The 230,686-nt window shown below is 38.4% G+C and carries 203 protein-coding genes, 4 tRNA genes and 2 riboswitches (2 of these 209 only partly in view); of the genes, 101 read left to right on the top strand and 106 right to left on the bottom strand.

All coding sequences use genetic code 11. From position 1 onward, the window contains the following. The 21 genes from ACTJKN_RS12385 to pckA all read right to left on the bottom strand — a co-directional run. Positions 1-1,125, bottom strand: partial view of a complex I subunit 4 family protein gene (locus ACTJKN_RS12385; protein ID WP_440825348.1) — the 5' portion only. The gene continues 339 nt to the left of window position 1, outside the view; only the first 1,125 of its 1,464 coding nucleotides appear in the window; its start codon is at positions 1,123-1,125; its stop codon lies off the left edge, out of view. Positions 1,126-1,145: 20 nt separating this feature from the next. After that, a complete protein-coding gene (gene nuoL, locus ACTJKN_RS12380) occupies positions 1,146-3,047 on the bottom strand; it encodes an NADH-quinone oxidoreductase subunit L (protein WP_440825346.1) in 1,902 nt (633 codons plus the stop codon). Between the two features lie 13 nt (positions 3,048-3,060). Next, complete coding sequence (gene nuoK, locus ACTJKN_RS12375) at positions 3,061-3,390, bottom strand: NADH-quinone oxidoreductase subunit NuoK (RefSeq protein ID WP_029274746.1); 330 nt, start codon at positions 3,388-3,390, stop codon at positions 3,061-3,063. Next, positions 3,390-3,893 carry an NADH-quinone oxidoreductase subunit J family protein gene (locus tag ACTJKN_RS12370; RefSeq protein WP_029274747.1) on the bottom strand — a complete coding sequence of 168 codons (504 nt, stop codon included), beginning with the start codon at positions 3,891-3,893 and terminating at the stop codon, positions 3,390-3,392. Before ACTJKN_RS12370 ends, nuoK begins: the two co-directional genes overlap by 1 nt. A gap of 128 nt (positions 3,894-4,021) precedes the next feature. Then, positions 4,022-4,525 (bottom strand): NuoI/complex I 23 kDa subunit family protein, encoded by a 504-nt coding sequence (locus ACTJKN_RS12365; protein WP_025146332.1) that lies wholly within the window; start codon positions 4,523-4,525, stop codon positions 4,022-4,024. 2 nt (positions 4,526-4,527) lie between these two features. Further along, a complete protein-coding gene (gene nuoH / locus ACTJKN_RS12360; RefSeq protein ID WP_440825343.1) occupies positions 4,528-5,565 on the bottom strand; it encodes an NADH-quinone oxidoreductase subunit NuoH in 1,038 nt (345 codons plus the stop codon). Beyond that, positions 5,565-6,575, bottom strand: coding sequence for a 2Fe-2S iron-sulfur cluster-binding protein (locus ACTJKN_RS12355; protein ID WP_029274750.1), 1,011 nt, complete (start codon positions 6,573-6,575; stop codon positions 5,565-5,567). Before ACTJKN_RS12355 ends, nuoH begins: the two co-directional genes overlap by 1 nt. 74 nt (positions 6,576-6,649) lie before the next feature. Beyond that, positions 6,650-7,189: an ORF6N domain-containing protein gene (locus ACTJKN_RS12350; RefSeq protein ID WP_440825341.1), complete on the bottom strand. Its 540-nt coding sequence runs from the start codon at positions 7,187-7,189 to the stop codon at positions 6,650-6,652. A 58-nt stretch (positions 7,190-7,247) separates the two neighbouring features. Then, positions 7,248-8,615 carry an NADH-quinone oxidoreductase subunit NuoF gene (nuoF, locus tag ACTJKN_RS12345; protein WP_440825339.1) on the bottom strand — a complete coding sequence of 456 codons (1,368 nt, stop codon included), beginning with the start codon at positions 8,613-8,615 and terminating at the stop codon, positions 7,248-7,250. Positions 8,616-8,690: 75 nt separating this feature from the next. Next, complete coding sequence (locus tag ACTJKN_RS12340) at positions 8,691-9,206, bottom strand: NADH-quinone oxidoreductase subunit NuoE family protein (RefSeq protein ID WP_440825337.1); 516 nt, start codon at positions 9,204-9,206, stop codon at positions 8,691-8,693. Next, the gene (locus tag ACTJKN_RS12335; RefSeq protein WP_440825335.1) at positions 9,199-10,413 is read right to left on the bottom strand and encodes an NADH-quinone oxidoreductase subunit D; all 1,215 of its coding nucleotides are present in this window, start codon (positions 10,411-10,413) and stop codon (positions 9,199-9,201) included. The genes ACTJKN_RS12340 and ACTJKN_RS12335 overlap by 8 nt, the downstream gene beginning before the upstream one ends. Before the next feature lie 3 nt (positions 10,414-10,416). Next, positions 10,417-10,917 (bottom strand): NADH-quinone oxidoreductase subunit C, encoded by a 501-nt coding sequence (locus ACTJKN_RS12330; RefSeq protein WP_230142248.1) that lies wholly within the window; start codon positions 10,915-10,917, stop codon positions 10,417-10,419. Then, entirely contained in the window at positions 10,917-11,459 is a 543-nt protein-coding gene (locus tag ACTJKN_RS12325) for an NADH-quinone oxidoreductase subunit B (RefSeq protein WP_057931427.1), read from the bottom strand. The genes ACTJKN_RS12330 and ACTJKN_RS12325 overlap by 1 nt, the downstream gene beginning before the upstream one ends. Before the next feature lie 228 nt (positions 11,460-11,687). Further along, complete coding sequence (locus ACTJKN_RS12320) at positions 11,688-12,059, bottom strand: NADH-quinone oxidoreductase subunit A (RefSeq protein ID WP_057931428.1); 372 nt, start codon at positions 12,057-12,059, stop codon at positions 11,688-11,690. An 82-nt stretch (positions 12,060-12,141) separates the two neighbouring features. After that, positions 12,142-13,863, bottom strand: coding sequence for a tetratricopeptide repeat protein (locus ACTJKN_RS12315; RefSeq protein ID WP_440825333.1), 1,722 nt, complete (start codon positions 13,861-13,863; stop codon positions 12,142-12,144). Between the two features lie 79 nt (positions 13,864-13,942). Continuing rightward, positions 13,943-14,848 carry a PstS family phosphate ABC transporter substrate-binding protein gene (locus tag ACTJKN_RS12310; protein WP_440825331.1) on the bottom strand — a complete coding sequence of 302 codons (906 nt, stop codon included), beginning with the start codon at positions 14,846-14,848 and terminating at the stop codon, positions 13,943-13,945. Positions 14,849-15,090: 242 nt separating this feature from the next. Then, the gene (locus tag ACTJKN_RS12305) at positions 15,091-15,909 is read right to left on the bottom strand and encodes an energy transducer TonB (protein WP_215129967.1); all 819 of its coding nucleotides are present in this window, start codon (positions 15,907-15,909) and stop codon (positions 15,091-15,093) included. A gap of 18 nt (positions 15,910-15,927) precedes the next feature. Continuing rightward, positions 15,928-16,434 (bottom strand): ExbD/TolR family protein, encoded by a 507-nt coding sequence (locus ACTJKN_RS12300; protein ID WP_138819651.1) that lies wholly within the window; start codon positions 16,432-16,434, stop codon positions 15,928-15,930. Positions 16,435-16,437: 3 nt separating this feature from the next. After that, a complete protein-coding gene (locus ACTJKN_RS12295) occupies positions 16,438-17,052 on the bottom strand; it encodes a biopolymer transporter ExbD (protein ID WP_440825328.1) in 615 nt (204 codons plus the stop codon). Positions 17,053-17,130: 78 nt separating this feature from the next. After that, entirely contained in the window at positions 17,131-17,961 is an 831-nt protein-coding gene (locus ACTJKN_RS12290; protein ID WP_057931433.1) for a MotA/TolQ/ExbB proton channel family protein, read from the bottom strand. Positions 17,962-18,259: 298 nt separating this feature from the next. Further along, positions 18,260-19,855: a phosphoenolpyruvate carboxykinase (ATP) gene (gene pckA / locus ACTJKN_RS12285; protein ID WP_440825325.1), complete on the bottom strand. Its 1,596-nt coding sequence runs from the start codon at positions 19,853-19,855 to the stop codon at positions 18,260-18,262. A gap of 1,000 nt (positions 19,856-20,855) precedes the next feature. Between pckA and thrA the strand changes: the two genes are divergently transcribed. The 4 genes from thrA (at position 20,856) to thrC (ending at position 26,114) form a co-directional block, all read left to right on the top strand. Next, a complete protein-coding gene (gene thrA / locus ACTJKN_RS12280) occupies positions 20,856-23,309 on the top strand; it encodes a bifunctional aspartate kinase/homoserine dehydrogenase I (RefSeq protein ID WP_440825323.1) in 2,454 nt (817 codons plus the stop codon). Between the two features lie 4 nt (positions 23,310-23,313). Continuing rightward, the gene (locus ACTJKN_RS12275; protein ID WP_440825321.1) at positions 23,314-23,772 is read left to right on the top strand and encodes a DinB family protein; all 459 of its coding nucleotides are present in this window, start codon (positions 23,314-23,316) and stop codon (positions 23,770-23,772) included. 15 nt (positions 23,773-23,787) lie between these two features. Continuing rightward, entirely contained in the window at positions 23,788-24,720 is a 933-nt protein-coding gene (locus ACTJKN_RS12270; RefSeq protein ID WP_440825319.1) for a homoserine kinase, read from the top strand. Between the two features lie 86 nt (positions 24,721-24,806). Further along, the gene (gene thrC, locus ACTJKN_RS12265; protein ID WP_440825317.1) at positions 24,807-26,114 is read left to right on the top strand and encodes a threonine synthase; all 1,308 of its coding nucleotides are present in this window, start codon (positions 24,807-24,809) and stop codon (positions 26,112-26,114) included. A gap of 238 nt (positions 26,115-26,352) precedes the next feature. Here thrC and ACTJKN_RS12260 read toward each other — a convergent pair whose 3' ends face one another. From ACTJKN_RS12260 to murQ, 8 genes are all read right to left on the bottom strand, one after another. Next, the gene (locus tag ACTJKN_RS12260; RefSeq protein ID WP_440825315.1) at positions 26,353-26,766 is read right to left on the bottom strand and encodes a tail fiber domain-containing protein; all 414 of its coding nucleotides are present in this window, start codon (positions 26,764-26,766) and stop codon (positions 26,353-26,355) included. A gap of 71 nt (positions 26,767-26,837) precedes the next feature. Next, entirely contained in the window at positions 26,838-27,140 is a 303-nt protein-coding gene (locus ACTJKN_RS12255; protein ID WP_440825313.1) for a hypothetical protein, read from the bottom strand. A 45-nt stretch (positions 27,141-27,185) separates the two neighbouring features. Next, positions 27,186-28,577 (bottom strand): pyridoxal phosphate-dependent decarboxylase family protein, encoded by a 1,392-nt coding sequence (locus ACTJKN_RS12250; protein ID WP_440825311.1) that lies wholly within the window; start codon positions 28,575-28,577, stop codon positions 27,186-27,188. A gap of 176 nt (positions 28,578-28,753) precedes the next feature. Then, the gene (gene metF, locus ACTJKN_RS12245) at positions 28,754-29,707 is read right to left on the bottom strand and encodes a methylenetetrahydrofolate reductase [NAD(P)H] (protein WP_108197393.1); all 954 of its coding nucleotides are present in this window, start codon (positions 29,705-29,707) and stop codon (positions 28,754-28,756) included. A gap of 145 nt (positions 29,708-29,852) precedes the next feature. Next, a complete protein-coding gene (gene metH / locus ACTJKN_RS12240; RefSeq protein WP_440825308.1) occupies positions 29,853-33,554 on the bottom strand; it encodes a methionine synthase in 3,702 nt (1,233 codons plus the stop codon). Between the two features lie 218 nt (positions 33,555-33,772). Then, positions 33,773-33,877, bottom strand: a riboswitch (SAM riboswitch). Positions 33,878-33,990: 113 nt separating this feature from the next. After that, a complete protein-coding gene (locus ACTJKN_RS12235; protein ID WP_440825306.1) occupies positions 33,991-34,746 on the bottom strand; it encodes a Bax inhibitor-1/YccA family protein in 756 nt (251 codons plus the stop codon). 38 nt (positions 34,747-34,784) lie between these two features. Next, the gene (locus ACTJKN_RS12230) at positions 34,785-35,351 is read right to left on the bottom strand and encodes a hypothetical protein (protein ID WP_230142287.1); all 567 of its coding nucleotides are present in this window, start codon (positions 35,349-35,351) and stop codon (positions 34,785-34,787) included. 169 nt (positions 35,352-35,520) lie between these two features. After that, positions 35,521-36,324: an N-acetylmuramic acid 6-phosphate etherase gene (gene murQ / locus ACTJKN_RS12225; RefSeq protein WP_131028100.1), complete on the bottom strand. Its 804-nt coding sequence runs from the start codon at positions 36,322-36,324 to the stop codon at positions 35,521-35,523. 190 nt (positions 36,325-36,514) lie between these two features. Here murQ and ACTJKN_RS12220 point away from each other — a divergent pair, with 190 nt between their 5' ends. The 4 genes from ACTJKN_RS12220 to ACTJKN_RS12205 all read left to right on the top strand — a co-directional run bounded on the left by ACTJKN_RS12220 (position 36,515) and on the right by ACTJKN_RS12205 (position 40,807). Then, positions 36,515-38,122: a S41 family peptidase gene (locus ACTJKN_RS12220; RefSeq protein WP_440825304.1), complete on the top strand. Its 1,608-nt coding sequence runs from the start codon at positions 36,515-36,517 to the stop codon at positions 38,120-38,122. Positions 38,123-38,273: 151 nt separating this feature from the next. Beyond that, entirely contained in the window at positions 38,274-39,407 is a 1,134-nt protein-coding gene (locus tag ACTJKN_RS12215) for a histidine decarboxylase (RefSeq protein ID WP_440825303.1), read from the top strand. Between the two features lie 204 nt (positions 39,408-39,611). Beyond that, positions 39,612-40,208, top strand: a complete 597-nt coding sequence (locus ACTJKN_RS12210) for a short chain dehydrogenase (RefSeq protein ID WP_440825301.1) — start codon at positions 39,612-39,614, stop codon at positions 40,206-40,208. A 92-nt stretch (positions 40,209-40,300) separates the two neighbouring features. Continuing rightward, on the top strand, positions 40,301-40,807 hold the full coding sequence (locus ACTJKN_RS12205; protein WP_440825299.1) for a GNAT family N-acetyltransferase: 507 nt from the start codon (positions 40,301-40,303) through the stop codon (positions 40,805-40,807). A 223-nt stretch (positions 40,808-41,030) separates the two neighbouring features. On the opposite strand, the gene ACTJKN_RS12200 is transcribed toward ACTJKN_RS12205, so the two are convergent. The 4 genes from ACTJKN_RS12200 to era all read right to left on the bottom strand — a co-directional run bounded on the left by ACTJKN_RS12200 (position 41,031) and on the right by era (position 44,754). Then, positions 41,031-41,540, bottom strand: a complete 510-nt coding sequence (locus ACTJKN_RS12200) for a GNAT family N-acetyltransferase (protein WP_440825297.1) — start codon at positions 41,538-41,540, stop codon at positions 41,031-41,033. 338 nt (positions 41,541-41,878) lie between these two features. After that, positions 41,879-43,180 (bottom strand): ribosome biogenesis GTPase Der, encoded by a 1,302-nt coding sequence (gene der, locus ACTJKN_RS12195; protein ID WP_440825294.1) that lies wholly within the window; start codon positions 43,178-43,180, stop codon positions 41,879-41,881. Between the two features lie 154 nt (positions 43,181-43,334). Next, on the bottom strand, positions 43,335-43,841 hold the full coding sequence (locus tag ACTJKN_RS12190) for a redoxin domain-containing protein (RefSeq protein ID WP_440825292.1): 507 nt from the start codon (positions 43,839-43,841) through the stop codon (positions 43,335-43,337). A gap of 16 nt (positions 43,842-43,857) precedes the next feature. Next, complete coding sequence (era, locus tag ACTJKN_RS12185; protein ID WP_440825290.1) at positions 43,858-44,754, bottom strand: GTPase Era; 897 nt, start codon at positions 44,752-44,754, stop codon at positions 43,858-43,860. Between the two features lie 113 nt (positions 44,755-44,867). Here era and ACTJKN_RS12180 point away from each other — a divergent pair. The 6 genes from ACTJKN_RS12180 (at position 44,868) to ACTJKN_RS12155 (ending at position 47,221) form a co-directional block, all read left to right on the top strand. After that, positions 44,868-44,943 (top strand) — tRNA-Met (locus tag ACTJKN_RS12180). A 70-nt stretch (positions 44,944-45,013) separates the two neighbouring features. Next, positions 45,014-45,085: transfer RNA gene (locus tag ACTJKN_RS12175), tRNA-Glu, on the top strand. Between the two features lie 90 nt (positions 45,086-45,175). Continuing rightward, positions 45,176-45,251, top strand: a tRNA-Met gene (locus ACTJKN_RS12170). Positions 45,252-45,321: 70 nt separating this feature from the next. Continuing rightward, positions 45,322-45,393 (top strand) — tRNA-Glu (locus ACTJKN_RS12165). Between the two features lie 135 nt (positions 45,394-45,528). Next, positions 45,529-46,419: a helix-turn-helix domain-containing protein gene (locus ACTJKN_RS12160; RefSeq protein ID WP_440825288.1), complete on the top strand. Its 891-nt coding sequence runs from the start codon at positions 45,529-45,531 to the stop codon at positions 46,417-46,419. A 67-nt stretch (positions 46,420-46,486) separates the two neighbouring features. Next, positions 46,487-47,221, top strand: coding sequence for an SDR family oxidoreductase (locus tag ACTJKN_RS12155; protein ID WP_440825287.1), 735 nt, complete (start codon positions 46,487-46,489; stop codon positions 47,219-47,221). A gap of 97 nt (positions 47,222-47,318) precedes the next feature. On the opposite strand, the gene ACTJKN_RS12150 is transcribed toward ACTJKN_RS12155, so the two are convergent. Next, positions 47,319-51,047 (bottom strand): tetratricopeptide repeat protein, encoded by a 3,729-nt coding sequence (locus ACTJKN_RS12150; RefSeq protein ID WP_440825285.1) that lies wholly within the window; start codon positions 51,045-51,047, stop codon positions 47,319-47,321. 156 nt (positions 51,048-51,203) lie between these two features. Here ACTJKN_RS12150 and ACTJKN_RS12145 point away from each other — a divergent pair, with 156 nt between their 5' ends. Next, positions 51,204-51,623, top strand: a complete 420-nt coding sequence (locus tag ACTJKN_RS12145; protein WP_440825284.1) for an SRPBCC domain-containing protein — start codon at positions 51,204-51,206, stop codon at positions 51,621-51,623. Between the two features lie 125 nt (positions 51,624-51,748). Here ACTJKN_RS12145 and ACTJKN_RS12140 read toward each other — a convergent pair whose 3' ends face one another. Genes ACTJKN_RS12140 through ACTJKN_RS12125 form a run of 4 tightly spaced genes read right to left on the bottom strand, consistent with a single transcriptional unit; the run spans position 51,749 to position 59,110 of the window. Further along, complete coding sequence (locus ACTJKN_RS12140; protein ID WP_440825282.1) at positions 51,749-52,834, bottom strand: Gfo/Idh/MocA family protein; 1,086 nt, start codon at positions 52,832-52,834, stop codon at positions 51,749-51,751. 8 nt (positions 52,835-52,842) lie between these two features. Then, a complete protein-coding gene (locus ACTJKN_RS12135) occupies positions 52,843-54,300 on the bottom strand; it encodes a Gfo/Idh/MocA family protein (protein WP_440825280.1) in 1,458 nt (485 codons plus the stop codon). 26 nt (positions 54,301-54,326) lie between these two features. After that, positions 54,327-57,800 (bottom strand): DUF1080 domain-containing protein, encoded by a 3,474-nt coding sequence (locus tag ACTJKN_RS12130; protein WP_440825278.1) that lies wholly within the window; start codon positions 57,798-57,800, stop codon positions 54,327-54,329. 23 nt (positions 57,801-57,823) lie between these two features. Then, positions 57,824-59,110 (bottom strand): Gfo/Idh/MocA family oxidoreductase, encoded by a 1,287-nt coding sequence (locus ACTJKN_RS12125; protein WP_440825276.1) that lies wholly within the window; start codon positions 59,108-59,110, stop codon positions 57,824-57,826. A gap of 226 nt (positions 59,111-59,336) precedes the next feature. Between ACTJKN_RS12125 and ACTJKN_RS12120 the strand changes: the two genes are divergently transcribed. From ACTJKN_RS12120 to ACTJKN_RS12100, 5 genes are all read left to right on the top strand, one after another. Further along, the gene (locus ACTJKN_RS12120; protein ID WP_440825274.1) at positions 59,337-60,590 is read left to right on the top strand and encodes an ROK family protein; all 1,254 of its coding nucleotides are present in this window, start codon (positions 59,337-59,339) and stop codon (positions 60,588-60,590) included. Between the two features lie 101 nt (positions 60,591-60,691). Further along, on the top strand, positions 60,692-61,474 hold the full coding sequence (locus ACTJKN_RS12115) for an alpha/beta fold hydrolase (RefSeq protein ID WP_440825273.1): 783 nt from the start codon (positions 60,692-60,694) through the stop codon (positions 61,472-61,474). Between the two features lie 58 nt (positions 61,475-61,532). Continuing rightward, positions 61,533-62,312 carry a hypothetical protein gene (locus ACTJKN_RS12110; protein ID WP_440825271.1) on the top strand — a complete coding sequence of 260 codons (780 nt, stop codon included), beginning with the start codon at positions 61,533-61,535 and terminating at the stop codon, positions 62,310-62,312. Between the two features lie 94 nt (positions 62,313-62,406). Further along, positions 62,407-63,090 carry a GNAT family N-acetyltransferase gene (locus tag ACTJKN_RS12105; protein ID WP_440825270.1) on the top strand — a complete coding sequence of 228 codons (684 nt, stop codon included), beginning with the start codon at positions 62,407-62,409 and terminating at the stop codon, positions 63,088-63,090. 84 nt (positions 63,091-63,174) lie between these two features. After that, on the top strand, positions 63,175-63,399 hold the full coding sequence (locus tag ACTJKN_RS12100; protein ID WP_086548824.1) for a CDGSH iron-sulfur domain-containing protein: 225 nt from the start codon (positions 63,175-63,177) through the stop codon (positions 63,397-63,399). Between the two features lie 63 nt (positions 63,400-63,462). Here the strand turns inward: ACTJKN_RS12100 and ACTJKN_RS12095 are convergent, their stop codons facing one another. Continuing rightward, on the bottom strand, positions 63,463-64,266 hold the full coding sequence (locus ACTJKN_RS12095) for a helix-turn-helix domain-containing protein (RefSeq protein ID WP_440825269.1): 804 nt from the start codon (positions 64,264-64,266) through the stop codon (positions 63,463-63,465). A gap of 192 nt (positions 64,267-64,458) precedes the next feature. After that, positions 64,459-65,337 carry an oxidoreductase gene (locus ACTJKN_RS12090; RefSeq protein ID WP_440825268.1) on the bottom strand — a complete coding sequence of 293 codons (879 nt, stop codon included), beginning with the start codon at positions 65,335-65,337 and terminating at the stop codon, positions 64,459-64,461. Positions 65,338-65,485: 148 nt separating this feature from the next. On the opposite strand from ACTJKN_RS12090, the gene ACTJKN_RS12085 reads away from it, so the two are divergent. Beyond that, positions 65,486-65,680, top strand: a complete 195-nt coding sequence (locus ACTJKN_RS12085; protein ID WP_440825266.1) for a hypothetical protein — start codon at positions 65,486-65,488, stop codon at positions 65,678-65,680. 62 nt (positions 65,681-65,742) lie between these two features. On the opposite strand, the gene ACTJKN_RS12080 is transcribed toward ACTJKN_RS12085, so the two are convergent. Both ACTJKN_RS12080 and ACTJKN_RS12075 read right to left on the bottom strand, forming a co-directional pair. After that, entirely contained in the window at positions 65,743-67,434 is a 1,692-nt protein-coding gene (locus ACTJKN_RS12080) for an arylsulfatase (RefSeq protein WP_440825264.1), read from the bottom strand. Positions 67,435-67,540: 106 nt separating this feature from the next. Continuing rightward, positions 67,541-67,915 (bottom strand): DoxX family protein, encoded by a 375-nt coding sequence (locus ACTJKN_RS12075; protein WP_440825262.1) that lies wholly within the window; start codon positions 67,913-67,915, stop codon positions 67,541-67,543. A 100-nt stretch (positions 67,916-68,015) separates the two neighbouring features. Between ACTJKN_RS12075 and ACTJKN_RS12070 the strand changes: the two genes are divergently transcribed. The 6 genes from ACTJKN_RS12070 to ACTJKN_RS12045 all read left to right on the top strand — a co-directional run bounded on the left by ACTJKN_RS12070 (position 68,016) and on the right by ACTJKN_RS12045 (position 72,716). Next, positions 68,016-68,414, top strand: coding sequence for a winged helix-turn-helix transcriptional regulator (locus ACTJKN_RS12070; protein ID WP_440825260.1), 399 nt, complete (start codon positions 68,016-68,018; stop codon positions 68,412-68,414). Positions 68,415-68,510: 96 nt separating this feature from the next. Beyond that, positions 68,511-69,044, top strand: coding sequence for a hypothetical protein (locus tag ACTJKN_RS12065; protein WP_440825258.1), 534 nt, complete (start codon positions 68,511-68,513; stop codon positions 69,042-69,044). A 450-nt stretch (positions 69,045-69,494) separates the two neighbouring features. Further along, the gene (locus tag ACTJKN_RS12060; protein WP_029276735.1) at positions 69,495-69,797 is read left to right on the top strand and encodes an ArsR/SmtB family transcription factor; all 303 of its coding nucleotides are present in this window, start codon (positions 69,495-69,497) and stop codon (positions 69,795-69,797) included. A gap of 11 nt (positions 69,798-69,808) precedes the next feature. Further along, positions 69,809-70,909, top strand: a complete 1,101-nt coding sequence (locus ACTJKN_RS12055) for an NADH:flavin oxidoreductase (RefSeq protein ID WP_440825256.1) — start codon at positions 69,809-69,811, stop codon at positions 70,907-70,909. Between the two features lie 628 nt (positions 70,910-71,537). After that, positions 71,538-72,428, top strand: a complete 891-nt coding sequence (locus ACTJKN_RS12050; RefSeq protein ID WP_440825254.1) for a pirin family protein — start codon at positions 71,538-71,540, stop codon at positions 72,426-72,428. 6 nt (positions 72,429-72,434) lie between these two features. After that, a complete protein-coding gene (locus tag ACTJKN_RS12045) occupies positions 72,435-72,716 on the top strand; it encodes a GNAT family N-acetyltransferase (protein WP_230142325.1) in 282 nt (93 codons plus the stop codon). Between the two features lie 18 nt (positions 72,717-72,734). On the opposite strand, the gene ACTJKN_RS12040 is transcribed toward ACTJKN_RS12045, so the two are convergent. After that, positions 72,735-73,880: an outer membrane beta-barrel protein gene (locus ACTJKN_RS12040; protein ID WP_440825251.1), complete on the bottom strand. Its 1,146-nt coding sequence runs from the start codon at positions 73,878-73,880 to the stop codon at positions 72,735-72,737. A gap of 38 nt (positions 73,881-73,918) precedes the next feature. Further along, positions 73,919-74,557, bottom strand: coding sequence for an RNA polymerase sigma factor (locus ACTJKN_RS12035; RefSeq protein ID WP_245224491.1), 639 nt, complete (start codon positions 74,555-74,557; stop codon positions 73,919-73,921). Between the two features lie 174 nt (positions 74,558-74,731). Here ACTJKN_RS12035 and ACTJKN_RS12030 point away from each other — a divergent pair, with 174 nt between their 5' ends. Continuing rightward, positions 74,732-75,589 (top strand): hypothetical protein, encoded by an 858-nt coding sequence (locus ACTJKN_RS12030; RefSeq protein WP_440825249.1) that lies wholly within the window; start codon positions 74,732-74,734, stop codon positions 75,587-75,589. A gap of 57 nt (positions 75,590-75,646) precedes the next feature. Here ACTJKN_RS12030 and ACTJKN_RS12025 read toward each other — a convergent pair whose 3' ends face one another. Then, the gene (locus ACTJKN_RS12025; RefSeq protein WP_029276725.1) at positions 75,647-76,045 is read right to left on the bottom strand and encodes an HIT family protein; all 399 of its coding nucleotides are present in this window, start codon (positions 76,043-76,045) and stop codon (positions 75,647-75,649) included. Between the two features lie 100 nt (positions 76,046-76,145). Continuing rightward, complete coding sequence (greA, locus tag ACTJKN_RS12020) at positions 76,146-76,619, bottom strand: transcription elongation factor GreA (protein WP_029276724.1); 474 nt, start codon at positions 76,617-76,619, stop codon at positions 76,146-76,148. A 321-nt stretch (positions 76,620-76,940) separates the two neighbouring features. Between greA and ACTJKN_RS12015 the strand changes: the two genes are divergently transcribed. Next, complete coding sequence (locus ACTJKN_RS12015) at positions 76,941-78,821, top strand: M1 family metallopeptidase (protein WP_440825247.1); 1,881 nt, start codon at positions 76,941-76,943, stop codon at positions 78,819-78,821. A 68-nt stretch (positions 78,822-78,889) separates the two neighbouring features. Here the strand turns inward: ACTJKN_RS12015 and ACTJKN_RS12010 are convergent, their stop codons facing one another. Together ACTJKN_RS12010 and ACTJKN_RS12005 are read right to left on the bottom strand one after the other, a co-directional pair. Then, positions 78,890-79,366, bottom strand: coding sequence for an OsmC family protein (locus tag ACTJKN_RS12010; protein WP_440825245.1), 477 nt, complete (start codon positions 79,364-79,366; stop codon positions 78,890-78,892). Positions 79,367-80,365: 999 nt separating this feature from the next. Beyond that, positions 80,366-81,292, bottom strand: a complete 927-nt coding sequence (locus ACTJKN_RS12005; RefSeq protein ID WP_440825875.1) for an NAD(P)-dependent oxidoreductase — start codon at positions 81,290-81,292, stop codon at positions 80,366-80,368. Between the two features lie 215 nt (positions 81,293-81,507). Here ACTJKN_RS12005 and ACTJKN_RS12000 point away from each other — a divergent pair, with 215 nt between their 5' ends. The 4 genes from ACTJKN_RS12000 (at position 81,508) to ACTJKN_RS11985 (ending at position 87,241) form a co-directional block, all read left to right on the top strand. Continuing rightward, complete coding sequence (locus ACTJKN_RS12000; RefSeq protein WP_440825243.1) at positions 81,508-83,994, top strand: TonB-dependent receptor domain-containing protein; 2,487 nt, start codon at positions 81,508-81,510, stop codon at positions 83,992-83,994. Between the two features lie 105 nt (positions 83,995-84,099). Then, positions 84,100-84,654, top strand: a complete 555-nt coding sequence (locus ACTJKN_RS11995; protein ID WP_440825241.1) for an NUDIX domain-containing protein — start codon at positions 84,100-84,102, stop codon at positions 84,652-84,654. A 1,329-nt stretch (positions 84,655-85,983) separates the two neighbouring features. Further along, a complete protein-coding gene (gene tnpA, locus ACTJKN_RS11990; protein WP_440825240.1) occupies positions 85,984-86,403 on the top strand; it encodes an IS200/IS605 family transposase in 420 nt (139 codons plus the stop codon). Between the two features lie 79 nt (positions 86,404-86,482). Continuing rightward, positions 86,483-87,241: a lysophospholipid acyltransferase family protein gene (locus tag ACTJKN_RS11985; protein ID WP_440825238.1), complete on the top strand. Its 759-nt coding sequence runs from the start codon at positions 86,483-86,485 to the stop codon at positions 87,239-87,241. 136 nt (positions 87,242-87,377) lie between these two features. On the opposite strand, the gene ACTJKN_RS11980 is transcribed toward ACTJKN_RS11985, so the two are convergent. Together ACTJKN_RS11980 and ACTJKN_RS11975 are read right to left on the bottom strand one after the other, a co-directional pair. Next, on the bottom strand, positions 87,378-88,127 hold the full coding sequence (locus tag ACTJKN_RS11980) for a LytR/AlgR family response regulator transcription factor (protein WP_440825236.1): 750 nt from the start codon (positions 88,125-88,127) through the stop codon (positions 87,378-87,380). A 54-nt stretch (positions 88,128-88,181) separates the two neighbouring features. Continuing rightward, the gene (locus ACTJKN_RS11975; protein ID WP_440825234.1) at positions 88,182-89,207 is read right to left on the bottom strand and encodes a sensor histidine kinase; all 1,026 of its coding nucleotides are present in this window, start codon (positions 89,205-89,207) and stop codon (positions 88,182-88,184) included. A gap of 262 nt (positions 89,208-89,469) precedes the next feature. On the opposite strand from ACTJKN_RS11975, the gene ACTJKN_RS11970 reads away from it, so the two are divergent. From ACTJKN_RS11970 to ACTJKN_RS11955, 4 genes are all read left to right on the top strand, one after another. Further along, a complete protein-coding gene (locus ACTJKN_RS11970; protein ID WP_440825232.1) occupies positions 89,470-89,727 on the top strand; it encodes a hypothetical protein in 258 nt (85 codons plus the stop codon). Between the two features lie 5 nt (positions 89,728-89,732). After that, a complete protein-coding gene (locus ACTJKN_RS11965; protein ID WP_440825230.1) occupies positions 89,733-90,641 on the top strand; it encodes an ABC transporter ATP-binding protein in 909 nt (302 codons plus the stop codon). A gap of 1 nt (position 90,642) precedes the next feature. Beyond that, positions 90,643-91,440, top strand: a complete 798-nt coding sequence (locus ACTJKN_RS11960; protein WP_440825228.1) for an ABC transporter permease — start codon at positions 90,643-90,645, stop codon at positions 91,438-91,440. A 118-nt stretch (positions 91,441-91,558) separates the two neighbouring features. Further along, entirely contained in the window at positions 91,559-93,127 is a 1,569-nt protein-coding gene (locus ACTJKN_RS11955; protein ID WP_440825226.1) for a M28 family metallopeptidase, read from the top strand. 97 nt (positions 93,128-93,224) lie between these two features. Here the strand turns inward: ACTJKN_RS11955 and ACTJKN_RS11950 are convergent, their stop codons facing one another. Continuing rightward, positions 93,225-93,455, bottom strand: a complete 231-nt coding sequence (locus tag ACTJKN_RS11950; protein WP_057931491.1) for a response regulator transcription factor — start codon at positions 93,453-93,455, stop codon at positions 93,225-93,227. Positions 93,456-93,747: 292 nt separating this feature from the next. On the opposite strand from ACTJKN_RS11950, the gene ACTJKN_RS11945 reads away from it, so the two are divergent. The 8 genes from ACTJKN_RS11945 (at position 93,748) to ACTJKN_RS11910 (ending at position 99,813) form a co-directional block, all read left to right on the top strand. Further along, on the top strand, positions 93,748-94,116 hold the full coding sequence (locus ACTJKN_RS11945) for a hypothetical protein (RefSeq protein WP_440825224.1): 369 nt from the start codon (positions 93,748-93,750) through the stop codon (positions 94,114-94,116). 3 nt (positions 94,117-94,119) lie between these two features. Beyond that, on the top strand, positions 94,120-94,764 hold the full coding sequence (locus tag ACTJKN_RS11940) for a hypothetical protein (RefSeq protein ID WP_440825222.1): 645 nt from the start codon (positions 94,120-94,122) through the stop codon (positions 94,762-94,764). Further along, a complete protein-coding gene (locus ACTJKN_RS11935) occupies positions 94,731-95,522 on the top strand; it encodes a sensor histidine kinase (RefSeq protein ID WP_440825220.1) in 792 nt (263 codons plus the stop codon). Before ACTJKN_RS11940 ends, ACTJKN_RS11935 begins: the two co-directional genes overlap by 34 nt. Positions 95,523-95,526: 4 nt before the next feature. Further along, positions 95,527-96,168 (top strand): response regulator transcription factor, encoded by a 642-nt coding sequence (locus ACTJKN_RS11930; RefSeq protein WP_057931495.1) that lies wholly within the window; start codon positions 95,527-95,529, stop codon positions 96,166-96,168. 219 nt (positions 96,169-96,387) lie between these two features. Continuing rightward, entirely contained in the window at positions 96,388-96,765 is a 378-nt protein-coding gene (locus ACTJKN_RS11925) for a BlaI/MecI/CopY family transcriptional regulator (protein ID WP_029280636.1), read from the top strand. Next, positions 96,762-98,747: a TonB family protein gene (locus ACTJKN_RS11920; protein ID WP_440825217.1), complete on the top strand. Its 1,986-nt coding sequence runs from the start codon at positions 96,762-96,764 to the stop codon at positions 98,745-98,747. Before ACTJKN_RS11925 ends, ACTJKN_RS11920 begins: the two co-directional genes overlap by 4 nt. Before the next feature lie 5 nt (positions 98,748-98,752). After that, the gene (locus ACTJKN_RS11915) at positions 98,753-99,388 is read left to right on the top strand and encodes a TonB-dependent receptor plug domain-containing protein (RefSeq protein ID WP_440825215.1); all 636 of its coding nucleotides are present in this window, start codon (positions 98,753-98,755) and stop codon (positions 99,386-99,388) included. 26 nt (positions 99,389-99,414) lie between these two features. Next, positions 99,415-99,813, top strand: coding sequence for an energy transducer TonB (locus ACTJKN_RS11910; protein ID WP_440825213.1), 399 nt, complete (start codon positions 99,415-99,417; stop codon positions 99,811-99,813). 492 nt (positions 99,814-100,305) lie between these two features. On the opposite strand, the gene ACTJKN_RS11905 is transcribed toward ACTJKN_RS11910, so the two are convergent. The 4 genes from ACTJKN_RS11905 to ACTJKN_RS11890 all read right to left on the bottom strand — a co-directional run bounded on the left by ACTJKN_RS11905 (position 100,306) and on the right by ACTJKN_RS11890 (position 104,448). Further along, the gene (locus tag ACTJKN_RS11905; RefSeq protein ID WP_029278232.1) at positions 100,306-101,076 is read right to left on the bottom strand and encodes a succinate dehydrogenase/fumarate reductase iron-sulfur subunit; all 771 of its coding nucleotides are present in this window, start codon (positions 101,074-101,076) and stop codon (positions 100,306-100,308) included. Positions 101,077-101,157: 81 nt separating this feature from the next. Beyond that, entirely contained in the window at positions 101,158-103,137 is a 1,980-nt protein-coding gene (locus tag ACTJKN_RS11900; protein ID WP_138819581.1) for a fumarate reductase/succinate dehydrogenase flavoprotein subunit, read from the bottom strand. Positions 103,138-103,154: 17 nt separating this feature from the next. Then, positions 103,155-103,835 carry a succinate dehydrogenase cytochrome b subunit gene (locus ACTJKN_RS11895; protein ID WP_440825210.1) on the bottom strand — a complete coding sequence of 227 codons (681 nt, stop codon included), beginning with the start codon at positions 103,833-103,835 and terminating at the stop codon, positions 103,155-103,157. A 205-nt stretch (positions 103,836-104,040) separates the two neighbouring features. Further along, positions 104,041-104,448 (bottom strand): GxxExxY protein, encoded by a 408-nt coding sequence (locus ACTJKN_RS11890; RefSeq protein ID WP_440825207.1) that lies wholly within the window; start codon positions 104,446-104,448, stop codon positions 104,041-104,043. Between the two features lie 229 nt (positions 104,449-104,677). Between ACTJKN_RS11890 and ACTJKN_RS11885 the strand changes: the two genes are divergently transcribed. Continuing rightward, positions 104,678-105,799, top strand: coding sequence for a TlpA family protein disulfide reductase (locus ACTJKN_RS11885; protein ID WP_440825206.1), 1,122 nt, complete (start codon positions 104,678-104,680; stop codon positions 105,797-105,799). A 90-nt stretch (positions 105,800-105,889) separates the two neighbouring features. Here ACTJKN_RS11885 and ACTJKN_RS11880 read toward each other — a convergent pair whose 3' ends face one another. Beyond that, a complete protein-coding gene (locus ACTJKN_RS11880) occupies positions 105,890-106,081 on the bottom strand; it encodes a cold-shock protein (protein ID WP_010599638.1) in 192 nt (63 codons plus the stop codon). Between the two features lie 290 nt (positions 106,082-106,371). Continuing rightward, entirely contained in the window at positions 106,372-106,875 is a 504-nt protein-coding gene (locus ACTJKN_RS11875) for a hypothetical protein (RefSeq protein WP_440825204.1), read from the bottom strand. Positions 106,876-107,265: 390 nt separating this feature from the next. Between ACTJKN_RS11875 and ACTJKN_RS11870 the strand changes: the two genes are divergently transcribed. Then, on the top strand, positions 107,266-107,508 hold the full coding sequence (locus ACTJKN_RS11870; RefSeq protein ID WP_440825202.1) for a four-helix bundle copper-binding protein: 243 nt from the start codon (positions 107,266-107,268) through the stop codon (positions 107,506-107,508). A 58-nt stretch (positions 107,509-107,566) separates the two neighbouring features. Here the strand turns inward: ACTJKN_RS11870 and ACTJKN_RS11865 are convergent, their stop codons facing one another. Continuing rightward, a complete protein-coding gene (locus ACTJKN_RS11865) occupies positions 107,567-109,117 on the bottom strand; it encodes a trypsin-like peptidase domain-containing protein (protein ID WP_440825200.1) in 1,551 nt (516 codons plus the stop codon). 486 nt (positions 109,118-109,603) lie between these two features. Here ACTJKN_RS11865 and dapF point away from each other — a divergent pair, with 486 nt between their 5' ends. From dapF to ACTJKN_RS11835, 6 genes are all read left to right on the top strand, one after another. After that, positions 109,604-110,386 carry a diaminopimelate epimerase gene (gene dapF, locus ACTJKN_RS11860; protein WP_440825198.1) on the top strand — a complete coding sequence of 261 codons (783 nt, stop codon included), beginning with the start codon at positions 109,604-109,606 and terminating at the stop codon, positions 110,384-110,386. A 20-nt stretch (positions 110,387-110,406) separates the two neighbouring features. Next, positions 110,407-111,282 carry a hypothetical protein gene (locus ACTJKN_RS11855; RefSeq protein WP_440825196.1) on the top strand — a complete coding sequence of 292 codons (876 nt, stop codon included), beginning with the start codon at positions 110,407-110,409 and terminating at the stop codon, positions 111,280-111,282. Between the two features lie 378 nt (positions 111,283-111,660). Then, positions 111,661-112,830 carry an efflux RND transporter periplasmic adaptor subunit gene (locus ACTJKN_RS11850; RefSeq protein WP_440825194.1) on the top strand — a complete coding sequence of 390 codons (1,170 nt, stop codon included), beginning with the start codon at positions 111,661-111,663 and terminating at the stop codon, positions 112,828-112,830. Between the two features lie 48 nt (positions 112,831-112,878). Further along, positions 112,879-116,055 (top strand): efflux RND transporter permease subunit, encoded by a 3,177-nt coding sequence (locus tag ACTJKN_RS11845; protein WP_440825192.1) that lies wholly within the window; start codon positions 112,879-112,881, stop codon positions 116,053-116,055. Between the two features lie 10 nt (positions 116,056-116,065). Further along, a complete protein-coding gene (locus tag ACTJKN_RS11840) occupies positions 116,066-117,466 on the top strand; it encodes an efflux transporter outer membrane subunit (protein ID WP_440825191.1) in 1,401 nt (466 codons plus the stop codon). Between the two features lie 222 nt (positions 117,467-117,688). After that, complete coding sequence (locus ACTJKN_RS11835; RefSeq protein WP_440825189.1) at positions 117,689-121,219, top strand: gliding motility-associated C-terminal domain-containing protein; 3,531 nt, start codon at positions 117,689-117,691, stop codon at positions 121,217-121,219. Here the strand turns inward: ACTJKN_RS11835 and ACTJKN_RS11830 are convergent. After that, a complete protein-coding gene (locus ACTJKN_RS11830) occupies positions 121,216-122,226 on the bottom strand; it encodes a PorP/SprF family type IX secretion system membrane protein (protein ID WP_440825188.1) in 1,011 nt (336 codons plus the stop codon). The genes ACTJKN_RS11835 and ACTJKN_RS11830 overlap by 4 nt on opposite strands. A 286-nt stretch (positions 122,227-122,512) precedes the next feature. On the opposite strand from ACTJKN_RS11830, the gene ACTJKN_RS11825 reads away from it, so the two are divergent. The 5 genes from ACTJKN_RS11825 (at position 122,513) to ACTJKN_RS11805 (ending at position 128,157) form a co-directional block, all read left to right on the top strand. Further along, positions 122,513-125,404 (top strand): DEAD/DEAH box helicase, encoded by a 2,892-nt coding sequence (locus ACTJKN_RS11825; protein WP_440825186.1) that lies wholly within the window; start codon positions 122,513-122,515, stop codon positions 125,402-125,404. A gap of 235 nt (positions 125,405-125,639) precedes the next feature. Beyond that, positions 125,640-126,026 (top strand): GxxExxY protein, encoded by a 387-nt coding sequence (locus tag ACTJKN_RS11820; RefSeq protein ID WP_440825184.1) that lies wholly within the window; start codon positions 125,640-125,642, stop codon positions 126,024-126,026. Between the two features lie 124 nt (positions 126,027-126,150). Next, positions 126,151-126,468: a YgaP family membrane protein gene (locus ACTJKN_RS11815; RefSeq protein ID WP_440825183.1), complete on the top strand. Its 318-nt coding sequence runs from the start codon at positions 126,151-126,153 to the stop codon at positions 126,466-126,468. A 65-nt stretch (positions 126,469-126,533) separates the two neighbouring features. Beyond that, a complete protein-coding gene (locus ACTJKN_RS11810) occupies positions 126,534-127,316 on the top strand; it encodes a 3-keto-disaccharide hydrolase (protein ID WP_440825181.1) in 783 nt (260 codons plus the stop codon). A 232-nt stretch (positions 127,317-127,548) separates the two neighbouring features. After that, positions 127,549-128,157, top strand: coding sequence for a TMEM175 family protein (locus ACTJKN_RS11805; RefSeq protein WP_440825179.1), 609 nt, complete (start codon positions 127,549-127,551; stop codon positions 128,155-128,157). Here the strand turns inward: ACTJKN_RS11805 and aat are convergent. Further along, on the bottom strand, positions 128,154-128,786 hold the full coding sequence (aat, locus tag ACTJKN_RS11800) for a leucyl/phenylalanyl-tRNA--protein transferase (protein ID WP_440825177.1): 633 nt from the start codon (positions 128,784-128,786) through the stop codon (positions 128,154-128,156). The genes ACTJKN_RS11805 and aat overlap by 4 nt on opposite strands. 73 nt (positions 128,787-128,859) lie before the next feature. Between aat and ACTJKN_RS11795 the strand changes: the two genes are divergently transcribed. Both ACTJKN_RS11795 and ACTJKN_RS11790 read left to right on the top strand, forming a co-directional pair. Then, positions 128,860-130,302, top strand: coding sequence for a DUF1800 domain-containing protein (locus ACTJKN_RS11795; protein WP_440825175.1), 1,443 nt, complete (start codon positions 128,860-128,862; stop codon positions 130,300-130,302). A 93-nt stretch (positions 130,303-130,395) separates the two neighbouring features. Next, positions 130,396-131,595: a DUF1501 domain-containing protein gene (locus ACTJKN_RS11790; protein WP_029278263.1), complete on the top strand. Its 1,200-nt coding sequence runs from the start codon at positions 130,396-130,398 to the stop codon at positions 131,593-131,595. A gap of 60 nt (positions 131,596-131,655) precedes the next feature. Here the strand turns inward: ACTJKN_RS11790 and ACTJKN_RS11785 are convergent, their stop codons facing one another. Beyond that, on the bottom strand, positions 131,656-132,009 hold the full coding sequence (locus ACTJKN_RS11785; protein ID WP_440825173.1) for a hypothetical protein: 354 nt from the start codon (positions 132,007-132,009) through the stop codon (positions 131,656-131,658). A gap of 106 nt (positions 132,010-132,115) precedes the next feature. Between ACTJKN_RS11785 and ACTJKN_RS11780 the strand changes: the two genes are divergently transcribed. Then, complete coding sequence (locus ACTJKN_RS11780) at positions 132,116-132,484, top strand: YccF domain-containing protein (protein WP_029274540.1); 369 nt, start codon at positions 132,116-132,118, stop codon at positions 132,482-132,484. Positions 132,485-132,808: 324 nt separating this feature from the next. On the opposite strand, the gene ACTJKN_RS11775 is transcribed toward ACTJKN_RS11780, so the two are convergent. Continuing rightward, on the bottom strand, positions 132,809-133,783 hold the full coding sequence (locus ACTJKN_RS11775; RefSeq protein WP_440825170.1) for an App1 family protein: 975 nt from the start codon (positions 133,781-133,783) through the stop codon (positions 132,809-132,811). 57 nt (positions 133,784-133,840) lie between these two features. On the opposite strand from ACTJKN_RS11775, the gene ACTJKN_RS11770 reads away from it, so the two are divergent. After that, positions 133,841-134,713 (top strand): diacylglycerol/lipid kinase family protein, encoded by an 873-nt coding sequence (locus ACTJKN_RS11770; protein ID WP_440825168.1) that lies wholly within the window; start codon positions 133,841-133,843, stop codon positions 134,711-134,713. Here the strand turns inward: ACTJKN_RS11770 and ACTJKN_RS11765 are convergent. The 5 genes from ACTJKN_RS11765 to rbfA all read right to left on the bottom strand — a co-directional run bounded on the left by ACTJKN_RS11765 (position 134,702) and on the right by rbfA (position 137,604). After that, a complete protein-coding gene (locus ACTJKN_RS11765; RefSeq protein ID WP_230142414.1) occupies positions 134,702-135,091 on the bottom strand; it encodes a hypothetical protein in 390 nt (129 codons plus the stop codon). The genes ACTJKN_RS11770 and ACTJKN_RS11765 overlap by 12 nt on opposite strands. After that, on the bottom strand, positions 135,092-135,745 hold the full coding sequence (locus tag ACTJKN_RS11760; protein WP_440825166.1) for a TonB family protein: 654 nt from the start codon (positions 135,743-135,745) through the stop codon (positions 135,092-135,094). 137 nt (positions 135,746-135,882) lie between these two features. Beyond that, positions 135,883-136,584 carry a peptidoglycan DD-metalloendopeptidase family protein gene (locus tag ACTJKN_RS11755; protein WP_440825164.1) on the bottom strand — a complete coding sequence of 234 codons (702 nt, stop codon included), beginning with the start codon at positions 136,582-136,584 and terminating at the stop codon, positions 135,883-135,885. A gap of 7 nt (positions 136,585-136,591) precedes the next feature. Further along, entirely contained in the window at positions 136,592-137,221 is a 630-nt protein-coding gene (gene trhA / locus ACTJKN_RS11750) for a PAQR family membrane homeostasis protein TrhA (RefSeq protein ID WP_440825162.1), read from the bottom strand. 5 nt (positions 137,222-137,226) lie between these two features. After that, positions 137,227-137,604, bottom strand: coding sequence for a 30S ribosome-binding factor RbfA (gene rbfA / locus ACTJKN_RS11745; RefSeq protein ID WP_029274533.1), 378 nt, complete (start codon positions 137,602-137,604; stop codon positions 137,227-137,229). A gap of 222 nt (positions 137,605-137,826) precedes the next feature. On the opposite strand from rbfA, the gene ACTJKN_RS11740 reads away from it, so the two are divergent. Beyond that, positions 137,827-138,183 carry a four helix bundle protein gene (locus ACTJKN_RS11740; RefSeq protein WP_116249127.1) on the top strand — a complete coding sequence of 119 codons (357 nt, stop codon included), beginning with the start codon at positions 137,827-137,829 and terminating at the stop codon, positions 138,181-138,183. A 167-nt stretch (positions 138,184-138,350) separates the two neighbouring features. Here the strand turns inward: ACTJKN_RS11740 and hflX are convergent, their stop codons facing one another. From hflX to ACTJKN_RS11715, 5 genes are all read right to left on the bottom strand, one after another. Beyond that, entirely contained in the window at positions 138,351-139,541 is a 1,191-nt protein-coding gene (hflX, locus tag ACTJKN_RS11735; RefSeq protein WP_184465006.1) for a GTPase HflX, read from the bottom strand. A gap of 109 nt (positions 139,542-139,650) precedes the next feature. Then, on the bottom strand, positions 139,651-140,472 hold the full coding sequence (gene trpC, locus ACTJKN_RS11730; protein ID WP_440825159.1) for an indole-3-glycerol phosphate synthase TrpC: 822 nt from the start codon (positions 140,470-140,472) through the stop codon (positions 139,651-139,653). A 103-nt stretch (positions 140,473-140,575) separates the two neighbouring features. Then, positions 140,576-141,166, bottom strand: a complete 591-nt coding sequence (locus ACTJKN_RS11725; protein WP_440825157.1) for an anthranilate synthase component II — start codon at positions 141,164-141,166, stop codon at positions 140,576-140,578. A 52-nt stretch (positions 141,167-141,218) separates the two neighbouring features. Further along, positions 141,219-142,616, bottom strand: a complete 1,398-nt coding sequence (locus tag ACTJKN_RS11720) for an anthranilate synthase component I family protein (protein ID WP_209434961.1) — start codon at positions 142,614-142,616, stop codon at positions 141,219-141,221. Between the two features lie 366 nt (positions 142,617-142,982). Beyond that, positions 142,983-143,426, bottom strand: a complete 444-nt coding sequence (locus tag ACTJKN_RS11715) for a cytochrome B (RefSeq protein WP_440825156.1) — start codon at positions 143,424-143,426, stop codon at positions 142,983-142,985. Between the two features lie 112 nt (positions 143,427-143,538). Here ACTJKN_RS11715 and ACTJKN_RS11710 point away from each other — a divergent pair, with 112 nt between their 5' ends. The 5 genes from ACTJKN_RS11710 (at position 143,539) to ACTJKN_RS11690 (ending at position 153,395) form a co-directional block, all read left to right on the top strand. Next, positions 143,539-146,559 carry an amidohydrolase family protein gene (locus ACTJKN_RS11710; protein ID WP_440825154.1) on the top strand — a complete coding sequence of 1,007 codons (3,021 nt, stop codon included), beginning with the start codon at positions 143,539-143,541 and terminating at the stop codon, positions 146,557-146,559. A 1-nt stretch (position 146,560) separates the two neighbouring features. Then, complete coding sequence (locus ACTJKN_RS11705) at positions 146,561-147,871, top strand: amidohydrolase family protein (RefSeq protein WP_440825152.1); 1,311 nt, start codon at positions 146,561-146,563, stop codon at positions 147,869-147,871. Positions 147,872-148,037: 166 nt separating this feature from the next. After that, positions 148,038-151,307, top strand: coding sequence for a carboxypeptidase regulatory-like domain-containing protein (locus ACTJKN_RS11700; protein ID WP_440825150.1), 3,270 nt, complete (start codon positions 148,038-148,040; stop codon positions 151,305-151,307). A gap of 102 nt (positions 151,308-151,409) precedes the next feature. Next, positions 151,410-153,161 (top strand): ABC transporter ATP-binding protein, encoded by a 1,752-nt coding sequence (locus ACTJKN_RS11695; RefSeq protein ID WP_215129585.1) that lies wholly within the window; start codon positions 151,410-151,412, stop codon positions 153,159-153,161. Between the two features lie 18 nt (positions 153,162-153,179). Further along, positions 153,180-153,395: a PLDc N-terminal domain-containing protein gene (locus tag ACTJKN_RS11690; protein WP_440825148.1), complete on the top strand. Its 216-nt coding sequence runs from the start codon at positions 153,180-153,182 to the stop codon at positions 153,393-153,395. A 562-nt stretch (positions 153,396-153,957) separates the two neighbouring features. Here ACTJKN_RS11690 and ACTJKN_RS11685 read toward each other — a convergent pair. The 8 genes from ACTJKN_RS11685 to ACTJKN_RS11650 form a co-directional block, all read right to left on the bottom strand. Continuing rightward, positions 153,958-155,280, bottom strand: coding sequence for an MFS transporter (locus tag ACTJKN_RS11685; protein WP_440825145.1), 1,323 nt, complete (start codon positions 155,278-155,280; stop codon positions 153,958-153,960). Positions 155,281-155,456: 176 nt separating this feature from the next. Further along, the gene (locus ACTJKN_RS11680; RefSeq protein WP_440825143.1) at positions 155,457-157,346 is read right to left on the bottom strand and encodes a RagB/SusD family nutrient uptake outer membrane protein; all 1,890 of its coding nucleotides are present in this window, start codon (positions 157,344-157,346) and stop codon (positions 155,457-155,459) included. A gap of 35 nt (positions 157,347-157,381) precedes the next feature. Further along, entirely contained in the window at positions 157,382-160,654 is a 3,273-nt protein-coding gene (locus tag ACTJKN_RS11675; protein ID WP_440825141.1) for a SusC/RagA family TonB-linked outer membrane protein, read from the bottom strand. A gap of 472 nt (positions 160,655-161,126) precedes the next feature. Next, entirely contained in the window at positions 161,127-163,232 is a 2,106-nt protein-coding gene (gene recG, locus ACTJKN_RS11670) for an ATP-dependent DNA helicase RecG (protein WP_440825139.1), read from the bottom strand. Between the two features lie 6 nt (positions 163,233-163,238). Further along, positions 163,239-164,141: an EamA family transporter gene (locus ACTJKN_RS11665; protein WP_440825137.1), complete on the bottom strand. Its 903-nt coding sequence runs from the start codon at positions 164,139-164,141 to the stop codon at positions 163,239-163,241. Positions 164,142-164,143: 2 nt separating this feature from the next. Then, the gene (locus ACTJKN_RS11660; protein ID WP_029274517.1) at positions 164,144-164,524 is read right to left on the bottom strand and encodes a RidA family protein; all 381 of its coding nucleotides are present in this window, start codon (positions 164,522-164,524) and stop codon (positions 164,144-164,146) included. Positions 164,525-164,535: 11 nt separating this feature from the next. Then, entirely contained in the window at positions 164,536-164,673 is a 138-nt protein-coding gene (locus ACTJKN_RS11655) for a DUF6728 family protein (RefSeq protein WP_317130071.1), read from the bottom strand. A 97-nt stretch (positions 164,674-164,770) separates the two neighbouring features. After that, on the bottom strand, positions 164,771-166,117 hold the full coding sequence (locus tag ACTJKN_RS11650) for an OmpA family protein (RefSeq protein ID WP_440825134.1): 1,347 nt from the start codon (positions 166,115-166,117) through the stop codon (positions 164,771-164,773). Positions 166,118-166,288: 171 nt separating this feature from the next. On the opposite strand from ACTJKN_RS11650, the gene ACTJKN_RS11645 reads away from it, so the two are divergent. Continuing rightward, positions 166,289-167,578 (top strand): aminopeptidase P family protein, encoded by a 1,290-nt coding sequence (locus tag ACTJKN_RS11645; protein WP_440825132.1) that lies wholly within the window; start codon positions 166,289-166,291, stop codon positions 167,576-167,578. Positions 167,579-167,635: 57 nt separating this feature from the next. On the opposite strand, the gene meaB is transcribed toward ACTJKN_RS11645, so the two are convergent. Next, the gene (gene meaB / locus ACTJKN_RS11640) at positions 167,636-168,535 is read right to left on the bottom strand and encodes a methylmalonyl Co-A mutase-associated GTPase MeaB (protein ID WP_440825130.1); all 900 of its coding nucleotides are present in this window, start codon (positions 168,533-168,535) and stop codon (positions 167,636-167,638) included. A 58-nt stretch (positions 168,536-168,593) separates the two neighbouring features. Between meaB and ACTJKN_RS11635 the strand changes: the two genes are divergently transcribed. From ACTJKN_RS11635 to ACTJKN_RS11610, 6 genes are all read left to right on the top strand, one after another. Next, positions 168,594-169,469 (top strand): glycosyltransferase family 2 protein, encoded by an 876-nt coding sequence (locus tag ACTJKN_RS11635; protein ID WP_440825128.1) that lies wholly within the window; start codon positions 168,594-168,596, stop codon positions 169,467-169,469. Between the two features lie 63 nt (positions 169,470-169,532). Continuing rightward, on the top strand, positions 169,533-170,606 hold the full coding sequence (locus ACTJKN_RS11630) for a glycosyltransferase family 4 protein (protein WP_440825126.1): 1,074 nt from the start codon (positions 169,533-169,535) through the stop codon (positions 170,604-170,606). Positions 170,607-170,845: 239 nt separating this feature from the next. After that, positions 170,846-172,666: an ABC transporter ATP-binding protein gene (locus ACTJKN_RS11625; RefSeq protein ID WP_440825124.1), complete on the top strand. Its 1,821-nt coding sequence runs from the start codon at positions 170,846-170,848 to the stop codon at positions 172,664-172,666. 9 nt (positions 172,667-172,675) lie between these two features. Further along, positions 172,676-173,842 carry a glycosyltransferase gene (locus tag ACTJKN_RS11620; protein ID WP_440825122.1) on the top strand — a complete coding sequence of 389 codons (1,167 nt, stop codon included), beginning with the start codon at positions 172,676-172,678 and terminating at the stop codon, positions 173,840-173,842. Positions 173,843-174,059: 217 nt separating this feature from the next. Next, on the top strand, positions 174,060-174,884 hold the full coding sequence (locus ACTJKN_RS11615) for a glycosyltransferase family 2 protein (protein ID WP_440825120.1): 825 nt from the start codon (positions 174,060-174,062) through the stop codon (positions 174,882-174,884). Between the two features lies 1 nt (position 174,885). Beyond that, on the top strand, positions 174,886-175,692 hold the full coding sequence (locus tag ACTJKN_RS11610) for a DUF5672 family protein (protein WP_440825119.1): 807 nt from the start codon (positions 174,886-174,888) through the stop codon (positions 175,690-175,692). A 4-nt stretch (positions 175,693-175,696) separates the two neighbouring features. On the opposite strand, the gene ACTJKN_RS11605 is transcribed toward ACTJKN_RS11610, so the two are convergent. Then, positions 175,697-176,593: a glycosyltransferase gene (locus tag ACTJKN_RS11605; RefSeq protein WP_440825117.1), complete on the bottom strand. Its 897-nt coding sequence runs from the start codon at positions 176,591-176,593 to the stop codon at positions 175,697-175,699. Between the two features lie 441 nt (positions 176,594-177,034). Here ACTJKN_RS11605 and ACTJKN_RS11600 point away from each other — a divergent pair, with 441 nt between their 5' ends. Together ACTJKN_RS11600 and ACTJKN_RS11595 are read left to right on the top strand one after the other, a co-directional pair. Beyond that, positions 177,035-178,063, top strand: coding sequence for a hypothetical protein (locus ACTJKN_RS11600; RefSeq protein ID WP_440825116.1), 1,029 nt, complete (start codon positions 177,035-177,037; stop codon positions 178,061-178,063). A 2-nt stretch (positions 178,064-178,065) separates the two neighbouring features. Then, a complete protein-coding gene (locus ACTJKN_RS11595) occupies positions 178,066-179,145 on the top strand; it encodes an acyltransferase family protein (protein ID WP_440825115.1) in 1,080 nt (359 codons plus the stop codon). 241 nt (positions 179,146-179,386) lie between these two features. On the opposite strand, the gene infB is transcribed toward ACTJKN_RS11595, so the two are convergent. From infB to ACTJKN_RS11575, 4 genes are all read right to left on the bottom strand, one after another. Further along, positions 179,387-182,491, bottom strand: coding sequence for a translation initiation factor IF-2 (infB, locus tag ACTJKN_RS11590; protein ID WP_440825113.1), 3,105 nt, complete (start codon positions 182,489-182,491; stop codon positions 179,387-179,389). Positions 182,492-182,553: 62 nt separating this feature from the next. After that, positions 182,554-183,798: a transcription termination factor NusA gene (nusA, locus tag ACTJKN_RS11585; RefSeq protein ID WP_029274497.1), complete on the bottom strand. Its 1,245-nt coding sequence runs from the start codon at positions 183,796-183,798 to the stop codon at positions 182,554-182,556. 2 nt (positions 183,799-183,800) lie between these two features. Next, the gene (rimP, locus tag ACTJKN_RS11580; RefSeq protein ID WP_440825112.1) at positions 183,801-184,265 is read right to left on the bottom strand and encodes a ribosome assembly cofactor RimP; all 465 of its coding nucleotides are present in this window, start codon (positions 184,263-184,265) and stop codon (positions 183,801-183,803) included. A gap of 121 nt (positions 184,266-184,386) precedes the next feature. Further along, entirely contained in the window at positions 184,387-184,818 is a 432-nt protein-coding gene (locus ACTJKN_RS11575) for a hypothetical protein (protein ID WP_440825111.1), read from the bottom strand. An 18-nt stretch (positions 184,819-184,836) separates the two neighbouring features. Here ACTJKN_RS11575 and ACTJKN_RS11570 point away from each other — a divergent pair, with 18 nt between their 5' ends. Beyond that, complete coding sequence (locus ACTJKN_RS11570) at positions 184,837-185,181, top strand: phage holin family protein (protein WP_230142482.1); 345 nt, start codon at positions 184,837-184,839, stop codon at positions 185,179-185,181. Between the two features lie 60 nt (positions 185,182-185,241). Here the strand turns inward: ACTJKN_RS11570 and ACTJKN_RS11565 are convergent, their stop codons facing one another. After that, positions 185,242-186,381 (bottom strand): acyl-CoA dehydrogenase, encoded by a 1,140-nt coding sequence (locus ACTJKN_RS11565; RefSeq protein ID WP_440825110.1) that lies wholly within the window; start codon positions 186,379-186,381, stop codon positions 185,242-185,244. A 193-nt stretch (positions 186,382-186,574) separates the two neighbouring features. On the opposite strand from ACTJKN_RS11565, the gene ACTJKN_RS11560 reads away from it, so the two are divergent. Together ACTJKN_RS11560 and ACTJKN_RS11555 are read left to right on the top strand one after the other, a co-directional pair. Next, positions 186,575-187,651, top strand: a complete 1,077-nt coding sequence (locus ACTJKN_RS11560; RefSeq protein ID WP_440825109.1) for a helix-turn-helix domain-containing protein — start codon at positions 186,575-186,577, stop codon at positions 187,649-187,651. A 108-nt stretch (positions 187,652-187,759) separates the two neighbouring features. Then, positions 187,760-190,138, top strand: a complete 2,379-nt coding sequence (locus ACTJKN_RS11555) for an outer membrane beta-barrel protein (RefSeq protein WP_440825108.1) — start codon at positions 187,760-187,762, stop codon at positions 190,136-190,138. 6 nt (positions 190,139-190,144) lie between these two features. Here the strand turns inward: ACTJKN_RS11555 and ACTJKN_RS11550 are convergent, their stop codons facing one another. The 3 genes from ACTJKN_RS11550 to panC form a co-directional block, all read right to left on the bottom strand. Then, positions 190,145-191,128 (bottom strand): lysylphosphatidylglycerol synthase transmembrane domain-containing protein, encoded by a 984-nt coding sequence (locus ACTJKN_RS11550; RefSeq protein WP_440825107.1) that lies wholly within the window; start codon positions 191,126-191,128, stop codon positions 190,145-190,147. A gap of 4 nt (positions 191,129-191,132) precedes the next feature. After that, positions 191,133-191,483, bottom strand: coding sequence for an aspartate 1-decarboxylase (gene panD, locus ACTJKN_RS11545; RefSeq protein WP_131028219.1), 351 nt, complete (start codon positions 191,481-191,483; stop codon positions 191,133-191,135). A 162-nt stretch (positions 191,484-191,645) separates the two neighbouring features. After that, positions 191,646-192,491: a pantoate--beta-alanine ligase gene (panC, locus tag ACTJKN_RS11540; RefSeq protein ID WP_440825106.1), complete on the bottom strand. Its 846-nt coding sequence runs from the start codon at positions 192,489-192,491 to the stop codon at positions 191,646-191,648. Positions 192,492-192,640: 149 nt separating this feature from the next. On the opposite strand from panC, the gene ACTJKN_RS11535 reads away from it, so the two are divergent. Next, complete coding sequence (locus ACTJKN_RS11535) at positions 192,641-193,465, top strand: glycogen/starch synthase (RefSeq protein ID WP_440825104.1); 825 nt, start codon at positions 192,641-192,643, stop codon at positions 193,463-193,465. A gap of 22 nt (positions 193,466-193,487) precedes the next feature. Continuing rightward, the gene (locus tag ACTJKN_RS11530; RefSeq protein WP_440825102.1) at positions 193,488-194,924 is read left to right on the top strand and encodes a DUF4270 domain-containing protein; all 1,437 of its coding nucleotides are present in this window, start codon (positions 193,488-193,490) and stop codon (positions 194,922-194,924) included. A gap of 142 nt (positions 194,925-195,066) precedes the next feature. Here the strand turns inward: ACTJKN_RS11530 and ACTJKN_RS11525 are convergent, their stop codons facing one another. After that, positions 195,067-195,504 carry a single-stranded DNA-binding protein gene (locus ACTJKN_RS11525; protein WP_131028222.1) on the bottom strand — a complete coding sequence of 146 codons (438 nt, stop codon included), beginning with the start codon at positions 195,502-195,504 and terminating at the stop codon, positions 195,067-195,069. 56 nt (positions 195,505-195,560) lie between these two features. Beyond that, positions 195,561-196,622, bottom strand: a complete 1,062-nt coding sequence (gene mutY / locus ACTJKN_RS11520) for an A/G-specific adenine glycosylase (protein ID WP_440825100.1) — start codon at positions 196,620-196,622, stop codon at positions 195,561-195,563. A gap of 169 nt (positions 196,623-196,791) precedes the next feature. Between mutY and ACTJKN_RS11515 the strand changes: the two genes are divergently transcribed. The 5 genes from ACTJKN_RS11515 (at position 196,792) to ACTJKN_RS11495 (ending at position 202,113) form a co-directional block, all read left to right on the top strand. Beyond that, the gene (locus ACTJKN_RS11515) at positions 196,792-197,094 is read left to right on the top strand and encodes an HU family DNA-binding protein (RefSeq protein WP_025143406.1); all 303 of its coding nucleotides are present in this window, start codon (positions 196,792-196,794) and stop codon (positions 197,092-197,094) included. A 9-nt stretch (positions 197,095-197,103) separates the two neighbouring features. After that, entirely contained in the window at positions 197,104-197,982 is an 879-nt protein-coding gene (locus ACTJKN_RS11510) for a tetratricopeptide repeat protein (protein WP_440825098.1), read from the top strand. Positions 197,983-198,261: 279 nt separating this feature from the next. Beyond that, entirely contained in the window at positions 198,262-199,812 is a 1,551-nt protein-coding gene (locus tag ACTJKN_RS11505; RefSeq protein ID WP_029274483.1) for an Rne/Rng family ribonuclease, read from the top strand. Between the two features lie 137 nt (positions 199,813-199,949). After that, positions 199,950-201,326: a DNA repair protein RadA gene (gene radA / locus ACTJKN_RS11500; RefSeq protein WP_440825096.1), complete on the top strand. Its 1,377-nt coding sequence runs from the start codon at positions 199,950-199,952 to the stop codon at positions 201,324-201,326. Positions 201,327-201,648: 322 nt separating this feature from the next. After that, the gene (locus ACTJKN_RS11495; protein ID WP_440825094.1) at positions 201,649-202,113 is read left to right on the top strand and encodes a DUF4920 domain-containing protein; all 465 of its coding nucleotides are present in this window, start codon (positions 201,649-201,651) and stop codon (positions 202,111-202,113) included. 128 nt (positions 202,114-202,241) lie between these two features. Here ACTJKN_RS11495 and ACTJKN_RS11490 read toward each other — a convergent pair whose 3' ends face one another. Both ACTJKN_RS11490 and ACTJKN_RS11485 read right to left on the bottom strand, forming a co-directional pair. Beyond that, positions 202,242-203,306, bottom strand: coding sequence for a branched-chain amino acid aminotransferase (locus ACTJKN_RS11490; protein WP_440825093.1), 1,065 nt, complete (start codon positions 203,304-203,306; stop codon positions 202,242-202,244). Between the two features lie 145 nt (positions 203,307-203,451). Continuing rightward, entirely contained in the window at positions 203,452-204,417 is a 966-nt protein-coding gene (locus ACTJKN_RS11485; RefSeq protein WP_230142502.1) for a tryptophan 2,3-dioxygenase family protein, read from the bottom strand. 64 nt (positions 204,418-204,481) lie between these two features. Then, positions 204,482-204,544: riboswitch (Fluoride riboswitch) on the top strand. A gap of 19 nt (positions 204,545-204,563) precedes the next feature. Between ACTJKN_RS11485 and ACTJKN_RS11480 the strand changes: the two genes are divergently transcribed. Further along, on the top strand, positions 204,564-205,853 hold the full coding sequence (locus ACTJKN_RS11480; RefSeq protein WP_440825091.1) for a voltage-gated chloride channel family protein: 1,290 nt from the start codon (positions 204,564-204,566) through the stop codon (positions 205,851-205,853). 163 nt (positions 205,854-206,016) lie between these two features. Here ACTJKN_RS11480 and ACTJKN_RS11475 read toward each other — a convergent pair whose 3' ends face one another. After that, complete coding sequence (locus ACTJKN_RS11475; protein ID WP_440825090.1) at positions 206,017-207,318, bottom strand: HAD-IB family phosphatase; 1,302 nt, start codon at positions 207,316-207,318, stop codon at positions 206,017-206,019. Beyond that, positions 207,318-208,280 carry an NAD-dependent epimerase/dehydratase family protein gene (locus tag ACTJKN_RS11470; protein ID WP_440825088.1) on the bottom strand — a complete coding sequence of 321 codons (963 nt, stop codon included), beginning with the start codon at positions 208,278-208,280 and terminating at the stop codon, positions 207,318-207,320. The genes ACTJKN_RS11475 and ACTJKN_RS11470 overlap by 1 nt, the downstream gene beginning before the upstream one ends. A gap of 71 nt (positions 208,281-208,351) precedes the next feature. On the opposite strand from ACTJKN_RS11470, the gene ACTJKN_RS11465 reads away from it, so the two are divergent. Beyond that, positions 208,352-209,533, top strand: coding sequence for a formimidoylglutamase (locus tag ACTJKN_RS11465; protein WP_029274474.1), 1,182 nt, complete (start codon positions 208,352-208,354; stop codon positions 209,531-209,533). A 238-nt stretch (positions 209,534-209,771) separates the two neighbouring features. Further along, positions 209,772-210,926 carry a redoxin domain-containing protein gene (locus tag ACTJKN_RS11460; RefSeq protein ID WP_440825086.1) on the top strand — a complete coding sequence of 385 codons (1,155 nt, stop codon included), beginning with the start codon at positions 209,772-209,774 and terminating at the stop codon, positions 210,924-210,926. A gap of 65 nt (positions 210,927-210,991) precedes the next feature. Here the strand turns inward: ACTJKN_RS11460 and ACTJKN_RS11455 are convergent, their stop codons facing one another. The 9 genes from ACTJKN_RS11455 to dcd form a co-directional block, all read right to left on the bottom strand. Beyond that, positions 210,992-211,498 carry an SMI1/KNR4 family protein gene (locus tag ACTJKN_RS11455; protein ID WP_440825084.1) on the bottom strand — a complete coding sequence of 169 codons (507 nt, stop codon included), beginning with the start codon at positions 211,496-211,498 and terminating at the stop codon, positions 210,992-210,994. Positions 211,499-211,509: 11 nt separating this feature from the next. Then, entirely contained in the window at positions 211,510-212,781 is a 1,272-nt protein-coding gene (purD, locus tag ACTJKN_RS11450; protein WP_440825082.1) for a phosphoribosylamine--glycine ligase, read from the bottom strand. A gap of 488 nt (positions 212,782-213,269) precedes the next feature. Next, complete coding sequence (locus tag ACTJKN_RS11445) at positions 213,270-213,848, bottom strand: class I SAM-dependent methyltransferase (protein WP_440825080.1); 579 nt, start codon at positions 213,846-213,848, stop codon at positions 213,270-213,272. 164 nt (positions 213,849-214,012) lie between these two features. Then, the gene (locus tag ACTJKN_RS11440; RefSeq protein WP_440825078.1) at positions 214,013-214,789 is read right to left on the bottom strand and encodes a DUF2071 domain-containing protein; all 777 of its coding nucleotides are present in this window, start codon (positions 214,787-214,789) and stop codon (positions 214,013-214,015) included. Beyond that, complete coding sequence (locus ACTJKN_RS11435) at positions 214,764-215,150, bottom strand: DoxX-like family protein (RefSeq protein WP_440825076.1); 387 nt, start codon at positions 215,148-215,150, stop codon at positions 214,764-214,766. Before ACTJKN_RS11435 ends, ACTJKN_RS11440 begins: the two co-directional genes overlap by 26 nt. Positions 215,151-215,165: 15 nt before the next feature. After that, positions 215,166-216,041 carry an SDR family oxidoreductase gene (locus ACTJKN_RS11430; protein ID WP_116249187.1) on the bottom strand — a complete coding sequence of 292 codons (876 nt, stop codon included), beginning with the start codon at positions 216,039-216,041 and terminating at the stop codon, positions 215,166-215,168. Between the two features lie 152 nt (positions 216,042-216,193). After that, positions 216,194-216,955, bottom strand: coding sequence for an enoyl-CoA hydratase/isomerase family protein (locus ACTJKN_RS11425; RefSeq protein WP_440825073.1), 762 nt, complete (start codon positions 216,953-216,955; stop codon positions 216,194-216,196). Between the two features lie 97 nt (positions 216,956-217,052). Next, positions 217,053-219,743: a TonB-dependent receptor plug domain-containing protein gene (locus tag ACTJKN_RS11420; protein ID WP_440825071.1), complete on the bottom strand. Its 2,691-nt coding sequence runs from the start codon at positions 219,741-219,743 to the stop codon at positions 217,053-217,055. Positions 219,744-220,274: 531 nt separating this feature from the next. After that, a complete protein-coding gene (gene dcd / locus ACTJKN_RS11415) occupies positions 220,275-220,811 on the bottom strand; it encodes a dCTP deaminase (protein WP_215129483.1) in 537 nt (178 codons plus the stop codon). 71 nt (positions 220,812-220,882) lie between these two features. Between dcd and ACTJKN_RS11410 the strand changes: the two genes are divergently transcribed. The 5 genes from ACTJKN_RS11410 to ACTJKN_RS11390 all read left to right on the top strand — a co-directional run bounded on the left by ACTJKN_RS11410 (position 220,883) and on the right by ACTJKN_RS11390 (position 223,950). Continuing rightward, positions 220,883-221,530: a 4'-phosphopantetheinyl transferase family protein gene (locus ACTJKN_RS11410; RefSeq protein WP_108197253.1), complete on the top strand. Its 648-nt coding sequence runs from the start codon at positions 220,883-220,885 to the stop codon at positions 221,528-221,530. A gap of 11 nt (positions 221,531-221,541) precedes the next feature. Then, on the top strand, positions 221,542-222,270 hold the full coding sequence (gene lipB, locus ACTJKN_RS11405; protein WP_440825069.1) for a lipoyl(octanoyl) transferase LipB: 729 nt from the start codon (positions 221,542-221,544) through the stop codon (positions 222,268-222,270). A 45-nt stretch (positions 222,271-222,315) separates the two neighbouring features. Then, positions 222,316-223,041: an SGNH/GDSL hydrolase family protein gene (locus ACTJKN_RS11400; RefSeq protein WP_440825067.1), complete on the top strand. Its 726-nt coding sequence runs from the start codon at positions 222,316-222,318 to the stop codon at positions 223,039-223,041. A gap of 86 nt (positions 223,042-223,127) precedes the next feature. After that, entirely contained in the window at positions 223,128-223,616 is a 489-nt protein-coding gene (locus ACTJKN_RS11395) for a DUF5684 domain-containing protein (RefSeq protein ID WP_131028241.1), read from the top strand. A 7-nt stretch (positions 223,617-223,623) separates the two neighbouring features. Then, complete coding sequence (locus ACTJKN_RS11390; RefSeq protein ID WP_440825065.1) at positions 223,624-223,950, top strand: DUF2752 domain-containing protein; 327 nt, start codon at positions 223,624-223,626, stop codon at positions 223,948-223,950. Here ACTJKN_RS11390 and ACTJKN_RS11385 read toward each other — a convergent pair. Then, the gene (locus tag ACTJKN_RS11385) at positions 223,947-224,690 is read right to left on the bottom strand and encodes an RDD family protein (RefSeq protein ID WP_440825063.1); all 744 of its coding nucleotides are present in this window, start codon (positions 224,688-224,690) and stop codon (positions 223,947-223,949) included. The genes ACTJKN_RS11390 and ACTJKN_RS11385 overlap by 4 nt on opposite strands. Positions 224,691-224,891: 201 nt before the next feature. On the opposite strand from ACTJKN_RS11385, the gene ACTJKN_RS11380 reads away from it, so the two are divergent. From ACTJKN_RS11380 to ACTJKN_RS11355, 6 genes are all read left to right on the top strand, one after another. After that, entirely contained in the window at positions 224,892-225,845 is a 954-nt protein-coding gene (locus ACTJKN_RS11380; protein WP_440825061.1) for a stage II sporulation protein M, read from the top strand. Between the two features lies 1 nt (position 225,846). Further along, positions 225,847-226,731 carry a hypothetical protein gene (locus tag ACTJKN_RS11375; RefSeq protein WP_440825060.1) on the top strand — a complete coding sequence of 295 codons (885 nt, stop codon included), beginning with the start codon at positions 225,847-225,849 and terminating at the stop codon, positions 226,729-226,731. Position 226,732: 1 nt separating this feature from the next. After that, entirely contained in the window at positions 226,733-227,461 is a 729-nt protein-coding gene (locus tag ACTJKN_RS11370) for a DUF4129 domain-containing protein (protein ID WP_440825058.1), read from the top strand. Then, positions 227,458-228,648, top strand: coding sequence for a DUF4350 domain-containing protein (locus ACTJKN_RS11365; protein ID WP_440825057.1), 1,191 nt, complete (start codon positions 227,458-227,460; stop codon positions 228,646-228,648). The genes ACTJKN_RS11370 and ACTJKN_RS11365 overlap by 4 nt, the downstream gene beginning before the upstream one ends. After that, on the top strand, positions 228,629-229,606 hold the full coding sequence (locus ACTJKN_RS11360; RefSeq protein WP_440825055.1) for an AAA family ATPase: 978 nt from the start codon (positions 228,629-228,631) through the stop codon (positions 229,604-229,606). The genes ACTJKN_RS11365 and ACTJKN_RS11360 overlap by 20 nt, the downstream gene beginning before the upstream one ends. Before the next feature lie 75 nt (positions 229,607-229,681). Next, on the top strand, positions 229,682-230,686 hold the 5' portion of the coding sequence (locus ACTJKN_RS11355; protein ID WP_440825053.1) for a DUF58 domain-containing protein. The gene runs 342 nt beyond the window's last position; only the first 1,005 of its 1,347 coding nucleotides appear in the window; it begins with the start codon at positions 229,682-229,684; its stop codon lies beyond the right edge, outside the window.

Genomic DNA, 230,686 nt, shown 5'->3' with positions numbered 1-230,686 from the left:
GCCTAAAACAATGATCAGAAAAGTAAGCGCCAACCGTGGTGCTACTTTCGCAATCCCACCCAACTCTTCAATTTTATTGGTTTTAACACGGGAAAAGATAATATCTAAAACAAAGAATAGCCCCACTACATTAATTCCATGACTCAACATCTGTACCATTGCACCTTGCATACCTTGCTGGTTAAAAGCGAAGATACCTGCTGATATTAATCCAACGTGAGCAATAGATGAATAAGCTACCAAACGTTTAGCATCCTTCTGTGTAAAAGCAATCAGTGAAGCGTAAACAATACCAATGATTGATAAAATAATAGCCACCTGGCCCCAATCGTGAACGCCTGCCGGAACAATTGGCAATAACCATCTAATTACACCATAAATACCCATTTTTAACATGATACCCGACAACAACATTGTTCCTTGTGTAGGTGCTGCGGTATAAGTATCAGGCTGCCAGGTGTGGAAAGGAAAAATTGGCATCTTAATAGCAAAAGCGATAAAGAAAGCCCAGAAAATCCATCCCTGTTGTGCACTATCTAAGTTTAAAGCGTAGAAAGCTTGAATATCAAAATTGTGTGCTGGGTTTTGAAGGTATAGGTAAATAATACCCATCAACATAAATAACGAACCTGCAATGGTATACACGAAAAATTTCATGTTGATACGGATGCGGTCTTTTCCTCCCCAGATGGCGCAAATAAAGTAGATTGGAATTAGTGCTGCTTCCCATCCGATATAGAACAAGAACGCATCTAATGCAGTAAATACCAGCAATAAGCCACATTGCATAAACAAAATCAACGCATAAAACGCAGCTGGATTTTCATACTGGTGGTTGTAGCTCGATAAAATAATGATCGGCACCAATAAATTGGTTAGCAATACCACTAGCATGCTAATGCCATCAATACCTGCGTGGAAATTAATGCCCAAATCTGCAATCCATGGCAAATTAACCTCAAACTGGGTACTTGCGTTTGGAATGAAATTACCGGCGATAACCAAAGTCAAAACCAAAGAAACAACCGAAAATACGGTCGAAACTATTTTAGCCGACTTACCAGCAAATGCAGTAATAATTGCACCTACAAGCGGAAGAAATATAAGTAGTAAAAGTTGTTCCATTATTTAATTTTGAACCCTTTTTATATGTAATAAAATGTATATGCAAGTAATGCGATGATACCAAATACCATCATAAATATATAGAAACCTACGTTTCCACTTTGTAACAGACGAATACCTTTACTGGCTTCGTTTGTGCTCCATCCCAGTCCGTTCACAATTCCATCGATAAATTTGTTATCGATAATCCTATAAAAGAATTTCGAAAGTGCATCTAATGGTTTAGTGATCAGGAAATCATAAATCTCATCGAGGTAGAATTTATTGTAGGACAATTTAGCTAAAGCAGAACGCGGTGCTTCATCAGCAACAGGAACGCGTGCCCCCTTTACATATCTGGTGTAAGCATATAATAAAGCTATTACAGCTGCTGCTACCGAAACACCCATTAGCGAAAATTCAGTTGAGTGGCTTAATTCCAACTCATGCTGTGCAACTCCTGCTCCCGATAACCAATGCGCCAACCATTCGTTTCCACCAAAAACATGAGGAAGATTAATTACTCCACCAATTGCTGCAAGAACAGCTAAAATGATTAAAGGCAAGGTCATTGCAGTTGGCGATTCGTGCACATGGCTTTCTTCGTGATGTGTTCCACGGTATTTGCCAGAGAAAGTCAAGAACATCATTCTGAACATGTAAAATGCAGTTAAGAATGCGGTTAAAACCCCAATTCCCCAAAGTATCGGACTAGCCTGGAAAGCATGTGCTAAAATTTCATCCTTTGAGAAGAAACCAGAGAACGGTGGTAAACCTGCAATGGCAATGGTACCGATCAGCATAGTTAAGAAAGTAACAGGAAGTTTCTTTCTCAATCCGCCCATATGGCGCATATCTTGTTCATGGTGCATGGCATGGATAACCGAACCTGCGCCCAGGAATAATAGTGCTTTAAAGAATGCGTGGGTTAATACGTGGAAAAACGAACCCGTATAAGCGCCAACACCTAGGCCTAAAAACATATATCCCAATTGCGATACGGTTGAATAAGCCAACACTTTTTTAATATCAGTCTGTGTTAAAGCAATAATTGCTGCAACTAAAGCTGTAGCCGCTCCAACAATGGCAATGATGTGCTGTGTAAGCGGGGCAAGATCGAACAATACGCTAGAACGTGCAATCATATAAATACCAGCTGTAACCATGGTTGCTGCGTGGATCAAAGCCGAAACTGGCGTTGGTCCGGCCATTGCATCTGGTAACCATGTAAACAAAGGCAATTGAGCCGATTTACCACATGCACCAATAAACAACAAGATGGTAATTAAAACCAGCGTATCATTACCGGGCAACATGTTAGCCGCCTGAGGGAAAACTTTAGCAAATTCTACACTACCAAAAGTGGTGAAGATTAAAAATACGCCTAACAAAAAGCCTAAATCGCCGATGCGGTTCATTACGAAAGCTTTTTTAGCTGCTGAAGCATAAGCACTGTTCGTATACCAGAAACCGATTAACAGGTAAGAGCATAAACCTACGCCTTCCCAACCGATAAACATAACGATGTAATTTGATCCCAATACCAATAAAAGCATGAAGAATACAAACAGGTTTAAATAAGAGAAAAACTTACCGAAACCTGCATCATCGTGCATATAGCTGGTGGAATATAAATGGATCAGGAAACCAATTCCGGTGATGATCAAAAGCATGATCGAGCTTAGAGGATCAACCAGGAAAGATAATGGAATGTGTAATGCACCCGCGCTGATCCAATCGAATAAAAATACTTCGTGAGATTTTTGTGTGTCGCCTTGTAAACTAAAGAAAATAACTACGCTGATGATAAAGGAGGCTAAGATTACCCCACTTCCGATGATACCAACAAGTCCTTTAGATAAAGAGTTTCTGCCTAGCCCATTAATTAAAAACCCTAAAAAAGGAAGTAACGGAACCAACCAAATCAATTGTTCTATTGTCATTCTTATTATATATTTACCACTTAAGGCGATTTAAAACATTAATATCTACTGATTTCGTATTTCTATAAACCATTACGATAATTGCCAGGCCTACTGCAACCTCTGCAGCTGCCAAAGCCATAATGAAGAATACGAAAACCTGCCCTGATGGGTCATTGTTATGAACCGAGAATGCTGTTAAAAGTAAATTAACCGCATTTAGCATCAGCTCAACCGACATAAAAATTACAATGGCATTTCTGCGGGTAAGTACACCTATAACGCCGATAGAAAAAATAATGGCACTTAAATAAATGTAGTGGTTTAGCGGAACGCCTGCTGCTTGTGTGAATAAATTTTCCATTATGCTTCTACCTCATCTCTTTTAGATAATAAAACAGCTCCAACCATTGCTGCCAATAGTAACAGAGATGACAATTCGAATGGCAATAAGAATGGCCCAAAAAGCTCCTTACCTAGATTTTCTACCAATCCTAATCCAGGATTTTTCAAAATCAATGGACTGGTAATACTTGCTGATTTTAAAGAACCGATTAAGGTTACAACCAAACAACCGCCAGCAATTACACCTACGATTTTGATCAGCGGCGATTTACTCGGTTCAGTTTCTTTGTTCAGGTTAAGTAGCATCAGTACAAAAAGGAACAATACCATTATGGCCCCCATGTAAACGATAAAGTTTACCACCGCTAAAAACTGTGCGTTTAATAGCACATAGTGTACAGTGAAGGTAAAAAAGGTAAGTATTAAGTATAATACACTGTGGATCGGATTTTTTGCAAAAATCACCATCAGCGAAAAGATGATACTTAATGTGGCTACGAAATAGAATACTTGTGTACTCATTAATTAATTGTTTATTTATGTTCCATGGTTTGTGTCTCCACAAACCATTAATTATCTTTCGTTTCGTGAAGACACGAACCGAGGCTTAAGATTATTTACCATGGTTCGTGTCTTCACGAACCATCATTTTATTTTTTCATTTCCAATGGAGCTTCTACCAACTTATCTTTTCCGTAAATGAAATCCTTACGTAAATAATCAGCAGGTACAATCGGTCCATCTAAGTAAATTGCCTCTTTTGGACAAGCCTCTTCGCATAATCCACAGAAAATGCAACGCAACATATTGATTTCGTAAGTTGCTGCATATTTTTCTTCGCGGTATAAATCTTTCTCCTCAGGTTTGCGTTCAGCTGCAATCATGGTAATGGCTTCAGCCGGACAAGATAAAGCACATAAACCACACGCAGTACAACGTTCTTTACCATTCTCATCACGTTTTAGCGAGTGCATCCCTCTAAAGTTGGTAGAGAATTCGCGTTCTACTTCAGGATATCTTATAGTAGCCTCTTTTTTAAATAAGTGACTGATGGTAATGCCCATACCTTTAGCTATTGCCGGCAAGTACATCCGTTCCATAAAGCTCAATGGCTTTTGTTCCAGTACTTTTTTCTTATTACTTAATGATTCCATAATTAAAACTTCTCAATAATCGCAATCACAACCCCTGTTATTATAATATTGGCAATAGCCAAAGGTATTAAACCTTTCCAACCTAAATTCATCAATTGATCGTAGCGGAAACGAGGGATTGTCCAACGTACCCACATGAAGAAAAAGATGAAAACACATATTTTAGCAAAGAAAACTGCCGTACCAAAAAGTGGTGCCCAGGTTGGACCTAGCCACACCGCCATCGAATCCATGCCTGGGTAATTGTAACCGCCCCAATATAAAGCTGCCATCACTGCCGATGATACAAACATGTTGATATACTCCGCAAATAGGTAAAAACCTAATTTCATTGAAGAATATTCAGTATGGTAACCACCTATTAATTCCGTTTCACATTCAGGTAAATCGAATGGTGCACGGTTGGTTTCTGCAAATGAACAAACCATAAAGATTAGAAACCCAAGCGGCTGATATAAAACATTCCATCTCCAGCCATGTTGCTGATCAACGATTTCCTTTAAGCTTAAGGTATTGGTCATTAAAAGCAAAGCGATGATCGATAATCCCATTGCAATTTCATAACTGATGTTTTGCGAAGCTGCGCGGATAGCACTTAACAAAGAATATTTGTTGTTTGAGGCCCATCCACCAATCATTACACCATAAACACCTAAAGAAACGACTCCGAAAATGTATAAAACACCAACATTGATATCTGAAACCTGCAAAGGAATAGTTTTGCCTGCAATTAAAACAGGGCTACCCCATGGAATAACCGCAGTACCAATACAGGCACAAAGTAAAGCCAAACCCGGGCCAGCGATAAATAAAAACCGGTTTGATGATGTAGGAATAATTTCCTCCTTCATAAACATTTTAACACCATCAGCCAAAGGCTGCAAAATACCAAAGGGGCCGGCTCTATCCGGACCTAAACGATCTTGTAAGTATGCGGCAACCTTACGTTCTGCATAAGTAGAATACATGGCAATAACTAAACTGATGCCGAAAATTACAGCTACCAGGATAAATTTTTCTATAACAAAAGCGCTATCCATTAGTATTTAACTGTTTTATGTAATTCAATTTCATTTGCTGCTTGTAATGCCTCATTTGGCTGAATAACATGCAAAGGTTTTAATGTTTCGTAGTGGTTAGATGCAATTACCGAAGTATCATCAATGTGCGTTGGATGTTCAATTACCCAATCAGCAGTTGCTTTTTTATCGAAGCGGCAAGTATTGCAAATAAATTCTTCTACTTCTCCAAACTGGTCTTTACGTGCCGTAACACGTAAAACATCTGCTCCTTTATACCAAAGTGTTACCTTACCGTTGCATTTTTCGTGATCGCAATCGCGGTGTGCATCAACTGGTTTGGTAAACCAAACACGGTTTTTAAAACGGAAAGTTTTATCGGTTAAAGCACCTACTGGGCAAACATCGATTACGTTTCCTGAGAAATCATTATCAACAGCCTGGGTGATGTAAGTAGAAATTTCGGAGTGGTCGCCACGGTTTAAGATACCATGAACACGTTTGTTTGTAATCTGATCGGCCGTGAAAACACAACGGTAGCACAAAATACAACGATTCATGTGCAACTGGATCTTATCCCCTATATCGATACGCTCAAAAGTACGACGCTCAAATTCATAACGTGTTTTTTGCAAACCATGCTCGTAGCCCAAATTCTGCAAATCGCATTCTCCTGCCTGATCGCAAACAGGGCAATCTAGGGGGTGATTAATCAATAAGATCTCTACAACACCTGCACGTGCTTCCAAAACTTCTGGTGAAGTAATGTTAAGCACTTCCATCCCATCCATAACAGTTGTGCGGCAAGAAGCCACCAACTTAGGCATTGGGCGAGGATCTTTCTCCGAACCTTTAGTCACTTTTACAATACAGGTACGGCATTTACCGCCACTGCCTTGTAATTTAGAATAATAGCACATTGCTGGCGGAACAATATCCCCTCCGATCTGCCTTGCAGCATTCAGAATGGTTGTTCCGTTATCAACCTCTACTGTTATCCCATCTATCGTAACCTTAACTTTTTCACTCATGGTTAATGATATTCTTTTATTTTTTATACTTCTACCGTCATTACGAAGGACGAAGCAATCTTTTTTACAATTTATTATTTCTCTTTCGAGATTTTATAACCAATTTCTTTCCTTGGCTTTTCTTTCTGTTCCAGTAGTTCATCAAAATATCTGAAGATCACTTCAATATTTTTATCCTGATTATCTACTTTCTTTTTAATTTTTTCTACTTCTAGTCTTATTTCTGTATTGCTTAAAACCATCGTTCTAAGCTGTACAAACACATCAATAATTTTAATACTTACTTCTACCGCCTGTTTGCTTTTTAAAACGTTTGATAGTTGTAAAATACCGTGTTCGCTAAATGCAAACGGAAGATACTTTGAGTATTTTCCTCGTTCTAAGGTCACAAATTGTGACCTTAGAACTTCATTTTCTTCTTTCGTCAGTTCGAACATAAAGTGTTCTGGAAAACGCTCTATATTTCTTCTAACCTGTTGTTTCAACTTCTTAGTCTCAACGCCAAAGAGCTCTGCCAAATCAGAATCCAACATCACCTTCACTCCTCTAAAAAGATATATTTTATTAACTATTACTTCGTTGGGGATGATTGCGGGTGATATTTCTTCTTTCATTTACATATTCATTGAGTTAAGTTATTTTTATAAGGTCGCAAATTGCGACCTTAAGATTCTATTTCTCTTCCGTTACCGGAGCTTTTTCAATCGGGGTTGCATAATTTGCGATACCGTAATTTTGGCTCTGGCTTTTAACCGGTTCTTTAATGTGCCATTCAAATTCATCTCTGAAGTGACGAATTGCACTGGCTACTGGCCAAGCTGCTGCATCACCTAGCGGACAAATTGTATTTCCTTCAATTTTACGTTGAATATCCCACAATAAATCAACATCTTCCATTTTACCTTGGCCGTGTTCGATTTTGTGCAACACTTTTTCCATCCATCCAGTACCCTCACGGCAAGGTGAACATTGTCCACAGCTTTCATGATGATAAAAACGGGCAAAATTCCAGGTATTTCTAACGATACACTGATCTTCATCAAAAGCGATAAAACCACCTGAACCCATCATGGTTCCGGTAGCAAATCCACCTTCTGATAACGATTCGTAACTCATTAAACGAGGTTCGCCGTTAGCGTATTTCAAGGTTAAATTAGCAGGTAAAATAGGCACAGATGATCCACCTGCAACCGTTGCCTTTAAACGTTTACCATTGGCAATACCACCACAATACTCGTCTGAATAAATAAATTCTTCTACCGGTAAACCCAATTCGATTTCGTAAACGCCTGGTTTTACTAGATTACCTGATGCGGATATTAATTTTGTACCTGTACTTCTACCGATGCCAATTTTTGCATATTCATCGCCACCATCGTTAATAATCGGCACCACTGCAGCAATCGATTCAACGTTGTTCACCACTGTAGGGCAACCATACAAACCCGCAATTGCCGGAAATGGTGGTTTAATCCGTGGATTACCTCTTTTGCCTTCTAACGATTCTAACAAGGCAGTTTCTTCACCGCAGATGTAAGCGCCGCCACCCGGCTGAACATATAATTCTAAATCGTAACCTGTTCCTAAAATGTTTTTACCCAACCATCCGGCTGCTTTAGCTTCAGCAATTGCTTTTTCTAAAATGCGGATCTGAGGCATCATCTCACCACGAACATAGATGTAAGAAACCTTCGCACCTAATGCGAAACTCGATACGATCATTCCCTCAATTAATGCATGGGGAATATAAGTCATCAAATAACGGTCTTTAAAAGTCCCTGGCTCTGATTCATCAGCATTACACACCAAATAACGTGCAACACCTTCTGGTTTAGCCAAAAAGCTCCATTTCATCCCGGTTGGGAAACCCGCACCACCGCGACCACGTAAGCCCGATTTCTTAACTTCTTCAACAATCTCTTCGGGTGTTAAAGTTTTAAGGGCTTTTTCCACAGCACGGTACCCGCCTTTTTGGCGATAGACTTCAAGTGTATTGATGCCCGGTACGTTTATATGCTCAAGTAACAGTTTTCGAGACATTTTAATTAGTCTAGCGTCTGTAGTCTGTAGTCCATGGTCATGAGTCAAAACGACTCTAGACTTAAGACTTTCGACTTAGGACTTATTTTTCAAATCTTCAATCAATTTATCTACACTTGCTTCGGTAAGGTTTTCGTAGAAAGTATATTCCGGGCTAATCTGTAACACCGGACCAAAACCACAGGCCGCTAAACATTCAACCCCTCTAAAGCTGAATAAACCATCGGCAGTAACTTCACCTTCTTTAACACCTAACTTGTTTTCCAAGTGGCTTAGTATTTTTTCGGCACCCACCAAACAACAAGGCCCGGTACGGCAAACCTCCAAAGCATACTTGCCTTGTGGCTTTAAAAAGTACATGGTATAAAATGTTGCCACTTCATACACTTCAATGGGCTGAATATTTAAATATTCGGCAACCTTATCCATCGCTGGTGTACTTACCCAAAGGTATTCGGCCTGTACCAAGTGCAAAAGTGGTAGCAAAGCTGATTTGCTCTTATCTGCCGGATAACGGCTCTTTACCTCATCAAATTTGGCCAGCAATTCTGATGAAAACACTACAGGTGTTTGTTCTTCTACTTTAAGCATCTAATTCTCCTGCAATAATATTCATACTACTCATGTTGATGATGGCATCAGACAATAACATGCCCTCGCTCATTGGTGCAAACATCTGGTAGTTTACAAAACTTGGTCTGCGGAAGTGTAAACGGTATGGTGTACGGCCTCCATCGTTAATCAGATAGAATCCTAATTCACCATTTCCGCCTTCTACAGCGTGATAAACTTCTGCTTTTGGCGCATCAATTTCACCCATCACAATTTTGAAGTGATAGATCAATGCTTCCATATTGTTGTAAACTTCTTGTTTTGGAGGAAGATAAAATTCAGGCACATCGGCATGAAAAATACCTTTTGGCTCTGTTTTTAACTTCACAAGTGCTTGTTCGATAATGCGGACACTTTGCCACATCTCTTCATTACGTACTAAATATCTGTCGTAAATATCGCCACTTGTACCTACCGGAACTTCAAAATCGAAATCCTGATATGAAGAATATGGATCGCTTACACGAACATCGTAATCTACACCGGTAGCACGCAAAAGCGGCCCAGTCCAGCTGTATTCTAAAGCAGTTTCTTTGGTTACTTCTGCAACACCAGCCGTTCTATCAATAAAAATACGATTACGTGTTAGCAGATTTTCGAACTCTTTTAACGCTTTAGGGAATTCTTTTAAAAACTTATCGATTTTAGCAAAGGCGATATCATTGAAATCTCTTTCAAACCCACCAATACGGCCAATATTTGTGGTTAAACGTGCCCCACAAACCTCTTCGAAGATTTCGTAAATATGCTCACGGAACTGAAAAAGGTATAAGAAAGTAGTTGTTGCCCCGGTATCCTGACCAATAATCGTATTACAGATAATGTGATCGGCAATACGCGAAAGCTCCATAACGATCACCCGAAGGTAATCTACACGTTTCGGCATCTGAATATTTAACAACTTCTCAACCGTCATGTGCCAGCCCATATTGTTAATAGGCGACGAGCAATAGTTTAAACGGTCGGTAAGTGGTGTAATTTGATAAAATGGGCGATGTTCCGCAATCTTTTCGAAAGCACGGTGGATATACCCAATGGTAGAAACGCCGCTTACAATACGTTCGCCATCTAATTGCAAAACGTTTTGAAAAACGCCGTGTGTTGCAGGGTGTGTTGGACCTAAGTTTAAGGTTACCAGCTCACTTTGCGGGTCGTTATCTGTAAATACCGGATGGTTATGATTCATAATTTACCTTCCAAAAAATTCGTCTTTTTTATCTACTCTGTTTGGATCTTCCAATGGATATTGTTTCAACATCGGGTGAACACCTAAGTCGTCCATATTTAAAATACGGCGTAGATCTGGGTGACCTTCAAATTTAACCCCGAACAGATCATAAGTTTCGCGTTCCATCCAGTTGGCACCTTTCCAAACAGTTGTTGCTGTAGGGATAGTTGGATTTTGTTCTGAAATGAAAACCTTAATCCTGATCCTAACTTTCTCTACCATGTTGTGCAAATGGTAAACCACTGCAATACCATGATCTTTACCCGGATAGTGAACTGCAGTAATATCAGTAAGGAAATTGAATTTTAATTCTTCTTTAAGATGCGAAAGCACATTGATGATCACATCTTTATAAGTTACAAAGGTTAGTAAACCATAAGGCTCAGAAACGGCAGTAACTTTTTCGCCAAACTTTTCAGTCAGCTTAACGTGGATATCGTTATTTAGTGTCGTTTCTTCCATTATTTAATGCCGTATTGACCTAAAAGTTCTTTGTAATAATCAGAATTCCTTCTTCTGCCTGATTCGCTTTTCACTAAATCCTGAATACGTTGAAAACCATCTAAAATGGCTTCAGGTCTTGGCGGACAACCCGGAACGTAAACATCCACCGGAATAACCTCATCAATACCTTGCAATACGGAATAAGTATCGAAAATTCCACCACTACTTGCGCAGGCACCAACAGCCATTACCCAACGTGGCTCTGCCATTTGGATATAAACCTGTTTTAATACCGGGGCCATCTTTTTAGCGATAGTTCCCATAACCATTAAAACATCAGCCTGGCGGGGAGAAAAACTTAAGCGTTCGGCACCGAAACGACCTAAATCGTAATGTGAGCCCATGGTTGCCATAAACTCGATTCCACAACAAGAAGTGGCGAAAGGTAAAGGCCATAATGAATTTGAGCGGGCCAAACCTATCACTTTATCAAGAGATGTGGCAAAAAAGCCAGATCCTTCTATTCCTGGAGGCGCATCAACTATATTAATTTCACTCATGTTTATAAACAAAAAATGCTCATCCCTTTGCAGAATGAGCAACAAATTTACAATATTTTAAAGGCAAACAAACTAGCTTTACTCGATTTAGAACCTTTCTAAATAACCAAAACAGCTATAAGTTAGTGTAAGTGATACACATTCGGTTTGCAGTTGGCAATTTTCAGTTTAAAGTTTTTAAACTGATAACCATTATCTACCAATTGTGAACTGGGAACTGCCAACTGACTAGTTCCAGTCTAAGACTTTTTTCTTGATTACGTAGATAAAGCCCAACAATAATGTACCCATGAAAATGAACATTTCGATCATTCCATCCATCCGTAATGTACGGAAATTAACCGCCCAGGGATACATAAAGATAACCTCTACATCGAACAGTACAAATAAGATGGCTACTACGAAATATTTAATGGAGAAAGGCTGGCGTGCATTACCTACTGATTTGATACCGGCTTCAAAAGTTTCCAACTTATCGCTTGTTTTACGTTTTGGACCTAAAAAGTGGGTAGCAACCAATGTGGTTACCACAAAACCTAAAGCAACAATTACTTGAAATATAATCGGTAAAAAATCTATAGAGGAACTTTGCGCTTGCATAATTTTTATTTTGTGATGCAAAAGTAAAAGAAAAAGGCAGAGTAACCAAACTCTGCCTTTTCTAAATTATTTAACTTTTTAATTATTTGCCTTTAGCTTTTGGTTTTGCAGCAGGTGCAGGTGATTGCAACTCTTTTAATCTAGCCGCAGCATAAGTGTCTGCAGGATCTAATGCTAAACTTTTAGTGAAAGCATCAATAGCCTTAGCTTTATCTTTATCTGAATACCAGGCTCCAATATTATTATAAGATTCTGATAAGTTAGTCTTATTTGCAGCTACTTCTTCAGGTTTTACTAGGCTAACATATTTTTCAAAGTAAGGTATTCCAGTTCCTTTTGGATTAGCTTTGTCATCTACCAAATTTGCAATTCTTCCTCTTACAAAATAACCAAGTGCAAATTCTGGTGAAACTTTATTCAAGTGACTTAAAGCAGAATCAGCTTCAACTAAAGCAGTTGTATTAAATGGCTTTTTCTCTTTTTGAGCCATATATGCTTCATAGAATCTGGTTTGACCCAGGTAATAGTAATTTGTTAATGAACCTTTTCCGTTTGGATTGTACTTAATAGCCATTTGAAAAAGTTCAGCAGATTTACCATACTTCTTAGCTTTCATCAAAGACAAACCAGCTTCAGCCAAGGCATCTGCATTTGTTGAATCAATTTTTGCAGCCTCAATAATATTCATTACTGCTAAACTATCTTGTCCGGCTTGCAATTGAGATTTACCTAAATATAGATAATCATTACCCAAAATCTTAGATTTATCCTTTTCCTTAGCAAAGAATTCTGTCATGTAAGTTAGGGCTTGAGGATAATTTTTATTCTCATAAGCAGCCCAACCTTTTAATCTTGAAACAACAATTCCTTTAGGATCATTTGCAGGAACCTGCAATGCAGTAGCTACTTGCTCTAAGGTTTTGAAATCTTTTGCATAAAATAAGAATTGAGCATAACGCAATTGAGATTCTAAAGATTTGTCAGTTAAATCCATGTATTTTTTATAATTCTCAATCGCTTTTGCTGCTTTTTCTTTATCTGTACCAAAGCTACTCCACTGTAAATATAACTCACCTAACTCGCGGTAAGCAGGGCCATAGTTTGCATCAGCAGCAATTACATCTTGCAACTCTTTTTCACCTTCAGGAAAAGCCCTAGATTCTTTGTACATTTTACCAATCTGTGTTTTAGCTCTTCTGTTGTTTGGATCAACATCACCAACACGCATATAAGGGCCTAATGCCTCTGAATTTTTTTTCTGTAACGCATAGGCATCACCTTGTGCCAAGAAAACTTCTGCATCCTTATCTTTAGAATCTAATTCATCAGCTTTGGTAATATTAGCCAAAGCGTTAGTAAAATCAGGTTTAGATACATCATCACTAGGTTTATCCTGAGCTAAATAAGCTTTACCGATGTACAAATAAGTTTTGTAATCTTTTGGTGCCAAAGCTACAGCCTTGTCGAAGTTAGTTTTAGCAGAAGTTGGGTTATTAGATAACATATCTGCTTCACCTAAACCAATTAAGTTTAAGTTGTTTTTTGGATCAGCGGTAATACCTTTGGTAAATACGGCTCTGGCAGAGTCGATATAACCGGTTTTTAAGTAAACCAAACCAAGATTGTAATAGTTATTACCATCTGATGCTTTTGAGCTCACCAATGACTTAAGCATTGATGATGCTTTCTGATACTGCTCCGCGTCGATGGCTTTTTTCGCGTCATTTAAATCTTGAGCAAAAACTGCAGAACCCATCAACACCAAACCTACATTTAAGGTTATTGCTTTCTTTAAAATTTTCATCGGATATTCTGTTTTTTTATTTAATAAAAATGAAGTGTCTCTTTAGATTTACTTCGTGGTTCAATTTATAATTTTTAATTTAATTTCCTTTTGTCAGGTTAATTTGTCTTGGCATTAACTTATGCGGGCCAAGTCCAGATTTAAGTACAATCAATTGTCCCCTCTGACTTCTTAACCATGTTGCAAATCCTGTGCCTAAACCATCTCTTCCCTCGCAATCTATAATATTTATATTTCTTAAGAAAGGATAAACACCGTTAATTAAGTTATCTTGAGTTGGTTTGTAGAACTGATCGTCTCCTACCTTGCCTTTTACATTCTTTACGCCCAGCACTTTTATCTGAGAAAGGTATTCGCTCATCTCTGTATCCTTGTCAGTGATCCAATTCACGCCCAAAATACCAATAAAATCTTTATCTTCTGCAATAAGTTTAATTACTTCTTTGCTAGAATTTTTAGAGTAAACACCTGTAGCTGGAAATTGGCTGATATGGGCCAACTCTTTAAAATATTGAAAGGTACTTGAATAAGCGTTATCAAAGACCAATTTTTTATCTGATTTCTTCCCCTGTAATATATCAATCACCTCTTTAACGTTAATTGTGCTATCGATATTGCCCTGATTGGTAATTAAAGCAATACCATCAATAGCAAAACGCGAAGAGTTGATTTTAATATTACGCTGGTTATAATATTTTTCTTCTGCTTTGGTTAATAACCTTGGCAAAACAATTACCCTTACACTATCATTAAGAAAGGCAGGCAATAATTTTTCTTCAGGTTTTACCGTTGTCTGAAATTTTGCATCCGGATAATCCAGACTAAAAATATCGATCTGATCCTGAACAATCGGCCCAACACTTTCATCAACCAATATTTTCAAGGTACCGCTTGTTCTGGTTTCTTTAACTGCATTGGCTTTATTCTTACGTTTGCAGGATACAAGTAAAGCTAATACACAAAATATTAAAAGGAAATTTTTCATTGAAATGATTAATCGCGCCTCCCAAGGCTTAAAAGTCTTACGAATGCATAAATAATTAAAAAGATACCGATTGCGATGCGGCCCCATTGCGGAATGGTGCTTAAGCGCAGAGCAATTGGTTCATAAAATATAAATGCAAAGCCCAATACCACATAAAAAACAAACATGACAAGGCCTAAAATGAGCAAAAACCGCTGTTTAGGCGATTTTTGCTTAAAAATATCAAAATTTAACATCTACTATTAGTTCAATGTAAAGTTAACGTTGATGTTGTATTTTACCCTTACCGGCTTACCATTTTGGATACCTGGGTTCCAACGTGGACTAGCTTTCAATACACGGATGGCTTCTTCATCAGTTCCGCTACCCAAACCACGGGTAACTGTGATATCAGTTAATTTACCATCTTTTTCAACAACGAAAGATAAAAACACTTTACCTTGAACGTTGTTTTCTTGTGCCATTGGCGGGTACTTAATTGCTTTACTTAAGTATCCATAAAACTTAGAGATACCTCCTGGGAATTCTGGTTGTTTCTCGATACTAACAAAGTCGTAAACTTTATTATCATCAACCGCAACAGCAGCTTCTCTTTTTGGTCCTTCCCCCACTGGTTCAGCGATAACAATATCAGCTGTTGGATCACCTTTGATATCTCTCTGACCTGGATCAGCTTCCTTCAATTTTTCAACCGTAGGTGGTTCATCACGAACCTCAATATCTGGTTTTACAATTGGAGGTGGCATTTTCACCTGGTCAACCTTTGGTGGGGGTGGCTCTACCGGCGGTGGTGGCGGTGTTTTAGGATCTACCGGTGGTGGTGGCGCTAAAATTACTTCTTGTGCTTTTAATTGTTCATCTTCATGATCCATTGAGCCCTTAATCAGGCTATAGATTTTAGGAGAGAAAAATAACACAATAAATATAATAGAGCCGATAATTAATGCTTTAGAGGTGTTGGCACCATTGCTTTTACGCAATTGATACGCACCGTAGGTTTTGTTTTTATCTGCAAAAACCACTTCAAGCCATTCTTTTCTGAATATATCTAACTTCGACATAACTATTGGTTTTACTGATTATAAAATTCCTTTTTCTTTCATGAACTGCTTCTCATTGTCAAGGATGTTATCATCGTCGATCTGACGAACCTTAACTTTAAGAATTTCCAACTCATCCATTATATCTACAAAGTTTTGGAATGTAGAACCTGATGTTGGTTTTACCAGTACAACAAAGTCTCCAGCAACGCCTGAGGCATCAGCTGCTTTTCTATTTTTAACAATAGCATCTTCGATTTGTGAACCAGATTCTATAGTTGGTGCGCTTTCACCAGCTACACCCATGTACCATGCTACTTTATTGCTTTTACCCAACAAAATAGTCATTGTTTTACTCGCTTTCAGCTCCAATCTGTTCTCAGGTAACTTTTCGTTTTTATCTGGCTTTGCAATATCCATCGCTTGAGGCGTTGAGATTACTGTTGTTAAGATAAAGAATGTTACCAAAAGAAACATTAGATCCACCATCGGAGTCATATCAACCCTTGGGGTGGCTTTCTTCCCGCCTGTGTTTAATTCTGCCATTTCTTATTTCTTTTTAGCTTCAGAGTTGGTAACCAATAAAAACTTGTTTACACTTTGTTTCTGAAGTACATCAATAATCTTTTTAACTACCGGATATTCTTCTTTTGCATCACCTTTAATACTGATACGCATATCCTGATTATTAAGCTCCTTAGTTGCTCTACGGGCATTTAACACCCAATCATTTAACTGATTGTCAGTCGAATCTGAAGGTATGCCAGGTTGTACCCCTGGTTTCATACGGTCAGCCCCATTCAAGGCAATAAGAGATTTTAAACTCTGGATCGGAACACCGAAACTTCCTATCGACGAAAAGCGTTGTATTTCTACTGGAGTGAACGATATTTTGTACTGTTCGCCCATTAGCTCTAATGTTTTCGCTCTTACTTTGACCCCTGCTACTTCGAAGAAAACTTTACCCTGCCCAATGGTTAATATCGCATTGTTTTCTACTGGTACCTTAAACTCATATGTAGATGAAGGTGTAGAAACGGCTAGTGGTTCTGGTTGCCTCGCTGTAGCAGTTAAGATGAAGAAAGTAAGTAACAATGAAGCCACATCACACATGGCGGTCATATCTGTTACTGTACTTGTTCTTTTAACTTTAATTCTAGGCATAATATTTTTTACTAGTTTTAATAATGATGATCTTTTTTCCGGTTTTCCATAAAGCCGGTAAAAATTTTTTCAAAATTCTTATTTATGCGAACTAGCGTATGTTTGAACGATGCTGAAACCAGCCTCATCGATAGCGTAAGTTAACTTGTCGATTTTAGAAGTTAATACGTTATACATGATAATTGCCACAGTAGAAACCAAGATACCTGTTGCAGTGTTGATCAATGCCTCAGAGATACCTACCGCTAATGCTGACTGATCTGGTGCTCCAGAGTTTGCTAAACCGGCGAATGCACGGATCATACCTGTTACTGTACCCAATAAACCTACTAATGTACCAATTGATACCAAAGTTGCAATTACCGTTAAGTTTTGCTCTAACATTGGCATTTCTAAAGCTGTAGCTTCTTCAACCTCTTTTTGGATTGCAACGATTGATTGCTCAACATCCATATTAGTATCTGCTTCAACTTCACTGTATTTTTTCAAGCCAGATTTAATTACGTTAGCAACTGAACCTTCTTGTTTATCACACTCAGCTTTTGCTGCTTCGATGTTACCTGCGCTTAATAAACCTTGTACTTTGCGAATGAAAGTGTCTAAGCTAGATTTTCCACTTGCTTTACCAATAACGATGAAACGTTCGATAGAGAATACAATTACTACTAATAGTAATCCAACTAAGATCGCTACGATAGGACCTCCTTTGTAAGCTGTTCCAAGATAGTTACCAGGTAATGGTAATTTTTCTCTGTCACCATCGATAAAGTTACTTCCTTCTCCGAATACGAATCTCCAAACACAGAATCCAATGATAATACAAATTGGAATAACGAATGTTGCAAATACATTTGAAGCACTAGAAGAGCTCTCTTTTTTAACAGTTGTTGGTTTTGGTGCGTTTGCCATTTTTTTTGAAATTTTAGTTTTAGTTCTTGTTTTTAATTTTTAGCTGTTTTTTTCTTTTGTACTACACTCAACGTTTCATATCCGAAATTGTTGCGAAAAACAAATTTATAAATTGATTTTAAATTACAAATTAATAAATCAATAAGCAATTAAATCGTTACTTAGAATTTAGTTTCGGTAAATCACCAAGGGTGTATAACAAAAAAATTGCCCCAGCCGAGGCAATTCTTTCACAATAAAAACTAAAAAAAAATCGAATTGCAAATTTTTCGCTCAAAAAATGCATTTTAAAGTGCATTTAACATAATTTTAACGCTTCGTGTCTGCTTTTTGGTACTTTTGTCAGTTCGAACTCCTTGAAATTCTCTGTAAAGGCATCCGACAGTTCGTAGGCTTTCAAAAAGTATTCTTCCTGACTGCTCCATGTTTTAGAGGGGTCTAAAATTTCGTCCGGTACCCCAGGACAATTTAATGGCATCATCAATTTAAATACATGATGTTGCTTATATTTATTATGATCCAAGTCTCCATTTAACGCTGCCGTAATCATCGCTCTGGTATAACTTAATTTCATCCTTTTACCTACGCCGTAAGCTCCACCGCTCCAACCCGTATTTACTAACCATACGTTTACCTGGTGTTTTTCCATCTTCTCGCCCAATAGTGCGGCATATCTAGAGGGGTGCAATGGCAAGAAGGCTTTACCAAAGCAAGCCGAAAACGTTAACTGAGGTTCTGTTACCCCTGTTTCTGTTCCTGCAACCTTGGCTGTATATCCGCTCATAAAGTGGAACATGGCTTGTTCTACATTCAATTTTGAAATTGGAGGCAATACGCCAAACGCATCTGCAGTTAAGAAAAAGATATTTTTCGGAACAGCCGCTATTGATGGTAAAATCGCATTGTCAATATAATCTATAGGATAAGCCACGCGGGTATTCTCCGTTTTACTGATATTACTATAATCAACTTCCTTCGTGCCTGGAAAAAAATTAATATTCTCCAGCAACGAGCCGAATTTGATCGCCTTAAAGATCTGAGGCTCTTTCTCTTCGGTTAAGTCTACGCATTTTGCATAGCAACCGCCTTCGAAATTAAATACAGAATCTTTACCCCAGCCATGTTCATCATCACCGATCAATCCTCTTTCGGGATCGGCAGACAAGGTGGTTTTTCCCGTTCCCGACAAGCCGAAGAATATAGCGGTATCGCCATTTTTACCCACATTGGCCGAACAGTGCATGGATAGCGTATTCTTATATACTGGCAGGATAAAGTTTAAAACAGAAAAAATTCCTTTTTTAATTTCGCCGGTATAACCAGTTCCCCCGATCAAAATCATTTTCCTGGTAAAATTGATGATGGAGAAGTTTTCCTGTCTGGTGCCATCAATAGCCGGATCGGCCAAGAAACCTGGCGCAGCAATGATGGTCCACTCTGGTGTGGCCCCCAAACGATCTTCTTCAGGGCGGATAAACAAATGATGAGCAAAAAGATTCTGATAAGCAGTTTCTGTAATTACCCGAATGGATATATCGTAATCCGGATTGGCACAGGCTGAAGAATCCCGCACATAGATTTTCTTATCTTCAAGGTAATTTGTTAGCTTATAAAACAGCTGATCGAATTTCTCCGGAGAAATTTTAATGTTTACATCGCCCCACCAAACCTGATCTTCGGTTACTTCGTCGCATACAATAAAACGGTCTTTAGGAGAACGTCCGGTAAACTTTCCTGTATCAACCGCCAGTGCTCCTGAAGCAGCCAGCGTACCTTCTTTATTTAATAAGGCATCATCAATTAATTCCGTTGGAGATAATTGGTACTTTACAGCAATGTTTCCACCTAGATTTAAATAGCTTAAATCTGGCGTTTGCAGTTTCTTTTTGCTCATAACAATAAGTTAGTTAGTACAGCAAAGGTAAATACTTATCACCGACAAAAACTAGTTTTGGAGCGTAATTTTTTACATATTGTAGCAAATACACTATTATGTAAACATTTTATTTACAGATATTTACACTCATTTTTACAAGGTAAAAAAAATTAAAAAATTACACTAAGTAAAATCTGTTAAATGGTTTTAGCTGGTTTAAACTTTAATAGGTAAGGCTTTGAAATCAATGACGGTTTGCCAAATGATTAGATATTGACCACACGCCAGGGCGCCCCTCTCTCTGTCATTAAGTTAAGCCATTCGGCACGAACAAAAATAAATAAACCACAGATGAGGAAGGATGCACACAGATATGAAATCTGTGTTTATCTGTGCTCATCTGTGGTTAAAAACGGCGCCCCTCTAGTGGAGGGGAATTAGACGCTTGAAAGGTAACCCACTTAAATAGTACCACAACCCGAATTTAACTAAACCTGATAAAAGCGGCAGCTCCCGATTTCACTAACAACAAAACAGCACCACCATCGGGACTATAGCGGTTAGCAGGACTGCCGTAACCGAAGAATTACGACAGTATCTTTTCTGATATTTAAAACCACTTACAAACCACTGCACTCTGCGGGCAGCCCTCAAAGGGGAATGATTCGGTTTCGGGTTCAGAAAATGCGGCTATTTCATCTACTTAAACGTTTTAATAGAAATTTCGAAATAAAAATCACAAAACATTTGCATTTTAAAAAAATAATCTCCTACTTTACGGCGTACAAAGTACACAAAGACAATATGAATTTTAACACTTCGATTATTACAACGATTATTATTACCACCGGTATAAACCAGCGGGGCTAATTTGTTGTAAATTGAAAAAACATAAAACACAGAAAGCGTCCCGATGAAAGTCGGGACGCTTTTTTTTTAAACCCATGCTGAATGAAACCTGTACGAGCAACCATGAATTATCCGCACAGCATCAAACAGTTAAAACCAATATAGACTAATGAAAGTACTTAAATTCGGCGGCACATCCGTAGGTTCGGCCGAGAACATTAAAACCCTCTTACGCCTGGTTGGCGAAGAAAAACAGAAGAACAGCCCGGTAGTTGTATTATCGGCAATGAGTGGTGTAACCAATTTGCTTACCGATATGGCCGAAATGGCCGAGCGTGGAGAAGATTACGATGCTCATTTAAAAGAAATCGAAGCTAAACACTTTGCTGTAATCCGCTCGCTTTTACCTGCGGCTGCACAAAACCCTGTGTTTACACGTTTAAAGATCTTTTTTAACGAACTGGAAGATCTGTTACAGGCTGTGGCCAATCTGCGCGAACTGAGCTTGCAGACCAAAGATCAGATTTTAAGTTACGGAGAACGCTGTTCTACCTTTATGATCAGCCATATTGCTTCTCAAAATTTCGGCGATGCGCTTTATGTTAACGGTTCTGATCTGATTAAAACAGACAGCAACTTCGGTCAGGCGAAAGTAGATACCGAATTGACAGAAATGCTGATCAACAATTTTTACCAGGAAAATAAAGACAAAGTACTTTTTGTTACTGGTTTTATAGCGAGCAATGCAGCAGGCAGGGTAACAACTTTAGGCCGTGGCGGCTCTGATTATACCGCAGCGGTATGGGGTGCAGCTTTAAATGCCGAAGAAATAGAGATCTGGACGGATGTAAACGGCATGATGACGGCCGATCCGCGCATTGTGAAAAAGGCTTTCTCGTTACCGGAATTAAGCTATACCGAAGCCATGGAACTGAGCTATTTTGGAGCGAAAGTGATCTATCCGCCAACAATGATTCCTGCTTTTATGAAAAAAATCCCGATTGTGATTAAAAACACATTCGAACCTGATTTCGCAGGAACTTATATCAAAAGTGATGTTAAAACATCAAGTTTACCCATAAAAGGAATTTCCTCTATCGATCATATCAGCATTATTAACCTAACGGGTAGTGGTATGGTTGGTAAGGCAGGTTTTAGCGGAAGATTATTCTCACTACTTTCGCGCGAACAGATCAATGTAGTATTGATTACTCAATCTTCATCAGAACACAGCATTACTTTCGCTGTTAAACCAACAGATGCTTCGCAGGCGATTTCTTTAATCAAAAAAGAGTTTGAACTGGAATTAGACGCTAAAAAACTAGAACTGCCAGAAGTTGAAAATAACCTTTCAGTTTTGGCCATTGTTGGCGAAAACATGAAACGTACACCAGGTATGAGCGGACGTTTGTTCAGCGCTTTAGGCCGCAACGGTATCAATGTAAGGGCTATTGCTCAGGGATCTTCAGAATATAACATTTCGGTAATCATCAGCAAAGACGATTTATCGAAAGCGGTTAATGCGGTGCACGATGCTTTCTTTACTGATCTGAAAAGAACCTTAAACGTTTTCTGCCTGGGCACAGGAAACATTGGCAAAACCTTATTTACCCAACTGAAGGAACAGATGCCTTTCTTAGCGGCCAATAACGACCTACAAGTTAAGATAACGGGCATCAGCAATACACGGAAAATGATTTTCAGCGCTGATGGCCTTTCGTTAGAAAATTGGGAAGCAGAATTGAATACAAACGGTGAGCAGGCAGATTTAGCGGGTTTTGTTGCCAAAATGAAAGCCCTAAATTTACCAAACTGTGTTTTTGTAGATAACACCGCTGCAGAATCGCCAATAGAATTTTATCAGGGTATATTCGAAAGCAGCATTTCGGTAGTAACCTGCAATAAAAAAGGAAACTCGGCAGATTACGCCCAATATAAATCATTTAAAGATACTGCCCGTAAATTTGGTGTGGATTTTTATTACGAAACCAATGTAGGTGCAGGCCTGCCAATTATCCGTACGCTGCGCGAGCTGATGATGAGCGGTGATAAGGTAGCGCGGATTGAAGCGATTTTATCAGGTACCATTTCTTACATCTTCAATAATTTTAAAGGTAATGCCGGTTTTTATGAAACAGTAAAAGAAGCGCAGGAACTCGGTTATACCGAACCAGATCCCCGCGACGACTTAAATGGGAAAGATTTTATGCGTAAAATGCTGATTCTCGCCCGTGATGCTGGTTATCCGCTAGAAGCCAGTGACGTAAAAATCGACAACATTTTGCCGGAAGCCTGCTTAAATGCTACATCGGTTGAAGATTTCTATTCTGAATTACAGGCTAATGCGGCTTACTTCGAAAATTTAAAGAATACCGCAGCAAACGATGGAAAAGTTTTGCGTTACATCGGTAAACTTGAAAATGGAAGTGTAGAAATCAGTCTGCAAATGGTTGATGACAGTCATCCTTTTTATATGCTATCGGGAAGTGATAATATTATCTCTTTTACAACCGATCGTTACAAAACCCGCCCGTTGGTGGTAAAAGGCCCTGGTGCAGGTGCAGAAGTTACCGCTGCCGGAGTTTTTGCGGATATCATTAACGTAGGTACTTTAAATAAGTAGCGAGATGAATTCGGTTTTAGACAAAAAGAACGAGATTCTTCACCTGGTTAATCAGGCGATGATCGATTTCGAAAATATTTCGGATGAGGCCTGGAATGATAAACCACAGCCTTTAAAATGGTCTAAAAAAGAACTGTTGGGTCATTTGGTAGATAGTGCAGTTAACAACATCCGTCGTTTGGTTGTTGGACAATACGAACAAGGGGTTAAAATTATTTATCATCAGGATGAATGGGTAAACAACCAAAACTACCAGGAGGCAGCTATTGCGGAAGTTATAATGCTCTGGAAGTTATTAAACCATCAGATTAGCCGGGTAATTGAAAATATTCCAGAGAAAAAGCTTCAAAACACCTGCGACACAGGAAAAGGGAAAATAGAAATGCACACCCTTTCTTTTTTTATCGATGATTACTTAGTGCATTTGAAATATCATTTAAACCAAATAACGCTTAACAAATAGCTAAGCCAATTAATAATGAAAAATAGTATAAAAGTTTTCGCTCCGGCAACCGTTGCAAACGTAGTTTGTGGTTTCGATGTACTGGGTTTCGCTGTAAACGAACCTGGCGATGAAGTTGAAATGCGATTTACCGATACACCTGGTGTGGTGATCAAAAGAATTACTGGCGATGATGGCCGTTTGCCTTTAGATGCAGCGAAAAATACCGTAAGCGCCAGTGTTCAACATTATTTAAAGCATATAAACCGTTTGGATGTTGGTGTAGAAATTGAACTGCACAAGAAAATGCCTATTGGCAGCGGATTGGGCTCAAGCTCGGCCAGTACAGTAGCTGGTTTGTTTGCCATTAACAAATTAATGGGTGATTTATTAAGCACCAAAGAGTTGGTTCCCTTTGCCATGAAAGGCGAGGAACTTGCCTGTGGCTATGGCCATGCCGATAACGTTGCCCCTGCATTGTTGGGTGGTTTTGTACTGGTGAGAAGTTACGAACCGCTTGATGTAATTTCTTTACCTACGCCTGCAGGCATGTATGCGGCAATTGTTTATCCAGAGGTAGATGTACCGACCAAAGATGCACGCCAAATGATCCGCAGTAAAGTAGCATTAAAAGATGCGGTTACCCAGTGGGGAAATGTTGCAGGTTTAGTGAGTGGATTGTTCATGAATGATTTTGATTTAATTGGAAGGAGCATGAAAGACGTTCTGGTAGAACCAACACGTTCGATCTTGATACCAGGTTTTGAAGAAATGAGAAAACTGGCGATGGAAAATGGGGCAATCGGTTTCGGAATTTCAGGTTCAGGCCCTTCTGTTTTCGCATTAACTCAAGATGAAGAAACAGCCAGAAAAATAACAAAATCGCAACAGCAACATTTACATAAAATAAATATTAACAGCAAGGCTTTTGTATCTCCGGTTAATGCGGAAGGACCAAGAGTGATGTAAATAAGGCCTGAAGTAGAAGGCTTAAGGCGTAGGGTTGTAACTGCGCCATAACCCTAAACCTTACACACTAAACCCTAAACCTTAAAATGAAACTATACTCCACCAACAATAAAGATTTACGTGTTTCTTTCAAAGAAGCCGTTTTTAACAGCATGCCCCAGGATAAAGGCTTATATATGCCTGTAGAAATTCCACAGCTTGATCCCGAATTCATCCAGAATATTGAGCAGTACACTTTACCAGAAATAGCTTATAAAGTAGCTTCGGCTTTATTAAAAGATGAGATTCCGGCCAAGGATTTAAAGGCTTTAATTGATGATGCTATTAATTTTGAAGCTCCAGCCGTTAAACTTGATGACAAAACCTTTGTGCTCGAATTGTTCCACGGTCCATCTTTGGCTTTTAAAGATTTCGGCGCCCGTTTTATGAGCCGTGTGATGGCTTATTTCTTAAAAGACGGCGAACAACTCCTGGATGTTCTTGTCGCTACCTCTGGCGATACAGGTGGCGCAGTGGCTTTGGGTTTCTTGGGTGTGCCGAATACGAGGGTAACTATTCTTTACCCGGAGGGAAAAGTGAGCCCGATACAGGAACTGCAGTTAACCACCAATGGCGAAAATATCAGAGCCGTTGAAGTTAAAGGTACTTTCGATGACTGCCAGGCTTTAGTGAAACAGGCTTTTGCAGATGATGAGTTGAATGCTAAATTCAGATTAACTTCTGCCAATTCGATCAATATTTCTCGATTAATTCCGCAAACGTTTTATTATTTCAATACTTATGCCCAACTAAAAAAGCAAGGCTTTAAAGACGTGGTGTTTTCAGTACCAAGTGGAAACTTCGGAAATATTGGCGCAGGTTTACTGGCCTATAAATTAGGATTACCTGTTAAACAGTTTATCGCTGCTACCAATGTTAACGATACCGTTCCACGCTTTTTAGAGAGTGGCGTATATGAAACGAAACCATCAACACAAACCTACTCGAACGCGATGGATGTAGGAGCACCAAGCAATTGGGTACGCATTATGGATCTGTTTAGTCAGGATGTAGAAGCCATCAAAAAAGTGGTTACTTCTTATCGTTTTACTGATGATGAAACACTGGAAGGGATCAAAGAAATTGATAGCAAGTTAAATTATGTGGCTTGTCCGCATACTGCGATTGCCTATTTAGCAATTGAAAAATACAGGAATGAAAATCCTAGGGACGAAAGTGCCGCAGTTTTCTTATCTACAGCACATGCCTGTAAATTTCCTGATATTTTCCCTGCAGATATTGCGACTAAAATCGAGATCCCTGAACAGGTAAAAGCTTTAGAAAGTAAACCAAAACATGCTGATCAGTTAGGTGTGGATTTTGAAGAATTTAAAAGTTACTTGCTTAAAGGGTAATAAGTAACTTTCGAAAGTTCGTCATTCCCAACCCAATAGCGATCGGATTGATTGGGAATCCTAATGCAAGTAACGGGCATTAAGATTCCCGCCTGCGCGGGAATGACGTATTTATAAAACAATATCCCTATTTCATACTTCTCTGTGCATTCCCTTTTAAGCACTTCGAACAGTAAATCCCGGACCAACTTGAAAAGACAGAGAATAAAAAAATCCCGACTTTCATCGGGATTCATTTTTACTTAGTGTTTTGCGACTTTAGTGTTTTCAGCTCGCGTTGCAGGGCTTCAATCTGTTGCTGTTGCTCCTTTATACTGGCAACCAAAAGCGGGACTAAACTCTCGTAATCTACCTTGGTAATAGTAGCATTTCTAAATGCGTTTTTACCTGATGCATAACTTTTTGCCTGTACAGAAACAATTTCAGGAACAGCTGTTTTAGCTTCAGTACCTACAAAACCATATTGCGGTTTGGCGGATAGCTTTAGTTTTTCTGCCCAGGTTTTATCGTAATTAAAACTTACCGGTTGTAGCTTAGTTACCTGAATAAGGGCATTTTCTACCGGCTTAACATTATTTTGCACAACTTCTTGTGCACTGATTTTTAAAGAAGCAGCGATTAATAACACTGCAAATGAAATTGCTCGTTTCATATATATTATTTGTAATTTTTAAAATAGACAATTGGTTCCGTTTTTGCGAAACGGAGTTTAAAAAGATATGCTTATACGGAAGGTGGCGGTGTTAAAACCTCTGGGAAGTAAGCCAGTTGGAAAGAATGATCAGGAATGAGCACCTTTTTTGAAGTTTGAAGAGGAAAATATAAAGCTCCATGAAACACGATTTGCTGCACCGCATATTCGGTTTCTACTTTCTTTTCTTCCTTCTCTGTCGCGTCATCATTTGTAGATAAAACTTCAATGTTATTGCCAGAATAGCTTAAATACGAAACCGCATGACTTACTTTTAAGAAAAAAACTATCGCAATGCAGGCAATAAGTACATATTTAAGACCATCTAATTTCATCGGTACAAAGATAAAATGCTACAACATTAAAACAATAATTTAAGGTTAAAGTTCTGTAAGAATTGCGAGCATAGCTGCCCTAGCCAGCTCAACATCAGCGGCTGAGGTCCGCCAGTTTACAAAAGCAGCACGAATCCCCTTCTTCCCATTGTAAAATGTAGGGGTCATAAATACTTTTCCGCTTGCATTTAATTTGTTCAAGAATATTGAAACTAAACTTTCATCTGTTAACGAAAAACAAACGGTATTTAAACGTACTGGTGCCAAGAGTTCAAAATTTGGATTTTCATCAATAAAATCTGCAAACTGTAAAGCCACTTCAACATTACTTTCTACAATTTCCTGGTAACCCTGTTTTCCGTAGCTTGTTAAAGTAAACCAAGCAGGTAAGGCCTTTAATCGGCGGGAATTTTCTGGCAGAAAATTTAAATAGCTGAAATTTTCCATCGGATTACCCAAATATGCTGCGTTTGAATTTTGAAAAGTTTCTACCTGTAGCAACTGGTGTTTTTCTTTCACAAAAAACACGGCATTTTCATAAGGTACATTTAGCCATTTGTGGCAATCCACCGTAATGCTATCTGCATTTCCCCAGCCCTTAACCATGTGATTATATTTGGGAGAACAAGCGGCAAAACCACCAAAAGCTGCATCGATATGCCACCAGAAATTATATTTTTCTTTTAAGGTATTAATGGCTTCAAAATCATCAAAATCAACTGTATTTACTGTTCCGGCGCTGGAAATCAGAATGAAAGGTTCGCCATTTAAGGCTTGTATTTTTAGTTCAAGGTCGGCAATATCCAATGCTTCGCGATTACCCTGCATTACGTTTACCTGAATAAAATTGCCGCTTCCCAAGCCCAACATTGATAAGGATTTTATGGCTGAAGAGTGCGGTGTAGCCGATAGCACTTTTACCGTACCTGATATGCCTTCTCTGGCAAAATCTTTCCCAAATTGTCTACCAATCCATTGCCTGGCAACAGCTAGACAAGTAAAATTAGATAAGGTTGCTCCGGTTACAAAACCACCGAAAAAATCTTTGGGCAGGTTAAACAATGAAAGTAATAACTGGATGGTTTCGAGTTCGATGATGGCTGAAACGTCGCCGTTACCTTTTGCACTTTGCGTGTTTTGATCGTAGATAGTCGACAGCCAATCGCCAGCAATGGCGGCAGGTGTAGTACCACCGGTTACAAAACCCCAATATCTTGGACCAGACGAGGCCACCATAATGGGTTCGAAACGCTGGTTAAATTGTTTTAAGGCTTCAACAGTACCAAACCCCTGCTCACTTAAATCTCGGATAATCTCTACTTCAGCGGAACTTGCCGTAGGCCGTTCATGAATTTGGTTTAAATAATCTATTCCCTGTTGTTTAACTTCCGTTAGTATGGCATCAAGGTTTTGTTGGTCGATATTTAGATTATTCATGATGGTAATTTTAAGTAATAAAGAAACTACGTCATTGCTAGGAACGAAACAATCTTAAAGCGCCAGGTTAATTAGCGATCGTTGTAGGATTATTCATTTTGCAGTTGTTTTTAAAGGCATTCATGAGCTCACTTCGTTCGGTTATCTTCGTGCCTCGTAATGATGATGATTTTTGACTAAAATATAGCTTTTGCAATCTTTTTGGTCTGCTCTGGGCGGCCCATGGTGTAAAAGTGTAACACCGGGGCACCAAAATCAATCAGTTCTTTACATTGTTTAATCATGGCTTCGGTGCCAATTTCTTTTGCCTCGTTGTTATTTTTAGCGTGCGATAGCGCGTCCGTTAATTCATCAGGTAAATCGATGTGAAAAATCTTAGGCAGTACATTTAACTGCGATAAGGTACTTATAGGCTTCAAACCTGGTATAATTGGAATATTAATATCGTTTTCCCTGCATTTCTTTACAAAGTCGAAATACTTCTGGTTATCGAAAAACATCTGCGTAACAATAAACTCCGCTCCAGCTTCAACCTTCTTTTTCAGGTATTTGAAATCGGTACTCATGTTAGGCGCTTCGAAATGTTTTTCAGGATAACCAGCCACACCGATACAGAAATCACTTTTAAAGGTTTCTACATCTTCATGCAAAAATTTACCTTCATTATGGTTCTTGATGTGCTCGATCAAATCTGTAGCATAACAGTGTCCGCCAGGGGTTGGCACGAAATTCCCATCTGCCTTACGGGCATCGCCACGCAAAGCCAAAACATTATCAATACCCAAAAACTGTAAATCGATCAACGCATTTTCGGTTTCTTCTTTGGTAAATCCACCGCAAATGAGATGCGGAACGGCATCAACCTTATATTTATGGATAATGGCTGCACAAATGGCAATGGTGCCCGGACGCTTACGATAAGATACCTTTTGTAGCAAACCATTGGCTTGTTCTTTATAAATGTAATCCTCGCGGAGCGAAGTTACATCAATAAAAGGAGGATTAAACTCTAATAGCGGCTCTATCGCATCATAGATCCATTGTATACTTTGCCCTTTAATAGGCGGCAATAATTCAAAAGAGAACAAGGTTTTACCCTTTGCGTTTTTTATATGGTCTGTAATCTTCATAACCTATTTTTGGGTGTCATGCTGAGTGCTAACGAAGCATCTCTAACATTGTAGCAGTTCTTATTTCTGATGACTGCAAACATCAAAATTATATGTTCTTCGTTTTGAGATCCTTCGCTTCACTCAGGATGACAAATCGACAATATTAATAAGCTAAATTTGGACTCAACCACCGCTCCACTTCTTCAATTGGCATATTCTTTCTGATGGCATAATCTTCAATCTGATCTTTGGTAATTTTTCCCAATCCAAAATACCTCGAATCGGGGTGCGCGAAATAAAATCCACTTACCGCTGCTGTTGGATACATGGCATAACTTTCGGTTAAGTGTAACCCTATTTTATTCTCCGCATCAAGCAATTGGAATAAAGTTCCTTTTTCGGTGTGTTCCGGACAAGCAGGATAACCAGGTGCGGGACGGATACCTGCGTATTCTTCCTTAATCAATTCCTGATTGCTCAGATTTTCATCCTGAGCATAACCCCAATATTCTTTACGTACACGTTCATGCAGGCGCTCTGCGAAAGCTTCAGCCAAACGATCGGCCAATGCTTTAGCCATGATACTATTGTAATCATCGTAATTGGACTCGAACTCATTTACCAATTCATCAATCCCAATACCTGCAGTTACGGCAAAACCACCAAAATAATCCTGAATGCCACTTTCTTTCGGTGCAATGAAATCAGATAAAGCATAATAAGGCTGCCCATCTACTTTTTCGGCCTGCTGGCGGAGGGTGTGGATAGTTACCAGTTTGGAGTTCTCAGTTTTCAGTTCGGAGTCATTTGACAACTGATCACTGGCAACTGTCAACTGAATATCGTCTCCTACAGCATTTGCTGGCCAGAAACCGATTACAGCTCTTGCTGTTAACAGTTTTTCGTCGAGGATGCGTTTTAATAAAGTCTGTGCATCATCAAAAAGTTTTTTCGCTTCGTCGCCTACATTTTTATCATCGAAAATTTTAGGATAACTGCCACGAAGTTCCCAGGTATGAAAAAACGGCGTCCAATCGATATAGGGTACCAATTCTTCTAAGGGATAATTATCGAAAACCCTTGTGCCTGTAAATTCTGGAACGGGTAGGTTGGGCTGAAAATCAATCTTAAATTTATTTGCACGTGCCTCTTCTAAGGTTTTAAAACGTTTATCCGATCGCTTATTTAAATGTGCTTCGCGTGCTTTGTCATATTCTGCCCTGATACCTGCCACATAATCATCTTTTGTTTCAGGGTTCATCAAGGTGCTACAAACGGTAACACTTCTGGAAGCATCCAATACGTGGATAGCGGGTCCTGAATAATTTGGCGCTACTTTTACAGCAGCATGGATTCTTGAAGTAGTTGCCCCACCTATAATTAAGGGAATGGTAAAACCTTCACGTTCCATTTCTTTGGCAAAGTGAACCATTTCATCAAGTGACGGTGTAATCAATCCACTTAAACCAATAATATCGGCTTTTATTTCTTTGGCTTTTTTGATGATTTCCTGTGCAGGAACCATCACGCCCATATCTACAATTTCGAAGTTATTACAAGCCAATACTACACCCACAATATTCTTTCCAATATCGTGCACATCGCCTTTTACGGTGGCCATTAAAACTCTTCCTGCAGATGAACTTTGATCCTGATCGGGATTATCCAGCTTTTCCTGTTCGATAAATGGCAATAAATAGGCTACAGCTTTTTTCATTACCCTTGCCGATTTTACCACTTGGGGCAAGAACATTTTTCCGGCACCGAATAAATCACCCACAATGTTCATCCCGTCCATCAATGGTCCTTCGATTACCTGAATCGGGCGTGCATATTTTTGTCTGGCTTCTTCCACATCATCATCCAGGTATTCTACAATTCCCTTTACTAAAGAATGAGATAACCGCTCTTCAACAGAACCTTTTCTCCACTCTTCATCTTTAACCACCTCTTTACCTTTCGATTTAACGGTATCCGCATATTCTACCAAACGCTCTGTAGCATCGTCTCTTCGGTTTAAGAGTACATCCTCTACCCTTTCTAACAATTCGGGTGGAATTTCCTGGTAAACCTCTAACATCCCTGCGTTTACAATTCCCATATCTAAACCAGCCTGAATGGCGTGATAAAGGAATGCGGAGTGCATTGCTTCGCGAACGGTATTATTCCCCCTGAAAGAGAAAGAAATATTAGAAACCCCTCCGCTCACTTTAGCATGAGGTAGGTTTTCTTTGATCCAACGGGTAGCGTTTATAAAATCAACAGCATAATTGTTATGTTCTTCTAATCCGGTTGCAACGGTTAAAATGTTCGGATCGAAAATAATATCCTCTGGCGGGAAACCAATTTCGTGCACCAGAATATCATAACTTCTTTTACAGATTTCTTTCCTGCGCTCGTAATTATCGGCCTGTCCCTGCTCATCAAAAGCCATTACTACTACCGCAGCACCGTATTGCATAATTTTGCGTGCACTTTCGCGGAATTTCTCCTCCCCTTCTTTTAGTGAAATAGAGTTTACAATTCCTTTTCCCTGCAAACATTTTAAGCCATTTTCGATAACCGACCATTTGGATGAATCGACCATGATTGGCAATTTGGCAATATCAGGTTCAGAGGCAATGAGATTTAAAAATTTGGTCATTGCTGCTTCCGAATCCAACATTCCCTCATCCATGTTCACATCAATTATCTGCGCACCGCCTTCAACCTGTTGCAGGGCAACGGCCAGTGCAGCTTCGTAATCGCCACCCAAAATCAGTTTAGAGAATTTGGGAGATCCGGTAATATTTGTTCTTTCACCGATATTTACAAAAATACTTTCTGGGGTGATGGTTACAGGCTCCAACCCGCTTAAACGCATATAAGGTTCGATTACAGGGATTTTGCGCGGCTCGGCTTTTCGCGCATTTTTGGCAATACAGCCAATATGCTCTGGTGTGGTACCACAACAGCCACCCACAATATTCACAAAACCAGATGCAATAAAGTCATCAACCAAATGTGCTGTTTCGTGTGGTTGCTCATCGTAAGCCCCAAACTCGTTTGGCAAACCTGCATTTGGATAGGCCGAAACATAACAGCCAGCTTTTGCAGCAAGCTCCTCAATATGCGGACGCATTTCTTTAGCACCCAAAGCACAGTTAAAACCGATACTTAACGGTTTTGCATGCATTACAGAGTTTAAGAAAGCTTCGGCAGTCTGGCCTGAAAGTGTTCTTCCGGAGGCATCGGTAATGGTACCAGAAATCATGATCTCCAGTTTACGGCCAATTACCTCTTCATATTTTTTAATGGCTACAATAGCCACTTTAGCATTTAAAGTATCGAAAATGGTTTCGATTAATAATACATCAGAACCACCATCTACCAAACCACGCACCTGTTCATAATAAGCTGCTTCAAGCTCATCAAAATAGACTGCCCTAAAACCAGGATCGTTTACATTCGGCGACATGGAAAGGGTACGGTTGGTTGGGCCAATAGCACCGGCCACAAAACATTTACGGTCTGGATTTGCAGCCATGAACTCATTTACGGCTTCCTTTGCCACCCGCGCACCTTCAAAACTCATTTCGTAAGAAAGGTCTTCCATCTGGTAATCGGCCATGGAAATGCGCTGTGTACTGAATGTATTGGTTTCGATAATATCGGCACCAGCGGCCAGGTACTCCAGGTGAATGGTTTTAATAATATCCGGACGTGTGATGTTGAGCAAATCATTATTGCCTTTTACATCACAGGGATGGTTTTTAAATCGCTCCCCTCTAAAATCTTCTTCGGTTAAGGTATATCGTTGAATCATGGTACCCATTGCACCATCAATCACCAAAATACGTTTTTCTAATTCTTCTCTTATGCTCATTCTTGTTGTAAGATTTGAGATATGAGATACGAGATGTCAGATGTCAGATACGAGATATGAGATATGAGACTTCAGATATATGAAATTGGGTAGACGCTATGTCTCAAATCTCAAATCTACGGTCTCAAATCTATGGTCTCAGATCTATAGTCTCAAATCTATAATCTCAAGTCTCTAAAAGGCTTATTTAAAAAGTTGGTACGTGAATCGTAATCCTAAACTTATCTGTTTCTGCTATTTGCAGAATAGAATTTAGCACCTTGTATGGTTACAGGTTGCTAAGACTTCGTTGGGTCTAATCCCTCCGTCTTTCTTAATAAGCATACAAAAATGCAACAAAGCAACATCAATTCCAAAATTTATCGCTTTGCTACCAAATAAAATTACAAAGGCCATGCAATTCTGCACGGCCTTAAGAATATTGTTCTGTTAATGACTATTTTCTGCTTCCGAAAATACGAAGTAAGAAAAGAAAGATATTTAAGAAATCTAAGTATAGGGACAATGCAGCTACAATAGCCATTTTTTTAGATTCAATCTGAAGAACCTGCTCGCCGCTTGCTTCGATCCCTTCGCCAATTCTTTTGATTTTTTGCACATCATAAGCCGTTAATGCCGTAAATATTGCAATACCAATGAATGCCATAAACAAACTGAACTGCTCGCTTTGAACAAACATATTTATTACACTGGCAATCACTAAACCAATTACTCCAACCATTAAAATCGGCCCAAATTTACTTAGATCAATATTAGTTGTATAGCCCATAAATGCCATAATTCCGAATATTCCGGCAGCTCCAGCAAAACAGCTCACTACTGAACCTGAAGTATAAGTTAACAAGATAAAACTTAAACTAACTCCAGTTAATACTGAATAAAGTACAAAAACGCCAATTAACGCTGGTAATGATAATCTACTTAAACCAAATCCCATTAATAAAACCAGGCCGAGCGGTGCAAACATTGCTACATAACCAAAAATTGACATGCTCACTTTACCAGTTGTTGGATTAATATTTAAAAGGTATTGCATTAACTGCTCATTGGTACCAAACAAATAGGCGGCTACTGTTGACAAACTCAATGCCACGAACATCCATAAGAAAACGTTTGCAAAGAATTTTTTAGAAACAGATTTTTCCTGTACAAAAACACTGTTGTCCTGATATTGATAATTTTGTTGTTCCATTTTAAATTTTGTGTATTTAACTATATAAAAATAAATATTTAGTTTAATCTTTTTGTCAGCAATTCTTCAACTTTTTTAAAGAATTGTAGCGGTTTTAATGTGCGCCATGGCAGATTATCAAATGCACCACCAAAGTTAATGTAATAATCGATGTTATTATCGCGAAACTCGGTGATTACGTGTTCCTGAAAATTCACCCCAACAATCCAGCCATCTTCTACTTCCTGAAACCACTCTTCGTAATAACTGTCATCAGAGGCATGAAAATTAAGTATATTTTCACCGATCAGGATAAATTTATTAATGCCTTCATCCATCATCATCTCTAAAATATCGCGTTTCAGCAGCATAATGTCGTTGTTAATGGCATCGTTCCACTCGCCTATAAATTCTATAACGGCATAACTGCGATCATAATCGGCGTATAACACCTTCATGTACAAGGTATTCGAACCAAACTCGTCCCATTGCGGGTGCAGTAAAAAATTATAAATCTGCTTATCGAAGTAAAGTTCTGAATATTCGGTATTGTAAAACGGCGAACGCTCATCTTCTGCCGAAATATAATCATCTCTCCACTGGTAATAAGGCTCAATTTCGTGCATACTTCTTTCTAATTATTGAAGGATTGAATTTTGAATGAGTGACTAGATAAGTGATTGAGTTTTGAAAGAGTGAATGTTAAGATCGTTTCTACATTATATCATCCTATCCTTCAATCATTCTTTCATTCCATCATTCACTAATTCTTTCATTCAATCCTTCTCTCATTTCTTAGTGTCCTGCTTCAACTGCTTTACGTACACTTCCATAACGGGTTAACAACTCAGCTGCTTCATCGTAACCTATATTTAGCTCATCGGCAACCATTTGTGTTCCGCGGTCTACCAGTTTATGATTGGTTAACTGCATATCGACCATTTTATTGCCAACTACACGCCCCAACTGAACCATAACGGTAGTGCTTAACATATTTAACACCATTTTTTGCGCCGTACCAGATTTCATGCGGGTAGAGCCCGTTACAAACTCAGGGCCAACCACCACTTCAACCGGAAAATCCGATTCTGCAGCAATAGGTCCACCTGTATTACAAACGATGCAACCTGTTAAAATACCATGCTTACGTGCCGTGTTTAATCCGCCGATTACATAAGGCGTAGTACCTGACGCTGCCAGGCCAACCAAACAATCTTTCTCGTTAATTTCAAATTCCTGAAGATCTTTCCAGGCTTGTTCGGCATCATCTTCAGCAAATTCTACCGCTCTTCTAATCGCCGTATCTCCACCTGCAATAATTCCAACAACCCAATCAAAAGGAACACCGTATGTAGGTGGGCATTCTGATGCGTCTACTACACCTAAACGGCCACTTGTACCTGCACCGATATAAAAAAGACGACCACCTTTTTTCATTCGCTCGGCCACTGCCGATGTTAATTTTTCGATCTGAGGCAAAGATTTTTCAACTGCAAATGCTACAGTTTTATCTTCGTTATTAATGCCCTGCAAAACTTCTAACACCGACATCTGATCGATGTGGTTATAGTTAGATTCTTGCTCGGTAACTCTATTCATAAATTTAATTTTGATAAAATTCGGTAAATTCTTTCTAAAAACTACCCTAAAAACCCAAAAATATCTGTCATAAATTTCAACCTATCGTTCCATCGGGTTGATTAATGTTAAATATTATAAACAAAAGACATGAAAATGCAGTTAAAAAATATATCAACTCGCTAATTTTCATAAATTTGCAATAACGCTAATGAAAAAAAACACCCGACATAACATACTGATCGCTGCAAGCTATTCTGTAATTTTAATAGTGGGTATGTTTTTGGGCATAAAATTTATTAAAGATCAAGGCTTTGGCGTTAAAAAGAGCCCTCAACTCGCCAGCAACAGCGATGAGAAATTAAATGAGATCTTACACATCATCAACGGTAATTATGTTGATGACATCAATACCGATTCGCTTCAAAACTTACCTATAGATAGCGTTTTACACCAACTCGATCCACATAGTGTTTACCTGCCGCCAACCGATGCGCAGGATATGACCGATAACCTGGAAGGGAACTTTGAGGGTGTGGGCATAGAATATTATATGCTCAACGACACCATGATGGTTACCGGTGTGGTTAAAGATGGTCCTGCTTACCAGGCTGGGATAAAACTGGGCGATAAAATTCTGAGTATCGATACAGCAGTTGTAAGTGGGAGAAATTTACCAAAAGACCAACTTACCGGCCGTTTTAAAGGCAGATCAGGAACAGGTGTGAGCGTAGTGCTTTTACACCCAGGGGCTCCTCAAAGTAACCGAATTATGGTTACACGAGGCAAAGTAAACATCAGTAGTATTGATGCTGCTTATATGATCAATAACGAAACAGGTTATGTACGGATCAGTAAGTTTGGCGCCAATACCGATAACGATTTCTCTGTTGCAGCCAATAACCTGAAAGCAAGAGGCATGAAAAAACTGATTCTCGACTTGCGCGATAATGGGGGCGGCTATTTTACCGCAGCTACAGGTTTGGCCGATCAGTTTTTAGCCGAGAACAAACTTATTGTATATACACAGGGTAAACATGAGCCACGTACCGATTATTTTTCTACGGGTACTGGTGCTTTTCAAAATGGCAAACTGGCTGTCCTGATCAATGAAAATACCGCTTCGGCCAGCGAAATTGTAGCTGGAGCCATCCAGGATCTGGGGCGCGGAATTATTGTGGGCCGCCGTTCTTTTGGCAAAGGCCTGGTACAAGAGCAATTTGCTTTTGGCGACGGCTCTGCATTGAACTTAACCATCGCTAGATATTACACACCATCTGGTCGCAGTATTCAAAAATCGTATAAAAAAGGTTACGACGCCTACAAGCATGAATTAGACGAACGCATGACGGACGGTGAGCTTACCGGAGACCGAACCTCTTTTCAGGATTCTATTGAGAAAACAGAGGGCGTAACCGTTCAGCCCGCCAGAAAGATCAAACCTCTTGGTGGTATTCAGCCTGATGTATTTGTAAAATTAGACACCAGTGGCTACAATAAGTTTTACAGCAATTTAGTGAGCAAAAAAGTGCTTTCTGATTATGTATTTAATGTACTTACCAATAAGTATAGCGCAAGTTTTGTAGAGCAGAATATCAATATCTTTACTATAAACGACAACGACTTTAAAGACTTTATAGGATATCTTCAACGTAAAAATGTAGCCATAGATCGTTTTCAATTGTATAATTCGAAAAATGTGATCCTGAATGATTTAAAAGCCTTGCTTTGCCGTTATTATCTGGGCGATGTAGGCTATTACAAGGCTGCAAACCAAAGCGACAACGCCGTAAGACAAGCGCTACTTAACCTCCAATAGCCATATTTTATATTTCATGGCGGATCAATTCAGAGGTCGAAAAGAATTTTAATTTCGCAAATAAAACATAAATCAGAATTATATTCTTAATTAAAAACAAATAATAATACTATATTTTGTTTTATTACTTTTGCCAGCAAATCATATTTTTATGGAAGCGAGCAAATTAAAGGAAAAGGATCAACAGGTATTAAATGATCTGTTAATGCATGTTAAGAAACAGACCGATTTATTTTTAGGCTATCCCGTTTCAAAGGACTTCGATTATCAGGCACTTTCAGATTTTTTAAAATATCCGATGAACAACCTGGGTGATCCTTTTGTTACTTCAACCTATGCAGTAGGCTCACGTGAACTCGAAAAAGAAGTAGTCCAGTTTTTTGCCGAGCTTTTCCGTGCACCTGCAGATAACTGGTGGGGTTATGTAACCAATGGTGGCTCTGAAGGAAATCTTTATGGCTTGTACCTTGCCCGCGAATTACACCCAAAAGGAATGGTTTATTACTCTGAAGCTACACATTATAGTGTGCAAAAGAACCTGCATTTACTCAACATGTCAAATATCGTTATCCGTACCCAGGAAAATGGAGAAATTGATTACGAAGACCTTGAACACACCATTAGGATGAACCGTCACATGCCTGTTATCATTATGGCCAATATTGGCACCACCATGACCGAAGCACGTGATGATGTGGCCAAAATTAAAAGCATCTTAAAAAAACTGGCTATCCAACATTATTATATCCATGCGGATGCTGCACTTTCTGGCACCTATAGTGCGTTGATTGAACCCAGACCAGCATTCGATTTTGAAGATGGTGCAGACAGCATCGCCATTAGCGGTCATAAGTTTTTTGGCTCGCCGATGCCTTGCGGTGTAGTAGTTGCAAAAAAATCGAACCGCGATCGGATTGCCCGTTCGGTGGCCTACATCGGAAGTATTGATACCACCATTACCGGATCTAGAAATGGCCATAGTCCCTTATTTCTATGGCACACCATTAAACGTTTGGGTATAACAGGTTTAAAAAGCAGGGCCATGCACAGTTTAGCGACTGCAGCTTATACCGAACAGAAGCTTAAAGCGCTGGGTATTGCTGCATGGCGAAACACGAATGCCATAACCGTAAACTTCCCTACCCCATCTGCAACAATCTGTAAAAAATGGCAGTTGGCAGCTGAACAGGGGAATTCGCATATCATCTGCATGCCCAACGTAACGCAAGCGCATATCGATCTGCTGATTACCGACCTAAAAGCAGAAATTGTGTTGCAGGATTAACGCGATACAAACATTTTAATGCCCCCGATGTTTAATAACGACGCTAAACTAGTATTACACATTTAAACACAACTAGTGATAAGTAATTGTACTATGGCTATCAATTTCCCGCTGATCACAGATTAACGCAGCGTAAAATTCCAAATCAGCGCTTTTCTGCGAAATTTACGGGGAAATTATGTGTACCTTTTAACATAATACTGTATGAAAATAATAATTGTAGGCGCGACAGGCACATTGGGCAAAAAAGTAGCTGAAGCTTTTGCGCAAAAACATGAGATCATCCGTGTAGGAAATACCAAAGGTGATGTTCAGGTAGATATTACCAATGAAGCATCGATTAAAGCCATGTTTGAGCAGATTGGTGCTTTCGATGCCCTGATCAGTACCAGCGGAAAAGGTCCTTTTGCACCTATAAACCAGATGACGGGTGAGGTATTTAAGAGCGGTTTGTTGGATAAACTATTGGGCCAGGTTAATCTGGTGCTTATCGGTCAGCATTACATTAATAAAGGTGGCTCATTTACGCTAACCTCGGGCATATTGGCTGATCATCCGGTTGCAGCAGGTGCCGCACTAAGCGCAGTAAACGGAGGATTAAACTCTTTTGTTCTCGCTGCTGCTCCAGAACTCGAAAATGGGATTCGTATAAACGCTGTCAGCCCCAACGTTGTCGAAGATTCGCCTGCTTATTTCGATTCTTTTCCTGGCGAAATTCCGGTTAGTATGGAGAAAGTAGTTAAAGCTTACGAGAAAAGTGTACTGGGCATTGTAACCGGGCAGGTAATAAAGGTTTATTAATTACGCTAGACATTTTTTAACAAAAGCTTGTTCTAAAATTTTGGTTATTCAAAACCCAAAGCTTTATATTAGTCTCTGTAACAAATTCAAGCATGTTAGAAACAGAACGCCTCATTTTAAGACCATTAACACACGATCAACTTTTAAAATACATTAAAGATGATCATTCACTTGAAGAAGAATTTGGCCTTTTGCCAACCAAAAAAAACATTTCTCCTTCGCTTCACGAGGCTTTGGAAGAAGCAATTTTACCTAACGTTTTCGATAAGGATAAAGATTACCTGTACCATACCTTATGGACAATCATATCTAAACCCGATCATAGAATGATAGGCGATATCTGTTTTGTTGGTGAGCCTGATCCAAATGGCGAAATTGAAATTGGTTATGGTACTTACGAAGAATTTAGAGGTAAGGGTTTTATGACGGAAGCCGTAGGCCGATTGATAGAATGGGCTAAAGAGCAGCCAAAAGTGAAATCTGTTTTTGCTGCTACCACAAAAGACAATGTGGCCTCATATTCCATTTTAGAAAAAAACAACTTTATCCATATTGGAGAAGTTGATGACATGTTAAGCTGGAAAATTGAATTGAAGTAAGTTTTACCAACACGAATTATAAATATGTCTGAATAGAATCTATGTAGTTACCGTCATCCTGACCTGTAGCGAAGCGGAAAGCTACGAAGTAAATTTATTTCAGGATCTATCCAACAAGGTTATTTTTTTACATGAAAGATGCTGACCACGAAGTAGCTATTAGGCCTTTAAAATCATAAATACTACTAATAAAACAAGTTCAGCATGACGACCGTTTTATAATTTACAGCGCAATCTCAAACAAACTTAAACTGATGCCTTCATAGTGTTTCGGCAGTCCATCAGTTTTTTCCATGCTTACTACCCCAACATAATCAAAGCCACATCCTGTATAATATTCGAGTAGTTTTTCATTATCTGCCCAGGTGTCCATTCTAATAAATTTAATGTTATTCTTTGCAGCGTAATCTTTAGCCCATTTGATAATTTCCTTCACAAAAGAATAACCCCTAAATTCGGGATGAGTTACAATCCTGTGGATATAAATCGCATCATGATCCCGTTCTCTCCAAATTAGCTGATCGTTAAACGTAACCGCAAATACACAGGCTACCACGCCATCTACAAGAATTTTATATTGGCTGTTTTCATCAATTTCGGTCTGCACCATTTCTCTGCTAAAGCCTTGCCAATGTTTATTAAATACTTTTTTTTGGTGGGCAATAGCCATATCATAAAACTCGAAAATGACATCGATGTCGGCTGCCAGGCTATTTTGTACTTTTAATTGCATGAAGCAAAGGTAAGGGTATTTTTTTATCACAGATAAGGAGGATGAGCACAGATTTAGGAAAATAGACCACCTATTGTAATCTCGACGAACAAAAAAGTATCTGCCGTCATTCTGAACGCAGTGAAGAATCCCGAACCTATGAAACACTGCCTTCCAACGTTAGTAAATTCATTAGAGTATACTGTAAACACAATACAGATTCTTCACTGCGTTCAGAATGACATGAATAGCAAAAACAAAACAGGGCTGCTTTCGCTATGAATGCAGCCCTGTTTTTTAATTATATTGGTAGGTATCCCGACCCTACGCCTTCCACCTTTAAACCTTCAACCTCAAACCTATTTCTGTCTGAAATAAATCTGGATCGGTGCACCAGAAAAGTCGAAGTTTTCTCTCAATTTATTCTCGATGAAACGTTTATACGGATCTTTAATGTACTGTGGCAAGTTGCAGAAAAAGGCAAACATTGGCGAAGTAGCATTAATTTGCGTGATGTATTTAATTTTAATGTGTTTTCCTTTTAATGCCGGTGGTGGGAATTTCTCGATCAGTGGCAACATCACATCATTCAATTTAGATGTAGGGATTTTCTTACTACGGTTTTTGTAAACTTCCAAAGCCGCTTCAATTGCTTTAAAAATACGTTGCTTGTTTAATACGGATGTGAAAATGATCGGCACATCGGTAAACGGACGGATACGTTCATGAATCTGCTCTTCGAAAGCTTTCATCGTTTGCGTATTTTTTTCGATCAAATCCCATTTGTTAACCAAAATTACGATACCTTTTTTGTTCTTCTCGGCCAGGTGGAAGATATTGATATCCTGACTTTCGATTCCTTCTACTGCATCGATCATTAATACCACAACATCAGCTTCTTCTAAAGCTTTAATGGTACGCATTACCGAATAGAACTCTAAGTTTTCTTTAACTTTTGTTTTTTTACGTAATCCGGCAGTATCGATCAGCATAAACTCATGACCGAACTGGTTATAATGAATTTTGATCGAATCGCGGGTTGTACCTGCATTTGCAGTAACAATATTACGTTCTTTGCCAATTAATGCATTAACCAGAGAAGATTTACCTACATTCGGACGACCAGCAATGGTAATCTTAGGCAATTGATTTTCTTCTTCCGGAATATCTTCGAAATTTTTAACAATCTCATCCAATAACTCTCCTGTTCCAGAACCCGTCATTGATGATAATGCATATACTTCGCCTAATCCGAAACCATAAAAAGTATGGATTTCGTTGTACAAAGCAGTATTGTCTACTTTATTTGCACAAACATAAACGGGTTTATTGCTTCTGCGCAGTACCTGGGCAATATCATCATCTAAATCGGTGATGCCTGTAGTTACATCCACCATAAAGATTAGCACACTGGCTTCTTCGATGGCGATCATTACCTGCTCGCGGATGGCGGCTTCATAAACATCTTCTGAGTTGGCTACATAACCACCAGTATCGATTACTGTAAATTGTCTGTCTGTCCATTCACCCACTCCATAGTGCCTATCGCGGGTTACACCGCTTATATCATCTACAATCGCCTTACGGCTTTCTGTTAATCTATTAAAAAGGGTGCTCTTGCCTACGTTTGGCCTGCCTACGATGGCTATAATATTACTCATGGTGTTCTTTTGATAGTTAATGGCTTATAGTTAATGGTCGTGGTGTTTAGGCAAGCTGCTCAAACTATTTGGCTATCAGCCATTGACTATCAACTACTAACCGATTTATTTCGGGCTGCAAAGGTAAGGTTAATTTTCGTAACCTCCATTAATATTAATTTTTATACTTTTCTAAAAGTCCTTTTATTACCTCTTCTGTTAATTGATTTCCTTGCAACAAGGGAAAGCCCTCCCACCTCACAATTCCTTTCGGATCGATAAGAATAGCATGTGGAATACCTTTAACCAGAAGAGAGTCTTTTACCGTTCCCTTAGTATCTATGGCTTCAAAATAGTTGATTTTAGGATTATTAAAAGCTTCTACTTTTTCAGCTGCTTCATCAGAAACACCAATAATTACAATTTTATCGGCATATTTCTTCTGAATATCGTTTAATGTAGGGATATATGCCCTGCATGGTCCGCACCAGGTTGCCCAAAAATCGATCAGTACAAACTTCCCTTTGGTATCGGGCTGTTTTGAAATCCATTTTTCAACAACCAGGTCTGGCGCTTTTTCGTTCAGGATAGATTTTGCCCACAATTTTTTACCATTGTTTGATTCCTGGGCAAAAACTGCTGTACCGACCAGCAGTAAGAGAAACGTTAAATTTTTCTTCATATCCTAAAAATCGAAATTAATTATCGTAACCGAAGCTTTTTAAGTAATTCTTTTTACTTCTCCAGTCGGGAATTACCTTCACAAACATCTCCAGGAAAATCTTGTTGTCTAAAAATTTCTCAATCTCTAAACGTGCTTCGGTACCTACCTTCTTCAACATGCTTCCACCTGTACCGATTAAAATGTTTTTTTGCGAATCGCGTTCGACCACAATTTCTGCAGTAATCCTGATCAATGCACCTTTACCGTTTTTCATTTCCTCTTCTTTAAAACTCTTCACAATTACCTCGGTACTGTAAGGAATTTCTTTCTGATAATTAAGGAAGATTTTTTCGCGGATAATCTCCGAAACAAAGAAACGTTCTGAGCGATCGGTCAAATCTTCTTTGTCGTAATATGGCGGATGTTCTGGCAACATTTCGAGCACGCGGTCCAATAATCCGTCGACATTGTGTTTATGCAAAGCCGAAATTGCATAAATAGCAACCGGATTTAGCTTCTCCTGCCAGTAGGCAATCTTCTCATCAACCTGTTCTTGTAATGCTTTATCGATTTTATTGATGAGGACAATTGTAGGGATATTACGGTTCAGAATTTTCTCCAGAACGTCTTCCTCATCATGCTCTTCGTTGATGTCGGTTACGAATAAAAGTACGTCGGCATCGGTCAAAGATCCGTTAACAAAGCTCATCATACTCTCTTGTAAACTGTATTTTGGCTTAATTATACCCGGAGTATCAGAGAAAACGATCTGATATTCTTCTTCATTTACGATCCCTAAAATGCGGTGTCTTGTGGTTTGTGCCTTAGGAGTTATAATGCTAAGTCGCTCGCCTACAAGCACATTCATGAGGGTAGATTTACCTACATTTGGTTTACCTATTATACTAACAAAACCTGCTTTATGCGCCATTAAAATATTTTTTAAAAAAAATTTGCAGCACAAAGAAACGAATTATATCTTTGCATTCCAATTCGGAAACAGAGTTAAGGATTTAATTCAAAGAAAAAACGAGTTGTATAGAGTGCGGGGTGGAGCAGTTGGTAGCTCGTCGGGCTCATAACCCGAAGGTCGCACGTTCGAGTCGTGTCCCCGCTACCAATTCAGTTGGTAGTTCACAATTGGCAGTTTTAATTGCAAATTGTAAACTGGAGAGTAAAAACTGAAAAATGGCCCGTTCGTCTAGGGGTGAGGACGCCAGATTTTCATTCTGGAAACAGGGGTTCGATTCCCCTACGGGCTACGAAACCGCTACAAAAGCTGAGCGGTTTTTTTTATCAGTTTCAACACTGCAAAATTGAAGGTTGGTATTTCCCTTAAAAATACATAAGAGTGCGGGGTGGAGCAGTTGGTAGCTCGTCGGGCTCATAACCCGAAGGTCGCACGTTCGAGTCGTGTCCCCGCTACCAATTCAGTTGGTAGTTCACAATTGGTAGTTTTAATTGCAAATTGTAAACTGGAGAGTAAAAACTGAAAAATGGCCCGTTCGTCTAGGGGTGAGGACGCCAGATTTTCATTCTGGAAACAGGGGTTCGATTCCCCTACGGGCTACGAAAAAGCATCAATCTGATAAAGGTTGATGCTTTTTTTATATATCCAATATGCAAGCTTATGCCTATAATTGCATATTGAACGCTATTCGAGCACAATCAGGGCAATTCCTTTTCTTTCAATTTGTTTTAAGCGATGCAGATACTTAATTCCCCTCAACAACTGCCTATCTACAGTATAGAACCTGATGAGGTAGCAGGAAATAAAAACTTTAGGGTTTACAATTTTGAAGGTACTTTGCCAAACCAGTCGGAGTTACTTATCCCCCATCGAAAAGATCATTTTCTCGTTGTTTTGATCAGACATGCAGATAGTCGACAGTGGATCGATATGACGCCTTATATCCTTAAAGATAACACCATTTACTTTTCTGGCCCAAGCAACATCATTGTAAAAGAAGGTTTTAAGCAGTTATGGAGCACCGGCATTGCTTTTACAAAAGAGTTTCTATCCCTTCAGGAAAATGCTTCATTAAGTAAACTACCCATTATCGAAAACCTGCACAATGGACATGAATTAGCCTTAACCCAGGCTGATCTTAACTTTGTTGAGGACATCCTTGCCAAAATCAATGTCGAATATCAAAAGCCCGGCGAGTGGCAACAGCGTATGCTTACCGCCTACCTTACCGTGCTGCTTACCTATTTAAGTCGGCTGTATACCGAGCAGTTTAGAGGAGCTGATCATTCCGCAGATAAACTTCTACTGAAAAGTTTTCAGGCAAAAATAAATGAGTGTTATCGAGAGTTGCGCGAAGTAGGCGATTATGCTTCGATATTGAATATTTCTGCCGGACATTTAAGCGAGGTGGTGAAAATACAAAGTGGCAAACCTGCCATTAAACATATACACGAACGATTGGTATTGGAGGCACAGCGGTTGTTGTTTCATACTCAAAATCCTTTAAAAGAAATTGCCTTTGATTTGGGTTTCTCGGATACTTCCTATTTTAACCGCTTTTTTAAACGCGAAACGGGTATAACTCCTGCCGACTACCGGATCAGCATCCGCGAAATGTACCATTAATACCGTTGGATGTGTTCTGCCCAGGCTAACCAATACGTCTACATTTGTACCATAAACATGGTAAATTATGAAAACAGCACTGATTACAGGAGCAAATAAAAGCATAGGCTTTGAAACAGCAAGACAATTATTACAACAAGGGTATTATGTATATGTAGGCTCCCGAGATATTAAAAAAGGCGAAGAGGCCGTAAGCCAGTTAAAATTAGAAGGGTTAAATAACGTAGCGCCTATAGAAATTGACGTGGATAACATCGAATCGATACAAGCTGCCGGAACATTACTCAGTAAGAAAATTAATGTGCTCGATGTATTGATCAATAATGCAGGTATTAGTGGTGCTATGCACACGGCTTTGGAAACAGATATTAATGTATTCAGGCAGGTATTTGAAACCAACTTTTTTGGTGTAATCACAGTCACACAAACCTTTATAGATTTGTTAAAGCAGTCGCCAGCACCAAGAATCGTGAACGTTACGTCAGGTTTAGGTTCACTTACGTTACACAATGATCCGAACTGGAAATACTATGGCGTAAAGCCGGCCGGTTACGTTTCTTCGAAGGCAGCACTTAATGCATATACCATTCTATTGGCTAATAACCTATTGAATACGCCTTTTAAGGTAAATGCGGTTGATCCAGGCTATACTGCTACAGATTTTAATCACCATTCTGGCCCGGGAACAGTACCAGATGCAGCAGCAAGAGTGGTAAAGGCAGCGACATTATCACCAGATGGGCCAACAGGACAATTTTTTAGTGATGACAATGCACCTGATACAGGAATAAGTCCATGGTAAGCGAGAATTAACTATCGAGATGTGACTGAGTTTCTTTCGTATCGCTTTATATCACTTTAAAAGCCCTGCTTTATTAAACAGGGCTTTTAAGTTGTTCTTATTTCATAGCCAGTTGCTGATCATCTGCTTCGGCCATTTCTTTATAAAAAGCCTTAAACTGGTCGATCTTATCTAAAGGAACATAATCTTTCTTTAATGCAAAACTCCGCTTTAAAACGAGTTTATTTCCTTGTTGTACGCTTTCCAGTTTGAAATCGACAAAATCATTGCTCAGTTGAACAGCTTTAAAAGGCTGAACCATGGCTTTTCCGGTTGGAAGTTCTAATGATAATTCCTGATTAGACTCGTCAACCCCAAATAACTGGGTAAGATCGATACCAAATTTCCGAGGTGAAATCACCTGCAAAGCTGTTGCGTACGATTTGTTTGACCATGGAATAGAGAATATCGACATGCCTGCTACACTTTTGCTTACATTCAGCAATTTATAGGAACAAGCTGTCCCCACAGTATCTGAAGTTGATTTTGCGGTATTGAGGTTAGAAAAACTAAGACTATAAATTTCGTTTTCGGGATATACACCTGTCAGATCTTCCTTCATTTTCTTGATCTGATCTGCACTGCTCAAATCGTTAAAAACACTTCTGATGTAGCTAGACATTGATCCCGTATTCCAATTGGTTTCCTTAACCGTCATATCGGCATTTTCAAGCTTAACTTCGGTTTTGTAGGCCATCATGTTCCTTCCTCTTATTCCAGGATTAAACTTGTTCAGCGCTGTACTCGTTTTACTAATTTCGAGAATATTGGATCCCAGGAAAGTATTACTGAAAGTATTAAAGGGCAACGTGCCGGATGTAAGCTCTACCCAGTAATCTTTCCCTCCTATTGTTGATTTGGCAATGCAGTGATTAAATTCAATACTGGGTAACAATAACGTATGTTGGCCGCGATCCCGGGTATTTGCCAAAGCCAGCGTTGCTGTAATTCCGGCTTCTTTACACATGCTCACAAAAAGCGTAGATACATCTTTACAATCGCCAATTCTTGTATTAATAACTGTTGATGGATTTTGAGGAATAATACCACTTTGCCTAAACGACACGGAGCTGTAGGCGATGTTGGTAATGATGTAATTATAAATCATTTTGATTTTAGTTAAATCATCTAAATTGCTTTTACCTGCAAACAAATCGTTTACTACTGTTTTTATTTCATAACTGCTCCGCGCTTTAGCCGATGCAATATTGTCGTACCAATCTGCAATAAATTTCCAGTCGGGAATAGATGATAAATATAGCATATTGGTTACATCATCCATTGGGGGCATTTTATCCTCATATCTTAAAGCTTCTTGTTTATTCTTCTCCCATACATACAAATCGAATTCATCTTTTGCCGTTTTAACAGGAGCAATGTCCTGCTGTGAGAAAACATATTTGAAAGCTTTATCACGGTGGATTAACAATGAATATTTAATATTAAGGTTATCCAAACCATCGCTAAAATAGAAAGCGTCCCAGAAGTGGGTAGACATTGCCCCAACATGGAAATTCTCGATTTTATAACGGATATTAATCACATCGCCAATTTCGAGGTTGGTAAATACCAACTCATTATTATTGGTTTCGGCAGGAACTTTTGTTCCATTGGCCTTTATTACCTCGGCTATTTCGACAGCATAATTCTGGTCGTTATTATAAGGAATAGCATATTCTTTAAAGCTTTCAAGCCCTTTTTGGGTTAGTATTTTTGCAGTAAAAAAGTGCTTCTCTTCTGATCCACCGTTTTCATAAACAACTTTCTGCACTTCATTATTCAAAACCACAACCTGCCCATCGGGATATTCTGTTTTAGATGGCGCCTTGCCAACCATCACTTTAACATCGGGTTTGTCGAAGTAATCAAATACAGCTTTTTTGTCCTGAAGTGTTCTTAACAACTGGATAACAGTGTAATTATTCGGATCGATCTGTAAACTCTTTTCGTATGCCTTAATACTTTTCTCTTTCTGTTTATTTGCATTATACAGCGTACCTAACTGAGAATAAACAAATGCGTTGTTAGGATCGATTTCGAGTACTTTTAAATATAATTTTTCTGCCTCATCGTATTGTTGCAACTTATAGTAAATACCTGCAAGGTCTGTGTATATGGAAAATCCGATCGGATCGTTCTGCAATTCCTTTTTGTAAATATCTATACCTGCATCGGTTTCTCCTTTGTCCAAATGTAGTTTTGCTACATATTTAGCAGCCTTATAATCATTATTCTCGTTAATATATTTTTGCAAAATATCAATCGCCTTAGGGTTCTTTCTAATCTGCACTTCAATAAGGTATTTTAAATTGACAATGTCTGCTGAATTTAAATATTGTGGATAAATTTTCTCAACCAGGTCTATAATTTCTGGTTGTTTTTTCTCCTGGCCGAGTATGTTCAGTTTTTTTATCAACACCGTTTCATTCTCGCCATAAATTTTTTCCAGTTTAGCAAGAACTTCTTTTGCCCGCACGTAATCATTCTGTTGAAAATGCTCCGTATATACAAGCTCCAGGGCTAGCGAACACTCCGGGTCGTGTGTTTTAATTTCTTCTCTGAGGGTTTCAATTCCAGTTCTATTATCGGCTTTAACAAACAGTTCTATCATCATCAGGTTGAGATAGGTACTTTCAGGAAAACGTTTTTTAAGTTTCTCCAGGATCAACCTTGCATCGAACACATTTCCTAAACGCAAATAAAGCTTAGCCATCATTAACTGATTTAAATAGCTCTGCGGTTTTGCTTTAAGGGCATCTTCGAAATATTTAAATCCAACTGGTTTTAGCTGAGCTGGAACAGGATTTGTTTCTTTTGAATACACCTGTGGTGTACTGGTAGTAGAAAGGTTATTTAATGGTGCTCCGTTGGCATCAGTTAACCGCAGCATAAAATTCGATCTGCCCGCATAGCTCTCGCCTATCTGCACCAAAACGCGGTTGTAGCCCTGATTTAACTTAACCGGTACAATGTATGCGTCAAGATCGTTGTTTCTTTCTTCTGATTCGCTGATTAAAAGCTGATCATTTACCCAAACCTTTACCGAGCCGGATACGCCGATTCTTAATTGCCCTGTTGTACTTGCAGGCGCATTAACAAATGTTTGGGCAAACTGTAATGCATTTTCATAAGTGTTATAATACGTAAAATCGAACCATTTATCATGCCGTACATAAGGTACCGTTCTCCAGCTAAATTTTCTGTTCTTTTTACCCGTAAAAACATAATTAAGTTCAGGATGGGCTAAAATATCATCGTACTGTTTATCGAAACCACTGGTCGAAATGTTTTCATACTCGCCTGTGATTAACCAATTTTCGATTTCGCCAATCTTATTAAAATACTGATCAGCTTCGGCATATTGTTTTTTCTCTTCGAAATGCGAACCTAACGATGCGTAGGCCAATGCATTAATGGTGCCGTCTACATCTTTTCTTGTTGCCAGTTTTTTATAAAACTCCAACTGGTCGGTCGTTTTTATCTTCGAAGCGTTATTGGGCAAATCGCTCCATAGCGCAACAAGATATGGTTGTGGGTTTTTAGCCGTATTGGATAATTTATTTAAGTAATTAAAACCTTCTTTAGCCGTCCGGTCCATTTCAGTCATCATAGATAACGCAACATTTGCTTCGTCTGAAAATGTAGGTTTAAGTGCTGCCTTGGTAAAAAAATCGCGTGCCGCTGTCCGGTTGTTCTTAAAAAAATATTCCCAGCCTGGGTTCAAATTTGTTTGTGCCTGAATAGACGAAGAAACAAGAATTGAGAGAATTAATAGTTTAAATTTCATTTTGTAATTATAGAAAAAAAACAAATCTGAATCAAAGCAATCTAGATTAAAAAATAAGCAGGAAAAACCTCACCCATTTACTGCATTTAATGTGCAGGTAATATTTTTTAACTTATATGATCAGACTAAAAAATAGAATTAAACTGCGATAGAAAAATGAAGAACAGATCGATGCAGATTAAGGGAACTTTTAAAGCAAATATTCAATTGCTTTGGGATATTTGGACCAAACCTGAGCACCTAAAAAACTGGTGGGGACCAAAAGGCTTTAGTGCCACCATCCATAAAATGGATTTACAAGCAGGCGGCGAATGGAAGCTCACCTTACATGGACCTGATGGTAAAGACTATGCCAACCGCAGCATTTTTAAAGAGATTATTCCACTTGAAAAAATTGTATTCGAACACTTCAACCCACATTTTTTCACTACAGTTCTTTTTGAGACCCAGAATGAAGAAACCCAGATAAACTGGACGATGTTATTCGACACTCCTGAGATGCGCGAAACGATGTTTGTGAGCATACGAGAAATCGTCATTGCTGGAAGGCATTTTTTGCCCACGAAGCAATTTTAGATTATCGCTACTAGCGTTCGCTTTAAGGTTGCTTCGTGCCTCGCAATGACGACTTCTCCTTTCCTGGTGTCTGATGGCAACATCTGACACCACGACCACAGCAACCGAAATAACAAGAAATAATTTTAATCCAACCTGATCATTGCACCGGTTTTTACCGATTCATCGCAGGCAAAAGCAATTCTTAAGCTGTTTACAGCATCATCAGTAGCGTCAGTTAAATCTATATCTTCGCTAATTGCTTTTAAGAAATACCGTTGCTCGCGGTTGCACAGTTCCTGATGATCGGGCTCATCGGTAAGGTCTAACCATTCATCGGCTTTGCTGAATTCATCATTGGCATCTAAATCGGCATGATGTATTTTAATCGATTCGGTTTTGGTATGCGCATCAATGTTATCAGAGTTTCCGGCAGCACCTGCTTTTTTAGCCGTGATAGATACTGATCCTTTTGGTCCAAAAACATCTTTAATAAAAAAAGCATTATCGCTCACCATCGGGCCCCAGCCAGCTTCATACCAACCAATAGAACCATCTTCGAAACGGATCTGCAGCTGCCCGTAATTGTAATTCCACTCCGGGATATCGTCAGTAAGCCTGGCACCAATGGCACTCACCTGTACAGGCTTCGATCGGGTCATTTGGCACATAATATCGATATAATGCACAGCACAATCGACAATGGGGCTTAAACTTTTCATCAGGTTACGGTGCACCGTCCATTTAGGACCATGGCTCTGTTGGTTCAGGTTCATGCGCATCACCAAAGGTTTTCCCATTTCCTGAGCCAGCGATGTAAATTTCTCCCAGGAGGGGTGATAGCGGAGAATATAACCCACCAATAACTTTTTATTCGCTTTTTTAGCAGCTTCTGCCACCTTCATAGCGCCTTCTACGCTATCGGCCAATGGTTTTTCGATAAACACATGGCAACCATTTTCGAAAGATTTTATGGCATAAGCTTCGTGTGTATCGGGATAAGTAGAAATGCAAACGGCATCTGGTTTGGTTATTTCGAGTGCCTCGTAAAAATCAGTATACAAATCATATTGTCCGTCTAATTTTTCGTTAAGTTTTTCTTTGCTTTTACCGGTAGAAACTAATCCGCATATTTCAAACCCTGGCAAGGTGTGATAAGCTGTGGCATGGGAAGCGCCCATATTGCCACAGCCTACTACTAATACCTTTAAATTCTTGTTTTCTGTCGACATACTAAATCTTAAACGCCCAACGTCCAGCCTTTACGGTATTCGCGTTTCACAAATTGGTTTACTTCGTCAAAATTCGTCACCTTCATATTTATTTTATCCCAAAGCATTTTGATATCTCTACCCGGATAACTGATTTTACCTGCTGCGTCCCTGCGCTGCACATCTGTCCCCCTAATGGCCAGATTGGCAATCAATAAAGTTTCGGTAAGGGGTCCGGCAATTTCAAAGGGCGAACTCAGTTCCATTTTTCCATAACCGGCAATCGCGGCTTCAGCAAATTGAGTATAATGACCTTCTTCCTGATTAACGATACGCGGGATAGTAACTTTCGTTCTATCTGATTCGTTGCGCGAGAGTGGCAATAATTTTGGATTTTTGCCATAGGTTTCGCAGATCATTTTACCTTTTGTGCCGATAAAAAGCACACCATTATCGCCGAAACTTTCATTTGGTCCTAATTCTTCCGGACGTTCTGGCTTAATGCCTCCATCCATCCAATGCACCTGAACCTCGCGTTTGGTTTTTGGCGTTTTGGCAAAAGTTAAAATGACGTGGCTTGATGGCGGGCAGCTTTCTGGCAAGTAAGCACGTTTAAATTCATCAACATATACACTGCCTACGCTGCATTCTACGCTGATTGGAGTATCCAGGCCTAACACCCTAACAGGAGGCTCTACCAAGTGGCAGCCCATATCGCCAATGGCTCCGGTGCCGTAATCCCACCATCCCCTCCAGTTAAAGGGAACCAGTTTATTTACATATTCTTTATATGGAGCACTGCCTAACCACAAATCCCAATCGAGTTCTTTCGGTATTTCGGCTTTTCCGCTTGGCCACGAAATTCCCTGTGGCCATACTGGTCTATTAGTCCAACAGTAAACCGTATGAACTTTACCTATCCTGCCTGCATCGTACCATTCCTGAAGTTTTCTTACGCCATCGCCCGAAGCCCCCTGATTACCCATTTGCGTAACCACTTTATAGCGGTTTGCAGCTTCGGTTAACATCCTGGCTTCATAAATATCATGCGTTAAAGGTTTTTGCACATACACGTGTTTACCTAACTGCATGGCTGCCATGGCAATTTGCGCATGGGTATGATCGGGTGTAGATACCGTTACGGCATCAATGTTTTTATCTTCTTTATCCAATAACTCACGGTAGTCTTTGTAATATTTTGCCTTTGGGAAGTTTTTTAAAGAATTTGCAGCTCTTTTATCGTCTACATCGCATAAAAAAGCAACATCTGTTTTTCCTCCCCTAACAATACTGGCAATATCGCCTTCTCCTTTTCCACCTACACCTATTCCGGCCAATTGCAAACGATCGCTTGGCGCCAGAAAACCTGGCCCACCCAACACATGGCGGGGTACAATCATAAATCCAGCGGCAGCAAGCGCTGTTGTTTTAATAAAGTTTCTTCTCGAATTTTCAGTTTTCGAATTTGCCTTATCTTCTATCATCATTTAACCTGTTATAATGCTAAATTAACTTATTTCTTTTTACCTGTAATTTTTGTACCAGTTTCTTTTTGAGCTGGCGCTTTCTTGCTCAGATCTTTAATCCTGATGTTGCGGAACTGAACAGGAGAGCCATGACCTAAGAAGCCGATATGTCCACTTTCACGTAATAAACCCGGGTGTTCTTTATGGTCTGGTGTGCCGTTTTTCTTAAATGGTTCGATATCGCCATCTAAAATTACGGTACCGTTTAAAATTACTTTGATCTTCGATCCTTTGGCAATCACTTCTTCATAGTTCCACTCTCCCGTAGGTTTTAAAAACCCTCTTTTGGCAGCGATAGTGCCATAAACCGAACCATGATACTGGTACGCTTTCAGGTCTTTATAAATCGGTGCATCGTTATCCAGGATCTGCAGTTCCATACCGGCGTAAGCAGCATCACCTTCTAAAGGAGCTCTGATTCCTAAACCGTTGTTTGCACCTGGAGTGAGCTGAAATTCGAAACGGTAAACAAAATCACTGAATTCTTCTTTGGTGAATAAATTACCGCCTGATCCTTTACCTGGTTTTGGCCGGATAGCGATGTTTCCATCTTCGATAACGTAATCAGTAGTATTACCGGTCCAGCTGTGCATATTGGTTCCATCGAACAATACTTTATAACCTTCTTTTTTCTCTTGTGCACTCAGCTCAAAAGGTTTTGGGCGGGGAATTTCTTTGATGTAGATATCGCGGTAAGCTACCGGCGACCCATGCGCCTGCAGTTCGATCTGCTCTTCTGCAAAGATCGGCAAACTTCTGTCCCAATAGTTCTCCAAAATCACATTATCGGTCACCAATTGTCCGTTCAGATAAACGGTAACACGGTCGCCCTTCATTAAGATTCTGAATGTATTCCATTCATCTAACTTGTTATCGGCTACTTTAAGCGGTTTACTTTCGTTCGTTTGATTGTTGTACAAACCACCAGAACCAACCTGGGCACCAACTTTTGTACGGGCAAGATCCCAGATCTGTACCTGTGGCGTACCGCGCAGGTAAATACCCGCATCACCTTCTCCTTTTTTATCGTCGATGATTTTCCAGTCTACCAACATTTCAAAATCGCCATATTTTTTAACCGTAGCAAGGTTATTGCCATGACTCTGAAACTGTAGTTCACCGTTGATTACTTTCCAGCTTTCCTTTGCTTCGGCATCAGCTTTTATTTGCGCTTCAGCTAAGGTTTTTTCATCCATTTTCGATCTTTTGATCGGATCGGCCACCAGCCCTTTCCAGCCAGATAAATCTTTGCCGTTAAAAACCTGAACAAAGCCTTCGCCAACTTTCATTTCAGAAATATACTTACGCATGCCTTCTTTCTGATAACCTGCATCGCCTCCGGTAATTACGGCAATGGTTTTATTTAGCAAGCCCTTTACAATGTCGCCATTGTAAGTTCCGGCCATGGTAATATTCATCACTGCGTTTGCCGCAGCCTGTTGTAAAGTAGCATTATCCAAATATTGACCTGCAAATACAATCGCATTAAAACATTTGGCCTGTTCGGTATCTTTAAGAATCTGCTGTTGTTGTGCTGGTGTTTTAGCCACTGCCATCGCGTTGCGCAATAGTAGTAAACGTTGCTCAGCCGGATACTTTGTATTTCTTACTAAAGTTAAGTAACCCACAATCGCCTGGTTCAAAAAATCTGGATTGGTGGTGGTACGCGCAATGCTGATCAATGCATCTGTTGAGCCTGCATCCGACCATGAAGAAAGTGCTTCAATTGCAGCTTTTTTGGTGGCGTCATCGCCTGTGGCATACGCTTCTGAAACCGATTTTAACGATTGCTCACCACCTAAACTGCCCAACACCTTATAAAACAACAATTTCTTATCAGCAGGTGTATTGCTCATTTGCTGAAGAATGGCATTGGCTTGTGCCGCTTTATCTGTTGATCCTTTTACCGAAGCAATAATGGCATCTTGTACAGCAGTAAGTTCGCCGGCATCGGTGGTTTTATTTAAAAGATCAAATAATTGTGCTTTATTTTCAGCTACTGCTACATTTTGCAATGAAAGGTATGCTGCTTTTCTTACTTCAGGTTTTTTACTGTTTAATGCGGTATAAATAACTTCCGTTTGGCTGGTTGCTGCACGGGCAGCTAAAATATTAATCAAGGCAACCTGTACTTCTGGTTTAGCTTTCGGAAGATAAGCGCCAACTTTAGTGGCTACACTTTCGCCTTTTATTCTTAAAATACCATTAGAAATGCCCGCAATATCTGCTGTATCTCCTTTGCTCATTAACTTCAACAGATCGTCTATAACCTCTTCCTGTCCAAGTTTTACGGCGGTATTTATTGCAGCCAGTTTTACCTGCTCATCGTCGCTTTTAATTAGTTTGAGTACGGCTGGCAATGCAGATTTTGCTTTGCTATTGCCCAGCATATCTAAAATAGAAACCTGAGTTGGGGCATCAACCTTTTTTAACTGGCTTACCCAGGCTGCACTATTGGTATCATTTACGCCATCGGCAGCTAATTTAACCGCAGCCGCACGAAATTCGAACTGTTTATCTGCCATGGCAGCTAACAAGGCCTGTTGGTCAGTCTGTGTTGCCGAAAGTAATTTTAAGGCCGCAGTACGCTCGTTTACCTGATCATCAGCCATTGCTTTTTCTAATATTGTTTTGGCTATCGTTTCTACTCCGGTTTTATCTGTTACTACGTTTTTCTGTGCGTATACCAATAAAGCCGCAACCGCATTGGTTTGGTCGTATTTATAACCTGCCTGTTCAGCAGCTTTTACCAAAATTTCTTTAGCAGATGCATCGCCAATATTTGCCAGGGCATACAAACTTACCTTGATTAATGTTTTATCTGTTCCGGTAGCCAATGGTGCAATAGCTGTTGCTGCTGCTTTATCATTGGTATGCCCTAATGCTTCTACAATGGCAATTTTTGCTTTACCGTTTGCTTTACTCAAGCCGTTAACCAATGCATTTGTAGCAGAGGTACTCCCAATTTTCGCCAGTGCTCTCGATGCTTCATCAGCCAATTGTTCGTCAGTAAGGTAATCTGTTAAACAGGCTACCGCAGCATCATTTCCTACTAAATCGAACTGACTGATGATAAATGCCTTATTCTGTTTATCGGTTAGTTTAGCCAATGCTTTACAATAAGCATTGATGGCCATGCTCCTTAAATTCTGTTGACCGGTTTTGGTCGCATAAGCAGTAAAACCACCTACTGCATACTCAATAAGGGCGTTGTTTCCTTTTTCAGAAGCTGTTAAACCACTAATTAAGGCTACGTAACCCTCTTCACCTAAATCGGCCACTTCTTTCATATTGCGTTCTAGCTGGGCAGCATTTCTAGCGGGTAGCTGTGCCAATAAATCGGCAATACGTGTGGTTGTAGTTCTCTCGTCTTTTTTATCTTGAGCCAGGGCCCTCACCGTAAATAATGCATTTGTAAGCATTAAAATGGTTAACAGCACCAATAATATTTTTTTGTTCATGATGGTTTGCATTTTGAGATGTTTTAAATAGAAAATGGTGCACGCATTACGGGATTAATCAATCTGTTAGCAGCCTCATCATCTACGAATTCTTGCTTAACCGGGTCGAATTTTAACGATCTTCCCAATCTTAAGGCAGCCAAACCAATATTTACAATGTTGCATGAACGGTGTCCGTTCGCTTCATTTAAAGCGAATTTTTTCCTCGTCCTTACCGATTCCGAAAATTCTACAATTTCAGGATCAGGATCAGGGAATTGTGCCAGTTTACGTTCCAGATCAGGAATATCTGATTTAAAACCCGGATACAATTTACCTTTTGGCCCTTCTATATAAGGTACATTGGTATCTTTACCTTCACCGTCTAAAATAATCTGGCAGCCATCGGCATAAGTATAGGTAATCCTGCGCCAAATGCCTACTGCATCGGTATGTTGTTGTGGCGCATCAACCTCTACAGAAATTGGGTTGGTATCATCCTTACCTAAAAAGTATTGAATCGGGTCGATATAATGTTGTCCCATATCACTTAATCCGCCACCATCATAATCCCAATAACCTCTAAAAGTTTGGTGAACGCGGTGCGCATTGTAAGGTTTGTATGGTGCAGGGCCTAACCATGCATTATAATCTAATTCTGGCGGTACGGGCTGAGGTTCTAAATGATCTTTGCCCACCCAGTAAAATTTCCAGTCGTAGCCGGTATGTTTACTTACGGTTACTTTTAATGGCCAGCCTAACAGACCACTATCTACCAATTTTTTGATTGGCTTTACAGTAGTACCCATTCCGTAAAAAGTATCTTTAAACCTAAACCAGGTATTTAACCTAAACATTCTACCATGCTGTTTTACCGCTTCTACCACCCTTTTGCCTTCGCCTATGGTATGTGTCATTGGTTTTTCACACCAAATATCTTTACCTGCATTGGCCGCATCTACAGCCATTATACCATGCCAGTGTGGCGGGGTTGCAATGTGTACAATATCTACCTCAGGTAATTGTATCAGTTCTCTATAATCACTAAATGTTTTTACACCTTTATCTAACATTGATGCTGCTTGTTTAAGGTGGTTCTGATCAACATCACATATGGCTACGACCTGGGTACCTTCGTAACCAAAATGGCCTCTACCCATTCCTCCAACACCGATTACGGCTTTGGTTAATTTATCGCTTGGCGCAAGATATCCTTGTCCGCCCAACACATACCTTGGGACAATAGTAAATGCTGCCAGGCCAATTGCAGATTTTTTGATAAAATCGCGTCTGGTGTTTTGTTCATTTTGTGGTTCTTCTTTAGTTTTCATTTGTTTCCTGGTGTTGTAAAAAACTTATATGATAGTTTGGTTCCGAAAGCATTAGAATGCTGGAGCATAGGATTTATCGATCTGGTTAGATTAAAATTATAAGGTTAATGTTAATAAGAAATTATTATAAAGACAAAACATCGTTGATTTCTTTACGTATTAAAAAAACTTTAATAAATTTTTAATAGAAGTTATTTATATTTATCGAAATAGTGCAATTAACAACATGAATCTTAATCTATTAAATAACCTAACATCAAACACCAACGATAAGCAGTCGGTCCAAAAACACAAGCTCATAAAACACCTTTTTAATTTAGGAGCATCTTCAGTTTCTACTTTATGCGAAATTATGGAAATGAGTACGCCGAGTATTCTGAAGCTTTTGCTTGGCCTGATTGATGAAGGCTGGGTAGAAAAGAAAGGGTATGGTTTATCCATTGGCGGGCGAAAACCCGACCTTTATCGTTTAAAGGATAAAAAGATTCTGGTTCTCTGTATAGACATTGAGTTATTTCATACCCGAATAGCCATTATTGACAACAATTATAATTTTGTGCTGGATGTTAAAACCATTTCGGTGCCTATTTCAAAAAGCAGGACTGATTTTTTCAATATTTTACATACACACCTTCAGGATATCTTAAAATCGGCGGGCATTCAAAACAAGCAGTTTATTGGCTGTAGTGTTGGTATGCCTGGCTTAATTGATGCTGAAAAGGGAGAAAATTACAGTTATTTCTTAAGTGATGATGAAAATATCCCTTTAACAGCCGCATTTGAAAAAATGCTAAATATACCTGTAGTGATCCAAAACGATGTGAATGGCTCATCAATGGCAGAATTTACCCACGGAACAGCTAAGGGCAAAAAGAATGTACTCGTATTGTTAATGGATTGGGGTGTGGGTTTAGGCATTATAATGGACGGAAAATTGAGGCAAGGCAACTGCGGTTTCTCAGGCGAACTGGGCCATATGCCTTTTGTGGAGAATGGCGCACTCTGTTACTGCGGAAAACACGGCTGCCTCGAAACCGTTGCATCTGGAAACGCGCTGTCAGAAATGGCAAAAGAAGGTATTTTATTGGGCAAAAACTCCATGCTTACCAACCTCTCTAATGAAGAACTGGAAAGAATTGAACCTGCACTGATTATTAAGGCAGCAAATAAAGGTGATCAATACGCCATTCAGCTGCTCTCTAATGTCGGCACTCATATGGGCAAAGGAATAGCTGTTCTTATTCAGTTGTTCAATCCCGAACTGATTATTTTAAGCGGCAAAATTGCTGGGGCCAAGCAATATATCACATTACCCATGCAACAGGCAATAAACACTTATTGCATGACCCAAATTAGAGAAAAAACAACGATAGTTTCTTCCGATTTGGGGGAAAACTCCAGGTTACTGGGATATGCCGCAACAGGCATCGATCAATTTCTGGGCGCCTATATCAAAAAGGTAAAAAAGCTTAAAAAGTAATATTCCAAATGGCGCAAACCACCCTAAATTTGTCTGTTATCGGCACCTTATTTTCCAATAGCTTATTTAGATTTGTATAGCAAAATTAAAACCCAAGACCGATGGAAACATATAAAAAAGCAGGCTACGAAAAGGTAAATAGCATTAACATGTATTATGAAATTTACGGGGAGGGAGAAATTCCGTTGGTTTTGATACATGGTGGCGGTTCTACCATTCAATCTTCATTCGGCAGACTTATTCCTTTTTTGGCCAAATCTGGTCAGGTGATCGCTGTTGAACTTCAGGCACACGGGCGTACCAGCGACCGTGACCAGGCAGAATCTTTTGAGCAGGATGCAAAAGATGTAACCACTTTATTAAATCAGCTAAAAATAACAAAAGCCAATTTTCTAGGCTTCAGCAACGGCGGAACAACAACCTTGCATATCGCAGCACACCATCCCGCTATGGTAAACAAAATCATCGTCATTTCGGCCAATTATCAACGCGAAGGTTTAATTGATGGCTTTTACAATGGTTTTGGCGATGCAACCATCGAGCATATGCCAGAGCCGCTGAAAACAGCTTTTTTAGCAGTAAACCCAGATCAAAACGCACTGCAAACAATGTTCGAAAAAGACAAACAGCGCATGCTGGATTTTACCGACCTGAACGACGATGATTTGAGGGGAATTACTTCCAATGCGCTTTTAATGGTGGCAGATAAAGATGTGATCAAGCCAGAACATGTGGTTAAAATGTCGAGATTGATTGCAAATTCGCAATTGGTTATTTTACCTGGTGTGCATGGCGCTATGATCGGCGAAAACCTTAATCCGGATATAGGCGACAAAACAATTGAGATTACCGCACATCTGGTGGAAACTTTTTTAAGCCAATAAGTAATTAAGCTACTTGTGAATATGAAATTTAGTCCTAGTTTTGTAAAAATCATAAGTAATGAAAAAATCGACGCTCCTCAACTGCGTGGTAATGTTTTTTTTAACATTAACCATTGCTTCTTGTAAACCAGGTATTGAAGAAGGTATACCAGAACCCTGCAACTATAAACTAGATATTGCCTACAAATGGTACAATACTTATACAACTATAGATACTTATAGTGATGAAGCAAGGACCAAAAAGCTGAATTCAAAAATTATTTCTCCTGTTGGATTTTTAAAAGTAGATCCAAAGGGCACTTACGAAATAGTAAGCAATGACGTGGCGCAGATTGGAAGCTGGAAAATTGATGAGAAAACCTGTCAGTTAGTTTTGAGCGATAAGGCAGTAACTTCAATTGCCATTCAATATGATATTTTAAGTCTCTCAAGCAGCACCTTAATTGTAAAAAGGATCGTTGGAACAACGGTTTATACTGAGCACTACAAAACTGCCGACTGCCCGTCTATTACCCAGCTCGCTAAACAATGGGATAATACCAAGATTTTTTACTTCGATTATTTCGCTAATACAAATCAAATCGTTAACCCTTACGTAGTTTATCCAGTGGGTTATTTTAAGCTAAATACCGATCTAACTTATAATGTAGTTAGTGATGGTGTACCATTAAACGGTAGCTGGAAATTGGGCCAGCCGTATTGCATGATCGATTTAGATGCAACAAAATATAATGCCCGCTCCTTTGAAGTAGTGAAGTTAACTACTGATTCTTTAGTGATCTGGAGAAAAGATGCCACTGCAGGTAAAGCATTTTTACAATACTATCTTAAACATTAAGATTCCGAATCAAAAAAAGATCAAGCTGATTAGGTTGGTCTTTTTTTGATCTAAATTTATTTCTGCCTTCTTAGTCATTTAATATCTTTGCGAGATGGAACACGTATTGGATAATCCAATTTATTATGCCTTAACATCCGGACATAGCCATATTTCAAAAGGCCTTAATGAGGTAAAATATTATATCGAAGATATCACCGCATTTGCTGGCTTAAAAGATAATTCACAGGAAAATCTTAACACACTTTATCAGATCAGTCCTGCAGAAAGCCTTTTCGTATTTTTCTCAAAAACACCAGTCGAAATACCCAAGAAATGGAAATTGTTAACGCACATCAACATGTTTCAATTTATTTTCCGCGGCAAGGAAATGCCAACAGCAGATGCAACCGGAATAACAGATCTTGATTTGGAACATGTTACAGAAATGATCGACTTGGTAGAACTGACCAAACCAGGACCATTTCTGGCCAAAACCATTAACCTTAGTAATTACACAGGCATATTTGTTGATGGGAAATTGGCAGCTATGGCCGGACACCGGTTCTACCCCAGCCCCTATCGTGAAGTAAGTGCAGTTTGCACCCATCCCGATCATTTAGGCAAAGGTTATGCTTTTAAGGTTTTACAAGAACAGATTAAAAGAATATTGCTCCGTTCGGAAATACCGTTTTTACATGTTAGAAATGATAATGAAGGCGCCATTAAACTTTATCATAAATTGGGTTTCGAGATCAGGACAGAAATGATTGCCTACGTCATTAAAAAAGAGGCTTAGACCAAGAAGAGAATGTTTCTAAATAGAAAACCGTTCAGAAATTACCATTTCAATGCTTTAGTTTTGCACTAAACAAACACATACATGTCTAAAACAAAACTTACCATTAACAATAACGGCTCTGTTAAAATTGAGGGCGATTTCGAAATTGTAGATAGAAACGGAAACACTTATGGCTTACAGGGCAGAGAAGTACTTTCGATCTGCCGTTGTGGTTTATCAAAAAACAAACCTTTTTGCGATGGTGCACATAACGGCCATTTTGAGCATGAGGCAATAGCCTTTGATCTTCCTCCAAAAAAGGTTTAATAATGATTTTTTTCTAAAAAGCCCTGCTAAATGCGGGGCTTTTACATTTTGAGAGCAGCGTAACTAAACACCTACCCTTGATGGCGCCATGCCATAAGCTTTTTTAAAAGCGAACGAGAAATGCGACAGATCTTTAAAACCAACTTCGAGGTACACATCTGATGATTTCCAGCCTTTTTCGGTTAGGAGATAATAGGCATCATTCAAGCGCTTTTTCTGCAGCCAGCGGTTGGGTGAAAGATTAAAAATCTTTTCAAAATCTCTTTTAAATGTGGCCAAACTCCTGCCCGTTAAATAAGCAAATCGGTTAATATCTACATTGAACTTATAATTCGCGTTCATGTAGGCTTCCAGATCAATTTTTCCAGGTTCCGAAAAATCGAAAAGCACATCTTTTAATATTGGGTTGGTCTGCAATAAAACCATTACCGCTTCTTTAACTTTTAAATCGATCAAAGCCTGATTAAACTCGTTATTTCCGTCTAAATATGGCCATATCGATTCGATATAATTCTTCAAAAGGCCATTGGCTTCTAACGCCAGACCTTTAATATCGTGATTCGGCTTTTGCATGTGCAGGTCATATTCATTGCTGATGCTATGCAGAATATCCTGATCGATGTTAATGCTAATGGATTTAAACTCCCCGCCAGCTGGTGGGTATTTGGTATATCGGGCCAATTGATTCCGCCTGAAAAAACGGAAATCGCCATCAGAAAAAACAAATTTTTCTCCACCGATAAAAATTTCAGACGTTCCGGCAATAACCAGCCCTACAGAATGGTTAGGAATAAACTGTTCGCCCTCGCTGCTTTTCTGGGCATAGCAGGAATACAGAATTTTAGGGCGTTTCTCTTGATTTGACATCTTAATCAAATTTATAGATTTATAGTGAGACATCGTCATCCCCGTGCAGACGGGGATCTTAATGCAAATAAGCCTTGGTAATGGCATTAAGATTCCCAATCAAGTTGGGAATGACGTACCGCCAAATATGGATGGATCTTTAATAAATTTCTCGACTGCGCTGCACTCCGCTAGAAATGACGATGCAACTAATTATTTCTTTGTAAAAGATTTACCCAGATCAGTGTTCAAAAAATTCTCAGCCTCATCATGATCTGTTGATAAACTTACATCCATCCATTTCTCCATTTCGGCAGTTCTGGCAGCATCAGCGTGTTTAAGCATTCCAATGGCTTCACTTCCAAATACCAGGTGTACCGGTGGTTCAGGGTTTTCTACCAGTGCCAACATGGCTTTCGCTGCTTTTTGCGGATCGCCCATCGGTATAAAATTACCGCTTTGGAAAAAATCTGAGCGTTTTTCTACGGTAGATTCATACCCTTCAACACGAGGTGCGTATGACATTGAAGCACCAGCCCAATCGGTACGGAAACCGCCAGGTTCTACACAAGTTACATAAATCCCCAAATCCAATACCTCTTTTGCCAGGGCTTCACTAAAGCCGCTCAACCCAAACTTTGCAGCCTGGTAAATGCTTATCCCAGCATTACCTACTCTCCCGCCTATCGAGCTGATTTGAAGAATTCTGCCCGAACGTTGCTTGCGCATAAATGGCAATACAGCTCTTGTGATTTCGATCGGTGCATACAAATTCGTTTCCAACTGACTGCGCACCTGTTCTTCAGTAAAGGCTTCTGCTGCACCAACAATACCAAAACCGGCATTGTTAACCAAAACATCTATTTTACCAAAATGGGCTACAGCCGATTCTACTGCCAAATACACCTGATCGTAATCGGTAACATCTAAAGTGATCGGAAAAATCTGATCAGGGTATTTTTCTACAAGATCTTTTAAAGCTGCTGTATTTCTTGCTGTTGCCGCAACTAAATCGCCTTTTGCCAGTACTTGTGCTGTTAGATCACGTCCCAATCCGCGGGAGCTACCTGTTATAAACCAAACTTTTTTCATTTTCTATTTTTTTATGAATCAAAGGTAGTGTGAATGACAAGCGGAAGCTTTGCTTAGTGGCTCAATTTACTTTGTTTAAAAGCTCAACTTACTTTATGAGAACTTTTAACCACAATCTGCTGTTAACTAATAATTAAATACATGCGTTATGGCGAAAGAAAAGAAAAAAGCGAAAAAGAAGAAAGACAAAAAGAAAGGCAAGAAAAAAAATAAGTTGGGTGTTAAAAACTCCCTTGTTAATAACATCAATGCCCGAAAGAAAAAAGGGAAATCACGATCGAAAAAGAAATCAAAAATCAGTAAAAAGGCTTATAAAAAAATGCAGAAAGGGTGGAAAAAATAAAGATTCCACCTATGTTTTAACATTTTATCTTAAAGCTTAAAACCCATTCAATAATATTAAGTTCACTTACTTTTTGGCAAAACATAATTTTCTTTAGCCCATGCCTGCCATTTGGCATTTAGTTCTTTTACCTGATCAGGATGTTGAGCCGCAACATCGTTCAATTCGGTCTGATCATTTTTGATGTTATAGAGATGCCAGGTAGAATCGCTGGAAAGGTTAACCATTTTCCAGTCGCCAGAGCGTACAAAACTGGCATTAAAATGTTCGTTAAACAGGATCTCGTGTCCTTTTGATAGCTTTCCTTTTAAAGCAGGCACCAAACTCACGCCTTGCATTGGCTTAATGGTATTGCCCTTGTAGCTGCTGGGATACTTTGCGTTGGCAAGTTCTACAAAAGTGCTCATAAAATCCATTACATGTCCTGTTTGATTGCTATAACTGCCTTTTTTGACAGCAATGCCTTTTGGCCAGAAAGCGATCATTGGCGTATGCACACCACCTTCGTAAGATTGTGCTTTTGCCAGTTGATAGGGTGTATTGGCTACATTTGCCCAGATTGGCCCGATTGAGGTATAACTGGTTTGAGGCCCCGGCATTACTTTTTTATAAATGGGATAGGCAATCTTTTCGCCAGTTCTTGTTTCACTTGGACGGTCGAAACCTGGCCCATAGCGCATCGCATCTTCAGGACTTGCACCATTATCGCTCAAAAACACAATCAATGTATTATCCAATTGATTGGTTTCTTTTAGGGCTTTAATAATCCGCCCAATGCCTTGATCCATCCGATCAATCATTGCTGCGTGTACAGCCATCGCCATTTCATCAAATGCTTTTGTAGAATTATCATCCCATTTCATGGTCGATTTGCGTGGAGATAAAGGAGCCGTTTTAGGATCGATCAATCCCATCGCTACCATTCGCTTATACCTCGCCTCACGAATAGCATCCCAGCCAACTTTGTAGGTATCTTTATATTTAGCGATATCTTCTGGCTTTGCCTGCAATGGCCAATGCGGCGCATTTTCAGCTACATAGAGAAAAAATGGCTTATCACCTTTGCTAAATTCGCGGATGTAAGTAGCGGCTGTATCATTAATGGCATCCGTATGGTAATAATCTTTGGGCACGTTTTTAATTGGCGTTGTGCCACTTACCAGGCTAAAAGGATCAAAAAAATCCACCACGCCCCAAAGCGTCCCGAAAAACTTCTCAAAGCCTCTGCTGGTTGGATATTGATCGATGGGAGAAAATAAAGGAAAGGACGTTTTATGGTTTAGCCAATCCAGCTGTGCTTGTGGTGTAGGTTGTTCTATGGTATTCGCAACATGCCATTTACCAGACATTGCCGTCCTGTATCCAGCGCCTTTTAAAACCTCTGCCAGTGTAACTGTATTTTTGCTAATGGCACCACGATATCCTTCTAATCCACGATCGGTAGTCATTTCGCCAATGCCAGCGTTATGGTTGTAAAGCCCGGTTAACAAGGCTGCACGTGTTGGACAGCAACGAGAAGTATTATAAAAATTTTTGAAGCGAACACCCTGGCTAGCCAGATAATCAATATTTGGTGTTTTAATTTCTCCGCCATAACAACCGATATCAGAAAAACCCAGATCATCGGCAAGGATAACAATGATATTGGGTCTTTTATCAGCAACTTTCTTTGGTTTAGGCTTATCAATAAAAGCAGAAAAAATAGCTACCACAAAGATTAAAAACAGGCCAGAATATTTGGTAAATGTGCGCATATTACCTAAATTAAAATAAAAAGCTAAAAGATCCGACTTCATCAATTAATTTGTTGCAAACACAGCTAAATCGTTTTATATGCACCTAAAAATCTCACCGGCTCAGCTAAACAGATGCTACCTTCGCCTTGTGATAGGTAAAATACGATAGCAATAACACGATTAAAAATACAACCGGCCCGACACGGTTATTGATGGGATCGCCCGAAGCGGTATGCGCTATAAATGCTGAAACAAATGTAAATGCGAAACCTGCGTATGCCCATTCTTTCCATTGCCCTTTTATGGGTAACAATAATAAAACAGCACCTAAAATTTTCGCAACCGCTAATTCTACCCTAAAATAATCAGGAAAGCCTAAATGATGAAAAGCCTGCTTAATGGTTTCATTAGTCAGGTAAGAATAGGCCGAGAAAGTCATCATTAACGAAACTAAAGCTGTAGATATCCAGTAAATAATTTTGATTGTTTTTGTTTTCATATTATTTTTTTAATGCAAACTTATGTAGTTTTACTATCTAAATGATACTAGTATCCCAAAGGATAGTACTATCCTTTACGAAAGCTTATACCTTTGTATTATGGGACCAAGAAAAGAACACCGTAATCTAGAAACCTGTACAGCAAGTTTAAATGCGGTAAAAGATGCGCTCTATGTGTTAAATGGTAAGTGGAAACTTCCCCTGATTATTTCTCTGCAAGAAGGACCACTGCGTTTTAATGAGATCCAAAAATCACTTGGAGAAATTACGCCCAAAATACTATCGAAAGAACTTAAAGATTTAGAATTAAATGAATTTGTGATCCGGAAAGTATTTTCTACCACTCCGGTTACCGTAACTTACGAGCTTACCCCTTATAGTGAATCACTTGAAAGAGTAATTGATGAGCTTAGGGATTGGGGATTAAAACATCGCGAACGGTTGGTTAAAAACAGAAGAAGCGAATTGGTTAAAGCAGAAATGGCGACCTCACTTTAGGCCGCCAAATTTATTTTTATATACTATTCATTTTACCAAAAAAAGCAAAAAACTGATAATGATAAAATTCGGCTATCTTTGTACAAAATAAAATCGATGGCGGTATTACATAAAAAAGAAGAAAAAATTCAGGCAGTGCTGGGTAGGTTGCCTAAAAAATATACAGACGAACAATTTGTAGAGATGTTTATCAGACTTTACTCTAAAGATTGGGGCAAAATAAAATCAGCTTATATTAAACAATCTCAGGATAAAGAACCTGGAACCATCATCAATATGCCGAAACCAGAGGTATATTTACGACAGATCCTGGCAAACTATCTCCAACAAGATCATGCTCCGAAAGCAGTAGAGGTTAAAGAAGAACCGGTTGTTGAAGCACCAGCTACCGAAGCTAAAAAAGCGAAAGCTCCAGCCAAGAAGAAAGAAGCTGTAGCTGAAGAAGTGCCTGCCGAGGTTAAAAAAGCAAAAGCACCTGCTAAAAAGAAAGCAGAAGCAATTGAAGAACCGACTGTAGAAGTTAAAAAATCTAAGGCGCCTGCAAAGAAAAAAGCAGAAGCAACCGAAGAGGCTCCAGTAGCTGAAAAGAAAGTAAAAGCAGCAGCAAAAAAGCCGACAGCAAAAAAATAAAAAAATATTTTACATCAAATATAATAAATCACCTTTTTGGTTGTTTATATATATGAGAGCGTTAATTTAGATGACGGGGATAGGTCGGTATGATTTATCCCCGTTCTTTTTTGGCTGTTTTTTGCCCCTTGCATATATCTTTTTGCATATATCTTTGTCATTCTGAGCAAAGCGAAGAATCTTTAGAATTAGCCTTCCTCACCAGATCGTCTTTGCGAAACCGATTTTTTACTGAACGAAGCAATCTTAATGCGCGCTGCTAGCGTTGGTTGTAAGATTGCTTCGTTCCTCGCAATGACGACCTTTCTATTGGAATTTTAGATAAGATAGTGCACAAAACTTTTCAGCGCGCACCATACTTTATTTTTACCCATCATTAAGTTTTACATCCAATTGTAAACTTTGATCTTTTAATTGGCATATCGAGAAAAGTCGATATACATTTGCGCCATGGATCAAGTAGAAATATTCAAAGCCCTTTCAAACAAAACACGTTTACAGATTTTAGGCTGGTTAAAAGCGCCTGAGCTACATTTTCCGGAGCAGCCCAATGCCGATTTTGAAAACGTAGGTGTTTGTGTTGGGCAGATTCAACTTAAAAGTGGTTTATCACAAAGTACAATTTCCGAATACCTGTCTATTTTACAGCGTGCCGATTTAATCAGTTCAACGCGCTTGGGCCAATGGACTTATTACAAACGCAATAAAGAAGGCTTAGAAAAATTAAGCGAAATCATCAATACCGAATTATAATTTAGAAATATATGAACACAGATAGTTTATTCAGGCCTTTTAGCCTTAAAACATTAAATATCAAAAACAGAATAGTAATGGCCCCAATGACGAGGTCATTTTCCCCAAGTGGCGTGCCAACAGCCGATGTGGCTAGCTATTATGCAAAAAGAGCTGCTGGTGAAGTGGGTTTAATTTTATCAGAAGGAACCGTAATTAACCGTCCTTCTTCTTCTGCAGATCCTAACATTCCACATTTTTACGGTACTGAAGCTTTAGCAGGCTGGGAAAACGTAATTAAAAGTGTACACCAGGCTGGTGGTAAAATGGGACCACAGATCTGGCACCAGGGCATTATGGATAACCATGCATCAGGCTGGTTACCAAGCACACCTTTCGAAGGTCCATCAAGCCTAAACAAGCCAGGTTTCGAAAACGGCGTACCGATGACTGATGCAGCCATTGCAGATACCATTGCGGCTTTTGGCCAGGCGGCGGCAGATGCCAAAGCCCTGGGTTTTGATACTGTTGAAATACATGGCGCACACCAATACCTGATCGATCAGTTTTTTTGGGAGGGCACAAACAACCGTACCGATATTTATGGCGGCAAAACCTTAGCCGAACGTACCCGTTTTGGTGTTGAAGTAATTAAAGAAGTACGTAAAAGGGTTGGAGAAGATTTTGCGCTAATTATCCGCTTATCACAATTTAAACCTGCTGCCTACGATTTTAAACTGGCTAAAAACGAACAGGAAATGGAACAGTGGTTAACACCATTGGCCGAAGCCGGAATTGATATTTTCCATTGTTCGCAACGCCGGTTCTGGGAGCCTGAATTTGAAGGTTCTGACTTAAATTTTGCAGGTTGGGCTAAAAAAGTAACCGGAAAAGCTACAATCTCAGTGGGCTCAGTTGGTTTGGATGGCGATTTCTTTGGTGCTTTCGCAGGCCAGAGTTCACAGCCTAGCTCATTAGATGAACTGGTGCGCAGAATGGACCGCGGCGATTTCGATTTAGTAGCCGTTGGCCGTCCGCTTTTAGCAGACCCGAACTGGGTAGAGAAAATTAAAAACAACCTTACCGAAGAATTGAAAGGTTTTAGCAAAGAAGCTTTAATGGAATTGGTATAAAACCATATTTTTTCTTTTTAAGTTTAGAAAGGCATCTCGAAAGGGATGCTTTTTTAATAAGGATGCATCGTCATCCCGATCCGATGGCGAATCGGTTGAAACGCAGTGAAATGGAGAGATCTACTTGCACCGTCAGCTGTTAACATAATGAGTTTAGAAATAATTTTTCTGCCACGGAAGCACAGAGGGCACGGAAATTTTCTTGATAATTTGAAAAGCAGTACCCGTATTACTTCGGTTGCTCCAGCCCCGCCCTTTGCTTAATCCGACTGGAAAAGCCGGGATAACGCTGTCGGTCGGGTTTATTTTACTTCTGACAGTAGCAATGCCCTAGCCACCTAAACCCGATCAAAGCGAGATGCCGATTTCCTTCAAAATTGGCAGAAGCGGGAGCGGGACTACCACAACCCAAAAGCTTCTGCAACTGCTTTCCAAAAAACCAAAACACGGCCCTTTCTTGATAATGAGGTTTCGTCATCTCGACTTCGCTGCGCTTCAGTCTAGAGATCCATTGAGACAGATTTCTCGACTTCGTTGCACTTCGCTCGAAATGACGTGAAGAATAGAATTTCAATCTAAATTCCACCCTTTTTCCTTAAATTCACCTCATTAAAAATTTAATCAGATCATGTCGAACATTAAACTCATTATCGAAGAAAGGCCAGCAAATATTGGAAATTTTATGGTTGGCAGACTCCTGCCTTTCAGAGAGAAACGTATGGTTGGGCCTTTTTCTTTTATCGACCATATGGGCCCAGCTGCAATGAGCGATCACGAAAATCTCGATGTTCCACCTCATCCCCATATCGGTTTATCTACTTTAACTTTTTTATTTGAAGGTGAAATTACACATAAAGACAGTTTAGGTTCAAATATTGTAATTAAACCCGGACAGGTAAACTGGATGACTTCGGGCAGCGGCATTGTACATTCGGAAAGAACCCCCGAATATCTTCGCCATACCGATAAAATGCTCCATGGCTTGCAAATCTGGGTAGCTTTACCTAAAGATTTGGAACAAATGGACCCTGAGTTCTGTCATGTAGAGGGGGCAGACATTCCAAGCTGGACAGAAGATGATGTAAGTTTTAAGTTAATCGCAGGAGAAGCTTTTGGCTATAAATCTCCGGTTCCAGTGTATAGCCCATTATATTTTCTAGAATTGAAAAGTACCAAGCAGCAAAAGCTAAATATTGGCGATTACCTGTTTGGCGAAAGTGCACTTTACATTCTAGAGGGTGCAATTGAAAGTGAAGGGAATATTTTTGAGCCACGTTTAATTTTAATTGCCAACGACGCCAAACTGTGCGAATTTACCATGCACGAAAACACCACGGTTTATATTTTCGGAGGCGAACCCTTTCCAGAAGAGCGTTTCATTTACTGGAACTTTGTTGCATCTGACAAAGAACTGATTGAAAAAGCCAAAACTAAATGGCTGGAACAAAGCTTTAAACCCGTTCCCGGAGAAACAGGTTTTGTGCCTTTGCCAGATCAAAATCCAAAGATCAAGAAATAAACCCTAATGGAAATACAACAGATTAACAACGAAAAGAAAGGGCAGTTCGAAGCCTTAGAAAACGGCTTACAAGCAGGCGTTATGGCATATGTTTGGGCTGGCCCAGGAAAATTCATTATTGACCATACCGAAGTAAATCAGGATTTTGCGGGCAAAGGTGTAGGGAAAAAGTTAGTGCTGGCTGCTGTAAATTATGCCAGAGAAAACAAGATGAAAATTCTCCCGCTTTGTCCATTTGCAAAAAGTGTTTTTGATAAAACGCCAGAAATTCAAGACGTATTATTTTAATATTTGGTTAAAACACGATTAATTCTTCCTGCCAAATAAATTCATATTTAACGAAACAGCCACACCTGTTGATGATAATTTAGAATTTCCGTAACCAATATTGGTTAATGGGATTTTCATAAAAGGTTTAGCACTAATGCTTAAATTATTATTTATTTTGTGTTGAAACTCAATACCAACATTGGCTATACCTAAATAATGCTGATTCTGGTTTCTGACTTCGTAGCTTTGAGGGCCTTGATAATCTCCATTATAAGAATAGCTGTATTTCTCTTTCAACATTAAATAACTAGATAAACCTGTACTCACTGAAATCGAATTTCTACGACCATCAAAAACCTTATAGTTCACATTAATTGGAATATCAATTACATCGCAATTGGCGTGAATATTTGCTGGACTTGCCTTAAAAACATAATTGCTGTTAGGGTTGTATTGGCTAAAATCTGAGTCGTAAATTTTCTTAGCATAGGCTGCCCCGGTAGTAACACTTAATTTCTTTGTTAAGAAAAGCGTAGCTTCTACCCCAAAACTGCCACTTAAACTACTTTGTCCCGATTTTTGCACACTGGTTAAATCGGGTGCAGCCAGAATGCTCAACACAAATCGTGGTTTTCTCTTAAAAATTGGGTCTTTAATTCTTGGCATTTTGCCTCGAATAGGCTCAGTTACAAGATTTTGTTTTTCAAATTCTACAAGTTTGGTTTCAGTATTAATTTCTGGATTATAAATCACATCCGCTAAAAGGTTATTATTACTACTATTACCTGTCTCAATAACTTTTGGGAAAATATCGTGGACAAATCCCGTCTTGGTTAATTTTTGATCTTTGCTATTTCCCTCTCCTTTATTATTATCTGTCAATAAACTTTCTCCCCTATCCTTGGTTGACGAATCATTGTTGGTTGGCTTTTCGATTAAACCGCCTTCATTATTTAAAGGTTTGTTATTCTCATTTTTGTGCGGTGTTTTCACCAGTGAATTGTTTTTTGACTGGTCACTATTCGGTTTAACCAATAAAAATACAACTAATAACATTGCGGCTACTGCAGCTGCCGCAGTGAGCCAAATAATAGGTACAACCCTCCTCTTAGGTGTTGGATGCAATCTCTCCTCCAGATTATCCCAATCTAAATCATTAAAAGGAAGATCAGGATTTTCCAATCCATCCTTAAATAATTTATCTATATCTTTTCCCGCTCTCATTGCATGTTTGTATTTAACCTCACCTGTAAAAGGTTTCTGTCTACCTCCGAACTCCTTACCTGGTAAGTTTTCGCATCTGTAGCTTTTAGCATTTCCTGTAATTTCTGTCGTGCCTTAAACAGGTTCGACTTTGATGTTCCTATCGATATTCCCAGCATTTCAGCAATTTCCTCATGGCTATAGCCATCTATAGCGAAAAGGTTAAAAACCGTTCGATAAGCCGGACTTAGGTTTTGAACCAATGCTAACAAATCATGATAGGCCAATTTATCGTACACAGAGTTTGTGTGTGCAATATTTTCGTGATCCTGAATATCTACATGATCGGCAAACTTTAAATTGGCACGATAATAATCAATGGCAGTATTGGTTATTATCCGACCGAGCCAAGGCAAAAAGGCCTTCGAAGTTTCATATTTGGTTATATTTTTAAAGGCCTTAAAAAAGCCATCGTTCAGTATCCCTGCAGCATCCAGCCGATCGTTTGCATAACGCAAACAAATTCCCATAGCAAAGCTATAGAAATGTTTGTATAGTGCCTTTTGACTATCCCTTTCATTTCTAACGCATCCTTGAATATACTTTTGTATAATATCTTCACTATCGCGGCTAGCGGTCACAGGTTCTCCTTTCAAAATAGATTACGGTAAGAAATTACAAAAGGTTGCCTCAAAAAAGTATTTTCTTTAAAATAATTATAATTCGTTTGGTTATGCTAAAATTCTGTTTTCAACAAGCAACCATTTACTACCTGACGGCGTAATAGCAGCATATTAATGATTAAAGTTAAAACTAAAAACAAAAATCTTATGCTAATCTACTTAAAAAGAAATCTATTGGCTGCATTGTGCATAGCCATGGTGTTTAGTGCCTGCAAAAAAAATAATTCAGACGAACCTACAACACCACCCAATAACAATAAGGGAATTCAATTGGCAACTGATGCCAAATTCGGATCGGTGCTAACTGATAAAGATGGTAAAACCTTATACTTTTTTGCATCTGATGCTGCAGGCGTACCAACCTGTACCGGTGGTTGCGAAACCGCATGGCCACTTTATTACTCAGCCGATGCCAGCACCGATTTAAACCTGAACAAAGCAGAAGTTGGAGAGGTTACCCGTGCCGATGGCCGTAAACAAAGCACTTACCGTGGTTATCCACTTTATTACTTCGCTAGCGACGTTGCAAAAGGAGATGTTAAGGGCGATGGTGTTGGTGGAATATGGTTTGTGGCTAAACCTGATTATTCGTTAATGTTGGCCAATGCACAATTGTTCGGGAACAACACCAATTATACCAGTACTTATGCTGTAGGCAATGGCAACACCATTTACCTAACCGATAGCAAAGGCCGTACCTTGTACGCTTTTGCACCAGACAAAAATGGTGTAAATACATATACCAAGAGTGCTACACAAGAAGGTATTTGGCCGGTGTATGAATCTGAAGTGCTTAATGTGCCCTCGGCTGTTGCAAAAGCCGATGTTGGCGTAATTACTGTGGCTACAATTGGCAAAAAACAGTTAACTTATAAAGGATGGCCATTATACTACTGGGTATCAGATCTAAAAAGAAGCGATAACAATGGCATAGTAATTGGAAAAGGGCCAGGTTTAACTTGGCCGGTATTACAGCTAAATGCTACAGTTGCCCCAGCGCAATAAAAATATTTGAGTTAGGCGGGTAGAATGGTCGGCTGGTGTTTTCACAGCCGGCCTTTTTTATACTTCTAATAAGGCTTGTTTAATTTTTTCGGCAGCCTCAGCCAACTCCTCGCTGGTTGGCTTTAATTTTTCTTTACTAAAGTTCATGTCGCTTACATTATTCATTGGTATTAAATGAATATGAGCATGCGGAACTTCCAATCCAATAACCGAAACACCTACTTTTTTGCAAGGGAAAGCTATTTTTACACCTTTAGCTACAATTTTAGCGAACATCCAAAGGCCAACATACAGATCTTCTTCCATATCGAAGATATAATCGGTTTCAATTTTCGGAATAACCAAAACATGCCCCGCCGTTAAAGGCTGAACATCTAAAAACGCTAAATATTCTACGGTTTCAGCAACAACATGTGCACTGATTTCGCCTGCAACAATTTTTGAAAAAACAGTCATTAAGGTGTAGGGTTAAAGGTGTAGGGTGTAAGGACTGGGCGGTTAGGGTTAAGCGTTTGGCGAAAGGCGTATTAACCGCTTACCACCAAACGCTATCCGCTTATCTCGATATTTCTAAAACTTCGAACTGCATTTTACCTGCCGGCACTTCGATTTCGGCGAACTCGCCTACCGATTTACCTAACAAACCTTGTGCAATTGGCGATTTAACAGAAATTTTTCCTGTTTTTAAATCTGCTTCTGTTTCAGCTACCAACTGATAAGTCATGGTAGCACCGTTTTTAACATTTTTTATTTTAACAATCGATAAAGCAAGTACTTTCGATAAATCCAATTTAGACTCATCAATTAAACGTGCGTTTGCCAACGTATTCTTTAATTTTGAAATTTTTGCTTCATGCAGACCCTGCGCTTCTTTAGCAGCATCGTACTCTGCATTCTCCGATAAATCACCTTTATCCCTTGCTTCTGCAATTGCTTTAGATATTAGCTGACGACCGGTGGTTGTTAAATAATGAACTTCCTCTTTTAATTTATCTAACCCCTCTTGGGTGTAGTATGTTACCTCTGTCATTGCTCTATTAATTTTATTCAAACGCTATAAAAAACAAACAAGACTATATAGTTGGTTTGCTACATAGTCTTGCTTCAATTATAACGAAGATAAAATGTGGAAATTACAAAAGCAAATAAAAAATTAACAAGCGATCAATATTTTAACCTTTTATGACGCTCAAGGTTAATTTCAGGCATTAATTAGGCCTTAAAATAAAGATTAACACATTCGTTCCTTATAATAATTATATGCAAGAATCACCCCAATGGTAACATTCATTTATACACTTATCCAAAATTCAATCATAAGTTATATTTTTAGCTAAAATTATTCGTAAAAATGAAAAAGTTATTATCTATTGCCCTACTCATTTGTTTGGGTGGTTATACTGTTTCTGCCCAGGAACTTTATATGCCTAGAAATATAAAAGCAGCATATGCAAAGGGCACCCGTGCTATGAACGGAAAACCTGGCCCTAACTATTGGCAAAACCATGGTAAATACAACATGGATATTAAGGTAGATGCCAAAACCAAAGTAGTGAGCGGCAAAGAAGAAATTTTGTACAGCAACAACAGCACCGATACTTTAAAAACTTTGGCCATTCGCTTTGTAAACAACCTGCACAAACCAACCTCACCGAGAGGTGGTGCCGTGAGCGAAGATTTTTTGAGCACAGGCTTAAACATCATCTCCTTTTCTGTTGATGGTGAAACTTATAAAGTCGACAGTAAAGACTGGGGAACAGTTGGCAATGTAAAGCTGAACAAGCCATTGCTACCAAAATCGAAAATTGCGGTTAAAATAGAGTGGGATTACCCCCTATCCAAAGAAAGTGGTCGAGAGGGGCAGATTGATCCAAACTCATTTTTTGTGGCTTATAGTTATCCGCGTATCTCCGTGTATGATGATTATAACGGCTGGGACCGCATTCCACACACCGATAGAGCCGAGTTTTACAACGACTTTAATGATTACGAATTCGCAATCAGAGCGCCCAAAAACTATGTGGTTTATGCAACAGGCGATTTCCTGAATCCAGATGAAGTGTTACAACCAGAAATTTCTGCACGTTTAAAAAAATCATACAACGGTGATGAGGTAATCCACATTGCTACCGAACAGGAAATGAAAGATGGCAAAGTAACCTTACAAAAAGACTGGAACACCTGGAAATTTGCAGTAAAGCACATTACCGATGTTACTTTTGCTTTGAGCAACCATTATGTTTGGGATGGCGCCAGTGTGATTGTAGATAAAAAGACCAACCGCCGTGCAAGTGCCCAGGCTGCCTACAATCCAACTACCGGAACAGATTTTATCAACTCGGTTAAATACAACCTTAATGCTTTAAATTGGTTCTCTAACAATTGGCCGGGCATCCCCTATCCCTATGCTAAAACAATTGCTTTTCAAGGCTTTGCCGACATGGAATATCCGATGATGGTTAACGATTCTCAATTTGGCGATCCTGTTTTTGCACAATTGGTTCAAGACCATGAAGTAGCACATACCTACTTCCCCTTTTACATGGGCATTAACGAAACCCGTTATGCCTATATGGACGAGGGCTGGGCGACAACATTCGAATATTTAATCGGTATTGCAGAACACGGCAAAGAGGCTGCTGATAAGTTTTACAAAAACTTTAGGGTAAATAAATATATTAATGATAAATCGACAGAAGAAGATCAACCGGTAATTTCCATGTCCGATCAGGTTTCGGGTTCGGGTTATGGGAATAACTCCTATGGAAAGGCTTCATTATCTTACCTGGCCTTAAAAGATATGCTGGGTGATGAGCTATTTAAAAAAGCATTGCATACCTATATGAGCAACTGGAATGGCAAACATCCTATTCCATGGGATTATTTTAACTCCATGAATGCCGGATCTGGACAAAATTTAAACTGGTTTTTCCAGAATTGGTTTTTCACCAACAACTATCTTGATCTAGCCATAACCAAAGTAACACCTGCAAAAGGGAAATCGACCGTAACCATTAAAAATATTGGTGGCTTTGTTATTCCTTTTGATGTAGTGGTTACTTATACCAATGGAAAAACTGAAACGATTCATAAAACGCCGGCGATTTGGAAAGCAAACCAGAAAGCGGTGAATGTAACAGTGAATACAGCTAAAAAAATAAAGTCAATTGCTTTAGATAATGGCATTTATGTAGATGCTACGCCAAAAGATAATGTTTGGGAAAACAAATAACTCAGTTCTCAGTTGGCAGTTAACAGTTTGTAGTTAACTGCCAATTGAAAATTGCAAACTGAAAGCTGTTAACCGTTTTCTGCTTTACAAGTAGGTTCGTGTTTAACCGGAAAATTTAATGAATTGGCAATAAAACACATCTTATTTGCCTCGTGATGTAGCAAAGCTGCAAGTTCGTGATGTGCCTTATCGGCTATTAAAACCTGTGGATGAAGGGTAACCTCTTTAAAACGTCCACTTCCATCAGCCGATTCTTCCATTGTACCTACTGCCTCATCTTTATAATCGATTACCACGATCTCGTTTTTAGAGCATAAGTGTAAATACCAGAGCATATGACAGCTGGATATTGAGGCCAATAACAGATCTTCAGGGTTATATTTAGATTTATCACCTAAAAAAGCAGAATCAGACGATCCTGAAATATCGGCTTTACCTTTTACTGAAATTACATAATCGCGATCGTACGAACGGTAATCCATTGTACCCGAGCCTTTATTGCCCGTCCAAGTAACTGTAGTTGAATATAAATGATCTTTCGGCATGATAAAATTGGTTAGATTGTATAGCCAATTTAAGAAAATAAAATTGAGTTTATCTATTTTTTAGACCTATATGATTTCCTGCGAAAATCTGCTAGGCCGGATAGCAGGATGCAGATAGTGTGGTGCAGAGACAGGCATCCGTAGATTGATTACTTTGAAACTATGAAGGGAGACGCTGGGTCGTCATCCGATAGCTATCGGATCCCGCGAAGGTGGAAACCTTAAGCCATGAGCGGCTAATATATTCGTGCTTTTTGTATTTTGCCTTCCCTCATCATTTTCCATACCCCAATACCGACACAGCTGTGGTCCAAAATAACCCCAGGCTATGTTTTGCTTCACCTTTTATTTAGCTATTGTTAACCCGCCAACCTAAAGCGATGCAAATCTTTGACATCGCTGATCTTCAACGTGACTCTATCTCAACCAAAGCAGGTGCGAAGCAGTAGGCAAATAGGTATACAGCAGGGTGCAGGCAAGCCTGGCCGGAAGGTGGCCTAAACGTGGGGTAAATGTGGCGTAAAGGTGGGGTTTCGGGTTTTTAATCAGATCGATTAAATTGAATAATCATTCTTTTGTTTAACCAAATATACTAAAATTATGGCGCTCCGGAACGGAATAATCAAAATTAACGGGCAACTGGGCGATCTTGTTTTTTACAAATCAAGAAGTAACTACAAGGCAATGCTCAGTGTCATTAAGTTAAAGCAGAATGTGTCAGTTTGAACCTGTCAAAGACCTTTAATTTTTGAAAATAAAAAAAATGCCCGCAACATGCTCTGGATGGCAATGCTATTTTTGTTTTCCTCTTAAATGGCAGAAACAGTAGTTTATTTTAGGGTTTGAAGGTCACAACCGCTCTGTATGAACCTGATCCGATAGCTATCGGATGTAATGATTTCAGACATTAAGTCTGGGAGTAATGGAAAGCAGGACAGAACCTCGAATACTGACAGTGCTCCTGCTTTCCAAATTAAACTAAGTTTGGATTATGATTCACTAAAAATTAAGATCCCTTAACTTCTCAGCCAAAACCTCCGAAATTTTACGGTAAGAATCGAATGTCCAACCACCAACATGTGGCGTTAAAATTACCTTTTCGTTATTTTTAAGTTCATCGTACCAAATCTGTTCGCCCAGTGCAGGAAATTTTTCTGTTTGCAGCACATCCAGCCCGGCACCTAAAATCTTTCCGCTTTTAATTGCGTTCAACACTGCTGGCGTATTTACAATTTCGCCCCTCGCGGTATTGATAAAGAAAATTGGCTTTTTAAAATGATAAAGATACTCGTCGTCAATCATTTGCCTGGTTTCGGTTGTTAAGGGAATATGCAAGCTCAGTACATCACTGTGTTTCACAATTTCTTCCATGCTTACCTCGCGGGCAAAAGCATCAGAAAAGCCAGTTTTATACTTATCATAGGCCATTACATCTACCTCGAAACCCGCCAGTTTCTTCGCAAAACTTTGCCCCATAAAACCATAACCAATAATCCCTACCTTTTTGCCTTTCAATTCGTAACCACGGTTACCTTCCCTATCCCATACTCCGTTTCTAATCTCAATATCGGCCCTGCGGAAGTTGTTCATCAACGATAAAAGCAGACCCGTAGCATGTTCGCCAACGGCATCACAATTACCTTCGGGCGCATTAATTAGCTCGATATTTCTTTCGAAAGCGATTTTATCATCAATATTATCTAAGCCCGCACCCGCTCTTGCCACAAACTTTAAGTTTGGAGCGGCAGCAAAAATTTCGGTGTCTATCCTAAATTTCGTTCTTACCGCAATACCTGTATAATCTTTTATTTTATCTAATGTTTGTTGGCGGGTAATCTGTGGTTCATCATCAACCTGGTAGCCCATAGCAATGGCCTGCTCTTTAAATGCAGGGTGCAAATCATCAACAATTAGTATCCTCTTCATCATACACAAAAGTAACATTTTGCAGATTGTTCAGTTGCAATATTCTTTATTGTTTTAGCCAGACTGAAAACTGCCAATTGATAACAGCCAACCGGAGATTGACCCACAAAAATATTACTATAAAATGGCTGTAATAAAATAGTTACGGCTCCTTAATTAAACTTAGTTGCCGTTACTTTGTCTCCCTTTACAAAACACACGAAATTTTATTTTTAATGAGACTTTTACAATTGAGAACAATACAGATTACCCTTTTACTTTTAAGCTTATCTTTTAGTCTTTTCGCGCAAACAGGTGGAAAAGCAAAAATTACCGGAGTACTTAAAGATGCAAAAACACAAGAAACCATTCCATTTGCAACCGCTGTTTTAATTGATAAAGCAACAAGCAAAAATGCAAAAATTGCCCAAACAGATGTAAATGGTGCATTTGTGATGGCAGATATTCCAACCGGAACTTTCACCTTTAAAATAAGCTTTGTGGGCTACCAAACCATGGTTAGAGATAACGTGGTAATTACTGCTGCTACGGGTACATTAAATTTTGGCGAGATTAAAATGAATCCTTCAAAAGGCAATATGCTGAGCGAAATTACTGTAACAGGCCAAAAACAAGGCATGCAAATGGGGATCGACAAAAAGATTTTCGCTGTAGATCAGAGCGTAATCAGCGAAGGTGGCTCAGCAGGCGATTTATTGCAGAATGTTCCTTCTGTCTCTACCGATATGGATGGCAATGTGAGTTTACGCGGTTCTACCGGAGTTAAAGTGCTAATTGATGGAAAACCATCTTTAATTGCTGGCGGTAATGTAGCACAAATCCTTCAATCAATCCCAGCCAGTTCTATCGAAAGCGTTGAGGTAATTACTAACCCATCGGCTAAATATGATGCAGAAGGTCAATCAGGGATCATCAACATCGTATTAAAGAAAAATACGAAACTTGGCTTTAACGGCTCAGTTGCATTAACTGCAGGTAACCGCGATAACTATAATGCCAACACTAATTTAAGTTTTCAGAACAGTAAGGTCAATATTTATGGAAACTATGGCTATCGTTACGGCAATCGTGTTGGAGGTGGCTTTCAGGATATTACCTACAAATCAGATTCATTGAGAACAAGATTTGCCAGTCAAAATACAGCCTCCAGATCATTGGATAAAGGACATAATGCCAAAGCGGGTATTGATTATTATGTAGCTCCTAAAAGTGTAATCAGCTTATCAGGAGGTTTTAACTCAAGAGATAATGAACGTAACGAGCAGCTCGACATCAGACAATTAGATAAAAACCATTCGCCAGTTCTACTAAGCAACAGAACGAATAGCACCGACGGTTTTGGAACAAGTTATGATGCAAATTTAGATTATGTACAAAAGTTTAAGAAACCGAAGGAAGAACTAACCTTTAATTTTGGTTATTCTTACGGCACGAATAATAGCGATCAGTATTATAGCACAAATACCACTAACCGCAATGGTGTACCCATTGATGAAACCTTAAGTTTGCAGCGCGTTTTTAATACGGGCAATAACACCAATTACAATATCCAGACTGATTATGCATTACCTGTAGGTAAAGCTGGTAAAATTGAAGTTGGATACCGCAGCCAGATCCGCTTAGGGGAAAATGATCAATATGCAGATTCGATCCCTACAAATACGAATATTTATGTCAGTAATAATAAATTAATTAACGGTTTCGACAGTAAGGATCAGGTGCACGCACTTTATTTCAATTATCAGAACCAGATTAAAGATTTTGGTTACCAAATTGGATTAAGAGGAGAAGATGCACGTTTAGATACACATTTAGAAGGTTACACGGGCAATGTATTAACCACGGCCGAAGGAAATATCCACTACAAAAGGATATATCCAAGTGTTTTCTTAACGCAAAAATTAAAAGGCGATAATCAACTTCAATTGAGCTATACTCGCCGCGTAAACCGCCCTCGCCCTTGGGATACCAATCCGTTTTTGGATGTTTCGGATCCTTTAAACTATAGAGGTGGTAACCCGAATTTATTGCCAGAGGATGTACACTCTTTCGAATTGGGTTATAGCAAATACTGGAAAAAAGTAACTTTAACTTCAAGCTTGTATTTCCGCCAAACCAATGATGTAATTCAACGGGTAAGAAGTACCCCTGTTAACGGAATTATTACTTCAACCCCTCAAAATTTAACGAATCAAATCAATAGTGGTTTAGAATTAATTGGCCGTTTTGATCTGATTAAGGCTTTAAATTTTACCACTAACGTAAACTTATACCAGGCTAAGTTTGCCGGTGATGCACGATTTGACATTCCATCAAGCAGTGGCTTTAGCTGGAACGCCAACATTACCGGAAATTTAACAGTAGTTAAAAATTTATCGTTACAGGTGCGTGGTGATTATAGGGCGCCAGAAGTGATGGCACAGGGAAAACGTAATGCGATGTATGGGGTTGACGGTGGAGCCAAATACGATTTCCCTAACAAAAAAGCATCTTTAAGTTTCAATGTTAGAGATGTATTTAACACCAGAAGATGGAGCATGACCACTGAAGATAGAGCCACAATTGTTGATTTTGAACGCCAGTTTCAGGGAACAATGGGAAATTTAACCTTCTCTTACCGCTTTGGGAAAACTACATTTACCGGTACGAATAAAAAGAAGAAAGAAGAGCAGGACAACCGCCCTGATGAAGGATCATTCTAATTTTAACCAAGGGTGCTTAGAAAAATCTAAGCACTTTTTTTTGCACTAAATTTCTTCAATACAATTTCTTCCTTATAAAACTATAACAAGTTGTTATCTTGCAGCATGGAAGAGATCAACCCTTGGAAAACACTAGAGAGCGAGGTAAAGTACGATAACAACTGGATCCGCTTAACCGAACATCAGGTAATTAACCCCTCTGGCGGAAAAGGAATTTATGGTACCGTTCACTTCAAAAACCTGGCGATCGGAATCCTCCCGTTAGATGAAAATTACAATACCTGGCTGGTTGGTCAATATCGGTACGCCCTTAATGCTTACAGCTGGGAAATTCCCGAAGGTGGTGGTCCATTTCACGAAGCATCGCTAGAAAGCGCCAGAAGGGAATTATTGGAAGAAACGGGAATGAGCGCCAGAAGATGGAAAGAGATCCAAAGAATGCATTTGTCTAACTCGGTGAGCGATGAACTGAGCATAATCTATGTGGCCACTGGTTTAATTCAGGGTATCGCGATGCCAGAAGAAACAGAACAACTCGTGGTAAAAAAATTGCCCTTTGATGAAGCCTATCAAATGGTTTTGAATGGAGAGATTACCGACTCGATAAGCGTTGCCGCAATTTTAAAAGCAAAGCTGATGATAATGAATGGCGAATTGTAGCTCGGAAAACCACCAAATGTTCCTAACGGAACATAAAAATATTGCATATTTTTTTCTACCCGGCATATGTCCCGATGGGACATTAGGGGCAATCTGGTAAATTATAAGATTTTTTTAAAAAAAATGGGCACACATTTATTTACCCTAAGGAACAACTCATGGTTAAAAAATTGCCATTTGACGAGGCTTATCAAATAGTTTTGAATGGAGAGATTACCGACTGGATAAGCTTTGCCTCAATCTTAAAAGCCAAGCTGATGATAATGAATGGCGAATTGTAGCTCGGACAACCACCAAATGTTCCTAACGGAACATAAAAAATATTGCATATTTTTTTCTACCTGGCATATGTCCCGATGGGACATTAGGGGCAATCTGGTGAATTATAAGATTTTTTTTAAAAAAAATGGGCACACCTTTATTTACCCTAAGGAACAACTCATGGTAAAAAAATTGCCATTTGATGATGCTTATCAAATAGTTTGAATGGAGAGATTACCGACTGGATAAGCTTTGCCTCAATCTTAAAAGCCAAGCTGATGATAATGAATGGCGAATTGTAGCTCGGACAACCACCAAATGTTCCTAACGGAACATAAAAATATTGCATATTTTTTTCTACCCGGCATATGTCCCGATGGGACGTTAGGGGCAATCTAATGAATTATAAGATTTTTTTAAAAAAAATGGGCACACCTTTATTTACCCTAAGGAACAACTCATGGTAAAAAAATTGCCATTTGATGAGGCTTATCAAATAGTTTGAATGGAGAGATTACCGACTGGATAAGCTTTGCCGCAATCTTAAAAGCCAAGCTGATGATAATGAATGGCGAATTGTAGCTCGGACAACCACCAAATGTTCCTAACGGAACATAAAAATATTGCATATTTTTTTCTACCCGCCATATGTCCCGATGGGACGTTAGGGGCAATCTGATGAATTATAAGATTTTTTAAAAAAAATGGGCACACCTTTATTTACTCCAAGCGCTTATTATTTTGTTACTAAATCTATAAGCTGTTCCGTAGGAACAAATCCTAGGTAGATAATACAAATTGCAATTTTCGTTCCGTAGGAACGTTTCGTGACCAATAAAAGATGCTACATCTTTTATAATTCAAAAAATTATACCTAATTTAAGATTGCAAAACAATGCATCGACCCTTATTAATAAGATATTTGTTTTAAATTGCTAATGCAACCCCTAAATATTAAATCATCCTAAAAATTATTAATGTCCAGTATGGGCATTTCCTCGGTAGAAATTGTACACAGCAATTTTCGTTCCGTAGGAACGTTTGATTATGATTTAAATTTAAAATACCATGCCGAATACCTATACCCAATTGCATATTCAATTTGTTTTTGCCGTTAAATTTCGCGCCTCATTAATTCATAAAGATTGGAAAGAAAGGCTTTTGAAATATATCACAGGGATATTTCAGGCAAATAACCATAAAATGATCCAGATCAATTGTATGCCAGATCATATTCACATCTTTATCGGTATGCGGCCCCACCAATCCATTTCCAGCCTGATCCAGAATGTAAAAACAGAAAGTTCAAAATGGATTAATGATCAGAGATTTTGTAAAGTTAAATTTGCCTGGCAAGAAGGTTATGGTGCATTCTCTTATTCAAAAAGCCATGTTCAACATGTTATTCAATACATCCAAAACCAGGAGCAGCACCATAAAAAGGAAAACTTTTTTACAGGAGTACACCAGTTTCTTAAAAACGTTTGAGATTGGATACGAAGAAAAATACATCTTCAAAGAACCAGAATAATTTATTATTATCTTTGCCACCTATTAAATCAACCAGATGAGCAAGCTTTTCGGATATATTTTAAGCCCTATTTTTTATATTTTCTTTGGATTAACACTTTGTATCTTCCATCCTATACAATGGATTTGTTATAAGCTTTTTGGCTATAAAGCGCATAAATTTTCGGTAGATATCCTTAACTTTTTCCTAACCTACTGCCAGATCTTTCTATTCAATTCAATCAGCTTTAAGAATGAATACGATTTACCAACAGATAGACCAATTATTTTTGCCGCAAATCACCAGAGCATGTACGATATCCCTTCGTTAATTTGGTTCTTAAGGAAACACAGTGCAAAATTTATCTCTAAAATTGAGCTTACCAAAGGTATTCCATCCATATCTATTAACCTGCGTTTAGGCGGCGGGGCAAATATTAACCGAAAAGATAACAAACAGGCGATTTCCGAAATCATCAAGCTTGGCCGTAGAATGAAAGAAAACAACTGGAGCACTGTTATTTTCCCAGAGGGGACCCGAGCGAAAGATGGTCAGCTGAAAACATTCCAATTTGGAGGTATTGCCACCATATTAAAAGTAGTACCCAATGCTTTGGTAGTGCCCGTGGCAATAGAAAACTCGTGGAAAATTGTTCGCTTTGGCATGTTTCCATTAACCACGGGCAATGCGCTAAAATGGACAGTTTTAAAACCGATAGAACCGGGCGTAAAAACGCCAAATGATATTACATTGGAAGTAGAAAACGAAATCAGGAAAGTTTTAGGTCAACCAATGGCGCAGGTTGCCACTTTATAATTTTCATTAATCTCTTTAAAGATCCTTCGACTCCGTTCAGGACGACAATCGCGGCAGGATCATTCCGTGGTTTCTGTGCTTCCGTGGCATTAAAGGTTAATTATTTGAACTGGTTAAGCGCCTAACGCCAACCGCACTAAATATTCTTATTTCCGATTACCCTGAAAAATTCATCGCGGTAAGTATCGCCAACAGGGATAATCTTCTGATTGATGGTAATGCGGCTACGCTCGATACTTTCAATTTTATCAACAGCCACAATATAAGATTTGTGTACCCTGATAAACTGACCTTGAGGTAAAGCTTCCTCCATCTTCTTCATACTCTGTAGCGTAATTACACGCTCATCTTTCGTAAATATCGAGATATAGTCTTTCAAACCTTCGATAAATAAAATATTGTGCAGATAGATTTTTTGAATCTTATGCTCTGTTTTAACGAAAATATAATCCTGAACAGGATTTGCTGAACCAGAAAACGGTGCAGGTGTAACGATGGGCTGTGCTACACTCGCAGGAGCTTCAATTGGTTTGACCTGATTGTGTACTTTTTCTACTGCTTTGTAAAAACGGTCGAATGCAATTGGCTTTAAGAGGTAATCCGAAACATTTAGGTCGTAACTTTCTAAAGCGTACTGTGGGTAAGCGGTAGTTAATATATAGTGGCATTTATTGCCGGCAATTTTTAAAAACTGGATTCCGGTCAGTTCAGGCATTTGAATATCTAAAAACACAAGATCAATCCCTCCGCCCTGAACAATCTGCAAGGCTTCAATAGGGTTTTCACACCTTTTAACCATGGTTAAGAAAGGTACTTTCGAAATATAATCCTGTAAAATATCAAGCGCTAAAGGCTCATCATCAACAACAATACAGTTTAAGTTCATTTTAGGTTATTATTTTAATTAATGATTTTATCCGGGTTATGGTTAGTTATCGGATTATATATCAATCATCAGTTCGCAGGTATAATGGGTAGCCGAATTTACAACATTTAATTTATATCTATCAGGATAAACCAATTGTAACCGTCGTTCTACATTAGTTAAACCAACCCCTCCCTGCGCATCTTTATTCTGTTGGTTCTTTTTATTTACTACACTAAAATGCAAAATCTTTTGGTTGGCAATGATATTAATTTTTACCGGTTCGGCCGGATCGGTTACTACACCATGTTTAAATGCATTTTCTACAAATGAAATCAACATTAAAGGAACGATTTTTTGATTGTCGATTTCACCATTTAAGGTAAGCTCTATATAGGCGCCATCCTTAAACCTTATTTTTTGCAATTCGATATAACTGGTTAAATAGTCTACTTCTTTGCTTAGCGCTACTGTTGGTGTATTGCTCTCATAAATCATGTAACGCATAATCTCTGAAAGCTTCATAATGGCATCGGCTGTTTTATCTGATTTCTGATAGGCCAGTGAATAGATATTGTTTAGCGAATTAAAAAGGAAATGTGGGTTTAACTGCGATTTTAAAAACTGGAGCTCCATTTCGCGGCGTTCACTTTCTAAATTCCGCTGAATCCTTTCGCTTCCGAACCAATCGGTGGTGAATTTGATAATGCAGCTGCTGATCATGAAAAAACCGCCAATAAAAGCTCTACCTGCAAAATATTCATTCACATTATATTCTGCTTTCCCCCCTTTTACCATCATCATATCTGCAGGATTTAACACCGCAATAATTGTCTTAATTAAGGCAGCAACTGCAATCATCAGAAAAAAAGCGAGAACATAAAGCCAATACTTTTTTCTTCTCTTAATAAGTTCAGGGATTAAAAAAATATAGTTTATGTAGAAAAGGGAAACATTCAGGATTCCAAATAGCCCAAATGAAATTAATTCTCGTTTTAATGTTATTTGCGAATCAGCTGTTATTACAATAACAACAGCAGCTACCAATATTATTGCCCAGAAAATGCTGTGCAATATTAAAGCTCCCTTACTTTCTTTCATTTACAAGTTGTTTAACAATAAAAAGCAGTTAACCAGCATATTTTAGTACTGCTTCTTTCATGCATCCAAAATAAATAAAGTTTTATCGATTTACTTACACAATCTACCAACGGGCATTTTTTTTCTACCAACGGCCCAATAGGCAAATTTTATCGACAAACGCCAAAAATGTCTGTTGATCTAGAATCTTGAACACTTGGTATAATAGATTTTAGCAGGTTGTTTTTCTTGAGTTTCTTTGAATCATCAAAACGAAAACAAAATGAAAACATCATCAGCAATCAACTTAAAAAATCAAACAGTAGTTACTGATGGTATTTTCGCAACCGCTCAAATAAAACTATCAATCATGAAAAAGTTAGCAAACACATCGCCATTTTTACTTTTATTATTACCAGTATTTATGATGATTATTTTAACACTTACGGTTAGCACCAGTCAGAATGATGCAGAAATAGTTGTAAAACCTACAAAAACATCTGGTTCTGTTGTGAAACAAGTAACTGCTATTTTCAAATAGAAACAATGGGTAATTACGCTATCGAAACTGTAGGTTTAAACTTTAACTTCGGCAACCAGGTTATTGTAAAAGATCTTTCCTTACAAGTACCAAAAGGCAGCATTTATGGTTTCTTAGGCCCAAATGGGGCTGGAAAAACAACCACCATAAAAATCTTGCTTAACCTGCTCAAATCCCCTTCTGATCAGGTTTTTATATTTGGCAAAGAAATAAACAGTAATCGCATTGCTACCCTTAAGCGCATAGGTGCCCTGGTAGAACAGCCAGCCATTTATGGCCATTTAACAGGAAAAGAAAACCTCGTTAACCGCTGCATTTTACTGGGCATAAAAAAATCAAAAGCTGATGAAATGCTCTCGCTGGTAGGTTTGACAGAAGCAGCAAATAAAAAAGCCAATAAATATTCATTAGGCATGAAACAACGGCTGGGCATTGCGCAGGCACTAATTTCAGATCCTGAATTACTCCTGCTGGATGAGCCTACAAATGGTTTAGATCCAAATGGCATCATTGAGGTAAGGAACCTTATGATCGATTTAGCCACAAAACACCAAAAAACAATATTGGTTTCAAGCCACTTATTGGCAGAAATAGAAAGAACAGCAACCCATGTTGGCATTATAAACAAAGGTCAATTATTATTTCAGGGCACCATTAACGAACTTCATTTACTGAGCAAACCTATGCTCGAAATCGAAGTAGACAATATCGAAAACGCAAGTTCGCTTTTAACCAAATCGGGTTATGAAATTATGGCAAAAACCGATAGGATAATTACTATACCCTTTACTTCCTCACAAAAAAGTGGAGAACTAAATACATTACTTATCCAAAATGGTTTCACGGTGAGCAGTCTTTATCAGCAACGAAAAGACCTCGAAAATTTATTCCTTGATATTACCAAAACAAACTAACATGCACGCTCTTTATATTTCTTTAGTATCAGAATTTTACAAATCCAGAAAAACCTTAGCTTTCTGGGCAGCTATATTATTACCAATTATTATTTGCGGGTTAATCAGCTTTGGTTTTTATTCCGACGCTGAGAAAATCATTGCCAGGCATTATCCTCCAATGGTATTATGGGCACATTACAGTGGTGCAGCGCTCGGTGTAATGGGATTTTTGATAATGCCCTTCTATGTTATATTCATGGCCTTTTCAGTCAATAATATCGAACATAAAAACGATACATGGAAAATGTTATTTGCTCAACCCTTAAATAAATTTTCGATTTATGCGGCAAAATACCTATATGCTGTGTTGTTAATATTTATCTGCTTATTCTTATTTGCTACACTTACCTACGCCTTTGGCCACTTATTACAGGTATTGGTGCCTAAGCTTAATTTTAATCAATACAACCCGCTAAATATCCTGGTTAACTCTTACGCCAAATTATTCTTATCCTCTTTAGGCATTTTATCGCTACAGTTTATATTAAGCTTGCTATGGGCCGATTTTCTTAAGCCAATGGGCATTGGTTTTGTTGGCACCATTATGGGCATCATTACCGCAAATGTAGGTTGGAAATATGCATACCTGATCCCTTATTCATTACCTGCTTTGTCTTTAAAAATGACCAGGGTAAAAAAAGAAGGCAATCCGCTTGATTTCCCGGTTTTTACGCAGGAAATATGGACCAGTTTGATTTATACTTTGGTTCTTTTCATTATTGGCTATTTTATTGTAACTAAAAAGAGCATAAAATAGTTTCAATCTGTAAATTTAGGTTTTAGGGCTGTGATCATGTAAAAATCTCATTGGAAAATAATTTGAAGTGGTTTAAAGTGTATTTTAGACTAAAATCAACCACCAAATTATTCATAAAATGATCAAAAAATTTACAATCATAGCATTGGCCTTTGGCCTGTGCTTTTCAGCTTTTGCACAAGACACCCCTGATGCAGCTGTAGTACAAAAAATAAGAAAGGAAGGCCTGGAAAATTCGAAAGCAATGGATATTGCTTTTAATTTAACTGATGTAAGCGGTCCCCGTTTATCAAACTCTCCGGGATTAAAAAAGGCACAAGATTGGGCTGTAAAGCAACTAACCGATTGGGGATTAAAAAATGTACACCTTGAAGCCTGGGGAACTTTCGGTAAAGGCTGGCAGATAGACAAATACTATGCCGCCACCACACTTCCTTATTACCATGCCATTATTGCCTCTCCTAAAGCATGGACACCTGGAACAAATGGCCCGATCAAATCGGAGGTCATTTTAATCAAGGTCGATAGCGTTACCGATTTAGCGAAATACAAAGGCAAATTGGCCGGAAAAATCGTTATGATGGATCAGGGTGCCCCATTAACAAGTGGCATTAAGCCCGATTTTTTGCGCTATGCCGATACTACCCTGGCACAGATGGCCGCAGCAAAACCACAGGCTGCAGGCCAAAGGCAGCGTCCAACCAGTGGACCAATGGCCGATAGAATGGCGCAGATGATGAAAATGCGTGAAATCCGTGCGGCAATGAGTGCCATGCTGGTAGAAGAAAAAGTAGGTTTAATTTTAACTTATGCCCGTGGCGGACAGGGGACGTTTTTTACCAGTAACGGTGCTTCTTATGCTTTGGATGCAAAACCGGTATCGCCAGAACTTGAAGTTGCCGCAGAAGATTTCTTGCATATATTGCGTCTTTTACGAGCTGGCAAGCCTGTAGAAGTTGAAGCTGATATCAAAACCTCATTTTACGACCAAGATCCTCAAGGATATAACGTAATTGCCGAAATACCTGGAACCGATAAAAAACTAAAAGATGAAGTGGTAATGATTGGCGGGCACTTCGATTCGTGGCATGCGGCAACGGGCGCTACAGATAATGCAGCAGGTTCTACCGTAATGATGGAAGCCATGCGTATTTTAAAAGCGATAGATTTTAAACCAAAGCGCACTGTCCGTATTGCACTTTGGAGCTCAGAAGAGCAAGGTTTATTTGGATCAAGAGGTTATGTGGCAAAACATTTTGGTGATCCGAAAACTATGGTATTAATGCCAGATCAGAAAAAAATATCAGCTTATTACAACCTTGACAATGGAACGGGGAAAATCCGCGGCGTTTATTTACAGGGCAATGCAGCGGCTGGTCTGATTTTTCAAAGTTGGTTAACACCTTTTAACGATCTTGGCGCTACCACCGTCACCATTAATAACACAGGTGGCACCGATCATCAGGCCTTTGATGCCGTAGGCATCCCAGGTTTCCAGTTCATTCAGGATCCTGCCGATTACAATACCCGTACCCACCATAGCAATATGGATACTTATGATAGGCTTGTTGAGGATGATTTAAAACAGGCAGCAACCATTATTGCTTCTTTTGTTTACAATACTTCGCAGCGCGAGGCACAGATTCCAAGAAAAGAGCTACCTGCTCCACAACCCGCAAGACCTTAAACCCTTACATTGTATAAACAAAAGCCTGCTGATTTGACTTTAGTATCAAATAGCAGGCTTTGCTGTTTAGAATGAGAGGTTATGCGTATCTTAACCCTTATAAGGATAATATTCTTTCTTTAAAGGCCCAAACAATTAATTGATAAGAATTTTTAAGATCAAGCTTTCTTACCATATTTCTTCGATGCGTATTAACGGTATGCTCGCTGATAAAAAGCATTTCGCCAATTTCTTTACTGTTGTAACCCATCGATAACAGGTGTACAATTTCAACTTCCCTTTCACTGATCGAACTGTGATTTTCCCGTAGCAGGATATTGTTTATCATTTTTGAAAGAATTAAATGGTTAATGTTTCTATAATCAAGCTTTATAAAAAAAATAGACTTATTTTAAAATAAGTTCAAAATATTTGTTTTAATAGGGCCCACCGCATTCATCGTTTACAATCGCAAATTATTCAGCTGTTATTGTATACCAAAAGTAGTGGTACGCCGCAATTCGCCGTTAGCGCAAAACGCCCTAAATGAAAGGGTATTTTTACGGTATTTTTATTGCAAATACCTCTTGCCGATACCCTTATTATTATCGATTTTTAGAGAAAATCAAACAAATAAATTTATGAGTCAAAAATTAAATTCGGAACCAATCGATAAGAAGGTTGCGCAGGCCATGGTTGATGCCTATGCTGTAGAAGCAAGAAAATTCCCACAGTCCTTCACCAAAGCCGTATGGTTTCCGGCAGAGCAGATACTGGAAATTGCAAAATTAATGAGCGAAGGAAAATATGATGGGTTAAGGCTCTATTTTGCACAATATACCGATGTTTTACCTGAAGGGGTAAAAAAAGGATCTGTAGGTAAAAATACTTTATTATTGGTACCTACTACTGCATGCGAAAGCAATGATGAAGAACATGAGGACGATCTTGACGACATAGGAAACAGAGGTCAGAGCTGTCCGGAATATTGTGAAGGCACACAATTATAAAGAATGAGGTATTTAACTCCGATATTTATAGCAGAAGTTATCTGTTTTATAGCTGCTATTGCAATCATATGGAAAGATAAACATGCTTTTGGGAAAGTAATTACGTGTTATTTAGGCATTGCATTAGTTACTGAGGAAGCCGCTGCCTATCTTGCTATGAGAGGTATACATAATTTATGGCTATTTAATATTTATATTGCTTTTGAAATCAGTGCAATATTATATGGCCTGTACTACTGCATAAAAAAATATACCAAACCTAAATCTATATTTATTATAGGTTTAGGCATTATAGCCCTAACCTATATTTTCTTTTTAACCACCAAACCTTTTACCGATTTAAATACGATTACCATTAGCGTGATGTCTGTCATTTTCACGTTTTATTGCCTCTATTATTATTATTTGCTATTGAAAGATGAAAACTTTATCGAAATTAAAACTCATCCTGAATTTTGGTGGGTAACAGGCGTTTTGTTTTATTACTTTGGAAGTACCACGGCGAATATTTTTGATGGGTTATTTACGGTTAAATTTATGGGCTTTGCTTTAAAATTCCTTATTTATATCCTGTTAAACCTTATATTATATAGCTTTTGGTTATATTCCTTTATATGCAGAATGAAACAACAAAAATTGCAATCTTAGTTGCCATTGCAACTTTAGTATTTCTTCTTATGCCTGTGTTTTTGATTTTATATATCAGATCTTATACCAGGCATAAAAAGAACCATTTTCTGGAAAAGCAGAATATGCAGCAAAAATTTGACTCCGAAATGCTTCAAACCCGGGTTGAAGTTCAGGATCAAACGATGCAAAGTATAGCCACAGAATTACATGATAATGTTGGCCAACTGCTCAGTCTTACTACACTCACCTTAAACTCTGTAAATTTAAACGATGGAGAAAAGGCCAGGAAGAAAATCGACAATTCGTTAGCCCTTGTTAACAAATCAATTAAAGAATTAAGGGAGTTGGCAAAACTATTACATGGCGAGCAACTGGTAGAAAATGGCATTGGCCACGCAATTGATCAGGAAATTAACTGGTTGAATAAAGCTGGTTCTTATGAACTAAAGATCCACAACCAATTAATCGATCTGCAAATTACATCGCCGAACAAAGATTTAATCATTCTTCGTTTATTGCAGGAAATCATCAATAACATCATAAAGCATGCCCAGGCAACCTATATTCAGATCGATTCGTACCTGGCAGACCATACTTTACATTTAAGGGTTGCGGAAAACGGGGTTGGTTTTAACCCTGAAGAAATTAAATCAAAAAAATCGGGAATGGGACTAAATTCTATTTATAAAAGAATTGAGATGATCAATGGAAAATTAATATTAAATTCGACGCCAGGTGAAGGCACTTCCATTTCAATAGAAGTTCCCTACCCTTAATTGTATGCAAGACCAAAGTATCTCTATCGCTATTGTTGATGATCACACGCTTTTCCGTTCCGGATTGGCCAGCCTATTGGAAGAATTTGACGAGATAAATGTCACGTTTGAGGCTGTAAACGGATTAGATCTCCAGTCTAAAATAAACAACCATAAACACGTTCAACTGGTATTAATGGACATTAATATGCCGGTAATGGACGGCTTTGCAGCAACCAAATGGGTTAAAACCAATCATCCGAATGTACATGTGCTTGCATTAAGTATGCTTGAAGATGAAAAAGCGATTATCGGGATGCTTAAAGCAGGTGCCGGAGGATATATGCTTAAAGAATCAACCCCATCAGATCTGCTGACTGCAATTAAAGTAATAGTAGACAAGGGTTTCTATGTAAACGAACTGGTATCTGGCAGACTTTTGGTAGCATTGAAAGACAGCGATCAAAAACCAGTATTCTCTGCAAGAGAACTTACATTTTTACAATATTGCAGTACCGAACTTACTTATAAGGAAATTGCAGACCTCATGAACGTTAGTCCACGTACAGTAGATAACTACCGAGAATCTCTTTTTGCGAAGCTGAATATTAAATCGCGAACCGGGTTAGTGGTATATGGTATCAAAAATAACCTGATTACAATATAGCCTCCATCTTATCAGCCCTTCACAAAATGCTCATTTACAACAAAATAAACACTTAAATCTATTTACATTTCTTAAAGTAAGATCTTAAAAGAGAGCAAAAACGCATTTTCATTTATTTTTCTAATTATTTATTAAATAAAATTAGGATAACTAATTAATTAGTTTTAACTTTAGTTAAGGCAAAGTAATTTGCTATCATCCTTATTATTATTAACTATTATGGAAATTAAAGATTTAACCAAAGCCGAAGAACAGATTATGCAGGTTTTATGGCAATTGGAAAAAGCATTCGTCAAAGAAGTTATTGATGAACTCCCCCTCCCTAAACCTGCTTACAATACCGTATCAACCATTATTAGAATTTTAGAAACCAAAGGTTTTATTGGTCACGAAGCTTTCGGTAAGGCCCACCAATATCATCCTTTAATCAGTAGAGAAGAATATAAACGCCACGCAACAGAAAAGTTGCTGGGCAATTACTTCGAAAATTCGGTAGAGAGTATGTTCTCTTTCTTCGTTAAAGAAGAAAAGCTGGATTTAAGTGATGTTGATGAAATTTTAAAAATGATTAATAAAATTAAACATAAGCCAAAATGAGTTTTGCCCACTACCTATTACAGGTGAACTTATACTTAATTGTTTTTTTCGGTTTTTACAAATTACTGTTAGATAAGGAGACCTATTTCACTTTAAACCGCATTTATTTAGTAGCTGCGGGCGTTTTGTCGTTATCTATACCATTTATCCGTTTAGAATGGCTAACGGAGCAAAGAGCGGCACAACAGGTTTATACTTCAGTTAATTGGGAAGCCGTATTAGCACAAGCAACGATTGTAACGGAGCGCAATACCGGTTTTAACTGGGGGAACGCATTCGTTTACATCTATTGCGCAGGTATTTTGTTCTTCTTAGGTAGATTGGTATTTAACCTGTTAGCGGTTAAAAAACTCATCTCAATAAGCAAAGCAGGCTCGGCTTTCTCTTTTTTTGGCAAAAAAGTAATTGATCGGGAATTACCACAAATGGACGTGATTGATATTCATGAAGAAGCACATATCAAACAATGGCATACAGTAGATATTTTATTTTTCGAAATTATAGGGATTATTACCTGGTTAAACCCTGTGATTTATCTTTATAAAAAAGCAATTAAAAATATCCACGAGTTTTTGGCTGATGAACTTGCTGCCGAATTTCAAGGCGATAAAGCGGAATATGCCATGTTATTGCTAAGTAAGTCGTTCGGCATTTCGCCAAATGCCCTAACAAATGGCTTTTTAGAAAAATCATTGATCAAAAAAAGAATTTTCATGCTTCATAAAGAGCGGTCTAAAAAGATCGCTATTATGAAGTATGGAATTTTTATCCCCTTATTTGCCATTCTAATTGTGTTTTCGTCGGCTACTGTACGCAAAAATGAGAAGTTGTTATCCATTACCGATCAAATCCCTTTAGAGAAACCGATTGAGATTGTTGAAAACATGGTTACAACACCCGAGAAGATAATTCCAGCACCGAAAATTTCAGTTGATGGCAAAACAGATGCAAACTGGAAAGGATTTTATCAGTTTTTATTAAGGAATATTAAATATCCAGGCGCAGCCAGCAGCGATGAGGTACAAGGTAATGCCCAGATAAAATTTAATCTAAAAGGCGGCAGGGTTACCAATGTTACTTCGAATGTAGAACTGGGAGCAGGCTGCGACGAAGAAGTGATGAAAGCAATTTTATCTTATAAAGGATTTAAAACTGTAGCAGATGGCAAATATGCTTTAACGGTAAGTTTTAAAATTCCAGAATCTTCAGAAGAGTTTAAGAATACATTATTGCCGAAATCGGATGGATATGTAAATCTGAACAAGATTAACATCATATCTTATCTTCCCAAAACCGCTGAAACAGAAACCGGTGCTGTTAAATCTGAAAATACCGATAAAGTGTATGATTTCATTTCAATTGAGAAACAACCAGAATTTCCGGGCGGTATAGCCAAGTTTTATAAATACCTGGGTGGCAGCATTAAGTACCCAAAAATGGCACAAGAGAATAATGTGCAGGGTAAAGTCTTCCTCAGTTTTGTTGTTGAAAAAGATGGCTCATTATCAGATGTTCAAATCACACGGGGTTTAGGAAGTGGTACCGATGAAGAAGCGATGAGGGTTATAAAAGAATCGCCAAAATGGAACCCAGGCATCCAGAATGGCTTAGCTGTGAGGGTAAAATATAATATCAACGTTAATTTCACACTCAATGACCCAACAAAAGAAAATAAAACAAGCAGTATACCAACAAACCGGATCACCTTTAAAGATGGCATAAATCAAGAAGCATTGATCATTTTAGATGGTGTGAGGTTGCCAAACAATAACCAATTGGGCACTATAAATCCAAATAACATAGAATCGATTTCTGTTTTAAAAGATCAGGCAGCTGTTAGTCTTTACGGGCCAAGAGCCAAAGCTGGTGTAATTCTAATTACAAGTAAAGGATCCAAAACCAATGCTTTCAGACCATTGGATGCAAAGGAACTTACTATAGACAAAACTTCTAATTTTTTTGAACTTAAAAGAAAATTCTAACCAACATGAAAAATATAATCGCCTTTGCCATAATGATGAGTTTTAGTTTAGTTGGTTTTGCTCAAAAGCCAGATAGCACAAAAACAACCAAAATTACGCTTAGAGGAGCGCCTGCTTTTGGCACTGAACCCTTAATTGTAATAGATGGTAATAAACAGTATATAAGAGGCACATCATCACTTAGTGATGTTGATCCCGATAACATAGAAACTGTAAGTATTTTAAAAGATAGTTTAGCAAGGGCTAAGTATGGACCTGACGGTTTTGCAGGGGTAATAGAAGTTAAAACCAAAAATGGTTCTTTAAGCAGTTCGAAATTTAAAACCGCTCCAATAAAAATTGGCGATACCAAGTTAAAAGGGAAAGTATCAGGATTTAGTATTCGGCCAAATGTACCTAAGCCTAATACGTCCATAACCTTGAGAAATCTATTGAATAGAGATTTTGACCCGAAGGCAGAACCACTTTATATCATTGATGGAAAAGAAGTTTCAGAGATAAAAAGTTTGGATCAGGAATCTATTGCATCAATAGAAGTGCTTAAAGACTCATCTGCAGGAGCCTTACATGGTGATAAGGGCAAAAATGGAGTTGTGATTATTACCACTAAAAAATCAAAAGCAACTCCAAAGAAAAACTAAATAATCAACATTTTAATAAAAAAACAATGAGAAAGCTAATCCTTTTAGCCCTAATGGGCATCGCTATGTGCTTAAATCAAGCAAAAGCACAAGACAATCCAAACAAAGTTTATGATTTTACCTCCCTAGAAAAGGCACCAGATTTTCCTGGAGGAATTAAGAAATTTTATGAATTCTTAGGTCGTGAGATTAAGTACCCTGAAGTAGCCAGGAAAAACAGCACACAGGGAAAAGTATTTGCTTCTTTTGTAGTAGAGAAAAATGGGACGCTAACAGATATTGAGATTACCAGAAGCCTGACAAAAGAAACGGATGACGAAGCCTTAAGAGTATTGAACAAATCGCCAAGATGGAATCCTGGAATATTAAATGGAAAACCTGTTCGCGTGAAATACAACATCAATGTTAACTTCAGTATGAATTAAATCTGAAATTGGCTATTGGCTTAAACACACAAAACCCCAGCAAAATTGCCGGGGTTTTATGTTTTCTCTCCTGTCTCGGAAGACTAAATTTAGAAAAATTTTAATGTATATGCAAATATTACAGAATTAAATTTCTAAATACGTAAAATTTTAATATGCAAACATAAGATTATTACAACTTTCGCAAACTTTTATTTCGAGCCTACTTTGTTGTGCAAGGTTTCGGTTTTAAATTATAAAGTTTCATATGTTTTCACAACAGCAGGTAAATGTTAAATGTGTATCTGTTTTAGTCGTTAGCTTGCTAACAAATCATTAAAATTAATTCATTATTTATTCTTAGCCTATTAACCGGTAATAGACTAATAATGTGCCTTGTGCTGATATTTTATCTAGCTGAAGATCAGTTTGTAGTTCCCTTTAAAACTAAAAAAGCCTCCACGTTGTGGAGGCTCAAGAACCCAGCGGCTAAGCTGGATGCACAGTATATTTTTAAACGGTTTCTTCTGAAATAAATTTTGCAGATGCAAAATCACGGTTCATACGAGCGATATTTTCCAGAGAGATTCCTTTAGGGCATTCGGCTTCGCAAGCACCAGTATTGGTACAGTTACCAAAGCCCTCAGCATCCATTTGCGCAACCATGCTCTGTACCCTGCGGTAACGCTCTGGCTGACCTTGTGGTAACAATGCCAACTGAGAGATTTTAGCTGATACGAATAACATTGCTGAAGCATTTTTACAGGTTGCCACACAAGCACCGCAACCAATACAAGCTGCAGCTTCGAAAGCAGCATCTGCCTGCATTTTAGGAATTGGCAGGTTGTTCGCATCCTGTGCATTACCTGTGTTTACCGAAATAAAGCCACCGGCAGCAATAACTCTATCGAATGCAGAACGATCTACAGTTAAATCTTTTACCACTGGAAAAGCAGCTGCTCTCCAAGGCTCAACAACGATGGTATCACCATCTTTGAAAGAACGCATGTGCAACTGGCAGGTAGTAACCAAGTCTTTTGGTCCGTGCGGACGGCCATTGATAAACATCGAGCACATTCCGCAAATCCCCTCACGGCAATCGTGATCGAATACCACTGGCTCTTCACCCTTATTAATTAATTGTTCGTTTAATACATCGAACATCTCTAAGAAAGACATATCCGGTGAAATATCGGCCAATTTATAATCTACCAAAGCACCTTTGGCATTGTTATTTTTTTGACGCCAAACTTTTAGCGTTAAGTTCATATTTCCTGTACTCATTGTATCTCAGATTTGAGATTTGAGACATTAGATATGAGAACCAAGATTTTCATCTCATTTCTCACATCTCACATCTCTTATCTATTTATAACTTCTTTGTGCTACTTTAATATTTTCAAACTTCAGCTCTTCTTTATGAAGTTCGAAGTTTACACCTTCTTTAAATTCCCAAGCGGCTACGTAAGCATAATTCTCATCATCACGTAGTGCTTCACCTTCTTCTGTCTGATACTCTTCACGGAAGTGACCGCCACAACTTTCGTTACGGTTTAACGCATCAATACACATCAACTCGCCCAGTTCGATAAAATCGGCAACACGGCCGGCTTTTTCCAATTCGGTGTTTAACTCATCAGCTGTTCCAGGCACACGAACATCACTCCAGAATTCAGCACGTAAAGCTCTGATTTCCTGAATTGCCTCATTTAAACCTTTTTCATTACGGGCCATACCACATTTCTCCCACATAATGTGACCTAAACGTTTGTGGAAATGATCTACCGACTTAGTTCCTTTAATATTGATCAGTGTATTTAAAATACCAACTGCTCTTTCTTCAGCCTCTACAAAAGCAGGGTGATCAGTAGGAATTGCTTTTACCGAAATCTCTTTTGATAAATAAGCACCAATAGTGTAAGGAAGAACGAAATAACCATCAGCTAAACCCTGCATCAAAGCAGATGCACCTAAACGATTGGCACCATGATCTGAGAAGTTAGCTTCGCCGGTACAGTATAAACCAGGTACCGATGTCATTAAGTTATAATCAACCCATAAACCACCCATAGTATAGTGAACCGCAGGATAGATACGCATTGGCGTTTCGTAAGGATTTTCACCGGTAATCTGCGCGTACATATCGAACAGGTTACCATATTTTTCCTTAATTACCGCAGTACCTAAGCGCATACAGGTTTCTTTATCAGGATTGTGGTTACCTGCTTTAGCAGCTTCGATTTTTCCGTAACGCTCTGTATTGGCCTTAAAATCTAAATATACTGCCAGTTTAGAAGCACCTACTCCATAACCTGCATCGCAACGCTCTTTCGCAGCACGGGAGGCCACATCACGGGGAACCAAGTTACCGAAAGCAGGGTAACGGCGCTCTAAATAATAGTCTCTTTCATCTTCAGGAATTTCTGAAGCTTTACGGTTATCATCTTTCTTTTTAGGAACCCAGATACGGCCATCGTTACGCAACGACTCAGACATTAGGGTTAATTTAGATTGGTGATCGCCAGAAACCGGGATACAGGTTGGGTGGATCTGCGTATAACATGGGTTTGCAAAATAAGCACCTTGTTTGTGCGCTTTCCAGGCAGCAGTAACATTACTTCCCATCGCGTTGGTAGAAAGATAGAATACGTTACCGTAACCACCTGTTCCCAATACCACCGCATGACCGAAATGACGCTCGATTTCTCCTGTAATTAAGTTACGTGCAATAATGCCACGTGCTTTGCCATCGATTTTAACAACCTCAAGCATTTCGTGGCGGGTATACATTTCTACTTTACCCATACCAATCTGGCGTTCTAAAGCAGAGTATGCTCCTAATAATAACTGTTGACCAGTTTGACCAGCTGCGTAAAAAGTACGTTGTACCTGTGTACCACCGAATGAGCGGTTATCTAACAAACCACCGTACTCACGTGCCAAAGGCACTCCCTGAGCCACACATTGATCTATAATGTTGGCACTTACTTCGGCCAAACGATGCACATTGGCTTCGCGGGCACGATAATCGCCACCTTTAATCGTATCGTAAAAAAGGCGATAAACGCTATCACCATCATTCTGATAGTTTTTTGCTGCATTGATACCACCCTGAGCAGCGATTGAGTGTGCTCTACGTGGTGAATCCTGGAAGCAGAAACATTTTACTTTGTAACCCATCTCGGCCAAAGTAGCCGCTGCCGAAGCACCCGCTAAACCCGAACCTACTATGATTACTTCAATAGTTCTTTTGTTCGATGGGTTTACCAAAGGCACAGAAGACTTATATTTTGTCCATTTGCTGGTTAATTCGCCTTCTGGAATATTTGAATTAATATCTGACATATCTTTTGTGCTAAAAATTATTGAATAAGACCAAAATAAACTGCAATCGGCATGGCTGCGAAAAGGATCGAAATAATAACCGAATACCAAACGCCAGTTCCTTTAATTATACCGTTATATTTTGAGTGGTTCCATCCTAATGTTTGGAATGCAGAAGCAAAACCATGCAATAAGTGGTAGCATAAAGAAAACATAGCAAGAATATATACGACAACCCTTACCGGATCCTGAAATTTCTCTTTCATTACCGCATAAAGATCTTCATGTCCGTTGGCATCAACAGTTGGGATTCCTGTAAAACGGGAAACTATCCAAAAATCTTTCAGGTGAACTACCAGGAAGATCAGCAAAAGCGTACCCAGCAAGCCCATAGAACGGCTGTACCATTTACTGTTTGCCTTACCATCGTTTACGGCGTATTTAACCGGGCGTGCTTTTTGATTTTCCAACGTTAAACGTAACGCCTGAAAAATGTGCGCAAGCAAACCAATAAACAACACAATCTCGCCAGCCCGGATAATCCAGTTAGTGGCCATAAAATGTGCGCCTACGTTAAATGTTAAACCACCGTCGTTAATAAAAATTAAAGCATTAATACCGCAGTGTACAATTAAAAAAAGTATCAGGAAAAAACCTGTAATACCCATGATGAATTTCTTCCCTATTGAAGAAGAAAATGCATTTCCGAAACCACTCATTTGATTAGGATTTATATCTAAATTTCTTGCAAAAGTATCTAATTATGAGTTTAATTTATAAACGAATATGACAAAACAACGATAAAACATTTATTTAGAAACATTCTAAAGCATATTCGGAAATAATTGAAAGATTATTGGATTATTTGTAGTTTCATAAGTTTTTTTACCATTAAGAAATGAAGATCATTAAGGCCTAAGAATCTTATCTATCGGGCAGGATTTTAAAGTATTCATTAACCATAGGAACAATACTTTTGGTAATGTTGTCCGTAAAAAAATTGATCAACAATCCTTGAGGAGCACTTAGAAGTTTCATATAGGTCAGTAATTGTGCCTGATGAACGGGCAAGATATTGGAGATTGCTTTTATCTCAACAACAACACAATCATTAACAAATAGATCGGTGCGTAAATCTAAATCTATTGGCAAATCATCATATACAACCGATAATGTTAACTGTTGCGAAATAGCGTAACCATTTTTCTCCAACTCATATTTTAAGCAGCGCTCGTATATATGCTCTAATAGGCCTGGGCCAAGTGCATTATGAACTTTTATTGCAAAACCTGTGATCTCGTAAGATAATTGCGTAACTTCTTTTTTAGTCATCTCCTAAGTAATTAAAATGAAACACGTAGTCCACATTGCTTTTTAAGCATGCAGAATTAGGGGATGATTAAAATAAGTTGATTATTAAGAACTTACTCTACAACTAAAATAAGATTTTTCTTCTTAACTACCTTAATTTCTTAATGGTAAAATGTTATTAATAACGAAATTTTAAATTTCCTCAACAACAACTAAGTTTTTCGTTATATTGCTCTATCAAATTATTAACATGAAAAAACAGCTCTATTTACTTATTTTGTTAGCCGGCCTCTTCTCTGCCTGCGATCCAGCTCCTGCTACCTTTAATCTAGAAACCAAAAACTTTGGGCCAAATGCCGTAATTACCATTCAAAGCGCTGAAAAGGGCGAAACACTAAAAGTTGAAAACATTACCAATAGCAACCAGACTTTTAAAATCAATATCCCAATAAAAGGCTATGCCACTTTAAGAACCGAGGATGGCAGTCGCACCGGAGAATATTACTTCTATCTTGATAAAGGCAGCTTCAAAGGCGTTCTTGATGGAAAAAACATCAATTCATATCCCTTAAAACACGTTCCAACTGAAGAGGGTGAACAATTTATAAATTATTATAAGTTAAAAGACGGTATGAGTAAAAACCTACTCGACAGTTTGGACATTGCCGAACAGGCATTCGACCAAGCTACAAGAGCCAATGTTTTGGAACGGGCCAAAGATGCCGACCGCTGGAGAGAGAAAAAAATCTTGCTCCAATTAGATATCATAAAGGCCTTTGCCAAAAAGCATCCCAGTTCTGCGCACAGCCTCTTTTTATTGGAACAACTGGGCAGGGCAGATTCGGAGCCCAAAAATTATTTATCAATTTTTAACAGTTTAGATAAAGAAATTCAGGAAAGCAAGAAGGGCAAAAGCCTTCTTGCTGAAATTACACAGGCTAACCAGATGATGGCGGGAAGTAAAATGCCTAATATTGAGGGAGAAAATCCAGACGGAAAAAAGTTCGACCTAGGTATACTTAAAAAGGTAAATTTGATTATATGCTGGACTTCTTATAGTGGAAAAAGCAGAAAAAACAACCAGGTATTGGTTAAACTCTACGAAAAATATAAAAATAAAGATGTAGAATTTATCGGGGTATCGTTCGATAAGAAAAGAGACTGGTGGATAAATGTGATCAAGGACGACCACCTTACCTGGCCACAATATTCAGATCTTCAGGGAGCGAAATCGCCAAATGCAAAAAACCTGAGCAATTATAATGTTACCTACTTCTTTTTAGTAGCTAAAAACGGTACTGTATTAACCAACAATGATCTTTCTTTAGATTTTATTGATAGTGAAATCAGCAAAAATTTGGCAGGCAGATAAAAGGCGAGAATCGACAATCCAAAAGTTGATTCCACAAAAAAAGTCCCGATTTGCACCGGGACTTTTTACGATTTATGTGTTCGAGTTTTCTTAAGCTACTTTAACATTTACCGCGTTTAGGCCTTTTCTACCTTCTTCTACATCGTAGTTTACGGTATCATTCTCGCGAATGTTATCGATTAAGCCTGAAGCATGAACAAAAATTTCGGCATCGCCATTAGATGGAGTGATAAATCCGAAACCTTTAGTTTCATTAAAAAATTTTACTGTTCCTTGTTGCATTATATTGTATTTTAATTTGTTTCAAAGATAGAGTTAAATCCCTATAAATCAATTTTTTATTTTTTATTATACAAATAAATGCTAAATATATTGATAATTTGCCCTTTAAGCCCCATTTAGCAGCCTGATTTAATCCATTATTACTTGATGTATCACCCGGTTTTTATCAATAAAGCACATTCAAAATAAGCCTTTGCCTCCTTTTTTCTATCTAAAAAAGCAAATACCAGCTTAACATATAAATTACTGTCGTAATCGATATAGGTTATTTGGCAAGAAATCAGGCTGAATTAACTATAAACCAGGTTTTCGCGCTGCTCATAATTTACCATTAAATTTTCGGTAATTTTCACTACTAATGTTTCGTGTTCTTTACCATTATAACTTAAGATTAACAGATCACCAATGATTTCGTGTAAAATTAATTTCGGGCTGGTATAGGTGATCGATACCACATGCGCTGCTTTATTTAACAAATCTGAAGTGTAAATATGTAATTCGGCCCAATCGAAAAGGACCGGGTGACCTTCTAAATCGTTTAAAACAGGTATTTTATGTTCCAAGGCAGCAATGCTGTTCATTACGGAGTACTGAAGTTTTTGATGTAATGCATTTGCCTTTTCGCTGGTTTGTTGCATCTGAGCAAAAGTATGCAGCTGCTGATCAAAGCTGTATATTTTTGACCTTTTTTGAAACTCTTTGTAAGTATCGTGAAATATCCGCCTTTCAAATTCCGTTCTGCACATGAAATTGAAATATTGTTTTACACTGAGGTTAATGCTAGCTAAAGCCATAATATTCGGTTTTTGTTGCTGATTCAAATATGGAACAATAAAAAAAATTAATTTATAGCGTGTCGGTAAACGCTGATTATCAATCGGTAAATAGCGAAACTAAATCTTGATTATGAAAAACGGATGAATATTGTTTTGCGTACGAAGATTTGGCTAAATGGCCCTTTATTTAAGATATTTTAACATTTCGAGATATCTAGAATCAGTCGCCCCATTTCATTTTTTTAAAACAGTTTAATTTCCAACAGGTTATTAATATACAAAATAGGTATAACCAAAACTTTTACGATATGGAAACGAGAAACAACCATGGTTTAATCCAGGCTTTACTAGATTGCGCTAGCTTGCGAGCATTGTGCATCGTCATGCTTAAAAGAAGAAGACATCAACATGATGATTGACTGCATTAAACTAGATCGGGACTGCGCAGATATCTGTACCCAGGCAGCCAGGTTATTGCAAAGAGATTCAATTATCGGGCATCAATATTTATTGCTCTGTGAAGAAATATGCAGACTTTGTGCAGCCGAATGTAGCAAACACGATCATGAACATTGCAGACAATGTGCTGTTGCCTGCGAGGAATGTGCAGATGCCTGCCATGCCAATCACGAACCAATCCATCAGGATTAAAAAAAAAGCGTCCCGATTTAAATCGGGACGCTTTTAAAACTATTTTTTATCAGATCAATTACTGCGCTGGGAAGCTATAGTTATAAGAACCTTGCTCGCCAACACCAGAAATACTCACCATGTTGTTTCTCCCTAATGGCAATGCTTTTTGAACATCGGCAACAGAATTTACAGGTTGTCCGTTCACTTTAGTAATGATTAAACCTTTTTCAACTCCAATATTATCAAAGGCTTTTCCTGTAGTTACAGAGGTTACTACAACACCACTATTAATGCCATATTTCGTTTTCTGAGCTTGAGTAGCAGGAGCAAAAGTTGCACCTAATTTCGAAACCTCAGCACCTTTGCTTGTTGCATTTTTGGCTGTAAGACCTACGCTAGCTTCTCCTTTTAAAGTTACGGTGTAATCTTTAAGTGCACCATCCCTCAACACGGTTAACTTAACCTTATCGCCTGGATTTAAACGACCAACTCTTTCCTGAAGATCAGGAGAATCATTGATCACTACGCCATCAACTTTTTTGATGACATCACCTGATTTAATGCCCGCAGCAGCAGCACCGCCACCAGGAACTACATCATTCACATATAAACCGCTTATTTCGTTGGTTTTAATGCCTTCAGGTTTATCTTCTCCGCTTAACGGTACAAAGTTAACGCCAATATAACCACGTTTAACCGAACCATATTTCATAAAATCATCTACAATTTTACGGGCAAGATTAACTGGAATTGCAAATCCGTAACCTTGATTGTATCCGCTTTGCGATGCGATTGCTGAGTTGATACCTACCAATTCGCCATTTGCGTTTACAAGGGCACCACCACTATTACCTGGGTTAATGGCAGCATCAGTCTGAATAAATGATTCGATACTGGTATTTGCCGGGCGATCTGGTCTTTTACCGGTACGTTGGTATTCGCGATATTCCTCTTCAGTAATTTCGTTGCCTTGTTGCTCGCGACCAATAATACCAATACTGCGGTTTTTTGCACTCACAATACCAGCTGTTACCGTAGTATTTAAATCTAACGGGAAACCAACGGCTAAAACCCATTCTCCAACCTGCACATTATCTGAATTACCCATTTTTACAACAGGTAAACCCGTTGCATTTACTTTAATTAAAGCCAAATCGGTATTCGGATCGCGGCCAATTACTTTTGCCTCAACTTTACGTCTGTCTGTTAAAACCACCTCAACCTTCTCTGCATTTTCTACCACGTGGTTATTGGTTACGATATAACCATCCTGACTGATAATTACACCAGAACCCGATGCCGCTCTGGGCTGACGTTGCATCTGACGGCCACCGCCACCGAAGAAATCTTCCATCATATCAAATGGAGAAGAACTTCTGCCACCACCGCTTTGTGCCGCATATGTAGTTTTAATGTGAACTACACCAGGTGCAACAGCTGCTGCCGCCTGCGTAAAATCTGCTGTTCCCGCTGACGATACTTTAAGCGGATTGTTTGCGAAGTACAAATTCTGTTTTTCAGTAATGGTACTGCCCGTTTGGTTACGCTCAAATAGTTTGTAACCCCCAATTGCTGCTGCCCCACCTATAAAAGCAGCCAACACGGTAATTCCTAATATTTTTTTCATGTGTTTGTATATTGTTTTTTAATGGTCATGAAGCTATTAAAAGCTTAGTATTTCTTTAAAAACCGCTAGCTTTTAATGGTTTCATGTGTTTGTATATTGTTTTTTAATGGTCATGAAGCTATTAAAAGCTTAGTATTTCTTAAAAACCGCTAGCTTTTAATGGTTTCATGTGTTTGTATTTATATATTATTTAAAGCCATGATTTATTATAAGCTGATTTGCTAGCTAATTGTTTGGTTAGCTTATAATATTCATTTGTTAAATGTTATTACTTGCAAGAGCACTTTAACTTTGATTTAAGCAGAATGCTCAGGCAGTTTTTATCTGCTCAAATTTCTTTTGTAAGTTTACTCAAATTTAATACCATATAAACGATATTTGTACCCTCAAAGCACTTACTTTTGTGTTAAAAAATGTTAAATCAAAAAACACAAACGGCTAATTACCTTTTGCAACTCAAATATTGCATTAAAATATGAAGCTTTCATGAAAATTAATTTCTTTAAATACCAGGGCGCAGGCAACGATTTTATTTTAATAGACCACACCATGAGTCCGTTAAAAAATATTGATAATCAATTAGTTGAACAATTATGCCATAGAAGATTTGGCATTGGTGCCGATGGATTAATGTTTATTACCAAACATGAGAATTATGATTTTGAGATGCATTATTTTAATGCTGACGGTAAGCTGGGCAGCATGTGCGGAAATGGTGGCAGATGTATTGTTGCCTTTGCCAAACAACTCGGAATCATCGAGCGCGAAACAAACTTTTTGGCAGTAGATGGCCCACATTATGCCAGAATTTCAGAAAATGGCGAATGGGTAGATTTGCAAATGATTGATGTAGATACCATTACCAAAGATGGTGAGGCTTATGTGTTGAACACCGGCTCGCCGCATTATGTTGCATTACAAAGTGATTTAAAAGACTTTGATGTTTTTACTGAAGGGAAAAATATTCGCTACAATGGAACTTATGCAGAAAAGGGTATAAACGTAAACTTTGTAGAAGATAAAGGCGATCATTTATTTGTGCGTACCTACGAGCGCGGTGTTGAAGATGAAACTTATGCCTGCGGTACTGGGGTAACAGCCGTAGCCATGGCGATGGCGAAACACAAAGACCAAACCGGTCATATTAAAACCGCCATTAAAGTTTTGGGTGGTGATATTAAAATAGAATTCGATTACGATGGTAAGGAATTTACCAATGTATTTTTATGTGGCCCGGCCAAACTGGTTTTTGAGGGAGAAGTAGAGTAGATTTTAAATTTTCGTTTTTAGTGATCCGAATAGCTTATCTTTTAGTTTTAGTAGCGTGCTGTATTTCATGCAAACAAAAAAAACAGGCAAAGCATTTTGAGATCAAAGTAGCAAATAGCCCATCAAACGCAAGGATAGATTCTACGAATAAAAAACAAGATTCTCTTTTTCACAATGCTTTAGATCATGTATTTACACTGATCAAAGCCAATTCTAATAATACCTTTGATAAAAGCTTTTCTACGGCACAAGATAATCACCAAGACCATAACCTTAAAGTAGAGGTTAAGTTAGGATACTTATTTTCACAGCGCTATAAGAATTTGCTAATCATAGGTGCATCAAATCTTGAAACAAGGATATACATTTATAATAGCGATGGTACAGGTTTTAATCAATTAATAACCAAAAAGTATTCAAATTATTCTTTCCCCATATTTTCAATTAAGGATATAAATGCTGATGGATTAAAAGATTTTCTAGTCAACTGGTACCCAGCATCTGGTTGTTGCAGAAGAAATATTTATGACTTGTATCTCTCTAAAACAGATAAAACTTTCGGCAAAGAAATAACACTTGTTAACCCTACTTTCTATTCAAAGGAAAGAGTAATCAGAGGTGTTACCTATAATCATCCCGGACTGGCTTCCTTGTATAAATTTAAGTGGAACAAGCTAAATCTGGACACTGTGGAATACATTTACCCCAACTTAAAAGATACGCTTCAGCTTTCATATATTAAGTCAAGCCATAAGAGGTATTCTTCATCAAAAAGCAGGAAATTAGTGCAACTAAAGTCTTTACCAAAAGAATACCGTACAGTTTTAGAAATCGATTATTTTAAATCATATGATCTAAAGGATATTAAAGCAATTTCAAAAAACTATAATAATTAAGCCATTACTTTAGATAAGACGAGCAATATCAAGGGCGCTTGGCTGTACTAAATCGATCAAAATTTTTCATATTTAATGTAATAAAAATCGTATATTTCCTTTGGATTTAACAGCTTTTAACATCTGTCGCAAGATATTTACACACTGTTTTTTATGCCAACAATTACGACAACACAATCTTTAACAGTACTTTAAAGGAAATCCGACATGTTTTCAATCAAAAAATAAATCAATCGATTGATTAAATGACAGAATTCGGACAGATTTATTTTTTTTTAGGCTCTATTTTTGGGCATTTATTGGCGAAAATCGAAGTCCTGTATTTTTTGACAACGCCCTTAATTCCGGAAATTTAAATTTAAACACACAGAAATACCCATGAGAAAAGTAACAACTCTCTTTTTTAGCGTGAGCATTGGTATGCTTCTAGCGTCCTGCGGAAATAACGATGCAGCTAAAAAAGCTGCCGCTGCAGCAGCAGCTGGTCCACAAGCTTACCCTGTTTTTACAGTAACCACACAAAATACAACATTAGATTCTGATTACCCAGCAACAATTGAAGGTATTCAAAATATCGATATCCGTCCGAAAGTTGATGGTTTTATCGAAAAAATATTGGTTGATGAAGGTGCTGTAGTTAAGAAAGGTCAATTGCTTTTCACCATTAATGCACCACAGTACGAGCAACAGGTTAGAACAGCAAGAGCAGCAATTAGCAGCGCCGAAGCTGATGTAAATGCTGCGCAGCTAACGGTAAACAAAACAAAACCCCTGGTAGAAAAAGATATCATTAGTAAATACGATCTTGATGCAGCGCAGCTAACGCTTCAAAGCAGAAAAGCTGCATTGGCACAAGCGAAAGCAGAATTGGCTAATGCACAGGTTAATTTAGGCTATACTTCGATTACCAGCCCTGTTGACGGTGTAGTTGGCAGTATTCCTTTCAGAAATGGAAGTTTAGTGAGCAGCAGCAGCACGCAGCCGTTAACTACTGTTTCTAATACTTCGAAGGTTTACGCCTATTTCTCATTAAACGAGAAACAGCTTTTAGATTTTTCAAGCACCTATAAAGGCAACACACTTGCACAGCAAATGAAAAACATTCCTCCAGTGAGTTTAGTTCTTGCAGATGGAACGATTTATGCGCAGAATGGCAAAATTGAATCCATCAATGGCCAGATTAACACCAGCACTGGTTCGGCAAGTTTAAGGGCAACCTTCCCTAATCCGGTTTTCTTATTAAAAAATGGTGCAAGTGCATCGGTTAGAATTCCTCAGCATGTTGAAAATGCAATTTTAGTTCCTCAAAAATCAACTATCGATTTACAGGGCAAGAAATTCGTCTACATTTTAGGCGATTCGGCTAAGGTGATCAATACCCAAATCGAAGTAATGGAATTAGCCAAAGATAATTTCTACGTGGTTACCAAAGGACTTAAAGCCGGCGATAAAGTTATTTTAGAAGGCTTTCAATCATTAAAAGACGGGACTAAAATTAAACCCGAGGTAAAAAACACCGATTCAGTTTATGCTGAAATAAAAAAATAACAATATAGTCAGTGCAATCACACTATAGCAGTGTAATCCATATTAATTATGTTTAAGAAATTTATAGACAGGCCCGTTTTATCAACAGTTATATCCATTATAATTGTAATATTAGGTGTATTAGGCCTCGTAACTTTACCCATCTCGCAATACCCCGAAATTGCGCCGCCAACCGTTCAGGTGTCGGCCTCGTACCAGGGCGCAAATGCCGATGTGGTAATGAGTAGTGTTGTTGTTCCGCTGGAAGAGCAGATAAATGGTGTAGAAGACATGACTTACATGACTTCTAGTGCCAGTAACGATGGTACCGCAACCATTACCGTTAACTTTAAATTGGGTACAAATGCCGATTTAGCAGCAGTTAACGTGCAAAACCGCGTAGCCAGAGCAACCAGTTTATTACCTGCAGAGGTAACCAGATCGGGTGTAATTACGGCAAAAAGACAGGCGAGTAACTTACTTATTTTTGCCATCTACAGTGATGATCCATCATACGATCAGAAGTTTTTACAGAATTATGCCAACATTAACATCATCCCCGAAATTAAAAGGATTAGCGGTGTGGGTGATGCAAGTGCATTCGGTACTTTAGATTACACCATGCGGATCTGGCTTAAGCCGGAAGTAATGGCTGTTTATGGTCTGGTACCGAATGATGTAAGTGTAGCCTTGGCAGAGCAAAACATAGAAGCTGCACCAGGTCAGTTTGGTGAGCAGGGAAATCAGGCTTTTCAATACACGTTAAAATATAGTGGTCGATTAAAAACAGAAACTGAATTTAGCAACATCATTATCAAGGCGGATGCAAACGGACAGATTCTTCGCCTAAAAGATGTGGCCAGGATAGAACTTGGTGCACAAAGTTATGCCAGTTATGTAAAGTTTAACGGCAAACCTGCTTTAGGTATTGCCATTAGCCAAACGGCGGGCTCGAATGCGAAAGAAGTAATCGAAAACTCGATCAAAACTTTAGATAAAGCTGCAACTTCTTTCCCTAAAGGTGTTCATTACGAAACGGTGGTTAACGTAAATAACTTCCTGGATGCCTCAATCGAAAAGGTAATCCACACCTTGATTGAAGCATTTATTTTGGTGTTCTTAGTGGTATTTATTTTCCTACAGGATTTCCGTTCAACCTTAATACCAGCAATTAGTGTTCCGGTGGCTATTATCGGTACCTTCTTCTTCCTGAGTTTATTCGGTTTTACCATTAACCTGTTAACCTTATTTGCATTGGTACTGGCCATCGGTATTGTGGTAGATGATGCCATTGTGGTGGTTGAGGCCGTGCATGCCAAGCTTGATGCCGGTTACAAAGACCCGAAAAAGGCAACAAAAGATGCCATGGATGACATTAGTGGTGCGATTATTTCGATTACACTCGTAATGGCAGCGGTATTTATCCCGGTAAGTTTTATCCAGGGTTCATCGGGTGTATTTTATAAACAATTCGGTTTAACATTGGCTATCGCGATTATTTTATCAGCGATTAACGCCCTAACATTAAGTCCGGCGCTGTGTGCGATGTTCTTAAAACCACATGCAGAAGATCACGAAAAAAGTAAAAATTTCTTGCAGCGTTTTTATACCGCTTTCAATACTTCATTTGATGCCGTAACGCAAAAATATAAACGCTCTGTTGGCTTCCTGGGCAAAAAAAGGTGGCTTGCAGGTTTAGGAATTGCTGTTTTCGCAGTGGTGTTAGTGTGGATTATGAATACTACGCCTAAAGGTTTCGTACCAAACGAAGATTTAGGAACCGTGTTCTCTGATATTTCATTGCCACCTTCTACTTCACAGGAAGAAACCGATAAGATAATTGTACAAATCAACGATATTGTAAGTAAGGTGCCAGAGGTAGAGGCTACATTTAGGGTTGTTGGCCGAAGTCTGATCAGCGGCTCGGGTAGCTCTTATGGTATGGTTATCGCAAGGCTTAAACCATGGGATAAACGTAAGCGTGATGTTAAAGCCATTATTGGTGAATTATTTGCAAAAGCAGCCAGCATTAAGGGTGCGAAGGTAATTTTCTTTGCTCCGCCAACCATTCAGGGTTTTGGTACCGGTGGTGGTTTCGAGTTCCAGTTACAGGATAAAACCGGTGGCGACATCAAAAAATTCAACGAAGTGGGTAATGCATTTTTAGCCGCATTAAGTAAACGCCCTGAAATTCAATATGCATCAACCTCGTTCAACCCGAATTTCCCACAATATCAGATCGATGTAAATGTGGCAAAAGTGAAACAAGCTGGCTTAACGGTTAGTGATGTGTTGGGTGTTTTGCAAGGTTATTATGGTGGTGTTTATGCCTCAAACTTTAATAAATTTGGTAAACAGTACAGGGTAATGTACCAGGCAGATGCCAAGTACCGTGCTAATCAACAAAGTTTAACCAGCATTTATGTGCGTAATTCGAGCGGTACAATGGCCCCTATTTCTGAGTTTATCACATTAGAAAAAGTTTACGGCCCACAGGCTATTTCACGTTTCAACTTGTATACCTCAATTGCAGTTACAGGTAACCCAAATGCAGGGTTTAGTTCTGGTGATGCCATTAAGGCCATTCAGGAAGAAGCCGCAATTCACCTTCCAGCAGGTTATGGATATGAGTTCTCTGGTTTATCGCGTGAAGAAGTGAGCAGTGGCAGTCAGACCATTTTTATCTTTCTGCTTTGCGTAATCTTTGTGTACTTCCTGCTTTCGGCACAGTACGAAAGTTATATCTTACCATTGGCAGTATTGTTTTCATTACCAATTGGTTTAGCCGGGGTATTCATCTTCGATAAAATATTTGGTGTAGATAATAACATTTATACACAGATTACCCTCATCATGCTTGTAGGACTACTTGCAAAGAATGCCATTTTAATTGTAGAGTATGCGGTAGACAGGCGGCGAAAGGGAATGAGTATTATTAACTCGGCTATTGATGGTGCAACTGCCCGTTTACGCCCAATCTTGATGACCTCTTTTGCTTTTATTCTAGGCTTATTACCTTTAATGTTATCATCAGGTGTTGGTGCAGCAGGTAATACTTCAATTGGTACCGGAGCTGTAGGCGGTATGTTAATCGGTACTATATTCGGTGTGTTTGTAATTCCAGCCTTGTTCATTGTTTTCCAAACCTTACAGGAAAAAATAAGTAACAATTCTCCTTTTGAGGAAGGCATTGATCGCGAACAGACAGAAGAAGAGTACGAGCTAGCGGTTAACCGTCCACATTAATTTTAAAACCATGAAATTTAGATATAAGCATTCCATTTTTATCGGTGTAGCCATCCTCAGTCTAAGCGCCTGCGTAACTAAAAAATACGAGCGCCCACAACTTAAGAGCGAAGGTTTATACCGTGATAACAATAACACAGATACAACAACCATTGCCGATTTGCAATGGAAAACGTTGTTTTCAGACACTACTTTACAGTCGCTGATCCAACAGGGGATAAATGAAAATTTAGACTTGAAACAAGCGATTGAACGCATTAAAATTGCAGAAGCCACTTTAATTCAAAGCCGTGGGGCATTATTGCCAAGCTTACAGGCCGATGTAAGCGTAGCGGATAATAAACAATCGCAGGCCTCCTTAAACTTTCCTCCCGGGATTAACATTAATTTAGAAACCCAAACCTATAAAGCACAATTGAGTACCAGTTGGGAAGCTGACATTTGGGGAAAATTAAGCAGCGCAAAGCGTGGTGCTTACGCTACTTTATTACAAAGTGATGCAGCAAAACGCGCTGTTCAAACGCAGTTAATTGCCACAATTGCCAACAATTATTATACTTTATTGGCACTTGACAAACAATTGGCCATTACCGAGCAGACTATTAAGGTTAGAACACAGGATGTTGAAACCATGAAAGCCTTAAAACAAGGTGCTGTAGTTAATGGTGCGGCTGTTGTACAGAGTGAAGCCAATTTATACGCGGCTCAGGTAACCTTGCCGGATTTAAAAAGAAGCATTAAAGAGGCCGAAAATGCTTTAAGTGTTTTGGTTGCTAAGGCGCCAAATGCAATTAACCGTACCACCTTGGATCAGCAGACACCGTATGCTAATCTACAAACCGGCGTTTCTGCACAATTGTTAAAAAACCGCCCGGATGTGATTGCGGCCGAATTTGGTTTCAGATCGGCTTTCGAAAACACAAACGTAGCAAAAGCTTATTTTTATCCAGCTTTAACCATTACCGCAACAGGTGGCTTATCAAGCTTACAATTACAGGATTTCTTCAGCAAATCTATCTTCTATAATTTGGTGGGTGGTTTAACGCAGCCAATTTTTGCTAAAGGCGCAAACAAAGCACGTTTAAAAACAGCTGAGGCTAATCAACAGATTGCTTTTTACAACTTTCAACAAACACTGTTAACCGGTGGGCAGGAAGTATCGAATGCTTTGTATGCCTATCAAACAGCTTCAGAAAAAGAAGAAACAAGGGCAAAACAAATTGCCTCGTTAACCAAAGCAGTAGATTTTACCAAAGAATTGTTACGTTACAGTTCGGCAACAAACTATACTGACGTTTTAACTTCAGAACAAAGTTTGTTAGCAGCCCAATTAAGTGGCATTAATGATCGATTACAAAAACTACAATCGGTTGTAAACCTTTACCGTGCATTAGGCGGTGGCTGGAAATAAAAAATATTAACAAAGTTTTTAAGGCATTCTGATTTTCAGGATGCCTTTTTTGGTTTAGGCCAGTCTAGTAATAGCATTACAATTTGATCAATCGCGATAATAAAAACGAGCGTATGCTTAGTGAAGCGCTCAATTATTTTCAGAAAAATAATGTACGTTTGTTTCACTAAAACGCTAGCCACTAAATAGTTTATTTGTATTTTGGCTGCACCAAACAATTTTATGCGCTTCTCAAAACTGCTAGCCCTATTTGTCGGCTTATTTTTCTGCAATAATATATATGCTCAAACTTATGTAGTAACCAGTAATGCCGATAGTGGCCCTGGAACATTAAGAGAGGGATTAACACAAGCCGCTATAGCCAATAGGATAACTACTTTTACCATTAACTTCAATTTGCCAGGAACGCCTAGCGACAATGCCAACCGTACCATTAGGTTACGTTCGGCATTACCTGTGGTTTCTTCAAATGTAGTAATTGATGGCACTTCGCAGGCTTCGTGGCCAGCACTTGGTGTTTCGGGCGCCAAAGTAATTTTAGAGCCTGAGTATCCAAACACTACGTTTTCGGGTTTGGTTATCGGCCAGTCATCAAGCACGCAGATCCAAACTACTGGCGTTGAGGTTTATGGTTTATACATCCGTAATTTTGCTGCGATCAACAATTTACAAAATGTAAATATGGCTCAAGGCTCGGGAATTGTGATCGATTATCGTGCAAATAATATTACCATCGGTGCTCCAAATAAAGGAAATGTTATTGGAGGCAACATTAACGGTATTATTGTACAGAACAGCTATTATTTTACCACCATCACCGCCACTAAAATTAAGATCCAATCGAACTTAATCGGAGTGATATATGATGGAATAACCCCAAACACCAATGTTTTTGGTATTTCGGCCAATTTATACGATAGCGCACTGGATGTGGGTGGTGATAATGCTGGTGAAGGAAACGTAATTGCCGCAAACCGGATTAATGTAGATATCACCCGGTCATCGTACTCCACCAATGCAAGGTTTGATGTCAACGTGATCAATAATAAAATCGGGGTCGATTATACCGGCAAAAAAGACTTTCATGAATTACCGATATTTCTTTCTTCTTCAGCTTTAGAAATTGCAGGTTTAAAGGTTAATGCGGTAAATACGTCGCTTTATGTCCGCAATAATATTATCGGCGGAAACAGAACTACAGGGGTTTCGATCACCAATTCAGATTTTATTTTAACGGGTAATGCCATTGGTACCGATGCTGCCGGAGCAGTAGTGATGAGTAACGGAATTGGCGTAAAAATAGAGTTGGGTGCAGGAGGAACCATCGGCGGCGCAACACCTGCCGAAGCAAACTTAATTGCCAACAACAATTTCGGTGTCGAAACGGTATCTTCAAAACCTATAAAAATCACCAGGAACAGTTTCTTTTGCAACAAGACATTTGGCATCGGAAAAACGCTATCTATCCTTCAACCCTACATTCAGGTGCTGAAAAAAAGAAATGATTATGTTTCGGGCAGGGCTACACCCAATTCAGAAGTAGAACTATTTTATACTATAAATTGCCAAGGTATCTGCGAGGGTAAAACCTATATCGCAACTGTACAGGCTGGTAGTGATGGCAGGTGGGAATACAATGGCAATTTAACCGGAATGGTCACCGCAACTGCCAGTTTATTAAATGCCACCACCTCCCCTTTCTCTACTGCTGAACTATTACCAAACGAAGCTATAGTAGAACCTGTAACCTGTAATGCCAATGGATCAATCACCATCTCAGAGCCCCGCGAAGGCTTTACTTTTAGTTGGGTAAAAATAGAAACTGACGGTAGCCGCGTACCTAAAGGAAATACACAGAGCATCTCCAATTTAGATGTAGGCACTTATGAAGTGACCGTTGATGATGGCTGTAAAGCATTTCCATCGGTGTTTATCATCAAAGATCAAAAGTTAACCAAACCTACTATCCAACCCGTTTCTCCCATCTGCGGACAAACTACTTTTACATTTACCGCTGAGGTTTTAAGAGGGAAAGGGGTATTAAAATACGAGTGGATAAACACTGCAACGAATGCCGTTGTAAGCAGAACAAACCCGGCAAATTTACCTGAAGGTACTTACTTCGTAAAAGTATCGGATGAGGCAAGCTGTGCATTAGATTCTGATCCGATTACGGTTAAAAGAAAAGCTCAACCCAAAATAAGTGGTCCAACATCGAACAATCCTGCAGCTTGTGGAAAAGAAAATGGGAGTCTAAAAGGCTTTACAATTACCGATGCTACAGGAACATTAAGCTATAAATGGTTCAAATATGATGTAGATGGAAAACTTGGAACAGATGTTATTTCCGATCAGCTCGAATTAGTAAATGTTGGAGGAGGCAGGTATAGTCTTTCGGTATATGATGAAGGGCCATGCTCACCAGCTCCGTCACAATCTTTTTTTATTAATACCTACAATGATGTTGCTATTAGTGGTGGCTCAGTTACCCCGGCCAGGTGTGGAATTCCCAATGGTGTCATCGACAACGTTTCAATTACTAATGCCGATACCTACGAATGGTTGGATCCAACTATGCAACGCATTATCAAAGGATCATACTCACCAGGCATGTCAATAAAGATTAAAGACCTTGCACCTGGCACTTATACCCTAAGAGCCAGTAACTCCTTGTATAGCTGCACATTGGACAAGCCTTTTAGAGTAGATGCACTACAGCCAACGATTTATACATTTACACCATCGGTAAATAATACCACATGCGGATTAATTAACGGAAGCATTAGCTTAAACTTCAATTCTACTCTTCCAACATCGTTCAAATGGGTGGATGAATCCGGAACAACAATTACTGGCGGTACCAAAACTGGCAGTGCAATTGAGCTTAAAAATCTGCCAGGTGGTAATTACAGAATGTTCGCTTATGATGTTAACAATTGTGAAACCATACTAGGCCCCTACCCAATTAATGTCACGCCTCTGTTAACTATTGTGCCTAAAACCGGAACAACAGTTAAAGATGGTTGTTCCTTAAAAAGAGGTTCTGTTACAGGAGTGCAGGTAATTGGAGGTGTGCCTGGTTACGATTTTAAATGGATAAATGAAGCTGGCGAAGCCGTTCAATATACTCAAGATCTAATTAATGTTGGCGCAGGCACCTATCGCTTAGAGGTAAAAGACAAAACATCTTGTGGTTATGCCATCAGCGAAGCTTATACCGTAGTAGACGAACCTTTTAAAATCATAGCGCCCATCATCAACGATCTACGCGTTTGTTATGTATCAGATATTGTTTTGCCTGTAATTGCCCCTGAAGAAGGCACCTACCAGCTCTTTGAAAAAATTGATGATACGAAGCCATTTTTAGAAAACACCAACGGAATATTCAAATTTAGGGTAGCCAAAACGGCCGATTATTTTGTGAGGAGAAAACTGGGTTCTTGTACAAGCGAGTTTACCAAGGTACATGTAGAAGTAACACATGATAACCTGGAGGTTACCAACACCATGACCCCAAATGGAGATGGCATGAACGACGTTTGGCAAGTGAGGGGTTTACCAGATTTTAAGGGCACCAACATTAAAATCTACACCCGAGGCGGTCAGTTGGTTTACGAATCGATCGGCAATTATACCAAACCATTTGATGGCCATTTTAGGGATAAAGAATTACCAGCAGGGGTTTATTATTATGTGATCGATTTGCGGGCTGAATGTAAACCACTAGGTGGCAGTATAACACTTTTACGTTAAAACTGCCGACTTGGACAAAGCACCTGATAGCGGTTATTCAATAAAATACCCAGTACAATTTCATGGGTACCATTATTTACCGAACGTAATCCTGAAGTATTTACATCATAAGAATAGCTCAGGTTTACCAGCGATGCAATATTAAATCCTGCCAGAAGCGAAAAAGAATCGTTGTTTCTGAAACTGGTTCCAACCCAAAATTTATCCTTATAGGCAAATTTCAAATTGGCATCGAAAGTAGCCGGAGCGTTGGCCCAGTATGAAATCAAACCAGAGGGGATCATTGCAATATCCTCATCGATAAATATTTTATAACCTGCCGTTCCGTAAAAAGTAGCCGCTTGGTATGGACTGGTTTTAACTTGATTATTTACAATACTGCTTTTATTTCCAACCAGCTGTTTTGCTGAAACACCAGCAAAAAATCGTGGACTATACAACCAAATACCTGCGCCAATATCGGGTCTAATTTTGTTGTTATAATCGGCAGAGAATAAAGGGTCGCCCGATTCATCGGCTATAATTCCGCGCACATCAACACTGATTGATTTAAATCCGCCTGATAAACCCACTGATAAATTTACTTCATTTGTAATACCCAAATGATATGCATAGGTTAAATTTACATTAGTCTGCCGAACCAAACCCGCTTTATCCGTCATGGCCACCAGGCCAATTCCGTGGTGAGGCTCTGCCGCGGTGTAGCTGTTTACAAAACTTCTGCTCATTGGATTGTCTCCATTCCCGGCAAATGAATTTACATTGCTCCGAACAAAATCTTCGCCAATAGCAGTGCTTAAAGAGAGGTATTGTGTGCTTGGCGCACCTTCTAAACCGCTCCATTGTTTGCGTAAACCTATTTTTAAATCTGTATAATTATCTATTCCCGATAATGCGGGGTTCAACAGGATATTGTTAAAAATATATTGGGTACTCCGGGGAATTTCTTGCGCATAGCTACAAAAGAATAAGCAGGCAAACAGAGAGAGCGCGTAAAAAAATTTCATTTAAACCTTAGTAGTGATGCGTTAATTGATTGATAATAAAAAGCCTATCAATACAAGGGCTAAGATAATAAGTTGTAGCCAATTATAAAGTATTTAATATTTATCTGCCTCTAACTTCAAAATAGGCTCCCAATCCAATGGTAACAATTGGCAGCCCTTTCAAATTCCGATAAAAAACTGATAATTTTATCTCAAAAACAGCTACTTCTTTTTGATGTAACCTCAAAATATTGTAAGTTTAAAGTTTTTTAAGCGCTTAGCTTAGAAAAAATTTTTATCTCCATCAATGTTACGTGTCGATAGTTCTAAAACCTGTAAAGTGGTGTACTCTTTGTGCAAACATGAGTACTTGGGCTATTTAATTGAACCTCACGTTGTTCAACTCAATCCACAAGGAGATTTTTCTTTTACTTATCAACGGATTTTTACGCATACCGCCGAAGAATTTAGTGCCTGTTTAAGTGATATTGATTATAAACTGATCAAAATTTTAGATGACATTGAGCAAGACTCGCTGATTAAAAAATATTATAAAAAGTTGATCAGGCCGACCGAGTTTTTCACTAAAATTTTCGACAATAAATTTTATGAAAATGTCCGCCCTAAAATCGAAAAGAAACTTGCCGAAGCTTTAGAGCTTTTAAAGGTTAAAAACGAGCTTTATGTAATGGACAAAGATGGCTGGCCGGTAGAACGCAAAATCGAACTGGCTGATGAGCCTGCATCTATCCTTTTCCATTTCCGAAGGAACGAAACCGAAACACGCTATTTTCCGACCATCAAATATCAGAATCTGCGTATCGAATTTATGTTTAAAGAAGCGCAGATCATCAGCAATAAACCTGCATGGCTATTGCTGAATGATGTATTGTACTTTTTTGATCAGGATATTGAAGGAAAAAAACTGCAACCCTTTTTAAATAAACGCTTTATTGCCATACCCAAAACAACCGAAGCCACTTATTTTGAAAAGTTTGTAGCCCCTTTAATAGAAAAGCACCATGTGTATGCCGAAGGTTTCGAAATCAGAACCGAACAATTTGAGGCAACACCGGTAATTAAAGTTTTATATGTTGATGGTGGTCTTTCTCAAATTCAGTTATATTTTAAATATGGCGAATATACTTTCCCCGTAGAAAATGCACACAAAGTAACTGTACGTTTAGAAAAAACCGCCGATAACTATATTTTCCACCGCATTAAACGTTCGGCAGAATGGGAAAAAAAGCAGTTTAATTTGCTGTTATCGTTAGGACTAAAAAAAACAAGTTCTTTATTCAGCAACCTGGAAGTAGCTTCTGCCGAAGAAAATCCAAGTTACGGGGCTATAAATTGGGTAAACGAGCATATCGAAATCTTACAGGCATCAGGTTTTGAAATTGAACAGGCTACAGGACAGAAAAAATTTGTTTTCGGTGCCAGCAAAATAGATCTTGAAGTTAAAGAAGGAAACGATTGGTTCGATATCCATGCTGTAGTGTGGTTCGGAAAATACCAGATTCCTTTTCTTTCACTAAAGCAACATATTCTACACAAAAAGCGTGAGTTTTTATTGCCCGATGGTGAAGTGGCCATTATCCCTGATAAATGGTTTACGCAATACGGTAGTTTGTTCAGTTTGGCTGAGGCCGGAAAAACGCTAAAATTAAAGAAACACCATATTGGCCTCATTAATGATCTGGCTGAAGATAGCCTGGCTAACGTTACGCTTGAACGCAAGTTACAACGATTATCAGACTTTGAGGATATTGCCGACACGCAAATGCCTGTTCATTTTAAAGGCAGTTTACGCGATTACCAGAAAGCTGGTTATAACTGGTTCAGCTTTTTACGCGAATACAATTTCGGTGGGTGTTTGGCTGATGATATGGGTTTGGGTAAAACTATCCAAACATTAGCCATGCTCCAAAAGGTGAAGGAAGACGACCAATTGCTTGAAACGCAAACGACTTCGCTCATTATCATGCCTACCTCTTTAATTTACAACTGGTTAACAGAAGCTAAAAAGTTTACGCCAAAGCTTAAAATACTGGCACATACAGGTACCAACCGAAATAAAGATGTTGCCAATTTTGCCAATTACGATATTATCATTACCACTTACGGTGTAACCAGAGTAGATGTAGATGAATTGAAAAACTTTTATTTCAACTACATTATTCTCGATGAAAGTCAGAACATTAAAAACCCGGCATCGAAATCGTTCAAAGCCGTTAGAAGCTTAAAATCGAAACATAAACTGATTTTGAGTGGTACGCCTGTAGAAAACTCAGTAAGCGATTTATGGTCGCAGTTGACCTTTTTAAACCCTGGTTTATTGGGTACACAGGCATTCTTCTACGAAGAATATGTGCAAGCGATAGAAAAGAAAAAGGACGAAGAAAAAGCGCGCAAACTGCAATCGATTATCAAGCCTTTTGTGCTCCGTAGAACGAAAGAGCAAGTAGCAGCAGAATTACCACCTAAAACGGAACAGGTAATTTATTGCGATATGAGCGAAGATCAGGCCGCATATTACGAAAAAACAAAATCTGCCTATCGTAACGATTTATTGCAGAGCATGGACGATGGAACTTTCGCGCAGAAACAGGTACAGCTTTTGCAAGGGTTAACTGCCTTGCGTCAGTTAGCCAACCACCCTGTAATGATTGATGGCACCTATGTTTCAGATTCTGGAAAGTTCGAAAACGTGATCCACACCTTGGATAATGTGCTTAAAGGCGGACATAAGGTTTTGGTTTTTTCTCAGTTTGTAAAACATCTTGATATCTTCAAAAAACATTTTGAAGCCGAGCATATTCCATTTGCTTATTTGGATGGTGCAACCCGTAACCGTGGCGAAATTGTTTCCGAATTTCAGCAGAATACTGAACTGAAAGTCTTCTTAATCTCTATAAAAGCAGGTGGTGTAGGTTTAAACCTAACCCAGGCGGATTATGTTTTTATCCTCGATCCATGGTGGAACCCGGCAGTAGAACAACAAGCTATCGACAGAACGCACCGTATCGGTCAGGATAAAAAGGTTTTCATTTACAAATTCATTGCAAAAGACACCGTTGAAGAGAAAATATTGGCTTTGCAGAACCGTAAAAAATCGCTTGCAAACTCTTTAATTACAACGGAAGAAAGTTTCTTTAAATCGCTGAGCAAAGAAGATATACGCGATATATTGAATTAATTGCCGAAATCTGCCACGGAGACACAGAAATCACGGAATATCTTATCCGGTTTTCACTCTGAGCGGAATCGAAGAATTTGTTCGAATAATTTCAATCACAAGCAGATTATTATACTTATTTCTTTGCCATGGAGGCACAAAATTGCAAAGTATGCTTTGCAGCGCCCCATTATTTTACTATTTTAGTAAATACATCCCAAGTTAATAAGTTAAACCTTTATTTAAATCCCTTGGTATGGAAATCCGTCAATCGAACTTCCCATTAAAAAACGAAACAGACCTGATTATTAGTTCTGCTATTGAGATTCATAGTTTTTTAGGCTGTGGTTTTTTAGAAATTGTTTATAAAGATGCACTTTGTGTAGAACTAAAAAACAGGGATTATTTTTACGAAAGAGAAAAGTTATACCAAGTTTATTATAAAGGTATTCCCCTACCCCATAGCTTTTATGCTGACTTTATCATATTCGATGCGGTAATATTAGAAATTAAATCAAAAAGTGCTATTGCAAGCGCCGATATAGCGCAAACACTAAACTACTTAAGATGTTCAGGTTGCAAAGTTGGGCTTATTTTAAATTTCGGTAAACCAACTCTCGAAATCAGGCGTGTTGTTTTATAATCCTGATTATTAGTATTTCTTCCGTGCTAATCAGCGTTTCCGTGGCAACATTACACAATTAAATTTCTTTTCAAAACTCATTCCCTCTTAACTTGTTATACAGTAGAACATAAATTTAACCATCATGACAAATCAAGATTTTAATACCGCTGTAAACAATGTTAAGGAAGCCTGGAAGTACCCAGAATTGTTCGAAAACGTTTCAAAATCTGAACGTTGGTTATCTGGCGCTGCAGGAGCATATTTACTTTTTAAAGGCATCACCAGTATTTTTTCGCATCCTGTAATTGGCCTCACTGGTGCAGCAATTGGTGCAGGATTATTGTACCGCGGCATTACAGGTTATTGCCCAATGCGCGATTTGGCCGAACAGCGTAAAGAAGATATTGCCCCTGACGAAGTAATTATAAGTGAAACCTATGTTGTTGACGATTTGGGGTAAAATTTTAAATACGAAATTTCCATTTCTTAATAAACTGGTTAACTTTAAAAAGTTAAACCACAATTATGAACAAGTACACACTATTATTTATTCCTGTTTTTTTCGCAGGGCAAGCTATGGCACAAGATAAAAAACCAGATCCTGCCAAAGACCCAAAAACAACCGAGGTTTGGGAACCCGTTCCTAAAATTGTTACACCCGGTAAATTGCCTCAGGATGCACCATCTGATGCGACCATTCTTTTCAACGGCAGAAATTTAGATGCATGGCATTCTGTTAAAGATCCATCTAAACCAGCTGCCTGGACAGTCGACGATGGTTTTTTCACGGTAAAAAAAGGCACTGGAAATATCGAAACCAATAAAAAGTTTACTGATTACCAATTGCACATGGAATGGAAAATTCCTGAAAACATAACTGGCGAAGGTCAGGCACGTGGAAATAGCGGGGTGTTTTTAGCATCAACAGGTGGTGGTGATGACGGTTACGAAATCCAGATTATGGATGCTTATAACAACAAAACCTATGTTAACGGACAAACGGGCAGTGTTTACAAACAAGCTATTCCATTGGCAAATGCGAACAAGAAACCAGGCGAATGGCAATATTATGATATCATTTGGAATGCACCACGTTTTAATGAAGATGGAACAGTACAAAAACCAGCAAGTGTTACCGTATTTTTAAATGGGGTACTTTTGCAAAACGGATTTGTATTAAAAGGGGAAACCAGGTATATCGGTGCACCAGAATACAAAAAACATGGTCCAGCTTCGATCAAATTACAAGATCACGGTGATCCAAGTCCTGCAATCAGTTACAGGAACATCTGGGTTAGAGAATTATAATTTCAACGGAACAAAATAAGGAATCTGTAAGCCAAATTTCATAAACGATCGTCATCCTGAATTTATTTCAGGATCTTTCTGTAAATAGTATCATCCTCGTTTTGTAACGAGGACGATTGCAAATTATAATTTCAACAAAACAATAAGAAACCTGCAGGCCAAAAGTTTGCGGGTTTTGTTTTATAAGATAATTTCATTGATAATTGTATCAGATTAACAGCGGTCATTTTTTATGAACAAAGGCAGATTAGAAGCATTTAGTGATGGGGTAATTGCAATTATCATTACCATTATGGTTTTAGAAATTAAAGTTCCGGAGCATGGCGAAACTCTAGCTAGCTTGAAACCGCTTATTCCAAAATTCATCAGTTATGTTTTAAGTTTTATCTACGTAGGCATTTACTGGAACAATCACCACCATTTATTACATGCTGTTAAAAAAGTAAACGGATCAATGCTTTGGGCAAATCTTAATTTTTTATTCTGGCTCTCGTTATTCCCGGTAGCAGCCGGATGGATGGGTGAACATCATTTTGCCTTATGGCCAGTTGTGGTCTACGGTGCTGTGCTTCTGCTTGCCGCCGTTTCTTACACCCTATTGGTGATCGTAATCAAAAGAACAGAAGGCCAGCACTCACTTGTGGTACATGCTATTGGGAATGATGCAAAAGGTAAATTCTCATTACTTTTTTATATCGGAGGTGTTGCACTAAGTTTTATAAACCCATGGATTGGCGTTGCACTTTATTTCATTGTAGCCTGCATCTGGTTTATTCCGGATAAACGCATAGAAAATGCAATGCGCGAGCAGGGTTTAATTGATAACGAACACGAGCATTAAGGAGCCTGAAGCAGTTCCATATACAATTCCCGATCGATCATTTCAGCACCTAAACTCATTAAATGGTCGTTCGGCAACTGACAGTCAATTAAATCGATATTCATTTTACTTAAAAAAATCAATGCTGCTTTTGAGGCATTACTTACATGGCTAAACATGCTTTCTCCACAAAAAATACGGTTTACTTTTAAACCATATAAGCCACCCACCAGCTGATCAGCCAACCAAACCTCTAAACTGTGCGCATAGCCCTGCTGATGAAGGTTGATGTAAGCATCTTGCATTTCGTTGGTAATCCAGGTACCATCCTGCCCTTTCCTTTCGGTAGTTGCGCAATTGCGGATCACTTCGGCAAAAGCCTGGTTAAAAGTAATCTTGAAAACTTCCTGATTTAAAATTTTTTGCATGCTTTTACTGATCCTAATTTTATCGGGATAAATCACACAGCGTTTGTGTGGCGAATACCAGAGGATTGGTTCACCTTCACTAAACCATGGAAATATACCATTCGAATAGGCGATTAACAACCGCTCTGTACTTAAGTCACCACCAATGGCCAATAAACCATCTTCTTCTGCCAAGGCTGGATCTGGAAAGCCTGGATTGTCATCTAGTAGCTGAAAAAACATAGGCAAAAATAAGAAAGAAAACAAAGATTAAACCCTGGCGTTTTAAATAAGTCATACTGTAAAACAGTCCATTATGAGCGCAAAAGATAATTTCTTAAAAGTAAAACATCTTTACAACCGGGCAGGCTTCGGGGTTTCTTATACCGACTTACAAAAATTAAGCAAAAAAAACCTCGATAAAGTGGTGGACAACTTGCTTAAAGATTCTCAAAAAGACGATCCAATCAATTTAGTAAACGACTTTGAATCGAAACGACAGCTTTTGGTACAGGCAGGTTTATATGCTAAAAAAGATCTGAATGATGATGAGAAAAAAATGCGCCAGCAGATTATACGAGAGCAAAACGAAGTGAGCCGCGATCTGAATATTGCCTTCATTACCAAAATGATCAATACCGACGCCCCATTGAGGGAAAAGATGACGCTTTTTTGGCATGGCCATTTTGCCTGCCGCAGCAACAACCCATTTTTTGCACAACAATTAAATAACATTCAAAGAAAAAATGCCCTGGGCAGCTTTAAAACCTTATTGGTTGAAGTTTCCAAATCGCCTGCAATGCTGCAATATCTGAATAACCAGCAGAACAGAAAAGGTAAACCAAATGAGAACTTCGCCCGCGAACTCATGGAACTTTTTACCCTGGGAAGAGGAAATTATACCGAGCAGGACATTAAAGAATCTGCCCGCTCATTTACCGGCTGGATGTACGACAAAGATGGCTCGTTCATTTTCAGACAAAACCTGCACGATCCCGGAACAAAAACCTTTTTTGGTAAAATCGGGAATTTTGAAGGTGAAAACATCATCGATATTATTCTGGAAAAACCAGAAACTTCACAGTTTATCGCCAGGAAAGTATATAAATTCTTCGTAAACGATAACCCGAACGAGGCTCATATTAAAGAACTTGCCACACATTTTTACAACTCAAAATACGACATTGCCTCGATGATGAAAAAAATGTTTACATCAGATTGGTTTTATAGTCCGGAGAATGTAGGCACAAAAATTAAATCACCCGCTGAATTTTTGGTAGGCTTAAGTCGCGAGTTTTATGTTACCTATAACAAACCACAGGTTTTAATTCAGCTACAAAGCAGTTTAGGGCAATATTTATTTAACCCGCCTAATGTTGCAGGTTGGCCTGGTGGACAAAGCTGGATTGATAGTTCATCGTTAATGTTAAGGATGCGCATTCCTTCACTTGTTTTAAATGACGGGGAAATTGATTTCAGTGGCAAAGCCGATCCTGAAGATGAAGCCGTAATTGCGTTAAGCAGAACAGCTACCACCAATGCAAATACCAACATGAAACCAAAATCGTACGTAAACGCAAATGCAGACTGGCCTAAATTTTTAAATACTTTACCAAAAGGATTAACGCCATTGGAACTTACCGAGTTTTTATTGCAACCGAAATTAAATGCTAAAATAACAACAATGGTAAGCGATAATAAAGGATTGCGAAGTACTGCAGTCGAAATTACCAGTATGCCCGAGTATCAGTTGTGTTAATAGTCGATAGTTGATGGTCCAATAGCCGATTAGCTGAGCACCCAAACCAATGAACTATTGACGAATGAACAAGTGAACCAAAATATTAACAAGATGAACAGAAGAAATTTTTTAAGAAATACAGGATTTGTTGCAGCAGGTTCACTATTTGTTCCGGCTTTTATGAAACCGCTTGAGGCCATGGCCCTTGATGAGCTGAGCTTATACAAAAACCTGGTTGTGGTACAGCTTTCTGGTGGAAACGACGGTTTAAATACGGTTATTCCCTTTGGAAACGACATTTATTACCAAAAAAGAAAAAGTATTGCCATTAAACCTGAAGAGGTAATTAAATTGAACGACATGCAAGGGTTAAACCCGAACATGGCGGCCTTGCAAGAAATTTATGACCAAGGCTGGATGACCATCATCAACGATGTTGGCTACCCTAACCCAGACCGCTCACATTTCCGTTCGATGGATATCTGGCAAACGGGTAGCGATAGCAATCAATTCTTATCAACCGGATGGATTGGCCGTTATTTAGATAGCAATTGCCAAACCTGCAAATTCCCATATACTGCAATAGAAGTAGACGATTCGCTTTCTCTGGCCATGAAAGGGCAAACCAAAAAAGGAATTGCATTAAAAGATCCTGCAGCTTTGTTCCGTAATACGAACGATCCATTTTTTAAGGCCATGTTGCAGAATGATAAAGAACATTTAGACGAAGATAATTTAGGTTATTTGTATAAAACGATGATCGAAACTTCATCATCTGCCAGTTATATCCAGAATACCTCCAAAATTTATCAGTCGAAATCTACTTACCCAACCTCGGGTTTTGCAAACCAATTGAAAACGGTTTCTAAATTTATTTCTTCGGGATTAAAAACAAGGGTTTATTATGTATCGTTAAGTGGTTTTGATACCCACGTAAATCAAATTGGTCAACAGGGCAACCTGCTTAAACAGTACAGCGAAGGTATGGCGGCTTTTTTGAAAGATCTAAAATCGAACAATAAACTGGAGGATACCCTGGTGATTACCTTCTCTGAATTTGGCCGCAGGGTAGAACAAAACGCCAGTAACGGCACCGACCACGGAACAGCAAATAATATGTTTGTTTTTGGTGGGAAATTGAAGAAACAAGGTATTTTTAATGCTGCACCTAATTTAAGTGATCTTGATACCGGTGATTTAAAATATCAACTGGATTTTAGACAGGTTTATGGTACCATTTTAGATAAATGGCTGGATGTAAATAATGCTGATATCCTCAACAAAAAATTTAATACGTTGGATTTTATATAGATATTACAAAGAAGTCAAGTTTTATAACCAACCTGTTAGGAAACTTGACCTCTTTATTATTTACTTCCTTTTTAACACATATACAGGCCGGTTTGATGATTGATCTATCTGCTCTGTGTAAACACTAAACAGCTCGTAACCGTAGGCTTTCATTTTGTTCAAGGCATCAATTGCAGAATTAAATTCGATTTTTTTATCATTATCATCTCTGATGTACAGTTCGCTATAATCGCCTACCTTTTGGCCATGCTCCAGCGCAATCCATTGTTTATCTGCTAAAAAACTTTTTACTGCACGGATCTGGATATAATCCACATGGATATCGGTCAATTTCACCCCATTTACATTTTGGGCTTTGGCACGCGACAGCCCAAAGCAAGCGACGAATGTCGCTGCAAGAATTAATTTTTTCATGTTGTGTTTCTTTTGTGTGTGATTCTAAATTACGAAGAATATAAACACAATGCATTAGCGAACTGTAACAAAATACCCAATATTAAATCTTAAACTAAAAAACATAATGAACTTTTTAGGCAATATTATCTGGATTATTTTTGGCGGTATCTTTATTTTCTTCGAATATATTATTGGAGGCCTTATCCTTTGTCTAACCATTGTGGGGATTCCTTTTGGTATCCAATGTTTTAAATTCGCCATTGTAGGTCTCGCTCCTTTTGGCGTTAAAATAACCGATACCTCATCAAATACAGGTTGCCTTTCTACCATCATGAACCTGATCTGGATTTTATGTGGTGGTTTCTGGATTGCGCTAACCCATTTGTTTTTCGGCATCCTGCTTTGCATTACCATCGTGGGTATACCATTTGGACGCCAGCATTTTAAGTTGATGAATTTAGCTTTTACACCGTTCGGAAAGTCGATTTCTTGATTTGGGGTAATTCTTCTATTTCGTCATAGCGAGGCACTGCCTGCCCCGATTTTTCGGGGAAGCAATCTTACAACAACCGCTATTAAGATTGCTTTTTTTGAAAAGCAGGGTCCTGTGTTTATCGGACCCGAAAGCCCTGCCATCCGCTTTACCTCTCTACGTTCGGTGCCCGCTTCTGTCAGGTTTATTGAACTGTGGCCAGTTTCCACCAGCAAAAAACTTTGTTCTTAGCCCCGATTGAATGGATGCCCACGATACTTCATCGGGGCAGGAAGGAAAGCGGGATTGTCGAAACCGATGAGCACAACAATTGCGCTCCAAAAACTATTGGATCAATCCTATTGATTTAGAATGTTCAATCGCTTCCTCGCTATTATTAAATAAAAATGCACTAACCCCTTTTTCCTCAACTTTGTTAAGCAATTGTCTTGTTTCTACTTCTTTCTCTGGACGAATATTACGGATGTATACCGCTTCGATATTTTTTGGATACTTTTCCACTATTGTAGAATAAATTTTTGGGTCCTGTTGCGAGTTATCACCAAAAAACACAAACTTCTGATTGGGGAAAGCATCCAAAATTCGCATAACCCTCAATAATTTACCTTCATGGCCTGTTTTACCCGTTCTGACTAAATCTTTCCACCGTTTTAATGTATTTAAAAGAAAAGCACCGTCAGGCAACTTATTAAACCTAAAAGTCTCGACCAAATAATCGTAAAGGTTCCACTCGCTGCTGCTTACATAAAAAAAAGGATTGGGCTGATTTTCTTCAGTGTGCGACAAGGCCAATTGCTGATAATGACTGGCCGCATTAGGAAAGGTTTTACGCGTATGCGGATTCTTGATAAACAATTCTCTCAACCGTCGCCCAATAGTTGCCGAATGAGAAATCATCACAGTATCATCCACATCCGAAATAAAGGCATATTGTGTAATGTGCGGTACGTATACCTTCCCTTCACCCGCACTTAAAACTTTTCCGTTTTTATCAACAGCTTCTACTTTAACAAAGTGCCAGCCTGCAGGCACCTCATATTCAGCTTTCCATTCGAACTTAAAAAAGCCATCACCTTCGGTTTTATTGTAAATCGTTTGATCAAAAAATTGCAAACGCACCTCAACAAAAGCATAAGGTTTTAAGATGAAGAGCTTTAAAAGATGTGCAATATTAACAAACAAATTATTGCTGTAAACCTGCTGTGTTTTTGCTTTCCGCTTAAAAACATGACCATAAACAACCAAATTGTGCGCGTGGCCATAGCCATGATATACTTTAACACTAGCAGATTTATTCATCTGTATTAAAACAGAGTTTATTAAAAGTTGTTTGTGATGTAAACCATAAGGTAACACATGAAATTATTATTCATCATCAATCCAGGCTCTGGCAGTCACGACATTAACCTAAAGGAAGTAATTTCTACCCATTTTGATGCAAAAAAAACAGAGATCGATCTTTTCGAATTACCGAAAGACTGCTCTTTAGAGAAGATAAAAGAAAGGATAAAAGCTGCGAAGGCAGATCGTGTGGTGGCCGTTGGTGGCGATGGCACCTTAAAACTGGTTGCCGAATGTCTGTTGCATACTGAAACGCCGATTGGCATAATCCCTGCCGGTTCTGCAAATGGGATGGCGAAAGAATTAGGTATCCCGACTGATATTGAACTGGCTTTAGCTATTTTGGATGAAGGTAAGCTCCAGAAGATCCATGTAGTTAAACTTAATAATGAAATCTGCATCCATTTATCCGATCTGGGCTTTAATGCCTACCTGGTAAAGAAATTTGATACCTTGCCCCAGCGGGGGATGTGGGGTTATGCAAAGGCTACCTGGCATGCCTTATGGAACCACAGCAGAATGGACGTGCAATTGAACCTAAGAGGTGAAACAATCACTTCTAAAGCGGCAATGGTGGCTATTGCAAACGCAACCATGTACGGTTCTGGATTAAAAATAAACCCAGATGGAAAATTAGACGACGATCTGTTCGAAGTGGTTTTAGTAAAAGATTACTCTTATCTCGAGATCTTAAAAATATGGGTCACCAAATTACCTTTCAACCCAAAAAAAATAGAAGTATTTCAAACCGCTGAGGTTAAGATTTCTTCGAAACATAAGGCACACTTCCAGGTTGATGGAGAATACATTGGCAGGGTGAATACCGTTGAAGCAAAAATTCTGCCTGCTGCTATAACGGTGGTTTTACCTAGTGTATCAGAAGGATGATCGGTGAATTTTAATGGTAAAATATAACCTGAAGAATTCGGCAATAAAACAGATGCGGAATAAAATATCAAACCACCGTTCGCCGAGGTTTAACGCTTCTGGTAAATAAGTAATAAAGCCGATAGAAAATATCCATACCACCAAACGGAATGGAAACTGAATATAATAGGTAATAAAGCCGAATTTCTTAAATAAGATTAAACCCGCTGCCGATACAAAAAGCGACACAAATAAGGGCAACAATAAAACAACCTTGGCCTGCGAAAGGATTTGATCCGGGATTTCGTTCAGGTGAGTTAAAATCTGCCAAAACTGTTTAGCCAATAATGCAATGCTGATGATATCCAATAAGGCAAAAAATCTAGTGGTGTTCTTCATTTACTTACAATACTTTGCTAAATAATCATCAGCCATTTTACTCCCCATATATTTAACAAATAAAAAATCCTCACAGGCACCTTGTTTATCGCCCTGTTTTATTTTTTTTAGGGCCATTTTTATCCGGTCGTCCAAATATTCATCATCAATGCCCAACTGGTTTTTAATGCCAATAATCTGAACCTCCTGTCCGGGTTTTGCCTGGTCGATGTTTTTATAGAAATTAATTACAGAGTTGGTTAAACCTTCTTCTGCCAGATAAGTACGGATTGCTTCCTGAATGGCCTCATTTGATTTCCCTTCACAATTATAACCCGAAAGCTTAAAATTAACCGGAGCTACAATCGAAACCGTGGTATCGTATCCTACCGGAACCTGCCATTTACCACTACTTAAACGCACCAAACGCAGGGCTTCTTCATCCAGATCGGATAATATTCCTTTACTCACTTTAGAAAAATAAACCTTCCCTTGTGCATCAAGCTTAAAGCTCACATTTACCGTTCCTTGGATACAATTATCTTTAGAGAACTGCGGATAAATGGTATTTTCTCTCAGGAAGTTTACAAAGCCACTTTTACCCGATTTAAACTGAACCTGGGCCATGGCCAGTGAACAGCAGAAAAGTAAAGAAAGGGTGAGCAGGTTTTTCATTATACTAATTTACGGTTTATTCGGGTTTAACCGAAGAGAACGCGAAGTTTTTCGCAGAGAACAGAGGAGTTGTTTTGCCACGGAAGCACAGAAACATGGAAAAATTACGGCTAAACTTTGCGTCCTTTGCGCATTCCTTATTTTCTTTGCGGTTGAAAGAACGTGGCCTTCAAAATCAAATTCGGGTCGGGGCAGTTTGCCAGGTATTTTTCTCGTTCACTAAACCTACAAACCCCAGGGTAATCGCCTTTTAAGCCTTCCATATTTTCAATCAACTGGAAATGAAGATGTGGTGGCCAGTAACCGTTTTCTTCTTTTGGGCCTAATTCTGCGATTTTCGCGCCTGCAGGAATAAATTCACCTTCCTTGAGGCCATTTAACGACGCGAGACTTAAATGCCCGTATAAGGCATTAAATTTAAAACCATCGATTTTGTAAGCTAAGATGATTGTTGCACCATAATCGCCAAAGTTGCTGTTATTGGCAAAACTTTGCACAGTGGCATCATAAAAATTATAAATCGGCGTTCCAGCTGGCCCCCAGATATCAACACCTAAATGTAACCTGCGAGCTTCTTCACCAGCATCAAAATGAATACTTCGCGAATATATGCTGCGATGTTCGCCATAGCCACCAATTCCATAACGGGCATTATTATCAATTAATTTTCCATTTACCCAGGCAGAAAACAAATCGGTATTATCCAGAATCTCATCCGTTAACTCAGTATTTGCTGCAGTAAAATCTAAAGATAAAAGCTGATCCCGTTCTATATCAAAATCAACCACCTTATGGATCAATGACGCATTCGCTTGAATAATCTGCTCAAAAGTTTGCATTTATAATCTACTTAAAAATATAAACGAAGTTATAAATATAGTGAGATAAGGCCCCTCCGATTACGAACACGTGCCAAAGTTCGTGACTGTGCATCCACCTGAAGAGCTGTTTATCCTTTGCGTAATAATAAGTTCCGGCAATGTAAAAAACACCACCGAACAATAACCAGACAATAGCGCCCATAGGTAACGTACCTAGCATTTTCTGTAGCAAAGGCACAATCAAACAGCCCATTAAAATATAGATAGACAATGAGATAGCCGTGCTTTTTAATCGGTTAAAGATTTTAAGCAGGCAACCTATAATAGCGATAACCCATACGATGGCGAACAAACTCCAACGTAACCAGTCATCAAAAACCAGCAAAGCAGTTGGTGTGTAAGAACCTGCTATCATCAGGTAAATGCAACAATGATCGAATTTTTGCCAAAAACGTACACCATAATCGGTAGCCGGATAACCATGATACATGGCACTTACGCCAAAAAGGATAAAAGTGCCAATGCCATAAATCCAGGCAGCAATATATTCAATCGGTGTATTGCATTTCTGGAGCAATAAATAACCAGCCGGAACTGCAATTAATGCCGGTATAAAATGAGTGAAGAAATTAACGGGTTCCCTTAGCTTCCTCACAAAGATTATTCGCTGTCTTCGTCCTTCTGTCTGGGTTCTTTTGCAATCTTATCAAAAAGATGATCCATGCGTTCTACATACTCGTTCGTATCATCTACAAAGAAAGTAAGCTCTGGCACTACCCTAACCTGATGGCGGATTCTGCTTCCCAGTTTATACCTGATTTCGCCCGAATGTGCGTTAACTGTATTGATAGAAAGCGTGGTGTTATTGGTATTAAAAAAGCTCAGGTAAACTTTGGCCACTGCCAAATCTGGCGAAACCCGAACACGGGTAATGGTTACCAATGTATTAGGCAAAAATGCAGCACCTTCACGCTGAAAAACCTGTGCTAACTCCTCCTGTAATACTCCTGCAAATTTCTGCTGACGTTTACTTTCCATAATGTTATAATTATCAATTACCAATAATCAATTATCAGACCATGCAGGGCCTAAAATTAAATTGATAAGGTTTTAAAATCATCAATCCAATAGTCAATTATCAGACCATAACTAATCTGCTAATATTAAATGAGAAAGACAATAAAATTTAAAAACGAATTATTAAACTGCTAGCCAGTTGCTAGCCTTTAGTTTTTTTGTAAAAATACTTATATTTAATTAATGAACAACGGAACAAATTTTAATCTTGAAGAAAGAACTTTTCTATTTGCTCAATCTGTTAGGTCATATTGTAAAAAGGTTACCCATAGCATTATCAATATTCAAGATATTAAGCAGGTTGTTCGATCTTCTGGCTCCGTTTCTGCAAATTATATCGAAGCCAATGAATCGTTAAGCAAAGCTGATTTTATTTATCGGATAAAAGTCTGCCGAAAAGAAGCTAAAGAAACTAAACTTTGGCTTAATCTGATCGACATTGATGATAAAAAAGAACTGGAACCAACAAAGATAATTCTCGTAAGCGAAGCCAATCAACTCATGTTAATCTTTAATGCAATAATTAAAAAATCTCAATAGCCAGAAACCAATGGCCAAATCACAATAACCAATTTCGACTACCAAATTTACAATCGAAAAAGACAATTTTGGTTATTTATATATCGATTTTTCTAAGCTCATCGCTACGGTTTGATTATTGAAAATTGGTGATTGATTATTAATCTACCAGATTTTTTCCCTAACGATTAATACAAGAGGTTACTATCATACGGGTATCTTGCTACGTGCGCAGCTTTAACCTTATCGTACAATAATGTTTTAAACTCTTCTAAGTTTTCTTTTTCTGTAGCCGATATAAACAATACAGGTACTTTATCGTGGCTCATCCAGCTTTTCTTAAAATCCTCTAAAGTCAGCTTACCATCGTCTTCTTCATCGTTAAGCTCTGGCGAAACATAGGCATCAATCTTATTAAAAACTAAAATCATGTCTTTATCAATCGCACCAATATCTTTCAACGTTTCGTTAACCGTATTAATCTGATCTTCGAAGTTAGGATGCGAAACATCAACCACGTGGATCAACAGATCAGCTTCACGCACTTCATCCAAGGTAGATTTAAAACATTCTACCAAATGGTGAGGCAGCTTGCGGATAAATCCAACGGTATCAGAAAGTAAAAAAGGTAAATTCTCGATCACAACCTTACGTACAGTTGTATCTAAAGTTGCAAACAGTTTATTTTCTGCAAATACTTCCGATTTCGACAGCATATTCATGATGGTCGATTTACCAACATTGGTATAGCCTACCAAAGCTACCCGAATTAACTGACCGCGGTTTTTACGCTGCGTTTCGTTTTGCCGATCTATATTTCTTAAACGCTCTTTTAACAAAGAGATTTTATTTAAAATAATACGTCTATCACTCTCAATCTGCGTTTCACCCGGACCGCGCATTCCGATACCACCTTTCTGGCGCTCTAAGTGGGTCCACATACCGGTTAGGCGTGGCAAAACATATTGTAATTGTGCCAGTTCTACCTGCGTTTTTGCCTGTGCAGTTTGGGCCCTGTTGGCAAAAATATCCAGAATCAGATTGCTTCGATCTAAAACTTTAACTCCAAGTTCACGATCGATGTTACGCAGTTGCGACGGCGATAATTCATCGTCGAAAACCACCACATCAATTTCTTCTGATTTTACATAAGCTTTTATCTCTTCCAGTTTTCCCGTACCCACAAATGTAGCACGCTCTGGTTTAAGCATCTTCTGTGTAAAAACCTTTTCTACCTTTCCTCCAGCCGTATCGACCAAAAAAGCCAGCTCATCTAAATATTCTTTTGTTTGGGCTTCTTTTTCGCCAGGTGTAACCACTCCGACTAAAATTGCCCGTTCCTGCACTACGGCAGTATCATATGTCTTTTGTTTTCCCATGTAATTGAGGCAAATATACGAAATTTGCGAACGTGTAAATCTTTTTAAGTCGCAAAGACTTCCGAAGTTTGCCTGCGCTTTGGCCTTTGAAACTTCGGAAGTCTGTTGATTATATCTGCCCTACAAATTCTTTTATTGCAACGCCTGGATTATCGGTTTTCATAAAATTCTCGCCAATTAAAAACCCGTTAAAGCCTGCGGTTTTTAATTCCCTGATCGTTTGCGGATTACTGATCGCACTTTCCGAAATCTTTAAAAATTCGTTCGGGATTTTGTTTACCAGATCGAACGAAGTCTGGATATCTACCGTAAAATTGCCCAGGTTTCTGTTGTTTACACCAATAGCATCCAGATTCGGGCAGATGCTCCGTTCCAACTCTTCCAGGTTGTGCACTTCTAACAGCACATTTAAACCTAAATTTTTCGCAAACTTCCCGAAATCGTTAATCTGTTGAGGGGTTAATATTGAGGCAATCAACAGAATAATATCAGCACCCCAGGCTTTTGCTTCGAGGATCTGATACTCATCGATCATAAAATCCTTTCTTAAGATCGGAATATTGTTTGCCGCCCGTGCTGCCAGAATATCGTCGGTTTTACCGCCAAAGAAATCAACATCCGTTAATACCGAAAGTGCTGATGCGCCTGCAGCATTATAAGCCTGCGTTACCTCTGCAGCATCGGCGATGCCATTAATTAACCCTTTTGATGGCGAACGGCGCTTAAACTCGGCAATAATGCCGGTACGGTCTTCGGCCAATAGAAATTCCTTAAAAGAATAAGGCGTTCTATTAAAATGCACCGAATTTTCTAAATCCTGTACTGAAACCAAAGCTTTGGCAGCCGCAACTTCTTCTTTTTTACGTAATACGATTTTATCTAATATAGACCCCCCACCCCCTAAAGGGGGCTTTTCAGCGCTATCGTTCATGGTAATTTTATAATTAAGTTTAATCTTATAGTTATTTTAATGAGTTTTAAATGCCCTTTGGCTTTTGCTATCTCCAACTAGCCTTTAATTCCCCCTTCAGGGGCTAGATGGCCGACGTTAACCAGTTTTCCATCATCTGTTTACCATACTCTGTTAACACACTTTCCGGGTGAAACTGTACGCCACGAACATTTAAAGTCTCATGTCTTAACGCCATGATCTCATTCTTATGATCTCTTGCTGTAATTTTTAAACACGAGGGGAAGTTCTCTTTACTCACTACCCAGCTGTGGTAACGGCCAACATTTATGGTTTGCGGGCATTCCCAGAACAAAGGCTCATCACCATCTACAACAGTTACCGGTGTAGCAATTCCATGCATTGGTCTGCCCAGGTTTAATAAAGTGCCGCCAAAAACTTCGGCTATGGCTTGCTGACCTAAACATACGCCAAAGATACTCTTCGTTGGCGCATAAGTTTTAATTACATCCAACAACAAGCCTGCCTCTTCCGGAATGCCCGGCCCAGGTGAAAGTAATATTTTATCGTACTTATCTACATCAGCCAGATCGAATTTATCATTTCTCCAAACTTCTGCTTCATAACCAACTTCGTTAATTAAATGCACAAGATTGTAGGTAAAACTATCATAGTTATCAATTACTAAGACGGTTTTTTTATCTATATTTTCCATTTTATTTCCTGTTAACGGATTTTACTCCAAGCTAAAAACTCTTCACTTCCAACTATATTCCCTCTGCCATTTGCACCGCTTTACGCAAAGCTGCAATTTTATTGTTCACCTCCTGCATTTCAGTTTCAGGGACAGAATCGGCCACAATACCCGCACCTGCACGGTAATGCAGTTCGTTATTCTTGCTCATAAACGTCCTGATCATGATGGCATGGTTAAAATCTTCATTGAAGCCCATAAAACCAATAGCACCGGCATAAAAATTCCTGCCCAGCTTTTCATTTTCGTCAATTAACTGCATGGCTTTATATTTTGGTGCACCACTTAAGGTACCTGCCGGGTAGGTATCGGCAACGACTTTAAAAGCACTTACGTTTTCCTGCAAATGACCGCTCACTTTACTTACAAGATGGATCAGGTGCGAATAGTATTGTACCTCTTTAAAAGATTTTACCTCCACGCGGTTACAGTGCCTGCTTAAATCGTTTCTGGCCAAATCAACCAGCATTACATGTTCTGCACTTTCTTTCGGGTCTTGTTCTAATTTACGGGCCTGTTCAGCATCTTCGATGTCGTTTCCGCTGCGTTTAAAAGTTCCTGCGATTGGAAAAATATTGGCCGAATTGTTTTTGATGGTAATCTGGGCCTCTGGCGAAGAACCGAACAATTTAAAATTCCCGTAATCAAAATAAAACAGGTAAGGTGATGGGTTTATCGAACGCAGGCAACGGTACACATTAAATTCATCACCAGAAAATGCTTGCTTAAATGCTCTTGAAGGCACAATCTGAAAAACATCGCCGCGGTAAATATGCTTTTGTAGTTTCTCTACCAGATCCATAAAGCCCTGATCGGTTAGGTTCGAACTTTCCTCACCACGAAGTTGAAACTTATATTCAGGGTAATTTTTATTCTGGATCAGGTACTCCATTTTTTCAAGCCCACCCTCTTCTTCTCCTTCGAAAGTATTTTTGAAAAGGGTAATTTCATTTTTAAAGTGATCGATGGCGATGATATAACGGTACAGGTGATACTGCATTTCCGGAATTTCTTCACCCTCTGGTGTTTCGGAGCTAAACTTTATATCTTCAAAATGTTGTACTGCATTCCAGGTAAAATAGCCAAACAGACCGCTCGAAATAAATTTGATTTCGGGTAATTCCGTTTCTCTGAATTTATCTTTAAAATCGGTAATTTCTTCGATCAGGTTTTTACTTTCGGTAATCTCTACAGCGCCATCAGGGAAATAAGTCTCCAATCGCGATCCTTTTAAAATAATTCCCGCTACCGGATCAGCACAAACAAAACTCATCGAGTTTTCTCTGCTGTGGTAATCAGAACTTTCTAACAAGATACTGTTAGGATACACATCACGTAAGCGTAAATAAATGCTCACTGGTGTTGTGGTATCGGCAAGCATTTTTTTGTAAGTGGTATTAATTTTATACATGATAAGGGTAAATGGTATAAGCTATAGGGCTTAAGGTTTGCATTTCGTATTTTTTAACAATAAAAAGCCCGGCGTGTGGTTCTACGCCGGGCTTTAATGGTTCTTTAATAAGGTTTAGGTTGATAAACTATATTTTGTTCATACGCAGCCAGCGCAATTCGTTCGAATTACTTTGCCAAAGCCATGTATGTATATTGTTGATCATGAGCAACAAAAATATAAAGAATTTCCAAAAATGGAAATAATTATGAAAATAAATTTAGTCCGAAGTCAGTAGTCGGGAGTCCGAAGTTGAATATAGCACAAGATTAATCTTGATTACCTACGCTTTTCGCCATGCGCCTAGCCCCCTGCTTTTTATAATTACTATGAAACCCCAAAAAACGATCTACCTGGAACTGCTTTTACCATAAGCAGAATGGCAACAATAATCAGGATCAATGCCAATCCAAAGAAAACGGCAATAGTACGGTGTTTTGCTACAGCTTCTGTTACCTTTTTAGATTTGGCGTTACCTACCGTAATCAAAATGATTGCGATAATCATCATAGCGGTATGTTCAGCCTTAAAGTACCGGCCAATAGCATCGCTCATTGGTAATTTGGTTAAGGGACTCAAAAAATACAATACCAGGCCGATCAACAATTGAATGTGTGCACTGATCAATGTAAATACATTCAGCTTGCGGTTACCTTCGGTGTAAGTTTTATTACCAAACCAGCCCGCCAAAGCATTGATTACAGCAATAACCAATAGAATTAATACGATGTAGCGCCATCCGGAGTGCGCAGATTTTAAGATGTTGTACATTTTTATCAAATATGTTTAGTCAAAAATAGACATTAATTGTAAAAAATAGGATATTCAACAGATTGAACGCTTATTTATATTAGTTTTAAACAAATTAAACACTAAACTTATTATGAAGAAAATTTTACTCGCCATTGGGCTGGTATTTTCTACTACATTTCTGTTTGCACAGCAAACCTCCTTTCCTGTTAACGGTTCTTTCGACACCAGACCTGGAATGTTTGCCTTTACCAATGCAACAATAGTAGTTAATGCCAACCAAACCCTAACAAATGCCACACTTTTAATTAAAGGACAAACCATACAGGGTGTTGGTGCTGGTTTAGCAGTACCTAAAGGCTATGTGATAATCGACCTTAAAGGAAAATTTGTTTACCCTTCCCTAATTGATGCCTTTACCAGTTATGGCCTTAGCGAAGCACCTGCACAACAGCGTGGTTTCGGCGGTCAGCGCCAGTCTATTTTCGTATCTACCAAAAAAGGTGCTTATGGCTGGAACGAATCAATCAGACCAGAAACTTATGTAAAAAGCATTTTTTCTACCGACAGCAAAAAAGCAGATGAATTACGTAAGGTGGGCTTTGGTAGTGTAAATGTAATTAACCGCGATGGTATTGCCCGTGGCGTTTCTGCTGCTGTAACGTTAAACGAGGGCGCCGATAACAGCGTATTTTTAAAAGATCAAACCGCAGCAAACTATTCGTTTAACAAGGGAACATCATCAAACGATTACCCGACTTCGTTAATGGGTTCGATTGCTTTATTGCGCCAAACCTATTATGACGCACAATGGTATGGCAAACAAAAAGATGAGTTTAACATTTCTTTGGATGAATTTGGCAAGCAACAGACCATGCCACAGATTTTTGAAGTTGATGGATGGCAGAACATTCTGCGTGCTGATAAAATCGGAAAAGAATTTGGCAAGAAATACATCATTAAATCTACAGGTGACGAATACCAACGCATAAACGAGGTTAAAGCTACCGGAGCCAGTTTAATTATTCCAATAACTTTCCCTAAAGCTTATGATGTTGAGGATCCAGCTGAAGCCAGAAACGTCACTTTATCACAAATGAAAGGCTGGGAACTGGCACCAACCAATCCGGCCAGCTTGGAAAAAGCAGGAATTAAATTTGCACTTACCGCTTTCGGATTAGAAAATAGTCGCGATTTTTGGGCAAATATCCGTACGGCTATAGAAAATGGCTTAACTGAAAAACAGGCGCTACAATCGGTTACCGAAATCCCTGCTTCACTTTTGGGCATCAGCGATAAAGTTGGTTCCCTGGAAAAAGGAAAAGTAGCCAACTTTTTAATCTCATCCGATAACCTGTTCAAAAACGGAAACATTATTTTCGAAAATTGGGTACAGGGCAAACGCTTCATTGTTAACAAAATGGATGTGAGCGATGTACGTGGCACTTATAATTTAAATGTTGACGGTATTGGTGCTTTAACCCTAAAAATTACCGGAACAGGTGGCGGATCGACAGCTGCAATTGAAAGAACCGGTGTAGATAGTGTAAAAACCACAGCAACCTTTACCAGAAATGGCGATTGGATAAGCATCAATTTCAATTTAAAGAAAAACCCTAAGGGTGATGTCCGTTTAAGCGGTTACATTACTTCGGCAAATCCGGTTACCATCAAAGGCGAATCGGCTCTGGCTGATGGTACTACGGGAAAGTTTACAGCAACTTATAAAGAAGCTGCAAAAGAAACACCTAAAAAAGAAGAGCCAAAAAGCACTTCGGCCATGGGGCCGGTAATTTACCCTTTCTCTGCTTTCGGAAGCACTGAACTGCCTAAACAAGAAACGGTTTTAATTAAAAACGGAACCGTTTGGACGAATGAAAAAGACGGAATCCTCCAAAATGCCGACGTACTTTTAGAAAATGGAAAAATTAAAGCGGTTGGCAAAAACCTTTCAGCAAGCGGCGCAAAAGTGATCGATGCTACCGGTAAACACGTAACCGCTGGTATTATTGATGAGCACTCGCACATTGCAGGTGCAGGCGGCATTAACGAAGGTGCACAATCGGTTTCTGCTGAAGTACGTGTTGCCGACATCCTTAATTCAGAAGATGTAAACATTTACCGCCAGCTGGCCGGTGGTGTAACCACTTCACAAATCCTGCATGGGTCTGCCAATCCGATCGGTGGTCAATCGCAATTGATCAAATTACGCTGGGGCAAATCGCCAGAGGAACTGAAATTTGCAGGTGCTGATGGCTTCATTAAATTTGCTTTGGGCGAAAACGTGAAACAAAGTAATTTCGGCACAGGTGCCCGTTTCCCGGTTACACGTATGGGTGTTGAGCAAACTTTTGTGGATGAATTTACCCGTGCAAAAGAATATGAAAAAGCGCTATCAGTAAAAGGTAACAGCGTACGCAAAGATCTAGAATTAGATGCTATTGTTGAGATTTTGAACAACAAACGTTTCATTACCTGCCACTCTTATGTGCAGAGCGAGATCAATATGTTAATTCATGTGGCTGATAGCTTAGGATTCAAGATTAATACCTTTACGCACATTTTAGAAGGTTATAAAGTGGCCGATAAAATGAAAGCGCACGGCATTGCAGGTTCTACCTTCTCCGATTGGTGGGCTTATAAAAACGAAGTGGCAGAAGCCATCCCTTACAATGGCAAGATTATGCACAACGTTGGTGTAACTACGGCTTTCAACTCTGATGATGCCGAAATGGCCCGCCACTTAAACCAGGAAGCAGGTAAATCGGTATTATACGGTAATGTTCCTGAAGAAGATGCGTTTAAGTTTGTAACCTTAAACCCGGCAAAGATGCTGCATATCGACGATAAAGTGGGCAGTTTAAAAGCAGGTAAAGATGCCGATGTGGTGATCTGGACCGCCAATCCGCTTTCTATCTATGCCAGGGCAGAAAAAACTTTTGTAGATGGTATTGCTTATTGGGACATTGAGAAAGATGCTCAGATAATCAAAACCCAGCAAACAGAAAAAGCACGCCTGATCCAGAAGATGTTAGAGAGTAAAAGCAAAGGTAGCCGTACACAACGCCCATTAGGCGATGCACCACGCCTGTACAATTGCGAAACTTTAGAAAACTATTCAGCAGAATTAACCGAGAAAGAACATGCACACTAACATGAAAACATATTTATTCAGTCTGGCTTTTTCGGTAACAAGCCTGATGTGTTTTGCGCAGGCAAACATCTCGCCAGCTAAAAAACAAAGCAAAACCATTGCCATTACAGGTGCAACCATACATGTTGGCAATGGAACAATAATCGAAAACGGAACCATCCTTTTTGGCAACGGAAAAATTATCTCGGTTACCGCTAACGGGCAGGTACCACAGGATGATGTAATGCGCATTGTGGCTACAGGTAAACATATTTACCCTGGCTTTATTGCTGCAACCACAAACCTGGGTTTAACAGAAATTGAAGCCGTAAAAGCAACATTGGATTTTCAGGAGATCGGGGATTTTAATTCACACATCCGTTCTATAGTGGCTTACAACACCGACTCGAAAGTTCCGGCCACCTTGCGCAGCAATGGTGTGTTAATGGCACAACCAACTCCACAAGGCGGCACGGTTTCGGGCAGTTCATCAGTTGTGCAGCTCGATGCCTGGAACTGGGAAGATGCAGCCCTTAAAACAGACGATGCCATGCACATGACCTGGCCCGTTACACCACGCTTCAGAGGCGGTTTTGGTGGTTTCGGCAGACCGCAACAATCGCCAGAAAGTTTAGCCGAAAGAACACAAGCGGCCATTGCGCAGTTAACTTCTTTCTTTGCCGAGGCAAAAGCTTATGCTGAAATGGGCAAACCAGAAGTAATTAATACCCGTTTCGAAGCGATGAAGAAAGTATTCGCTGGCAACGAAAAATTATTTATCGCAGCCGAAAGTCAAAAGGATATTGTTGCAGCTGTTAATTTCGCCAAAAAATTCGGAATTACACCAGTAATCACAGGGGCAGATGAAGCTTACCTGATCATCGATTTCTTAAAAGACAACAACATTACCCTAGTGGTGAAACAGCCTCATGCTTTACCAAACAACAATGACGACGATGTAAATATGCCTTACAAAAATGCTGCAATATTGGCTAATGCAGGCTTAAATGTGGTATTGAGTATTGACGGCTACTGGCAACAGCGCAACCTGCCTTTTATGGCCGGCACAGTTACCGCCTGGGGTTTAGATAAAGAAAAAGCATTATCAACCATTACCTTAAACGCTGCAAAAGCGATGGGCGTTGATAAAACAACGGGCAGTATTGAAACAGGTAAAGATGCTACTTTCTTTATTTCTGCTGGTGATGCTTTAGATATGCGCACCAACAAAGTGGAGCAGGCGTTTATTCAGGGCAGGGATATTAATCTTGATAATTTGCACAAACAATTGGATAAAAAGTTTAGTGATAAATATATCACTGAGAAGAAATAAGTTAACACCAGTTTAACACAAACGGCCGATATTGATTTATCGGCCGTTTTTTATTTTAACATCAGGATTAAAAACTATCAAGGACTAAACTTATTATTAATATTAAATCAGAATTGAGTTAACAGCACATTAACATCTTTGTCATCATAAAAAATCAGAACTATTCATGATGAAACCTGCCTGGCAAAAACAACCTGCTCTGGCAAGCTTCATCACCGCTAAAAAACAAATGATGATGAAAAATTTACTTATTGCAGTGTTGCTGCTGTTTTGTATTGCCCCAAACCGGGTACTTGCACAAACAACCCAGGCATCAATTTCAGGTGTAATTACCGATCAACAAAAAAAACCTATTCCTGGAGTTTCAGTGCAGATCAGAAACAATTCTACTGGTTTTACCACGAAAACATCAACCAATGCACAGGGCGAGTACACTTTTAAAGAGCTTCCATTGGGTGGTCCTTATTCGGTCAAAGCTCTTTATGTAGGCTTCGGCGAGCAGACCAGAAATGGTTATATGTTAAACCTTGGCGATGTAGTTAGGGTTAACGTTGCCATGCAGGAAGCTTCGCAGGATTTAGACGCAGTACAGGTTGTGGCTTCGGGTTTGAGGAACAAAGTTCAAAACTTTGGCGCTTCTACAGAAATTTCGGCTAAAACAATGAACCAACTACCTGTAAACGGGCGTAATTTTTCTAACTTAATGGATTTATCTCCTTTAAGCCGTGGTGGAAATATTTCGGGACAGTTAGGTTCTTCTACAAATTATACCATTGATGGAATGAATGCTAAAAACCCAACATCAGCTGGTAGTACTACGAGTCGTAGTGGTGCGCCATATTCAATTTCCATTGAGGCTGTTCGCGAGTTTAAGGTAGTAACCAATCAATACGATGTCACTTTAGGCAGAGCCGGAGGCGGTACAGTAACTGCAGTAACAAAGTCAGGTACAAACACAGTAAGTGGAAGCGCCTTTGGTTATGGCCGCGCAGATTGGTTAGCCAGTCGTTACGATATTAGAGGTGTAAAGCGTGACAATGATTTCTCTACTTATCAATATGGTTTTACTTTAGGTGGCCCGATTATTAAGGATAAATTACATTATTTCGTTGGTTTAGATCATCAGAAAGATGCCCGCCCGTTAATTATTGCCGATGTTAATGGCCCCGCTGATGAAGCGCGTTTCAGAATTACTAATAACACTTTAGCACAATTTTTGGATGTTGCCCGCACTAAATATGGCGTAGCAAATACACCTCAGTATGGGTCTTTCGACAAAAAGCGTGGTTCGGATGCTGCATTTGCCCGCTTAGATTGGCAAATTAATGATAGAAATTTATTAACCATTCGTGATAATTATACAAACGATAGAAATCCGTTAGGTTTAGCAGATAACACTGCGATAAATTTCTACGAAAGTTACGGTAACGATAAAAATGTTGACAATAATTTATTGGCTACTTTACGTTCAACCATAAGCAGCAAAATCACTAACGAATTAAAAATACAACATTTATATACTTTCCAGGCAAGTACGCAGAATGACGAACTAACAGGTGCCATTCCAAGAGCAATTGTAGGAAATATAAAATCTGACCTTGCTGATGGTACCAAGGGAATTTCTACTGCGATACAAATTGGTGGCCACCGTTTCGGACAAGAAGGTTTTACCAATAATGTTTTTCAATTGGTAGATAATTTTTATTACAATACTGATAAAGTTAAATACACATTTGGTGTTGATGTGATGTATACTAATGCAAAATCTCTTTATGGTAGTGAAGTGAATGGCCGTTTCGAGTACTCAACTTCTCAGATTCAAGACCCGGCTTTTCCAAATGACCCTACAAAAAAGATCGAAGTTCCAGCAATCACAAACTTTAATAACCTTGCTCCAAACAGATTTTATCGTGAAGTACCTTTGGTTGCAGACCCAACTGTTAAAGCAGGCATTTGGAACGCAGCTATTTACGGCCAAATGCAGACTAAATTAGCAAAAGGTTTAGATTTTATAGGTGGTTTACGTATTGATTACAGCACTTATCCAAAATCGCCACTTAATCAGCAATTATTTGATGCTATTGGTGTGAGAACAGACCATGAGTTAAAACAATTTTTAGTTCAGCCAAGAATTCAATTTAACTGGGATATTAATGAAAACCGAACAGACTTTGTTCGTTTCGGAGCAGGTATTTTCGGCTCGGACGTTAACAACTATGTAACCATTAATAACTTAACCTTCGATGGTAAACATTTAGCAACAGTTGATGTTTTTGGCGCAGATGTACCAACACCAAACTTTATAGGTTATAGAAATGGTACTGTTGCTACACCTTCATTAAGTACTTTACAGGTACCAACGATTAATACTTATGCAGAAGATGCAAAAATCCCAGTGGTTTATAAAGCCAACTTATCATACAGTAAATTAATTACCGATAAAATTAAGGTTGGGATTACGGGTTATGCAACACTAGGACGTAACAACTACATGTATGTTGACAGAAATATGGCGGCAAATCCATTCTTTACCCTATCTAATGAAGGTAACCGTGGTGTATTTGTACCAACTTCGAGCATCACAGCAAGTAATGGTGTTGCCGATTGGAAAGGTGGTCGTTTAACTAATCAGTTTGGCCGTGTGTTAGAATTAAATAGTAAAGGTAAGGTAAATCAATTCGCTGTAGTTTTAGATGCGACCTGGAATTATTTTAAAGATGGAGAAATCTCTGCAAGTTATACTTATAACGACGCAAAGGATAATACATCATATAATGGCAACGTGGCAAACTCTGCTACTTTATCTCTACCTGTTAAAGATGATCCAAGAGATTTGAGCAAAATGTCTTATTCAGATAATCAATTTCGTAATAAGGTTGTTATTTATGGAACGTCGCCAAGTTTTTATGGCTTTAGATTAGGCGTTCGTTACTCTGGTATTGGTGGCACACGATATAGCTTATTGGCTGGTGGAAATATTAATGGAGATTTTGTGGCTACAAATGATTTAGCCTTTGTATTCGATAGAAACAATCAAAATATTCCTGCAAATATTCGAACAGGCTTACAAACATTATTAGATAATCCAGATGCAAGCCAAAGTTTAAAAGATTATATTAATAAATATTCTGGTCAGATAGCAGAGCGAAATGGCGGCGTGAATGACTTTTTTGGTATTGTTGATTTAAAATTAAGCTATCAACTACAATTAAATAAGAAGCATAGTATTGAATTCTCTGGAGATGTGTTTAATTTTGCAAATCTACTTAACAAAAAATGGGGTGTAAATGAAACTTTGGGCAACCAGGCTTTATATGCTGTTAGCGCATTCGATGCTACAAACAAAGCTTATACTTACCGTGTAAATAACACCGGCATTGTTACGCCATCAGGTAACCCTTGGCAGATACAAATTGGCTTACGTTACGGATTTTAACAACCGTTTAGCTAAGTTTCTTAGCTTAAAGTCATAAAAAAGGGGAATGGATTTTTATCCGTTCCCTTTTTTTATGTTTGCATTAACAAACAGCAAAACTTAATGGGATTATTACTTAACTACCTGAAAAACCACAAGTGGATTGTGGCCTTAGCGTTATTGCTAGCAGGCATAAATATTGGTTTTTCACTTTTAGATCCATATATCACTGGGCGTATTTTAGATCGCTTTATCAATAAAAAAGATTCATTAACCTATAACCAATACCTTTGGGGCTCTCTTGGTTTAATTGGACTGGCTATTGGTGCAGCTATGGTTTCGCGTATCGCTAAAAACTTTCAGGATTATTTCACCAGTGTAATTGTTCAAAAAGTTGGCGCAAAAATGTATGCCGATGGTTTACAACATTCTCTAAAACTGCCTTATCAGGTTTTCGAAGATCAACGTAGCGGAGAAACATTGGGTATTTTACAAAAAGTACGTTTGGATTCGGAGAAGTTTATCACCGCCTTTATCAGTATCCTTTTTGTAAGTTTAATCGGAATGATTTTCGTTATCGTGTATTCGGTTTCGGTAAGCTACAAAGTTACCCTGGTTTATTTTTCGGCTATTCCGATCATCAGTTTCGTAAGCTGGTTTTTAAGTCGCAAAATTAAAACCATCCAACGCTCTATCGTTGGCGAAACCACAGCTTTGGCAGGTTCTACTACCGAATCGCTAAGAAACATCGAACTGGTTAAGAGTTTAGGTTTGGCCGATCAGGAAATAGACCGGTTGAATAAAACCACATACAAAATTTTGGGCTTAGAACTTAAAAAAGTGAAATATGTACGCAGTATGAGCTTTGTTCAGGGCACTACCGTTAACCTGGTACGCAGTACAATGGTACTGGTTTTACTGCTCCTTATTTTCGACAATACAATTTCTGCCGGACAGTATTTCTCATTCCTTTTTTACTCGTTCTTCCTTTTCGGACCGCTACAAGAGCTGGGCAATGTGATTTTAACCTGGCGTGAGGCAGAAGTTTCGTTAGGTAACTTTAAAAAGATTTTAAGCACACCGATTGATAAAAAACCTGAGAATCCAACTTCTATAGCAAAAATCAAGGATTTAACCTTTAACAATGTGGGTTTCAAACACCTAACAGCCAATAGAAATGCTTTAGATAATATCTCGTTTAAAACCCATCACGGGCAAACCATTGCATTTGTTGGCCCATCGGGTTCTGGGAAAAGCACACTGGTAAAACTATTGGTGGGTTTATATCCGGCAAAAGATGGTGAGATTTTATACAATGGTATTCCGAGTAACGATATCGATCTTGATGCCTTACGCGAGAAAATCGGTTTCGTAACGCAAGACACGCAATTGTTCTCGGGTACAATAAGAGAAAACCTTTTGTTTGTTAACCCGAATGCTACGGATGAAGAATGTTATAAAGTTTTAAACCAGGCTGCCTGTCAAACTTTGCTGGCCCGTGCCGATAAAGGTTTAGATTCGTTAATTGGCGAGGGTGGTGTTAAAGTCTCGGGAGGAGAAAAACAACGGTTATCTATTGCAAGAGCACTGCTCCGTCAGCCAGATATTTTGGTTTTTGATGAGGCCACTTCTTCGCTGGATTCGATTACAGAAGAAGAGATTACCAAAACAATCCGTTCGGTTTCGAATTTAACTGATCACATTACCATTTTGATTGCGCACCGTTTATCAACGATAAAACATGCTGATAAAATTTATGTTTTAGAGAAAGGTCATATTATTGAGCAGGGAAGACATGAAGAACTAATTGCACAAAATGGTTTATATCAAGCCATGTGGCGCCAACAAATTGGCGAAAGAGTTGTTGAAGCTTAAGGAACAATATTTTTAATTATGTTACTGGCACAAGTAGAAAGCAATCAGATCGCAATTATCATTATTATAGCAGCCATATTATGGCTGGCATTAATATTAGCGGCATTGTATCATATATCGAGAAACAACAACATCGGTTTCTCGGTAAAGGTACTTTGGTTTATCATTATCCTGCTTGCCCCCTTTTTAGGTTCCATTATTTATCTAATCTGGGGTAAGAATAAGAAATTTTAATGTTTCGTAGCCATTGGCTCATTAACTAATTCATGCAATATAGTGCAGCCATGGTTCGTGTCCTCACGAACCATTTTTTATTCAAAAGCAAATACTGCTAGTAGAATAAGTCTATTTTTTGGAAAGCAATTTCAGTTTTCTTCGGTTTGGTTCCGTCCCGCTGTTCCTCCTGCCGATAGCTATTGATAAAAAATAACAAATGCCCTCTATCGGCATCCGTGCCATCGGGTTTAGATGGTTAGGGCAAACGTATAAACTGACATTTTTCAACTGCTATGGGTTTTGCATGAGGGATAGCAGTGGAAATCCTTTTTTGATTTTTCTTCAAAAAAGATTGTAACGGATGAGCCCGACCCTTTCCCGATTCATCGGGATTAGGGGCATGCCCAAATTATTTGCAATAAAGTATTTTCCTTATTGCCATGGTTCGTGTCTCCACTAACCGTTTTTTGTGTTCACCACCAAGACGCAAAGGCACAATAAATAGTTAATTTATCATTGAATTCAAGAGTTGTCAACTTTCCAGCAAACTGGCTATTAAAGTTGTCAACTTTTTTAGTAACTAAGCAACCTTGCTGGTTTGTTCATTAATATCCTGCAAACTCAACTTGGTTAAAGATTTCGTTTTTAACCATGTAATGCCAGCAATTGCCAATGTCATCGTTCCACCAAAAACTACCGATGGGATAGTACGCATTAACTTTGCGGTAAGGCCCGATTCGAAAGCTCCGATTTCGTTTGACGACCCAATAAACATGCTGTTTACTGCCGATACACGTCCGCGCATTTCGTCGGGTGTTAACAATTGCATTATGGTTGATCTGATGATTACACTTACACTATCAAAAGAGCCTTCTAAAAAGAGAAAGAAGAGCGTTAAGTAGAAATTTTTAGATAAACTCCAGCAGATGATGCTTAAGCCAAAACCGGTTACGGCGATCAATAAATTCCGCCATGGTTTGTTCATCGGCGAAAAACGCGTCATAGCAAGCATGGTAAAAACAGATCCTGCAGAAACAGCGGCCCGCATAAAGCCTAAACCCTCGGGTCCAACTTTTAATATATCATTTGCAAATACGGGCAATATGGCTACCGCGCCACCAAAAAAAACCGAAAACAGATCCAAACTCATTGCCCAAACCATCATTTTGGTTTTAAACACAAAATTTATTCCTTTAAGCAAACTCTCTTTAATATTTTCTTTGGGCACAAACTGCGGAGGATGTACTTTCAAAAAGAAAATACAGATAAGGGCTATAAATACAAAAGAAATAATTACGATATAAGTTATGGTAATACCAAAGAAACCATAAGTTATTCCTCCAATTGCCGGCCCTAAAATAGAAGCCATCTGCCAGCTCGAACTGCTCCAGGTACTTGCATTTGGATAAAGGTTTTTTGGTAAAATCTGAGCCATTAAAGAGAATGTAGCCGGACCGAAAAAACCTCTTGATATCCCCATCCCAAATACGAGTACATACATAATTAAGGCAATTAGATTAACCTTAAAATTAAACAGGGTAAAAATAATATCGAACTGCCCAAGGTTAAACTGCGGTAATGTTACCAGCAGCATAATGAGGGCACAAAGAAATACGCCTCCAAATACTTTGAGCAATAAACCCCTCTTTTCGCTCTTATCTGCAACATAACCACCGTATAATGCAATCCCTATTGCAGGAACAGCCTCACACAGGCCTACAAACCCTAAGGCCAATGGATCTTTTGTTACATGATAAATATAAATTCCAAGCACTACTGCCTGCATTTGATAGGCAAATGTGAAGAAAAAACGCATGCCTAAATAAGAGCGAAACTCCCTAAAGCGCAATGCTGCGTAAGGATCTGGTTTTGTAATAACCGAATTGACGTCTGAATCTGCCACAGAAAAAAAATTATATGCAAAACTAAGCTTTGAAAATTAAATAGAGGAATGGACAAAGGCTTAAGGTTATTTCTTTTTCTATTTAAAAGTAAAAATATCCGATCGGCCAGCTCAGATATTAGTGCATAAAAAACCCGATGAATAATATTATCCATCGGGTATCTAGATTGGTTAGCTTAGTAACCAGGGTTTTGATCAAGCATGTTGTTTTTATTTACTTCATCGCGGCTAAATGGCCTGAAATAAAGTTTATTGTCCCAACTTCTGTTTTCTTGCGAATTTTCCTCTACCGGACTATAGGTATAATCGTAAATGGTATTATCGTAATGATAAGGAGCAGACATCGTTTTACCTGGTTTAAATTTACCGGTAACCTTAATATAAGTGGTTTTTCTTCCCAATGTTTCACTTGCGATTAACCACCTGCGGGTATCATGATAACGTTGTTCTTCGTAAGCCATTTCTATGCGGCGCTCATGGCGGTACACTTCTCTAAGGCCGTCCTGGTCTGTTGCCGTTACAGCAGGCATACCTGCCCTGAAACGGATTTTATTTAACCACTCTGTCGCTTTACTTAATTCACCAAGTTCAATACTGGCCTCAATGAAATTAAACACTGCTTCGGTATACCTGAAGAATGGCCACGGTACATTCTGCGACATTGAGGCATCTACAATACTTGGGTCCGGATCGATGAATTTATGGTAGTAATAGCCTGTCCAGCTACCGTTCCAGTTTTCGATAGAACTCGCTCTGGTATCCAAACCTTTGAAATCGAACTTATTGCTTTTATCATCCAATAAATCATATACTCCAGTTTGGATTTGACTGGCTGGGTCAACGTTACCTGAAGCTTTATCGCGGGGTTTCCAACCAGCACCATCATATAAAATAGTGGCGTAAAAGCGTGGATCACGATTTTGATAAGGCGCAGCTTTTTGTGTCGGGTTTGTCCAACTAAATTTAGAACCATCTTTCATCTCATAATCATCAACCAATAAGCCTATCGGCGTATTACCCGCCCAGTTATGGTAACCGTTAGGGCCATTCTGCTGCGCATGTTTAATATTATTCTGAACTATGAAATAACGTGCAAAAATTAATTCTGAAGCTGCTGCGGCATCTATGTTAGGTGCTTTACTGCCACCACCCATCGCTATACTTTTATAATTTCTGCTTCCGTCAGTTGCCGATACCGGCCCAGATAAATCCAGCATATAGCCTCTTGTGGCATCCATTACTGCCTTTGCAGCCGTTTGAGCCAATTTATAACGACCGACACGATCTTCACTTGCATAACTTAAAAAGTCTAATGTTTGAGCAGGAATGATAGTGTTCTTTTCGGCGAATTTTGCGATGAGTTTTGTCCTGATATGCAAATCGCTTGCAGCATAAATCAATACCCGTGATTTAAGTGCCAAAGCAGCGGTAGCGGTGGTACGCCCCTTTTCCATTGTTTTACCAGTTAACAGTTTATTCGCCTCATCGCAATCTTTTATAATGAAGTTTACACATTCTTCATAAGTATTACGCTTTACACTATAATTATCGTTGAGTACGTAAGTTTTTGTGATAATAGGCACTCCTCCATAAAAGCGTAATAACTGCTGATAAAAATAAGCACGTAAAAAATATGCCTCACCCAACAGCTGATCTTTTAACGTTTGGCTGGTTAATGCATTATCTCCACCAGTAATTTTCTCGATGGTAATGTTGCAGGCCCGGATGCGGTTATACATTTGTTTATAAGCCCAGGTATCATTCACCCAGCCCAATGTAGATGGGTTGATGGTGGCACTATTAACCAGATCGATACCACGGGTAGGGTGCGTAAACAAAGCTTCGTCAGAAACTGATGCTAACATCTCTTCTGAAAAGCCGCCATTACCCAATCCATTATAGATATCGTTCACAAATGCCTGCGCAGTTGCAGGATCTTTCCATACCGATTCCGCAGGCACCTGGCCAGGTGATTCTACGTCCAAAAAATCCTTTTTACACGCAAATGCAAAAAAGGTAATAAGAACCAATAGATATAAATTTCTATTTTGAATTATTGTTTTCATATTCTTCTTTGTAATTGATAAACAGCTATACATTGTTAAAAAGTGGCTTTAATACCCATATTAATTACCCTGGCTTGTGGATAGTATTGTCCACTTGTATTGGTAGATTCAGGGTCCCATATCTTGATTTTATCAAGCGTAGCCAGATTGAGTCCATTCGTATACACCCTTACACTATTTAACCCAACTTTTTCAACCCACGTAGTTGGCAATGTATAACCTAGCTCTACATTCTTAAGTCTGATGTAATTATTACTCCTTAACCAATAGGTATTGTTTAACGCATTATTGCTATCGGTATAATAGGTAGCACCCCTGTTTGATAAGCGCGGGTTTACCGAACTTGGATTATCGATACTCCAGCGGTTCAGGTACGACCACTCCAGAAAGTTACCAATATCTCCCGATTCTGTTAAACCGACAATCTGCATTCCACCGGTTGCCCCTTGAATAAGCACCGATAAATCAAATCCTTTGTACTGAACATTAAAATTTACACCGCCGGTAAAAGTTGGTGTACCGTTTTTATCCAGCCGAATTTTATCGTCTGCATTAATTTTACCATCGCCGTTAATGTCTTTAAATTTCATGTCTCCAGGGCGAAGATTACCTGTTAACGCACTATAATTTAGTTTGTTTGCACTAATCTCTGCTTGATCTTTAAAAACACCATCATAATCGTATACCAACCATGAATTAGTTACCCTGCCAGTAGAACGCTGCCATTCTGGAGCACCAGGGGTTTCATCCCAGAATATGATTTTGTTTTTAGCATAACCACCATTTACACTCACTCCAAAGTTTAAATCACCAACCTGGTCATTATAACTTAATTTAAATTCGAAACCTTTGTTGTTTACCTTTCCTAGATTTACAGGTGGTAAACGATCGGTAATGCCCGAGCTTTCAGGCACTGAGCTACCTCTGCTAATTAGAATATTTGTACGCTTATTATAGAAGTAATCGAACTCTAACGACAATTTATTATTTAAAAAGGATGCGTCTAAACCAATATTGGCATTATTTGCTACTTCCCATCCAAAATCAAAATTGGGCACCTTACCTTCAGTTAAGGTTTTGGTTACCAAATCATTAAAGGTATAAGTACCAAAATTCATTAAACTGAGGTATTGATATTCCTGCAAAGCATCGCCAAAATAGGCTTCAGCTCCCATTTGCCCCCATGAGGCCCTCAGCTTCAAATTATTGACGAATTTAACATTGTCTTTGAAAAACGGCTCTTCAGATAAGCGCCAACCTACTGATACCCCTGGGAAGAAACCGAAACGCCTATCTTTTGGAAAGATATAAGATCCATCTACCCGCCACAAAAATTCGGCAAGGTATTTTTCTTTATAATTATAGCCCACCCGGCCAAAATAGCTTAACCGTGCTCTTTTAAATAAATTGTTCGGATCACCAGGATTATTGCCTAATGATTGCTCCCTTTCATCACCAGCAAGTAACTCTTGAACAGATGATGATATAAAGTATCTTCTAAATGCAGTAAAACCATCATTGTTAACTGTTTCGCGTGTTACACCAGCCATTAAACCAATAGTGTGATCACTAATCTTTTTATCATAGTTAACCATTCCGGTTAAGTTTATGGCCAATTGTCCGCCTGCGGTTTCCCTAAGCCTTGGATCGGTATATTGAGAGCGTACCGTACCTGCAAGCACCGGCGTTACACCATCGGCTGCAAACGTCTTCTTGTCCCAATCGTAAAGTGTCCAGGGCAATTGCCAGTTTTTTTGCCTGCCAGAATATTTGTCTATTGCAGCTGTACCGGTTACCTTTAATCCATCAACTCCAGGAATTTTAATCTCTACTTTACCTGTAGTTTGAAAGTAATCTCTAACATCTTTATTAGTTCCCGTTAAATCTGTAGTAGAAACTACTGGATTATAGCCATATTCAATATCCCTACCAGGCAATCCATTAGGCCATATGGCTATTTCATTTGGCCTTCCCCGCATTAAGAATCTAAAGATATCACCTGCCGAAACCGTTGGGAAATTACGATCTTCTTCTCTCGCACTTACCCCCAGTGTCGTAGTAATATACTTACTTAATTTTGCTTCCAGGTTAAAACGCATATCATACTGCTGATAACCTGTGGCAGAATTTTTATAATAGCCATCCTGATTTAGATAGCCTAGTGAAAGCAAATATTTAACATTTTCACTCCCTCCATTAATCTGAACATTGTGTCTTTGCTGAGGAGACCAATTTTGGAAAGTAGTTTTAAACCAATCAGTATTGGGATACCTTAAAGGATCTGAGCCATCTCCGAATTTCCGGATTTCATCTGGTTTGTAAGCAGCATTAATCGTTTTACCGCCAGTAGATAAATAAGTACCTGTTGTTTTGAAACTATTCCACGCTGCCGACCATTCATTCGGATTAAGATCAGAGCCGAAAATATTCAGTTCATTTAAAATCTCAGCATATTGAGTAGAATTGGCCATTTTAGGTATACGTGTAGGCTGTTGTAGGCCATAACTAAAATCGTAAGAAAATTGTGGTTTCCCCGATTTCCCTAATTTAGTAGTGATGAGGATTACTCCATTTGCAGCCTGCGAGCCATAAATAGCTGCAGATGCATCCTTTAGCACCGATACACTTTCTATATCGTTCGGATTTAACCTTTCGATCCCACCTGCCCGGTTAGGTATTCCATCGATTACAATTAAGGCATTATTATTACCAAGCGAATTTATACCGCGAATCCGGATCGTTGAGCCATCGTATCCCGGCTCCCCGCTTCCTTGCAGTGCTGTAACGCCAGGCAAACGACCAGCCAATGAATTGGTTAAGTTCACCGAAGATGATTTGGCTAGTTCTGTACCTTTAACCGATGCTACAGCACCAGATACAACTGCCTTTTTTTGGGTTCCATACCCCACTACTACTACTTCTGATAAATTTTGATTATTTTCTAATAAACGGACATTTATATTGCTTTGGTTTTTTACCTGAATCTCTTGATCTACATAACCTACGTAGGTAAATACTAAAGTAGCATCTTCGGGTACTTTTATGCTAAACTTTCCGGAAGCATCTGTTACCGTAGTTGCAGCACCTCCTTTTAATTTAACACTTACTCCAGGAATCGGTCCTTTAGCATCGGTAACCTGTCCCTTCACAATAATATCCTCAAGCGGAGGTCTGTAAAAATCAAAGGGTTCTTTTTCATGCAATGATGCTTTGGCAGACATGCTGGTAAACGGGGAAAAAACGAGACAACCACCGCAAACAAGAAACATGCTACTTCTGGCAAAAGTCTTCCATAGATTTTTTTTCATAGTTTTCAATTTATTTTGGTTAGATAATAATTGTATTATAATTTAATACTCATAAGTAATATAGAACTGTCATTACACAAATCAATTAAATATGACTTATCGACATAATTGCTTACACCACTTAACATCAAAAAAATTAAGGCTCCCTTCTAATTACGCCAATAAATCATTGTTAACCATATTAAATCGACTTTAATTAGTTCAAAATTCATTTTTGGGATTAAAAATTACAAGGTACGATGTACCTAATTTTGGACTTGCCGACGCTACAGTTCACACTTGGTTACACGCAAGATAGGAATATTAGGAGGTAAAAAAAAGGGGGTAAAATAATATTTATAAGGGGCTGAATAGTAAAAAAATAATTTCAAACTACACAAAGTAGCACTAATAATACAGCACTAAATATTATTGCAAAATAGGAAGAGAAGAAAATTCTTAATAATTAGAAGCATTCAATCTCAATGCAAGATTAGCTTATCTTGTCGAAAGAAATACCTCTTTCTAATTTTTGCAAATAGGCTTTTAAGATTGCATTTTCTGGCTTTGCCAGCTGCGGATCGTCTTCAAAAAGTGCGATTACGGTGTTACGTGCTTCCGACAAAATAATCTGGTCTTTGGCCAGGTCGGCAAGCTTCAGATCTAAAACGCCGCTTTGCTGAGTCCCTGTAATATCGCCAGGGCCACGTAACTGTAAATCTATTTCTGATATTTCGAAGCCGTTGTTGGTTCTTACCATTGTTTCCAAACGAATCTTACCTTCTTTACTCAGTTTATTTCCACTCATTAATATACAGAAAGACTGTTCTGCACCGCGGCCTACCCTACCACGTAACTGGTGGAGTTGTGAAAGCCCAAACCGTTCGGCATTTTCAATTACCATTACCGAAGCGTTAGGCACGTTTACGCCCACCTCTATTACGGTAGTGGCTACCATAATCTGGCTTTTACCATCAATAAACTGCTGCATTTCGAACTGTTTATCGGCATTGGGCATTTGCCCGTGCACAATACTCATTTGATAATCTGGCCTTGGAAACTGATAGCTCAACTGCTCAATTCCAGCTTCGAGGTGCAAAAGATCTAATTTTTCACTTTCCTTAATTAGAGGATAAACAATATAAACCTGCCTGCCTTTAGCAATTTCCTGCTTCATAAAACCGAACATCCTGAGGCGTTGGCCCTCAAAAAGATGTTTGGTTTCTATCGGCTTTCTGCCCGCAGGTAATTCGTCAATAACCGAAACATCAAGATCGCCGTATAAGGTCATGGCCAAAGTACGTGGAATTGGCGTAGCGGTCATCACGAGGATATGTGGGGGAATGATATTTTTCCGCCAAAGCTTAGCGCGTTGCTCTACACCAAAACGATGCTGTTCATCAATCACAACCAGACCCAAATTCTTGAATTGAACCTTATCTTCTATCAGGGCATGTGTTCCGATCAGAATATCGATTTCTCCATTCTCCAATTGCTCATGCAAAACAGTACGCTCCTTCTTTTTGGTATTTCCTGTAAGGATAGCAACACGCACGAGGTCGTTGGTTACAAGTTCTGTAATAGAGGCATAGTGCTGGCGGGCCAAAATTTCCGTTGGAGCCATCATACAAGCCTGGTAGCCGTTATCATTTGCCAACAGCATACTCATCAGTGCAACCGCAGTTTTGCCGCTTCCTACATCGCCCTGAACAAGCCGGTTCATTTGCACACCACGTTGTGTATCTATCCTAATTTCTTTAACCACACGCTTTTGTGCATTAGTTAATTCGAAAGGCAAAAACTCATTATAAAAGCGGTTCACTTTTTCACCAACCTTTTCAAAAGTTACACCTTTAAATTTTAACTGGCGCAAATGTTTATTGTGCAAAAGCTGTAATTGGATGAAGAATAACTCTTCAAATTTAAGGCGTCTTTCTGCTGCACTTAAATCTTTTTGATTTTTAGGAAAATGAATATTCAGCAAGGCCAATCTTTTATCTGGTAGCTGATACTTATCAATAATGTATTGCGGCAAATTTTCGGGAACCTGGGGAATAATCTGATCCAACAGGCCAGCGATTAAACGTTGTAAGCCTTTTGAATCGAGATTAAACTTTTTAAGCTTCTCTGTTGAGTTATAAACTGGCTGTAAGGTTAAATTCCCTCGCCCCGTCTGTTTACGCTGGTAAAGTTCCATTTCTGGATGTGAGATACTGAATGTACCGTTAAAGATGGTTGGTTTCCCAAAGGCCACGTAAGCAGTACCAACTGTGATATTATCATCAACCCATTTTAAACTCTGGAACCAGACCAATTCCATGATTCCGGTTTCATCTTTAAAAACAGCAACAATACGTTTTGCCCTTTTATCGCCAATTACTTTTTTGCTGATCACACGCCCAATAATCTGGATATATTGCGAATCAGGATTAATCTGGTTAATCTTGAAATATTTTGTACGGTCGATATACCTGAAGGGATAGTGCGCGAGCATGTCCTGATAAGTGAACAGCCCGAGATCCTTTTTCAAAACATCGGCACGGCTTGGCCCAACGCCTTTTAAAAACTCAACAGGTGTATCTAATACCGAATTAAACAAAATATTTTACTGTTTCTTGTAAACAACACTCTTTAGCAACTGCGCATTAAAAATAACGATCGATAGCAGCAAAAGCAAATTGGCAAAAAATTGATGCAGATCTATTTTCTCTTTAAAGTAGAAAAATGCAACGGTAAATGCAACTATGGGGTTGAGATAGATCAAAATACCCAGGGCCGACGAAGGCATGCCCAACAGTGCATACGAATTTAAAAAGAGTGGAACAATGGTAAATACAATGGCAATCAACAATATATGCAGCCAAAAGAAGGTTTCGGTAGGAAAAGGTGCAGCATTAACAAAATAAAATGGCAGCATCATTAATCCTGATAAAATTAACTGAACACCCAAAAAATTAAACTTATCTACATCTTTAATTACTTTTAGCACAACAACATATAAGGCATAAAAAGACGCGATGATAATGGCCCACATTACTTCGTGTAAAGAGCCTGTTGCCAATAGGATAATGCTTATAAATGCAATGATCAGGGCAATAATTTTAGCCTTCGTTAACTGTTCCTTTAAAATGATAAATCCACAGAGTGCGGTTAACAGTGGGCATACCATATAGGCAAAGGCGGCTGATCTTAAACTTACGCTATTTACGGCATAAATATAGGTGAACCAGTTTCCCGTGATCAGAAATGACGATACTACGGTAAGCAGCAATAATCTGGTTTTCTTATGGGCGCTTAATGATTTTAGGAAATTCAAATCATTTTTTAATGCTTCCTTTCTGAATAAAAAAATGGTTGCCCAAACTACGATGATGGAAATAAATATCCTGTAGTATAAAATTTCGTGTGGTGGAAAACCTTTTATGTTACGCAAAGGTATAGACATTGTTCCCCAGATAATGTAAGGAACAATGCCCGCTATAAAATATTTGCTTTTACTATCTGCCAAAATTAGCCTACAATGGCAATTACAGAAATTTCTACATTAACATTTTTAGGCAATACCGAAACCTGAACCGTTTCACGCGCAGGAAAATCAGCAGTAAAATACTGCCCATAAACTTCGTTTACCTGAGCAAAGGTACCCATATCGCTTAAGAAGATGGTAGACTTTACCACGTTATCGAAAGTTAAACCTGCTTCAAGCAAAACTGCTTTAAGGTTACGCATTACCTGGTGCGTCTCTTCTTCAATATTACCAATATTTAATTCTCCATTTTCGGGGTTAATGGCCACTTGGCCTGATACGAATAAAAAATTTCCGGCTTGTACAGCTTGGCTATATGGTCCAATTGGAGCTGGAGCATTGGTTGTTTTGATAATTTGTTTCATACAATTTAGGGTTATTTAGCAAGCCATTGGATTAGCTTGTAGATGATACCTGCAAGAAAAATTAAGATGGCCAATGCATTTATAAAATGCATAATTTTCAGATTGATATTATTTGGCCTGTTCGGATCCTTTTTTCTAAAGAAGTACATAACGCAAACTTAGCTAAAAAGCTCAACACAGAAAATTAAAAGGCACAAAAAAAGTCCTGACTTTCATCAGGACTTTTTTAAATCTTATATTGAAATACTAGTTTCTAGCAGTTTCAACACGACGGTTTTGGATACGACCTTCTTCAGTATCGTTAGAAGCAATTGGGTTAGCTTCGCCATTACCTTTAGTAGCAACTTGACTAGCGTTAACGCCAGAGTTTACTAAGTAAGTTTTAACAGAGTTAGCTCTGTCTTTAGATAATTTCAAGTTATATGCAGCAGTACCTTCGCTTGAAGCGTAACCGTTTACAGTTACTTTACCACCGTTTTCACGTAACACTGAAGATAATTTATCTAAAGTAGGGTAAGACTCAGTTTTTAAAACTGAAGAGTTGAAATCGAAACCGATTTTTTCGAAACCAGTTACATTGCTAGTAGCAGTAGAATCAACTGTTGGTTTTGGAAGAGGACAACCTGAACCATCAACAGCAGTACCAGCAGGAGTTCCTGGGCATTTATCGAATTGATCAGCAACACCGTCACCGTCAGTATCTTTTTTCAAATCTTCAACAGATTTTTCAACAGCAGAAACACGGTTTTTCAATGCTTCAACTTCTTGACGTAAAGTTGGATCTTTTAACTCATCGTACATAGTAGCTAATGGGTTAGTCCACTCTAAACTTGGTTTAGCAGAAGAACCTAAAGAGAATTCTAAACCAGCATAACCGTAAGAGAATTTATCTTTAGTTTGACCTTTTGCATAAACTCCATCTAAGTTATCAGCATCAACAAAGTTCATTGTGTAACCTAAGTTAAAGTTAACACGCTCAGAAACTTTGAATTTAACACCAGCACCAACTGGAATGTAGAAACCTTTTACGTAATCTTTAGCATCATGTTTGTCATCAGCAGGACCAGTAGCTTTACCTTTCCAGTCGATTTGTGAACCATTAGCTAAAGTAATTTTTGGAGCATAAGCCATGTAACCAGCACCAGCAGTTAAAAAGAAACCTACTGAGTTCTCACGACGTAAGAAATCGATAGAACCTACGTTTACAACACCACGTAAATCTACAGCATATTGTAATTCAGTTTCGAAGTCTTTTACAGCTGGGTTAGAAATACCTTCGTTAGTACCTGAAAGTTTACCACGAGTTCCGTTTAATTCTAAACCGAATGAGTGACCTAATTGTTTACGGATGTTTAAACCGTAACCTAAGTTAGCATCCCATTTGTTGAAGTCATTTGAACCACCGATAGCAACAACTGGCATTAAAACACCACCATGTACACCGATAGACCAAGTTCTGTACTGTCCTCTACCACCAAATACCTTGGTAGCAGAAGTTGTTGCAGGTGCATCTTGAGCGACAGCAAGAGAAGCAACTCCTGTTAATGCCACTAAAGAAAGTGCAACACTTTTCTTTAAAGTAGAATAATTCATAATCTTTTTCTTTTTTAAGGGTTAAACAATTTAATTGATTAATTTTTTAGTAATGCCAAAATTAAACAAAATTTTAAATTTTCAAACTTTTATACAAACTCCGTTCCAAACTTCACAGTAATTAATCATTTTATTACATTTGGCCATTGCCCATATAAAAATACCATTTTCATGAAATATCCTACTATTGATCAGTCATTATTTATTTTAAACAGAAGAAACTTCTCTAATTACTTGAAAAACAACTCATTAGCTATATTCAACTCAAGTGATGAATTTCCTAGAAGTGGTGATCAGAACTTCATTTTTAAGCAAAACCCTGATTTATTTTATTTATCTGGAATTGATCAAGAACAAACAATATTGCTATTATATCCTGATTGTCCTAATCCTTTGTACAGAGAAGTCCTGTTTTTAAGACAGACTAACGATTACATTAAAGTTTGGGAAGGATACAAATACACTAAAGAGCAGGCTAAAGCTGCATCGGGTATTCAAGCGGTATATTGGTTAGAAGATTTCGATAATATATTGCATAGCATTGTAAACTATGCTGATCATATTTATTTAAATACAAATGAAAATGATAGGTATGCCCATGAAGTTCCTTATCGTGATATCCGTTTCATTGAGAAAATGCGGACGAAATATCCATTGCATCATTATGAACGTTCGGCACCAATTATGCGAAATTTACGTGCCATTAAATCAGATATTGAAGTTGAACTAACTAAAAAGGCTTCAGCAATAACACGCGATGCCTTTATCAGGGTATTAAAATTTACCAAGCCCGGTGTTAAAGAATATGAAATTGAAGCAGAGATTATCCACGAATTTATCCGACAAGGCGGAACAGGCCATGCCTACACCCCTATTATTGCTTCCGGTCACAACGCCAATATCCTTCATTACAACGATAATAATCAAGAATGTAAAGATGGCGACGTAATACTTTTCGATTTTGGCGCCGAATATGCCAATTACAATGCAGATATGAGTCGCTCCATTCCTGTTAACGGTCGGTTCACCCAAAGACAAAAACAGGTATACAATGCAGTACTGCACGTAATGAAAGAGTCGATTAAATTAATTGGCGAAGGAACAATATGGAACACCTACCATGAACAAGTTGGCGAAATTATGACTGAGCAGCTGATTAATCTTGGACTTATTTCTACAACAGATGTGAAGAACCAAACGGCAGCGTGGCCGGCTTATAAAAAATACTTTATGCATGGCAACTCGCACCATTTAGGAATTGATGTACACGACTTTGCCGGAAGATACACACCATTTGCAGCGGGCAATTTTTTAACTGTTGAACCAGGAATATATATTCCGGAAGAAGGCCTGGGTATCCGCTTGGAAAATAATATTCTTATCACCGCAAGCGGAAATGTAGATTTAATGGCCGATATCCCATTAGAAGCTGAGGAAATTGAGGAGATTATGAATAGTTAGTCAGTTTACAATCTCCAGTTTGCAGTGCTCAGTTAGCAATTTCAAAAAACTAAATGGTTAACCATTACTGATAAATTCATCAGCAAAACGATAAATATTAAAATCATCTTGCTTTAAGGCTGCCTGAACTTTTTCTAGCAGCCTTTTTTTATCAACAATCTTCATTTTTTCATGTTGAATGAGTCTCCAGGCTTTCTCTGCAAACAGAAAAGCCCTTCGGTTATGATCAGCAGTAAGTGGCTTGATTATCCAAGCACATAATTCATCGATACCTGCATTTTTATCGGCCACTGTTTTTAATATTGGAATTGTCTTGGTGCCCTGATGAACAATTTTCTTTAAATTATTGGCAAAAACATCCGCACCTTCTCTATCCGCCTTGTTTATCACAAAGCAATCGGCAATCTCCATCAAACCAGATTTGATATGCTGCACCTCATCACCCGATTCGGGAACCAGCACCACGATGGTTTTATCTGCTAATCCGGCAATTTCTACTTCCGATTGCCCAACACCAACAGTTTCTACAATAATCAGATCAAAATTGGCTGATTTTAAAACATCGACCATTTCGATGGTTTTCGCCGAAATACCACCCAGGGCGCCCCGTGTAGCTAACGAACGGATAAAAACATTTGGATTGTTAAACTGGCCAGCCATACGGATACGATCACCCAGCAAAGAGCCAAAATTAAATGGAGAGGTAGGATCTATTGCCAATATTGCGATGCGCATTCCTTTCGTAGCAAAATGACCAGTTATTGCATTTACCAGGGTACTTTTACCGGCACCTGGAGGTCCGGTAATACCTAAAACCGGCACATTAACCCGACTATCTAAATCTCTTAAAATCGAACTGGCAGGTGTAATGTTGTTTTCGACAAGGGTTAACGTCCTTGCCAAAACCCTGTAATTCCCGGCTTTTACTTCGCTTAAAATGGATAGATGCGTATTCATCAATAAAACTATCTTTGTACAAATAAACAAAAATTATCAGCTACAAAGCATCCCCATAATGAAAGTTACCGGTTTTACCTTTTTAAGAAATGCAATTGTAAACGATTATCCAGCAAAAGAAGCCATACTTTCAGTCTTACCTTTATGTGATGATTTTGTAGTTGCACTGGGTAACTCGTCTGACGAGACTTCTGAAATGGTTAAAAGCATCGATCCTAAAATCAGGACCATCGATACCGTTTGGGATGACAGTATAAGGGAAGGCGGTCGTGTTTTTGCTGATGAAACCAATAAGGCCTTAGCAGAAATAAACGAAGATACCGACTGGATGATCTACATTCAAGGTGATGAAGCCATACATGAAGATTATCTCCCCCTGATCAAAAAAGAAATGGAGCTAGAGCTGAACAACAGCAATGTAGAAGCCTTACTTTTAAAATACAAACATTTTTATGCTTCTTATGACTATCTGGCTGAATCCAGACGCTGGTATAGAAGAGAGGTTCGGATTATAAAAAATTTAACTGGGGTAAGATCTTACCGCGACGCGCAAGGCTTCAGAATTAACGACAGAAAACTTAAAGTTAAGTTAATTGATGCTTACATTTATCATTATGGCTGGGTTAAACCACCAAAAGGATTACAAGGTAAAGTGCGGAACTTTAATCAGTTTTATCAAACAGAAGAATGGATTGAAGAGAATTATCCCGTGCAGGAAACTTATGATATGCACAATGCCGATCGTTTAATTCATTTTAAAGGTAGCCATCCAAAAGTAATGCAAGAAAGAATTGCTGCCGCAAACTGGAAATTTGAAAAAGATTTGACCAAGGAAACTCCAAAAATGAATTTCCGCAGGAGGGTTTTGCAAAAAATTGAAGATTTAACAGGAATGCGTTTGTTCGAATACCGGAATTATAAAATTGTAAAGTAGTCTACAATTTAAATCTGTCTATATTTGCATAATTTTTTTTCTTCTAAATACACTATTTAATTAATGGAAAAGCCTAAGGTCTTAGTAACTTTTGATTCGATGAAAGATGCCAATTGTGGCTATTTTTCGTTTGGAAAAGGATTAGGCGACGCATTAATCCAGGAAAACAAAGGAAAATTTGAATTAAAATTTTATCTTTTCAAACAGACAAAATATCTTTTTAACGGCTTGGTTGATATCATTTATCTTTCGAGATTAGATCGGTTATTTTTTAAGAAAAAAAATGATTTCGAAGTTGTTCATCTCTCTGATCAGACCTGCAGATTACGACCTAGCAAAGTAAACGCAAAAAAAATAATGACCATTCATGATATGAATAAGGTTCATTTAAAGTTTAGTAAGCCACACAGAATCCAGGTATATTTAAAAAAACTAGGTAAGCTAATATCACAGTGTGATAAAATTGTATGCATATCGCAGTTTGTTGCAAATGATGTGAAACACTATTTTCCTGAATCAGCAAATAAAATCAGTGTAATTTATAACGGGGCCGATAAATTAGTTTCAGATGAAAATCATCAGCCAGCTTTTAAACCAAGAAAGAAATTTCTATTTACCATTGGTTTGCTTTCGGTACAAAAAGGTTTTCACTTATTACCTGCATTATTAAAAGATAACGATTTTGAACTGGTAATTTCTGGAAGGGAAACACCTCATAAACAGCGAATTTTAGCGGAAGCAGAAAAATATAATTGTCTGAATAGGGTACACATTACAGGGCCAATTAGTGATGAAGATAAAGCCTGGTACTACAAAAATTGCGATGCTTTTTTATTCCCTTCTGTTGCTGAAGGTTTTGGTCTTCCTGTAATAGAAGCCATGCACTTTGGAAAACCTGTTTTCCTCTCTAAATTCACCTCACTCCCAGAGGTTGGCGGCAACGTGGCTTATTACTTTGATAATTTTGAACCTGAACACATGCAGGAAGTATTTAAAAAAGGAATGAATGATTTCGCCCAAAATAATCGCGCTAAAGAAGCAATTGCACAAGCAGAAAAATTTTCGTGGGAAATTGCGGCCAACCAGTATCTGAATTTATATCAGGAATGTTTGGAAAACAACAAAAGTAAGTTTTAATAACAGTTCCTAATCCTGTATTCAATGATAAGAATCAAATATTAGTGCCCAACTGTTAACGCAATACATCCCCGTAAACTGCATCTCAATCCATTCTAAAACCCACGAATTGTAATTTTAATTACGTTGGGTTTCACGATCTTATTCATATGTATGAAAAACCGTACATTTGCTCGGATTTTATTATATTTTTTTCCCGACCAGGTACTTCCTGGGTTTTGTTACATATACAATACTCAATGAAAACATATTTTCGTTTATTATCATTTGCCAAACCCATCGAAAAGTTTGCCATACCTTATATTATTGCAACATTATTCGCCATAGTTTTTAATACTTTTCTATTCACATTACTAGGCCCACTGATGCAGGCTTTGTTTCTTGGCAAAGCGGTTACGAACATTAAACCGGATAAAGTTACAGGCTCATTAAATTTTCTTGGCAGGTTTAATGATTACATGGATGCCATAATTGCACACGATAAAATACATGCGTTGCAAATTATCTGCGTTGTTATTATTGCAACGGTATTCTTATCTAATTTATTCCGTTATTTTTCTCAGCGTTTTATGGAAGATCTGCGCGTGCATACTTTATTAAACTTAAGAAAAACAGTTTTTAATAACGTAATGAATTTACACGTGGGCTACTTTAATAATGAGCGCAAAGGCGATATCATTTCAAAGGTAGCATCTGACGTGCAGGTGGTTCAGTTTACCGTAACCAATACCCTACAAGTGGTTTTTAAGGAACCGTTACAGCTTATGTTCTTCGTAGGGGTTTTAATCTCCATCTCATTAAAATTAACGTTGTTTTCATTGCTGGTTATCCCAATATCTGGTTTTATTATCAGCAAAATAGTAAAAAGATTAAAACAGCAGGCAACACAATCGCATGAATCTTTTGCAAAAATGATCGGATTTTTAGATGAATCGCTCAGTGGAATAAAGATTATCAAAGCCTTTAATTCTACAGAAAGAATGAAGCAAAAGTTCGATGACGAAAACAAGTTTTATTCGTTTTTGAACAGAAAGATGGCAAGAAGGCAGCAGCTTGCTTCCCCAGTTTCGCAAACACTCGGGGTTTTGGTTGTCGTATTTATCTTATTATATGGTGGCACCTTGATTTTAAGCGGAAAGGGAGATCTTGAAGCGGCAGATTTTGTGGTTTACCTGGCAACATTCTCTCAGGTAATGCAACCTATTAAAGCTTTAACCGATTCGTTTAGCGGAATACATTCTGGAATTTCTGCCGGAGAACGTGTTTTAGATTTAATAGACACAAAGCCATCGCTCGTTAATCAACCCGATGCCAAAGTGTTGGATGGCTTTAACAATGTCATCAGTCTTCAGGATGTATCATTCAACTATGGGGATAAACAAATTCTAAAATCCATCTCTTTTGATATTGAGAAAGGAAAAACACTAGCCTTGGTTGGTCCATCAGGAGGCGGAAAAAGCACATTGATGGATTTATTTCCCCGTTTTCATGATCCGAAATCAGGGGTGATTAAAATTGATGGCCACGATTATAGGGAGCTTACTGTTGAAAGCATCAGGGCGCAAATGGGAACTGTTAATCAAGAGTCTTTTCTATTTAACGATACCATTTTTAATAACATCGCGTTTGCCAAACCAGATGCCACAATGGAAGAAGTTGTTACCGCAGCGAAAATTGCAAATGCGCACGATTTTATCGAAAATACTGAAAATGGTTATCAATCTTTTGTTGGCGATAGAGGAAATAAACTCTCAGGCGGCCAGAAACAACGGGTTTGTATTGCCAGAGCGGTTTTAGCCAATCCTCCAATTATGCTTTTAGACGAAGCTACTTCAGCCTTAGATACAGAATCTGAAAAATTAGTTCAGGATGCCTTAAATAACCTGATGAAAAACCGCACCTCAATTGTAATTGCTCACCGTTTAAGTACAATACAACACGCGGATAAAATCGTAGTGATTGATAAAGGTAGTGTTGTAGAAACCGGAAGCCATAGCGAATTAATGACTAAAAATGGCTTGTACAAGCGTTTAATTGATATGCAGGCCTTTAACGACTAAATATTTTAGATGAGTAGAGTACTATTTTTTATGCCTGATAACCCGCTTAAAAAAAACGCGGGCAACAGAACCAGGGCTTTAAGCATGTTAAGCTATTTTAAATCAAGGAATTTTGAAATTGATTTTGTAAGCGAATATTTCACCGGAAAATGGAACGAAACAGATATTAAAGCATTTGAACAAGCAGGCTTAGCCAGTAATACTTATGTAATTAAAAAAAAACCATCTAAAAAGAACATTCTCTATTATCTGCTTTTTTATAAACTGCCAAATTTTTTCTATCAGAATAAGGCTTGGTTCTTTCCGCTTCAATTCCCTGAATTGGTGACCTTAAGGTTTAAAAGGGCTTTCAAAAAAATTCTAAAAAAGAACAATTACGATTACATCTTTATTAATTATGCCAGTTGGGCTACATTGGTAGAAGATAATCACCTAACAAAAAAATCGATAAAAGTAATTGATACACACGATTTTATAACCGCTCAACTTCAAAAAAAAGTTAATATTGGCCAGGCTTTTAAAGAAGAGATCAGGAGAATTTCTTTATTTGATATTGCTTTAGCCATTTCTGTCGAAGAACAGTATATCTTTAGTCAATTCTGTAAAAACAAGGTAGTGTTAGCGCCAATGATGCTTGATAAACCACAAAACATTCATAATATTAATGAAAAGTCGTTTGATCTGATATATGTAGCTAGCGATAATGTACATAATCAAAAAGCCGCCAACTGGTTTTTTAAGGATGTGTACCCATTATTACCAACCAATGTACAGATATGCGTCATTGGACAGATAAACGAGCATCTTTCAATAAAGGCGCCGAATGTTGTTTCCGTAAATTTTGCCGAAGATTTATCAATCTATTACCAAAATGCTAAAGTAGCGCTATGCCCTATGCTTACTGGCACCGGAACCAAGATAAAAGTAGTAGAAGCGCTATCTTATGGTTTACCGATCGTCTGTAATACCCGTGGGATCGATGGACTGATCAACAAGACAGACAATGGTTGTTTGGTTAGTGATGATCCTGTTGAATTCGGAAATAACATCATGAAACTATTAACAGACGAATCGGAATATAAAAAACAGGCAGAAAATGCCTTTGCTGCTTTTAGCATTAATTATGAAAAAGAACGTTGTTACAAAAATCTTGATACTGTTTTTGAAATAGTTTAATCACTCAAAATAAATTGAGCGCATTTAATAACTTTTTTGTTGCAAGGAAGTGTAATGGAAAGGCAGTTTTTTCAAGATAATTTAATAGAGATATGAATTAAAGAATCGATTTGTGAATAAACTAAAATAGACCTAAATAGCGTGTATTAGCCAAAATTATTTTAATAAATGAAGTCATTAATAGTGGATAAAAGTACATTTTTTCAAAATTTTTATTATGGGTAAAAAATTATCAATTATAACTATCAATTACAACAATAAGGCGGGGTTACAAAAAACAATTCAAAGCGTGGTAAGCCAAACCTGGCAAGATTTTGAGTTTATCGTTATTGATGGGAATAGTTTGGATGGAAGTAAAGATGTCCTTAATACATATTCTTCATTTTTTAGCTATTATGTATCTGAACCTGATAGTGGCATATATAACGCAATGAATAAGGGCATTAAGATTTCAACAGGTGATTATCTAATGTTTTTAAATAGTGGGGATTCTTTAATTGATAATACCATTTTAGAGAAACTGAATGCTGAATTAAATGGTCAATACGATATTTACTATGGAGATATCCTACACATTGATGGAATAAAACAAGAGATTCGCACTTTTCCTAAAAAGTTAAATTTTGCTTTTTTTTATGAACAAAATATCTCTCATCAAGCAAGTTTTATTAAGGCGAAGCTGTTTAAGGATATTTTTTTATATGATGAAAATCTCAAAATTGTAGCTGATTGGGAATTTTTCACTTATGCAATTTGTAAACGCGAGGCTTCATACAAACACTTAGATTGTGTAATTGTAACTTATGATGGAACTGGAATATCCGCAAATTCAAAGAATCATCCAGAAATCGATAAAGAAAGAGATGCTTCTTTGAACAGATATTTCCCTGAATTTGTTAAGGACTATGAATATTGGAAAGAGATAAAGTTTAAAAAGGCAGAACAATTTATGCATATAAAAAAGCATCCAATAGCCTATAAAATTTTAAAAGGCTTTATGAATATTATACTTTTATTTTTGCCAAAATTTAATAGAAATTAAAATGGATAGTTCTTGCGTAATTGTAATACCAGTTTACAAGTCCGAGCTTTCATTTTATGAAAAGATAGCTTTGACCCAATGTGGAAAGTTATTGTCTGATTTTGATATTGTAATACTCAAACCAGATGATTTAGATATATCGAATATGCAGATAGGATTCTCTTATAGTGAGGTGTCTTTCCCAAGTTTTTATTTTAAGAGCGTATTTAGTTACAACGATTTAATGCTTTCGGAACTCTTTTATGAGAAATTCTTGAATTATAGCTATCTACTCATCTATCAATTGGATGCTTTCGTATTTAAAAATGAATTAAAATATTGGTGCAGCTTAGGTTATGATTATATAGGTGCCCCATGGTTGAGAGAAAAAGAATTCCCAACTTTATTTAAAAAGACTAAAGAGAAACTTAGATCCTACCTGCACAGAAGATATAATTTACTTGATAAACAAGGTCGGCCTGATATTGCGCGACAATTATACAATCATGTCGGCAATGGAGGCTTTTCATTGAGAAAAGTTAAATCTTTTTATAATATCTGTATTCAAGAAAAAGAACTCGTAGAAAATTACGTTGGCCGGAACAGCAGCGATTATCATGAAGACATGTTTTGGACCATAGAAGTGAATCGAAAGAAGAAGAGAATAAAAATCCCTACTTATAAAGAGGCATTAAACTTTTCCATTGAAACAGCTCCACAAAGGGCAATGACGTTAATTAAAGGAAACATACCTTTTGGTTGCCATGCATGGGATAAAAACCTTGAATTCTGGAAGGATAAAATTGAGGCTTTTGATTACAAGCTATAATTTATCAATCTATCGTTTTACCCAAATATATAATTTTAAATAAATAATAAATGTGCTTTAAATATAGTTTATTACTCATTTTTATTTGTTTTTTGTAATTGCTTAGAAAAGCAAAAATATACTGACTGGTAAACCCTAGTTGAACCATTTTAAACAAAATCCTCAACAAAGCCCTTTTTTCCATCTTTGCTATAAGCTTATTTGAAATTGGTTCTATTGTTTTGGGTAACTCAGCTTGCCATTTTTCATGAAGTTTCAGCGTATCGGAAAACCATTCTTTGTTATAACCTCCTTCCGAAAAATGCTCTAATAGAATATCAAAAGTTACAGCAACATCAAAATATTGGCCTACGGTTAGGCTAAAATCTAAATCATAGCAGTGAAAACCTTTAAATAAATCTTCATCAAAACGGCAATTTGATAATACCGCTCTAGTTGTGCAAAGCCAGACACCATCTAAAACGACAACCTTTTCTAACATTTTACCTCTTGGGTTATGATAAGCATGCATTGCCTCTCTCCCACTATGCTTAAAATGCTGTTCGTAGTTATAAAAATTAGTGTCAACTTCATAAACAGGCGTTCCCCAGCCAGATGGTGCTTGTGTCTTAAATGAGCTACCAGCTATACCTAAAAGTCCAAGGGATTTATTTCGAGCAAAATTGTTAATAACTGTAGTACCCCAATTTGGAGTTTTAATTATGATATCTTCATGCATAAAGCATAAAATATCGAAAGTTGCGCTCTTCGCCCCCTCATTGTATATTTCACAGATTCCTTTTTCTCCCTTACCATTATCAAATGCAATTATTTCATATGGCACCCCGATTGAAGCAGCAACATTTTTACGGATATTTTCTAGGTTGTGTTTATCGACTGAGGATATTATTATTGAAATCATAGCTTTTTAGCAAATGTCAAAGATATTAAAATTATGCATAAGTGCCATTTTCGATGCCGTTTGACCTTAATTCGAAGCGCTCACAAGGGAAATCGCTTTTAAAATTCATGACTATCCATAATTGGTTTATCGCCACGAATGCACGAATAGTAAAAGTTTATTTGCAATAAAAACATAGCTATTCGTGCATTAGTAGCATTTATTTTGGGTATTTTAAATAGAGGTGCCAAATAGTAGGCAGGCATTAGATTATGAATGATTTTCACCCTGTGTGGTTTCACAAACAGTTTGGCAGGTTGGTTGCTATATATAGCATCTCCTCAAGTTTTAGCGACAGACTCTTTGGTATTGCAAAACTGAATACGAAGTTGTAATTTTTTAAAGGCGATTTCCTTGAAGCTCATACCTAATATTAAACTTTTACGGTATAATTGACTATTTTTGAGAAAAAGTTTTGAATTGATACAGATCAAACCTAACGCCCATATATACATTTTTTGCCCATCGAATTATGCTACCGGAGGGCCTGAAGCACTACACCAGCTTGGTAAAAGATTGATAGAATTAGGTCATCAAGTGTACATGTATTATTTTTATCACCAAGGTGAACATCCAGTGCATGAATCATATATTAAGTACAATGTTCCATTTGTAGATAAAATCGATAATCATAGAAACAATTTCCTTATTCTACCTGAAACTTTCTTAGATCCTGTCTTCGAAGAAAAATTTTCTTCTACCAAAAAAATAGTTTGGTGGCTTAGCGTTACAAATTATCAAATTGTATTAGATAGCGCTAAGAACGCAGTAAAGCACAAAAATTTTTATTCGCTCAAGTCATTTTTATTTCCTAAAAAGTATAAGCCACTTGCAACAATTAAAGCACTCAAGCGGAAAGGTGTTTTAAGTTTGGCACATTCCTATTTTTCATTAGATTTCTTAGAAAAAAACAAGATGGAAATCATTGGAAAAATCTCTGATTACATGAGTGAATCCTTCTATAATAAGATAGCCAGTCATGTTAAAAAAGAAGATTTTGTACTATACAATCCGAAAAAGAATGGCGAATATTTAGAACATGTGAAAGCGCTCTGCCCCGACTTATCGTGGAAAGCACTGATTAATATGTCGCCCGATGAAGTAGCACATTGGATGAACAAGAGTAAACTTTATGTAGATTTTGGCTATCACCCAGGCCAGGAACGTATGCCCCGTGAGGCAATTTTAATGTCATGTTGTGTGATTACCGGAAGCCAGGGCTCTGCCGCATATCAAGAGGATGTGCCTTTACCGGAAGGTTTTAAATTTAATGAGGCTGTTGATAGTCCGGAAGCAGTTGCCAACCAAATTATGTTAACTTTAAATAAATTTGAAGATAAAATTCAATTATTTAGCGATTACAAACAGAAAATCTTGTCTGAAAAAGAAAACTTCGATCAAGCCGTTAACCATGTCTTTAATAAAAATTAAATTTGAGTACCTCTAATATAAATTCCTCTAAAATAAATTACGACTTCATTGACTCGTTGCGCTTCATATCTATGTTTGGAATTGTGATGGAACACAGTTCCTTCTTTTTTGGTGCTAAATTTAATACGCTAAACGAAAAAATAGTTCAGATTTTTAGCTTACAGGTTTTTAAGTTTGGGACTATAATTTTTTTCTTGCTGGCGGGTTTTTTAATCGGCGACAAATTTACGAAATATAGCACGAAAGAATATCTTCAAAGAAGAATAAAAAACACGCTGAAACCCTGGCTTTTTTGGGTAATAATCCTGTTAATTACTAACTATTTGGATATTATTGTAAAAAATCTCAAATATGGAGATAATCCATTCCTTACCATAAGTATTCCGAATGTACTATTAAGCATCGAAAATATTGTTTTTAATACAAGTTTTTGGTTTATACCCAACTTCCTTATATGTATAGCTATACTGCTCCTTTTCAGGAAATATTTATATTCTATAAAACTTGGTGCTGCACTTTTATTATTGTCACTTTTTTATTCTGTTAACCTTTATATTGATGTTATTCCTACTTCGCATACTACGGCCTTGTTTGGATTTATATTTTATTTATGGTTAGGTGTACAGATCAATAAATACTATGATCAGTTTAAATTTATTGCAGGCAAAACCTCAATGTCTTTAATTTTTATATTATTAATTATCTCCTTTTCACTGGCAAGTTTAGAGAGCTATTACCTCCTTAAGCTGTTACCTGCAGATCCTTTTAATACTTTAAGGATAACTAATATAATTTACTCGTTACTGAGCTTTGTTTTTTTATATAAGCTTGGCGCTAAAATCCAGATCAAACGATTTAACCCTAGTATACTTACCTTTGGGATATATCTGGTACATCAAATTTTAATATTTAGATTAATGCCTTTAATTTTCAGGCCACTCCATATCAATTTTGAAAATAGATCTGCTTATTATTTTCTGGCGATACAATTATTAACATTTGCGGTAGTGTATACAGGATCAATTTTAATAGTTTACCTGATTAATAAAAGCAAGAGGGCAAGATGGATAGTGGGAAGATAAAAGAGTTCTGAATAAATGTTGACACAGCCTCCTTTTCATTTTCATTTGTACAGGAGCATTTCAAATATTCGATTCGCAGGGGCCCAATTTTACTTTAATACAGCTTCTTTTATTCTGCTTCATCAAGCTATCTCAATCTGAGTAGCAACTTAAAATCATCTGATATTTTTAAGATCAAAATATTTTCGCATAAAAAAAGTGGCCTTTTGGGCCACTCTAATTTTTATAACTTACTGTAGAATTACAGTTTTCTAGCTACTTCTACTTGTTCGTAAGCTTCTACGATATCGCCAACTTCGATGTTATTAAAGTTCTGAATGTTTAAACCACACTCGTAACCTTTATTCACTTCTTTCACATCATCTTTAAAGCGTTTTAACGATGCCAGTTCACCTGTGTATACTACAACACCATCTCTAACGATACGGATCTTGCTGTTACGGGTAATTTTACCATCCAATACCATACAACCTGCAATGGTACCCACTTTAGTAATTTTGAAAGTCTCACGAATCTCAACGTTAGCCACAATTTTCTCTTCAAATTCTGGATCTAACATACCTTCCATCGCTGATTTAATCTCGTTGATTGCATCGTAGATGATAGAATATAAACGGATATCGATCTGCTCAGCTTCTGCAAGTTTACGTGCACCTGTTGATGGACGAACCTGGAAACCAATAATGATCGCATCAGAAGCCGAAGCTAACAATACATCAGATTCTGAAATCTGACCAACACCTTTACTGATGATATTGATCTGAATTTGCTCAGTCGATAATTTCAACAATGAATCGGCTAATGCCTCGATTGAACCATCCACATCACCCTTAACAATGATGTTAAGCTCTTTAAAGTTACCGATAGCCAAACGACGACCAATCTCATCCAATGTAATGTGTTTCTGCGTACGTAATCCCTGCTCGCGTTGTAACTGCATACGTTTGTTTGCAATATCACGTGCCTCGGTTTCACTTTCTAAAGCATTAAATCTATCACCTGCTGTAGGTGCACCTTGCATACCCAAAACCTGTACCGGTTGTGATGGGCCTGCTGATTCTACCTTAGCACCACGCTCGTTGGTTAATGCTTTTACACGTCCACTATAACTACCCGCTAAGATTGGATCTCCCACTCTTAACGTACCGGCCTGAACCAATACCGTAGTTACAATACCACGTCCTTTATCTAATGCCGACTCGATTACAGTACCTGTAGCTCTCTTATTCGGATTTGCTTTCAGTTCTAATAATTCGGCTTCTAATAATACTTTATCTAAAAGTAAATCAACATTTAAACCGCTTTTGCTTGAGATCTCCTGCGACTGATATTTACCACCCCAATCTTCAACCAAGATATTCATTACTGATAATTGCTCGCGCACTTTATCTGCATTTGCACCTGGTTTATCTACTTTAGTGAAAGCAAATACCAATGGTACGCCTGCTGCCTGTGCGTGGTTAATTGCCTCTTTAGTTTGAGGCATCACCGCATCATCAGCTGCGATAACAATAATGGCAATATCGGCAGCCTTAGCACCACGTGCACGCATCGCTGTAAAAGCTTCGTGACCTGGAGTATCTAAGAAGGTTACTTTTTTACCGGTTGGTGTGGTTACCATGTAAGCACCAATGTGCTGGGTAATACCACCTGCCTCACCAGCTACCACGTTTGCTTTACGGATATAATCCAGCAACGAGGTTTTACCGTGATCGACGTGACCCATAATCGTAACAACCGGAGCTCTTTCGATTAAATCTGCCTCGTTATCTTCTTCCTCAATTACATTTTCTTCATCTTCATCTGGTTTAACGAATTGAATTTCGTAACCAAACTCGTCAGCAACGATGGTTAAGGTTTCAGCATCTAAACGTTGGTTAATTGAAACGAACATACCTAGGCTCATACAAGTACCAATAATTTTGGTAACCGGTACATCCATCATGCTTGCTAACTCATTCGCCGTAACAAATTCAGTTACTTTTAATATTTTCGATTGCGATTCAAGCTCATTTGCAGCCTCTTCTGCATTCGACGCTACATCATCACGTTTCTGACGACGTAATTTAGCACGTTGTGCAAACTTACCTGATTTACCAGCACCACTTAAACGGGCAAGTGTTGCTTTGATCTGATCTTGAATTTCTTTCTCAGTAGGTTCTTCTTTAGGTCCGCTTGGTGTAGCATTTCTATTTTGGAAACCTGGTCTGTTATTGTTGTTATTTCTATTTCCCTGGTATGGAGTTCCGCCTTGTCCTGCTGGCCTGTTACCTTGGTATGGAGTTCCACCGCCTGGTCTATTACCCTGATAAGGTGTACGAGGTTGCCCTGGTGTACCACTTTGACCTTGGCCCTGACCTGCAGGATTATTTTGTCCTTGCTGGCCTTGACCACCGTGTTGACCTGGTTGACCCGGTGCTCCTGGAGTTTTTTTGCGTTTACGCTTACGTTTAGCAGCTTCGCTATCGCTAGATGATGCTACCGGACCGTTTCTTCTATCCGGAGTTGTTGGTAAAACAATTTTACCAATAATATTCGGACCGGTTAATTTAACGGTACGTGCTTTAATAACCTCAGGCTCGTTGCTTACCGGTTTTGCTTCAGCTGGCTTTTCTTCCACTTTAGGTTGTTCAACTGGTTTTACAGGCTCCGGTGCTTTAACCACTGGCGGTTCTACAGCTGGTGCTGGTGCAACAGGTGTTTCTTCCTTTTTAACCTCAACCGGTTTTTCTTCCACTTTAGGTTGTTCAACTGGTTTTACAGGCTCGGGCGCTTTAACCACCGGCTGTTCTACAACAGGTGCCGGTGCAGCAGGTGTTTCTTCTTTCTTAGCCGGGCGTGTTTTCGAGTTAAGATCGTTTAAATCGATCTTGCCTACAATTTTAACCCCTGGCAATCCAGTTTCTTCAACCTTATCTTCTGCCTTAGTTTCTTTTACCGGCTCTACTGCTGCCGCAGGGGCTGGTGTTGGCGCTGGCGTTTCTACCTTAGGGGTTTCTACAACCTTTGGTTTCTCTACCGGAGGCGTAAATGATTGAGCATTTTTAATTAAAATCTCTTCATTTTTCTCAAAATCGGTATTCTTCTTCGGCGCTTCTACTGGCTTTTCAGTCTCAGGCTCGTCACGACGTATTTTACCAATCACTATTTGTTTGGCTTCTTCTCTTACGATCTTATCTCCCTGATACTCTTTCAATAAGGCATTATACATGTCTCCCGTAAGTTTAAACATAGGGCTCTTCTCGGCAGAGAATCCCTTTTTGTTTAAAAACTCAACGGCCGTACCCATGCCTATATTAAGTTCTTTAATAGCTTTAATTAAAATGATTGGTTTGTCGTCTGACATTTAGCTCCTGTTATTGTTTTTTATTTAATACAAAAGTAGTGTTTATTTGGCAATTACACCACTTATTCAAATTCTGACTTCAAAATTTGAACCACTTCTTTAATGGTTTCCTCTTCAAGGTCGGTACGTTTTACCAAATCTTCTACTGTAAGTGCTAGTACACTCTTAGCAGTATCGCAACCGATAGCCTTTAATTCATCAATGATCCAGCTATCAATCTCATCTGAGAATTCTTCTAAATCAACATCCTCGTCGTTTTCTTCTCCAGCTTCGCGATACACATCAATTTCGTAGCCAGTTAATTTACCAGCCAGTTTAATATTGTGTCCGCCACGTCCAATTGCTAATGAAACCTGATCTGGTTTTAAGTAAACCGATGCATGTTTGGTTTCATCATCCAATTTAATAGAAGTGATTTTTGCCGGGCTTAAAGCACGGGTAATGTATAATGAAATATTATTAGTGAAATTAATCACATCAATGTTTTCGTTTTTCAATTCGCGAACGATACCGTGGATACGTGATCCTTTCATACCTACACACGCTCCAACAGGATCGATACGGTCATCATACGATTCGACAGCAACTTTAGCGCGCTCTCCTGGTTCGCGAACAATTTTCTTAACGGTAATTAAACCGTCGAAAATTTCGGGAACCTCCTGTTCGAACAGGCGTTGCAAAAATTCTGGTGCGGTTCTCGAAATGATAATTTTTGGATTGGCATTGATCATTTCTACTTTAGAGATTACTGCTCTTACAGAATCGCCTTTTTTGAAATAATCTGCTGGAATCTGCTCTGTTTTAGGCATTAAAAGTTCGTTACCTTCATCATCTAAAACCAAAGTTTCTTTCTTCCAAACCTGGTAAACTTCACCTGTTACGATTTCGCCTACTCTGTCTTTATATTTTTTGAAGATTTCGTCTTTCTCTAATTCCAATACTTTGGAAACCAAAGTTTGACGGGCAGCTAAAATTGCTCTACGGCCGAAGCTTTCTAAAGTAATCTGTTCGATATAATCATCGCCAACTTCTAAAGTACTGTCTAATTTAGAAACCTCAGCAAGCTCAATCTCCAAATCATCATCCTCAGAAAATCCATCCTCCATTACTTTTCTCGTTCTCCAGATTTCCAAATCACCGTTATCCGGATTCACGATAACATCACAGTTTTCGTCTGTTCCGTATTTTTTACGCAACATGCTACGAAAAACTTCTTCCAGCACACTGATCACCGTTGGGCGATCTATATTTTTGAAATCTTTAAACTCTTGAAAAGAGTCGATCAAATTAATTGTTGTAGTACTCATTTTTACTTAAATGAAATTAACACACTTGTTTCTAATATATCATTAAACGGAACAGCTGTTTGAATTGCTACCGCCTTTTTCCCTTTTTCTTTAACCGATTCTTCAATCAGCAGATTATTTTCTGTAACCGCCAGCAGTTTCCCTTCTTTTTTTAATCCTTCTTTCAGCTTAATGCTTACTGTACGGCCAATATTTTTATTGTATTGACGGATTAATTTTAAAGGCTCACCAACACCTGGCGAAGAAACTTCTAAATTATAAGCCTGTTCTATTGCGTTTTCTTCTTCAAGATGAAAACCAACATGCCTGCTTATGGCCACACAATCCTGTATGCTAATACCTTCGTCGCCATCAACATGGATAATTAATTTATTGTTTGGCAACATTTTCACCTCAACCAGAAACAGCTCTGGCCGATCTGCTATTTTTTCCTCAACGAGGGCTGCAACTCTCTTTTCTACCTGCATATTTTAACCTGATTTCATAGAAAAAGGGGACACTGTCCCCTTCTCTTTTCTTCGATTACGATGCAAATGTAGTAATTTTTTAGAAAAAATCAAACACTTGCGCTAATTATTATGCTGATTATTACCGTTTAAGTGTTTGTCGCTGTGCTTTTAAATTCTGCTTACCATTACCCTTAATCAGATCCCCCACGGTTGCAAATTTTATTCCTACGTAACTCTCAACCAGATACTCTTTACCCTTAAGAAATGGCTGATCGGGATTAAATATGAGTGAATCGCCAAGTATCTTAACCTTGCCGGACACTTCCAGCTCATCTTGAATACTGTCCAGATCACCTGGTTTTATTAAAACAGACACCAAATTAATTGTATCTGCATTAGCCTGATAGGCATTTTTAACCTGTAAGAGACTCGCCTCATCAATATTTTTAATTATTATTGATGAACTATCCCCAGAAAACTTAATTATTGGCCTGTTGTTTGTATTCGAACATGACAATGCGAGTAGGATAATAGCAATTACGGCCTGGTATTTAAAAAAGCATTTAAACATTTACAAAAATAAACAATTATGAGATTTATTATCGAAATCCTTTTGATGGGATTAGCCTTTTTTATCGGCGCAAGAATAGTACCTGGCGTACATGTTGATGGTTATGCAACATCCATTATTGCGGCAGTACTGGTTGCACTTGCAAATTCAACCATCGGGTTCATTTTAAGATTATTAACATTCCCTGTTAATTTTTTAACGCTCGGCCTGGTATCATTTATCATTACCGTTTTAATGATTTTATTGGTTGATAACATGATGACCTCTTTTAATACTTCAGGTTTTATCGCTGCTGCATTCCTTGCTATAGTTGTAGCCTTAATTAAAGCAGTGTTTAGCGCTGTAGTTGGCGAAAAAGAATAGTTCAGTTTTCAGTTGGCGGTTTTCAATTCGAACTGCCAACTGAAAATTTATAACTGGAAACTACCTGATCACTTCCCTCGATATCACCATTTTCTGAATCTCAGATGTACCTTCGTAAATCTGAGTAATTTTAGCATCGCGCATTAACCGTTCTACGTGGTATTCTTTTACGAAACCATAACCGCCGTGCACTTGTACAGCTTCGATGGTTACATCCATCGCCACTTTTGAAGCAAAAAGCTTGGCCATAGAACCGGCCTGTGTGTAAGGTAAACCCTGATCCTTTAACCAGGCGGCTTTATAAACCAATAACCTGGCGGCTTCGATCTGTGTAGCCATATCGGCCAGCTTAAAAGCAATGGCCTGATGCTCAGAAATTGGTTTGCCAAATGACTTACGCTCTTTAGCATACTGCGTAGCCAACTCGAAAGCACCCTGTGCAATACCTAAGGCCTGGGCCGCAATACCGATCCTCCCGCCTTCTAAAGTTTTCATGGCAAATTTAAAACCGAAGCCATCTTCACCAATTCTATTTTCTTTAGGCACCTTAACATCGTTAAACATTAAAGAATGTGTATCAGAGCCGCGGATGCCGAGTTTATTTTCTTTTGGTCCAACGGTAAAACCTTCCATCCCTTTCTCTACAATAAAAGCATTGATACCTTTATGCCTTAACTCTGGGTGGGTTTGTGCAATAACCAGATAGGTTGATGCAGTACCACCATTGGTGATCCAGTTTTTGGTGCCGTTCAGCAGATAATAATCGCCTTTATCTTCAGCGGTTGTACGTTGCGAGGTAGCATCAGATCCGGCTTCGGGTTCTGATAAACAAAAGGCGCCTATTTTTTCTCCAGCTGCAAGTGGCTTTAAATATTTTTCTTTTTGGGCTTCATTGCCATAGGCCTCTAATCCATAACAAACCAATGAGTTGTTTACCGAAACAACAACAGATGCAGAGGCATCTATTTTAGAAAGCTCTTCCATTACCAAAACGTAAGAAATGGCATCGAGTCCGCTTCCATTATATTTTTCGCTCACCATCATCCCCAGGAAACCAAGTTCTCCAAGTTTTTTTACCTGCTCGGCCGGGAATTTCTGATGTTCGTCTCGTTCGATTACACCTGGCTTTAATTCTTGCTGCGCGAAATCGCGGGCAGCCTGCCGGATCATTAATTGCTCTTCACTTAATTCAAAATGCATAACATTTATGTATAAAAGGTTAGTAAATCAAATGTAGCATTTCTGATCGAAATTACTATGGCTGCATAGTAATTTATTTTATCTCATGTCACTTTTCTGGTTTATTTAACTATCCTAAAAAATATTATCAAATTTAAATGAAAGTATTAGCTAGAACAGGCTTGTGTTAACGTAAGATTATTATTTTTGTTAAATGAACTTAGGGCAGCAAATATTATTTTTCTTTAGTGCCCTGGGCGCATTTAATGGCTTTATCATTAGTGCGTATTTGTTATTCTTCAAAAAACCAAAATCCACATCTTCTTTTTTTCTTGGGCTTTTGCTTGTTTCTCTTTGTTTAAAGATCAGCAAATCGCTTCTTTTTTATTTTTATCCGGCCTTACCTGGCATTTATATTCAAATTGGCATTTTAGGAAGTTCATTGGTTGGTCCATCTCTTTTTTATTTTATTAAATCGGCTCTGGGGCAAGATTCAAAGCATAAAACTACACGAAAGGGAACATATCTCTTTTGGGTTTTTGCAATTGTAATTGCCAGTATCATTTCGCCGTATGACAGTAAGCCTGATGTATGGGAAAATTATATCGGAAGAATAATTTCAATACAATTTACCGTTTATATTATATTATCTGTCTGGTTACTCCGAGCTGTTTTTACCAAAATTTTCAGCAAAGGAGGTAAGATTTCTACAACAGAGACGCTATTGCTATCTATATTAATTGGAAATATAATAGTTCCGATGGCATTTAAGTTACCAATCTTCTCATTTTTTAATGGCCCTTGCATTAGTGGAGCTTTGTTTTTCTCAGCCGTTCTTTACTTAAACACTTTCTTGTTTATTAGCAGAAGAAAAAACAGCAGTCTTTTTTCGGCCAGCCATGATTTGGTCCGTTATGCCAACAAGAAGATAACCGAAGAACATGCAGTGACACTAACGGATAGACTGCAGAAGATTATTTTGGAAGAGGAACTGTATAAGAACTCTGATCTTAAATTAAATGATTTAGCCAAAAAAATTAATATTTCGGGTCACCAGCTTTCGCAATTGCTTAACGACAATTTAGGCAAGAGCTTTGCCGCTTACATCAATGAATTCAGAATAAACGAAGCCTGCGAACTGATTGTTAACGACAGAGGCATTAAGCTCGAAGCCATTGGATATGAGGTAGGTTTTAACTCCAAATCTACTTTTTACACCGCTTTTAAAAAGCACAAACAAACAACCCCTATGCATTATAAGGAACAGCTATTAGTTGTTTCATCAAACTAAATTTGGTCTTGTTTTATAATTCCGAACGCCTAAATCTGAGATTCAAAACCCCTTATCTATCCTTCTCTTCTAGTTTTGGAGCATTCCGCAAAATCCAAATACACGAAGATGAAACCGACATTGTTATTCTGCCTATTCTTACTTATACCTTTATTTCTAAATGCACAAACGATTAAAGGGAAACTGATTGATCGCAGAACCAAACAAGCTATACCTTTAGCCAATTTGACTTTGGCTGATAAAGACCATCCATCAGTGATCAAAAATACCAATAGCGATACCACCGGTTTCTTCGAATTTAGAGACCTGCCAAACGGAAAATACATTTTATCGGTTACTTTGGTCGGTTACCAAAAAACACAAAAAGAGTTATTGATAGATGAGAACAGCCTGAAAACAATTGATGTGGGCTACATTTTAATGGAGGAAGACGCTAACCTACTCCAAGAAGTAACCATAACAGGCGGAGTACCAAGTTTTGGCACACAAAACGGTCAGATTAAAATCGGGATTGCCAACAATGTGTTTTTCAGGTCCGCATCTAATTTATTAGATGTGTTTAAGAAACTACCTGGCTTGCAGGTTAACGAGGATGGAACAATTTTAATGGCAAGCAGGTCAATTCCAACCTTATTTGTTGACGGCAGGCCGGTAAACATGAACAATGATGAAATCATTTCCTACCTCAGGAGCTTGTCGCCAGATATGGTCGAATCGATTGAAATGATTAACCAACCTTCATCAAAATATGATGGAGAATATCAGGGGATTATCGACGTAAAACTGAAGCGAAATCAGTCTTTAGGTTTAAGAGGCACCTATAATGCTCGGTTTCAGCGTAACAATTACAGTTTATTGGATAATAATCTATCGCTGGTGCTTAAAACAAACCGGTTTGTTTACGACTTAAGGTTGGGCAATACCAGCGGGAACACTTTTTATAAGTATGATTCCTTGCAGTATTTAGCCAATGCAAATGCCATGACTACCGATACCAGAACTGTTACCTCCAATCAAAACTTTAATGTGCAGGCAAAAGTAACTTATGAGGTAAAAAACGGGCAAAACTTAGAGGCTTTTGTACGTACTTACCAGATGTATAGAGATGCGGTGTCTGGCAATCAGTTGCTTACCCAAACCGCTAATTTAGATCAGACCATTGCGTTTGTTAAAAGCGATAATTCCGCCTTACCCAAACAATACAATTATTCTGGTGGTCTAAATTATGATGCTCAATTTAAGAATAGCGAACTTCATGTAATTACCTCTTTGGCTCAAATTGACAATCAACAAACCGAAGATATCCAGAACCGTAATGCACTTAACGATCAGTTGTTAAATTACTGGAAAACAGACTCTAGAAATAGTATAATGATTCGTGCGGCACAAACTGACTACAGTCAAAAAATAGGTAAAGGAAAACTAGAATTCGGCGGGAAATTTGCATATACAACCACGCGGAACGACCTCCGCTATGATACATTAGCCAATGATGTTTTTAACTTAGATCCTAACCGGAGTAACCAATTTTTCTACCAGGAGTATATTGGTGCAGGATACCTTTCTTATATTGGTCAATGGAGTGAGTTTAATTACAATTTAAGTTTAAGAGCAGAGCATACGCACACCACAGCCAATTCGATTACCACTGGCAGTATTACAGAAAAAAAGTATATAAAATGGCTCCCAAGTTTGAACATTACTTATGCCATTAACGAAAGCGAACAGCTCAGCTTCAGTTACACCAGACGATTAACAAGGCCAACCTTTGCCATGCTAAACCCTTTTCGTTTTTATTACAGTCCAAGGCATTATTGGATAGGCAATCCTTATCTACAACCCTCTACCACTAGTCTTTTCGCTCTGTCTTATAGTAGAAAAAGCCTTAATATTTCGTTAAATGCGGGAAAGGAAACAGATCCAATGGGGCGTTATCCTGAATATAATCCAGTAACCAATGAACTGATTTTTCTGGGTAGAAACCTACCTTACCGAAAATTTGTAAATCTACAGATAAGCGCCCCCATAACAATAAACAAATGGTGGCGGATGAACAACAACATCACCTTCTATTACAACAAGGAGCTAACACCTTACTTTGGGAATACCTACGAAATACCCATATATAATTATACGGTTAATGGAAGTCAGGTTTTTACCTTAAAAAACTGGATACTGGATGTAAGTTATACCTATGAATCGAAAAGTGGCAATGGACTTTATATTATGGCTCCTGTTTACGGAATTGATTTTGGCGTGCAAAAAGCCTGGTTAAAAAACAGGTTCGATACTAAACTTACGCTTTATGATGCATTCGACAACATTAAAAGAAGGCTTATTTTCAGGGAGAAAAGTATTATCAACAACGATTTCTCCCACTATTTTGCTTCGCAAAGATTGGTTTTTAGTTTAACCTTTAATTTCGGAAGCTCGACTTACAAAGCCAGAGAAAACAAAAAAAGCGATGAGGAGAACAGAGCCAATTAAAAGTAATTAATTCCCCTTTTGTTTCTTAAATAAAATCAGCATGAGGCTCAAACAGCCCAATATCAATATGAGCAAAACCTGCGAAGAATGAATGATTGTTGAGTAAGCCAAACCATCTTTAAAAGATATGCCATACAGTACCAAAGACTGCGCAACCATCCAGTGAAAAACACCGATACCGCCCTGAACGGGGGCTGCCATAGCAAACCCAGAAAATACAATTGCGGTAAATGCAGCATTAAAATGTAATCCCGAAGTGGCTTGAATGGAAGAAAAAGCGAAATACATAGAAAGTGAGTAGAAAAGCCATATTCCTATAGTATAGGTTAAGAACAAGCCTTTTTCTTTTAACTTGCTATACGAGCCAAATCCCTGGCGCAGGCTTACAAAAATGCGCAAGAATTTTTTACTGAATTTTTGACGGAGAAAATATATCGCAACAGCAATGAGCAGCAAAATAATGATACCCAAACCAACCAACCACAAATAGTTAATCGTACTTAATTTTTTAACAAGATTGAGATATATAGTTTGATAAAGAAAATCGGCTACAATATCATATTGAAAAACCAGCATTGCCAAACTGGTGAGAAAAAGCATCAGCACATCAAATAGCCGTTCGGTAATTACGGTACCTATAGAAGCAAACATGGGCACCTTTTCGGCTTTGTGGATAACCGAACAACGGCCAATCTCTCCGAAGCGTGGCAAAGCAAGGTTAGCCAGATAGCCGATCATTACGGCATGATAAGCATTCCAGAAACTCACCTTGTAATGAATAGATTTGTACAGCATTTGCCAGCGCAAAGCACGTAACACATGGGCAATCCATACGGCAAATGCAGAAGTAATTACCCAAAAGTAGTTGGCGGTTTTAATTTCCTGCCAGATCTTTCCTAAATCCTGACCTCTAAAAGCTAAATATAAAACCCCTATCCCGATTAAAAACAGGATGATATATTTTAGCGCTGTTTTGAGGTCGAATATCACAAGGTTATTTTAGCAAGTGGTTGTTATCATCAGGAAAAACCAATATTGGATTGTATTTTTTGGCTTCATCTATTGGTAATGAGCCGTAAGACATAATGATGAGAATGTCGCCAAGCTGAGCCAAACGGGCTGTTGCGCCATTTAAACAGATGGTTCCGGTACCACGTTCGCCTTTAATCACATAAGTTTCGAAACGTGCACCATTATTATTATTTACAATCTGCACCTTTTCATTAGCGATAATGTTAGCTGCATCCATCAAATCTTCATCTATCGTAATACTGCCTACATAGTTCAATTCGGCTTGTGTTACCTTAACACGGTGTATTTTCGATTTTAATATTGTGATAACCATTCGGCAAAGTTAGTAATCAGTTTGGAGTTTTCAGTCATCAGTTTGGAGTTTCGCAAAGTAGCAGAATGTTAAATGTGAATAGTTAATGGTTCATAGTTGATAGCTTAGGGGGCCTGACTATTAACCAAAAGACGATGAACCATTAACCGACTACATCATCCATCACTTAATAATCATATTATCGATCAGTCTGGTCGACCCTACTTTTGCGGCAACCAGTGCAATCAGGTTATTTTCATACTTTGCTTTTGCTGGTTCTAATGTATCGCCATTGGCAATGGTAAAATAATCGAGTTCAACACCATCAATATTATGGTAAAATGCTTTGGCCTTATCTTCTAATTCTGACAGCGAATATTCATTAAAATGATCGATAACGAATTGTAGCGATTTACTCAGCACGAGCGAATGTTTGCGATCATTGTCCGATAAATGGATATTCCGGCTGCTCATGGCTAAACCATCATCTTCGCGGATAATCGGGCAGGTAATAATGGTGATGGGCAGCTTAAAATAAGCCAGCATATTCTTGATCATTAATACCTGTTGAAAATCTTTTTGTCCGAACATGGCTACATCTGGCTCAACGGCATCAAACAATTTTTTTACAATTTGCGTTACACCTTGATAGTGGCCCTTTCTAAATTCGCCTTCCAACAGAAATTCGGCATTCCCCAAATCAATGTGCCAAGCCTCGTCGGCCCCTGCAGGATACATTTCATCTACATTAGGCATAAATACACCATTACAACCTGCATCGGCCAACATGGCTAAATCGTGTTCGATTGGACGCGGGTATTTCTCTAAATCTTTAGGATCTGTAAACTGCGTTGGATTTACAAATATGCTACAGATAATGATATCGGCATTTTGTTGGGCCAGTTTTATCAACGATATATGGCCATTGTGCAGGGCACCCATGGTAGGCACAAGTGCTATTTTTTTACCTGATGCTTTTAAGGGTTTTAAAAAAGCCTTAAGCGCTGCTTTGGTTTTAAATATTTCCAATTTGGACAAACTAAATTAAAGCCGTAAAGGTGTAAATTAATCTAAACGAAACCAAACAAATGCTTGCTATATTGATAAATAGTATTATTATGCTTACCTTTGCAGCTCATTATCTTTTATTTAACTTAATATTTTCTTAGAATATGGAGATGGCAAAAACGAAGCTGCTGATTGTTACACACGAGATGTCGCCTTTCCTCGAGCTTACTAAAATTTCTGAAATCACGCGCCAATTACCACAAGCAATGCAAGAAAAAGGATTCGAAATCCGCATCTTAATGCCTAAATTTGGTAACATCAACGAAAGAAGAAATCGTTTACACGAAGTAATCCGCTTATCAGGAATGAACATCATTATCGATGACAACGATAATCCCTTAATCATTAAAGTAGCCTCCATCCCAGCTGCACGCATGCAGGTTTATTTCTTAGACAATGAAGAATATTTCCAACGCAAACAAGTATTTAGAGATGCAAGCGGGAAATTCTTCGACGACAATGATGAACGCACAATTTTCTTTTGCAAAGGCGCATTGGAAACCGTTAAAAAACTAGGTTGGGCACCAGATATCGTTCACTGTCATGGCTGGATGAGTGCATTAGTTCCTGCCTATATCAAAACAACTTATAAAAATGATCCTACTTTTAAAAATTCTAAAGTAGTATACTCTGTTTATGAGGATGGCTTTACAGAGAAATTAAATGCTAATTTTTCTAAGAAAGCAGTGATGGCAAATATGACTGAGGATGACACTAAAGCATTCTTACCATCTGATTGCGACAGCATGCACATTGGTGCGATAACACACGCTGACGCAGTAGTTTTAGCAGATGAAAACCTGAATAAAGATGTGTTAAAATTTGTTAAAGATTCCAATAAGCCAACATTAGCTTTTAACTTAACCGAGAATTTCGAAAACTTCTATACTTTTTATGAAGAAATTTCGAATGACGAACTGGTTTCACTTGCTTAATTAAGGTATTATTATTTTAAATATGAAATTTACAAAACAAGACTTATTAACCCTGTTGATAGGTCTTTTTCTTTTTGCATCGTGCAAAAACCCTGATGGTGTTGGTTTAGATGTAGATCCGAACGCTGCAATCACCGGAACGCTGGTGGTATCGCCGGTTAAGTCTCAACTTGTACAAGAAGACGCTGCCAACACCGCCGGATTAAACCGTTATCCATTGGGATACATGGTAGACCCTACCTTTGGAAAAACGGAGGCCGCCCTTGCAATGACTGTTTACCCAATTGTTAATACCGATTTTGGTACTGCTCCAGTATTAGACTCTGCTGTTTTGGTATTAAAATTAGATGAGTCCAGCACGGTGACCAAATTTTATGGAGATACCATCAATTCTAAATACAGTATTGATGTTTATCAATTGGCCAACAAAGTTACGACATACAAAAGTTCTGATATACAGGCAATTAACAACACACTTTTAGGCAACTTTACAGGTAAACTTGCACCAAATACGAAAAGAAAGATATTTGATATTGTTCCGGGCAAAGCTGATACTTTAAAAACCGTACCTGCACAGATCAGAATTCCTCTAAACAAGGCATTTATACAAAACGCCATATTAAACCTGGGTACTGCAGGAACAGCAACAGAGGCTAAGTTTATAGAATCCTTTAAAGGTTTGTATGCACAGATCAATAAAACATCTTCTACAGGTGTTGGAGGGATTGCATTCTTTAATTTTTCGGGAACTGATTCTTACCTGCAGCTGGTTTGGAAAAAAACGAACTCATCAAGCGGTGTAGATACTACCAGTGTAAATTTCCCTATTGGCAAAATGGTTACAAATGCCGCACAAACTGCAAATGTAATTTCTGGTGTAACAGCTAATATTAAACATGATTACACAGGTACGCCAGTGCAAACTCAAATAGATGTTCCAGTTCTACCAGACACCACCCAAAGTTATAACGTAACTTATTTACAGGGTTTGGCGGGTGTAAAAACAAAGCTAACTTTCCCCAGATTGAAAAGTTTTACCAGCACATACGGGAAAGCAATTATCAATAAGGCAGAGCTAGTTGTAGAGATTGGTGAGAATGCGCCAGCATACCCTTTTAATGCCGCTCAACGACTTTCTTTATATCGTTGGGATATTGCACAACAACCAGCCGATATACCTGATTATACAACCTTTTCAAGCAGTGCTTCTGGCGGTGCAGCACTTTTTGGCGGTTATTTCGATTCGTTAAAGAAACGCTACATCTTTATCATAACCAGTTACGTTCAGAGCTTGATTGATAAAAACATCGAAGATGAGGGTACATTCCTAGCCCCTACCTCTTATACCGAATTCCAGAGGACATCTACTGCTACATCTGCAGAAAGATCAATTATAGGTGCAACCAGCTCAACTGCAAATAAGATAAAGCTAAATATTTATTATACTAAAATTAATTAACGGTTTTAATGTAATCACAAAAACTCCTGCTGGCAAAACTGGCAGGAGTTTTTTTGTATTATTATTTTAAGGTTCCGAAATAAAAGCGCATAAAAAAAGCCACCTCTCATCAGGCAGCTTTTTTATGCATTTTAACCCTTAATTAAAACGGAAGATCTCCATTTTCATCTGATGGGCCAATTGTAAATTCATCTTCAATTTTAGTTTCAGAACTTTGATGCGTTGGTGTAGTTGGACTTTGCTCGAAATCACTTTTTCTGCCTAACATGGTAAAATTTTCGGCCACAATTTCTGTTACATATTTTTTAACCTTTTCTTTATCTTCAAAGGATCTTGTTCTTAATTTGCCCTCTATGTAAACCAGTTTACCTTTCTGAAGGTATTTGGAAGCAACCTCTGCTAAGCCACGCCATAACACAATATTGTGCCATTCCGTTTGTTCTACTCTTTTACCGTCTTTGTTGTATGTTTCCGAGGTAGCTAATGGAAAACTGGCTACTGTTACGCCACCGTCTAAATGTCGCACTTCAGGGTCTTTGCCTAAATGGCCTACTAAAATAACTTTGTTAATCCCAGACATAAATATTTTTGGTTAGTTGTTTCGTTTTCTAAGTGTGCGCCGAATAAGATGGTTAGTTACTCCATTTTGTTCTTATAAAAATACTCCAGAACAAAATCATGGATTACTTTTGGCTGCGGTAACTCATCTAATTTACTTAAAGAAACCCAATTAAGTTCCTTTTGTTTATTAAAGTTAAATATATAATTTTTTAATGCAAAAAATTGTACATGGATTATTTGGTGCGTTAATATGTGCTTTTTGGCGCTTATATATGTAAAATCTGCCTTATTTCCGAATACAGATTTTACCTGATCGATGAATAATGGATCGCTCCACACGCATTCTTCTGTGGTTTCCATACTAGGAAAATCATATAAATGTTGCCATATATCCCCCGCTTGCCTTTCCCTGACCAGTACTTTTTCATCTTCAAAACAAACAAAATAATTAATATACCGGTGTTTTTGTTCTGCTTTTCTAATTTTAACCGGCAGCGCATTTACCTGTCCATGGTTAAAGGCATAACAGCTCTGATTAAGCGGGCAAATGCTGCAATTGGGCGATTTTGGCTTGCACTGCATAGCCCCAAACTCCATAATAGCCTGGTTATATAGCGCAGGGTCTTCCTTATAAAGCAAATCATTTGCTAACGCATAAAACTCTTTTTTGCCAGCCGGGCTATTTATCGGCGTAGCTAAACCGTAGAATCTGGAGAGTACACGAAATACATTTCCATCTACTACAGCCCGTGCTTCTCCAGATGAAAATGAGGAAATGGCAGCAGCTGTATATTCACCAATCCCTTTTAATTTTATGAGTTCATCATGCAGGTTTGGGAAGATTCCATGATAATCTTTCACCACAATTTGAGCGGTTGCATGCATATTTCTGCCCCTCGAGTAATAACCCAGTCCTTGCCAAAGCTTCAAAACTTTGGTTTCGGTAGCACTTGCAAAATCGGCAACTGTAGGAAAATTCTCTAAAAACCTATTAAAGTACGGAAGTCCTTGTTCCACTCGTGTTTGTTGTAATATAACCTCTGATAACCAGATGGTATAGGCATCATTGGTATGCCTCCAGGGCAGATCTCTCTTGTTTATCAGGTACCAATTGATGAGTTCATTTTGAAATATCATTACTGCAAATTACGGTCTATTTATCCGATTAAAAAAAAACTTGCAATTGCCTGATAAGTATGGTGATAAAAAAATCATCTTTTATTTCCCTATCTCATTAAAAAGCAATACTTTTGCAACCCCAAAACAGTAGTAATATTAAAACATAATATATAATAAATAATAAAATATGACTAAGGCAGATATTATTTCAGAAATATCAACAAAAACCGGAATTGAGAAGGTTGATGTACAGGAAACAGTTGAGGCATTTTTCAAGGTTATCAAAACCAGCATGATTGGCGGTGAAAATGTATACGTTAGAGGCTTCGGAAGCTTTGTTGTTAAAAAGAGAGCGCAAAAAACTGCGAGAAATATCTCAAAAAACACTGCAATAATTATCCCAGAACACTTCGTTCCTAGCTTTAAACCGGCAAAAGTATTTGTTGATAAAGTGAAAAGCAATTCAAAAAAAATTAACGTAGAAGCCTAAGTCTTATATATGAATAGCAACATCAGATCAAAACAAACCATAGTTATTGGAGCGATTGCATTGCTTGTTGCATTCTTATTTACAAGAGACATTAAGGGTTTGGTTAAACCAACGGAAGAAAATGGAAAAATGCCTTCAAGTGGCCCAATGGCCGGAGCAGCTTCTCCATCAACTACATCGGTACTAAACCTCGAAACTTCGTCTACTGCTGCAAAGAATGTAATCAACAAGAATTTGGCTACAGACATTACAGCTTTAGAAAACAGCTACAAAGGCGCAAATGGCGCAGAGAAGATTGAACTTGCTAAACAACTGGCTCAGAAATGGGACGATGTTGAGCAAATTACGCCATCTGCACTGTATTTAGAAGTTGTAGCCGAAGGCGAACCATCATCAAAATCGTGGTTAGCTGCCGGTAATCAATTTATAAAAGCTTTTGAAAGCACCCAAGATAGCATAGCGCAACCTGCTTTATTGCAGAAAGCCAATGTATCTTACAAAAACGCATTAGAGAAAGACTCTACAAATATTGAAGCTAAAACAGGCTTAGGTGTAACGATAGTAAACGGCTTAGGCGCACCAATGCAAGGTATTGCAATGTTGTTAGAAGTTGTTGCTAAAGAACCCAAAAATGTAAAGGCTAATATGAATTTAGGATTGTTCTCCATAAAATCAGGTCAGTTTGATAAAGCAATTCCTCGTTTTAACACCGTAATTGCCACTGCTCCAACCCCTGAAGCCTATTTTTATTTAGGAACAGCTTTAGAAAATTTAGGCAGAAATAAAGAAGCAGTAAATGCTTACCTATCAAGCAAAAAATTAGCGGCTAACCCAACCTTATCTTCATTCATTGATAAGAAGGTGGCTGAACTAAAGAATAAAAATTAATTAACAGATTAATAAAAACATTTAAAACTTAAAACTATGCCAAGCGGTAAAAAAAGAAAGAGACATAAAATGGCTACCCACAAACGTAAAAAACGTTTAAGAAAAAACAGACATAAGAAAAAATAGTTTCTTATTTGATAAAGCCAGTTAAACCTCATAGTAAACACTATGAGGTTTAAACAATTTATATGATTTTTTTATTGTATATCTTTTTGGCTACATCATTGTTTTTATTTACTATCCATTTGTTAATAGGCGAAAGCCTTAAATCTGTAGCTGTTGGTAAAAGAATTAATTATCAATTCGACTCCTGCCGGAGTTACCATAGCGTTGATTGAAGACAAACAACTTGTTGAGCTTCACAAAGAACAAATCAATATTAACTACGCTGTAGGCGATATTTATTTAGGCCGCATTAAAAAAATTATGCCTGGTCTGAATGCCGCTTTCGTGGATGTTGGTTATGAAAAAGATGCTTTTTTGCATTACTTTGATCTAGGCCCTCAGGTGCAATCTTTAATTAAGCTAACGAAGATCAAGCGTAATGGCTCGGTTACAGGCACATTATTAGATAATTTAAAGCTAGAAGCCGATATTAACAAGGCTGGCAAAATTTCTGATGTGCTCAGTAAAAACATGCTCCTACCTGTACAAATTGCCAAAGAGCCAATTTCTACAAAGGGACCGCGTTTAAGTTCCGACATTTCGATTGCCGGCAGGTATGTGGTACTGGTGCCATTCTCCAATACCATATCTGTATCAAAAAAAATTAAAAGTAATACCGAACGTAATCGTTTAAAAAAGATTATTGAAAGTATTAAACCTCAAAATTTTGGGGTCATTATCAGAACCGTTTCTGAAGGCAGAGGAGTTGCCGAAATGCAAAAAGATCTTTTAGATTTAATTGCTAAGTGGGAAAACTTCATTAAAAAAATGCCATCTACCGAACCTTCAAAAAGAGTTTGGGGAGAAATGGACAGATCATCAACGTTAATCCGTGATATTCTGAACCCTGATTTTACAAACGTTTACGTGAGTACGCCTGAGCTGTACGATGATATCCGTTCTTATGTTCACGACATCTCTCCCGAAATGGAAAAGATCGTTAAACTATACAAACAGAAAGAACCTATCTTCGATCATTTTGGTGTAGAAAAGCAGATTAAAAACGCTTTCGGAAAAACAGTAAACTTACCAGGTGGTGCTTACCTTGTTGTAGAGCACACTGAAGCACTCCACGTGATAGATGTGAACAGTGGAAACCGTACTGCCAGTAAAGAAAATCAAGAAGAGAATGCTTTACAGGTAAACAAAGAGGCGGCCAAAGAAATTGCCCGTCAATTGCGCTTGCGAGATATGGGCGGTATTGTGGTAATCGATTTTATCGATATGCACAAACCAACAAACCGTAAAATGCTATTCGATTATTTGCGTGAGCTGATGTTATTGGATAGAGCCAAACATACTATTTTGCCTCCGAGCAAATTTGGTTTGGTACAGATTACCAGACAACGTGTTCGTCCGGAAATGAATATTGTTACGGTAGAAAAATGTCCGGCCTGCGATGGGACTGGAGAAATTAAAGCGAGTATCGTTTTAATGGATGATATTGAGAACAACCTTAATTATATTTTAAGAGAGCAGAATGAAAAGGGCGTAACACTTTGCGTACACCCATACATAGAAGCTTATATTACAAAAGGCATTTTCAACCTTCAACGCCGCTGGTTTTTTAAATACGGCCAATGGATTAAAGTTAAGGCACAATCATCGTATCACTTAACCGAGTTTCACTTCATCTCCGCAAAAGATGAAGAGATTAAATTATAACTCAAAACACCATTTAACAGAAAGCCCGGATTTTTAAATCTGGGCTTTTTTATTGCGATCAAAACCTCACAGGTTTCAAAAACCTGTGAGGTTTATCAACGAGAAAGGTTAAATTCGTAATCTAAAATTTTAATCAATTGGCAAAATCAAAAAGTGCATTTTTCTGTCAGAGCTGTGGCTACGAATCGGCAAAATGGTTGGGTAAATGTCCATCATGTAACCAATGGAACACATTTGTGGAAGAAATTGTAGAAAAAAGCTCCGCTTCTGTTCCAACCTGGAAAAGTGATAATACAAGTCGAAAATTAAGCAAACCAAGCAAGGTTGATGAAATACAATCATCAACAGAACGTAGAATATTAACTGGCGATAAAGAATTAGACCGCGTTTTGGGTGGTGGATTAGTAGAAGGATCGCTAGTGCTCATTGGCGGTGAACCAGGTATCGGGAAATCGACCTTGATGTTGCAACTGGCTTTAAATTTAAAGGGCAAAAAACTACTCTATATCTCCGGTGAAGAAAGCGAACAGCAAATTAAAATGCGGGCAGAAAGGATTCAGGAAAGCCCCTCATCCAACTGTTACATTTTAACAGAAACTTCTACACAGAATATATTTAAACAGATCGAAATTCTTGAACCTGAAATTTTAGTTGTAGATTCTATTCAGACTTTGCACTCCGCTCATATCGATTCAACACCGGGCAGTGTATCGCAGGTAAGGGAATGTACTGCCGAACTATTACGTTTTGCAAAAGAAACCGGCGTACCTGTTTTCCTTATCGGCCATATCACCAAAGATGGCGCCATTGCAGGGCCCAAAATACTCGAGCACATGGTTGATACGGTTTTGCAGTTCGAAGGCGACAGGCACCACGTTTATCGCATCTTAAGATCCATCAAAAACCGATTTGGTGCAGCAGCAGAACTCGGAATCTACGAAATGCAAGGCAGCGGCTTAAGAGAAGTTTCCAATCCATCAGAAATCTTACTCTCACAACGTGATGAAGAGCTGAGCGGAATCGCCATAGCCGCAACCTTAGAAGGCGCCAGGCCAATGTTGATTGAAACACAGGCCTTAGTGAGTTCGGCAGCATATGGAACGCCTCAACGCTCAGCAACGGGCTTCGATACCAAAAGGATGAATATGCTCTTAGCCGTTTTAGAAAAGCGTTGCGGCTTTAGGTTAAGTACACAGGATGTTTTCTTAAATATTGCCGGTGGAATTAGAGTCGAAGACCCTGCAATTGACCTGGCTGTATTAATTGCCATTATATCATCACATCAGGATATTGCTGTTTCTTCAAAAAATTGTTTCGCAGCAGAAGTAGGCCTATCAGGAGAAATTAGGGCGGTAAACAGAATCGAACAACGTATTGCTGAAGCAGATAAATTGGGTTTCGAAACAATTTACATCTCTAAATACAACTTGAAAGGAATTGCTACAGACAAATACAACCTTGAAATTAAAGCAGTAAGTAAAATAGAAGAAGTGTTCAGTCTTGTTTTTGGATAAATAAAGATGGGGAAACAGCTCAACAAATTTCCACAGAAAGAAGATAATATTCTACATTCCTACAACGCCATTGAATAATAATAATTCGGTAAAAAAACAACAACTAACTGAATACAAAGACATTAACCACAACCAAAACTAAAATTGAACTTTTGGATTCTGGTTTGCCTATAACAATTAAATGTACATCATAAAATGTGATTTGCAATTATAGGGATGATTTTCCCCGTTAATGGATGTTAACGGGGATTTTTTTGTTTTCATTATTTAGAAAAATTTTAAATAACTTTGATTAGATCATTAACCGGATAATTATAAAATCATGAAAAAAATCATTCTAAGCTTGGGCTTTTGCCTATCTGCGGCATTTTCATTTGCTCAAAGCGCATATACTGGTCAAAAATTTGGAGAAGAAGTTAAACCAGGCGATGTAAAACCAGCTGCAAAGATGGAAGCTGCCATGGGGGATAAAAAAATTACCGATATGAAAATCGAAGGCAAGGTGGTAGATGTGTGTAAGAAAAAGGGCTGCTGGATGACTTTAGAGATGCCTAATGGCGATCCAATGCGGGTAACTTTTAAAGATTATGCATTCTTTATGCCGATGGACATTGTGGGCAAAAAAGTAGTTTTGGATGGATTAGCAAAGAAACAAACCATCTCGGTAGAAACTTTACGCCACTATGCAGAAGATGCTAAAAAATCTCCTGAAGAAGTAGCCAAAATTACCGATCCTAAAAAAGAATTGGCTTTCGAAGCTAAAGGCGTAGTGATTTTGGATAAATAAAAGAAAGTCCGGGGTCCGAAGACCGAAGTTAGCGACTGCGTTACACTCCGCTCGAAATGAAGATATTATAAATAAAGAAACCCCGATGCATATGCTGTATCGGGGTTTATATTTTATGAACGGTGATCTTAGATTACCCAGTTCCAACCAAATTCGTCAGGTGCTAAACCATAACGGATATCGTTTAATTTTTTAGCAATGCCATTAGAAATATGTCTTGTAGATGGGTCGGTCAATTTATAGATCTGACCATTAAAGCCCATTTCGCCTACATGCGTTACTGTAGCTGCAGTTCCTGCGGCAAAAGCCTCAGTTAAGCTACCATTTTCAATTCCTTCGATCACTTCTTTAACAGAAACCCTACGTTCTTCAACTTCTACTCCGGCATCTTTAGCCAGTTTAATAATAGTATCACGCGTTACACCATCCAAAACCGTACTACGTACTGACGGTGTAACCAATTTGCCATTAATTACGAAAAGTAAGTTGGCCGTTCCAGCTTCTTCAATAAACTCATGCGTTACCGAATCTGTCCAGATCAATTGATCGTAACCTTCTTTTTTTGCTTGCTCGAAAGGATATAATGAACGTGCGTAATTTCCAGCAGTTTTGGCAAAGCCTACACCACCTTCGTCTGCACGAGTAAATTCAGTTTCGATTTTAACCTTTAATGCACTGCTGTAATATGGGCCAGTTGGGGTGGTTAATAAAGCAAATTTATAGGTATCAGACGCCTTAACCCCCAAATAAGGATCCATTGCAAACATTACCGGGCGGATGTATAAAGCATAATCTTCTTGATTAGGCACCCACTTCTCATCAACATTGATTAATGCGGCCAAACCCTGCATAAAAATTTCTTCAGGAATGCCCGGCATCGACATTCTGGCGGCTGATTTGTTAAAACGTTCGAAGTTTTTATCAGCACGGAAAACACTAATTTTACCATCTGGCTGGCGGTAAGCCTTTAATCCTTCGAAAATCGCCTGTCCGTAATGAAGTGCAGAAATTGCCGGGCTCATCGGAATTGGGCCATAAGGAAGAATCTGTAAATTTTTCCATTCGCCATCTTCGTAGTCGGCAGTAAACATGTGATCGGTAAAAACCTTACCGAACGGTAATTGCGAAAAATCAGTAACAGCCAAACGTGTTTGCACTGCTTTGGTGATTTTTATATCTAATGTCTCGGTCATTGTATTTGAATTTTGAATGGGTGAATGATCGAATGATTGAGTGTTTTATCCGCTCATTCTTTAATTCAATAATTCACTCCTTCTGTCATTAATTATTTCGCGCAAATTAAGAAAAAAGAGGCTTTTTTAATAGCTTTTTGCAATATTAATCTTTGTTTTTGAGTGTTTTAAGTACACTAAGCACCCAGCCTTTACCCCATTCTTCCATTTGCTCGCCCGTCCATAAGAACGGATAAAAGATTCTCTTCTGAAAACGCGGAGGCAGATACTTTTGCCAGTTGGTTCCACCTGTTGCTGCAATATCAACCGGATCTTTCTCCAAATAACGTACGGCCGATTTGTAGTGCGATAAAGGCCATTCTACATTTACATACAAATCTAACTTACGCAACTCCTCTGCAAGGGCAGAAACATCGGCTCCATTCGCTTGCAATTGATGGTATAAAGCAGAAAAATTAGTTAAAGTACGATCTTTAGCCAGTTGTAGAAACTGAGCAGCATACTTTTTAATAAATTGCTTTAAGGTTAAAGTTTGCTTACCTGAAGAGAGTTCGGTTGCACCGAATTTCCAGTAAATATTTTCGAATTGTTCTTCTATAGTTGCAGTACTTAATTCTTCGCGTTTGCTTTTATCTACCAACTGGATAAAATCTGTAGCACAGATCTCGATCATCCGGTACTGGCCAGATTGGAATCCACTGGCAGGTAATAACGACATGCGGAATTTCAGGAACTGCTCTTTCTCCATCCCATCAACCATCACCTCGAAAGAAGTGGTTAAGGCATTAAAATAAGCATTGATCCGTTTTACGCGTGCAGTAAAAAATTCGGCGGTTAAATTTTCATGTTCAGCAATCTGCCTGCATTCGTGTAGTGCAAGCTTAAAATAAAGTTCTGTGATTTGATGGTACATGATGAAAATCTCTTCATCTGGAATTGGTGTTTTAGGATTCTGTAAGCTCAGTAAAGTATCCAAATGAATGTAGTCCCAATAGGTTAAGAAATCGGCATATAAAAGCCCATCGAGGTACGATGCCATATCTTGCCCCATTGCCGTATACTTTTCCTGCAGTTGATGTAGTTTGTCTTTTATTTCGGGTGTGAAATCCATGGTTTAAAGTTAGCTGCACAAAGGTGATAAAGATTTTGCAACAAATAACTAAATTTTATACATTTGGAACAATGGCGATGGAGTACCGCCAAAACCGCCCAAACAGGCTGATGACTCCTACGATTTTTATTTAAAATTGAATTCAAATGCCTGTTAAAAAACTAACAGAAGGATTTCTTCTGTCTATTAAACATTTCATTAAACTCGACTTCGGATTACTCTTAATTAGCACATTAAAGTGGCTATTGATTTCTGCAATATTGGGTGGGATTATAGGCTCTGCCTCTGCCCTGTTTTTAGAAACTTTAAACTGGGCAACCAATTACCGTGAACAACACCTCTGGATTATCGCCTTTTTACCAATCGCAGGTATACTCATTGGCCTGGCTTATCATTATTGGGGTGCAGCCGTTGTAAAGGGCAACAACCTCTTGATTGAAGAATTACAATCGCCCAAAAATGTGATTCCGCTGATCATGGCACCACTCATTTTTGCAGGCACAATTATTACCCATTTATTTGGCGGATCAGCTGGAAGAGAGGGTACAGCTGTGCAAATTGGAGGAGCCTTTGCCGATCAGTTTACGAAACTGTTTAAACTTAAAGCCAGAGATCGAAAAGTGATCCTCATCTGCGGGATCAGTGCTGGCTTTGCCTCTGTTTTCGGAACACCTTTAGCTGGTGCTGTATTCGGATTGGAAGTTTTCGTTATTGGAAGTTTAACCTACAGTTCAATTCTTCCTTCATTTATTACTGCAATTATTGCCGATTATGCCTGCAAAAGCTGGGGTGTTGGGCACACCCATTATTCCATTTCTCTGGTGCCGGAAATGAATTCGATCAATTTACTGTTATCCTTAGGTGCTGGAATATTATTTGGACTGGTGGCGAGATCTTTTTCGGCCTTAAACCATGGCTTATCAAGTCTTTTCAGTAAAATTAAATACCCACCATTAAGGCCATTTATTGGTGGACTAATTTTAATTGGCATTATTTACCTGATCGGAAATACACGCTATATCGGCTTGGGTATTCCGGTTATTTCAGAATCCTTTGTTCAACAAGAAGCGTATTATACATTTGCGATCAAATTATTTTTAACAGCTTTTACCTTGAGTGCAGGGTTTAAGGGCGGCGAAGTTACTCCACTTTTCTTTATTGGGGCCACACTGGGTAGTTTTTTGAGTTTCTTTATGCCCTTACCTGTTGGACTGTTGGCAGGAATGGGCTTTGTAGCCGTTTTTGCAGGGGCAGCGAATACCCCTTTGGCTTGTATTTTTATGGGTATAGAGTTATTTGGCACCTCATCTGGAATTTATATCGCCTTAGCCTGCGTTACAGCTTACTTATTTTCAGGCCACACAGGAATTTATCGGTCGCAAACAATAGGTGCACCTAAGCATTTGTTGCTGAAGAGGCATCAGTTTTTGAGGTAGCGAAGCGCGTGGGGTGCTAGGCGTATAGAGAAAAGCGTTATTGTCATTCTGAACGCAGTGAAGAATCTATCACCACCAAAGCACTAAAAAGGCAGTACTTTATGAGGGCAAGCATAAGAAAGCACATAGATTCTTCGTTGCACTCAGAATGACAGCATGAAAGTTAATACAGCACCCTAAATTTTATCGTTTGCTCGATCTTTTTAAGTGATTTGAACAATTGTTTATCGTACTGCGCATTGATGTCGGTAATGGCATAGCCAATTTCAGGATTGGTCATTAAAAACTGGCTCACAATATTGATGTCGTGCTTGGCAAAAACAGTATTGATTTTCGCCATAATACCCGGGACGTTTTTGTGAATGTGAATTAAACGGTGCGATTTCTCAATTTTCGGCAATTGTAAGTTAGGAAAATTGCTGCTCAGATAAGTTGCTCCGGTATTCATAAAATCGGCAACCCGTTTCGGGATAAAATCTATATTACGTGGATTATTTTTAGGGTCATCGAAAACAACAATACCTTGTTTAGTACATAAATCGAGGTCTATTTTATTTTTCGCATTTCCCAAATATCCGATGGTTTTAAGCTTAGCGGCATTTTTTAACTGTTCTTTGTCTATTTTCTCGCCATCGGCTAGCAAGATAATTCCCACGTCTTTTACATATTTCTCTTCGAAAGAAGTTTTATGGCGAATAGATAAACCGTCATTTTTAAGAATGGATATGGTTAAAGGGTCAACATCGCCAATTACCAAACAAAGAATTCTGTTTTTTGGATAAGAAATTGCACGCGGCAGATCGTTTACATACAAAAACTCATCGAAGCTTGGTGTTACATGGTCTGCTTTAGAAACAATACTTTCGCGGGCTATATTCTCTGTAAATGCAAAAAACTTATTGATGATACCGCTTTCGCGCAGCTGGAAATCAGAATATCCATCACCAATACCGAATAATTCGCCTTCGAGCTTTAAATGCTGAAGTAATTTTACTTTGCCACCTTCTTCACTTAATGGATTGGCATGATCGTAATCTATAATTTTACCATCGCCAGTGGTTACAAAGGTATTGGCATAAATATTTTCCTTTTTAATGTGGTATTGGCTCACTACAGGCGTAATAAATTCCTTAAACCCGCCAGAAACAATCAGCACTTCATCGGCATGTTTTTTAAAAAACTCGGCATTACGCGAAAAAGAGGTAGATACTTTCTTTTTCAAATGTTTGATGAGTTGTTTTAAATGATCTTCGTTAGCTTCAAGAAGCTTAACACGTTGGGCTAAACTTTCGGAGAAGGAAAGTTTTCCTTCCATGGCAAAATTGGTATAATCTTCAATTTTTTGGAAAATCGCTTCTTTATCAGGGTGGTTCTTTAGCGAAATTCGGGCAAGTTCATCAAGTGCTTCTACCTGCGTAAAGGTACTATCAAAATCGATGATGTAATAGGCTTTCTGTTTGGGCATTATCTTAAATGTTGGGTAATTTCTTTTATGCTTTCGGCAACTGGTTTAAAGGTAATACCTGTTTCCGTTTTTATTTTATTGTTATTGTAATAACTTAAGGTTAAACTGCTCTTTGCAGCATCTTTAGTGATGGAAGGCTGTTTACCAGTGAATATGGATGCAAATTTTAGGGCCCTCCAGGCTATTCCGAGCATCCATGATTTTGCCTCTCTTTTTGGTGCTTTAACGCCAAAACCCTGTGCAATTTCGCTGAACAGATCTTTATAATGATAATCATTGGCAGAAATGATATACCGTTCTCCCGAAACTTCCGCCTCCATTAACAAGATCATCACTTTGGCCACATCTTCAACATCTACAAAACCAGAAGCCCCATCGGTATAAAATGGAAAACCACCTTTTACAAGTTTAAAAATTGCCCCACTCCCCTCAAAGCCCGCGTTTTTACCGATAATTACCGATGGGTTGACAATAATAGCGTCTAATCCTTCGGTAATACCCCGCCAAACTTCCATCTCACCCTCGTATTTCGATAAACCATAGGCGTGTGCTCTGGCATCATATTCCCAAAAGTCTTTTTCAGTAATTTTATTGCCCTTTTTAGCATTTCCTAACGCAGCAACTGAGCTTACGTGCAATAAACGGCAATTGTTTTCGGCACAAAGATTTACAATGTTCGAGGTTCCTTCTATGTTTACATGAAAAAGCTGCTTTTTATCTTTTGGATTGAAGGATACAAAAGCTGCGCAATGGTAAACTTTGGTAATCCCGATAAAGGCATCTTCCAGTACAGAAGGCTCGTTTATATCAGCCTCAAACCATTCGATGAGTGGGATATTTTGAATTAGCAAAGGGATTTTAGATTTCTCCCGCCTCAAGGCCCGAACAGCTAAACCGCTATCGGTTAACTGCTTAATTAATTCAGATCCTAAAAATCCAGTTCCTCCGGTTACCAGTATCATTTTATTTTTTTCGAGCTATATGTGGAAATACGCATTCAAAAATAGATATTTGAGCCGAGAGTTTTAAATATATGTCATTAACGGATTTCTTTTCCCCTATAAACCCTGATAGTTTTACACCCAAACAAGGATTTTTTACAAGCCAGCTGGGGTTAAAAGCGCAGATTTACACCGAATCGTTCCCCGATTTTGAGGAGCATACCTACGATCTGGCAATTTTTGGGGTGCTTGATGGAAGAGGCGCCGTTAATAATGAAGGTTCTGCCCTGGCACCCGATTATTTTAGAGAGAAGTTTTATAAACTCAACGAAGGTGCTTTTAATAGCAGAATTGTCGATTTAGGCAATATTAAACACGGTGCAACCATTGCCGATACCTACATTGCCATCAAGATGGTGGTTTCGGAACTGATTAAAAAAGACATTATTCCGATCATTATTGGCGGTGGACAAGACTTAACCTATGGCCAATACCTGGGTTATGAAGATTTAGAGCAAAAAGTAGATCTGGTGGTTATTGATAACCAATTTGACATTGGCGATGACGACAATGAGGGAATTGCTACCCGATCTGACTGTTACCTGAACAAAATTTTCCTGCACCAGCCCAATTACCTTTTCAATTTTAGCAATGTGGGTTATCAAACTTATTTTGTAAACCAAGAAAGTTTGAGCGTAATGGATAAATTATATTTTGATGTACACCGTTTGGGGGAATTTGCTCAGGATATTACCTTAACCGAGCCCATTATCCGTAATGCAAACATGATTAGCTTTGACATGGGCGCTATCCGTTCTGCAGATGCAGCAGCAAATGCGAATACCACGCCAAATGGTTTTGATGGCGAAGAGGCCTGTCGTATTGCCCGTTATGCCGGCATGAATGATAAGTTGACCTCAATTGGTTTTTACGAGTTTAATCCGGCCTATGATAATAACGGACAAACTGCCTTCTTACTTGCTCAAATGGTATGGTATTTTGTGGATGGATTTTATGCCCGCAAAAAGGATTTTCCGCTTACACCGAAATCGCAGTTTATGATCTATAGAACCAGTTTAAAAGACGGTTCGGGAGAAATGATGTTTGTGAAAAGCAAAAAGTCAGACCGCTGGTGGATGCAGGTCCCTTACCCTTCAGGGCAATCTAAAAACGAACGCTACCATCTTGTGCCTTGCAGATATGATGATTACCAGACTGCTGTTAATGGCGAAATGCCCGATTTATGGTGGAGAACCTACCAAAAATTAAACTAAACTTATGTGATTTCAAAGTAGGATTAGAAAAACCCTGTTATGATAGAGAATGCTATTGAGCGTTAAATAATTAAACGAATAAGTCTATCATAATTTTACACAGCTATTTACGTTTTAGCGGTACAGATTTCTATCTTTGGACAAGATTAAACTAACCTCATGAAACATCATGATTTTCAAAATCAAAGTAAAATCAACAAATCATGATAACCTCATCACCAATAAAAAAAATATACAGATGAAAAAAATATTATTATCTGCAATGGCACTACTGCCTCTTGCAGCATTGGCACAGAAGCCATTTACAGTAAGTGGCGACATAAAAGGATTGAAAACCGGAGATAAGGTTTATCTGATCTATCAGGGTGATGGCAAAAATATCACCGATTCTACAACTGTAACAAATGGCAATTTTGCATTTAAAGGAACATTGCTGAGCCCTGTACAGGGAAGTCTTTTCTTAAACAAAAACCCTTACGTAAACCGTCCGGCGCAGGGTGAGAAATTAGATGCTTTATCGCTATATATAGAGTCAGGAAATATAAAGCTGGCCGCAGCAGATTCTTTAAAGAAAGCAACAATCACTGGTTCACCAGTTAATGACGATGCAAAGAAATTAAAAGCATTAACTAAACCTGTAGCAGATAAACTTGATGCAATTAATGCAGAATATGCAGCCTATACACCCGAGCAAAAACAAGATAAAGCTGTTATGGGCGCTTTAGGTGCCCGCTATGAAAAAGAAGCTGCTGGAATGGCTCCATTATTATTACAGTATGCCAACGGCAATCCAAAATCTTTTATCAGCTTAAGCGCAATTAGCCAATTGGCAGCAGATCCTGATCAGGCAACAGCAGCAGAAAAAGCTTTTGTTGGATTATCGCCAGAACTGAAGGCAACTACGACAGGTAAAAAAATTGCTCAAATATTCGATGCTGGAAGAAAAACCGCTGTAGGTGCCATGGCTATGGACTTTACGCAAGTTGATACTGCTGGCAAACCTGTTAAATTATCCGATTTTAAAGGTAAATATGTACTGGTAGATTTTTGGGCATCTTGGTGTGGACCATGCCGTCAGGAAAATCCAAATGTGGTAGTGGCTTACAACAAATTTAAAGATAAAGGCTTTACTGTTTTGGGTGTTTCTTTAGATGGAGGAAATACCAGAACTACCAAAGCAGCGTGGCAGAAAGCCATTGAGGCTGATAAGTTAACCTGGACACATGTATCTGATTTAAAAGGCTGGAGCAATGAAGTGGCTCAAATGTATGGCATTCAATCAATCCCAGCTAATTTCTTGATTGATCCAACAGGTAAAATTATTGCAAAAGGATTAAGAGAACAAGCTTTACAAGATAAACTTCAAGAATTGCTGGGAAGCAAATCGAAATAAAAAGCATTCAAAACAAATAAAGCCTCAATTTTGATTGGGGCTTTATTTGTTTGTACGAAAACGTATTATGCAGATTTTAAGAAATCAAATACGTTAATGAAATAATTTTCAAGTCCTTCGTAAGGATCTTCTCCTGGAATCCATGATGCAAATTTCCAGTATTCCCAATCTGCATTTTCGATTATGGGCGGGATTAGAAGAAAATATTGCTCTTCTCCTAAGCCGGCAACAATAATGCTTCTGGCCAGTTTAATGGCTACTTCTAGCAACTCATCATTTTCTGTCCAGATCTCAATCAACTGCGGATCCACATCCTTTAGAAATGCGATATCGCTTGCTTTTGAAAACGATGGATCAACGTGTTCATTTGGCGTAGTAAATCCATTGGTAATCAACAGAAATTCTTTATAATCCGTTGGAAGCGTTACGCCCAATCTTACTTCAGCTTCTTGTATTTCGGCTAAGGTGGCAGGTTGATTGCCTAGCCATTTTGTTTCGATCTGTTCGGCTGTAAAACTAAACTCTCCTTGTTTAATTGCGATTTCGGAAATCTTTTTGAGTATTTTTTTCAACTTATATTTTTTTAAATTAAGTCAAAACCGATATCTTCTCTGAAATATTTGCCATCGAAATAAATTCTGCCAGCATCAGCGGTTGCTGATTGTAAGGCAGTAAACAAATCTTTTTGCAAACTGGTAATTGCAATTACCCTTCCTCCATTTGTTTTTACCACATCATTTTCTAACAATGTTCCGGCATGGAACGCATTAGAGTGGCGTAGGTTTTCAATTCCGGTAATGGCTTTACCTTTTAGGTAATCGCCTGGGTAACCACCTGCCACAATCATTACAGTAGCAGCTGTTTGCTCGGAAATAACCAAACTCACCTGGTTTAATTGTTTGTTGGCAGTAGCTAAAAACAACTCTACCAAGTCGTTTTCAACTCTAGGGATCACACTCTCTGTTTCAGGATCGCCCATACGTGCATTGTATTCGATTACAAATGGCTCTTCTCCTACTTTTATCAGTCCGAAGAAGATGAAACCTGTATAATCAATATTATCTTTCTTTAAACCCTCAACTGTTGGCTTAATAATCCGCTCTTCTACTTTAGCCAAAAATTCTGGTGTGGCAAAAGGAACCGGTGAAACTGAACCCATACCACCAGTATTTAAACCGGTATCGCCCTGGCCAATCCGTTTATAATCTTTAGCTGAAGGCAGTGTGATATAATTTTCGCCATCGGTTAAAATAAATACCGAAAGTTCTATCCCGCTTAAAAATTCTTCAATTACCACTGTTGCCCCAGCTGCACCAAATTTACCGCCAAGCATCAGTTTTAATTCTTCCTGAGCCTCGATGGTTTCGGTACAGATTAACACACCTTTACCTGCTGCCAAACCATCGGCCTTTAAAACAACCGGTAAAGCATGGTTTTGCAAATAAGCCAAGCCATCTTCTAAAGTTTCGGGTGTGAAAGATTTTGAAGCCGCAGTTGGAATACCATGGCGCTCCATAAACTGTTTAGAAAAATCTTTACTCCCTTCTAGAATCGCTCCTTCTTTTTTAGGTCCGATAACTGGAATGTGGGCAATAGCTTTATCAGCAAGGAAAAAATCGTGAATACCATTTACTAAAGGTTCTTCCGGACCTACAACAACGAGTTCGATGTTTTCGGTAAGCACTACTTTTTTAATGGCGTCAAAATCGTTTACATTGATGTTGATGTTTGTACCATAAGCTCCTGTACCACCGTTACCTGGAGCAATAATTAGTTTATTGCAGTGCGAAGACTGGCTCATTTTCCAAGCGAATGTGCTTTCTCTGCCGCCTGACCCTAAAAGTAAGATATTCATATCGGCAAAGATAATATTTTACCATCAAGTAGCCCAGTATGAAGTGGTAAGACTTTACGATAAAGTACTTTTGAACTAAACTACTCAGTATTTAAAAAAAATAAAGAGGAATACGGAGCTAAAATATGCCCAAAGAATAGAAAACATGGCATGGACGGTGGTTTCGAATAGCTTACCTTTCCACAAATCCCTGGAGTAAACAAAAAACTGAATAAAGAATCTGGTAGTCCAAAATAAGCCCAAACCGAGCGATATCTTTCTTCCAAGATCCGTCTGTATTAATTCGTTTGATGAGGTTAAACAGAGTAAGCCCATTAGAAATACGGTAAGCGCAACAAAAAAGGTATGCACCAGCATCATTTGTCTGTTTATTAAACTCAGCAATTTAAGTTCACTTTCCCAATTAAAGTATCTCGGAAAAATAATGTGAACAAGTGCCAATGCAACCAGAAGAGCACCAATTATTAATATGTGTATTTGCATTTAAATCAAGGGCAACAGTTAAAAACAGACATAAATGGCGTGAATTTCGTTTCAGACAAAGAAGAAAAACCTGCTGTTTTAAATGCTTTTCGCCAAACTCTCCCTGAGAAAAAATGTGTAAAACCAATAGAAAAAGCTATAAAATTGGGCAAATCCCGTAAATGTTCTACCATAATTACCTTACCTGTTGGTTTACACAACCGATAACATTCCTTTAAAAAAACAATTCTCTCTTGCTGTGATCTTATTTCGTGGGCAGCTGACAACAGGAATATAATATCAACAGATTTATCGTCCAAAGGAATAAAATCTGCGGATATCTGTGCTGTACCAGAAAACATTAAACTTACTTTCCTTGCCCTGATTATTGCCTGCTCAGTATGTTTTTCAGGATTGTAAAAATCGAAAACCTTTAAAGTTGCTTGTGGAAAATGACTTTCAAGAATGAAGCTTGTTTCATCAAAACCGGCATTAATATTTAGGATTAAATCTGGATTTGAATTTGAAATACCAGTTTTTTTTAACCAATCGAAATGATAATAGCCAGAAAAGTCGTAAACATATGCAGATACGATTAAGGGCATTAAAAGACCATATAGAAAAGCTAAAATAATTATCCAAAACAGGACACCAGGCCATTGCAATACTATTTGGCTAACTATCACTAACAATAAAGCAATGAGACCAAATATGTAAAAATGCCTGTTAAAACTTAAAATGTTCAATACGCCCTGAAATTTTCTTCTTTTTACTTCCATTTTTCAATTTTTCCTCTTTTCCAATAATAAGGGATGTTTTGAATGTCAAAGGCATTTGCTAAAATCGGTCCATTTAGATTCAATGAATTTAAAAACCCGAAGTTATAACTGGCGATTTTTATGGGAGCTGGTTCCCAGTTTTGCCTAACCCCTTCAATAATCAAAACTTCTCTGTTTTTTTTGTTGTAAGTAAATGTAAAGGGCAAAGGTCCTGCAAATCTTCTGGCTTCCTTCCAATCGGCAAATGGCGAATCTTCGGGCAAGGCAACGTCATGATCTGTTTTATCGATTACGATTTTAAAATTAGAATTGGTTGAAGTAATTTCTTTAGTATTTTCTCTGTCAATTAGCGATATATCTGTTGTGGTATAATTGTAATGAGTAAAAATATTGCCCATAAATTCCATTTTCTTTTTATTCGTTTCTGATTTTAAAATATACAAGCCGCGAAGATTTTTTCCGGCTTTGTTTGTATAACGCACAAATACGCGATAACCAATAAGAAAAAAATCGTTACCCATAAATTCAGGAAAGCCTTTTGGTCGCAAATTTTTCGTCTGAACCATAGCGATAGCAATGAAAGCCCATTTATCTTCAAAGGTATCCAGTGTTAAACATTCCGGAATAAGGTGTTCTAATTCTGCTTTTGGAACAGCAAACGTTAATACTAGAGCGTTTTCAAAAAATGCATCGACTGCGAATGGGTGGTTTTTCAGAAATGAGAACATAATGCCTGTTGCGTTATTTTTTGCTAAAATAAAACCCATTGATAAACACAACCAGAATAAATATAAATGCAAAGAGCGAATTAAATTTGCCCCAAAGCAACAGATCTGGTGCAAGTATAAATTCGATGGTGTTCATCGTCGCGACTATTACAATCTGAACAATAGCATTTAGTTTGGTTTTGAAACTGCTCAAAATCCAGATTGCCATTAAAATTTCTGATATGCCGATAAGAACTGTAAAGCTATGGCTATAGGCCGGCAATAGAATTCTGGCAACGATCTGCTCATGGCGAGGCACAAGACCTAACACTTTGCAAAACAATCCGTTTGCAAGCCAAACCAATGCAATAAACCAGGTAAGTATTCTTTGTGGTAATAATTGATTACTGCGATTGATCACATTTATCATTCTGCTTTACTTGGCGCTTCTTGTCATTTGTTCGAGCATATCCCACATTTCGTTCGGGATTGCTTCCAAACCATTCATCTGGCCTGCTCCCTGTAACCATTCGCCACCATCAATGGTAATTACTTCGCCATTAATGTATCCAGAGAAATCGCTCACCAGAAATGCAGCTAAATTGGCGAGTTCCTGATGATCTCCAACTCTTTTCAAAGGTACACGGTTTTTGAAATCGAATTTTTTGGCTAAATCACCAGGTAATAAACGCTCCCATGCGCCTTTAGTTGGGAATGGACCAGGTGCAATTGCATTGGTGCGAATACCATATTTACCCCACTCTACGGCCAAAGATCTTGTTAGTGCTAAAACGCCACCTTTTGCACAAGCCGAAGGCACAACATAGGCCGAGCCTGTAAAAGCATAAGTGGTAATTATATTTAAAACTGTTGCCGCTTGTTTTTCCTTAATCCAGTGTTTACCAAAGGTAAGTGTACAGTTAACCGTTCCTTTTAAAACGATATCGATAATGGATGAAAATGCATTGGCTGATAACCGTTCGGTTGGAGAGATGAAATTACCCGCAGCATTATTCAATAGTACATCAACAGAACCAAATCTTTCTAAAGTTTTGGCCAATACATTTTCTACCTGTGCTACTTCTCTAACATCACAGGCAACTGCCAATACTTTGCCGCCTGTTTTTTCTTCCATTTCATCGGCAGTTTTTTGTAGTACATCCTGTTTTCTGCTTGTGATTACGAGGTTGGCTCCCAATTTCAAGAAATATACGCCCATTGCTTTCCCTAAACCCGTTCCTCCACCTGTAATTACAATGGTTTTTCCTTTTAAAGCGTCTTCTCTGAGCATTGGTGCATTATAACTGAACATAATATATTGGTTAACTGGTTAATTGTTGAGCTTTGTTAAAGCTAAATTGCTGGGAATGGTTAATTGTTTTAAACTGGTTAACCGTGCTGTAGTAATGCTCAGTTGTTTAAACCGAGTAATCTACTCCAAACGCACAGCTCCGAACTCCAAACTTATTTCCGCTGCAGGTTAGCTAAAATTGTTTTTAAAATATGGCGTGTTGCCGGCGACCACCACTGTGCTAACATTTTTTCTAAAGTAGCAGATTGATCTGCGGTTACTGCAGCAATTAATTCCTCACGGATATTTAATTTGCTTTGCGACCAGGTATTACTTTCGAGCTCCATGTATTTCTTAATCTTACGCTCTGCAGCCGTTAACAAACTTTCATTTTTCACAAGTTCGTCAACCAAACCGACTTTTAAAGCTTCTTCGGGACTGTAAAGTTTACCCGAAAGTAAACTGCGACTGGCTTCAGCCTTACCTAACCAAAACGCATACAATTGAAAAATACTATTTGGCACAATAATACCTACCGGCACCTCATTTAGTCCAATAATGTATTGTCCTTCTGCCATTACGCGATAATCGCATGCCAATGCCATTACGCATCCACCGGCCGGGCTATGCCCACTAATTGCGGCTACCATCGGTTTTTTAAATGAAACCATATTGGCGGTGAAACCTAAAAACAACTGCCAGAAAGATTTAGCTTCTTCTTCGTTGTAGTTATAAAGTTCTACTAAATCCAATCCGGCAGAAAAGAAAGGTGCTGTACCGGTTAAAATTACACCGCCAATATTATCATCGCCGGTAATATTTCTAAGCATATCGTCAAGCTCGGTAATCAATTCACGGTTTAAGGCATTCGATTTACCTCTATCTAACGTAATAGTTGCCAGGCGATCTTTAACACTTACTTTTATTGTATTCATATTCTAAATAGTATCAAGATTTGAAATCTAGTATCATGATAAATATACCGCAACATAAACTATGCATGCATACTAATTCAAATTTATCTATTTTTCTCTATTTAACATCATAAGTGTAAACTTTTCTTGCCAAATGCCCGATAGCGTCTATTCCTTCTATTACTACACGGTAGGTTCCAGGCTCATCTGCATTATAAAATTCGAATTGTGCTTTTCCATCTTTATCTGTAACAACCTGTGGATTCCAATAAATAGTTGTTCTTAAATCGGCCCTGCTACTTGAACTTGCCGCATCATATTTCGGCGAATAAAACTCTCTTGAAATCGTAAATCCTTTTGGATTAAAGGTTACAATTCCAGGTGCATAACGAGCGGTACTTCTTCCCCCGTCACCACGTTTAGTAGTGATAATAATTACACCTCCTCCTCCCCGCGAACCATAGATTGCTGTATTTCCTATACTTTTTAAAAGCTCGATAGATTCTACATCGCTAGGAACAACATTATCCAGAAAATCAGCTTCCATCTGCATACCATCAACAATAATCTGTATAGGCGTTTCCTGACTACGCATAAGGTAAGGTATATTGCCCCTAAATATTACTCCTGGTAACCGCCCTTGCAAACATTGTGAAAGGGTAACACAGGTAGATAGCTGATCAGCTGTCATTACGAAATCGGCTCTTCCTGCACCATTTAGGTTGGATGAGTTTTTCGCTGGGTTTTTCTTTTCGGTAATGGTTACTTCTTCGAGTTTAATGGTCCGCTCCAGCAAGCCTAAACGGGTCATCTCATTAAAATAGTTATCGCTTTCTTTAATATACTTCATCAAAGTATTATTCACATTGATATCTACATCGGCTCCATTTTTATTCCTGGTTACAATCTGCCCGGGAACGATATCAAGATTAATATCTACAAACTTCCTTTCTGTTTTAGTTCTTGCCTGAACAACAAATTTTGTACTATCGCCAAAACTTAAATTATCGAAAACAAATTTTCCTTCGGCATTGGTTACCGTATCCAAAATGTACACCGTTCCTTTTGTAGCCATTAGCATTACCTTACCACCAGGCACAGGTTTATTGCCCTTCATTACCGTTCCGCTAATGGTAATAGACTGCTCGGGTTTATAGGTTATATTCGGACCAACACTATTGATAATGTTTTTCCAAAGAAATCTTCTCCAGCCTTGGGTAAGCATTAAGTTATCGAGTTCCTTTTGTGTTTGAAGATCATCTTTTAAAAAATAGTGATTGGGCTTTTCTACGTATCCGGTTAAATCGGAGGTAAGCAACAACGAAGTGAGAATATTCGACTCATTATTTTCATCAGGTGTTACTTTTGATGCATTGGTTACAGCAACCGAAAAACTACCTAAAATGGGTTTATTAACATTAGTCGCATCGAAAGTAAAGGCTGCTTTTCCTCTTTTTGAACTAGAAACGCCTGATGTGTTAATCGATACGTCTATTAATTCGGCCTTGTTATTAATAAAAACCAACCGCTCTGCCAAAGGTTGATTAGTACTTGAAAATAAAGTAAACTGCACAATACCAGTTGGCAGGTTCTTTTTTGGAATATTGGCCACTAGTACCTGTTTATCCATTTTAGCTTTCGAGCCATAATATACATTGCCACCATGCTGCGCCACAACTTTTAGTTCATCGCCATTCACAAGATCGGCACTGGCCATAATTTTAATCACCACTTTACCTGTATCTAAAGCATTTACAGAAAGTGCATAAGCACTTTTAACGGCCACAGGTAATTTCAACGTTTTTTCTGATCCATCCTTAAATCTAACTTTTGCCGAATATGACTTACCGGCCTGATTGTTAAACACAAAGTTACCCATGCCTAAATAATTGGTGGCAAAACTGGTTACTTCATTTCCACCTTCATCTACAATACTTCCTTCTACATCTTCGCCGCGGCCATCGGCATTAACAGCCTTAATGGCAATCTTTTGCGGCAATTCTTCAACAAGCGTCCCCCCTTCTGGCATAAACTGTACATCAACATTGTTAGAAGTGGAAGTTATGGGGATAGATTTGATTACTTTTTGTTTATTATCCAGCGCGATGGTCGCAATAATTTTCCCCGATTTATTCTGGAAAGATTGATTGTTTGTGAAGCTAATTACCGCATCACCTGTTAAACTTGTTTTAACTTTACCCTTTGTAACGGTACGATAATCTAACTGGACCTCATAACTCACTTCATTTTCACTGTAAGCCACGCCATTTTTATCTTCGAAATGAACAGTTGCCGTTACTTTATCTGCATTGTTCTCTTTGGTAAAACTGTAAGAAGTTTTTGTAAAAACTTTGTTAGCCCAGCTATTTCCGATCTTAATTGTCTTATCGTAAAAAAATTCGGTGCCAAAATTCCGCATGTAATTGGTATAGGCCCTAATTCTATAATTGCCCTCACCAAGTGAATCTGTTAACTTAAAATCGCCCCAGGTAATACCTCCCATAATAGGTAACTTAACCAGTTTTTTTAGCGAATCTTTTTCATTTATCAGCTCCACATACAGGATCTTACTAATGCCCGAAGGGGCCGAAGTTTTGGTATTTACAACATAAGCTTTGAACCAAATATCATCGCCAATGGCATAGTAAGGTTTATCTAGGTGAAGGTGAACTTTTTCTTGTGGGTATTTACTGGTGTAATCTTCGAGTTTTTGCAAGAGCTGACTAAATGGATCATCATCCATTTTAAATGCGGCTAAAACAATAAGTAGAGATAGAAAACTGATTGCGAGAGTAATTTTGAGTTTCATGTGGTTGGGTAACAAATAAATATGTGTCAAGGTACAAAACCTAAGGCATATTTTTATGAAGATACCATGAAATTTAGTTTCAATCTAAATTTTTAGTTCACAGTTAAAAAAACACATTAATTTATCAATATGGATTTGAAAAATGAAGGGTTCAGTGTGCTTGACCTTATCCGCCCGTTGTTCATAAAACCCAACAGCAACCATAGCACAAAGCTTTCATTTCCAAAAGAAAAATATTCTTTTAGGCTATTGATTTGGAAATGAGAGATTCTGATCACCTGGCCTCACCAGCCCCGCTTTTGTTTCTGCCGATGAAAAATCGGCATTCACGACAATCGGGTTTGGGAACAATGTTTGGACCACGGAGAACAGACTGCCAATCATAAACCCGACAGTAGCGGCGGCTCCCGATTCCTTCTATCGGGACCATAGCGAATGGCGGGGCTAAAGCAGCCATAGCACACTCCCTTTCATTTCCAAAAAAAGAAAAAGATACCAGTTTTCAATTGGCTGTCGGCAGTTAAGCAATCTCTAAAACTTATTCTTCCACATCATACTTTCTACCGGTCTGGTGGTTTTGTTGTTGTACTTGGCATTACCTTTTGAATTGTACATCGTTTCGATCTTACCTTCAACAACAAAATAAATCAATTGGCCAATAGGCATTCCGGCATAAATTTTTACAGGTTGTGCTACTGATATTTCTAATGTCCAGGTATTACAAAAACCAACATCGCCTTTACCTGCTGTTGCATGGATATCGATACCTAAGCGGCCGGTACTGCTTTTACCTTCTAAGAAAGGCACATGTCCGTGTGTTTCGGTATATTCTAAAGTAACACCAAGATATAGTGTACCTGGATGAAGGACATAACCATCTTTAGGGATTTCAAAATGTTCAATTTCATTGTGCGCTTTCGCATCAAGCACACGGCTTTTATAAGTAGCCAGGTATTTCCCTAAGTGCACATCATAAGAGTTGGTTCCTAAACATTCGCGTTTAAAAGGCTCAATGATGATTGTTCCCTTCTCAATTTCTTCTAATATCCTGCTATCAGATAATATCATTTTTATACGTATTTTTGGCCTAAATTATCATTTATTTAAGATAATTTTGCATGTAATCTCCAATTTAATCAATGCCAATAATTTACAATAAAAATATTGATCAGCATTCTGTTTTAGCAATTTGGAAAATTGAAGAAACGGAGGAAGAATTGTTGGCCGGACTGCAGCTTAAGCAGCATGAACATGACATTATTTCTTCATTAAACAGCGGCAAGCGGTTACTGCACTGGTTAAGCACAAGATTACTATTGAGAACAATGCTTAATACAACCGAGTATATTGACTGTCAGTTTGATGAACATGGCAAGCCCTATCTGGTTAACTTCGACTATCATATTTCGTTAAGCCACTCTTATGATTATGCTGCCGTAATGATTAGCAAAGATCATGCGGTAGGTGTCGATATCGAACTGATTAAGCACAAGATAAAAAGCATTAAACACAAGTTTTTAAGCGATGTAGAACTTGCCCAGAAACAGATTGGTGATAATACCGATGGCTTATATGTTGCGTGGTGCGCTAAAGAAGCTATTTATAAGTGGCATGGCAAAAAGGGTTTAGAATTTAAACAGCATATCCATATTAAACCTTTTAAGTTAAAAAACGAAGGCTCGCTAAATGCATTGGTAGAACTGCCAACAGGTACGCGAGAGCTGACCGTTAATTACTTTAAAACCAAAGACAGTTACATGTTAGGCTATGTAGCCAGCAATTCTTAAAATAAATGGAGATGAACGAGACAGTGGAAAAAGCAATTGCAACAGATTTAAAGCCAACTATTTTTACAGACTGGGGCTTAACAGACTATCAGCAAGCCTGGGATAAACAGGAAGATCTGCTAAATAAAACGGTGGCCATTAAAACAGAAAACCGTGTAAACAGCACCAATAAGCCTACCCCAAACCATCTTGTATTTTGCGAGCACCCACATGTTTACACCCTAGGTAAAAGCGGGCATCCCGAAAATTTATTGTTGGATGAGCAGGGATTAAAGGATAAACAGGCAACCTACTATAAAATAAACCGGGGCGGCGATATTACTTATCATGGTCCGGGGCAGCTAGTGGGCTATCCTATTCTTGATCTTGATAATTTCTTTACCGACATCCATTTATATCTGCGAACGCTGGAAGAAGCCGTTATCCTTACCTTAAAAGATTATGGGATAGAAGCTGGCCGTTATCCTGGTTTTACAGGGGTGTGGTTAGATGCCGATAATGAAAAGGCCCGTAAAATATGCGCCATGGGGGTTCGTTGCAGCCGTTGGGTTACCATGCATGGTTTTGCCTTTAATGTAAATGTAGATTTAGATTACTTTAAAAATATTGTGCCATGCGGTATTGATGATAAAGCCGTAACTTCTTTAGCAAAAGAGCTGGGCTATCATCTCGATATGGAAGAGGTAAAAGGAAAATTAAAGAATCATATTGCCGAGCTCTTTAAGATGCAGCTGATTTAGTTAGTTGAATAAAACTAAACCAAATGCTAATTCGTAGATTAAACTATGAAGATTTTATTAAGCGCCATTTTATTTTCTTTCTTAACTTCGGGCTGCACAAAACAACAGCCTATGCCTATTGAACCAGTGATCGATCGAACAACAGCTTCACCAAATGGAGAAGGTAATTTTACATATCTGGCACTTGGCGATTCTTATACGATTGGCGAATCTGTTAAACGGGCAGAGTCTTTTCCTTACCAGCTTCAAAGTTTATTAAAAGCTCAAGGCAGCAGTGTAGCAAATCCAAAAATTATTGCGGTTACCGGTTGGACTACCGATGAAGTCCAGGCGGGTATAAAAAAGGAGAATTTAACAGGAACATATAGTTTTGTTACACTCTTAATTGGTGTAAACAATCAATATCGGGGTTATCCGATAAATACTTACAAAAAGGAATTCACAGAATTGTTACAAACGGCAATCGCTTTTGCCGGAGGCAACAAGAATAAAGTTTTTGTAGTTTCTATTCCAGATTGGGGCGCTACGCCCTTTGGCAAAAACTCGGGGCGAAACCCACAAACGATTGCGAATGAAATCGACAGCTTTAACGCTGCAAACCAAGAAATCACGCTTTCAGTTGGCGTAAACTATACCAACATTACCCCCGCATCTCGAAATGCTGCAACAGATTTATCGTTAGTGGCGAGCGATGGATTGCACCCAAGTGCTAAAATGTATACCGAATGGGCAACCGCTTTATTACCAAAAGTGGCCAATGTATTGAAATAATTAACTATTTGTTTATGCTGTTTTTAAATTAAAAAATATATTTTAGTTCAACTATTTAAATTAATCACCTTTAAAAACAGTAAATTATGAATGAGTATGAATCAAGCGGAATAGCCGCAGGTATTGGTCTGGTAGGCGGAATTATTTACCTGGCGGTAATTGTCCTGATGATTGTGGGCATGTGGAAAACTTTCGAAAAAGCCGGCAAACCAGGCTGGGCTGCAATTATTCCCATTTACAATTTAATTATTTTACTTGAAATCATTGGCAAACCAATGATCTGGATTTTATGGATGCTTATCCCCTGCGTAAACATTGTATTCGGAATCTGGGCAACAAATCTACTGAGCAAGAGCTTCGGCAAATCAGAAGGTTTTACTGTTGGCTTAGTTATTTTTCCTTACATTTTTTGGCCAATTTTAGGTTTTAGCGATGCTAAATATTTAGGCCCATCAGCAGCAGAAGCACAAAATGGTGGTTTTGGTAATAACCCATTCAACAATCCAAATAATCCATTTAACAAACCATTCGGCAATCAAGACACTCCAAACGATACCCCTCCACCGGTAGTTTAATTCAAGGATGTTTATCATATTTATATTTTGCAGCTTAATCAACTTTGTTGATTGGCTGCAAAATCATTTAATTACCTGCCCGTTTAAAGCACTAACCGGAATCGATTGTCCGGGTTGTGGTTTTCAAAGATCTTTTATCGCCCTTGTTCAAGGCGATTTATCAAAAAGCTGGTCGCTTTATCCACCCACTATCCCCTTGTTGTTTTTATTTATCTCAGCTGGCTTATTATATAAATTCCAGATTAAACAACGTTCCTTTATTTTTAGCGTGTTGGTTATCGTAATCGGTAATTTTGTAATGATCAGCTATGTACACAAAATGTTTTTTAGCTAAACACTCATATTAGCGGTAAGGTGATTATAATCTTTTAACACTGCCTCTAAAAACTGTAACTCATTCATTCCACTCGGAATGGTTACAAAAATGTGTTCTTTGGTTTTAGCTGCCATGGCATAAATCAGATCGGCATTCCCAGTTTGGTAGTAACCGGTTAATACTTCATGAATAAGTTCTATGTCTCTATCGTTTAAATGCAAAACCTCCTTAAACTGCGGTTCATATTCTTCAGGTAAATTAAAACTAAATGCCACGTTAGAAAATTCGGTTCTTGGTTTAGTTTTAATCAGCGTTGTTTTAGCAAGTATATCGCCCAATCGTTGATGATTTTTAGTAACCGCTACCGAAACCAGTGCCACAACTCCCCAGCCAAATGGGAATCCGAAATCAATCATCCGAAATAACCACCTAAAAATATACTGCCCTATGGTTGGCTGTGTACCATCAATGCTAATTACTTTAATCTTTAATACCTTCTTTCCTAAAGTCTGGCCATCCATAGTGATTTCGCAAACCAGGTCGTAGAAAGCAAAAATTGCCAGAAAAATAAAGAAAACAACTATTGCAGCACTTCCCGACATCGCCATTTGTGCAGCACCCATTACCACTAGCGTAATTATAGCGAGAATTAGAAATCCAGCCAGATCAATACACCTTGCAGCTATACGCTCGCCAAGGCCAGCAATTTCGTAATCGATATCAATATTTTGAGCAGTGCTAATTCTGATGCTATCCATATTCAAACATAATTTTTTTTAAAGGTAATAGCTATATGTCAATCAGTAATTTTTTTTAAACTAAAGTTTTCTTTTATTTTCATATTTAGATTGTTCAGCTATGTATATTTGTTCAAACTGGTTAAATGATTTGAAAATAATGTTGGTTTCATTTCCATAAAAAATTAGCTATTTTAACCCGAGATTTGGTAAAGCCTTTAAATGAGAGAAGCATTATTTGTTAAACAGAATTCGAAGAAGTGGCAACATTATGATTCCATGCAACAGGCAAATCCTGATGAAGTGGCCAATCAGTTTATCGAAATCACTAACGATTTGGCTTACTCAAAAACGTTTTATCCAAATTCGAAAACAACAGCTTACCTCAATGGCTTAGCCTCTAAATTACATCAATCCGTTTACAAAAACAAAAAGGAAAAATCGAACCGCTTTGTTCATTTCTGGAAAACCGAACTCCCCTTAATATTTCGACAACACAGAAAACAGATATTTTATGCATTGGCATTTTTCTTGGTTTCTTGTGCCATTGGTGCTTTATCGGCAAAATATGATGATACTTTTGTGCGATTGATTATGGGCGATGGTTATGTAAACATGACAAACGAAAACATTGCCAAAGGTGATCCGTTTGGTGTTTACAAACAGAGTAATGAGTTTATGATGTTTATGCAGATTGGGACTAATAATATTTATGTTGCCCTATATACCTTTGTTTTGGGCATTATATTTTCATTTGGCTCTATTGTTTCGCTATTTAGAAATGGAGTGATGCTCGGCTCATTTCAATATTTCTTTTTTAGTAAGGGCCTGGGCTTTCAATCGGTTCTGGTGATCTGGATTCACGGTACATTAGAAATATCGGCAATTGTTTTGGCAGGCGCGGCCGGTTTAATTTTGGGCAACAGTCTTTTATTCCCCAAAACCTATACCCGTATGGCTTCAGTTTTAAAAGGGGCCAAAGATGGATTAAAAATTGTAATTGGCCTGATACCAATTTTTATAGTTGCGGCTTTTTTTGAAAGTTTTGTTACACGACATACTGAAATGCCTGTGTGGTTAAGTATGTTTATTTTATTATCTTCTGCAGCTTTCATTATTTGGTACGTATTTATATACCCCATAAAAATATACAATAAACAAGCAACACTAAATTAACATGCTAGGGAAAATTGAATTTAAGAAAAGAAGAGATTTCGGGCAGGTGATTAATGACACCTTTACCTTCATGCGTCAAAATTTTAAGCCCCTCATTAAAATATATTTTACATTTTGTGGCCTATTTGTACTGGCCAGTATGTTAACCATGTTATTGCAACAATACAAAATGGTTAACATCATCAATACCATCGGTAATGGAGAAAACACCAAAGGCTTAGGTTTTTCAGCTTTATATGGATTAGAATATTTCTTATCTATTTTATTCTCTTTAGCAACATATGCCAGTATGAGTGTCGCCATACTTTCTTATATCGCCATATACGTGCAGAAAGGGAACCAAACACCAACCACCGATGAGGTATGGGGATACTTTAAATATTATTTTTTCAGGATTTTTGGCAGTTCCCTTTTATTAATGTTGATGCTCGGTGTAGCCATGTTATTCTGTGGGGTGCCTTTCTTCTGGCTACTTCCTTATGCGGCCATGACGCTTCCGATAATGGTGATCGAAAATGGTTCTTTAGGCTACTCCTTTAGCCGAAGCTTCAAAATTATAAAAGATAATTTCTGGATTACTTTTGGTACGCTGATCGTGGTATGGATTATTGTTTATGCCTGTATGAGCATGATCATTTTACCTACAAGTTTATTTAATATGATTGGTATGTTTACACATAAAACGCCACACATGTCTTTAACACTTACCATGATTACAACAGTTTTACAGTCATTATGCCAGGTATTTACCATCATCCCAATCATTACCATTTCATTGGCCTATTTCAGTTTGGTTGAACAAAAAGAAAGCACTGGCTTAATGGAGCGGATTTCTAATTTTGGCAATACCGAAAAACCGATTGATACCAGACCTGAAGAATATTAAAATGCAGCGTGCTCTATTCCGATATCTTCTTGTTTCGCTTTTGTTTTTTATCCCGGTAATCAGCAAAGCACAGCTGGCTAAACCTAAGCCTGTAACCGCTATAATTAAAACAGATAGCAGTAAGGTTGTGGCCTCAAAATTTGATAAAGAGGCCATAAACAATTATAAAGAACAAAAAGAGTTTCAATACGACGAAATAGGTCAGCAACAATTATCATTATGGGACAAATTTTGGTTATGGTTTTGGGATATAATCGGCGAACTGTTTCAGGGAGCAGCATCAAACATTTTTTCTAGGTATATTTTTATCGGACTTGGTGTTGCGCTGATCATATTTATCGTGGTTAAAGTTATTGGTGCAGAAAAAATCTTCGCTAAAAAATCGAAAGAAACAATCCTTCCATACGATGTAATTACCGAAAACATTCATGAGATAGATTATGAAAAGGAATTACAACGATTAGTTGCCGAAAGAAAATTCCGTTTGGCAGTTAGGCTTTTGTACTTGAGGGCGCTAAAAAAATTGAGCGATGCCGAAATTATTCAATGGCAGCCCGATAAAACCAATTATAATTATTTAATGGAAATTAGTAAGCCAGAGCTGAAAAACGATTTTAGCCAGCTTACCCTACAGTTCGATTATATTTGGTATGGCGATTTCCCTATCGATGAAGTGAAATTCGACCCTATTAAGCAATCATTTAACCAGTTTAACAACCAGATTAAATGAAAGGCTACAAATTATATCTGATTATCGGTTCCATTCTAATTTTGGGTTATTTAATTGCGCAGTATAATAAGCCTACACCAACAAACTGGGCGCCAACATATGCTACTAAAGATAAAATCCCTTACGGAACATATATTTTATACAATAGAATTAAAGATATTTTACCTTCGGCAAGTATTCAACAGTCGAAAACTGCTGTTTACACTACGCTAAAATCTAAAAAATTCAATAAAACCGCTTACATAATCGTTGCGCAAAAGACAGACATTAGCAAAACGGATCTTGAACAGCTGATAAAATACATGCAAGCAGGTAATGATGTATTTATAGCCACTTATGATTTAGGAAAAATAAGGAAGGAACTTAAGGTGCAAACTTCTACCGCAATGTCTCCCGAAGGAAGTACCTTAAATTTCACCAATCCAGAGCTAAAAACTGATGCAAACTATGGTTTTGAAAGAGGAATCGGCAGCCAGTATTTTAGTAAGGTAGACAGCAGCAAAACAACAATACTTGGCGTAAATGGGAAAGGCCAGCCTAATTTTATCCGTTATGCTTACGGAAAAGGCAATCTCTACCTCATCGCAGAACCTGGTTTTTACACCAATTTTAACCTGCTGGATAAATATGGCGCAGAATATGCCGCTAAAACCTTGAGTTATTTACATAGAAATAAGCAGCTCATTTTCGACGAATATTTTTCTGCGCAAAAGAACACTGCTACCGATATGCTCAGGGTGTTCTTTAAACATCCTGAACTGGAGTTTGCATACTATCTGGCCATTTTTAGTCTGATAATTTTTGTCTTGTACGACATTAAGCGCAGGCAAAGAATTATCCCGATCGCAGATCCGCTTACTAACTCTTCACTGGCCTTCGTTAATGTGGTGGGCAGTGTTTATTACCACGAGCGGAACAACCTCGATATAGCCTTAAAAAAGATCAATTACTTTATGGAGTACTTAAGAACCAGGTATTACCTAAAGACCAACGATATCGACAGCAAATTTGCTCAGGTGCTAATAGAAAAAACAGGCATTAACGAAGCGCTGGCCAAAACCCTGACTAAACATTTTATTCAAACGCCAACGATGGGCGATTTAAGCGATACCCAATTGATTAATTTAAACGAAAGCATAGAACAGTTTTATAAAAATACGCAAAGCAATGGAACAAGAACAGTTTAACCCGCGCACCGATTTAAGCGCCTTAAATGAAGCTGTAAATCAAATCAGAAATGTACTTGGAGATATCATTATCGGCCAAAAACAGGTTATTGATTTCTTAATTGTTGGTTTGCTTGCCGATGGGCACATCTTAATTGAAGGAGTACCCGGTGTAGCCAAAACGCTAAGCGCTAAATTGCTGGCAAAATCTATTGATGCACAATTTTCAAGGGTTCAGTTTACGCCCGATTTAATGCCATCTGATGTTTTAGGAACTCCGATTTTTAATACAAAAACAGGAGATTTCGAATTCAGAAAAGGTCCTATTTTTGGCAATATTATTCTGGTTGATGAAATTAACCGTGCACCGGCAAAAACCCAATCGGCCTTGTTCGAGGTGATGGAAGAGCGCCAGGTAACTATAGATGGCCATACCTATATCATGGACGACCCTTTTATGGTATTGGCCACGCAGAACCCGATTGAGCAGGAAGGAACATATCGCCTACCTGAAGCACAATTGGATCGGTTTTTATTCAAAATAGAGGTTAAATACCCTTCGTTAGCGGAAGAAACTGCGATTTTAATGGCTCAGCACACTTTAGTTAATAAAACATTATTAAACGATGTAAAACCAGTATTGTCTGTTAAAGAGATACAAGAGGCTAGAGCAATCATCCGCAATTTGTTTGTAGAGCCAAAATTATTGGAGTTTATCGCCAAAATTGTAAACGAAACCCGCAACAATTCATCACTTTATCTGGGCGCTTCGCCAAGGGCATCTTTAGCAATTGTACACAGTGCAAAAGCTTTCGCTGCCATTCAAAACCGCGATTTTGTTACACCTGAAGATATCATTGCCGTTGCAGGCCCTGTATTAGCGCACAGGATATTGTTATCACCTGAAAAAGAAATGGAAGGATTAACCACAAGCGATATTGTTAATCAGATTATTAAAAAAATTGAAGTACCTAGGTAAGTCCGAAGTCTTGAGTCAGGAGTCCGAAGTCGGATTTTGTTGCAACAATTAACCAACTTTACAATTAACCCTATAGTGAAAAAATTCTTTCAGCAATATTATAACAATCTATTCCTAAGCGATCGCTTATTTGCAGCTTTAGGCCTCTGCATTGTGCTTTTTTTGTTGAAGTTCTTTTTTGCCTGGCTGGGCGATATCCCTGAAATTGCTACTGGCGCCGTATTTGTTTTATTTTTTATCGATATTTTTATTCTATACCGAAATACCCAAGGGATTGATGCCAAAAGAATTACCGCTAAACGTTTGAGTAATGGCGATGAAAATCCGATACAAATCGAAATCAGAAATGGTTATGGTTTTGGGGTAAACGCCAGGGTGATTGATGAAGTACCTTTTCAGTTTCAACTCCGGGATAAAGATTTTAAACTCCACCTAAAATCCGCTGAAGTAAAATCGATCCACTACAACCTGCGACCTACAAAACGTGGTGAGTATGATTTCGGTTTTATTAGAGCGTACATCAGTTCGCCTCTGGGCTTAATTAACCGCCGTTATAATTTTGATGGCGCCAAGATCCTGCCTGTTTTTCCTTCTTTTATTAACCTTGGTCAATACGAATTGATGGCCGCTTCACGCTATTTAACAGAATTCGGGATCAAAAAAATCAGAAAGGTTGGACAAAGCAGCGAATTTGACCAGATCAAAAATTATGTTGGTGGCGACGATATCCGTACCATTAACTGGAAAGCTACGGCCAGAAAAGGTGGTTTAATGGTGAATACCTATACAGACGAAAAATCGCAGAATATATATTGTGTAATTGATAAATCGCGTGTCATGCGCATGCCTTTTGAAGGATTAAGTCTACTCGATTATGCTATAAATGCAGCCGTTGCACTTTCGAAAGTGGCCATGCTTAAAGAAGATAAAGCAGGTTTAATTACGATATCTGAAAATATCGGCGCTGTTGTACCAGCAGATCGTAAAGCTTCTCAGCTTGGCAGTATCATGAATGTGCTTTACAAAGAAAAAACGAGATACCTTGAAAGTAATCTCGAGGCACTTTATTCCGCGGTACGA

Origin of the sequence: Pedobacter sp. 22163, from assembly GCF_052045595.1 — a bacterium.
Taxonomy (GTDB): Bacteria; Bacteroidota; Bacteroidia; order Sphingobacteriales; family Sphingobacteriaceae; genus Pedobacter.
The sequence above is the reverse complement of the archived record's forward strand: the minus strand, read 5'-3'. Positions and strand labels throughout refer to the sequence as shown.

Coding starts and splice junctions, on each gene's coding strand:
- ACTJKN_RS11655 (WP_317130071.1), bottom strand. CDS start 164,673: ATGTACTTCTTTAGAAAAAAGGATCCGAACAGGCCAAATAATATCAAT.
- ACTJKN_RS11925 (WP_029280636.1), top strand. CDS start 96,388: ATGGAAATTAAAGATTTAACCAAAGCCGAAGAACAGATTATGCAGGTT.
- ACTJKN_RS11950 (WP_057931491.1), bottom strand. CDS start 93,455: ATGATAAACAATATCCTGCTACGGGAAAATCACAGTTCGATCAGTGAA.
- ACTJKN_RS11720 (WP_209434961.1), bottom strand. CDS start 142,616: ATGTATAAAATTAATACCACTTACAAAAAAATGCTTGCCGATACCACA.
- ACTJKN_RS12365 (WP_025146332.1), bottom strand. CDS start 4,525: ATGGAATCATTAAGTAATAAGAAAAAAGTACTGGAACAAAAGCCATTG.
- dcd (WP_215129483.1), bottom strand. CDS start 220,811: ATGATATTATCTGATAGCAGGATATTAGAAGAAATTGAGAAGGGAACA.
- ACTJKN_RS11495 (WP_440825094.1), top strand. CDS start 201,649: ATGAAAAAAATCATTCTAAGCTTGGGCTTTTGCCTATCTGCGGCATTT.
- ACTJKN_RS11370 (WP_440825058.1), top strand. CDS start 226,733: ATGCAGCGTGCTCTATTCCGATATCTTCTTGTTTCGCTTTTGTTTTTT.
- ACTJKN_RS11365 (WP_440825057.1), top strand. CDS start 227,458: ATGAAAGGCTACAAATTATATCTGATTATCGGTTCCATTCTAATTTTG.
- ACTJKN_RS11765 (WP_230142414.1), bottom strand. CDS start 135,091: ATGAAGAACACCACTAGATTTTTTGCCTTATTGGATATCATCAGCATT.
- ACTJKN_RS11845 (WP_440825192.1), top strand. CDS start 112,879: ATGTTTAAGAAATTTATAGACAGGCCCGTTTTATCAACAGTTATATCC.
- ACTJKN_RS11760 (WP_440825166.1), bottom strand. CDS start 135,745: ATGAAAAACCTGCTCACCCTTTCTTTACTTTTCTGCTGTTCACTGGCC.
- ACTJKN_RS11430 (WP_116249187.1), bottom strand. CDS start 216,041: ATGTTCAGTTATAATGCACCAATGCTCAGAGAAGACGCTTTAAAAGGA.
- ACTJKN_RS11815 (WP_440825183.1), top strand. CDS start 126,151: ATGACAAATCAAGATTTTAATACCGCTGTAAACAATGTTAAGGAAGCC.
- ACTJKN_RS12255 (WP_440825313.1), bottom strand. CDS start 27,140: ATGAAATTAGATGGTCTTAAATATGTACTTATTGCCTGCATTGCGATA.
- ACTJKN_RS12230 (WP_230142287.1), bottom strand. CDS start 35,351: ATGCACGAAATTGAGCCTTATTACCAGTGGAGAGATGATTATATTTCG.
- ACTJKN_RS11960 (WP_440825228.1), top strand. CDS start 90,643: ATGCACGCTCTTTATATTTCTTTAGTATCAGAATTTTACAAATCCAGA.
- ACTJKN_RS11895 (WP_440825210.1), bottom strand. CDS start 103,835: ATGAGTGGTTTCGGAAATGCATTTTCTTCTTCAATAGGGAAGAAATTC.
- ACTJKN_RS12330 (WP_230142248.1), bottom strand. CDS start 10,917: ATGGAAGAAACGACACTAAATAACGATATCCACGTTAAGCTGACTGAA.
- ACTJKN_RS11870 (WP_440825202.1), top strand. CDS start 107,266: ATGATGATTGACTGCATTAAACTAGATCGGGACTGCGCAGATATCTGT.
- ACTJKN_RS12340 (WP_440825337.1), bottom strand. CDS start 9,206: ATGCTTAAAGTAGAAGAACAAACACCTGTAGTGTTTTCATCAGAATTG.
- ACTJKN_RS11645 (WP_440825132.1), top strand. CDS start 166,289: ATGAAATATCCTACTATTGATCAGTCATTATTTATTTTAAACAGAAGA.
- ACTJKN_RS12210 (WP_440825301.1), top strand. CDS start 39,612: ATGAAAATAATAATTGTAGGCGCGACAGGCACATTGGGCAAAAAAGTA.
- ACTJKN_RS11360 (WP_440825055.1), top strand. CDS start 228,629: ATGGAACAAGAACAGTTTAACCCGCGCACCGATTTAAGCGCCTTAAAT.
- ACTJKN_RS12305 (WP_215129967.1), bottom strand. CDS start 15,909: ATGTCGAAGTTAGATATATTCAGAAAAGAATGGCTTGAAGTGGTTTTT.
- ACTJKN_RS11420 (WP_440825071.1), bottom strand. CDS start 219,743: ATGAAACTCAAAATTACTCTCGCAATCAGTTTTCTATCTCTACTTATT.
- ACTJKN_RS12145 (WP_440825284.1), top strand. CDS start 51,204: ATGAAGAACAGATCGATGCAGATTAAGGGAACTTTTAAAGCAAATATT.
- ACTJKN_RS11915 (WP_440825215.1), top strand. CDS start 98,753: ATGAAAAATATAATCGCCTTTGCCATAATGATGAGTTTTAGTTTAGTT.
- ACTJKN_RS12155 (WP_440825287.1), top strand. CDS start 46,487: ATGAAAACAGCACTGATTACAGGAGCAAATAAAAGCATAGGCTTTGAA.
- ACTJKN_RS11695 (WP_215129585.1), top strand. CDS start 151,410: ATGGGATTATTACTTAACTACCTGAAAAACCACAAGTGGATTGTGGCC.
- ACTJKN_RS12080 (WP_440825264.1), bottom strand. CDS start 67,434: ATGCGCACATTTACCAAATATTCTGGCCTGTTTTTAATCTTTGTGGTA.
- ACTJKN_RS12105 (WP_440825270.1), top strand. CDS start 62,407: ATGGAACACGTATTGGATAATCCAATTTATTATGCCTTAACATCCGGA.
- ACTJKN_RS11965 (WP_440825230.1), top strand. CDS start 89,733: ATGGGTAATTACGCTATCGAAACTGTAGGTTTAAACTTTAACTTCGGC.
- ACTJKN_RS12235 (WP_440825306.1), bottom strand. CDS start 34,746: ATGGAACAACAAAATTATCAATATCAGGACAACAGTGTTTTTGTACAG.
- nusA (WP_029274497.1), bottom strand. CDS start 183,798: ATGAGTACTACAACAATTAATTTGATCGACTCTTTTCAAGAGTTTAAA.
- ACTJKN_RS11885 (WP_440825206.1), top strand. CDS start 104,678: ATGAAAAAACAGCTCTATTTACTTATTTTGTTAGCCGGCCTCTTCTCT.
- ACTJKN_RS11510 (WP_440825098.1), top strand. CDS start 197,104: ATGAATAGCAACATCAGATCAAAACAAACCATAGTTATTGGAGCGATT.
- ACTJKN_RS11970 (WP_440825232.1), top strand. CDS start 89,470: ATGAAAACATCATCAGCAATCAACTTAAAAAATCAAACAGTAGTTACT.
- ACTJKN_RS12370 (WP_029274747.1), bottom strand. CDS start 3,893: ATGAGTACACAAGTATTCTATTTCGTAGCCACATTAAGTATCATCTTT.
- ACTJKN_RS11795 (WP_440825175.1), top strand. CDS start 128,860: ATGAGCGCAAAAGATAATTTCTTAAAAGTAAAACATCTTTACAACCGG.
- mutY (WP_440825100.1), bottom strand. CDS start 196,622: ATGATATTTCAAAATGAACTCATCAATTGGTACCTGATAAACAAGAGA.
- ACTJKN_RS12030 (WP_440825249.1), top strand. CDS start 74,732: ATGCTAATCTACTTAAAAAGAAATCTATTGGCTGCATTGTGCATAGCC.
- ACTJKN_RS12015 (WP_440825247.1), top strand. CDS start 76,941: ATGAAAAAGTTATTATCTATTGCCCTACTCATTTGTTTGGGTGGTTAT.
- ACTJKN_RS11725 (WP_440825157.1), bottom strand. CDS start 141,166: ATGGAAAATATAGATAAAAAAACCGTCTTAGTAATTGATAACTATGAT.
- ACTJKN_RS12215 (WP_440825303.1), top strand. CDS start 38,274: ATGGAAGCGAGCAAATTAAAGGAAAAGGATCAACAGGTATTAAATGAT.
- ACTJKN_RS11840 (WP_440825191.1), top strand. CDS start 116,066: ATGAAATTTAGATATAAGCATTCCATTTTTATCGGTGTAGCCATCCTC.
- nuoF (WP_440825339.1), bottom strand. CDS start 8,615: ATGTCTCGAAAACTGTTACTTGAGCATATAAACGTACCGGGCATCAAT.
- ACTJKN_RS11425 (WP_440825073.1), bottom strand. CDS start 216,955: ATGAATACAATAAAAGTAAGTGTTAAAGATCGCCTGGCAACTATTACG.
- ACTJKN_RS12115 (WP_440825273.1), top strand. CDS start 60,692: ATGGAAACATATAAAAAAGCAGGCTACGAAAAGGTAAATAGCATTAAC.
- nuoL (WP_440825346.1), bottom strand. CDS start 3,047: ATGACAATAGAACAATTGATTTGGTTGGTTCCGTTACTTCCTTTTTTA.
- ACTJKN_RS11570 (WP_230142482.1), top strand. CDS start 184,837: ATGAGATTTATTATCGAAATCCTTTTGATGGGATTAGCCTTTTTTATC.
- ACTJKN_RS12160 (WP_440825288.1), top strand. CDS start 45,529: ATGCAGATACTTAATTCCCCTCAACAACTGCCTATCTACAGTATAGAA.
- greA (WP_029276724.1), bottom strand. CDS start 76,619: ATGACAGAGGTAACATACTACACCCAAGAGGGGTTAGATAAATTAAAA.
- rbfA (WP_029274533.1), bottom strand. CDS start 137,604: ATGGAAAGTAAACGTCAGCAGAAATTTGCAGGAGTATTACAGGAGGAG.
- ACTJKN_RS11850 (WP_440825194.1), top strand. CDS start 111,661: ATGAGAAAAGTAACAACTCTCTTTTTTAGCGTGAGCATTGGTATGCTT.
- ACTJKN_RS12130 (WP_440825278.1), bottom strand. CDS start 57,800: ATGAACAAAAAAATATTATTGGTGCTGTTAACCATTTTAATGCTTACA.
- ACTJKN_RS11675 (WP_440825141.1), bottom strand. CDS start 160,654: ATGAAAAAAAATCTATGGAAGACTTTTGCCAGAAGTAGCATGTTTCTT.
- ACTJKN_RS12025 (WP_029276725.1), bottom strand. CDS start 76,045: ATGACTGTTTTTTCAAAAATTGTTGCAGGCGAAATCAGTGCACATGTT.
- ACTJKN_RS11395 (WP_131028241.1), top strand. CDS start 223,128: ATGAATGAGTATGAATCAAGCGGAATAGCCGCAGGTATTGGTCTGGTA.
- ACTJKN_RS12200 (WP_440825297.1), bottom strand. CDS start 41,540: ATGCAATTAAAAGTACAAAATAGCCTGGCAGCCGACATCGATGTCATT.
- nuoH (WP_440825343.1), bottom strand. CDS start 5,565: ATGGATAGCGCTTTTGTTATAGAAAAATTTATCCTGGTAGCTGTAATT.
- ACTJKN_RS11995 (WP_440825241.1), top strand. CDS start 84,100: ATGGAAGAGATCAACCCTTGGAAAACACTAGAGAGCGAGGTAAAGTAC.
- ACTJKN_RS11710 (WP_440825154.1), top strand. CDS start 143,539: ATGAAGAAAATTTTACTCGCCATTGGGCTGGTATTTTCTACTACATTT.
- ACTJKN_RS11410 (WP_108197253.1), top strand. CDS start 220,883: ATGCCAATAATTTACAATAAAAATATTGATCAGCATTCTGTTTTAGCA.
- ACTJKN_RS11820 (WP_440825184.1), top strand. CDS start 125,640: ATGGAAATCCGTCAATCGAACTTCCCATTAAAAAACGAAACAGACCTG.
- ACTJKN_RS11715 (WP_440825156.1), bottom strand. CDS start 143,426: ATGTACAACATCTTAAAATCTGCGCACTCCGGATGGCGCTACATCGTA.
- ACTJKN_RS12355 (WP_029274750.1), bottom strand. CDS start 6,575: ATGAGTGAAAAAGTTAAGGTTACGATAGATGGGATAACAGTAGAGGTT.
- ACTJKN_RS11830 (WP_440825188.1), bottom strand. CDS start 122,226: ATGAAATTTTTTTACGCGCTCTCTCTGTTTGCCTGCTTATTCTTTTGT.
- ACTJKN_RS12045 (WP_230142325.1), top strand. CDS start 72,435: ATGGAAATACAACAGATTAACAACGAAAAGAAAGGGCAGTTCGAAGCC.
- metH (WP_440825308.1), bottom strand. CDS start 33,554: ATGAGCATAAGAGAAGAATTAGAAAAACGTATTTTGGTGATTGATGGT.
- ACTJKN_RS11375 (WP_440825060.1), top strand. CDS start 225,847: ATGCTAGGGAAAATTGAATTTAAGAAAAGAAGAGATTTCGGGCAGGTG.
- ACTJKN_RS12290 (WP_057931433.1), bottom strand. CDS start 17,961: ATGGCAAACGCACCAAAACCAACAACTGTTAAAAAAGAGAGCTCTTCT.
- ACTJKN_RS12315 (WP_440825333.1), bottom strand. CDS start 13,863: ATGAAAATTTTAAAGAAAGCAATAACCTTAAATGTAGGTTTGGTGTTG.
- ACTJKN_RS12055 (WP_440825256.1), top strand. CDS start 69,809: ATGAACACAGATAGTTTATTCAGGCCTTTTAGCCTTAAAACATTAAAT.
- ACTJKN_RS11555 (WP_440825108.1), top strand. CDS start 187,760: ATGAAACCGACATTGTTATTCTGCCTATTCTTACTTATACCTTTATTT.
- ACTJKN_RS11480 (WP_440825091.1), top strand. CDS start 204,564: ATGCCTGTTAAAAAACTAACAGAAGGATTTCTTCTGTCTATTAAACAT.
- ACTJKN_RS11790 (WP_029278263.1), top strand. CDS start 130,396: ATGAACAGAAGAAATTTTTTAAGAAATACAGGATTTGTTGCAGCAGGT.
- ACTJKN_RS11650 (WP_440825134.1), bottom strand. CDS start 166,117: ATGAATTATTCTACTTTAAAGAAAAGTGTTGCACTTTCTTTAGTGGCA.
- metF (WP_108197393.1), bottom strand. CDS start 29,707: ATGAAGATTACAGACCATATAAAAAACGCAAAGGGTAAAACCTTGTTC.
- ACTJKN_RS11930 (WP_057931495.1), top strand. CDS start 95,527: ATGCAAGACCAAAGTATCTCTATCGCTATTGTTGATGATCACACGCTT.
- ACTJKN_RS11785 (WP_440825173.1), bottom strand. CDS start 132,009: ATGAAAAAATTAATTCTTGCAGCGACATTCGTCGCTTGCTTTGGGCTG.
- ACTJKN_RS11890 (WP_440825207.1), bottom strand. CDS start 104,448: ATGACTAAAAAAGAAGTTACGCAATTATCTTACGAGATCACAGGTTTT.
- ACTJKN_RS11940 (WP_440825222.1), top strand. CDS start 94,120: ATGAGGTATTTAACTCCGATATTTATAGCAGAAGTTATCTGTTTTATA.
- ACTJKN_RS12260 (WP_440825315.1), bottom strand. CDS start 26,766: ATGAAACGAGCAATTTCATTTGCAGTGTTATTAATCGCTGCTTCTTTA.
- ACTJKN_RS12320 (WP_057931428.1), bottom strand. CDS start 12,059: ATGCAAGCGCAAAGTTCCTCTATAGATTTTTTACCGATTATATTTCAA.
- ACTJKN_RS11525 (WP_131028222.1), bottom strand. CDS start 195,504: ATGTCTGGGATTAACAAAGTTATTTTAGTAGGCCATTTAGGCAAAGAC.
- ACTJKN_RS11900 (WP_138819581.1), bottom strand. CDS start 103,137: ATGTCAGATATTAATTCAAATATTCCAGAAGGCGAATTAACCAGCAAA.
- ACTJKN_RS11985 (WP_440825238.1), top strand. CDS start 86,483: ATGAGCAAGCTTTTCGGATATATTTTAAGCCCTATTTTTTATATTTTC.
- ACTJKN_RS11605 (WP_440825117.1), bottom strand. CDS start 176,593: ATGATTTCAATAATAATATCCTCAGTCGATAAACACAACCTAGAAAAT.
- purD (WP_440825082.1), bottom strand. CDS start 212,781: ATGAATATCTTACTTTTAGGGTCAGGCGGCAGAGAAAGCACATTCGCT.
- ACTJKN_RS11690 (WP_440825148.1), top strand. CDS start 153,180: ATGTTACTGGCACAAGTAGAAAGCAATCAGATCGCAATTATCATTATT.
- ACTJKN_RS11810 (WP_440825181.1), top strand. CDS start 126,534: ATGAACAAGTACACACTATTATTTATTCCTGTTTTTTTCGCAGGGCAA.
- ACTJKN_RS11380 (WP_440825061.1), top strand. CDS start 224,892: ATGAGAGAAGCATTATTTGTTAAACAGAATTCGAAGAAGTGGCAACAT.
- ACTJKN_RS12095 (WP_440825269.1), bottom strand. CDS start 64,266: ATGTCAAATCAAGAGAAACGCCCTAAAATTCTGTATTCCTGCTATGCC.
- tnpA (WP_440825240.1), top strand. CDS start 85,984: ATGCCGAATACCTATACCCAATTGCATATTCAATTTGTTTTTGCCGTT.
- ACTJKN_RS12010 (WP_440825245.1), bottom strand. CDS start 79,366: ATGCCGAAAGATCATTTATATTCAACTACAGTTACTTGGACGGGCAAT.
- ACTJKN_RS11400 (WP_440825067.1), top strand. CDS start 222,316: ATGAAGATTTTATTAAGCGCCATTTTATTTTCTTTCTTAACTTCGGGC.
- ACTJKN_RS11980 (WP_440825236.1), bottom strand. CDS start 88,127: ATGAACTTAAACTGTATTGTTGTTGATGATGAGCCTTTAGCGCTTGAT.
- era (WP_440825290.1), bottom strand. CDS start 44,754: ATGGCGCATAAAGCAGGTTTTGTTAGTATAATAGGTAAACCAAATGTA.
- ACTJKN_RS12190 (WP_440825292.1), bottom strand. CDS start 43,841: ATGAAGAAAAATTTAACGTTTCTCTTACTGCTGGTCGGTACAGCAGTT.
- ACTJKN_RS11955 (WP_440825226.1), top strand. CDS start 91,559: ATGATCAAAAAATTTACAATCATAGCATTGGCCTTTGGCCTGTGCTTT.
- ACTJKN_RS11575 (WP_440825111.1), bottom strand. CDS start 184,818: ATGTTTAAATGCTTTTTTAAATACCAGGCCGTAATTGCTATTATCCTA.
- ACTJKN_RS12120 (WP_440825274.1), top strand. CDS start 59,337: ATGAATCTTAATCTATTAAATAACCTAACATCAAACACCAACGATAAG.
- ACTJKN_RS12090 (WP_440825268.1), bottom strand. CDS start 65,337: ATGAAAAAAGTTTGGTTTATAACAGGTAGCTCCCGCGGATTGGGACGT.
- ACTJKN_RS11910 (WP_440825213.1), top strand. CDS start 99,415: ATGAGAAAGCTAATCCTTTTAGCCCTAATGGGCATCGCTATGTGCTTA.
- ACTJKN_RS11625 (WP_440825124.1), top strand. CDS start 170,846: ATGAAAACATATTTTCGTTTATTATCATTTGCCAAACCCATCGAAAAG.
- ACTJKN_RS11755 (WP_440825164.1), bottom strand. CDS start 136,584: ATGCAAACTTTTGAGCAGATTATTCAAGCGAATGCGTCATTGATCCAT.
- ACTJKN_RS12335 (WP_440825335.1), bottom strand. CDS start 10,413: ATGAATCATAACCATCCGGTATTTACAGATAACGACCCGCAAAGTGAG.
- ACTJKN_RS11700 (WP_440825150.1), top strand. CDS start 148,038: ATGATGAAACCTGCCTGGCAAAAACAACCTGCTCTGGCAAGCTTCATC.
- ACTJKN_RS11905 (WP_029278232.1), bottom strand. CDS start 101,076: ATGAGTACAGGAAATATGAACTTAACGCTAAAAGTTTGGCGTCAAAAA.
- ACTJKN_RS12205 (WP_440825299.1), top strand. CDS start 40,301: ATGTTAGAAACAGAACGCCTCATTTTAAGACCATTAACACACGATCAA.
- ACTJKN_RS12325 (WP_057931427.1), bottom strand. CDS start 11,459: ATGAGTGAAATTAATATAGTTGATGCGCCTCCAGGAATAGAAGGATCT.
- ACTJKN_RS11515 (WP_025143406.1), top strand. CDS start 196,792: ATGACTAAGGCAGATATTATTTCAGAAATATCAACAAAAACCGGAATT.
- ACTJKN_RS11615 (WP_440825120.1), top strand. CDS start 174,060: ATGGGTAAAAAATTATCAATTATAACTATCAATTACAACAATAAGGCG.
- ACTJKN_RS12270 (WP_440825319.1), top strand. CDS start 23,788: ATGAAAAATAGTATAAAAGTTTTCGCTCCGGCAACCGTTGCAAACGTA.
- ACTJKN_RS11465 (WP_029274474.1), top strand. CDS start 208,352: ATGTCATTAACGGATTTCTTTTCCCCTATAAACCCTGATAGTTTTACA.
- ACTJKN_RS11535 (WP_440825104.1), top strand. CDS start 192,641: ATGGCAAAAACGAAGCTGCTGATTGTTACACACGAGATGTCGCCTTTC.
- ACTJKN_RS11865 (WP_440825200.1), bottom strand. CDS start 109,117: ATGAAAAAAATATTAGGAATTACCGTGTTGGCTGCTTTTATAGGTGGG.
- ACTJKN_RS12075 (WP_440825262.1), bottom strand. CDS start 67,915: ATGAAAACAAAAACAATCAAAATTATTTACTGGATATCTACAGCTTTA.
- dapF (WP_440825198.1), top strand. CDS start 109,604: ATGAAAATTAATTTCTTTAAATACCAGGGCGCAGGCAACGATTTTATT.
- ACTJKN_RS12310 (WP_440825331.1), bottom strand. CDS start 14,848: ATGAAAAATTTCCTTTTAATATTTTGTGTATTAGCTTTACTTGTATCC.
- ACTJKN_RS11770 (WP_440825168.1), top strand. CDS start 133,841: ATGAAATTATTATTCATCATCAATCCAGGCTCTGGCAGTCACGACATT.
- aat (WP_440825177.1), bottom strand. CDS start 128,786: ATGTTTTTTCAGCTACTAGATGACAATCCAGGCTTTCCAGATCCAGCC.
- ACTJKN_RS12140 (WP_440825282.1), bottom strand. CDS start 52,834: ATGTCGACAGAAAACAAGAATTTAAAGGTATTAGTAGTAGGCTGTGGC.
- der (WP_440825294.1), bottom strand. CDS start 43,180: ATGAGTAATATTATAGCCATCGTAGGCAGGCCAAACGTAGGCAAGAGC.
- thrA (WP_440825323.1), top strand. CDS start 20,856: ATGAAAGTACTTAAATTCGGCGGCACATCCGTAGGTTCGGCCGAGAAC.
- thrC (WP_440825317.1), top strand. CDS start 24,807: ATGAAACTATACTCCACCAACAATAAAGATTTACGTGTTTCTTTCAAA.
- ACTJKN_RS11565 (WP_440825110.1), bottom strand. CDS start 186,381: ATGCATTTTGAATTAAGTGAAGAGCAATTAATGATCCGGCAGGCTGCC.
- ACTJKN_RS11490 (WP_440825093.1), bottom strand. CDS start 203,306: ATGACCGAGACATTAGATATAAAAATCACCAAAGCAGTGCAAACACGT.
- ACTJKN_RS11445 (WP_440825080.1), bottom strand. CDS start 213,848: ATGCCCTTAATCGTATCTGCATATGTTTACGACTTTTCTGGCTATTAT.
- ACTJKN_RS11680 (WP_440825143.1), bottom strand. CDS start 157,346: ATGAAAACAATAATTCAAAATAGAAATTTATATCTATTGGTTCTTATT.
- ACTJKN_RS11740 (WP_116249127.1), top strand. CDS start 137,827: ATGAACAACGGAACAAATTTTAATCTTGAAGAAAGAACTTTTCTATTT.
- ACTJKN_RS11485 (WP_230142502.1), bottom strand. CDS start 204,417: ATGGATTTCACACCCGAAATAAAAGACAAACTACATCAACTGCAGGAA.
- ACTJKN_RS11875 (WP_440825204.1), bottom strand. CDS start 106,875: ATGGCTTTAGCTAGCATTAACCTCAGTGTAAAACAATATTTCAATTTC.
- ACTJKN_RS11880 (WP_010599638.1), bottom strand. CDS start 106,081: ATGCAACAAGGAACAGTAAAATTTTTTAATGAAACTAAAGGTTTCGGA.
- ACTJKN_RS11470 (WP_440825088.1), bottom strand. CDS start 208,280: ATGATACTGGTAACCGGAGGAACTGGATTTTTAGGATCTGAATTAATT.
- ACTJKN_RS12005 (WP_440825875.1), bottom strand. CDS start 81,292: ATGAAGAGGATACTAATTGTTGATGATTTGCACCCTGCATTTAAAGAG.
- ACTJKN_RS12070 (WP_440825260.1), top strand. CDS start 68,016: ATGGGACCAAGAAAAGAACACCGTAATCTAGAAACCTGTACAGCAAGT.
- ACTJKN_RS11825 (WP_440825186.1), top strand. CDS start 122,513: ATGTTACGTGTCGATAGTTCTAAAACCTGTAAAGTGGTGTACTCTTTG.
- ACTJKN_RS11390 (WP_440825065.1), top strand. CDS start 223,624: ATGTTTATCATATTTATATTTTGCAGCTTAATCAACTTTGTTGATTGG.
- ACTJKN_RS11530 (WP_440825102.1), top strand. CDS start 193,488: ATGAAATTTACAAAACAAGACTTATTAACCCTGTTGATAGGTCTTTTT.
- ACTJKN_RS11920 (WP_440825217.1), top strand. CDS start 96,762: ATGAGTTTTGCCCACTACCTATTACAGGTGAACTTATACTTAATTGTT.
- ACTJKN_RS11805 (WP_440825179.1), top strand. CDS start 127,549: ATGAACAAAGGCAGATTAGAAGCATTTAGTGATGGGGTAATTGCAATT.
- ACTJKN_RS11705 (WP_440825152.1), top strand. CDS start 146,561: ATGAAAACATATTTATTCAGTCTGGCTTTTTCGGTAACAAGCCTGATG.
- ACTJKN_RS11935 (WP_440825220.1), top strand. CDS start 94,731: ATGCAGAATGAAACAACAAAAATTGCAATCTTAGTTGCCATTGCAACT.
- ACTJKN_RS11945 (WP_440825224.1), top strand. CDS start 93,748: ATGAGTCAAAAATTAAATTCGGAACCAATCGATAAGAAGGTTGCGCAG.
- trpC (WP_440825159.1), bottom strand. CDS start 140,472: ATGAACGATAGCGCTGAAAAGCCCCCTTTAGGGGGTGGGGGGTCTATA.
- rimP (WP_440825112.1), bottom strand. CDS start 184,265: ATGCAGGTAGAAAAGAGAGTTGCAGCCCTCGTTGAGGAAAAAATAGCA.
- infB (WP_440825113.1), bottom strand. CDS start 182,491: ATGTCAGACGACAAACCAATCATTTTAATTAAAGCTATTAAAGAACTT.
- ACTJKN_RS12350 (WP_440825341.1), bottom strand. CDS start 7,189: ATGAAAGAAGAAATATCACCCGCAATCATCCCCAACGAAGTAATAGTT.
- ACTJKN_RS11460 (WP_440825086.1), top strand. CDS start 209,772: ATGAAAAAAATATTATTATCTGCAATGGCACTACTGCCTCTTGCAGCA.
- ACTJKN_RS12295 (WP_440825328.1), bottom strand. CDS start 17,052: ATGCCTAGAATTAAAGTTAAAAGAACAAGTACAGTAACAGATATGACC.
- ACTJKN_RS12220 (WP_440825304.1), top strand. CDS start 36,515: ATGAAAAAAAACACCCGACATAACATACTGATCGCTGCAAGCTATTCT.
- pckA (WP_440825325.1), bottom strand. CDS start 19,855: ATGAGCAAAAAGAAACTGCAAACGCCAGATTTAAGCTATTTAAATCTA.
- ACTJKN_RS11775 (WP_440825170.1), bottom strand. CDS start 133,783: ATGAATAAATCTGCTAGTGTTAAAGTATATCATGGCTATGGCCACGCG.
- ACTJKN_RS12125 (WP_440825276.1), bottom strand. CDS start 59,110: ATGAAAACTAAAGAAGAACCACAAAATGAACAAAACACCAGACGCGAT.
- ACTJKN_RS11630 (WP_440825126.1), top strand. CDS start 169,533: ATGGAAAAGCCTAAGGTCTTAGTAACTTTTGATTCGATGAAAGATGCC.
- panD (WP_131028219.1), bottom strand. CDS start 191,483: ATGGTTATCACAATATTAAAATCGAAAATACACCGTGTTAAGGTAACA.
- ACTJKN_RS11610 (WP_440825119.1), top strand. CDS start 174,886: ATGGATAGTTCTTGCGTAATTGTAATACCAGTTTACAAGTCCGAGCTT.
- ACTJKN_RS11385 (WP_440825063.1), bottom strand. CDS start 224,690: ATGGATAGCATCAGAATTAGCACTGCTCAAAATATTGATATCGATTAC.
- ACTJKN_RS12110 (WP_440825271.1), top strand. CDS start 61,533: ATGAAAAAATCGACGCTCCTCAACTGCGTGGTAATGTTTTTTTTAACA.
- ACTJKN_RS11780 (WP_029274540.1), top strand. CDS start 132,116: ATGAACTTTTTAGGCAATATTATCTGGATTATTTTTGGCGGTATCTTT.
- ACTJKN_RS11975 (WP_440825234.1), bottom strand. CDS start 89,207: ATGAAAGAAAGTAAGGGAGCTTTAATATTGCACAGCATTTTCTGGGCA.
- ACTJKN_RS12150 (WP_440825285.1), bottom strand. CDS start 51,047: ATGAAATTTAAACTATTAATTCTCTCAATTCTTGTTTCTTCGTCTATT.
- ACTJKN_RS12275 (WP_440825321.1), top strand. CDS start 23,314: ATGAATTCGGTTTTAGACAAAAAGAACGAGATTCTTCACCTGGTTAAT.
- lipB (WP_440825069.1), top strand. CDS start 221,542: ATGAACGAGACAGTGGAAAAAGCAATTGCAACAGATTTAAAGCCAACT.
- nuoK (WP_029274746.1), bottom strand. CDS start 3,390: ATGGAAAATTTATTCACACAAGCAGCAGGCGTTCCGCTAAACCACTAC.
- ACTJKN_RS12060 (WP_029276735.1), top strand. CDS start 69,495: ATGGATCAAGTAGAAATATTCAAAGCCCTTTCAAACAAAACACGTTTA.
- ACTJKN_RS12100 (WP_086548824.1), top strand. CDS start 63,175: ATGTCTAAAACAAAACTTACCATTAACAATAACGGCTCTGTTAAAATT.
- ACTJKN_RS11440 (WP_440825078.1), bottom strand. CDS start 214,789: ATGGGTTTTATTTTAGCAAAAAATAACGCAACAGGCATTATGTTCTCA.
- ACTJKN_RS12250 (WP_440825311.1), bottom strand. CDS start 28,577: ATGAATAATCTAAATATCGACCAACAAAACCTTGATGCCATACTAACG.
- murQ (WP_131028100.1), bottom strand. CDS start 36,324: ATGAATAGAGTTACCGAGCAAGAATCTAACTATAACCACATCGATCAG.
- ACTJKN_RS12135 (WP_440825280.1), bottom strand. CDS start 54,300: ATGATGATAGAAGATAAGGCAAATTCGAAAACTGAAAATTCGAGAAGA.
- ACTJKN_RS11635 (WP_440825128.1), top strand. CDS start 168,594: ATGAAAGTTACCGGTTTTACCTTTTTAAGAAATGCAATTGTAAACGAT.
- ACTJKN_RS11620 (WP_440825122.1), top strand. CDS start 172,676: ATGAGTAGAGTACTATTTTTTATGCCTGATAACCCGCTTAAAAAAAAC.
- ACTJKN_RS12300 (WP_138819651.1), bottom strand. CDS start 16,434: ATGGCAGAATTAAACACAGGCGGGAAGAAAGCCACCCCAAGGGTTGAT.
- ACTJKN_RS11560 (WP_440825109.1), top strand. CDS start 186,575: ATGAACTTAGGGCAGCAAATATTATTTTTCTTTAGTGCCCTGGGCGCA.
- hflX (WP_184465006.1), bottom strand. CDS start 139,541: ATGGGAAAACAAAAGACATATGATACTGCCGTAGTGCAGGAACGGGCA.
- ACTJKN_RS11475 (WP_440825090.1), bottom strand. CDS start 207,318: ATGCCCAAACAGAAAGCCTATTACATCATCGATTTTGATAGTACCTTT.
- meaB (WP_440825130.1), bottom strand. CDS start 168,535: ATGAATACGCATCTATCCATTTTAAGCGAAGTAAAAGCCGGGAATTAC.
- ACTJKN_RS12065 (WP_440825258.1), top strand. CDS start 68,511: ATGGCGGTATTACATAAAAAAGAAGAAAAAATTCAGGCAGTGCTGGGT.
- ACTJKN_RS12085 (WP_440825266.1), top strand. CDS start 65,486: ATGGCGAAAGAAAAGAAAAAAGCGAAAAAGAAGAAAGACAAAAAGAAA.
- ACTJKN_RS12000 (WP_440825243.1), top strand. CDS start 81,508: ATGAGACTTTTACAATTGAGAACAATACAGATTACCCTTTTACTTTTA.
- ACTJKN_RS11660 (WP_029274517.1), bottom strand. CDS start 164,524: ATGAAACAAATTATCAAAACAACCAATGCTCCAGCTCCAATTGGACCA.
- ACTJKN_RS11835 (WP_440825189.1), top strand. CDS start 117,689: ATGCGCTTCTCAAAACTGCTAGCCCTATTTGTCGGCTTATTTTTCTGC.
- ACTJKN_RS12050 (WP_440825254.1), top strand. CDS start 71,538: ATGTCGAACATTAAACTCATTATCGAAGAAAGGCCAGCAAATATTGGA.